The organism is Mesorhizobium sp. C416B (assembly GCF_030323165.1).
Taxonomy (GTDB): domain Bacteria; phylum Pseudomonadota; class Alphaproteobacteria; order Rhizobiales; family Rhizobiaceae; genus Mesorhizobium.
Genome location: NZ_CP100471.1, coordinates 6130517 through 6359233, shown reverse-complemented (window position 1 = coordinate 6359233; position 228717 = coordinate 6130517). Strand labels below are relative to the sequence as shown.

Sequence of the window (228717 nt, the reverse complement as noted above, 5' to 3'; positions counted from 1 at the left end):
TATCCCTTAGGAGCTGGCGGACTTGGTCGGCCGAGCCGTCCGTCGAGGCATCGTCGACGATGACGCATTCCCAATTCCGGTAGGTCTGCGCAAGCACCGAGCGGATCGCCTGTTCGACGTACGGCCGATAGTTGAAGCAGGTGATGACCACCGCCACCCGCGGCAGCTCAAACGGTCGGGACGTGTCTTCCATCTTTTCCGCTGCCCGCTCGAGTTGCTGTCTATCCCTTGCGCATACCCTTGCAAGTCGACGCAGGCAAGCGAGCCGCGAAAAGTCGCCTAGGCCGCCGCAAGCAGGCTGGCATTGCCGCCGGCAGCCGTGGTGTCGACGCAGACAGCGCGTTCATGCGCATAGGCCGCCGGGTTGAGCACCTCGCTGACCAGCGGCACGATCGGCCCGCTGCGGTCGGCAATGACCTTGCGCACGATCCGCGCCGCCTCGGGCCTGCCCGAGAAGGCGACGACATCGACGCGCAGCGAACGCGCTTCGACTGGGTCTGGCCGACCGTCTATGGCCGCCAGCGGCAGTCCCTTGCCGGTCAGTGCCGACAGTGCCGCCGGCGCGCCCGGCGCCACGGCCAGCACTGCATTGCCGGCGGCCAGCGCCTGGATCGTCTGGGCAAGCAGCGTTTCGGCGTCCGGACCGAGGCACAGCACCCGGCCGCGCGGCGACAGCGACAGCGTGTTGGCCTCGCCGGTCGGTCCGGGCAGGTCGACCTGGCCGAAATCAATGGCGGCTGCAGCGCCGATCGCTGCAGCGCCCTTGCCGCGCAGATGCTTTCTCAAGATGGCGATGCGGTCCGGCCGCGTCGACCAGCCGCCAAGCGTCGGATCGGGCAGATTGTCGGCCAGTTCGGTCGCCGTCACCTTGTGGCCCTCGGCAATCTCCGTGCCCGCCTCCGGCCCCTTGCGGAACCGCCGGAGATAATGCGGCCCGCCGGCCTTCGGCCCGGTGCCCGAAAGCCCCTCGCCGCCAAAGGGCTGCGAGCCGACGACGGCGCCGATCTGGTTGCGGTTGACATAGATGTTGCCGGCATGGATGCCGTCGACGAAATGCTGGACGCGGCCTTCGATGCGGGTGTGCAGGCCGAAGGTCAGGCCATAGCCTTTGCGGTTGATGGCGGCGATGACGGCGTCGATCCCGTCGGCGTCGAAGCTGGCGACATGCAGCACCGGACCGAACACTTCGCGCTCCATCTCCTCGATGCCTTTGACCCGGAACACATGCGGCGCAACGAAGCGGCCATCTTTGGGTGCTTCGAGCTTGGCGATCAGCCGGCCCTGCAGCCCCATTTTGGTGCAATACTCGCGGATCGAGTTCTGCGCCTCGTCATCGATGACCGGCCCAACATCGGTCGAAATCTGCCAGGGATCGCCGATGGTGAGCGCTTCCATGGCGCCTTTCAGCATCTCCAGCATCTTCTTCTCGACATCCTTTTGCACGTAGAGCACGCGAAGCGCCGAACAGCGCTGGCCTGCACTCTGGAAAGCCGATGCCAGTATGTCGCGCACCGCCTGTTCGGGCAGTGCTGTGGAATCGACGATCATGGCATTGAGACCGCCGGTCTCGGCGATCAGCATGGCGTCCGGCGCGGCCGTCTCGGCCAGTTGCTTCTCGATCAGCTTTGCAACCTCGGTCGAGCCGGTGAAGCAGACGCCGGCAATGCGCGGATCCGCAGTTAGCGGTCCGCCGACCGCCGGACCGTCGCCCGGCAGAAGCTGGATGACATCTTCCGGAACGCCGGCCTCGCGCAGCAGCTCGACGGCGCGGAAGGCGATCAGCGGCGTCTGTTCGGCTGGCTTGGCGATGACCGAATTGCCGGTGACGAGCGCTGCCGCGATCTGGCCGGTGAAGATGGCGAGCGGGAAATTCCACGGCGAAATGCACACGATCGCGCCGCGCGCCTCGGTGCCCGCTTCGTTGTTGGCCGCTTCGGCAGCGTTGTAGCGCAGGAAGTCGACGGCTTCGCGCACTTCGGCCACGCCGTCGGCCAGCGACTTGCCGGCTTCCCTGGTGGCGAGCGCGAAAAACTCGACCGCATTGGCCTCATAGAGGTCGGCCGCGCGGTTGATGATGGCGGCGCGCTCGGCGACGGGGCGTTTTGCCCAGGCCGGCTGCGCCTCCACCGCGAAGCGCACCGCGGTCGCTACCTGCTTGGCAGCGGCTTCAGCGACCGTGCCGACGATCTCGGCAGGCTTTGCCGGATTGACCACCGGGCGCTGCTTGCCGTAGCCGGCGGCGCGCGTCATCGGCTTGGCATGCCAGCGCTCGGGCCCGGCAAAGGCCGCCTTGGCCTTGTCGATCGCCGCCAGCGTCACCGGATCGGTGATGTCGAACCCCTTCGAGTTGCGCCGACCAGCGCCGAAGATCGTCGCAGGACGAGCGATTGCCGGATTGGCGGCGGGGCCCTGGCTCTCGACCGTCTCGAGCGGATCGCGCGCAATATCCTCCGGCTCGACGTCCTCGTCGGTGAGCTGATGGACGAAGGAGGAGTTGGCGCCATTCTCCAGCAGGCGGCGAACCAGATAGGCCAAGAGGTCGGAGTGCGCGCCGACCGGCGCATAGATGCGGCAGCGCGTGCCTTCGGCCCGGCGCACCGTCTCATGCAGCGCTTCGCCCATGCCGTGCAGGCGCTGGAATTCGAAAGCGTCACGGTTGTCAGCCATCGACAGGATGGCGGCGACGGTATGGGCATTGTGCGTGGCGAATTGCGGATAGATGCGGTCGGTCATCGACAGCAACTTTTTGGCGCAGGCCATGTAGGAAACATCGGTGTTGGCCTTGCGGGTGAAGACGGGGTAGCCGGAAAGCCCCAGCGTCTGTGCCCGCTTGATCTCGGTGTCCCAATAGGCGCCCTTGACCAGCCGCACCATGATGTTGCGGTCGTACTTTTCCGCCAGCGCATAGAGCCAGTCGATGGTGAAGGCCGCGCGCGGGCCGTAGGCCTGGACGACGACGCCAAAGCCATTCCAGCCGGCAAGCTCCGGCTCGGACAACACACGCTCGATCACATCGAGCGACAGGTCGAGCCGGTCGGCCTCCTCGGCGTCGATGTTGAGGCCCATGCGCGAATGGCGTGCGGCCAGCGCCAGCGACAGCAGCCGCTCGGCCATCACCGGCAGCATCTTTTCCTTCTGTGCCTCTTCGTAGCGCGGATGCAGCGCCGACAGTTTGACCGAGATGCCGTGGTTCTGGCGGATATCGGGACCGTTGGAGCCTGAATCGAGCGAGGAGATCGCATCGGCATAGGCCTTATGGTAGCGCAGCGCATCGGCCTCGGTGCGGGCCGCCTCGCCCAGCATGTCGAAGGAATAGAGATAACCTTTCTGGATCATCGACTTGCCGCGCTTGACGGCTTCCGCAATATTGCGGCCAAGCACGAACTGCTCGCCCATTTCGCGCATGGCGGCGGCGACCGCCTTGCGGATCACCGGTTCGCCCAGCCGGCGAACCATCGAGCGCAGCGTGCCTTCAATGCCGCCCTCGCCCTCATCGAGCACACGGCCGGTCAGCATCAGCGCCCAGGTCGAGGCATTGACGAAGATCGAGCTCGAACCGCCCGAATGCGCCGACCAGTCATGCGGTGCGATCTTGTCGGCGATCAGGTCGTCCATGGTCTCGGTGTCAGGCACGCGCAGCAGTGCCTCGGCCAGGCACATCAGCGCCACGCCTTCCTTGGTGGAGAGGCCGTAGGCCGAGAGAAAAACCTCCATCAGCCGCGGGTCGGACGAGCCGCGCACCGCGCGCACCAGATCCGCGGCACGGGCCGAGACGGCTTTGCGGTCATCGGCCGAAAGTTCTGTCGCGGCAGCCAGGCGCTTCACAGCCGCGTCTTCGTCGGGCAGGTAGTTGGCGCGGATCTGCTGGCGGATGGTGTCGAGCGGCATGGCGGTCCTGCGGAGCAAGCATCTGGGAGCGGGCCGGCGGTCGCCGGACCGAATGGCGCAAGCTAGCACAGAGCCGCATTTCCGGCCGGTCCAAAGAAATCGACATGGCAGGCCGAATGATCTATCATTGCGGCTCAATTGTTATCAGATGGGCTGTGATATCCGTGACAGAAGACCGATTGGACCGCATCGACAGAAACATCCTGTCGGCGCTGGCGCGCGACGGGCGGCTGTCCATGTCGGAACTGGCCGGCAAGGTCGGCCTGTCGAAGACGCCGGTGCAGGCGCGGGTGAAGCGCCTGGAGAAGGACGGCTATATCAGGGGCTATCAGGCGATCATCGATCGCGAGCGCATGGGCGAAGGCCATGTCGCCTTCGTCCAGGTCAAACTGTCGGACACACGCTCGGCCGCGCTCGATGCTTTCAATCGCGCGGTGCAGGCCGTGCCGGAGATCGAGCAGTGCCACATGATGGCGTCGAGCTTCGATTATCTCCTGAAAGTCCGTACCACCGACATCGCCGCCTATCGCCGTGTTCTCGGTGAGCGCATCTCGGCGCTCCCCCACGTCGCCCAGACCTCGACCTTCGTGGCGATGGAGACGGTGAAGGATCGCTAGCTCACTCCGACAGCGTCTTCAAAAACGCCACCAGCGCCGCGCGTTCGCGGTCCGACAGCTGCAGCGGGTGGACCTCGGAGGTGCCCTCGACGCTCGCCTCCGCCTTCGCATAGTGCGCCACCACCTCCTCCAGCGTGGAGAACTGTCCGGCATGCATATAGGGCGGCCGTGTCGCCGCGCCCCTGAGCGACGGCGTCTTGTAGGCACGCATCAGTTCGGGTGCTGCCTTGACGATGAAGCGCAGCTCGCCGCAGGCGCCGGCGTCGCCATCGCGGAAGGCGCCGAAGCAGTTGAATGGGTCGGCCTGAACCTGGGCCACCGCATCGAAACGGCCGCGATCCAATGGCAAATCCCTGACCGGCGGCACGCCGGTGTTGTGGAAAGCGTTGTCGGTGAAGCGCGGGCCGTTATGGCAGGTGACGCAATTGGCCTTGCCGATGAACAGTTTCAGTCCGAGCATCTCCTCCGGCGAAAAGGCATCGTCGGCTTTCGGCTTGGCGCCTGACACAAGATCGATGGCAAAGCGGTCAAAGCGTGTCTGTGCCGGTTCGATCGACCGTTCGAAGGCAGCGATCGCCTTGCCGATATTGGAAAAGACGCGGTTGACGCCCTCAGCCTGAGTTGGGGTCATCGCCTTCCAGGCCGCCTGCTCGGCCTCGTTGCCAAGCGGGCTGGCGTTGGCCGGCACGGCGGAAAGATCCGGCAGTGGCCCGAAGATGCGCTCGTAGCGCGCACCAAAGCGCTTCTGGATGTAATGGGCGAAGGCGGCGCGGTTTCCCGCCTGCTCGAGCGGATTTTCCAGCGGCGTCAGCGCCTGCGCCCACAGGCTGTCGCGCCGCCCGTCCCAGAAGAACCACGGATTGCGGGCGATGCCGGCCAGCGGCATCGAGCGCCTGTTGGTGCGGCCGACACCGACGGATTGCGGCAGGTCATCCTGGAACTGCCGGTCGATCTTGTGGCAGGTCGAGCAGGATACGTTACCGTCACGGCTCATGCCCTGGTCGAAGAACAGAGTGGAGCCCAGGGCGGCGGCGGCTGGCACGTCGGCGAAGCGGTTGGTGGTGTCAGGTTTGAGCGCCGGCAAGGTGTTCAGCGCCAGCGAAGCGATGGTCTTCTTCTCGGCATCGGAAAAATCCGGTTTGCCGCAGCCGGCAACGAGCACGACCGCCGCCAATGCCAGAAGGCGCAACAGGCCGTTCATCCGCTCACAGCACCACGTTGAAGACGACCGTGTCGGAACCGGCCGCCGCCGAAATGGCGAAGCGCAACTGCCACACGCCGCTCATGGTGAATTTCAGCCCCTCGATGCGGTAACGCCCCTCGCCAAGATAATCGGTCGCCTGCGGACTGGTCGGCAAGCCGTGATTGTGCTGCGGCATGCCGCCGGACACCGAGATCGCCGCACCTTCCACGGAATCGCCGTTGACCGTCTTCAGGGTCAGCAACCAGGATTGCAGTTCGCCTTGCCGGATAACGCCGCGTTCCGGCTGAATGCTGGCGACAAACAAGCCGTTCGCCGTCTTCTTCGAGCGCGAAACATCGGGGCTCGGCGCCGACTGCGGCGCGGTCAGATAGACGATCGCCAATATGCCAGCCAGCAAGGCGGCCAGACCAACGCCCGCAAGAAGATAACGCCATATCGATGCCAAACCGGTTCCTCTTCTGGACATAACGTCTCGGGAAGCAATTCGCGTCCCGCCGCTTCTGTGGGAAAACGCTTCTGGCGCAAAAAACCGCCGCCGCCAAGCATGGCGCTGCCGGCCGCAAAAAGCTACAGCAGCGAACTGGTCCGGAGACAGATACATGGCAGCAGACGGCGTCGCTTCGATCGGTGAATGCATGCTCGAGCTGTCCGGCCAGGCCGGGCCGAACTGGCGCATGGGCTTTGCCGGCGACACGTTCAACACGTTGTGGGCGCTGCATGCGCTGAGCGGCGAGCGGCCGGCGACCTATGTCTCGGCCTTCGGCGACGATCCCTTCTCGCAGGGCCAGATTTCGTTCTTCGCCGAAAACGGCATCGACATCGGCGCCAGCCCGGTCATCCCAGGCGCGCGGCCCGGCCTCTACGCCATCACCTTGACCGGCGCCGAACGCGCCTTCACCTACTGGCGCAGCGACGCGGCGGCCAGGCGGCTCGCCTCGGACCCGGCCGCCTTGGCAAAAAGCCTTGAAAACCAGGCTCTTGTGTATTTTTCCGGAATCACTTTGGCAATTCTGGATGCCGCCGCGCGCAAGACGTTGCTGGCGGAAGTGTCCAAGGCGCGGGCTGCCGGTTCGCTCGTCGCCTTCGACCCCAACTACCGGCCGCGCCTGTGGCAGAGCCGCGAGGAGGCGCAAGCCGCGATCCTCGACGCGCTTGCCGTCGCCGACATCGCGCTGCCGACCTTTCCCGACGAGCAGATGCTGTTTGGCGACTCGGCACCGCAAGCGACCGCCGAGCGGTTCGGAAAACTGGTCGGCGAAGTCGTCGTCAAGAATGGCGAGGAACCCGCGCTGATCGCCACTGGCGGAGCCCTGCAGCCGGTTCCGGCCCAGCATGTCGCCACCCCGGTCGACACCACCGGCGCCGGCGATTCCTTCAATGGCGGCTATCTCGCCGCCCGGCTTGCCGGCCATGCCCCGGCGGATGCCGTGCAGCGCGCGCATCGCGTCGCCGCCGCTGTCGTGCAGGTGCGAGGCGCGCTGGCGCCGTTCGAGGTTCTAAGAACCGCTTTCGAGGGCTAAGACCTTAGGGAAGCCTGAAACGATATTCCGTCACCTGATGATAGATCTGGCCCGGCCACAGCGTGGCCTGTGGGAAATAAGGCCGGTTCGGCGCGTCGGGCCAGGTCTGCGCTTCCAGGCAAAAGCCGGAAAACGCCTTGTAGCGCCGTCCGTCCAGGCCGCCCGAGGTTGGCGCGACATACTGGCCGGTGTAGAGCTGCAGGCCAGGCTCTGTGGTCCAGACCTCCATCTCGACGCCGGAATTGGCGCCTTGCGCCCACGCCACATGGTGAAGCGGGCCCCGGGCTGACGCCAGGCAAAAATTGACGTCGTAGGGAAGCTGCTCGCCTTCCGTTTCCATGCGCAGCGGCCGCGCCTGGCGGAAGTCGAAGGGCGTGCCGTCGACAGGTTTGACCACGCCGGTCGGGATCATCTCGCCATCGACCGGCGTATAGGCGCCGGCATTCAGCATCAGCCGGTGGTCGAGAATGTCACCGGCGCCGCCATCGTCGAGATTGAAATAGGAATGCTGCGCCAGATTGCACAGCGTCGGCTCCTCGCAAGTGGCGGTCAGTTCCATCGAGAGCGTGCCGGGAATCTTCAGCCGGTAGGTGCAGGTGACGTCGAGCGCGCCGGGAAAGCCCATCGTGCCCTCGGGATCGTGCAGGGTCAGGGTGACAAAATCCCGGCCGTGCAGCGAAACCGTCCACGGCCGGTGGAAGAAGCCCTCCGAGCCGCCATGCAGCGTGTGCTTGCCGAGGAAATTGCGCTCGGTCTGGTAGCGCTGGCCGGCAATGGTGAAGCGGCCGTCGCGGATGCGGTTGGCATAGCGGCCGACGACCGCGCCGAAGAAGGCCCGGTCAGTCTCGTAAGGCTCGAAGCGATCGTAGCCCAGCACCAGCGGCGCATCGTGGCCGGCGAGCCGCAGATCCTGGATGATTGCGCCGAGCCCGATGATGTTGGCGCTGATGCCGCCGCCCCGGATGGTGAAACGGCGAACGGGTTCGCCTGCCTGCGTCGTGCCGAAGACTTCGCCGTCCTTCATCGCTATGTCCAAATGCTAATTCGTCGATCTATCGACTTAGAGCAATTCCAGGAAAAGTGTGAAACGGTTTTCCGTCCGGAATTGCAAAAAACAAAGAACTGGAGCGGTTCGGCGATTCCGTGAAACGCTGAACCGCTCCAGTCCGGCTGAATGTCGTCTGGCAAGGGCAGGCGCGCGGCCTGCCCCCGTCAATGATTTAGAGGCCGAGACCCCCGATGCAGACATATTTGGTGTCGAGGTAATCCTCGATGCCCTGGTGTCCGCCTTCCTTGCCGAGGCCCGATTCCTTGACGCCGCCGAACGGCGCTTCCGGCGTGGTGATCAGGCCTTCATTGACGCCGACCATGCCGTATTTCAGGCCTTCCATGACCCGGAAGGCGCGGCCGAGATCGCCGGTATAGAAATAGGCGGCAAGGCCGAACTCAGTGTCGTTGGCAAGCGCAATGGCTTCCTCCTCGGTCTCGAACTTGAACACCGGGGCGATCGGGCCAAAAATCTCTTCCTTCATGAAGCGCATGTCAGGCTTCGCATCGGCGATGACGGTCGGCTGGAAGAATGAGCCGCCAAGCGCGTGGCGCTTGCCGCCGGCAACGACCTTGCCACCCTTCGACGTGGCGTCGGCGATGAATTCCTCGACCTTCTCGACCGCCTTCACGTCGATCAGCGGTCCCTGCTGCACGCCCTCTTCCAGGCCCGAGCCAACTTTCAGCGCATTGCTGGCAGCGGCCAGCTTCTCGACAAACTTGTCGTAGATGCCGGCCTGCACCAGGAAGCGGTTGGTGCACACGCAGGTCTGGCCTGAATTGCGGTATTTGGCGGTGATGGCGCCGGCGACGGCGCGATCGAGGTCGGCATCGTCGAAGACCAGGAACGGCGCATTGCCGCCGAGTTCCATCGAGACCTTCTTGACGGTGACGGACGACTTCTGGATCAGCAGCTTGCCGATCTCGGTCGAGCCGGTGAAGGTGATCTTCGACACCAGCGGATTGGCGCAGATCTCGTCGCCGATTTCGCCGGCAGCACCCGTCAGGATGTTGATGACGCCCTTTGGGAAGCCGACTTCCTCGGCGAGCGCGCCCCATGCAAGGCCGGAATACGGCGTCTGCGAGGCCGGCTTGACCACGGCGGTGCAGCCGGCGGCAAGCGCGGGGCCAAGCTTGCGGGCAAGCATCGAGGAGGGGAAATTCCACGGCGTGATGGCGGCAATGACGCCGACCGGCTCCTTGGTCACCAGGATGCGGCGATCGCCCCATGGCGATGGCACGACATCGCCATAGGTGCGGCGGCCTTCCTCGGCAAACCACATGATGTAGGCGGCAGCCGAACCGATCTCGCCCTTGGATTCGGCGAGCGACTTGCCCTGCTCGATGGTGAGCAGTTCGGCCAGCACATCCTGATTATCCATCATCGCGTCATGCAGCTTGCGCAACAGCTTCGAGCGCTCCAGCGCGGTCGTCTTGCGCCAGGTCTTGAAGGCTTCGCTTGCGGCTTCGATGGCGCGGCGGGTTTCCGCCTTGCCCGACTTCGGCACGGTGCCGATCTTGAGACCGGTGGCCGGGTTGTTGACGTCGACCGTTTGGCCGCTGTCGGCCTGCACCCATTCGCCATTGATGAGATTGGCCTGGCGCATGAAATGGCTGGTTTTCTGCAGCATGGTCTAGCCTCCGTTCGGCGCACTGACGGGCCGGTTTCCTGGATCTCTTGAACGAGCGTGCACAATGGCGGCGGAGCCGACACGCTGAAGCCACTGCTCTTTACCTAGGGCAAGCCCGGCAAGCAATTGCAAGATGGCATATAGGCTTTGGGCCAGCCCAACGCCAGAGAAAATTCACATGTAAATTAGTTTGGGCCGCAGCCTTGCCAAAGACCAGCCTTGCCAAAGACCAGCCTTACAGAAGACCAAGCCTACCCAAAGACATGAACCACCACCGTCAGCCAAAAGGCGGTTGTAACAACCGCGCTTGCCGTGGCGATGGTCATCTGGTTCGACGCCAGCGCCTGGCCGGTGTTGAACTGCACGGCGATGAGATAGGAATTGATGCCGGACGGCAGCGCCGCCACCACGACCGCCACTTTGGCCGTCAAGGGCGGCAGGCCAAACAGCCAGACCAGGCCGAGCACCAGCGCCGGCATCAGGAACAGTTTCAGCGTCGACAGCGCCAGCGCCGGTCGGATGTTACCGGAAATGCCGAAACGGCGCAGGCTGAGCCCCATAGCGAACAGCGCCACCGGCCCGGCGGTGTTAGCCAGCGCATCGGCCAGTCGCATGGCAAGGTTCGGCAGCGGCGCGCCGGTGAGGCGCCATGCCAGCCCGGCCAGGATGCCGATGATCAACGGATTGGTGAACAGTCTTCTCAGAAAGCTCTGGATGATGCGCAGCGGGTGTACGGGCTCGCTGCCGCCGCGGCCAAATATCTCGAACATGATGATCGAAGCCATCATCATGGTCGGCAGATGCACGGAAACGAGCAGCGACAGCACTTCGAATCCGCTGGACCCGAATACGCCGAGAACGAAGGGAATGCCCAGCAACACCACATTCGAGAAGGATGACGACACTCCACCGACGATGCCGGTGCGCGCGTCCCGCCCAAAGATCCGTGTCGTCACCAGATGGCCGGCGGCCCATGTCATTGCAACCGCCGCGAAATAAGCACCCCACAGCGACCAGGGCGCCACGCCGTGGAAATCGGAATTCACCATCGTCCGAAACAGCAGCAGCGGCATCGCCACGTTGATGGCGAATTCGGAGATGCCGTCCCCGCTGGCCGGTTTCAGATAGCCGGTGAGCCCGGTGACATAGCCGAGCGCGACGAGGCTGAAGACGAAAAGAACGGTTTCGGTGAGCGGAGACATTTTTCAGGGATAGGCGAGCCCGGATTCCAGCGCAATCGCCATGATCTTCAGAAACTGATCCTCGATCCGCCCGGCGCCTGAATTTGATCATGGTCGGGTGGCAGCGCTATACAGGCTTGGGATCATCAGGGCGGACACACAGCGAATGGTTGCGACGCCGAAACAGCGTCATTTCAGACAGGGGTGGCTGGTCGGACAAGTGTGGCTGGTCAGACAGGGGTGGCTGGCGGGTTTCGTCGCTATACTGCTTTGCCTTGGCGTATCTGAGGCCCAGGCCGCCGAGACCAAAAGTCTCAGGGGCGTGGCGCTGATCATCGGCCAGTCGAAATACGAACACATCGCAGCCCTTGCCAACCCGGCCAACGACGCCCGCGACATGGCCAAGATGCTGACCGACCTCGGCTTCGACGCCCGCAACGTCACCGATCGCGATGCCGCCAAGCTGAAGCGCGATCTCGATCGGTTTGTCGAGGACGCCGAAGGCGCCGACGTCGCCTTCATCTATTATTCCGGCCACGGCATCGAGGCGGGCGGCGAGAATTATCTGGTGCCGGTCGATGCCGACGTCTCCTCGTTGAAAAATGCCGGTGAGGCGCTGGTGGCGATTTCAGCCGTCATGGACGAGCTGAAAAAGACCGTGCCGGTGACGATCGTGCTGCTTGACGCCTGCCGCACCAACCCGTTTCCGCCGGGCGCGGTCGTGCGACGCGGGCCGACGGCTTCCGCCGAGCCTGTCGGCGCCGGCGGGCTGGAACCGGTGCGCGGCGCAAAAGCCCTCGCCGATGCCTCATTGGATAATGCCAGCCTGGGAACCGTGGTCGGCTTCGCCGCTGAGCCGGGCCGACCCGCACTTGATGGCGCCGCCGGCGAAAACAGCCCCTACGCCGCCGCCCTGCTGCGCCACCTCACCGCGATGAAAGGCACGGAATTCGGCTCGGTCATGCGCATGGTCACCGAGGAGGTCTATCTCGACACCAAGGCAAAGCAGCGCCCCTGGGTCAGCGAGAGTCTGCGTCGCCTGCTCTATTTCGGCGTCGCGCCGCCGGAACCGACCGGCGACGACGGGCTGATCACCGGTGAGCGGCGGCAATTGCTGCTGACCATTTCCGACCTGCCCGATCCCAAACGGGCTCAGGTGGAGTTGGCTTCTCTGCAGGACGGCGTGCCCCTTGACGCGCTCTACGGCGTGCTCAAGGCGCTCGGCACGGAAAAGATCCCTGAGGATCCCAACGACCTGCAGAAGGTGCTGGACAGCCAGGCCGAGCGTCTGAAGAAGATGATGGCCGAGCGCGCCGCGCTGCGCACCGACGATCCCGAGATCAGTCGCCTGGTCGCATCCGCCGACAAGGCCATAGGCCAGGGCGCCATGGTGACGGCGCGCAAATTCCTCGACGACGCGGTCGGCCGGATCGAGGAAAACAGCGGTGCGGTCGACGAGGCCGAGGACCTGCTCCGGCAAAAGCGCATCGCCGACGCCGCCATCTATGCCAAACGCGCCGACGCCGCCGCGCTGGTCTTCGACTACAAATCCGCCGCCAACGACTATGCCAAGGCGTATTCGTTGGTCGAGAAGTGGGACGAAAAGCTGCGCTGGAACTACAAGAACCAGGAGGCCGAGGCGTTGAACGCTCATGGCTACGCCACCGGCGACCTCGATGCGCTGCAGCACTCCATCGAGGCCTATCGCACCATCTTGAACTTCATCCCCAACGGCGAACAGAATCGCGACTGGGCAATCACCCGCAACAACATGGCGGTGGTGCTGCAGACCATTGGAGAGCGCGAAACCGAGACTGCGCATCTCGAAGAAGCAGCGGTGATTTTCCGCGATTCGCTGGTGGTGTTCGAGCGCGAGAAGGACGACCGCAACTGGGCCGCGGCGCAGAACAACCTGGCCAACGTGCTTCTGAAGATCGGCGAACGCGAGAGCGACCCGAAGCGTCTCAATGAAGCGGTGGCGGCGACGCGCGCCACCCTTGAGAAGCGTCCGCGCGACAAGCTGCCGTTGGACTGGGCCGGTTCGCAGAACAATCTAGGCCTCGCGCTCTATGCACTCTCCGAGCGTGAGCCTGCCGGCGAGCATCTCACCCAGGCGGAAGCAGCCTACCGGCTGGCGCTTGAGGAATACACACGCGAGAAAGCACCCGTGGAATGGGCGATGGTCGAGAACAATCTCGGCAACACGCTTGTAACGCTTGGCATCCAGCTCAACGACAAGGCGAAGATCAACGAGGCGGCCGACGCGTTTCGCGCCGCGCTGGAAGTGCGAACCCGCGAAACTTTCCCGGTGTCCTGGGCGACCAGCCGCCTCAACCTGGGCAATGCGCTGAGCGGTATCGCCCGCTTCGATATGGGCACGGCTACGCTCGAGGAAGCTGCTGCTGCCTATGACGACGCTCTGACGGTGTTTACCCGCAAGCGCTTCCCGATGGACTGGGCGTCAGCCCAGAACAATCTCGGCTCGATCTATCAGACGCTGGGCCAGCGCACGCGTGATGCGGCCAAGCTGGAACAGTCGGCGGCAGCCTTCCAGGCGGCACGGCAGGTCTATGTCAGGCGGAAGTTCCCGCAGGACTGGGCGATGAGCTACTACAATCTCGGCAACACGCTGCAGCTTCTCGGCGGCGTCACCGACAAGCCCGAGCATTACAGCGAGGCGGTCGACGCCTACGGCAATGCGTTGCGCGAGTACAAGCGCGAGACCAACCCGCGGCAATGGGCAATGGCCCAGACCGGCCTGGGCTCGACGCTGCACTGGTTGAGCATGAGCAATGGCGATGCCAAGACGCTGCAGGATTCGATTGCGGCGCGGCGGGCAGCGCTCGAAATACTCACCATCGAGGCCGCGCCGGTCGACTGGGCCAACGCTCAAAATGGCATCGGTATGAGCCTGCTCAATCTCGGCAATCTCCAGCGGACCGACAAATATCTCAACGACGCCGAAGCGGCGTTCACGGCGGCGCTGAAGGTGTTTACGCGCGAAAGTCAGCCGCTGCAGTGGGCCTTCGAGCAGAACAATATCGGCGACGTCCACTGGAACCGCGCCAGCTATGGCGCGGGCAAGCCGGAATATCTCAAGGCGATCGAATTCTTCGAGAACGCCAAGCAGGGCTTCACCGAAGCCGGCTACACGATCCCTATCCCGCTCACCGATCAGAAGATCGAGCTGGCGAAGAAGCAAATGGCGAAAATGTGAAGCGAACCGAGGGTTCGCCTTTCGCTTGTCTTTGTGCCGGCTTTCCGATCCCTATATCAGAATGACCGGAGCGGCATCCGGCTCCCGGAAAGGTTTCGATGATTCGGTTTGTGCTGTCGCTGTTCCTGCTTGCTGTTCCCGCCGTCGCCCACGCGACCGACGCCGGCTGGGCGCTGCTGCGTGACGGCGGCCATGTCGTGCTGCTTCGCCATGCACTGGTCACCGGCACCACCGACCCCGCCAATTTCGTCATCGACAACTGCGCCACCCAGGTCAACCTATCGGCGCGCGGCAAGCAGCAGGCGAGCAAGATCGGCGCCTTGTTCGGCGCCCGCGCCGCCCCCATCGAGCGGGTGCTGTCCAGCCGCTATTGCCGCTGCCTCGACACTGCCCGCATCGCCTTCGAGGCGGAGCCGGAGCTCTTTGCGCCGCTAGACCTCCTGAGGAGCGATCCGACCGAGAAGGCCGCGCAGCTCGACGCGGTGATGAAGGAAATCCGCGCCTACACCGGTTCCGACAATCTGGTCATGGTCACGCATCTCGAAAACATCGTCGCGCTGACCGGCGTCTCGCCGCGCGAGGGCGAAGCGGTGGTGGTCGAGCCGCAGGGCGATGGCTTGCGCGTGCTCGGCCGCGTCACGTTCTGAGAAAGCCAGTGGTCAAGCTCCGCGAAAACTGAGCTGACGTAACGTCAACTGGGAGGGCCGCCGGCTTGTCGGGCTGCCCTTCTTGTCTTCACGGAAGGGCCATCCCATCTGCGCCCGGCGCATCAGGCCTTTTCCTGCCGGGAAAAACCGATTAGACAGCGCCCAAACCAGATGCGGACAGATTCCGCCCGCAACCGAAGGAAGAGCCCTTGTCCACCACGTTCGACAAAGTCGCCAAGATCATTGCCGACACCAGCGAGATCGATATCGACACCATCACTCCCGAGAGCCACACGATCGACGATCTCGGCATCGACAGTCTCGATTTCCTTGATATCGTCTTTGCCATCGACAAGGAATTCGGCATCAAGGTGCCGCTGGAAAAGTGGACCCAGGAAGTCAATGACGGCAAGGCTTCGACCGACGATTACTTCGTCATGAAGAACCTGTGCGCCAAGATCGACGCGCTGGTCGCCGCCAAGACCGCCTGATATCGGCTGGCGCGCGGCCTTGACGGGCTGCGCCGCCTGACCCACAAAGCCGCTCATGAGCAGCCGTCGCGACGTCGTCATCACCGGTATCGGCCTTGTCTCCTCGCTGGGAGAGGGTCCGGATACCCACTGGCAGAAGCTGGCGCAGCCCGGCTTGCAGCCGGTGCTCGAAGCCGCGCGCTTTGCGCCCTACACCGTGCATCCCCTGCCGGAGATCGACTGGAACCTGCAGATCGCCAAGCGCGGCGACCAGCGGCAGATGGAAACCTGGCAGAGGCTGGGCACCTATGCCGCCGGCATGGCGCTGGACGACGCCGGCATCAAGGGCAATGACGATCTCTGCACGACGATGGACATGGTGGTGGCCGCCGGCGGCGGCGAGCGGGACGAGGCGGTCGATGCCGCCATCCTCGCCGCGTCCGAGAGCCGCAACGACCGCGACGTGCTGCTCAACGAGAAACTGACCACCGAATTGCGGCCGACGCTTTTCCTGGCCCAGCTCTCCAATTTGCTCGCCGGCAACATCTCCATCGTCCACAAGGTGACGGGGTCGTCGAGGACCTTCATGGGCGAGGAAGGTGCTGGCGTCGCCGCCGTCGAGACCGCCGCCGCGCGCATCCGCTCCGGACAGTCGACGCACATACTGGTCGGCGGCGCCTTCCAGACCGAACATTCCGACATGCTGCTCGGCTATGAGCTGGCCGGTTATCTGCATCGCGGCCCATGGAAGCCGGTCTGGCAGAGACAGGGCGCCGAGGGCGGCGGCCTGGTCTCCGGCTCCGGTGGCGCCTTCCTGGTGCTGGAGCAGCGCGAACACGCGCAAAGCCGTGGGCGGAAAATCTATGCCGAGCTCGGACCGGTCATCTCAGGCCGCGCCCGGCGCTCGCGCGGCGAGCTTGACGCCGAGATCGCGGCATTGCTCAAACAGGCGGCTCTCCCGAACGGCAAGTTGCTGGCCCTGTCGGGCGCATCCGGGGCGCATACCGCAACGTCAGCCGAAAAGGCAGCGCTGGATGCCAATCCGGCGATATCGGCGCGCGGCTTCGCGACGCTGACCGGGCATATGAAGGAAGCGCAGTTTCCATTCGCGGTCGCCCTCGCCGCCCTGGCCGTCGACCGCAAGGCCGCCTACCCCGTTTTCGACGCCGCGGCCGAGAAGCCGTTCGAAGGCATTCCCGAAACCGTGATCGCAACGGCGATCGGCTATCACCAATTCGAGGGCATGGCTCTGGTCAACGCTGCTGCTTGAAGCAGCGCTGCGCGATCATGCTGCAAAGTTAAGAGGTTCCGGATGGCCAATCTCAGAGATCACATGGGCAGGCCGATCGTCGCCGTCACCGGCATCGGCGTGGTAACGTCGCTCGGCATCGGCAAGGCCGATAACTGGGCGGCACTGACCTCCGGCAAATCGGGCATCCACCCGATCACCCGCTTTCCCGTCGACCACCTCAACACCCGCATCTCCGGCATGGTCGATTTCCTCGACTCAAGCTCGAAAGGCGCCAGCCTGCTGACCTACGAACTGGCCGAAACCGCCGCGAATGAGGCGGTGGCCGAATCCGGCCTCGATTCCTCTGATTTTGGCGGGCCTCTGTTCCTCGCCTCGCCGCCGGTCGAACTCGACTGGCAGGATCGCTTCGCGCTCTACAATTCCGACGGCAAAGGCGCCGGCGCCGAAAGGCTGCTCAGGGTGGCGCGCGGGCTGAAGGAAACAGATACGTTCGCAAGCACGCAGTTCGGCGCGATCGCCGACCGGCTGGCCGACCGCTTTGGCACGCGCGGCCTGCCGATCACGCTGTCGACGGCCTGCGCTTCGGGCGCCACCGCCATCCAGCTCGGCGTCGAAGCGATCCGCCGCGGCGAATGCGACCGGGCGCTGTCGATCGGCGCCGACGGTTCGGCAACCGCCGAGGCGCTGATCCGCTTTTCGCTGCTCTCGGCGCTGTCGACCCACAATGACATCCCTGAAAAGGCGTCAAAACCCTTCTCCAAGGACCGCGACGGCTTTGTGCTGGCCGAAGGCTCCGGCGCTCTGGTGCTGGAATCGCTTGAGGCAGCCCTTGCTCGGGGCGCCAGCGTTCTCGGCATCCTGCGCGGCTGCGGTGAAAAGGCCGACGATTTCCATCGCACCCGTTCCAAGCCCGACGGTTCGCCGGCGATCGCAGCAGTCCGCGCCGCCCTTGCCGATGCCGGCTTGAGCAAGGACGAGATCGACTACGTCAACGCTCACGGCACCTCGACACCGGAAAACGACAAGATGGAGCATCTGTCGCTGTCGACCGTGTTCGGCGATCGCATCGGCTCGATGCCGGTCTCGTCCAACAAGTCGATGATCGGCCACACGCTGTCGGCGGCCGGCGCCGTCGAAGCGGCGTTTTCGCTGATGACCATGCGCGAAAGCGTCATTCCGCCGACCATCAACTACGACAATCCCGACCCGGCAATCGTGCTCGACGTGGTGCCCAACAAGAAGCGCAATGCCGAAGTCGGCACGGTGCTGTCGAACTCGTTCGGCTTCGGCGGCCAGAACACTTGCCTTGTCATGGCGCGGGAACCGGTCTAAGCGACCTTTTTCAGCCAGACTGAACTGACAGGCTCCATGCGCGCACTGCAACTTATCGAGGACCGCCGTCTTGAAACGGTGGACCTGCCGCCCCCGCCGCCCCCCACATTGGGCGAAGTCACGCTGCGCATCAAGGCGGTGGCGCTGAACCATATCGACGTCTGGGGCTGGCGTGGCATGGCCTTCGCCAAGCGTAAGCTGCCGCTGGTCGTCGGCGCCGAAGCCTCCGGCGAGGTCGAAGCTGTCGGCCCCGGCGTCTCCAGCCTGCTGCCCGGACAATTGGTGTCGATCTACGGCGCGCGCACCTGCGGCCTTTGCCGCGCCTGCCGCGAAGGCCGTGACAATCTCTGCGAACATGTCTCGGGCGTCCACGGCTTCCATCTCGACGGCTTTGCGCAGGAGAAGATCAACCTGCCGGCGCGCCTGCTGGTCCCGGCCCCTCCAGGCATGACCGATGTCGGCGCTGCCGTCGCCCCCGTCACCTTCGGCACCGTCGAGCACATGCTGTTCGACAATGCCAAGCTGCAGCCCGGCGAAACCATCCTCATCCATGCCGGGGGCTCCGGCATCGGCTCGGCGGCGATCCAGCTGGCCAAGCGCATGGGTTGCTCCATCATCACCACGGTCGGCTCCAACGACAAGATCGACAAGGCCAAGGCGCTCGGCGCCGACCATATCATCAACTACCGCGACGACCGTTTCGAAGGCGTCGTGCGCAAGCTCACCAGGAAGAAGGGCGTCGACGTCGTCTTCGAACATGTCGGCGCCGACACCTTTGCCGCCTCGATGCTGTGCCTCAAGCGTGGCGGCCGCCTGGTCACCTGCGGCTCGACCTCCGGCGTGTCGACGCAGATCAATCTGATGCAGCTGTTCCAGCAGCAGCTGAAGCTGCTTGGGTCCTTCGGCTGCCGCATGGAGAACATGGCCAACGCCATGCAGAAGATGGCGGCGGGACAGGTCGCACCTGTCATCGACACCGAGGTCGGCTTCGACGGCATCGACGCCGCGTTGAAGCGCATGGAAGGCCGCGACGTGTTCGGCAAGATCATCCTGCGCGTTTCCTAGGACAATGGCCGGCTCGGTGTTCAAGAAAGCCCGCCGGGACTTCATGTTCCGCTATGGCCGAAGACTGCGCCAGATGGAGCACTGGCTGGTGGCGCGCGCGGCGATGACGATCATCTCGCTGCTGCGCCTCTTGCCCGCCGACAAGGCGCTCAATTTCGCCGACCGCGCGGCCCGCCGCATCGGCCCCCGTGTCGGGCGCCACCGCGTCGCCATCGACAATCTGCGCCTTGCCTATCCCGAAAAGAGCGATGTCGAGATCGAGGCCATCGCCTCCGACATGTGGGGCAACATGGCCCGGCTCGCCGCCGAATACATCTTTCTTGACGCGCTCTTCGACTATGATCCGAACGCAGCGACGCCCGGCCGCGTCGAAGTCGGTGGCGCCGACCATTTCCATCAGATAGCTGGCGAGGACAAACCGCATATCCTGTTCACCGGCCATCTCGGCAATTTTGAATTGCTGCCGGTGGCTGCCGCGACGTTCGGCATGAAGATCACGGCGCTGTTTCGTCCGCCGAACAATCCTTACCTCGCCGATTATATCCATTCGACGCGGCGTTCGAGCATGGGCGCCTTGCTGCCGTCTTCGACCGGCGCCTCCTTCGCGTTGGCGTCGATTCTGGAGAAAGGCGGCAATATCGGCGTTTTGGTCGACCAGAAATTCTCCAGCGGACTGGAGACGATCTTCTTTAATCGCCCATGCCAGAGCAATCCGGTTCTGGGCATGCTCGCCCGTCACTATGATTGCGACGTCTATCCGGCGCGATGTGTGCGGCTGCCAGGCAACCGCTTCCGCCTCGAGGTCGAGGACAAGCTGACCTTGCCGCGCAATGAAAGCGGCAGCGTCGATGTCGCGGCCACCACCCAACTGCTCGCCGACGTGGTCGAGCGCTGGGTGCGCGAAGATCCGGGACAGTGGATGTGGTTCCACAAAAGGTGGGAAATCTCAGGCCGGCGTCGCCGCCGGCGCGGACAGGCCAACGCCACCGGCCAGGGGCAGCGTCAATCTTAAGTCGTCGAAAGCCTCAGTTCGTCACAACGATCCGCGTATTGCCGAAGCCGACTTCGCGCACCATCGCATAGAACATCGCGGCATTGGCGGTGTGCAGCCGCACGCAGCCATGCGATGCCGGACGCCCTAGCTGCCTGACCGCGCCGGTGCCGTGGATAGCGTAGCCGCCATGGAAGAACACCGAGTAAGGCATTGGCGACATGTGGTATTTTTTCGAATACCACATCCGCGCCGTGCGTTGCGGCCGATAGGTGCCGCGCGGCGTGAAATAGCCGCTGCGCGCGGTCGACACGCTCCAGCGATAAAGCACCTGGCCGTATTGGCTGACGGTCATGGTCTGCGACGAGACGTCGATGCTGGCCACCAGCGAGGCAGCCCTGCTTTCGATGGACGTGCCGAACAGCATCGCAGCAAAAGCAGCTGCCATGAGAACGATTTTAGTCATGAGATCAAACCCCTTTGATGCCCCTTGCCTGCCCTGTCATCACGCGGTTTTTCATCTTTTTAACGACAGGTGAGTGATCTAACACACACTCCTTGATAAATTCGCCAATCTAAAGCAGCGAATTTGAACGATTTTCCGCCATAGTTGCCGCTGCGACACGAAGTTTCGGCGCCAGTGGCGCGATGCTTGCAAAACCACCCCCTTGCCTGCTCAAATCCGGGAATGAACAAACGACTCTTCAAAGCGATAGACGCCCGTGTTGATGACCTGGTCGCACTGACCGCCGACCTGATCCGCTTCCCGACCATCAACCCGCCTGGCGAAGCCTATCGCCCCTGCGCCGAATATATCGGTGTGCGCCTAGGCAGGCTTGGCTTCGAAACCGAATTCATCCGCGCCGCAGGCACGCCCGGCGACACCGACCGCTATCCCCGCGTCAATGTCGTCGCCCGCTTCGACGGCCGCTCGCCTGGAGCCTGTGTCCATTTCAACTCGCACATCGATGTGGTCGAAGCCGGCGAAGGCTGGAGCGTCGATCCCTTTGCCGGGGTGGTGAAGGACGGCAAGGTCTACGGCCGCGGCGCCTGCGACATGAAAGGGGGCATGGCCGCCTCGATCATCGCGGCGGAAGCCTTCATGGAGGTATTCCCCGACTTTCCCGGCGCCATCGAAATTTCGGGCACGGTCGATGAGGAGTCCGGCGGCTTCGGCGGCGTCGCCCATCTGGCGAAGCTTGGCTATTTCTCGAAACCCAAGGTCGACCACGTCATCATCCCGGAGCCGCTGAACAAGGACCGCATCTGTCTTGGCCATCGCGGCGTCTGGTGGGCGGAGATCGAGACCAAGGGCGAGATCGCGCATGGCTCGATGCCGTTCCTCGGCGACAATGCGGTGCGCCACATGGGCGCCGTGCTGCAGGCCTTCGAGGATGAACTGTTTCCGGCGCTCGACCGCAAGGTGACGCGCATGCCTGTCGTGCCCCAAGGCGCAAAGCGCTCGACCATGAACATCAACTCGATCCATGGCGGCCAGACCGAGGATTTCCGCCCCGGCCTGCCCTCACCCAACGTGCCCGACGCCTGCCGGCTGACCATCGACCGCCGCTTCCTGCTCGAGGAGGACCTTGCCACGGTCAAGAGCGAGGTGACCGATATCCTCGACCGGCTGAAGCGCGAGCGCAAAAAGTTCGACTACGAGATTCGCGACCTGATGGAGGTGCTGCCGCTGATGACCGAGCGCGACGCGCCGGTGGTCAAGGCGGTGGCGCAAGGCATCATGGCGATCTTCGACCGTGAGCCGGATTATGTCATTTCACCAGGCACTTACGACCAGAAGCACATCGCCCGCATCGGCCACATCTATGATTGCATCGCCTATGGCCCGGGCATTTTGGACCTCGCCCACCGGCCCGACGAATGGGTCGGTATCTCTGATATGGTGGAGTCGGCCAAGGTGATGGCGATCGGGCTGAATGTGCTGCTTAGGGGCACGGCCGCGGACTGAACCATCGACTTCGCTGAAAAAACATTCCTCCCCGCGCCGCTGCGGAGCACGAAACGCAATTTACTCCACCTCGAAATCACGCTTCTATCGCACCAGGGTTCGAGCATTTGGGAGTTGCACGATGAAATTGTGGAAAACCATTCTTGCCGCCGCGGTGCTGGCACTGGCCGGCAGTCAGGCATTTGCCGCACGCACCGACCTGGTGATCGGCATTACGCTCGAGCCGCCACATCTCGATCCGACCGCCGGTGCTGCCGCGGCGATCGACGAAGTGCTCTACGCCAACGTCTTCGAGGGCCTGACCCGCATCGGTCCGAATGGCGAAGTGCTGCCCGACCTTGCCGAGAGCTGGGCCATTTCCGACGATGGCAAGGTCTACACCTTCAAGCTGCACACCGGCGTCAAATTCCATGACGGCAGCGATTTCGACGCCGGCGACGTGAAGTTCTCGCTCGACCGCGCCCGCGCCGACAATTCGGTCAACGCGCAAAAAGTCCTGTTCGCCTCCATCGATACGGTCGAAGTCGTCGATCCGACGACGGTCAAGGTGACGCTGAAGAACCCGCAGGGGTCGTTCCTCTACAATCTGGGCTGGGGCGACGCGGTGATTGTGGCGCCCGAGAGCGCCGACACCAACAAGGAAAAGCCCATCGGCACCGGCCCGTTCAAATTCCAGAGCTGGGCCAAGGGCTCGTCGATCACGCTGGTGAAATCGGACACTTACTGGGGCGCCCCGGTGTTCCTCGACAAGGCCGAGTTCCGCATCGTTCCCGACGCCGCCGCCGCCGTGCCGGCGCTGCTCTCCGGCGACATCCAGGCTTTCCCTTTCTTCGATCCCGACAGCGTCGCGCAGGTCAAGGACGATCCGCGCTTCAAGGTGGTGATCGGCTCGACCGAGGGCGAGACCATTCTGGCGATCAACAACAAGAAGCCGCCTTTCGACAAGCTCGAGGTGCGGCAGGCAATTGCCTTCGCGCTCGACCGCAAGGCGATCATCGACGGCGCCTCGGCCGGCCTCGGCGTGCCGATCGGCTCGCACATGTCGCCGGCCAGCAAGGCCTATGTCGACCTCACCGGCCTCTATCCGCACAATGTCGACAAGGCCAAGGAACTGCTGAAGCAGGCCGGCCTGGAGAACGGCTTCAAGGCGATGCTGAAACTGCCGCCGCCTTCCTATGCGCGGCTTGGCGGCGAGATCATCGCTTCGCAGCTGCGCGATGTCGGCATCGACCTGGAAATCATTCCGGTCGAATGGGCGCAGTGGCTGGACCAGGTGTTCACCAAGAAGGATTACGACCTGACCATCGTCTCCCACACCGAGCCCAACGACATCGATATCTACTCGCGCAAGGACTACTACTTCAACTACGACAACCCCGCCTTCGACAAGATCATCGCCGAGCTGAACCTCACCTCCGACGACGCCAAGCGCAACACGCTGCTCGGCGAAGCACAGAAGATCCTGGCCGACGACGCCGTGGTCGGCTTCCTCTATGAACTGCCGAAGGTCGGCGTCTGGGACGCCAAGCTGCAGGGCCTGTGGGAGAATGCGCCGATCCAGGCGAATGATCTGACCAAGGTGAAGTGGACGGATTGAGGCGGCGGGCCAAAGGGCGGCGTTTGCGCTCCGTCACACCCCCCTCTGCCCTGCCGGGCATCTCCCCCGCAAGGGGGGAGATCGGGCTATCATCTCCGCTTTCGCCTATCGCGAACGTTGAACGCTGGTCGACGACACAGAAACTGCTGATCTCCCCCCTTGCGGGGGGTGAGGAGTGGTCCGCGCAGCGGACGGAAAGCCAACTGCTTGGCTTTCCGAACAACGAACGCCCGAAGCGACAGCGAAGGGCCGGGTCCGGCAGGACAGAGGGGGGTGTGACAGAACGCTGCCTTTGCTCAGTCATCGCACTTGGCAACGCACCATTCCCTCCACCATGACCGCCTACCTCCTCAAACGCCTCGCCATCGCCATCGCAACCTTGATCCTGGCCTCGATGGTCGTCTTCGCCGTGCTAGAAATCCTGCCCGGCGATCCGGCGCGGCTGATGCTTGGCCTCAACGCCAGCGCCGAGCAGGTCGAACTCCTGCGCAACCAGATGGGCCTCAACGCGCCGCTTCTCCTGCGCTACCTCCACTGGGTCGGCGGTCTGCTCAGCCTCGATTTCGGCCGCTCCTACACTTATTCAGTGCCGGTCATCGACCTTGTCCGCGAGCGCATGGCGGTTTCCCTGCCGCTGGCGCTGATCGCGCTGGCGCTGTCCACCATCATTGCCATCCCGGTCGGGCTCTATTCCGCCAGCCGGCGCGGGCGGGCCGGCGATACGATCGCCATGGGCGCCGCCCAGCTCGGCGTTGCCATCCCGAACTTCTGGTTCGCGCTGATGCTGATCTACCTCTTTGCCGTCTGGCTGCGGCTGGTGCCGGCCGGCGGCTTTCCCGGCTGGAGCGCCGGCGCCTGGCCGGCGCTGAAATCGCTGCTGCTGCCGGCCATCGCCCTCGCTCTGCCGCAGGCGGCGATCCTGGCGCGCGTTGCCCGCTCGGCGCTGATCGAGGTGCTGAACGAGGACTATATCCGCACCGCCCGCGCCAAGGGCCTGCCTTACCGCGCCGTGCTATGGCGGCACGCGCTGCGCAACGCGATGATCCCGGTTCTGACCATTCTGGGCCTGCAATTCGCCTTCCTGCTCGCCGGCACCATCATCATCGAGAACGTCTTTTATCTCCCCGGCCTCGGACGGCTGGTGTTCCAGGCGATCACTCAGCGCGACCTGATCGTGGTGGAAAGCATCGTCATGCTGCTGGTCGTCGCCGTCATTGCGGTCAACCTCGTCGTCGACGTCTCCTACGCCATCGTCGATCCGCGCCTTCGAGGCCGGCAATGACGCTGCACATCGACATCCCGCAGGAGACGTTGGGCAGCATTCTGGCCAAGGCCTTCCGCAACCGCTCCTTCCTCATCGGCTTCGCCATCACGGTGCTGGTGGCTGCAATAGCGGTCATCTCCTACGTCTGGACGCCCTACGACGTGACCAAACTGGTGATCTCGGACAAGACGCTGGCGCCCTCTGCGGCGCACTGGTTCGGCACCGATCATTTCGGCCGCGACATCCTGTCGATGATCATGGTCGGCGCCCGCAACTCGATTGCCGTGGCGCTGGTCGCGGTCGGCATCGGCATGGGCGTCGGCGTGCCGCTCGGCGCCTTCGCCGCGGCGCGCGGCGGGTTGGTCGACGAGGCGCTGATGCGGCTGACCGACCTCGTCTTCGCCTTCCCGGCGCTGCTGTCGGCGATCATGATCACCGCCATCTTCGGACCGGGCGCAATCAACGCCATCATCGCCATCGGCATCTTCAACATCCCGGTGTTTGCGCGCGTCGCCCGCGCCGGCGCGCTGGCGATCTGGCCGCGCGAATTCATCCTCGCCGCCCGCGCCGCCGGCAAGAGCAAAGCGCAGATTACAACCGAGCACGTGCTGCCCAACATCGCCACGCTGCTTCTGGTGCAAGGCACCATCCAGTTCGCGCTTGGCATTTTGGCCGAAGCCGGCCTCTCCTATGTCGGCCTCGGCGCCCAGCCGCCAATGCCGAGCTGGGGCCGCATGCTGTTCGACGCTCAGACGCGCATGGTGGTGGCGCCTTGGATGGCCATCTTCCCCGGCATGGCCATCGTCGTCACGGTGCTTGGGCTCAATCTGCTCGGCGACGGCATCGCCGACATACTCGACCCGAAATCGCGGCGGCAGCGATGAGCCTGCTGCAGATGGAGAACCTGTCGCTGGCCATCGGCGACACGCCGATCCTGAAAGGGGTCGACCTCTCCGTCGCGCCCGGCGAGGTGATGGGGCTGGTCGGCGAATCCGGCTCGGGCAAATCGATGACGGCGCTGACCATCATGCAGCTTCTGCCGCATGCTGCGCGCGCCACCGGCCGCGTGACCTTCGACGGCATCGATATTCTGGCCGCAACCGAGGACCAGATGTGCGCGCTGCGCGGCGACGACATCGGCATGGTGTTCCAGGAACCTATGACGGCGCTTAACCCGGTCAAGACGATCGGCGAGCAGGTCGCTGAAGGCATACGCTGGCACACCAGGGCAAGCCGCGCGGAAGCCGAAGACCGGGCGCGCAAAATGCTCGACCGCGTCGGCCTGCCCGAGGCCAAATTCCCGCTGTCGCGCTATCCGCACGAACTGTCGGGCGGCCAGCGCCAGCGCGTTGTCATCGCCATTGCCTGCGCATTGAAACCCAAGCTGCTCATCGCCGACGAGCCGACCACGGCGCTCGACGTGGTGCTGCAGGCGCAGATCCTCGACCTCTTGCGCGGCCTTGTCAGCGAAAACCGCATGGGCCTGCTTCTGATCTCGCACGATCTCGCCGTCGTCACCGAAATGGCCGACCGCATCACCATCCTGCGTCATGGCGAGGTGATGGAAGCCGGCGACACCGCACGCACGCTATCGGAACAGCTGCATCCCTACACGCGCCAGCTGGCGCTGGCCTCCATGCACGTGCCCGCGCGCGCCAAGGTTCACGCCACCGGCCAGGGCAAACCGCTGCTTGAGGTCGAAGGCGTGACACGGGACTATCCGGGCCGGCGCACCTCCCTGTTCAAGTCAGCGGCTCCAATCCGCGCCGTCGACGACGTGTCCTTGTCGCTGGCGCCGGGCCAATCGGTGGCGCTGGTCGGCCGCTCCGGCTGCGGCAAGTCAACGCTTGCCCGCATGATCCTGGCGCTCGACAAATCGACATCGGGAACGATCCGCTTTCGCGGCGAGACCATCACCGGCAAAAGCGAGGCGGAGCTCAAAGCCGCGCGGCGCGACATGCAGGTGGTGTTCCAGGATCCCTACGGCTCTTTCGACCCGCGCCAGAAGGTCGAGAAACTGGTCGCCGAGCCGCTGCATGTACTGGAAAAGAAGCCGACACCGGCCGAGCGGCGCGAGATGGTGGCGCATGCGCTGCACGAGGTCGGCCTCGGCGTCAGCGACATGGACAAATATCCGCATGAGTTTTCCGGCGGCCAGCGCCAGCGCCTGTCGATCGCCCGCGCCATCATCACAAGGCCGAAGCTGGTCGTCGCCGACGAGCCGGTCTCGGCGCTCGACGTGTCGATCCGCGCCCAGATCCTCGATCTGTTCGCAGAGCTCAACCAGAAGCTCGGCATTGGCTATCTCTTCATCACTCACGATTTGACCGTCGCCCGCGCCATCACCGATGAGGTGCTGGTCATGCATGACGGCAGGATCGTCGAGCGCGGCAAGACCGGCGACGTGCTCGATCATCCGCAGTCGGAGGCGGCCAGGGCGCTGGTCGCGGCTGCGCCCGATCTGCATCGGGCGATCGCTCACCGTATGCAGGAACAGGGGTGAGCGACCGGTTCGCGCAGCGAATTCATCGTGCCAGTGGCACGATGAAAGGTCACGAACGCTGGGACGCTGCGAAGCAGCGGGGACCCGGCCGGGCGGCCGTTGCCCCTGGTCTGCCTCACTCCTCCGGCTTCACCACATCGACCGGGCTGATGTCGAGCAAATCGAGCGTGCGGCGCAACAGCCGCACTTCGCTCTCGGCCAGTTTGGAATCGGCTTTGGCGATCTCCGCCATGTGGAGCGCCAGCAACTTGCGCCGTTCGACATCGAGATCGCGGAACAGCGCCATGGCTTGCGAACCGTTGGTCTCGTAGCCGAAATCATTGAGATATTCGATGACCGCGTCGATGCTGGTTTCCGGGATGCCGAAGGCGTCCTTGCAGATGCGCCGGAAGGCGACCATTTCGCTCTCCGAAACCGAGCCGTCGGCCAGGATCATGCGAAACAGCATCAAGAGTTCCGCCGACAGCACGGGGTCGTCGGCAACCTTGCGCACGCCGGGGTCACCATCGAAGATCGAGCGTATCTGGTCGAGCAATGCCATCGCCAACAGTGTCCCTTTCCCGAGCCCGCCCAGTGCATATGACCCAAAATTGCCCAGCGGTATTGGGATAATGACATGCACCACAGGAAATCCAAGCGCAACGCGCTTGGATGGACGTAGCGCGGAATCGGCCTTGCGCAAACCAGATGGCCATGAGAAGGCGCGGCACCACCTTTCCCGCCGGAATGTTCAGAAAATCCCGATGCTCGACCTCGCTACCCACACCGTCATCATGCTTGCCTTGGCCGCCTTTGCAGCCGGCTTTGTCGATTCGATAGCCGGCGGCGGCGGGCTGATCACCATCCCGGCCCTGCTGCTTGCCGGATTCCCGCCGGTCGCAGCACTTGGAACCAACAAGCTGCAGGGCATTTTCGGCACCGCTTCGGCGACCATCCACTATGCCAGGAATGGCCGTGTCGATCTGCGTCGACAGCTGCCATCGGCGCTTCTGGCCCTTACCGGCAGTGCCGTCGGCGCCTTGCTGGCGGCATTCGTGCCAGGTGATCTCCTGCGGGCGCTGCTGCCGCTGCTTTTGATCGCCATCGCGATCTACTTCGCCGTGAAACCCAACATGAACGATGTCGACCGCGCCGAGCGCCTGTCGCCCTTCCTGTTCGGACTGATCATCGCCCCTTTGGTCGGCTTCTATGACGGGCTGTTCGGGCCGGGAGCCGGCTCCTTCTATATGCTGGCCTTCGTCAGCCTTGCCGGCTTCGGCGTGCTCAAGGCGACGGCACACACCAAGCTGCTCAATTTCGCCTCCAACATCGGCGGCTTCATCGTCTTTGCGGTCGCCGGCGTCGTCTACTGGAAGATCGGGCTGATGATGGGCGTCGCCCAGTTCCTCGGCGCCCGGCTCGGCGCCAGCCTTGCCATCCGCATCGGCGCCCGGCTGATCAAGCCGCTGCTGGTGATCATCTGCCTGGCTCTGGCGGTGAAGCTGCTGGCCGATCCGGCGAACCCATTGCGCCAGCTAGTTGGTGTATGAGCCGCACGCCTGATAGGATGCCGTTGTACGAATCATGTTGGAGGGACCACACATGAATCTTAGTGCACCCACTCAGCTTGTTTTCATCATATCCCTTGTTATCGCCATCATCGGCGTGCTCGCCGCGCTTGGCGTTCTTGCGTTCATTCCTCTGGCTGCGGTGTGGATTGTCCTCATCGCATACATCGTGCTTGCCGCCGCCTGCCTGATGCGCGGCGCCTAGGCACCCGCGACCTCTGCAATTCGAAGCGCCCGGTCAAAAGCCGGGCGCTTTTGCTTTGGATGCATGGTCTGTTAGGCTCTTCCGCGGAAGGATGACCATGCCCGTCGAGACGGAGCGCCACGATCAACAGTAGGGCCCGGTCGCCGACCGGTTCGAGATGGTGCGGCGCGCGCCGGGCCTGCTGCTGCAGAATGCGGTCACCGACATTTGTGGCTATCGCGAAACGGCGCCCGGCCATTTTCGCAATGTCGAATACGCCTCGCTCACCGTCCCGCTGGTGATCAGCTTCGCAGAACCCCTCGCCATCGGCCTTGGCCGCAAGCCCGCGTCGAGGTCGGCGAAGCGCCCGAACTTCGTCATCAACGGGCGAAGCGGAAGCGCAGACCCGAGGATGACGAAACGATGGGCGGCCCTACCTCGCTAACCCAAAAATCGCATCGCAATCGAGATGGCGCTCCAGTTCGGTTGCGATCTCGTCCAGAGCGTTTTCCACCTCCGCTCGATAGTCGACACCGCCGCCTTTGACGCCGAGGCTCTCCAAGAATCTCGCCCGGAAAGCGTCGGCGGAAAACAGGCCGTGCAGATAGGTGCCAAAAACCTTGCCATCGGCGGAAATGGCACCGTCGTCGATGCCGTTGATCACAGCCGACGGCCGCGCCATGTCCGGCCCGGTGGTGCGGCCGAGATGAATTTCGTAGCCCTCGAGCGCCAGGCCGAACGGCACTGAGCGGGCGCTGACATTGCGCACCGTCTTTTCCGGTTCCATTACCGTCTCGATGTCGAGCAGGCCGAGTCCCTCGGCCTCGGTGACACTGCCCTCGATGCCATCGGGATCGCGCACCAGGCGGCCGAGCATCTGGAAACCGCCGCAGATACCGACGACATGGCCGCCGCGTTTGCGGTGCGCGAGGAGATCGCGATCCCAGCCATTCTCGCGGAACTTCATGAGATCGCCGATCGTCGATTTGGAACCGGGAATGACCACCAGGCCGGCATTCTCCGGCAAGCGCTGCCCCGGCGGCACGAACACCACTTCGACCTGCGGTTCGGCCTTGAGCGGATCGAGATCGTCGAAATTGGCGATGCGCGACAGCATCGGCACGGCGACCTTCAACGCCCGCTTCTCGCCCGACGTCAGGCGTTCGAGCACGACCGAATCCTCGGACGGCAATCGCGCCGCCGCCTTCAGCCACGGCACGACGCCAAAGCAGCGCCAGCCGGTGAAGCTTTCGATCGACCGGATGCCGTCGTCGAACAGCGAGACATCGCCGCGGAACTTATTGATGAGGTAGCCGACGATCATGCGCCTGTCTTCCTCCGGCAGGATCAGATGCGTGCCGGCGACCGAAGCGATGACGCCACCGCGGTCGATGTCGCCGACCAGAATCACCGGCACGTCGGCGCGTGTGGCAAAGCCCATATTGGCGATGTCGCGGCTGCGCAGGTTGATTTCGGCCGGCGATCCGGCGCCTTCGACGATGACCAGATCGGCGCCCTCACCGACCTTCGTCCAGGACTCCAGCACGGCGTCCATCAGCCCCGCTTTCATTGTCTGGTAGTCGCGCGCTCGCGCCTCGCCGAACACCTTGCCCTGCACGATCACCTGCGAACCGATGTCGCTCTGGGGTTTGAGCAGCACCGGATTCATATGCACGGTCGGCTGAACACCACACGCCAGCGCTTGCAGCCATTGCCCACGGCCAATCTCGCCGCCGCCGGGGCGGTCGTCGCCCGGAATGTCGGCGACGGCGGCATTGTTCGACATGTTCTGCGGCTTGAACGGCCTGACTTTCAGCCCGCGATTCCTGGCCGCGCGGCAGAGCCCCGCCACCAGCACCGTCTTGCCGACATCCGAACCCGTGCCTTGCAGCATGATCGCCTTGGCCATGCTCAGCCCCTGCCCTGCGCGCCGGAAACGGTCGACTTCTGCGACAGCGGCCCGCCGCGCCAGATGTAGAGCGCCAGCAACGGTTCGCTGCCGGTGCGCATGGCATGGCTGACATTGGAGGCGTGATGGATAATTTCGCCCGCCTGGCGGGTGTGAAAGCCGCCTTCGCCCATGCGCCACTCGGTGCCGCCGGTCAGCGGAATGTAGATCTCCTCGGCAATGTGATGATGGTCGGGATAGGTGATGCCGGGCCCCAGGATCAGCAATCCGGCCGCGACCTCTTCATTGGCGAAATGGCCGCGCGTGCCAAACACCTCCAGCCAGCCGTATTTCTGCAAGAACGCTTCACCAAAATCGCTCGCGTTGTAGGTCTGCCCCCAGCACAGATCGTCACGACGCTCCGCCAGCAGTTGCACCAGAGGCTGCGGGTCCGGCGGCGCCAGTTTGACAATGCGGTCGAGCAGACCAAGGCAAGGCAGCGGATGCGCTTCGAGCACGCGCGCCGTCATATTCCAGCCGATCCGGGTCACGGCGTCCCGCACCAGCGCGTTGTCCACGCCCCGGAGATAGGCATGGAAGCGGTCGAGCAATTCGTCGAAATATGTCGGCACGCAATGCTCCGTTGATCCATTCATGCACAGCGGCTGCGCGGCGAGCCGGGTTGCGCGGCGGCATCATTGGTCTAGATTGAGCGGCGCGCAAAGCCAAAAACAACAGGCCAGCAAGCCAACCCCAGCTGGGGAAACACAGGGAGCACGCCATGGACGCCGCGGTCGATGCGAGCACCAGTCAGTTCGAGCTCAACGAGGAACAGCGCGCCATCCAGGAGATGGCACAGGCCTTCGCCGCCGATCGCGTTGCGCCCAATGCGCTCGAATGGGACCGGGCAAGACACTTTCCCGCCGATGTAATCCGCGAGACCGGCCCGCTTGGCCTTGGCGGCATCTATGTCAGGGATGATGTCGGCGGCTCGGCGCTCGGCCGGCTCGACGCCGTGCTGATCTTCGAGGCACTGTCGCACGCCGATCCGGCGTTTTCCTCCTTCATCTCGATCCACAATATGGCGGCGTCAATGATCGACCGCTTCGGCGACGACGAGCAGCGCCAACGCTTCCTGCCGAAGCTGACCTCGATGGAATGGCTGGCGAGCTACTGCCTGACCGAGCCGGGCTCAGGCTCGGATGCCGCGGCTCTGAAGACGCGCGCGGTGAAGAGCGGCGACGACTATGTGCTTAACGGCGCCAAGCAGTTCATCTCCGGGGCCGGCGACAGCGACCTCTATGTCGTCATGGCGCGCACCGGCGCCGACGGGCCGAAAGGCATTTCCACCTTCGTTGTATCAAAGGATGCGCCCGGCCTGTCCTTCGGCGCCAACGAGCACAAGATGGGCTGGCACATGCAGTCGACCCGCCAGGTGATCTTCGAGGACTGCAAGGTGCCGGCTGCAAACCTGCTGTCGGGGGAAGGCGCAGGTTTCGGCATCGCAATGGCCGGGCTCGATGGCGGCCGCCTCAACATCGCCGCCTGTTCGCTCGGCGGCGCGCAATCTGCGCTCGACAAGGCGCTGTCCTATACCGCCGAGCGCAAGGCTTTCGGCTCGAAGATCAACCAGTTCCAGGCGCTGCAGTTCAGGTTGGCCGACATGGAGACCGAATTGCAGGCAGCGCGGATCTTTCTCTACGCCGCCGCCTCGAAACTCGACCGCAAGGCGTCGGATGCCGGCAAATGGTCGGCCATGGCCAAGCGCTTCGTCACCGACATCGGCTTCAACGTCGCCAACGAGGCGCTGCAGCTGCATGGCGGTTATGGCTATCTTCATGATTACGGTATCGAAAAACTGGTGCGCGACCTGCGCGTCCACCAGATCCTCGAAGGCACCAACGAGATCATGCGCGTCATCATCGCGCGGGCGTTGATCGGACGCTGACGGCAACAATTCAGGAGAGATTGATGACCACCATCGCCTTCATTGGTCTCGGCAATATGGGCAACCCGATGGCTGCCAATCTCGTCAAGGCGGGGCATGCGGTGCACGGCTTTGACCTGATGCCGGAAAACCTCACCGTCGCACACGAGCATGGCGTCATTGTCATGGCGAATGCCTTGGCGGCGGTGAAAGACGCCGATGTCGTGATCACCATGCTTCCCGCCGGCAAGCACGTGCTCTCGGTCTACGAGGACATCGCACCCAAGGCCAAACCAGGCGCCCTGTTCATTGATTCCTCGACCATCGATGTCGAGTCGGCCCGCAAGGCGCATGCCGTAGCAAGGAAGCACGGGCTGCATTCGATCGACGCCCCCGTCTCCGGCGGCACCGGCGGTGCTGCTGCGGGAACACTGACCTTCATGGCCGGCGGCGCCAAGGATGCCTTCGCCAAGGCCGAACCGGTCCTGAAGCCGATGGCAGGCCGCATCGTCCATTGCGGCGACGACGGCGCCGGTCAGGCAGCCAAAATCTGCAACAACATGATGCTCGGCATTTCGATGATCGGCGTCGCAGAGGCCTTCGTGCTGGCCGAAAAGCTCGGCCTCTCGCATCAGGCGCTGTTCGACGTTGCCTCGACCTCGTCGGGCCAGTGCTGGTCGCTGACCACCTACTGCCCGGTGCCGGGTCCCGTGCCGGCCTCACCCGCCAACCGCGACTACAAACCGGGCTTTGCCGCGGCACTCATGCTGAAGGACCTGAAACTGGCGCAGGAAGCCGCCCAAAGCGCCGGCGCGGTGACGCCGATGGGGGCCGAAGCGGCCCAGCTTTATGCGCTGTTCAACGCCCAGGGAAATGGCGGCGACGATTTTTCCGGCATCATAAATTTCCTTCGCGCCAGTTCTCTATAAGTTTCGAATTTGGCAGCGCTTTTCTCGATTTTTATTGCGCGGAAAAATTGCAAATTTAGATTTGCTTAAGCTCTCGATAACCCGGCGGTAACGATGTGCCTATATAACGGATGGCGAGGCGGACACATCGCATCCGCCCGGCGCTCCGGATCAGGTCTCGCGTACCGGAGCCCGTAAGTTTCGCAAGTGTATTGTTGGCGAAATGCCATGCGTATCTGGCAAAGCCGCGTTCCGATGGAGCGCGGTTTTTTGCGTTTTGCAGTCCTATCTGTTCGGTCTGAATTATATTCCGATTGCAGCGTTCGGAATTGCCTGATGGTCTTCATTGACCAGCACGATCGGTGCGCTGACCCCTTCGACCCTGACGATAAGCAGGCGCACAGTCCGGGCGTCCTGATTGCAAGGCGTCCGGCTGTCGTTCCATCTACTTCTTGCGCAAATCCGCTTGCGCCAGATCCAGCGCTTTGGCGATGCGATCGCAAGCCATGTCGATCGTCGCGCGGGTCCAGATCAGCGGCGGCGCCAGGATCATCGTGTCGCCGGTGGCGCGCAGCATCAGGCCTTGCGCGATGGCGTGGTCGCGGACGGTGACGGCGGCACTGCCCGCCGGCAGGAAGCGCTCCTTGGTCGCCTTGTCCTTGACGATCTCGACCGCACCCATCAGCCCGATCGATCGCACCTCGCCGACCAGTTCGTGGCCGGCAATGCGCTCCTGCAGCGCCTGGGCGAAGTAAGGTCCAGTGTCGTTCCTGACCCTGTCGACTAGGCCTTCTCGCTCCATGATCTCGAGATTCTTCAGCGCCACCGCGCAGGCCACCGGGTGACCCGAATAGGTATAGCCGTGGTAGAATTCGCCGCCCTTTTCGACCAGCGTCGCCGCAATGCGGTCGCCGACCAGCAGCGCCGACAGCGGCTGATAGCCCGAGGTCAGTGCCTTGGCCGTGGTGATGGTGTCGGCCTCGACGCCGAAGGTCTGCGCCGCAAACCATTCGCCGGTGCGGCCATAGCCGGTGATGACCTCGTCCAGCATCAAAAGCACATCGTATTTGCGGCAGATGCGCTGCACTTCCGGCCAATAGCTCATCGGCGGTATTTTCACCCCGCCCGCGCCCATCACCGGCTCGCCGATGAAGGCCGCCACCTTGTCGGCACCGGCTTCGAGGATGGCGTCCTCGACGGCCTTGGCCGCGCGCAGGCCGAAATCATGGTCGCTTTCGCCAGGCAGCGCCAACTCATAAGCATAGGGCATCATGACATGGACGATGTTGGGCACCGCCCCGCCGAGCTGCTTGTGCATCAAATCCATGCCGCCCAGCGACGTGCCGGCGACGGTCGAGCCGTGATAGGCCGACTTGCGCGAGATGATGCGGTTCTTCTCCGGCTTGCCTTCCAGCGCCCAGAAGTGGCGCACCAGCCGCAGCGCCGTGTCGTTGGCCTCCGAGCCGGAGGAGCCGTAGAAGACCTGGGCAATGCCCTTGGGCGCCAACTCGGCCAGCTTCTTCGACAGCAGCACCGGCGTCGGCGTCGAGCATTTGAAGAAGGAGTTGTAGTAGGGCAGTTCCTTCATCTGCGCGTACGCCGCGTCGGCCAGTTCGTCGCGGCCATAGCCGACATTGACGCACCACAACCCGGCCATGCCGTCGAGGATTTCGGTGCCGTCGGCATCGTAGATGAACGGGCCGTTGGCATGGGTGATGATGCGCGAGCCGGTCTCGCGCAATTCCTTGTGGTCGGTGAACGGGTGCAGATGATGCGCGGCGTCGATCTGCTGAAGCTGCTTCAGCGAATAATTCTGGTAGGTCATATCAAGGTCTTCCCTCTGAAATCATTCCGGCGGTGCCGGGGCGAATTCGTCAGAGGACGGCAGGTGGTGAATAACCAATGCGGGCGCACAACCGCAAAAGCTCGGCGCGCAAGGTGCGCGGTGACGGTGTCACCGCGACCCCGAAGGCGCCGGATGTGCTCATATAGACCATGGCGGCAGTCTATGCCGCCCGAGGCCCAGAATTCAAGCGGTGCCGCTCAATACCCTTTGCAGGAACACGTATTTCATGGCGGTTTGCGCCGCTTGCGGCCGGCGGTCGCCGCGCCCGCCATGGCCGCCTTCCGTCTCCTCGAAGAACAAGGTCTTGCCGTGACCTGCTTCCTGCAGCTTCGCGGCCATCTTGCGGGCATGGCCGGGATGGACGCGGTCGTCGGCGGTCGATGTCGTGAGCAGCACCGGGGGATAGACAGCATCGGCCGAGACATGCTGGTAAGGCGAATAGGCGGCGAGCCACTTGGCCTCTTCTGGTTTTGCCGGATCGCCATATTCGCCTGTCCACGAGGCGCCTGGCGGCAGTTCGGTGTAGCGCAGCATGTCGAGCAGCGGCACCTCGATGATGACGGCGCCGAACAGTTCGGGATGCTGCGTCAGGGAAACGCCGGTCAGCAGGCCGCCATTCGAGCCGCCCTGGATGCCCAGCGAACCGGCCGTGGCGATGCCGCGCCGGACGACGTCCTGCGCCACCGCGGCGAAATCGTCGAAGGCTGTCTGGCGATTGCCCTTCAGCGCCGCCTGATGCCAGGCCGGCCCAAACTCGCCGCCGCCGCGAATGCAGGCCTGCACATAGGCGTTGCCCTTCTCCAGCCACAGCCTGCCGCGCACGCCGGCATAGCCGGGCAGCAGCGGTATTTCGAAGCCGCCATAGCCGTAGAGCAGCGTCGGCACCGGACCCTTCTGGTCGCGGCGCCTGACGACGAAATATGGAACCATGGTGCCGTCCTTCGAGCGCGCCTCGAACTGTTCCGAGACCAGCGGCGCGGCGTCGAACCGCGCCGGCTGCGATTTCACGGTAGCCAGCGTCACCCCGTCATCGTCCGACCAGATGATCGAACTCGGCGTCAGGAAATCGGTGAAGGAGAAGGAGACGCTGGAACCGAAATGCTCGGCATGCGCGATGCCGACATTGCCGTTCTCGGGCAGCGCCAGCGGCTTCAGCGACCAGCGGTCGCCGCTGCGCTCGGCGACAACGACCTTGCCGCGCACATTGTCCATCAGATTGATGAACAGCCGGTCCTGAGTGCGGGCAATGCCGGCGACCGAAACACGGTGCGCTGGCGCGAGCATGGTTTCAACAGGGCCCAGGTCGCCGGTGTCGATCCAGTGTTCGAAATCGAAGGAATAGAGGGCGTCCGGCAAGCACTCAGTGCCGCCCGGCGCCGTCCATGGGCTGCGCACCCCGAACACGAACCGGCCCTTGAACAGCGCGGTGTCGGTGACATCGTCCGGCAGCGGGATGCGCCGGTTTTCGCCCGACGGCAGGCGCAGAAAACTGTGCGAGGAGAAGAAGGCGATCGTGCGGGCCAGAAACAAATACTGCCTGTCGCCATCATGCTCGACCCCCGCGCCGGCCGCGAGATCCTGCTTCTCGGCCTCGAAGATCGGCGTCGCCTCCTCCAACCGGGTGCCGCGCTTCCACAGCTTGACGACGCGCGGATAACCGGACTGGGTCTTGTCGTCTTCATTGAAGGCAGCCGAGACAATGACCGTGTCCTTGTCCAGCCAGGAAAAGCCGGATTTCGAGGCGGGAGCGCGGAAGCCGCCCTCGATGAATGATTTGGTCTCGATGTCGAATTCGCGCATCTCGCTGGCATCGCCGCCATCCGGCGACATCGCCACCAGGCAAAGGTTGAAATCGGGGTAAAGGCGGCTGGCGCCGCTGAACACCCACTTCACCCCCTCCTTGGCCGACAGCACGTCGAAGTCGATGATCGTCTCCCACACAGGCTTCTCGGTCTTGTAGGAAGCAACCGTCGTGCGGCGCCAGAGGCCGAGCACATTGGTCTTGTCTTGCCAGAAATTATAGACTTGGCCGTTGAGCGCGGCACCGGCCGCAATGTTGTCCTCGGCCGTCATCAGGTCGAGCGCCGTCTCGAAGGCCGCCTGGTAGGACGGATCGCCCTGTAGTTCGGCCACGGTGATCTCGTTCTGGCGATGCACCCAGTCGAGCGATTCCTTGCTGGTCCGGTCCTCCAGCCAGAGGAACTTGTCGTCCGCGGTGGCATCCGTCTGGCGTTTTGTCATCGATTGGGTCACGCATGGTCTCCAGGCTAGTGGCGGGCAGCCCTGCCTACATCGCGTTGCAAGCGGTTTTATTCAAGATGGTGACGTCAGGTCATCGGCGGAATGCGGCCTCAAACCATCCGCCGGCGCAGGACCGTGGCCACAGCCAGTGCCAGACAAATCGTGCCCAGCGTGATCGGCAGGCCGGAGGCGCCGATCACATCCATGACGCCACCCGCCAGCGGCGGCACCACGATGCCGCCGATGCCCCACATCAGCGAGAAGGCGGCATTGCCGGCGACCAGCGCCGAGCCGGTAAAGCGCTCGCCGAGCTCGATGATCGACATGGTGTAGATGCCATAGGAGACCGCGCCCCAGATAAAGACGCAGGGCCAGATCAACGGCGTCTCGATCAGCAGCGGCAGCAGCACGCAGCCCAGCACCGTCACCACGACGCAGACGAATCGCACCAGCCGCGCCGTCAGCCGTTCCGCCAGCAAGCCGAGCGGCACCTGCATGGCGATGTTGCCTGCGATCATCACCGACAGCAGCGCCGACATGCGCGCTTCCGCGATGCCATAGTGCGTGCCGTAGACCGGCAGCAGCGCCAGCACGCCCTGTTCGAAACCGGCGGCAACGACCACCGCCGACAGCAGTAGCCATGCCAGGGGCATGAAGCCCATGACCGAAACCCTGTGCCCGGCTTCGTCGACCTTCGGCAGTCGCGGCAGCACCAGCGCCAGGCAGGCGCCGCAGAAGATGAAGGCGGCGATCCCCACCAGGAATGGCGGCCATCCCACGGTGCCGACAGCGAGCAGGCAGAGCGGCCCGGCAGCGAAGCCGGCCGAGATGATGGTTGAATAGACACCCATGACGCGACCGCGGCGCGATGGCGGCGCCAGTGCAATGACCCAGATTTCGCTCAAGACATAGAGCGGATTGGTCACCACCCCGATCAGGAAGCGCAGCGGAAACCACAGATAGACATTCTGCGTCCAGCCGATCAGCGCAAGCACAATAGCCGAAAACGCCGCGCAGGTAAGCGCGGTGCGCCCTGCCCCGAACCGGCGCGCCAGTGCCGGGATCAGCGGCGACGAGACAATGAAGCCGATCGGCGTCATTGCCGCCGAGAGCCCGATGATGGCCGGCGAAACGCCCTGGCGTTGCAGGATGAAGCTCAGCAGCGGATAGGACAGGCCTTGCGCGATGGCGAACACCGAGACGGTCGCGATCACGCCGCTGATCGCCGCCCACTGCATCTTCTCGTTGTCAGCTTCCGCCAGGTTCACCATTGGCACCTAAACCAGGTTCAGGACTAGCTTTTCTGTCCGACGCGGGTAAGCCCCGCCCCGGGGAAAACCGTTTGCTCCAGACAAGGCCTGTCAGGAGTTTCTGGGCCTGTCAGGAGTTTTGGCCTATCAGGAGTTTTGGGCCGTCAGGAGTTTTGGCGCTTGAACGATCGATAGAGCGCGAAGCTCACCAGCAGCGCGTCGAGGCCGGCGATCACCACCGGCAGGCCGAGCGGACCGATGACCTGCATCAAGGCACCGGCGCCAGGCGGGCCGACAATGCCGCCGGCGCCCCACATCAAGGCAAAGGCGGCGTTACCGGCGACCAGCACGGTTCCCCTGAAGCGGCTGCCGAGCTCCACCAGCGCCATGGTGTAGACGCCATAGCCGACCGCGCCCATGACGAGAAGGACGAGCCAGATCGCCGGCGTCCTGATCAGCAACGGCAGCAAAACTGCGCAGGCCGTTGTCGCCAACGCACAGAAGATGATCATCGCCCGCCCGCCGAAACGCTCGGCCAGCAGGCCGAGCGGGATTTGCAGGAAGATGTTTCCCAGCGACAGTGCCATCACCAGGGCCGCCAGCGTCCTTTCGGGCAAGCCATAGGCGGCACCGAAGACCGGCATCAAAGCGTAGGTGCCCTGCTGGACCGCCGCCGAAACCAGCACGGCGAACAACAGCGCCGGCGCCAGCCTGGCGAAACCGAAAAAGCCGCCGGGCAATTGGCCGTCATCCTCGAAGCCGGCGAGGCTTGACGAAACAGCACGAAGGATCGCGGCGCACAGGATGAAGCCGGCCATGCCGATCAGGAAAGGAACCCAGCCCGATATCCCTACCGCGGTCAGGACCAAAGGCCCCGCAGCATAGCCAGCGCCCAGCACGGTGTTGAATGCCCCCATCACCCTGCCGCGGCGCGACGGCGGCGCCAGCGACAGCGCCCATACTTCGCCCAGTATATAGAGCGGGTTGATGACGATACCGATGATGAAGCGGATGACGAACCAGCCCACCCAGTCCTGCAGGTAGCCGATGCCGAGGAAGCACAGCGCCCCAATCAATGAGCAACCCACAGCCAGGTTGCGCGCGCCGACCAGCCGAACGGCTGCCGGCACGAACGACGCCGAAAGGATCAGACCAAGCGGCATCATCGCTGCCGACAAGCCGATCAGCGCCGGCGACATGCCTTGCTTCTGCATCAGCAGCGTAAACAGCGGCGAGCGCCGCACCGAACATCGCGAGGGCGGCAGTTACGCCGGCAAGCGCCGCCCATTGCGTCCCCGCTTCGCCATCGCTCGAACCGGTCGCAGCCATGATGCCTTCCACATGAACTGCCGGTCCATCCAGCGGCAAACCACTGAGCTAGCGGTTCGATTTAGGGAAAGGAAGGGCCGCGCCTGAAATCCCCTTGCGCCAAGAGCCGCAGTGGGCGCGTCCTGTCCGCCAATCCCCGGCAAGGTTGTCAGCTATCGGACTGCCGTTCGGGCATGTCGCTTCCCTCGTCCTAGTGGTCGCCGCCTCCGCAATGGTCGGACAGCCGCCGGTCCATTATGCCGCCCGCTACCAGCATCGTACGAGGACCATCATGACCGCCGCCCTGCATCCAGCCGAACCGCCTTTGGCAACCGACCGGGCCCGTCGCGGTGGCCGTGCGGGCAAGCGCGCCGGCGGCTCGGCCGCCTTCGAACAGCCGGCTTTTCGGCAACTGAGAAATCCGCTAACGCCGACCAAGCTGGTCTCTGACGACGAGCTGGAATCGATCCACCTCGCCTCGCTGCGCGTCTTGAGGGAAATAGGCGTCGACGTGCTGCATGACGAAGCGCGCCGCATGATGAAGGAAAACGGCGCCGATGTCCGCGAGGGCAGCGAGCGCGTGCGCTTCGACAGCGACATGATCCTCGATCTCATCTCCAACTGCCCGTCGGAATTCACGCTCCATGCCCGCAACCCGGCGCACAATGTGCGCTTCGGCGGCAACAATGTGATCCTGTCGATGATGGCGTCGGCACCGAACTGCTCCGACCTCGATCGCGGCCGCCGTCCGGGCAACCAGCAGGACTACCGCAACTTCCTGCGTCTGGCGCAGATGCACAACATCCTGAACTGCACCGGCGGTTATCCGGTCGAGCCGACCGACATCCATCCTTCCGTGCGCCACCTCGAATGCATCCGCGACCTCGCCACGCTGACCGACAAGGTGTTCCACATCTATTCGCTCGGCAAGGAGCGCAATGTCGACGGCATCGAGATCGCCAGGATCGCCCGCGGCATCAGCCATGAGCAGATGCTCGAAGAGCCGTCCGTCTTCACCATCATCAACACCAATTCGCCGCTGAAACTGGATGTGCCGATGATGGAAGGCATCATCCAGATGTCGAGCAAGGGTCAGGTCGTCGTCATCACGCCCTTCACCCTGTCCGGCGCGATGGCGCCGGTGACCATCGCCGGTGCACTGGTGCAGCAAAATGCCGAGGCGCTGTCCGGCATCGCCTTTGCCCAGATGGTGAGAAAGGGCGCGCCGGTTGGCTATGGCGGCTTCACCTCGAATGTCGACATGAAGTCAGGCTCGCCGGCCTTCGGCACGCCTGAATATATGAAGGCGCAGCTTGTCGGCGGCCAGCTTGCCCGCCGTTACAAGATCCCCTACCGCACCTCCAATACCTGCGCCGCCAACACCGTCGACGCGCAGGCAGCCTATGAAAGCGTGTTCTCGCTGTGGGGCGCCATCCAGGGCGGCGGCAATCTGATGATGCACGGCGCCGGCTGGCTCGAAGGCGGCCTGCGCTGTTCCTACGAGAAGACCATCCTGGACATCGACCTGTTGCAGATGGTGGCCGAGTTCCTCACCCCGCTCGACCTGTCCGACGAAGCGCTCGGCTTCGACGCCATCCAGTCGGTCGGCCCCGGCGGCCATTTCTTCGGCACCCAGCACACGCAGGACCGCTACAAGACAGCCTTCTACTCGCCCATCCTCTCCGACTGGCGCAATTTCGAGACCTGGGCCGAAGCCGGATCGCCGACCGCGCTGGAAAAGGCCAACAAGGTCTGGAAGGAGCGGCTGGCATCCTACGAGGAACCTTATATGGACCCGGCGATCCGCGAAGAGCTCAACGACTTCGTCGAAAAGCGCACGGCCGAAGGCGGCGCGCCGACCGATTTTTGATCGGCAAGCAACTGGCGGCATCCTGCCAACCGACACACCTGATTCAATTTACGCAAAAACGGACCTATCTCTCATGAAATCTCATGTAAAAGCGGTTGTCATTGGCGGCGGCGTCGTTGGCTGCTCGGTGCTCTATCACCTGGCCAAGGCCGGCTGGACCGACATCATGCTGATCGAGCGTTCCGAGCTCACCTCCGGCTCGTCCTGGCACGCAGCCGGCGGCTTCCACACGCTGAACGGCGATCCCAACGTCGCCAAGCTGCAGGCCTATACGGTGCAGCTCTACAAGGAGATCGAGGAAATCTCCGGCCAGTCCTGCTCGCTGCATCTGACCGGCGGCGTGATGATGGCCGATACGCCCGAGCGCATGGATTTTCTGCGCCTGGCCCACGCCAAGGGCCGCTATCTCGGCATGGACACCGAACTGATCACGCCCTCCGAAGCCAAGGCGATGTTCCCGCTGATGGACGAGACCAATTTCGTCGGCGCCATGTGGGATCCGGTCGAAGGCCATCTCGATCCCTCCGGCACGACGATCGCCTACTCCAAAGCGGCCAAGAAGCTGGGCGCCGAGATCGTGCTGCGCAACCGCGTCGTCGAACTGACGCAGGAAGTTGACGGCACCTGGAACGTCGTCACCGAACAGGGCACCGTCCACGCCGAGCATGTCGTCAACTGCGGCGGCCTGTGGGCGCGCGAGATCGGCCGCATGGTCGGCGTCGAACTGCCGGTGCTGGCCATGGAGCACATGTACCTGCTCACCGAGCCGATGCCCGAGGTCGAAGAGTTCAACAAATCGACCGGCCGCGAGATGATCGGCGTGCTTGACTTCAAGGGCGAGATCTACACCCGACAAGAGCGCAACGGCATCCTGCTCGGCACCTATGAAAAGGCCTGCAAGCCATGGTCGCCGGTCAACACGCCGTGGGATTTCGGCCATGAACTGCTGCCGCCCGACCTCGACCGCATCGCGCCGTCGCTGGAGGTCGGCTTCAAGCATTTCCCCGGCATCGAGAAAGCCGGCATCAAGCAGATCATCAACGGCCCCTTCACCTTCGCGCTCGACGGAAATCCGCTGGTCGGGCCGGTGCAGGGCCTGACCAATTTCTGGTGCGCCTGCGCCGTCATGGCCGGCTTCAGCCAGGGCGGCGGCGTCGGCCTCGCGCTGTCCAACTGGATGGTGCATGGCGATCCCGGCTTCGACGTCTGGGGCATGGATGTCGCCCGCTTCGGCGAGTGGGCCGGCCTGCGCTACACCAACGCAAAGGTGCGCGAAAACTATTCGCGCCGCTTCTCCATCCGCTTCCCCAATGAAGAGCTGCCGGCTGCGCGCCCTGCACAAACCACCCCGCTCTATGACACGATGCTCGCCAACAACGCCGTCATGGGCGATAGCTGGGGCCTGGAGACCCCGCTGTGGTTCGCGCCGAAGGGCAAGGAGCCGAAGGACGTCGTCTCCTTCCACCGCTCAAACGATTTCGGTCCTATCGGCGAGGAAGTGCGCGCCACGCGCGAACGCGTCGGCGTCACCGAAATCGCCAACTTCGCCAAATACGAAGTGTCGGGACCTGCGGCTGAGGATTTCCTCAACCGGCTGATGACCAACCGCATGCCGAAGATCGGCCGCATCGTGCTGACGCCGATGATCAACGAATTCGGCAAGCTGATCGGCGACTTCACCATCGCCAAGGCAGGCGAAGACAGATTTATGATCTGGGGTTCGTCCGCCGCGCAGAAGTACCACATGCGCTGGTTCGAGAAGCATCTGCCGAAGGATGGTTCGGTGCGCATCCACCGCTTCGATCAGACGCTCGTCGGCCTGTCGATCGCCGGTCCGAAATCGCGCGACCTCTTGCAGAAGTTGGTCGATGTCGACATCTCGACCAAGGCGTTTCGCTTCATGGATTTCCGCGAAATGGCGGTCGGCGGCGCGCCCTGCATGGTCAACCGCATCACCTATACCGGCGATCTCGGCTATGAAATCTGGATGGCGCCGGCCTATGAGCGTCTGGTCTACAAGGCGATCAAGGACGCCGGCGAGGAGTTCGGCCTCGTCGATTTCGGCATGCGCGCTTTGCTCTCCATGCGCCTGGAGAAGAACTTCCCGACCTGGTACCGCGAGTTGCGCCCGATCTACGGCCCGTTCGAAGGCGCGATGGACCGTTTCATCAAGCTGGAGAAGAACGACTTCATCGGCCGCGAAGCCGCCGCCAAGGAACAGGCGGAAGGGCCGAAACTGCGCCGTGTCTCCTTCATCGTCGATGCGGCCGACGCCGATGTCATGGGCGACGAGCCGATCTGGGCCAAGGTCGGCAAGGACTATGGCACGGTGGAAAAGCCGCATGGCTATGGCGCGCCACGCTTCGATACGGCAGGCAAGGACGTGCGTGGCTCGAAGGCTGCCGAAGGCGCTTCCGCCGTGCGCGGCATCGTCGACGGCGACTGGCGCGTGGTCGGCTGGGTCACCTCGGGCGGTTATGCGCACTATGTGCAGAAGTCGATGGCGCAGGGCTATGTGCCGGCGGCACTCGCCGAGGACGAAAGTGCCGGACTGTTCGAGATCGAGATCCTCGGCCACCGGCGTCCGGCGCGCATCAATGTCGAGGCGCCCTTCGACCCCAGCGGCGAGAAGATGCGGACCTGAAAAGGCGACAGGGAGCGTGAGATCGTGTAAGGGGCCTTCGGCAGTTGGCCGCAGGCATTTTCCCTCGATGAGAAGACGATCCCCTTGCAGTATCTAGAGAAATGGACGGACTGGCTCGGCGAAGGCAAGGTCGGTCCCTTCAACGCCGCACTGGTCTGCGTCGCGGTCTATTGCGTCGTCCAGATCGTGGTGATGGCGCTGCTGTCCCATGTCGTAGGAACCGGTGTCGGCGTAGACGATTCCGAACAGCTGATGTACATGCACTACCTCTGGGCTGGCTATGGCGGCTCGCAGCCGCCGCTCTACACCTGGCTCGCCCGCCTCGTCGCCGCCGTGGTCGGAACGAACATCCTCGCGCTCAAGATCGTGAAGTACCTGCTGATCGGAGCGGCGCTGGCGTCGGTTTTCATCGCTGTCCGCCGCCTGGGCTATTCCAGCCGCGCTGGCGCCGCCGCATTGTTCGGCCTGCTGTTGTTTCCGCAGATGGTGTGGGAGATGCAGCACGCCCTCACCCACTCGATCGCCGCTTTCTGTTTTTCAGTGGTGCTGTTTCTTGCGCTCGTCGAACTGGTGCAGCGGCATTCGCTGGCCACCTATGTGCTGTTTGGCGTGGCGATGGCCGCCGCCATCCTGTCGAAATACAACAACGCGATCTTTCTCGGCGCGCTGATGCTGTCCACCCTGTCGCTGCGCGAAACGCGCGGCGTCATCCTCAACCGCCGGTTTTCGATCAGCCTTGTCGTGGCGGTGCTGCTTTGCCTGCCGACGCTCTACTGGAACCTGACCTACACCGACCAGTTGCTGTCGCACAGCGGCGGCTTCGGCATGGGCAGAGGAGAAAGCGCCATACAAACCGCATTCTACGGAATGCGCGGACTGGGCAAGGCTATCCTGTATTTCGCCGTGTTGCCGGCCGGCATATTCGTCGCGGCTTTGCTCATCGCATGGAAAAAGCCAGCGCCCGCGCTGCAACCGGCGCCATGGACCGAGAAACTGGTGTGGCGCACCATCGCTTTTGCCCTGGCGATGACCATCGTGCTCGTCCTGGCGAGCGGGACGACGCAATTTCGCGATCGCTGGATGCTTCCCATCCTTGTGTTGCTGCCGGTCGCGCTGGCCTTGCGGATGGATGCCAGAGGCGACAAGGGAAGGAAGGTGCAGGACGTCATCGTCTTTGTCGGCGCAACGCTTGCCATCCTCGTGCTGCCGGTGACCTGGTACACGCACCTCAATGGCGGCGACAGCCGCGGCAGCATCGTGCGTGTCGACTACCAGTCGCTCTATGGCCAGCTGACGGCAAACGGTCCGGTTCGCACGGCGATATCGAGCTGGCACTGGGTGGGAAATCTGCGTCTTGTCGATCCCGATCTGGTCGTGCTCGACGACGAGATGCCGGACTTCGGCCATTTGCTGATCGAGCCGGCGGTGCTCGTGATGGCCAATGACAAGGAACCTCCCGAGGGCATCCTGCGGGCCTTGAGCGAGGCCGGCTATGTCGCTGACGGCTCGCCGCAGCAGTTGGTCGTTCCGATGCTGTTCGACAGCGAGCCGCCCACCCGCACGCTGACGGTCACGCGGCTGAAGAAAGCGGCCGCGGGCGCAGCGCCACAGTAAGTCGGCAGGGAGGCGTCGGGTGGAGAAACAAGGGTTCGGTCGTCATCGCAAGATCATGCCGTTCGAGCCCGGCTCCGTCGAAGCCTTGCGCGAAACATCGCGCCAGAAGGCGGCGTCGCTGAACCAGCATGTGCTGGGCTATGGCGCGCTGGCTGAAGCCGAATGGCAAGCGGCAGGCATCGCCGCGCCCGATCTTGCCGCGATGCGCAAATACCGGCTCGAGCGCCTCCGCGCCGAACTGAGGCGCCGAAACTACGCCGGCGCGCTGCTCTACGACCCCGTCAACATCCGCTACGCCACCGATTCGACCAACATGCAGCTGTGGGTCGCGCACAATCCGACCCGCCATTGCTTCGTCGCCACTGAGGGACCCGTGGTGCTGTTCGACTATTTCTCCTGCGAGCATCTGTCCGATCATTCCGGCGTCGTCGACGAGGTGCGGCCGGCAGTGTCGTGGATGTATCTCTATGGCGGCGAGCTGACCGAGCACAAAGTCCGCCGCTGGGCGGCCGGCATCGCCGATCTGGTCAAGGAGCATGGCGGCGGCAACAGCCGCATTGCGGTCGACCACATCAACCCGGAAGGCGTCGAGGAACTCGCCCGCCTCGGCATTTCGATCGGCAATGGCGAAGCGGTGATGGAAAATGCGCGGCTGATCAAATCGCCGGACGAGATCCTCGCCATGCGCCGCGCAATCGTCGCTTGCGAAGCGGCGATGGGTGAAATGGAGAAGGCGCTGACGCCGGGCATTTCCGAAAACGAATTGTGGGCCGAACTCCACCGCGGCAACATTGCGCGCGGCGGCGAATGGATCGAAACCCGGCTGCTTGCCTCGGGACCGCGCACCAATCCGTGGTTCCAGGAATGCTCGTCGCGGGTGATCGAGGAAGGCGACCTCGTCGCCTTCGACACCGACCTGATCGGTCCCTACGGCTTCTGCGCCGATCTCTCCCGCACCTGGCTTTGCGGTGACGCCAGGCCGTTGAACGAGCAGCGCGACCTGTTCCGCATCGCCGCCGACCAGATCGCCCACAACACGCAATTGATGCAGCCCGGCATATCCTTTCGCGACCTGGTCGAACGCTCCGTGGTGCCGCCGGGAGATTGCTTCCCGACACGCTACGGCGTGCTCTATCACGGCGTCGGCCTGGCCGACGAGTACCCGACCCTGCCGCATGCAAGCGACTGGACGCCGGACACGCCCGACGGCGCGCTGGAGCCGGGAATGGTGCTGTGCGTGGAAAGCTATATCGGCCGTCTCGGCGGCCATGAGGGCGTCAAGATCGAGGAACAGATCCTGATCACCGCGACCGGTAACGAGCAGCTTTCAGCCTACAAGCTGGATGCGAGGCTGCTCGGCTGATCCGGCAAGCGCCTCGCGCAGAGCCTTGAGCGTCTTTTCCGGCGTCGTCCTGGCGGTGATGTAGGGCAGGCCTTTGCGCCTTGCCGTCCAGCCGACGACCTTCACGGCGTTTGCCGCAGGTTCGAAACGCTGCGCCAGCGCCCAGCTCTCACAGTCGATGGCAGCTATATCCGCCTTGCCCTCGGCGACCGCGACGATCGAGCCGCGATGGCCACCGCTTTCGCTGCGCGAGGAAAAGATATCCAGGCTCTCGCCGGCGGCCTGCAGGTCGCGCGTCAGCGCGATGATGCCCGACATCGAATCGAGGCTGTTGTAGGCAAAACGCTTGCCGCGCATCAGAGCGAGCGGCAGCAAGGCTTTGCCATCCGCGGGCGAGCGAATCTGTGGCCCCTCGCCCGTCCGCATCACCAGCGCGCTCGAATAGAGTTCGCCTTCGCCGCCCTCGTAAGCGTCGTAGCTCGGCTGGCCGACCACCTGCACATGCTTGCTCAGGCCGAGTTCCATCGGCCCCCAGCAGGTCTGCGCGAACAGCAGCGCCGGATGCAGCCAAAGCTGGTGATGGTCGAGTTCGTCCGGCGGCAGTATCGCCGGATCGGGCGCGATCAGTCTGCCCTCGGCGTCGTGGATACCGCCCGGCACCGGCGGCAGGTCGCCATTGCGGCGCACGATTGTCTGCGGCCCATCGACGCCCTTGTGCCGAAAAGCATCGCGCAACGCTGCCCATTGCGCGTCGACCTCGCCGCGCACTTCGGGCCAGTCATACATCGGCAATGCCGCAACCAAATCACTCATGCCGACACTCAATCATCATGGCTCGGGAAAGGATCGCAAAAACGCGGCGTCCAATCAGAATTGGCCGACACGGGTTCGGGAAGTCCGGGGATTATTCCTTCGGCGGCTCGGCCGGAACCGGCGCGCTGCCAAGCCCGCTGATGCTGCGCGCCCTGATGCGCGGCTTGAACGCCCTGCCCGGCTCGGGCTGGCGGCGCAGCACCGGGTGCACGATCGGCTCCTTGGCCTTGAAGGCGTAGGCTTTGATCAGTGCGAAATAGTTCGGATAGGCGTAGCCATTGTTCATCCGCAGCCACTCGTCGCGGCGGTCGGCAAACAGTTTTGGCAGCCTGTACCAGGCAACGGTCGGGGTCTTGTGGTGAACGAAGTGCAGATTGTTGTTGAGGAACAGGAACGACAGCGGCGAGCGCTCGATGATCACCGTGCGTCCTTCAGGGTGCTCGGACCACTGATGTTCGGCGAAAGTCCGGACCGCGATCAGCGACTGGCCGAGCCAGACCGGCACCAGAATGTAGAGCCATACCGGAATGCCGAAGCCGAACTGCACGATCGGCACCACGATGGCGAGGCCGATCGCATGCAGCAGCCATGCCTTGCCGATCACCTTATCGCCGGCAATCACATGCCTGGCGTCGTCGACGAAGAAACCGATGCAGGACAGCCAGGGGCCGAGAAAGAAACGGCCGGCCATGGTGTTGTTGATCTTGAGCAGGAATTTCATCGTCGGCGGCAGATCGTCATGCATCCACAACGCCTGGTAATAGCTCTCGGGATCGTCGAGCGGATCGGTCAGGCGCTCGTCGGCGTGGTGGCGCAAATGGAGCGTCTTGAAGCGACGGAACGGCCAGACCAGGCCGATCGGCAGGAAGACGAAGGCTTCGTTGATGAGCGCGCTGCGCGTCGGATGGCCATGCAGCACTTCGTGCATGATCGACGACTGCAAGGCCAGGATGAAGCCGAGGAGAAGAAGTGCCGGGGTCGGATAAGAGGGCCAGAGCAGGAGCCCGGCAGCGAGCCACATTCCGTAACAGAAGAAAGCGAGGACCACGGTCGGCCACTCGATGGCCGCTGCGTCGCGTCGCTTGATGCGCTTGCCTGTCATGCTATCGACCACTGTCCCTCAGTCGCCGGAATTGTTCCTGACAGCACAGTGTCAGGAGAAGTGATTCCGCTCAACGAGACAAAGTGTACAAAATGTTGCGATTGCGCATTTTTGACCGCAGATGTTATGCATTGTAAACAACCCTACGGATTCATTTACGCTGGAAGTGCTGATTCGACGGCTCGGGCGCAAATTTTTCCTAAGAGAGTGCGGAGAACGAACAGTGGACAAACGGGACCTTTCGGCAATCTTCCGGGAGCGCCTGAAGCTGCTCCTGACACGGTCCGATCTCAACCAGTCGGCTTTCGCGTCAGCAGTCGGCATCGACCGGTCGGCGCTGTCGCAACTGATGTCCGGCGCCTCGACGCGCCTGCCGCGCGCCGAAACGCTGCTCAACATCGCCGCCGAATTCAAGATCTCGCTGGACTGGCTGCTCGGCCTCTCCCAGGACGAAGGCGTCACCGGCGAAATCCGCGAAAGCCTGGAGATCGAAGAGGCGCCCGACGGCTTCGACCGCACGCTGCTCGCCAAATGGTTCGCCGAGGCCGCAGGCACCAAGATCCGCTATGTGCCGGCCGGCATTCCCGACCTCCTGCGCACACGCCAGCTGGTCGACTACGAAGCCAACATCACCAACCGCAGCCGTCTGGCGCAGGCCAGCGAGACGCAGTACCGCATCGAGTACAACCGGCGCCCTGAGACCGACATGGAGGTCTGCATGCCGCGCCATACGCTTGAGATCTTTGCCCGCGGCCTGGGCGTCTGGGACCGCTTTCCCGAGGCTGACCGCCGGCAGCAGCTTGCCCATATGGCGACGCTGCTTGACGATCTCTACCCCACCTTCCGCCTGTTCCTCTATGACGGCCGCATGCGCTATTCCATCCCGCTGACCATCTTCGGCCCTTATCGCGCCGCCATCTATGTCGGCGACATGTATGTCGTGCTGAACGCCACCCAGCCGGTCCAAGCGCTGACCCAGCATTTCGACAATCTGATCCGGGCCGCCGACATCAACCCGCATGAGGCCGCCGCCTACGCGCGCAATCTGGCCGGCGCGTCATTTCCATCGGGTTCTGCCTGATCCCCAACGCCCCGGAAAGGTGCGCCGCGCGGCAATTGCAGGTCGCAAACACATTGACTGGACATAAAGACTTCTTTATATCCTTATTCCATTCAAATATCTGAAAGTCGATCCGATGCCCGCCAACAATCCCATCGATGCTCTGCTGGCCGAAAAGGGCGTGCTGCTCGCCGATGGCGCCACCGGCACCAATCTGTTCGCCATGGGTCTGGAGGCCGGCGAAGCGCCGGAGTTGCTGAACGAGGCAGCGCCCGACACCATCACCAGCCTGCACCAGAATTTCGTCGACGCCGGCGCCGATATCATCCTCACCAACTCGTTCGGCGGCACCCGCCACCGGCTGAAGCTGCATCATGCGCAGGACCGCGTGCATGCGCTGAACAAGCGCGCCGCCGAGATTGCCCGCGCGGTCGCCGACAAGGCCGACAGGAAAGTCATCGTCGCCGGCTCGGTCGGTCCGACCGGCGAGTTGCTGGTGCCGCTCGGCGCCATGACCTATGACGAGGCGGTCGAGGCCTTCGCCGAACAGATCGAAGGCTTGAAGGAAGGCGGCGCCGAAGTCGCCTGGATCGAGACCATGTCGGCGCCGGACGAGATCCGCGCCGCGGCGCAAGCCGCCATCCGCGTCGGCCTGCCCTACACCTATACCGGCTCCTTCGACACTGCCGGCCGCACCATGATGGGCCTGCTGCCCAGGGATATCCACGGCGTCGCCGACGGACTTTCAGAGACGCCGCTCGGTGTCGGCGCCAATTGCGGTGTCGGCGCCTCCGACATCCTGGCCTCGCTGCTCGACATGACCGAGGCGAAGCCGGAAGCGACGGTGATCGTCAAGGGCAATTGCGGCATTCCCGAATTTCGTGGCACCGAGATCCATTATTCCGGCACGCCGCAGCTGATGGCCGACTATGTCCGGCTGGCGGTGGATGGCGGCGCGAAGATCATCGGCGGCTGCTGCGGCACCTCGTTCCAGCACCTTGCCGCCATGCGCAAGGCGCTCGACGCGCACACCAAATCCGAACGCCCGACCGTCGCGGGGATCGTCGAGCGCATCGGTCCGATGCGCAACAAGGTGGCGACCGAAAACACCGCCGAGACCAGCGAAGCCCGCCGCGAACGCCGCCGCAGCCGGGCCTGATATCGAACTTATTCGCTGTTTTCAGCGTAACGCGATAGCGCCGTCGTGAAATCCAGGGCGGTGCTGTCGGCGCTTTCATTCATCGTCACCAGGTCACCCGACGACTGCGGATTGCCGATCTGCTCCAGCATGACACGAAAGCGGTCATTGGTCAGCGCCGACTTTGCGGTATTCCGGGCTGCGTCGACGTCATCCATGATGCGCCTGGATTCTGGCGACAGCGTTCCCGACGCCTGCGTGTGTCTCACCGCCGGCGTCGTGTTTCCAATGTTCATGATCTGCAATTCCCGGCTCCCCAAGCCCAGTCCCGACCCCATGCAATAATAGCAGGGCATTGCGATGACGTTCCGGAAAAGCTGCGCAATTTAACGATCAGGCGGATCATCTGTGCGCTTCGGATCAATCGATCCGAAAAAGGCCGGCAGGGTTTCCCCCGCCGGCCTGCCTCACCCGCCCGTAGCCGGTTCCCCGTATCAGAACGACCCCCGTCTGAAAGGAACCGGCTGTATTGCCACTACCGGTTACCGCCGAGCGCCGAGGCAAGGCGCACAAGCGAAAGGAACTCGGACCTGTACCCAAACGGGTCGGCTCCTCGGGCGGCGGTGGCAATCTCCATGATCTTGTCGTAGCCGAACTTCGCGGTCGCATCCTCGTCGCGCAGCTTCTGGCCGAAGGCGGCGACAGCGACGGAGAAACGCTGGTCGGTGCTGGCCTGGTCGAAGGACGCGACCTCGTTGGCCGAGGTCACCGGCGTGGTGATCAGCTTGGAGACGTCCTCGTTCGGCAGCTTGTAGCGGATCTTGACGAAGGCATATTCGTCGGCATTGGCGACGCCGCCATTGTTGACCGTTGCCTGGCCGTAGCGCAGCGGATCCATCTGCTCGCCGCCGCTGCCCTTCGGCGTGATCTCGTAGATGGCGGTCACCGAATGACCGGAGCCGATATCGCCGGCATCGACGCGGTCATTGTTGAAGTCCTCGCGGTTCAAGGCGCGGGTTTCATAGCCGATCAGCCGGTACTCCGAGACCTTGTCCGGATTGAACTCGACCTGGATCTTGACGTCCTTGGCGATGGTGAACAGTGTCGAGGAGGCATCCTCGACCAGAACCTTTTCGGCCTCGGCCAGCGTGTCGATATAGGCGGCGGTGCCGTTGCCGTTCTGGGCGATGGTCTGCATCATCTGATCGTTCAGATTGCCGCGGCCGAAGCCGAACACCGACAGGAAGACGCCGGTCTTGCGCTCCTGCTCGATCAGCCGCTTCAGGTCGTCGTCATCGGTCTGGCCGACATTGAAATCGCCGTCCGTGGCCAGCATCACACGGTTGATGCCGTCCTTGACGAAGGACTGCTGGGCAAGCTTGTAGGCCTCCTTGATGCCCGCCTCGCCGGCCGTCGAGCCACCCGGCGACAGATTGTCGATGGCATTGAGGATCTTGTCCTTCTCGGTGACCTTGGTCGGCATCAGCACGGTGCCGGCGTCACCGGCATAGGTGACGATCGAGATGGTGTCGTCCGCCTTGAGCTTGCTGACCAGCAGCCGGAACGCCGACTTGAGCAGCGGCAGTTTGTCCGGCTCGTCCATCGAACCCGACACGTCGATCAGGAACACCAGATTGGCCTTGGGCTGCTCGACCGGCTTGATGTCGAAACCCTTGATGGCGACGTGCATCAGCTTGGTGTGCCCGTTCCACGGCGTCGGCATGACGCTGACGGTCGAGTTGAACGGCGTCGACGCGGAGTCCGGACCCTTCCAGTCATAGGGGAAGTAATTGACCATCTCCTCGACGCGCACCGTATCGGCTTGCGGCAGGTAGCCCTGCTTCAGCGAACCGCGCACGAAGGAATAGGAGGCGGTGTCGACGTCGATCGAGAAGGTCGAGACCGGATCCTGAAGCGCTGCATGCACCGGATTGGTCTTGAAATCCTCGACGCGGTCGCGGTTTGGCTCCTGCGGCGCTATCTGGTCGGCCGGCATCGTCGAAGGCTGCGCCAGGTACTTGGACTCGGTCGCGCCGGCCATGCGGTCGACCCGCGCGCCGCCGGCCGGAGCAGCGGTGCCGTCAAGCGAAAACTCGCGGCTCTCAACTGGCGCAGGCTCGGCCAACACGCCGCGCCCCAGCGCATCCTGCTGCGCAGGGGCGACAGCAACGGTCGATTCGGGCTTCGGCGGCGCGGGCGGCGTAAGCGTCGTAGTGGTGTCGCGGCTTCGCACATCGGCGTCGGCCTTCTTGTCGCCTTCAGGCGCCTGCTTTTCTTTTACCGGCGCGTTGATCGCCGGCCCATTGGTTGCCGGCTTGTCGGCCAGCGTCTCAGTGATCTTCTCGTCGCTACCGAACGGCAACGGCTGTTCCCTCAGGATGTGGAAGGTGGCGTATCCGGCGATCGGCAGGGCGACGAGCCCGGCAATGGCTGGCGTGGCGATGAGTTTCTTTTGCATGATCTCGCTCCAGAGCTTTTGTGCTCGCTCTGTGAGACGAAGCCCGCCGACCGATCCTTGGGTGACGGCAGAAATATTTTCCTGATCATAAGCGCGCATGGCGGCTTCGAAGGCGCGTGTCTTCGCGCTCTCGCCCGGCGCCGGTACTGCTGCGTCGCGCAGCCTGTTGAGTTCGTTGTCGTCGACCATGGTCACACTTCCCCGGCTGAACGCATCAACGTCTTCAGCCGTTTCTTCGCTTCATGGATGTGCCAGGAAACCGTCGTCTCCGAGATTGCCATCGCCTCGGCGGCGGCCGCATGGCTCAAACCTTCGCCATAGACCAGAAGTACTGCATCGCGCTGCTTGTCCGGCAATTGCCGCACCGCTGCCCAGAGCGCCTCAGTCGGATCTTCGGGCTCGGCGGATGCCTCTCCCGATATCATGCTGTAGGCGCCGAAAGCCTCGGTCTTGACGTTTTCGCGCGTCGTCTTGCGCATCATGTCGCGCGCCGCGTTCAGCGTCACGGAATAGAGCCATGTCGTAAACGCGCCGCCGCCGCGGTAGTCGCGGATCGCCTTGCCGAGACGGACACAGACCTCCTGGGCGATGTCTTCGGCATCGGCCTTCTTTCCGCACCAGCGATAGGCGGCGCGATAGACGAAGTCGTAGTGCCGCTCCAGCAATTTGCCGAAGGCACCCCTGTCTCCGCCCTTCGCCCGCCCGATCAATTCGGCGTCGGAGGCTTCACTTTCATCCAGCATCATCGCCATCATTTGCCTGTTGGACGAAGGCTAATGGCCAATCCTTGGGGTTATGGAAAGATTTTTTTCCGAGGCGACGGATGCACGCGCAACAGGTGCGCTGAGATTCAGGTGAGGCCGAGCCGAAAACGATGGATTTCGAGAACCGGAGTGGAGCGTACTTTTGGTACGCGAGCACCGGAAGCACTGAAAGCCGTCGTTTGCAGGCCGGCCTCACCTGAATATCAGCACACCTGGCCCGAGGCCCAGCCGGACGACCAAGCCCACTGAAAATTATAGCCGCCCAGCCAGCCCGTGACATCGACGACTTCGCCGATGAAAAACAGCCCCGGCACGGATTTCGCCTGCATCGTCTTCTGATCGAGCCCGTTGGTATCGACACCGCCAAGCGTCACTTCCGCCGTGCGGTAACCCTCGGAGCCGGCCGGCTTGATGCGCCAGTCGTTGACGGCGGCTTCGACGGTTTTCATTTGCAGGTCTGTCAAATCAGCGAGATTGCCATCGATCCCACTGCGCTCGGCGACTGCTTGCGCAAGGCGCTTCGGCAAATGGTTTGCAAGCACCGTCTGCACCGCTTGCCTGCCGTTGACGCGCCGGGCGGCGCGAAGCAGTTCCGCCACATCCCTCCCCGGCAGCATGGCGATGCGGATCTCGTCGCCCTCGCGCCAATAGGACGATATTTGCAGGATGGAAGGCCCGCTCAAGCCGCGATGCGTAAACAGCATCGCTTCTGAAAACCGCGTCTTGCCGCAGGCGACTTCGGCATCGACGGCATTGCCGGCCAAAGGCGCCAGCCGCTCCAGCGTTCTTGCGTCGAAGGTAAGCGGCACCAGCGCCGGCCGTGTTGTTTCCACCACCGCAAGGCCGAATTGCGCCGCAAGCTCGTAGCCGAAACCGGACGCGCCCATTTTGGGGATCGACTTGCCCCCGCAAGCCACGACTAACGAGCTGCAAGCGACGCTGCCAGCGGAGAGCGTCAGCACAAACCCGTCCGCGGTCTTGCTGACGTTCCTCACCTCGGTCGACAACGCCAGTTCCACACCCCAATCCTGCATGTCGGAAACCAGCATGTCGATGACCTGGCGCGCCGAGCCGTCGCAAAACAGCTGTCCCAGCGTCTTCTCGTGATAGGCAATGCCATGGCGTTCGACGAGCGCGATGAAGTCGCCTTGCGTGTAGCGGCTGAGCGCCGAAATGCAGAAATGCGGATTGCCGGAGATGAAATTCTTCGGGCTGGTGTGGATGTTGGTGAAATTGCAGCGGCCACCGCCGGAGATGCGGATCTTCTCGCCGGGCTTTGCCGCGTGATCGAGCACCAGGACCGAGCGGCCGCGCTTGCCCGCCTCGATGGCGCACATCATTCCGGCCGCACCGGCGCCGATCACCACGACATCATAGGATTGCATCAGGCTGTTCGTTCCCGCTCGACTGGCGCTGTTTTAACAGGCCGCGCCAATCGTGCAGTCTCTACCCGTTCGTTGCGACTTCAGGCAACGCCTCGTTAGATCAGCGTCTCGGCGAACAGCGTCGTCAGTCGCTTCCAATGACGTTCGGCGCCGGCCGCGTTGAAGACGCTGTGGTCCGACACGCACCAGCCATGCGCCATGCCGGCATAGTTTTCGATGGCGTGGTCGACCTCCGCCACGCGCAGCGCCTCGACCAGCCGCGCCGACTGCTCCGGCGGAAAGCTGCGGTCGACGCCCGATGTCCCGACATAGACGCGCGCCTTGATCATTGCGGCCTTGCGGTGCGGGCTGTCGGCGGCATCGCTGGCCAGATTGCCGCCATGGAAGCTCGCCGCCGCCACGATGCGATCGGGATAGGTTGCAGCCGCATTCAAAGCCCGCGCCCCGCCCATGCAGTAACCGACGACACCGACCGGTCCGGTGACACCTTCAGCGGTAAGCGTGTCGAGGAACGCCCTGCTGTCGCGGATGGTCATGTCCTGTGTCGTGCCGTGGACCAACGCCGTCAGCGCGACCTTGGTCTCCTCGACGACGAAAGCGGTCTTGGGCTCGAACGGCCCGTAGGGTGCTTTGCGATAGAAAAGATCCGGCACCAGCACGGCATAGCCCTCGCCTGCCAGCCGTTCCGCCATTGCGTCGAGCGCCGGTCGCGGACCGAAAGCGTCCATATAGAGAATGATGCCGGCCCTGGACGAGGAAGCGGTCGCCGAGCGGAACAGCCCGGCTTTCGCCACGCCGTCCCCGGTCTTGATCTCAATGTCCTGCTTCGCCATGGCCCGCTCCGTTAAATGTCGTGCGATACATATAAGCAGGCACCGTCAGGGCAAGCCGTTCCCTGACAATCCCGTTCAACACTTTGTGCGGGCTTTCGACCCGGCTACAGGCCGGCAAACGCCGTCATGTGAAAGGCCTGAACCTCAGGCGGATAGCGATGGGCCGTGCCATACGGACAGGCGTTGCGGTCGAGGCAGCCGCCGCCGCGGCATGGTTCGCCCTTCGATCCCCGCACATGCGCCAGGCAAGCCTGATGAGCGAAACCATCCGCGGAATAGGCGTCAACCGGACAGGATTTCAGGCAAGGTTTTGCAACACAGGCGTCGCAAAGGTGAATCGCTTCGCGACGTTCAGGAAGCGCGATCTCATCCTCGAACAGCAACGCGCCGCGATAGGCATGCCAGAGCCCGTACTGCGGATGCATCAGGATGCCCAGCGGCGACGGTCTCAGCCCCTCCGCTCGCATCGCCCATTGCTGGAACGGCAGATAAGGTCTGTCCGAAGGCGAAACGGCGCGCGCGCCGAATTTCTCCGCCACCGCACCGATCACTGCGCGCGACCATGTGTCGAGCGGATTAGCAATGGTTTGCGGTTGCCGGTCGCGCCAGCGCAGGAAATGCGGCCAGGGTGCCGCTCCCGCCTGCCCCACCAACAGCACGGATTTGGCGGGGGCAACTGAAGGGCCATGCGGCGGCGTTTCGCTTGTTGCGAAATTGAAGCCGCCGCGCAGCATGAGGCCGTCGGCGGAAAGCGCGGCCGCTATCTCGTCAGCCCGGCGCCGCGCAATCATCCCTTCTTGTCCGGGTCGGAGAAAGCGCTCCGCCAGACTTCCTTGTGGATGATGTTGGCGACTTTAGCCCCGCCTGACTCGGGCTCCTTTCAGGTGAAGGCGTCAGCCATCGACGCCTTCTTCGTCGCGATGTAGTCCTTCAGCCCGTCGTCGATGCCCGGATCGAGATACGGCGCCTCATAGGTCTCCAGCCAGCGGCGGGCGAGTTCGTTGGCGCGCTGCGGCGCTGTCTTCTCGCCCTCGGCCAGCCACTGCTCGTAGGAATTGTTGTCGGCGATGCTGGAGCGGTAGAAGGCGGTCTGGAAATTGGCCTGGGTGTGGTCGCAGCCGAGATAGTGGCTGCCCGGGCCGACCTGGCGGATGGCGTCCATCGCCTGGCCGTTTTCCGAGAGGTCGACGCCTTCGGAAAACTTTTGCGTCATGCCGAGCTGATCGATGTCCATCATGAATTTTTCGTAGCAGGACGCCAGTCCGCCTTCGAGCCAGCCGGCCGAATGCAGGACGAAATTGGTGCCGGCAAGAATGGTCGAGTTGAGCGTGTTGGCGCTCTCGTAGGCGGCCTGCGCATCCGGAACCTTGGAGGCGCAGAGCGAGCCGCCGGTGCGGAACGGCAGACCGAGCCGGCGGGCAAGCTGTGCGGCGCCGTAGGAAACCAGCGACGGCTCCGGTGTGCCGAAGGTCGGCGCACCAGACTGCATGGAGATCGACGAGGCGAAGGTGCCGAACAGCACCGGCGCGCCGGGACGGATCAACTGCGTGAAAGAGGCGCCGGCCAGCACCTCTGCCAGAACCTGCGTCAGCGTGCCGGCCACCGTGACCGGGCTCATCGCGCCGGCAAGGATGAACGGCGTGACGATGCAAGCCTGGTTGTGACGCGAATAAACCTTCAGCGCGCCCAGCATGGTTTCGTCGAACACCATCGGCGAATTGGCGTTGATCAGGCTGGTCAGCACGGTGTTGTTTTCGACGAAATCGTCGCCGAACACGATCTTGGCCATGGCGACGGTGTCTTCGGCCCGCTCTGGCGCCGTCACCGAACCCATGAACGGTTTGTCCGAATATTTGATGTGGCTGTAGATCATGTCGAGATGGCGTTTGTTGACCGGCACGTTGACCGGCTCGCAAACCGTGCCGCCCGAATGGTGAATCGACGGCGCCATATAGGCGAGCTTCACGAAATTCCGGAAATCCTCGATCGTCGCGTAGCGCCTGACACCGTCGAGATCGCGCACGAAGGGCGGACCATAGACCGGCGCGAAGACCGTGGCGTTGCCGCCGATCTGCACCGAACGTTCGGCGTTGCGCGCATGCTGGGTGTAGATGGGCGGCGCGGTCTTCAGCAGCGAGCGGCAGAGGCCCTTGGGAAAATGCACGCGCTCGCCCTTGACGTCGGCGCCCGCCTCTTTCCAAAGCTGCAGCGCCTCGGCGTCGTCGCGAAAGATGATGCCGATCTCTTCCAGCACCGTATCGGTGTTGTTTTCGATAATCGCCAGGCCTTCCTCGTTGAGGACCTCATAGATGTTGATCTTGCGCTTGATATAGGTGAGCTGGGTGCCCGGTCCGCCGCCCGAGCGCGCCGCCCGCCTTGCAGCCGCGCCGCCGCTGGCAGCACGTCCACGTCGCGCATTGGACGCTTCCTGGTCGACTGACGCGTTTTCACTCATGATCGTTTTTCCCTAAAAACCGTTTGCGGCCGCGTAGGCGGCTTCTCGCCCGGATCGTAGCCATGCACCCTATTCGAAACGGCCCGCCAGCGCCAACGCCTGTCGCAAAATCGACAAGAATTCCAATAGATTTGCGGTCGCTTTCCTTTTGCGGGAAGTCGCAAATCAGCTATGGATACCTGCCCCCGCCGGGTTAGGTATTGACGCGATTATTTTAAGCCGCCGTGATCGCATCCGCGCGGCAAGGAGCCCGAGAAAAATGGCCGACGACGAGATCATCCTCTCCGAGCTTTCCGACGACGAGTTGGTGCAGCAGATGCACGACGATCTCTATGACGGACTGAAGGAAGAGATCGAGGAAGGCACCAACATCCTGCTCGAGCGCGGCTGGGTGCCCTACAAGGTGCTGACCGAAGCTCTGGTCGAAGGCATGCGCATCGTCGGCGAGGACTTTCGCGACGGCATCCTGTTCGTTCCCGAGGTGCTGCTGTCGGCCAACGCGATGAAAGCCGGCATGTTCATCTTGCGCCCGCTGCTGGCCGCCACCGGCGCGCCGAAGCAGGGCAAGATGGTGATCGGCACCGTCAAGGGCGACATCCACGACATCGGCAAGAACCTCGTCGGCATGATGATGGAAGGTGCCGGCTTCGACGTCATCGATCTCGGCATCAACAATGCGGTGGAAAAATACCTCGACGCCATCGAGCAGCACCAGCCCGACATTATCGGCATGTCGGCGCTTTTGACCACGACCATGCCTTACATGAAGGTCGTCATCGACACGATGAAGGAAAAGGGCATCCGCGACGACTATGTCGTCCTGGTCGGCGGCGCGCCGCTCAACGAGGAATTCGGCAAGGCCGTCGGCGCCGATGCCTATTGCCGCGACGCGGCTGTGGCGGTCGAGACCGCCAAGGACTTCATGAAGCGCAAGCATAATATGCGCGCTTCAGCCTGATCTGTTACGCAAGGCGTCTGGGCCACAATCGAAAGCCGCGCCTTGCAGCGCGGCTTTTTTGTTCCAGCTATTGGAACGGATGGCTGCGTCAGGGTTTGGTGACGGTGTCGTCGACGGCTTTCGCAGTCGATTTGATATCCCGGCCGACACCACGGACGGTGTTGGCACAGGCCGTAAGCGCCAGGATGCAGGCAAGGATTGCAATCGGCGCAACGCGTAACAGTTTCATGGACGGTTTATCCCTCTCTCGATAGATTCGCCCCACAGCAACGAAGGCCGCTTCGACCGGGTTCCATGGCCAGAATGCAAAAAACGAAACCGAATCAAGACGACAGGCTGCTGGTCATCGCCTGTGGAATGATTGCGCGCGAAGTTTTGGCCGTCAAGGAGCAGCTCAAGCTCGACCATCTCGACCTGACCTGCCTGCCGGCGGAGTTCCATTTCTACCCCGACCGCATCGCACCGGCGATGGACAAGGCGATCGAAAAGGCCAAGGCGGAAGGCTATAGCAACATCTTCGTCGGCTATGCCGATTGCGGTACCGGCGGCATGCTCGACCGGGTCCTGGAGAAGCACGGCGTCGAGCGCATGGCCGGGCCGCACTGCTTTGCCTTCTACCAGGGCATGGACGCCTATGCGAAGGTCGCCGACGACGACATGATGTCGTTCTACATGACCGATTTCCTGTGCCGCCAGTTCGACGCCTTCTTCATGAAGCCGCTCGGCCTCGACAAGCACCCGGAGCTGATCAAGGACTATTTCGGCAACTACCAGAAGCTGATCTACATCGCCCAGACCGACGATCCGGAACTCGACAAAGTCGCCGAGAAGGCCGCGAAGATGCTTGGCCTCGTCTATGAGCGCCGCTCGACGGGCTATGGCGACCTGACGGCCGGGCTGGCGCAGGCCGCCGCCCACGCCTGAAGCGGTTCTTGAGCCGGGACGCTGTCGAGAACAGATGACAGGCCGCCGCGAATGGTTAAGTTGTGAGCCACAAGCAAACAGGCTGATTCAGCCATCCGAACACGGAACGTCCCGATGACCCCTCGCGTCCTGCTCGCCGCCCTTGGCCTCCTCTGCCTCGTCTTGCCCGCTCGCGCCGACGGCGAGGTGCGGAAGATCATCACGCCTGCCGACAAGGTTCGCCTCGACAAATATGGCGAGACCCGCAAGGCGGCGCTGGCCGAGGCAAAAGCGGGAGACCCGGCTGAGGTCAGCCAACTCGACGCGCTGCTGGCAAAGCCGATAGTGGCCTTTTCCGACAAGGACCTGAGCGGCAACTGGCAATGCCGAACCATCAAGGTGGGCCTGACCGGCCCGCTGGTCATCTATGGCTGGTTCAAGTGCAAGGTCACGGACGATGGCTCCGGCTGGCAGCTGGAAAAGGTCAGCGGCTCGCAACGCACCAAGGGCCGTTTCTTCGACGATAGCGAAAAACGCGCGATCTATCTCGGCTCCGGCTATGTCAATGACAACAAGCCAAAACCCTATGGCAGCGGCCCGGAAAGCGACCAGGTCGGCTATGCCTTCCGCACCAGCGCCAATGAATGGCGCATCGAATTCCCGGCGCCCTACTACGAATCGAAACTCGACATCATCGAGTTCAAGCGCTGATCCGTTGGTCTCTCGCTGGCCGGGCGGTCATCAAGATTTAACCTCGCCCGGCACAGAATTGAGCCGGGCAGCGCACGGCAAATGGTTGCGCCCCGGCAAGAAAGCGTGCCATGGCATCAGCGGTTGAAAAAAGTGCTGCGATCGTCATTGTCACCGAAGGCGGACCGCACATCTGGGCAATCGTCAACGCCATCGCCGACCAGTTCGGTCCTGTCAGCGTCATCCTCGAAAGCCCTGAATCCAAAAAACAATTGCTGCTCGGCCGGGCGCGCCGCCAGGGCTTGTTTTCGGCCATCGGTCAACTCGGCACGATGGTGTTGACGAGGCTCGGCAAGCGCTTCTTCGCTGGCAACGCAGAGCGGCTCATCGCCGATCAGAAGCTTGAGACCGAGCCGAAGCCGGGACAAAAGATCATCCACGTCTCCTCCGCCAACGCAGCCGATTGCCTGCAGGCGATCGCCGACATCCGCCCGGGCGTGGTGCTGCTCGCCGGCTGCCGGCTCTTGTCCCGGCAGACGCTGGCGCAAATGCCCTGCCCGGTGCTCAACTACCACGCCGGCATCGCGCCCAAATACCGCGGCATGAATGGCGGCTACTGGGCGCTGGCCTCCGGCGATCTCCAGAATTTCGGCACCACCGTGCATCTGGTCGACGCCGGCGTCGATACCGGCGGCGTGTTGAAACAGGCGCGCGGCAAGCCGGAGCCCGGCGACACTATTTCGAGCTATGCGTTGCGCCAGGCGGCGTTCTCGCGTGACATCTGCGTCGAGGCGGTCCGCGGTGCCTTGGACGGCAAGCTTGTCACGATCGACCCCGGCCTGCCGTCGAAACAATGGTACCATCCGACGATCTGGTTCTATCTCTGGACCGGCCTGACCAAGCGGGTTTGGTAGCCAGCCTTCCCTCGGAATCTCGCCTTTCTTTTTGCGACGTCCAATAGCGTCGCTTTTGAATGCGCGCGCGTCGTCCCATAACAAGCAGCCCCACTGCGCATCCGGCAATGCTCGCACCTGCTGGACAAAGTGGTGGAGCGTCGTTTCCCTCATGGACGCACGGCGCTCTACAGGGAGTGAGAGAATTCATGGCCGATCTGATCGTCGTCTATTGGCGCGACATCCCCGCCCAAGTCATCGTCAAGAAGGGCCGGCAGAACGCCAAGCGCGAACTGCCGCTGCGCTTCACCGAGGCGATCGATATGTGCGCCATGCGCACCGGCGCCGGCGGCACCGACGATTACCTCGCCGAATGGCGCAAGGCCGATCCGATCCCGGTCGGCGACGACCTCGAAGCCGAGGTCGAGAAGGCATTCAGCGACATCGACGCGAAATACGACCGCGAGCGGCTGGTCGCTCTGGTCAAGGCAGGCGGGAAAGAAAATGTCTGAAACCACTCCTGCCAAAGAGGGGCCAAGGGTTACCCAGCCGGTTACCCAGGCCACTCAGGTCAAGAAAGCAGCGCCGAAATCGGACTACAAGCCGGCCGACGTATCGCCGCAGCGGCGCGTGCAGCGCTCGTTTGCGATCAGGCTGTGGTCGATCCGCCATTCGCGATTGCTCGAATGGTTCTACTCCAGATTCGCAGACATGTTCCTGCTGCTCCATCCGCTGTGGAAAGGCCTTGGCTACGGCCGCGTCGAAGCGCCGATCAAGTTCGTTGAAAAACGCGTAAAAGGCTTCATGTTCGACTGCCGCATGTGCGGTCAGTGCATATTGTCCTCGACCGGCATGTCGTGCCCGATGAACTGCCCCAAACAGCTGCGCAACGGCCCGTGTGGCGGCGTGCGCGCCAACGGCAATTGCGAGGTCGAGCCCGACATGCCTTGCGTCTGGGTCAAGGCCTGGGAAGGTTCGCGGAACATGGAGCATGGCGACAGGATCCTGACCGTTCAGAAGCCCGTAGACCAGTCGCTGCGCGAAACCTCGGCCTGGCTGCGGGTGACGGCGCAGTCGGCAGCGGCCCGTGAAGCCGCTGCCAAAGCCAACACTGGAGCGGCCGCGTGATCGGCCGCCAGCGCGACGAAAACCCGGCCGGCATCCATCTGCCGCTCGATCCCCTGCCCGGCCACTCCTCACGTGGCCGACTGGAGCGTGTGCTGCGGCGCGGCGAATTCGCGGTTACCACCGAGCTCAACCCGCCCGACAGCGCCGATCCCGAAGACGTCTATAACCGCGCGAAAATCTTCGACGGCTGGGTCGACGCCATCAATGCCGTCGATGCCTCCGGCGCCAACTGCCACATGTCCTCGGTCGGCATCTGCGCGCTTTTGACCCGCATGGGCTATGCCCCGATCATGCAGATTGCCTGCCGTGACAGGAACCGGATCGCCATCCAGGGCGACGTGCTGGGCGGTGCGGCGATGGGCGTCGCCAACATGCTGTGCCTCACCGGCGACGGCGTCCAGGCCGGCGACCAGCCCGGCGCCAAGCCTGTCTTCGACCTCGATTCCATGTCGTTGCTGGAAACCTGCCGCATCATGCGCGACAACGGCAAGTTCCTATCCGGCCGCAAGTTGACGACGCCGCCGCAAATTTTCCTCGGCGCCGCCGTCAACCCCTTCGCGCCACCCTTCGATTTCCGCCCGATCCATCTCGGCAAAAAGATCGCCGCCGGCGCGCAGTTCGTGCAGACGCAATACTGCTTCGACGTGCCGATGTTCAGAACCTTCATGCAGAGGGCGCGGGACTTGGGGCATACGGAAAAAGTTTTCATCCTGTGCGGCGTCGGCCCGCTGGCTTCGGCCAAGACGGCCAAATGGATCCGCTCCAACGTGCCCGGGATCCATATTCCCGATGCCATCATCAAGCGGCTGGAAGGCGCCCAGGACCAGAAGAAGGAAGGCAAGCAGCTCTGCACCGACATCATCAACGAGGTGAAGGAAATTCCTGGTGTCTCCGGCATCCATGTGATGGCCTACCGCCAGGAGGAATATGTCGCCGAGATCGTCGATGAATCGGGCGTGCTGAAAGGCCGCCAGCCATGGAAACGCGAGATCCGCCACGACGATCAGATGGTCGCCGACCGGCTCGAGAGCATACTGCACGACGACATTACCGAAACGCAGGTGGACATGGTGAAGACCGCGCACTGACAGCGCGGACGGCCAGCCATTCGCTTGAATGAAACCAGACAACGATATAAAGAAATCTTTATATCAGGCGGAGAGACTTCATGACCCGGACCATCGTCGCCTCGGCGACACGAGAGATCATCATCGGCTTCGACCAGCCTTTCTGCGTCATCGGCGAGCGCATAAACCCGACCGGCCGCAAGAAGCTGGCCGCCGAGATGATCGCCGGCAATTTCGAGACAGTCATCAAGGATGCGCTGGAACAGGCCGCCTGCGGCGCCACCATGCTCGACGTCAATGCCGGCGTCACCTCCGTTAATCCGAACGAAACCGAACCCGGCCTGCTGGTGCAGACGCTGGAGATCGTCCAGGGCCTGGTCGACCTGCCGCTGTCGATAGACTCGTCGGTCACCGCCGCCATCGAGGCAGCGCTCAAGGTCGCCAAGGGCCGCCCGCTGGTCAACTCCGTGACCGGCGAAGAGGAAAAGCTCGAAGCCATCCTGCCGCTGGTCAAGAAGTACAATGTTCCGGTCGTCGCGATCTCCAACGACGAGACCGGCATTTCGATGGATCCGGATGTGCGCTTCGCCGTCGCCAAGAAGATCGTGCAGCGCTGCGCCGATTTCGGCATTCCGGCGCATGACGTCGTCGTCGACCCGCTGGTGATGCCGATCGGCGCGCTCGGCGATGCCGGCCGCCAGGTCTTCGCGTTGCTGCGCCGTCTGCGCGAAGAGCTCAAGGTCAACACCACTTGCGGCCTGTCCAACATTTCGTTCGGCCTGCCGCACCGCCACGGCATCAACGCCGCCTTCATCCCGATGGTGATCGGCGCCGGCATGACTAGCGCTATCATGAACCCGGTTCGCCCGCAGGAAATGGAAGCCGTGCGCGGCGCCAATGTGCTCAACGGCACCGACGAGAACTGCACCAACTGGATCCGCACCTACAAGGATTACAAACCGGCCGAAGGCGGCCAGGCGGTCGCAGCGCCCACCGCCGTTAACGCTCCGGGCGAAGGCGGCGGCAATGGCGGTCGCCGGCGCGGCGGCCGTGAAGCCCGCATGGCCAGGGGATAAGCGCGCAATCGTGAACTCGCCTGCAAACATTACTGATCCGCTCGTGCTGTTCATGCCGTCAGGCAAGCGCGGGCGGTTTCCCGTCGGCACACCGGTGCTCGATGCCGCGCGTCAGCTCGGCGTCTATGTCGAGAGCGTCTGCGGTGGCCGCGCCACCTGCGGTCGCTGCCAGATCGAAGTGCAGGAAGGCAATTTCGCCAAGCACAAGATCGTCTCGTCCAACGACCACATCTCGCCCAAGGGCGCCAAGGAAGAGCGCTATGAGCGCGTCCGCGGCCTGCCCGAGCGGCGCCGCCTGTCCTGCTCGGCGCAGATTCTCGGCGACCTCGTCATCGACGTGCCGCAGGACACGGTTATCAACGCCCAGACCATCCGCAAGGATGCCGACACGCGCGTCATCGCCCGCGATGCGGCGATCCGCATGTGCTATGTCGAGATCGAAGAGCCCGACATGCACAAGCCGCTGGGCGATCTCGACCGCCTCAAGATCGCCTTGATGAAGGATTGGGGCTTTAAAAACCTCGAATTCGACTTCTACCTGATGCCGCAGATGCAAGGCATACTGCGCAAGGGTAACTGGACCGCGACCGCGGCCATCCACAAGGATGCCGAAAGCGACATCGCCCGCGTCATAGCACTCTGGCCCGGCCTCAAGAACGAGGCCTATGGACTGGCCTGCGACATCGGCTCGACCACCATCGCCATGCATCTGGTGTCGTTGCTGTCGGGCCGCGTCGCCGCTTCGTCGGGCACCTCCAACCCGCAGATCCGCTTCGGCGAGGATCTGATGAGCCGCGTCTCCTATGTGATGATGAACCCGGACGGCCGCGAAGGCATGACGGTCGCCGTGCGCGAGGCGATCTCGGGCCTAGTCGACAAGGTCTGCGCGGAAGGCAATGTCCAGCGCAACGACATCCTGGATTCCGTCTTTGTCGGCAATCCGATCATGCACCATCTGTTCCTCGGCATCGATCCGACCGAACTCGGCGGCGCGCCCTTCGCACTCGCCGTCTCGGGCGCGGTGCGCATCAAGGCCTCCGATATCGGCCTGAAGCTCAACCAGGGCGCCCGCCTCTATATGCTGCCTTGCATTGCCGGCCATGTCGGCGCCGACGCCGCAGCCGTGACGCTGTCGGAAGGCCCGCATCGCCAGGACGAGATGATGCTGATCGTCGACGTCGGCACCAATGCCGAGATCGTGCTTGGCAACCGCAAGCGGGTGGTCGCAGCCTCCTCGCCCACCGGTCCCGCCTTCGAGGGCGCGGAAATCTCCGGCGGCCAGCGCGCTGCCCCCGGCGCAATCGAGCGCGTGCGCATCGACCCCGATACGCTGGAGCCGAAATACCGCGTCATCGGCTCTGAACTCTGGTCCGACGACCCCGGCTTCCTGGATAGCGTGCAGGCGACCGGCGTCACCGGCATTTGCGGCTCCGGCATCATCGAGATCGTGGCCGAAATGTACCTCGCCGGCATCATCTCCGAGGATGGCGTCATCGACGGGTCGCTGGCCGAGCGGTCGCCGCGCGTCACGGTCAACGGCCGCACCTTCTCTTATGTCTTGAAGGAAGGCGAACCCAAGATCACCATCACGCAGACCGACGTGCGCGCCATCCAGCTTGCCAAGGCGGCGCTCTATGCCGGCACCAAGCTTCTGATGGAAAAGCAGAACACCGAACACGTCGACCGCATCCATTTCGCCGGCGCCTTCGGCTCGTTCATCGATCCGAAATACGCCATGGTGCTTGGGCTGATCCCGGACTGCGACCTCGACAAGGTCTCGGCCGTCGGCAACGCCGCCGGTGCCGGCGCGCGGATGGCGCTGCTCAACCGCGGCTATCGCCGCGAGATCGAGGACACGGTCAGCCACATCGAGAAGATCGAGACCGCACTGGAGCCGAAATTCCAGGAGCATTTCGTCTACGCCATGGCGCTTCCCAACAAGGTCGATCCGTTCCCGAAACTGTCGGCGGCGGTGAAATTGCCGCCACGCAAGACCGTCAGCGAGGATGGCGTCGCCGGCGACGCCGCCCCGCGCCGGCGTTCGCGCGAAGGCCATGCCGCCAGGCGCAGCCGGGAATAAGCCGCCTTACGAAGGCCGCCAATTCGCCCAATTTCATTTGTATGCAAATGTTTCCAGATCGCACCGATCTGGAAACCGAAACGCTGTTTTGGCGCAATCCGTCCGATACAGACGTGAAGCATTTAACGGACATCGAATGGCGGACCGGACTATTCCGCCGCCACAACGCTCCAAAGGAGAATAGAGATGTTCGAGACCCTGGGCCGTTTTCGTGCGGCCATGAAGAATGCACAGGCCGTGCGCGCCATGAACAACCTGCCACCCGAAATCCAGAAGGACATCGGCTGGCCCGTGTCGCCGCGCATCGACGCCCAGACCAACCTGTCGCGTCTGATCCTGGGCTCGGGCCGCTGATGACCTTCGCCGACAAGTGCAAATTGCTGACCAAGCGCCGGGGCCGCCGCATGGTCCCGGCTGCGACCGACGTCAAGCTGCGCGCCGCGCTGCTGCCCCGGCGCTGAGCCGCGCTGCGCAAAACAGCGGACCTGGCTGATCAAACAACCGTGTTGGCTTGGGCCAGAATCTTGACATTTCGGCTGGAGGTACGATCTTCGAGACAGTGGGGGAATTCTCTTAGTCGGCTGCGGCCGAGCTTGTGTACGCGAATGCCCAGTTTCAAAAGCCACCTCGTTTCCTTCATCCTCCGGCACAGCCGCAAGAAGGCATTTGCCAGCCCGGAAAACCTGCAGCGCTGGATCGCCTATGCCCGCAAGACCGAGGATCATCATCCCCCGGCATTGCTGCGGGAGCAGCTCGATATCACCGAGCGCAGCGTCGATGGCTTCCCTGTCTATGAAATCGCGCCGAAGGCCGGCGAACGCAGGCGCATCCTCTACATGCATGGCGGCGCCTATGTCTTCCAGATCACATCCTATCATTGGGGGTTGATCGCCGAGGTGGCCGAGCGCTTGGGTTTCGGCATCACCGTGCCGATCTATCCCATCGCGCCGGAGCATGATTTCCACGCCATGTTCGGCATGGTCGGCGACGTCTACCGGCAGATGCTGGATGAGACCGACGCTGAAGACATCGTCTTCATGGGCGATTCCGCGGGCGGCAACATGGCCGTCGTGCTGACCATGATGGCGGCTGAGGAAGGCCTGCCCTTGCCGTCGCGCCACGTGCTGATTTCACCCGGCCTCGACATGTCGCTGTCCAACCCCGAAGTGTTCGAGGCGGAACGCAACGATCCGTGGCTCGGCATTTCCGGCGGGCTGGAAGCGATCCGCATGTACAGTGCCGGCATCGATCGCAGGGACTGGCATATCAGTCCGCTCTATGGCGACCTCTCGGTGCTGCCGCAGACCCTGCTTCTGACCGGCTCGCACGACCTGCTCAGCCCCGACAATCTGATCTTCGCCAAAAAGGCACGCGCTGCCGGCGTCGATATCGACGTCGTCTATGAGGAAGGCATGTTCCACGTCTGGCCGCTGATCGAGATGCCGGAGGCGCGTCGCGCCAGGGAGAGCATCGTCGCCTTCCTTGAAGGTGAGCCCACCAAGCGGCGCGCAACTGCGCGGCGCACGGCGCGACCCGCTCTCGCGGCGCGCCCCGCCCAAGCAGCGGAATAGCAGAGCAATTCCAGGAAAAGTGTAAAACGGTTTTCCCGGGAAAGCGTGTAGCGCTTTCCCTTGGGAATTGAGTCAAAACAAGGAGTTAGAGCGGCTCGCCGTTTCCGTGAAACGGTGAACCGCTCTAGAACTTGCCGGTTTCGCGGAAAAGCTCGAACGTCGCACGGATATGGTCGGCGACGGCCTTGACCGGCGCGCTGGCGTCCGGCGACACCACCATCGCCAGATTGTAGGTGCCGATATCGGGCATGCCGTCCTTCGGGCAAAGCTCGACCATGTCGTTGCCCAGGAACGACTTCGGCAACGGTGCAACCGCGAGATCCGACATGATGGCGGCGCGCTGGCCTGCCGTGTGGGCGCTCATATAGGCGATGCGGTAATTGCGGCCTTCACGGCTCAGCGCATCGAGCGCGCCGGCCCGCCAGGCGCAGCCCTCTTCCCACAGCGACACCGGCAAAGGCTCGCGCAGATGCGCGCTGCCGCCCTTGGCGCCGGCCCAGACGATCGGCTCGGTGAGCAGCACCTCGGCGCCGAGTGCGCTGGTCTTGTAGGAATTGGTCAGCAGCGTGATGTCGAGCGCCCGGTCGTCCATGCGGCGGCGCAGATTGCTGCTCTGGTCGATGGTGACGTCGACGGCAATCGACGGATGCGACTGCGCGAAACGCTTCAGCACATGCGGCAACACGCGCTCGCCATAGTCGTCCGGCGAGCCGAGCCGCACCACGCCGACGATCTCGGGGATGATGAACTTCGACACCACCTCGCGGTTGATCGACAACAGCCGGCGGGCATAACCGAGCAGCATCTCGCCATCCGTGGTCAGCGTCACCGAGCGCGCATCCCGCGCGAAAACAGAGCGCCCGAGAATGTCCTCGAGCTTCTTGATCTGCATGGAGACCGCCGACGGCGTGCGGAACACCGCATTGGCCGCCGTGGTGAAACTGCCGGTCTCTGCAATGGCCACGAAGGTGCGCAAAACGTCGAGATCGAGCAGCGGCAGCGGATGATTGAGTGGGGCGTTCATCGGGATCGACCTTCAATTTTTCTGATGTGAAGCATCATTCCATTTCGTTTGATTGAACATCAGATTGGGAGGATAGTCAACTCCATCGAAGGCAGGACGTGCCATGGCTCCAACGCTCCTGACACGGAATTGCACTCGATGCGGAATATCCAGGCGACGGAACGCGTTCATGCGGGACGTGCCACAACCAAAGGAGAATGAAATGTCTATCCTGTCATCCATCGGTCGGCTTGCGACCGAATTGAGCGCGGCCCGCGCCCGCTTCCAGACCGAACGTGCGATCCGCTCGCTGCCGATCGAACTGCAGAAGGATATCGGCTGGCCTGAAGCTGCCGACACCAAGACCGGTGCACGCCACGGCGTCGGATCCTGGGCTGGAGCAAAGTAAACCATTGTGTACCTTGTGCTGAAGGCCTGCCGCGCAGACCAGCCCGGCAGGCCTTCTCTATTGGCCCTGCAGGCTTTCTCCAACTTATTTGCACTCAAATGATTTTCAGAGCCGTGTCGCCGCTGCATGGCGCATATGCGTCACTTGCATGGCGCCTCAATGTCGCCGGTAACACACTGTAAGTAATCGTAAATTTTGGGCACCATGCCCAATAATGTCGCAAACGATGTCGCATTTCCATTCAAGCGCTTCGCATTTGCGATTTAGTTTCTGCTCACGCAGGCCTATATCACCGTCAGCAAACGAGCTGCCCCACTCCATCAAGCGAAGGCGACCCGTCTGAGCAACCGATAGGAGATGATGATGAAGCTTTTTGCCCGCCTCTTTGCCCGCCGCGAAATGAACCTGACGACCGCTCTCGAGCGCCAGCGCCTTGCCAATACCATGCCCGGCCAGACCGGTGCCATGAATGCGGTGCGCCTCGGTTTCGTTGCCTGAGATAACGGCTAGCGCTCAGCGCTTCCCTGCCGCTGCCGATAGTCGATAACAGCGCCGCTTCGGCTTGACCGAAGCGGCGTTTCTCATTTTTGGCACCTATGCCGCCGCCACCATGCCCAATCCGTCGGCAGCCCGTGCCTGTCATCCCGGACGATTGCTCATTTGCGACCCATGTCGCAAATATAGTTTCCGCTTAGCCCCCTAGCCGATTGACAGGAATGGTTTTTCCTGATGTCGCTGTGCTGTTCGCGACATCCTGTTCGCGCCATGGCCGCGTGAGGTTCCCTTGAACGCCGTAAAGCATCCGATCAAGCGATCGTTTGTATTCTTCCTTGTCCCGGACTTCACCATGATCGCCTTTGCGACGGCGCTCGACCCGCTGCGCTCGGCCAACCGCATGCTCGGCTATGAGGCCTATCGCTGGCGCCTCGCCAGCATCGACGGCAAGCCGGTGCGCGCCTCCAACGGCGTCGAATGCGCCGTCAACACCTCGCTCGAGGAAGAGCGCAAGAAAATGGCCGGGCCGGATCGGCCGAACATGGCCATCGTCTGCAGCGGCATGAATGTCGAGCGCTACCAGAATAGGTCGGCCTTCGCCTGGCTGCGCGAGGAATACAACAGAGGCGTCGCCGTCGGCGGCCTGTGCACCGGCGCGCATATCCTTGCCGCCGCCGGCCTGCTCTCCAACAAGCGCTGCGCCATCCATTGGGAAAACCTGCCGGGCTTTTCCGAGGCCTTTCCCAAGGCCAACGTCTTTGCCGACCTCTTCGAGATCGACCAGAACATCTACACCTGCGCCGGCGGCACCGCCGCCCTCGACATGATGCTCAAGCTGATCGGCGACGATTTCGACGACAATCTGGTCAACCGCGTGTGCGAGCAGGTGCTGACCGACCGCGTGCGCAGCCCCACCGACCGCCAGCGCCTGCCGCTGCGCGCCCGCCTCGGCGTGCAGAATTCCAAGGTGCTGACCATCATCGAACTGATGGAAGGCAATCTCTCCGAACCGCTGTCGCTGATCGAGATCGCCGACCATGTCGACCTGTCGCGCCGCCAGATCGAGCGCCTGTTCCGCACCGAGATGGGCAGATCCCCTGCCCGCTACTACTTGGAAATCCGCCTCGACCGCGCCCGGCACCTGCTGATCCAGTCCTCGATGCCGGTGGTCGAGGTAGCGGTCGCCTGCGGCTTCGTCTCGGCGTCGCATTTCTCCAAATGCTACCGCGAACTCTATGCCCGCTCGCCGCAGCAGGAGCGCGTCGACCGCAAGCAATTGCTGGCGGCCTGATCCGAAAACGCACTCAGGCTTCGGCGGGCTGCGCCTGTACTGTGCGCATCGCCTCGACGCGGATATCCTCGGTCAGCCGCGCCTTGAGCGCCGAGAACTCCCGGCTGGTCTTCAGCGTATAGTGACGCGGATGCGGCAGGTCGATGGCGACATCCGACTTGATGCGGCCTGGCCGCGCGCTCATCACGATCACCCGCGAAGCCATGAAGATCGCCTCCTCGATGTCGTGGGTGACGAACAGCACTGTCTTCTTGCGCCGCTCCCAGATGCCGAGCAGCAGTTCCTGCATCAGTCCGCGCGTCTGGTTGTCGAGCGCACCGAACGGCTCGTCCAGCAACAGGATTTCGGGGTCGTTGGCCAGCGCCCGGGCGATCGCCGTGCGCTGCTGCATGCCGCCGGACAGCTGCTTTGGCCAATGGTTCTCGAAGCCCTTGAGCCCGACGAGGTCGACATAGGAAGCGACGATCCCGTCTCGCTCCTTTTCGGCCATGCCACGTTCGCGCAGGCCGAAGGCGATATTCTGCGCCACCGTTAGCCACGGAAACAGCGTGTAGGACTGGAACACCATGCCGCGATCCGGTCCCGGCCGCGTCACCGCCTTGCCGTCGAGCAGCACACGGCCTTCGCTCGGCGCTTCCAGGCCGGCAACGATCCTGAGCAGCGTCGACTTCCCGCAGCCGGACGGCCCCAGAATGGTGATGAAGTCGTTGGCCGCGACCGCAAGGTCGACCGGCATCAGCGCCTTGACCGGCTGCCCGCCGCGCACGCCGGCGAAGGTTCGCGAGACGCCTTCGATAAGCAACTTGCTCATGCCAGGCTCCAGGGAAAGAGCCAGCGATTGAACGCCTTGAAGGCGAAGTCGGACAACAGTCCGATCAGCCCGATGACGATGATGCCGAAGATGATCTGCCCTGTCGCCAGCCGCGACTGGCTGTTGATGATCATGTAGCCGATGCCTGAGGACGAACCGATCAGCTCGGCGACGATGACATAGGTCCAAGCCCAGCCGAGCACCAGCCGCAGCGTCTCGGCAATCTCGGGCGCATTGGCCGGCATGATGACCCGTTTGACGATACCGCTGTTGGTCGAGCCCAGCGTATAGGCCGCCTCGACCAGGTCGCGCCGCGTCGAGCCCACCTTGACCGCGACGATCAGGATGATCTGGAACACCGAGCCGACGAAGATGACCAGCAGCTTTTCCAGCTCGCCAATGCCGGCCCACAGGATGAGCAGCGGAATGAAGGCCGAAGCCGGGAGGTAGCGGGCGAAGGAGACGAACGGCTCCAGAAACGCCTCTATTGGTTTCCAGGCGCCCATGGCGATGCCGATCGGCACGGCGACGATCGACGCCAGCAGGAACCCGCCGAAGACCCGCCAGATGGTGATCAATATGTCGAGCCAGAAGCGGTCCTCGACCAGCAGCCGCCAACCATCCCGCAGCATCGACAGCGGGTCGGCGAGGAAGATGCGGTTGACGTGGCCGCCAAGCGTGATCCACGCCCAGAAGGCGACGAACAGCACGAAGAAGGAAATGCCAAGCACGGTTCGAATGCCCGGCGACACCGGATGCAAGGGGCGCATCTTCAGATCGTCCGCATCGTCAAATCATCACTTGTCCAGGAGAGAGCGGCGGCCCTAGGCGCCGCCGCACAATGGTCAAAGGCGAGGCCTGTCAGTTCGCCACCGCGCTGGTGTCGGCCAGCGTGGCAACGTCTGGCGCTTCCTTGATCAACCCCATCTGCAGCAGAAGCTCGCCGGCGGTCTTGGAAAAGTCCTGGAATTCCTTGGTGAAGAACTGCTTGTTCTCCGCCTTGTCGGCCCATTTCAGGTATTTCGCCGAATCCTCGAATTCTTTCGCAGACTGCTTCACGTCGGCGCCCATGATCTCGTAGGATCTCTGCGGATCGCTCTTGATCAGGTCGAGCGCTTCGAAATAGCTGTCGGCCAGCGCCTTGGCGGCGTCGGGATTGGCGGTGAGGAATTCAGGCGTGCAGCCGACCGTGTCGAGCACCATCGGGTAGTCGAGCGTGGTCGCCAATATGTGGCCCTGATCGGACTTGTCGCGCACCGCCGAGATGAACGGCTCATAGGTGACCGCCGCATCGTTCTGGCCGGCGAGGAAGGCTTGCGCCGCCGCATCCGGTTCCAGGTTGACGACGGTCACATCCTTGGTCGACAGGCCGTTCTTGTTCAGCACCCAGGCCAGCATGAAATAGGGCGACGTGCCCGGCGCCGAGGACGCGACATTCTTGCCCTTGAGGTCGGCGACGGTCTTGATGTCGTTGCGCACGACAATGCCGTCGGCGCCATAGGATTTGTCGAGCTGGAAGATCTGCTTGGTGGTGACGCCGCTGGCGTTCCACACCAGCCAGGTCTCGACCGTGGTGGCGGCGCATTGCAGATCGCCGCTGGCGATGGCGAGCGGCCGGCTGGCCTGCGGCACCTTCTTCAGGGTCACGTCGAGGCCATGCTTCTCGAAGATGCCGGCCTGCTTGGCGAGCGTCAGCGGCGCAAAGCCGGTCCATCCGCTGATGCCGATGGTGACCGATGTGGCAGCCTCGGCCGGCACGGATATTGCAGCCGCAAGCGCCAATACCGCGGCAGCGACGATGGTCTTGTTCATGTCGGTTCCCCTTGTTTTTTCGGATGCCGAATTGTGTCACAGACGCCCATGGGCTTGTCAATGAAACCGGCCCTTCACGGCAGCGTGATGATGCGAACGCTAACGGGCATCGAACATCCAGCTGCGGTCGCGCCACATCTTTTCGCCGACCTGGCAGTCGGTCGGCCGGTCCTGCGCCAGCACCACCGGCGGATGCCCCGCCTCCTCGCGCGCCCGTTGCGGCGAAGCGGCGCCGGCCAGCTCCAGCACCAGCTTGCGGCGGATGGCTTCGGGAAACTGCGTCCAGTCATTGACCGGGATCATGAAGGATCCGGGACCGCCGATGACGCAGTCGCTGTAGTAGCGGTCGAGATTGTTGACGTCATAGGCGCCGCCGAACCCGCCGCGCGTCATCAGCGGCAGGCCGTTGATGATGATGCCTTGCTTGACCACCGCGTCGCGGGTGATGTCGACGGGCGCGCCCTGGTTGTTGGGCCCGTCGCCGGAAATATCGATGACGCGCTTTGTCCCCTGAAAACCGCTTTCGGCGAACAGATCGCTGCCGAATTCCAGCGCGCCGGAAATCGAGGTGCGCCGGGCGCTGGCCGGCGGATGGGCGGAAAGCTGCGCGGCCACCCGCTCGGCATCGGCCCGGCTGGCGATCACCGTCCACGGCACGACGACCTGCTGCGTGGTCGCTCCGGCCCATTCGACATAGGTGACGGCGACCTTGCCATAGGCGCCGTCGGCGATGGCCTGCAGAACATTGTCGTGCGTCAGCGCAGCAGCATAGCCGTGACGCTGGATTTCAAGTTCGCCCGGCGACATCGACAGCGACACGTCGACGGCCAGCACCAGCTCGACGTCGACCGGCTCGGCGGCTTGAACCGGCGGCACCAGCCAGAGCCCCAGCGCCAGCGCGGCGCTGCCTGAAAGGAAATGTCGTGCGCAAGAAAAAGCAGACATACCCGAAGGTAAGCGAAAACCGGCTGCTGACAAAGCAAAAAGCCGGGACTGAGGGCTTCTACATCTAACCCCGAAACGGCGGCGCGGTTCGGCCTCATTTGTTGATGGGTCGCCCACCTTTGCCGCGCCATTCCACGTCGTCGGCTCCGGCCTTCGCCGCTTCCGGGTTTGGACGGGACTTCTTTCTGCCGGTGCCACGAAGCGCCCTCCAGTTCGGCTTGAATGATGGCGGCAGCCACAACAGGATGCCTGCTATCGCGGCGGGCAGGATCACGGCGAAACGCAATACCGACAGCACGACACCGCAGAACCCGACGATACGCGCCGCCCGCCCCTCGCCGAAGCGCCGCGCAAGCAGATGCCGCGCGATCACCCCACCATCCAGAGGGTATGCCGGTAGAATGTTGAGGACGGCGAGTACCCCATTCAACATGGCGCCGATCCATAGCGTCCACGCAAGATAAGTCATCGGCATTGGAGGCGGCGCACTGAACAAGCTGTCCGATTCGACAGGCGCCAAAGGTTTGGCGATCAGATAATAGGAAGCAGCGAAAAACGCCGCCAACAGGATGTTGGTCAGGGGTCCGGCAAACGCAATCCACGCCCAACCATAGGACGACGTGGCGCCGCGCTTGAAGTAGGCAACCCCGCCAAACAGATAAAGCTCAATCCTGTTGGTGCCGATCCCTTGCCGGTGGGCAACCCATGTGTGCGCCAGTTCGTGCAGGAACACCGATACGAAAAACAGTGCGGCAAAGATCGATGTGTGGATCAGCGCGGTTTTGGGACGCGTCGACCACTCGTGCAGAAAGGGCAGGACAACCGGGATGGCAAAGGTCCAGCTGACGAGAACGGGGATGTTCCCATTCACGCTGAACACCAGCGCATCGCTCTTCCTGTCCCAGCCAAATCGCCGCAAGTGCTTCACTCCGCCCGAAGCGACGGTAGGCGAGAATTGCCAGCTTACAAAGAGAAAAGCCCGGCAAGGAGCCGGGCTTTCATCTGTTCGTTTTGCGTCACACCAATCTGAGCGGTGCTGCCGAGAAATCGACGGCGCTCAACTCCTCGGCTTCAAATTCTCTGGATCGTAGAGCGGCTTGTAGCCGACGGCAGCCACCTCGACCGGGTAGGTCTCGCCGAAATATTCGATGGCAAACTTGCGGCCCTCCTGGGCATGGGCCCAGGGCAGATAGGCGAGGCCGATGTTCTTGCCGATGGTCGGGCCATAGGCCATCGACGTGGTGAAGGAGCGGCGGCCGAGTTCGTCGACAAGGGTTTCGCCGGTCTTCGGATCCATCACCGGCATGGTGCCGACGGGATAGCGGGCAACGCCTTTCGCATCGACGTTCTCGGTCATCACCAGCGTGCACAGGATCGCCGGCTGGTGCTCGCGGGCGCGGTATTCGACATGTTTGGCCTTGCCGCAGAAATCGTTCTCCTTGACCTTCGGTCGGGCAAGGTCGGCCTCAAGCAGATTGTACTCGGTCAGAAGGTCGGCGTTCTGCAGGCGCAGGCTCTTTTCCATGCGCCGCGTGTTGGCATAGGTCTCGACGCCGAACGGCATGACGCCGGTCGAGCGCAGCGCGTCCCAAACGGCCAGGCCGTCCTCGTAGCGCATGTGCAGTTCCCAGCCCTGCTCGCCGACATAAGAGATGCGGAAGGCGGTGACGTCCTTGCCGCCGATCCTGACCGGCTTGATCGCCGCGAAGGGGAAGTTCTCGAGCGAGAGACCATCCGGATTTTCGACCACTTTCTGCAGCGTCGCCCGCGCGTTCGGTCCCCAGATGCCGATGGTGACATATTTTTCCGTCACGTCGGTGATGGTGACGTCAAAGCCTTTGTCCTGCGCGGTGCGCTGCATGTAGCGGAAGTCGCGCGGACCGGCGTCGGCGCCGTCGATCAGCCGGCAGCGGTCGGCCATGCGGATGACGGTGAAGTCGGCGCGCACCATGCCTTCCTCGTCGAGGAAGTGGGTGTAGATACCCTTGCCGATGTTGTTGTCGCCACCAATCTTGGCCGCGCACAGCCACTCCAGCAGCGCGACATGGTCCGGCCCTTCGATGTCGTACATCGAGAAATGCGAGAGGTTGACGATGCCGCAATCCTCGCTCATCGCCAGGTGCTCGGCATTGGACACCCGCCAGAAATGGCGGTTGTCCCATTCGTTCTCACGTATGGGAACCCGGTTGCCATACTTCTCCAGCAGATGCTCGTTGGCGGCATAGCCATGCGCGCGCTCCCAACCGCCCAGCTCCATGAAGTAACCGCCAAGCTCCTTCTCGCGCTCCCAGAACGGCGAGCGGCGGATGTTGCGACCTTTGGAGAACGGCTCGCGCGGATGCACCGCTGGATTGTAGACCTTCATCGCCGTCTCGGTGCAGCGATCCCAGATGAACTGCTCTTTCGTCTGGTGCGGATAGAAGCGCGCATAGTCGATGGCGTGATGGTCGATTTCCGTGCGGCCGTCCGTCATCCAGTCGGCGATCAGCTTGCCCATGCCGGGGCCGTCCTTGACCCAGATGGCGACGGCGTACCAGAGGCCCCTCACCTTCTGGCTCTCGCCCATGGACGGGCCGCCATCGGCGGTCACCTGCAACAGGCCGTTGAAGGAATGGCTTTCGTTGTAGCCGAGTTCGCCCAGGATCGGCGTCAGTTCCATGGCGCGCTCCAGCGGCGCCAGGATCTGCTCCATGTCGAGATCGCGCTGCGACGGCGACAGCCGCGCCTGATCTTTTTCCAGCAAATCGCGCGGATGGCAGAGGCGCGGATTGGTCTCTTCGTAATAACCCCATTCGATCTGCCCGCCCTCGGCGGTCCTGGGGTCGCCGGTGTCGCGCATATAGGCCGAATTGCCTTGGTCGCGCAGCAGCGGCCAGCCGATCTCCTTGCCGGTACCGGCAAACTCATTGTAAGGCCCGAAGAAGGTCAGCGGATGGTCGATCGGCATCACCGGCAGGTCTTCGCCGACCATTTCGGCGATCAGCCGGCCCCAGATGCCGGCGCAGACGATGACATAGTCGGCCATGATCGTGCCGCGGTCGGTGACCACGCCCTTGATGCGGCCTTCCTCGACAATGAGGGATTTGGCCGGCGTGTTGGCGAACGACTTCAACTTGCCCGACGCTTCCGCCTGGTCGACCAGCTTGCCGGCGACGGTCTGCGAGCGCGGGATGACCAAGCCGGCGTCCGGATCCCACAGGCCGCCCTGCACCATAGACTCTTCGATCAGCGGGAATTTTTCCTTGATCTCGGCCGGTTCGATCAGCCGGGCGCGGGTGCCGAAGGATTTGGCCGAGGCGATCTTGCGCTTGATCTCGTCCATGCGGCTGTCGTCGCCGACGCGCGCCACTTCGAGGCCGCCAATGCGGGCGTAGTGGCCCATCTTCTCGTAGAAATCGATGGAGTAGAGCGTCGTCCAGCAGGACAGGAAATCATGGCTGGTGGTGTAGCAGAAGTCCGAGGCGTGCGCGGTCGAGCCGATGTCGGTCGGAATGCCCGATTTGTCGATGCCGACAATGTCGGTCCAGCCGCGTTCGATCAGATGATGGGCGATCGATGCGCCGACAATGCCACCCAGGCCGACGATGACGACCTTCGCCTGTTTCGGAAACTCTGCCATTGCCGCGACTCCAAGGGATAAAGCAGGCGTGTCCGCGCCCGTTCGAATGGCGCACAATATGCAGAGGACGTGGATGGAGCTACCGCCTGTTTGCGACACGTCGCGGATGCGACGCGACCCGGCGCGCCGGCGTGCCGCAAGTGGCGATCTATCTCAGGCGAAGGCCCAGATGTCCTCGGCCTGGAAGCCGACCTGATAGCCTGATGTCTTCAGCTTGACCACGACCTGGCCGATTTCGGCGGCTGGCAGCGCGCCGACCTCGACCTTGATCATGCCCGGACGATAGCGCTTGAGATCGAGCTGTTCGAAGACGATCCAGTCGGCGCCCTCGCAATCGACCAGGAAGGCGTCGATATGCGTGATGCCGTTGCGGTCGAGCAGCGTCTGCAGCGTTTCCGACGGCACCTCGATATCCCTCACGTGCGGCGCGAACTTGTTGAAATTGGCGTCGTCCCCGCCCCAGGCATTCTTGCCCGACATCAGATTGGTGTCGGTGACCGACGAGCAGCCGATGAACTCGATCGGCAGCGTGCCGGCCTCGAGTGCCGCGGCATCGAAAGTGTGGACGGTGATCGTGCCTTTGGTCTTCGTCACCGCGACCGGTTCGATGACGAAGCGTTCCGTGTCGGGATAGTTGGCGCGCAACCGCTTCTGATTGTACGGGATCGGCTCGACCAGCACGGCCCGCGCCCGCGGAATGCTGTGCAGCCACGGCGTGACGTCGTCGAACAGCGCACCGTCGCAAGCGCCGACATTGACCATCTGGAAGGCTTGCCCACCGCCAAACCGCGCCTTCAGCGCCGCCTTGGCCAGGAATTTCGTGCCACGCAACGCCGGCCCGCGATCGAGCAGACCGGCAGGCAGGCCGAGTGAAAGGGCGATGCGCGCCAGGCCGGAAATGGAACTCATGGCTTATCTCCAGGTATGGCCTGCAAGGCGATGGGCCGCCTTCCATTCAGGCTTGCCGACGCCCACAGCGCCATGACCGGGCCGACAAGCAAAAGGTAGGGCGGCAGAAGGTTCGGGAAGTAGATGCGGGTGTCGTGGATCGGAAAGACGGTGAATTTCGCCAGCACGCCAAGCACCAGTGCTGCAAGCAGGATGCCGGCGCGACGATCGAGCCGGAAGCCGGCGCGGCCGAGCGCAAACCACGCGGCCAGCGCCAGAACCGAGACCCCGACCCAGCTGTTGATGCTGATGGCGCGAATGAAGGATGCGGCAAACGCCTTGAGATAGGCGCCAACCGAGAACGGCGGCTCGAAGCCATCCATATTGTAGTGCTGCTCGATGCTGGAGAACCACAGATGCGGCCACCAGCCGGGATGCTGGGCCCAGTGCGAAATCGCGAAATAGGCGACGAAGGACGCGGCAAAGCCGGCCAGCGCGCCCCACGCCCGCTGCCGGAAGACCAGCAGCAGCACGGCGAAAATGGCCAGGAACACGATGTTGTCCGGCCGCGCCATGAAGGCTAGGAAAAGCAGGACAGCGGTCGCTGCCTCGCGGCCGCGCACATAGGCAAGCAGCCCGCCGAGGAACAGCGCCGAGCACAACAGATCCGGGGTCGAGGCGCATGCGGCATCGCCGAAATGGGCCATGATCAGCACCGCGCCGACCACAGGCGCCAGCGCCAGCGCGCCTTCGGTTCGCAGCCACAGCAGCGTGATCATCCCGAACAGCAGCACCGAGACCACCTGCAGCACCCGCATCGCCTCGACCGGCGACATCACCGAACTCATCGTCGACAGCATCTCGGCATAGAGAAACTTGATCCGGTACATGCCAAGCAGCGAGTGAAAGTCGGCGGCATTTTGCGCCATATGGCTGCGGAAGCCGCCGCCATCGTCGGTCAGCGTCTTGTAGTCGGCGGCCGACACGCCGGCCTGGACCGTCCTGTAGGCATAGTCATGCAACGCCTGCGCATCTGGGTAAGCGCCCTCCTCGGCGATTGCGAGATAAGGCAGCATGTCCCAATTGGCGTCGGGTATCGTCCAGGCCATGAACGCCGTCAGCAGGATATAGAGCGAAAACGCGATCGCGCCGACCGGAGCCGCCCATCGCGCATAAGTCCCCTCGCCCCGCGCGAGAGCGGCCGCGGTCAGCCGGTCGAGTGTGTTTTGCGGGGCGGGAGACTTGCTCAGCATTGTCGGACTCGGGACTTCGCTCAACGGACTTCTTTAACGGACTTGGCTTTTGACGAAATCCTTCACGATCCCCACGATGCCGCGCGACAGCAGGCTATCGAAGGCATCGACGAAATGGTCGACATGCTCGCGCTGGCAGATCAGCGGCGGCTCGAGACGGATGACGTTGCGGTTGTATTCGGTGAAGGCGACGAGCACGTCATAGTCGCGCAGCAACAGTGCGCCGACGAAGCCCGACAGCGAGCCCTTCAGCTTGTCGTCGAGGACGCTGACGATCGGACGCAGCACCATCGGCAAGGTCTGCGAGAAGTCGTGGAACTCGAGCCCGACCATAAAGCCTTTGCCGCGCACATCCTTGATGATCTTCGGGTACTTCTGCTTCAGCGCCTGCAGGCGCTGAAGCAGATAGTCGCCGGTAGTGGCGGCGTTGTCGATCAGCCCCTCATCATAGAGCACGTTGATGCCCTCGATCGCGGTGACGCAGGCCTCGCCCATGCCGCCAAAGGTGGCCATGGCATGGATCATCGCCGTCTTCGGCGTGCCATAGGCCTTCATATAGACCTCGCGCCGGGCGATCATCGCGCCGACCGCCGCCTTGCCGGCGCCGAGCGATTTCGCGAGCGCCGTCACATCGGGCACGACGCCATAATGCTCGAAGGCATAGAAGCGTCCCGAACGGCCATAGCCGCACTGCACTTCGTCCGCCACCCACAGCACGCCATACTGGTCGCAGAGCACGCGCAATTTCTGCCAGTATTCGGCCTCTGCCTGGATGATGCCGCCGCCGCCCTGGATTGTCTCAAGCACTATGACGCCGACCTCCGGGTCGGAGCGGAACAGCCGCTCGACCGCTTCGATATCGGCGAACGGAATGCGAACGGTGTTCTCAGCCATCTTGAAGTCCGCGCGGTAGAGCTGGCCATCGGTAATGCCGAGCACGCCCTTGGTCTTGCCGTGGAAGGAATTCTCGGCATAGACGATTTTTGGCCTCTTCGGCCCGGCGGCGCGCTCGGCGAGCTTCACCGCCGCTTCCATCGCTTCCGAACCCGACGAGCCCAGAAACACCATGTCGAGATCGCCGGGCGAGCATTTGGCGATGTTGTGCGCAAGGGCCGATGCATATTGCGACATGAAGGCGATGGCGATTTCCTGGCGCTTCTCCTCCTGGAATTTGCGCCGGGCCTCCAGGATGCGCGGATGGTTGTGGCCGAAGGCCAGCGAACCGAAGCCGCCGAAGAAGTCGAGAATCTTGCGGCCGTTCTGGTCGATGTAGAACATGCCTTCGGCACGCTCGATCTTGATCTTGTGGAAGCCGAGCAACTTCATGAAATGCAGCTGGCCCGGATTGAGATGCGCCTTGAACAGGTCGGTCATGCGCGCGACATCCATCGCCTTCGCCTGCTCGACGCTGATCAGGTCGGGCTTGGCGATGGCGGTAGGCGACAACGCCGGCGCGCCGACCATGGTGCGCGCGTTCGTCTGCTCAGGCTTGGCCATGACGGTCATTTCGGAGTTCTCCTGGTCGTCCCACTTATTCGGCGGGGACATGATTGGCGGTGACGGCAAGCCCGTCTTTCTTGGCGCGGTATTCGCTGTAGGCGGCGATCAGCATGTCCTCGTCGCGATATTGCGGCACCCAGCCGAGCTGGCGCTCGGCCTTGGATACGTCGAGCACGCACTCCTCATCGGCGATCAGATATTGTTCGGGATCCATGATCGGCATGTTCATGAGATCGAGCAGGTCGAGGGTGCGCTTGACCGCCCAGCCCGGCGTCGGGATCAGCAGCGACTTCGAGCCGGCATGCTTGATCAGGTCGCCCAGCAATTTCTTCACCGGCGGCGGATTGAGGGAGCCCAGATTATAGGCCTGGTTGGGCACGCCTGCCTTCCAGGCCGCGCGGGCAGCTTCCGCGCAATCGAACACCGAGATGAACTGATAGGGGTTCTTGCCCGAGCCGATCATCGGCACAGGAAAATTCCAGTCGATCAGTTTGAACAGCTTTTCCAGGATCCCGAGCCGGCCGGGACCGATGATCAGACGCGGGCGAAACAGCGAGATCGACATGCCGCGCTTGCGCCATTGAGCGGCGAGCTCCTCGGTCTTCTGCTTCGACCAGCCATATTCGCCGAGCGGCGCGACCGGGTGCTCCTCGGTCATCGGCTGGGTGACCGTGTGGCCGTAGATCATGTCGGTGGTGTAGTGGACGAGCTTGGACGCGCCGGCCTTGTCCATCGCCTGCATGATGTGTTCGGTGCCGTGGAAATTCACCGGAAAGAAGAAGTCGTGACGCTTGGCCCGCACCTGGATCGGCGACAGCATTTTGGCCGACAGGTTGTAGACCATGTCGTCGGCCTTCAATCCGATGTTGGCCACCGAGGCCGTATCCGTGACATCGCAGGTGACGAAGCGAACGTTGCGATAGTGCGTCAGGTCGCTCTTGACGACGTCGGCAACGACAACCTCTTCGCCATCGGCCACAAGCTTCGGGGCAAGATGACGGCCGACGAAGCCGTCGCCGCCGAAAATAACATGTCTCATCGAACGATCTCGCTGGTCTTGTCGGGGATGATGGAAGCGGTTTGGTCGTCATGCCCGCGCGCGCCCAAGTCTCGACCGCTTTGCGCGATCAGCACGGTGCCGACGCAGATGAAGGCGATGCCGGCAATGCGCCAGGCATTGAGGTCCTCGCGGAAGATGAAATAGGCGAAGATCGCAACCGCGACATAGGCAAGGCTGAGGAACGGATACGCAAAGCTGAGCTCGACCTTGGACAGCACATAGAGATGCGAAGCCATCGAGATGACGAAGGTGCACAGGCCGAGAAACACCCATGGGCTGAAAACGACCTGCAACAGCTTCAACAGCGGATTGGTGCCCTCGAACGAAATGGGACCGAGCGACATCATGCCTTGCTTCAGCATCAGCTGCGCGGCGGCATTGGTCATGACCGTGAACAGAATGAAGACGATGTATTTCATATTTTGCACCCGCCACTCGCAACGGTCCTATTACGAACCTGCAAACATTTCATGAAGTCACGACAATGCTTTGAGTAAACCACGGAACTTACGATCTATTCACCATGACTTATTCGGATTGTACCTATTCAGCTGCCTCGACACGCCCTGGCCGGACGTTGAGCTTTTTCGCCGTCCGCAGCCAGAAACTGGACACGAACGCCGGGTCGCGCAGCGCTTCAAGCCGCTGCCAATTCGGGAAGGAGGCCGCGAAAGTATCAGCGCCCATGCGCGCATCCTTGTACGGGTTGACCGCGCCGCCGGCCGCGACCGTGATGCGGTCGAGTTCGCTGAGCAGGGCCAGCGTCCTGTCGCCGCGATTGGGGAAATCCAGTGTCAACGTGAAGCCTGGCCGCGGAAAGGACAGCAGCCCCGGCGAGCGGATCGAGCCGAAGCGCTTCAACACGGTGAGGAAAGAGCCCTGCCCGGCCCGTCGCGCCGCCTCGAGCAGCGCCGGCACGGTCTGACGCGCGACATTTTCCGGCACCAAGCTCTGGTGCTGGTAGAGACCTTTCGGGCCATACAGCCGGTTCCAGTCGCCGAGACCATCAAGCGGAAAGAAAAAGCCCTGGTAGCCGGTTTGGCTCGGCCCCGGCGAGCGCCCCTTCTTCCACCGATAGGCGGCGTTGAAGGCGGTGAGAAACGGCCGGTTGAGCACATTGAACGGCGGCTGGAACGGCACTGAAAAACGGGAGCCGGCGCGAGACGCCGCGTGCGAGCCGTACTCGGCATGATTGCCTGTCAACAACAGGCCGCGCCCGCGGCCATGGCCGCCGGCAAGCTGGTCGATCCAGGCGACGGCATATTCATTCGCCTGGTCGGCGGCCTCGGCCAGTTCGAAGAATTCGCTAAGATCGGCAAACCGCGTTACCTTCTCGGCGATATCGAGCGAATGCACCCGCATCAGCCGGATCGAGGCCGACAGGATCAGGCCGGTCAGCCCCATGCCGCCGATCGTCGCCGCAAACAGCCTTGCATTGTCGGTTGCCGAGCAGGTGTAGGTCCGCCCGTCCGAGCGCAGCAGGGTGAGAGACTCGACATGGCAGCCGAAAGTGCCGCGCCGGTGATGGTTCTTGCCATGGACGTCATTGGCGATCGCGCCGCCAAGGGTGACGAACTGGGTGCCTGGGACCACCGTCGGAAAGAAGCCGTAAGGTGCGGTGTGCGCAATGATATCGGAGAGGAACACGCCGGCCTGCGCCTCGAGCAGGCCGGTTTCGGCATTGAAGGCGCCGATGCGGTTCAGCGGCCGCATGTCCACGACCGCACCTGGCTCGTTCTGGCAGGAATCACCGTAGGAGCGGCCATTGCCATAGGCGAGCAGAGCGTTCTTTGTCGCCTTGCCGCTTCGCATCAGCGCGATGGCATCGTCGGCCGCGATGGCTCGCTTTGCGGCCGGCGTGGCGAGGCCAAAACTCCGGTACCGTTCGCCGGCCATGCCCTACCAGCCTCCCGCGACCAGAAGGGCGGCGCCGATCACCACGACGATCTGGCTTCGCCAGTCGCGAATGATGAAGATGACCGGATCGTCATTCATCTCGTTGCGGCGCGCCAGGATCCAGACCCGCATGGTCAAATACAGCACGATCGGCGCCAGCGGCCAGACCAGCCAGGGATGCGGATAGAGTTCGCGTACCGCGACGCTGTCCATGTAGAGCGCCAGCACCAGCGCCGAGGAGAAGGCCGACGCCATTCCTGCCTGGGCGACGATCTCCTGGTCTTCGATGCGGTAGCCGCGACCGGCAATGCGCTCGCCCACCGGAATGGCTGTGGTGCGCAGTTCGACATAGCGCTTCACCAGCGCCAGCGACAGGAAGAAGAAAATCGAAAAGGCGAGCAGCCAGAACGAGACTTCGACCCCGGTCGCCGCAGCACCTGCCAGCACACGCACTGTGTAGAGCCCCGCCAGCGTCAGTACGTCGGCCAGGAGCATGCGCTTGAACGACAGCGAATAGGCTGTGGTCACCACCAGATAGCCGGCGAGCACGCCCAGGAACTCGGTCGGCAACAGAAGCCCGGCGGCAATGCCGATCGCCAGCAGCACCGCCATCGCGCCGAGACCGAACGGGATCGACAAAGCGCCGCTGGCGAAAGGCCGGTTGCGTTTGGTCGGGTGCTTGCGGTCAAGCGCAAGGTCGAAGAAATCGTTGAGGATGTAGATGGCGGAAGCCACGGCGCTGAAGGCGACGAACGCCAGCAGGCATTGCCAGATCATGTTGATGTTGAAGTATTCATGCGACAGCACCATCGGCACCGCTATCAGCGAATTCTTCAGCCACTGGTGCACTCGCAGCATCTTGACGAATGTCTTCAATGTCCTTTTCGGCGCCGGCATCCTTTCGGCGCTATGCGCGGCCTGCCAGCGCCTCGCATGGCGGTCGGGCGCCACGACGATGGCGTTGCGTGCGGCTCCGAAAACCTTGAGGTCGTGCCGGCTGTTGCCGGCATAGTCGAAACCGCCGTCGCCATAGGCGGCGATGAGCGCGTCGCGCTTGCGGCCCGAGGTCATGTTGTGGGGACCGTCGGTCGCCAGCACATAGTCGAAGACGCCCAGATGCGCGGCGATTGTCTCGGCGAACTTGCGTGGCGTACCGGTCGCCAGCACGATCTTGCGTCCGTCGCGATGGTCGGCGCGCAGCCGCTGCAGCAGCGCTTCGCGATAGGGCAGCGAGGCCGGATCGATGTCGATGCGGTCAGCAATCGCTTGTTTCAGCCGCGCCGGGCCGGCGGCCAGCCAGAATGGAACCAGGAAAACATAGAGCGGATTCTTCTTAAGCAGGATGAACAGGCCTTCCCAAAGAAGATCGGTCGCAATCAGCGTGCCGTCGAGGTCGACCGCAAGCGGGATTGCGTTCTTGTCCGACCGCGCATCCATATCTTTCCTGCCCAGCTCAAAAACCCGTCGCGCCACGTTTCGGCGTCTTGGTATCCGGCATAGCGAGCAACGGCGCAACGAACGTTAAAACGTCTGGTTGCAACGGATATGCGCCGGGGTATTTCCCTCGTCATCGTTAAGCAACCGTTGCCGTAGACGAGAAAAGGCCGGGCATTGCCCGGCCTCTACTACATTTGCCTGCCGACTTACTTGATGCGGGCAACGCCACCCGAGATTTCGACCGTTTCCGAGCCGGTCAGGGCCTCGAGGTCACCATTGGGCAAGGTGACAAAACAGCCGTTCGGGCAGAATTCCACGGTTTCGCCAGCGGCCAGCGCCAACTCCGTCTTGCCGCCGCCTTCCGTCACGATCAGCGTACGGGTCTCAGCATCCTTGTTGACCGCGCTGGCGGCAAAGGCCGAGCCACTCGCTGCGGTAAGAGCGATGGCGACGACGAGCGACTTCCACATTTTGCAATATCGGTGTTTCCACACCGCCTCTGTTGCATTTCGCAAGGCATTCTCGCCCTTGCATGTGAGCTTATATGAGATGCAAGCTGAACCGCAACTGAATGCCGCATTCATGCCGCAATTGGTTTGGGAGGAGCTTGGGGCCTTAGCTGGGATCGGGTTTGCGGGCCTTGCGACCAGTTTTGGCCAGCCGCTTCGCCTCGGTGGCGGCTCTGGCCTCCGCCTGCTCCTTCTCGGCGAACTCGACTTCGATCTTGTCGTCGTCGATCGGCCATGCGTCGGTCTGCTTGACCTTGACCTCGGCGCGCGGCGTCGAGGGGATTTCTATGTGCTCGGCGTCAAAAGCATCGAGAACGGCAAAGCGGATATCGTTCTGAACAATCGCGCCGTTCAGCACATCGGCCAGGAACACGCGGATCTCGAACTCGAGTGCTGCCGGCCCGAAATTGGTGAACAGCACGAAGGGTTCCGGGTTCTTCAGCACCAGCGCATGGCCGCGCGCAATCTCCAGCAGAACCGCGTGTACCCGCTTGACGTCGCTGCCATAGGCGACCCCGACCTTGATCTCCACACGTCCGAGCTTGTTGCGGTGCGTCCAGTTGCCGACGGCGTTGTTGATGAGATTCGAATTGGGCAGGATCACCGATTGCCGCTGGAAGGTCTCGATTTCGGTGGCGCGCACGCTGATCTTCTTGACCGTGCCTGATGTGTCGCCGGCGACGATCCAGTCGCCGACCTTGAACGGCCGCTCGGCGAGCAGGATCAGGCCGGACACGAAGTTGGACACGACATTCTGCAGGCCAAAGCCGATACCCAGCGAAAGTGCGCCGGCAACAAGCGCCAGGTTGGAGAGATCGATGCCCGCCGCCGAGATGCCGACGAGCCCAGCGAGCGCGACGCCGGCATAGCCGACCGCCAGCCGGATCGAGTTGCGCACGCCGGTATCGACCTTGCCGCGCGCCATTACCGAGCCGTCGAGCCAGCCCTGGAACCAGCGGGTCAGGAAATAGCCGATGATGAAGACGACGATGCCGGTGAGGATGCCGGTGACCGAAATCGTCACCGAACCGACGGTGACGCCTGTCGCCAATTTATAGCCCCAGGCCTGGATATCGCCGGGCTGGAAGCCCCACATCAACAGGATCAGCGGCAGGAACACCAGCACGATCATCAGGTTGATGGCGACGCTGACGACGAGGCCGAGTTGGTCGAGCGCGGTGTCCTCATAGCTGGAATTGGTCTTCAGCCAGCGCCCGATGGACGTGCCGGCGAAACCACCCTCCTCGCCGATCTCGCGCGCCGACAGGAAGCCGATATAGGCGGTGAGCAGGATGGTGCCGGTGACCACGACCTGCAACGAGACGAAGATGGCAAGACCGATATAGCCGAACAGCGCCGCCGCAATCGTGAACAGGCCGAGCGCGACACAGGTGTAGCGCAGCCAGGCCGGCCAGGGGCGCCAGCGCCCGTCGGCGTCCTTGTAAGGCTTCAGCAGCGCCATCAGGATCAGGATGACGCCCACGATGACGGTGGCGACAAAACTCCTGGCCACCGTCAGCGACAGAGGCGAGCCCATCTTGTCGTTGACGATCGACAGGAAATTGTTGATGCCGATGACGACTGCCATGGCCGTTGTCAGTCGCACCAGCCAACGCGCCGGGCCGGTCTCGACCTGGATCAGGCGCCAGTTCGGCATGCTGGGCGACAGCGCCGCATTGGTCAGGCGGTTGACACAGAACACTATGGCGATGACGGCTGCCAGCGCGTTGAGGAAAACGCCTATGTCGCCGCGCAGCACATTGTAGTAGTTGTACAGGAACACCGTCGAGGCGAGGAAGGCGCTGACCGCCAGCGTCGGCAGCAAAGTCGACCAGAACGCCACCGACAGGCGACTGAGATATGTCGGATCTTCAACCGACGCGTCGGGCTCGAAGATGCGCCCAAACAGGCGGCGCCCACCGACCAGAAGCACCACCGCCAAAGCAAGCGCCATGAGGGTCGCCGCGAGCATCGCCTGGAACTTGAACTTGAAGGCAAAGCTCAGCCACGATGACACCGCCCTGTAGAAGTTGGCGTATTCGTCCCTTGCGTCGGAAAACACCTGGGGGCTCAGTGCATCGGACAACACATAGCGCTTGGTCAGCCCGCTGCGAAACAGCTCGCTGCGCATGTTGCCGATCTTCTCGATCAGCGCATTGATGCGGATCGACAGGTTCTGCGCGCCGGCGATGACGGCGTTGATCTCCGCCTTTTCCGACGCCAGCGCCTGGCGCTCGCCGGTCACGATGTCCGGTTCAGGGGGCTGTCCGGCAGCCGGCGGTGCGCCAAGCTGCTCGAGCCTCGAATTGATCTCTCCCAGCCGCGAACGAAACGCCAGCGCGCTGTTCAGCGCAGCGCGCGACAGCTCTTCCAGCTGCAGGCGGATCTCGACAAGGGTGGTGTCGTCGACGCCGTCCTCCTGGACTTTCTTCTCCAGAGCGTCGGTCTTCGTCGCCAAACCCTGCAGGATTTTCTGCTGGTCGGCGACCAGCCCGGCAGGCGCCTGGCCCAGCCCCTGCGCCATGGCGCCGAACGAATGCGGCGCCAAGGCAACGAGCGCTAGGACCAGGATCAGGCGAAAGAAGCGAAAAAACATAATGGTGGCGACTCAAAGGGCGGCAAAGGCCGCCTCTAAAGCGGTCCTTGATAGAGACGCTCATCCCGTGGTGCAAGTCGTGGCGAAGTCATGACAGTTGGGCGCCTTGCGGGAGTCGGCCAGTCGAAAAGCCATGGCGCAATCTTGGCTTTGCGCACGCCGCCTGCTCTATAGTCTGCCGCATCGCACCCGAGCCGGATGGCTTCAGGTCTGTTGGACCTGAAATCATCCGGCTCTAAAAATCAAAGATATAGAGCATGATGTCGTCCGAAAACCGCTTCACACTTTTCGGCATCATGCTCTAGGGATGACATGAAGAATGGCGGAATATTCAGCCCTTTCGCTTCTCACGAACGCGCTCAAGGGAAACAAGGACTGGAAGCCGGCCTGGCGCAAGCCCGACCCCAAGGCTTCCTATGACGTCATCATCATCGGCGGCGGCGGCCACGGCCTGTCGACGGCGTACTATCTGGCCAAGGAGCACGGCATCACCAATGTCGCGGTGCTGGAAAAGGGCTGGCTGGGTTCCGGCAATGTCGGCCGTAACACCACGGCGGTGCGCTCCAACTACCTTTTGCCGTCCAACACCCGCTTCTACGAACATTCGATGAAGATGTGGGAGAACCTGTCGCACGACCTCAACCACAACGTCATGTTCTCGCAGCGCGGCTGCCTGAACCTGGCTCACACGCCGGCCCAGTTCGACGACTTGGCCAGGCGCGGCAACGCCATGCGCCATCTCGGCGTCGATGCCGAGCTGATGAGCACAGCCGAGATCGCGCGCCTGGTCCCGGCGCTGGACATGTCGGCCTCCGCGCGCTTTCCCATCGTCGGCGGCCTGATGCAGCCACGCGCCGGCACCGCCCGGCACGATGCGGTTGCCTGGGGCTATGCGCGCGGCGCCGACCGACGCGGCGTCGACATCGTCGAGAATTGCGAGGTCACCGGCTTCCTGCGCGACGGCGACCGCATCACCGGCGTACAGACGACGCGCGGAGAGATCCGCGGCAAGAAAGTCGCCGTGGCCGTTGCCGGCAGCACCGGACGGGTGATGCAGCTTGCCGGCATCGACAGGATGCCGATCGAGAGCCATGTGCTGCAGGCCTTCGTGACAGAGTCGCTGAAACCGTTCTGCAACACGGTCCTGACCTTCGGCATGGGCCATTTCTATATGTCGCAGTCCGACAAGGGCGGCCTTGTCTATGGCGGCGATATCGACGGCTACAACAGCTACGCCCAGCGCGGTAACCTGCCCATCGTCGACGAGGTGATGAGCGAGATGCTGGCGCTGTTTCCCGGCCTTGCGCGTGTACGCATGCTGCGCTCCTGGGGCGGCGTCTGCGACATGTCGATGGACGGTTCGCCGATCATCACCACCGGCCCGCTGCCGGGCATGTATCTCAATTGCGGCTGGTGCTATGGCGGCTTCAAGGCGACTCCGGCCTCGGGCTGGTGCTTTGCATACACCATCGCCAAGGATGAGCCGCACGCGTTCAACGCGCCCTTCACGCTCGACCGTTTTTATCGCGGCCTGGTGATCGACGACAAGGGCCAGGGCGCAACGCCCCGGCTGCATTAGGGTTCAAACAAATGCTTATCACTTGTCCCTATTGCGGCCCGCGCGACGTCATCGAGTTCACCTATCAAGGCGACGGCAACCGCGAGCGCCCGCAGCCCGCCTCGCAGGATCTCGACGCCTGGAACGCCTATGTCTACGACCGGCTGAACCCGGCCGGCGACCTCAATGAGATCTGGCAGCATTCCGGCGGTTGCCGCACCCATCTGAGGATGGTGCGCAACACGGTCACGCATGAGATTTCCAGCACCGGTTTCGCCCGCGTCGACCACAATGCCGGTGCCCGGCACAAAGCCGGAGGCAAGTCGTGAGCCCGCGCCGCGCCGAGACCGGCGGCCGCGTCGACCGCATGCGCACCATCCGCTTCACCTTCGACGGCACGCCCTACACCGGCCATGGCGGCGACACGCTGGCCTCGGCGCTGCTTGCCAACGGCGTGACGCTTTTCGGCCGCTCGTTCAAATACCACCGCCCGCGCGGCCTGCTCTCGGCCGGCGTCGAGGAACCGAACGCGCTGGTGACGGTGCTGCGCGGCGAAGTGCGCGAGCCCAACATCGCCGCAACCATGGTCGAGATCTATGACGGGCTGGTGGCCGTCAGCCAGAACCGCTTTCCCTCGCTCGCCTGGGACATCAACGCCGTCAACCAGCTCGGCGGCAAGATCCTGGCCGCCGGCTTCTACTACAAGACCTTCATGGGCCCTGTCTTCGGCCCCTTGAAAGGCACCCGCTTCTGGATGTTCTGCGAGCATTTCATCCGCCGCGCCGCCGGCCTGGGCCGCGCCGGTATTGCCGCCGACACCTCGCGCTACGAGCGCATGAACGCGTTTTGCGACGTGCTGGTGGTCGGCTCCGGCCCGGCCGGCCTGTCAGCCGCCAAGGCCGCTGCCGACCAGGGCGCGCGCGTCATCCTGGCCGAACTCGAGCCGCGTTTCGGCGGCTCGGCCAACTGGTCCGGCGAGACCATCGACGGCGCGCCGGCCGCCGACTGGGCGGCGCGCACCGTCAGCCAGCTTGAGGGCCATGACACGGTCCGCCTGCTGCCGCGCACCACAGTGTGGGGCTATTACGACGGCAACACGCTGGCGGCACTCGAGCGCGTCACCGACCACAAGGAAACGCCTGGGAAGGGCGAGCCGCGCCATCGCTACTGGGCGATCCGCGCCAAAACGGTGGTGCTGGCCACTGGCTCTTTCGAGCGGCCGCTTGTGTTTCCCGGCAATGACCGGCCGGGCATCATGCTGGCGCATGCCGGCGAGCGCTACGCCAATGATTATGGCGTGCTGCCCGGCGACAGGATTGCCCTGTTCACCAACAATGACAGCGCCTATCGCTCGGCTCTGGCGCTGAAGAAGGCCGGCGCGGCTATTGTCGCCATCGTCGATGTGCGCCCCGAGCTGTCGGCCGAAATGCGCAGCCTCGCCACCGAGGCCGAAGCCGAAATCCTCTCCGGCCATGCCGTGGTCGCAACCGAAGGCGGCAAGGCACTCTCCGTCCTCAAGGTGCAGCGCTTCGACATGAATTCGGGCACGCTGAGCGGTGACGCCCGCAGCATCCACGCCGATAGCCTGCTGATGTCGGGCGGCTGGTCGCCGACCATCCACCTCGCCAGCCAGGCTGGCGCGAGAGCCGAATGGAACCCTGCCCGCCAGGCCTTCCTGCCGCCGAAACCGACTCGGCAATGGATTGGCGCCGGCGCTTTCAACGGCAGCTTTTCGACCGTCGAAGCCATCACTGAGGGCCGTGCAGCCGGCCTGTCCGCCGCGGGCGGAGCGGCTGCGCCGGCAGCTTTGCCGGATGTCGAAGCAGCCCCGGGAAACCCCGATCCGGCGCCGGTGTTCGAGATCAAAGCCAAGGGAAAAAGCTTCGTCGACTTCCAGCATGACGTGACTGCCGAAGACGTGCGGCTGGCGCATCGCGAAGGTTTTGTCTCCGTCGAGCATCTGAAGCGCTACACCACGCTCGGCATGGCGACCGACCAGGGCAAGAACTCCAACGTTCCGGGCCTCGCCATCATGGCCGAGGCGTTGGGCAAACCGATCCCCGAAGTCGGAACGACGCGCTTCCGCCCGCCCTATTCCGCGGTGTCGATCGGCTCGCTTGCCGCCGAACGCTTCGGCGATCTGAAACCCGAGCGCCTGACGCCCATGCATGACTGGCACCTCGCCAATGGCGCAACGATGTATTCCGCTGGCCTCTGGTATCGACCAATGATCTACGGCCTTGCCGGCGAGACGGTCGAACAGGCCTATGTCCGTGAAGCCAGGGCGACGCGCGAAAGTGCCGGCATCGTCGACGTTTCGACGCTGGGCAAGATCGCCGTTCAGGGGCCGGATGCCGGCGAATTCCTCGACCGCGTCTACACCAACATGTTTTCCACCCTCCCCGTCGGCAAGGCCCGCTACGGCCTGATGCTGCGCGAGGACGGGCTGGCCTTCGACGACGGCACCACATGGCGGCTCGGCGAACAGGATTTCCTGATGACGACCACCACGGCCAACGCCGGCAAGGTGATGCAGCATCTGGAATATTTCCTCGACGTCATCTGGCCGGAACTCAAAGTGCATGTCACCTCGGTAACCGACGAATGGGCGGGCGCGGCCATCGGCGGGCCGAAGGCACGGGCCATCCTCGCCGCCTGTGTCACCGGCACCGCCGTCGACAACACAGCCCTGCCCTTCATGGGCATCGTGCGCGGCGAGATATCAGGCGTGCCGGTGATGATTTGCCGGCTGTCCTTCTCCGGAGAAATGGCCTTCGAGGTCTATTGCGGCGCCGGCTACGGCACCCATGTCTGGCAAGCCCTTGTCGAAGCCGGCAAGCCGTTCGGCCTGGTCACCTACGGGCTGGAGGCGTTGGGCACGATGCGCATCGAAAAGGGCCATGTCACCGGCGCGGAGATCGACGGGCGCACCACGGCGCGCGACCTGCATCTCGACTGGATGCTGTCGAAGAAGAAGCCGTTCATCGGCTCGGCGATGATTGACCGCGAAGGCCTGATCGCGCCCGAGCGGCTGCAGCTGGTCGGCCTGGTCTCGCTCGACAACCGGCCGTTCAATGGCGGCGCCCACCTCGTCGAGGAACTGGACGAAGCCAATCCGCACGATTCCATCGGCCACATCACCGCCTGCTGCTATTCGCCGGCGCTGGGCAAGCACATCGCGCTGGCTTTGGTCGAGGGCGGCAAGGCGCGCCATGGCACCCGGGCATTCGTCTCCGATCCGCTGCGCAAGCGGTTCGGGCCGGTCGAAATCGTCTCCAACCATTTCTACGACCCGGACGGGAGCCGCATGCATGGCTGAGCGCCAATCACCCGAACGCCAATCACCCGAGCGCCTTTCGCCGCTCGAGCCGGTGTTCCATCCGGGTTCGCACGGCAATTTCGAGCATGGCGTCGATGTCATCCTGACCGAAATCAGGCCAGGCTCGATCCTGCAACTGGCCGCATGGCCGGGCGCGGAAAAGCAGCTGATCGAGGCGATCGACAAGGTCACCGGGCTCGCTTTGCCCGACGGTGCCGGCGGCGGTCTCGCCAAGTTCGGCAAAGCCGTGTTCGGTTTCGCGCCTGGAAAATTCACCGTCGTCGACGATGCCGAGGGCCTGGCGGCGCGTTTTGCCGGGGACGTAACCCCGGCAATCGGCACGATCACCGACCTGTCGCATGGCCGCACCGCTATCCGCATTGCCGGCCCTAAGGCCGAATGGGTGCTGGCGAAATTCTTCGCCATCGACTTTGCGCTGCCCGCCTTCCCCATAGGCTCCGGCCGTTCGACCACCCATCACGACGTCTTTGCGCAGATCCAGCGCACCGGCGCCGACCAGTTCGACATCTATGTCTTCCGCTCCTTCGCCCGCTCGTTCTGGAAGGCGCTCTGCCATGCCAGCGAGGAGGTCGGCTACGAGGTTCAGTAGGGCCGACAGCCGTTCTGGCCTCAAGGCCAGCCGGTTCTGCCGCTAGAGAATGCTCCAATGGAAGCCCATGGTGGGGAACGTGGCCCAACCGGCCCAGGGGATTAAAAAGATCCCGTCTCAGAGTCGGCATCGTCGTTTGGTTCGAACATCCCCATGACCGCAGAACTATCCGCCGGCGCCACGGATTGCGCCGATGTGTCGGCCAGAGCCTTGCTCCTGCTGCCGCTGACGGTCGCCTGCGGCGTGTTCATGACCAGCCTCGACCAGAATGTCGTGGTCACCGCCCTGCCCGGCATCAGCGACAGCCTCGGCCGGCCGCCGAGCCAGCTCGGTCTGTTGATCACCGTCTATGTCGCCAGCTTGATCATCTCGATGCCGCTCGGCGGCTGGGCGGCCGACCGCTTCGGCTTGCGCAACGTTTACTGCTTCGCCTTGCTGGTGTTCGCCGCGTCATCGGCGCTGTGCGGATTGTCCAACGACATCTGGACGCTGGTCGGCGCCCGCGCGCTGCAAGGCTTCGGCGGCGCCTTGATGGGGACGCTCGGCCAGGTCGTCATCCTGTCGACCTTCCCGCGCAGCCGCACGCTGAAGATCAACATGTATATTTCGCTGGCCGGCCAGTCCGGCCCATTGGTCGGCCCGCTCGTCGGCGGTGCGCTGACGACCTACATTTCTTGGCGCTGGATCTTCTTCATCAACGTGCCGTTCGCGCTGGCGGCGGCCGTTCTTGCCGCCTCGCTGTTTCCGACGGCCACCAAGCCGGTGCGCACGCCGTTGGATTTCCCGGGCTTCCTGCTGGTCGGCAGCGGCATGGTCCTGCTGGTCTTCGGCATGGATTCGCTTGCGGCCAAAGACGCCGCCGGCAGCATGATCGCGGCCGAGCTGACGCTGGCGATCGTCATCCTGACGCTTGCTTCCTTCTACTGCCTGCGCGCCCGCAACCCCTTGCTTGACCTGAAACTCCTGCGCATCCGCACCTTTCGCATCTCATTCCTCACCGGTGGTGGGCTGGACACGATCGGCCTGAGCTCGGTCGTTTTCCTTTTGCCGCTGATGTTCCAGCTCGGCTTCGGCATGAGCGCGGTGCAGGCGGGATCGCTGACTTTCGTCGCCGCAATCGGCTCGCTGATCATGCGTGTCTTCATGCCGCGCTTGCTCAACCGTTTCGGCTTTCGCCGCGTGCTGGTCGTCAACACGCCGATCGTTGCTGCCATGGTAGCGGGCTTCGCCTTGATTGAGGCGACAACGCCGGTCTGGATCGTGCTCGTCTATATCTTTGCCTTCGGCGTTCTGCGCTCGGCGCAGTGGGCTTCGACCGGCAATCTCGCCTATTCCGACATCGCGCCCGACCAGCTCGCCCGCTTCAGCGCACTCTACTACATACTGTGGCAGTTGGGGGTAGCGATCAGCGTCGGCCTGGCGGCGGCGCTGTTGTCGTTCCTGGCTGGCGGCGGGCCGGCGGTGACCAACGACTTCCGCATCCTGTTCGTGGTCGAGGGCGTCATCACTTTGTGTGCGCTGTTTGCCTATCTCAGACTGACACCTCAGGACGGCGCCCATATCAGCGGCCACGGCGCGCAGATGAACGTGGAATGAGGCCCCGGTAGCCGAGCCCTATTCGCTGAACGTCACCCACTTTTCCAGCGGCACGCGGTCGGTGCGGAAGTCGTTTTCGGGTTTCGACGTATCCTCGAGGCCGAGCGCCATGCCGCAGACGACGATCTCCTCGTCGGGGATGTTGAGCACCGGCCGGATCTGCCGGTGATAGGGCGCGAAGGCGGCCTGCGGGCAGGTGTGCAGGCCCCTGCCTCGCGCCGCCACCATGATGTTCTGCAGGAACATTCCGTAGTCGATCCACGAGCCTTGGTTCAGCCGCCGGTCTATGGTGAAGATCATGCCGACCGGCGCGTCGAAGAAGACGAAGTTGCGGTCGTGCTGGGCGCGCATCTTGTCGACCTCGCGGCGACCGATGCCGAGTGCCCCATAGAGCCCGAAACCGTTGGCGCGGCGGCGGGTGAGATACGGCTCGAAGAACTGGGTGGGGTAATAGCGATACTCGTCCCAATCGGCCTTTTCGGCGCGGATACCGGAATTCAGGATGGCATCGGTGATCTGCTGCTTGACCTCGCCCTTGACGACATAGACCCGCCAGGGCTGCATATTGGTGCCCGAAGGCGCGCGCGCGGCGACGCCGAGAATGGCTCGGATCGTCTCGTCATCGACCATGTCGGGCAGGAAGGCGCGCACTGAACGGCGCGAGATGATCGCCTCGTCGACAACAGCCGCGTTATGCGCTGCCAGGCCATTTTTTTCCAGCATGGGCCGTCCCTTTGCGCACACTTCGAAAGCCGAACCGGCTATCGGAGAAGACCTTGCGCAGATTTCAATCCTTGGTCGCCGACCCGCATTCCCACACCCGCCGCTCGTGCCTGAGCCTTTGCATGAACCTCCAAAATCGCGCAAGCAAATCTTGTGTGCCCATGAAAAATATCTTGATTTTTTCACGGACATGAGCTCTCATGAAATTCATTTCCAGTTTTTCATCAAGTGAGCGTTTTGCCCCCAGCTATCCCCAAAACATTGCAGGGACCTGACGAGCGCCTGTTGGCAAGCGACATCCGCGCGCTGCGCAAGGCGCGTGGGCTGACGCTAGCTGAGATCGCGCTGAAGCTTGGCCGCTCTGTCGGCTGGGTCAGCCAGGTCGAGCGCGGCCTGTCGATTCCTTCGCTCGGCGACCTCAGGGCCTTCGCCGATTTATTCGGCGTGCCGCTCAGCCTGTTCTTCAGCCACGACGTGCCGATCGAGAAGGAGCGCGGCGTCATCGTGCGCGCCGGCAGCCGGCGCACGCTTGGCACAAGCGAATCCGGCCTGGTGGAGGAGCTTCTGTCGCCCGATCTCGGCGGTAGTTTCGAGATGGTGCGTTCGATCTTCGCGCCGGGCGCCGAGATGAAGAGCGAGCAGCTGCGGCCGACCGAGGAAGCCGGCTACATCGCCTCTGGCATTTTCGAGATCGAGATAGCCGGCGTCTGGCACCGGCTCGGCGAAGGCGATTCCTTCCGCTTCGAGCGCAAGCCCTACCGCTGGCGCAATCCCGGCACCGAGCCGGCCGTGATCATCTGGGTGGTTTCGCCGCCTGTTTATTGAATGCATGTCGCCCAAAGTGTGCAGCGGTTTTGGGAAACGACATGCGTCAAGCAAAAAGATAGAAGCGCAGCGCGCTTCAGGTTTGGGAGAAGAATATGGCCGGTTTGCCGACCACGGCGCGCGTGGTAATCATCGGAGGCGGTGTCGTCGGCGCCTCCTCGCTCTACCATCTGTGCAAGGCGGGCTGGACCGACTGCGTGCTGCTTGAAAAGAACGAGCTGACATCGGGCTCGACCTGGCATGCCGCCGGCAATGTGCCGACCTTCTCGTCGTCCTGGTCGCTGATGAACATGCAGCGCTATTCGACCGAGCTTTATCGCGGTCTCGCCGACGCGGTCGACTATCCCATGAACTACCACGTTACCGGCTCGCTCCGCCTCGCCCACACCAAGGAGCGCATGCAGGAGTTCCAGCGCGCCAAGGGCATGGGCCGCTACCAGGGCATGGACATCGACATCGTCGGCCCCGACGAGATCAAGCGCCGCTATCCCTTCATCGAGACGCATGAATTGAAAGGCGCGCTCTACGATCCGAACGACGGCGACATCGATCCGGCGCAGCTGACGCAGGCGCTGGCCAAGGGCGCACGCGACATGGGGGCAAAGATCATCCGCTTCTGCCCGACCACGGGCGTGCGCCGTGAGAACGACGGATGGGTGGTTGTCACCCCGCAAGGCGAAATCCGCTGCGAGATCGTCGTCAACGCCGCCGGCTATCGTGCCGCCGAAGTCGGCAAAATGTTCGGCCGCGACGTCCCGATGATGGTGATGAGCCATCAGTACATCTTGTTCGAGGAGATACCCGAACTGGTGGCGTGGTCGAAGGAGCAGGGCAAGAAGCTGCCGCTGCTGCGCGACGTCGACACCTCCTACTATCTGCGCCAGGAAAAGAACGGCATGAATCTCGGCCCCTATGAGCGCAATTGCCGCGCGCATTGGGCAACCCACAACGACCCGATGCCGGAGGATTTTTCCTTCCAGCTCTTCCCCGACGATCTCGACCGTCTCGAGCACTACCTTGCCGATGCCGTCGCTCGCGTGCCGATCCTCGGCACTGCCGGCCTGTCCAAGGTGATCAACGGGCCGATCCCTTACGCGCCGGACGGCAATCCGCTGATCGGTCCGATGCCCGGCGTTCCCAACGCGTTCGAGGCCTGTGTCTTCACCTTCGGCATCGCCCAGGGCGGCGGCGCCGGCAAGGTGCTGGCCGAATGGGTGACGCAAGGCCAGACCGAATGGGACATGTGGTCCTGCGATCCGCGCCGCTTCACCAGCTTTGCGGCCGCCCCCGACTATAGCGTCGCCAAGGGCATGGAGATCTACGGCAACGAATACGCCATCCAGTTTCCGCGCCATGCCTGGCCGGCCGGGCGCGACCGCAAGCTGTCGCCGATCCACGATCGCATCAAGGCGCTCGGCGCCCAGTTCGACGCCTATAATGGCTGGGAGCGTGCCACCTGGTATGCGCAACCCGGTGACGACACGTCGGAAGAAGCAACACTCACCTTCCGCCGCGACGGGCCGTGGCAGCACCGCGTGCGCGAAGAATGCCTGGCGGTGCGCGACGCCGCCGGCATTCTGGACCTGCCCGGCTTCTCGCGCTTCAACCTCGAAGGTCCTGGCGCAGCCGAATGGCTGGCGCTGCAGGTCACCGGCCTGGTGCCCAAGCCCGGCCGAATCGGCCTCGCCTATTTCGCCGACGACAAAGGCCGCATCGTCACCGAGATGTCGGTGGTGCGCCATGGCGAAGAGCAGATGACTCTGATCACCGCGGCGGTAGCGCAGTGGCACGATTTCGAATGGCTGAAGTCGCGCCTGCCGAAGGACGCAGCTTTCACCCTCACCGACAGGACCGAAGACTATTCGACGCAAATCCTCGCCGGCCCCAGTTCGCGCAAGATCCTGGCCGAGGTCTGTGGCGCGGATCTCTCGCTGCCCTGGCTGACGCATCAGGAAACCACCATCGCCGGCCGCTGGGCGAAGCTGGTGCGGGTATCCTTCGCCGGCGAACTCGGCTGGGAAATCCACACCAAGGTGGGAGACACCGCCGCCATCTTCGACGCCGTCTGGACGGCGGGACAAAAACACGGTCTGAAACCGTTCGGCATGTACGCGCTGGATTCGCTGCGCCTCGAAAAGGGCTACCGGACCTGGAAGGGCGACCTGTCGACCGACTATACGGTCCTGCAGGGCGGGCTCGAGCGCTTCGTCAAATGGGACAAGCCCGACTTCCGCGGCAAGGCAGCCCTGCAGAACGAAAAGCAGCAAGGCGTGAAGAAGCGCTTCGTCACGCTGGTGGTCGAAAACCCAGGCGATTGCGACGCGCCGTCCGTGTCGACGCTCTGGCATGACGGCAAGATCGTCGGCGAGACGACGTCCGGCGGCTGGGGGCATCGCATCGACAAATCGATCGCGCTCGGCATGCTGCGCGCCGACCTGGCTGAACCCGATACCGCGATCGAGATTGAAATTTTTGGCGATCGTTTCAGGGCGGTCGTGCAGAAAGACGAGCCGCTGTGGGATCCGAAAAACGAAAGACTGAGAGCATGAAGAAAGTCATTCTCACCGATGGCGGCATGGGCCAGGAACTGGTCCGCCGCAGCAGCTCCGAGCCGACGCCGCTCTGGTCGGCCAGGGTGCTGATCGACGAGCCGGATCTGGTGCGTGACCTGCATGCCGAATTCATCCGGGCCGGCGCTCGCGTCATCACCATCAACACCTATTCGGCAACGCCGGAGCGGCTCGCGCGGGAAGGAGCAGAAGATCTCTTCAAGCCCTTGCAGAAGCGCGGCATCGAATTGGCAAGACAGGCACGCGACGAGGCAGGCGATGCAGCGATCGCCGGCTGCCTGTCACCGCTGTTCGGCAGCTATGCGCCGGCGCTGGCCATATCGTTCGAGGAGACGCTGGACATCTATCGCCGCATCGTCGCCGAGCAGGCCGATGGCGTCGACCTGTTCCTGTGCGAGACCATGGCCTCAGCCGAGGAAGGCCGTGCGGCCGTTACCGCTGCGTCGGAAAGCGGCAAACCTGTCTGGGTGTCTTGGACGCTCGCCGATCACGGCGCGCCGCGGCTGCGCAGCGGCGAAACAATAGCGGCAGCGGCGGACGCCCTCGACGGCCTGACGGTTGCAGCGCGCCTGGTGAATTGCTGCCGGCCAGAAGCGATCGCCGCGGCACTGCCCGAATTGATTGCTCTCGGCGGCCCGGTCGGCGCCTATGCCAATGGCTTCACCTCTGTCGAAGCGCTCAAGCATGGCGGAACGGTCGAAGTGCTGCACGCACGCCACGACCTTGATCCGGATGCCTATGCCGACCAGGCGCTCGGCTGGGTCGCCGCTGGCGCCACCATCGTCGGCGGCTGCTGCGAAGTCGGCCCTGCCCACATCGCCGCCTTGCGCGACTGGCTCGAACAGGCCGGCCACGAAATCTCGGGAGTATCCTGATGCCCAGACCGTCATCGCGCATTTCCGGCATCGTGCCTTCGGGCAAGGATGGCTGGGAGGTCCACACCGAGGCATGGGCCCGCAAGGAAGCGGGCCAGGACATCATCATGCTGTCGGTCGGCGACCATGATTTCGATACGCCGAGCCAGACCATCGAAGCCTGCGTGACGGCGGTTCGCGGCAGCAACCACCACTACACCCCGCTTCCCGGCGTTCCGCGCCTGCGCAGGGCGATGGCGGCGGCCTCGACCGCCTGCACCGGGGTCGAGACGAGCCCCGACCAGGTGATCGCCACGCCGGGCGGTCAGGCCGCCCTTTACGCGGCGGTGCAGGCCGTTCTCGACCAGGGCGACCACGCTATCGTGGTGGCGCCCTACTACGCGACTTATCCCAACACGTTCAGCGCCGCCGGCGCCAGCTTCACCGTCGTCGAGACGCCGGCCGGAGACGGTTTCCAGCCGCACGCCGAGATGATCCGCGCGGCGCTCAAGCCCAACACGCGCGCCATTTTGATCAACACGCCGAACAACCCGACCGGCGCCGTTTATTCGCGTGAGCGTCTGGAAGAGCTGGCCGAGATCTGCCGCGAGCACGATCTCTGGCTGCTGTCGGACGAGGTCTACTGGACGCTCGGCGGCGGCGAGCACATCTCGCCGCGCGGCCTGCCCGGCATGGCCGAGCGCACGCTGGTCATCAATTCGATGTCCAAGAGCCATGGCATGACCGGCTGGCGCATGGGCTGGCTGACCGGCCCGACGCAGATGATCACGCTGTTGACCAATCTCAATCTGGTGACGACCTACGGCCTGCCGGCCTTCATCTCGATCGCCTGCGCCGAGGCGCTGGAGAACCGCTATGGCGTGAAAGAGATCGCCGAACGCTATGCGGCACGCCGCACCGTCCTGCTCGACGCCGTGCGCGGCATGAACAATATCAGCGTGCACGGCTCGGAGGGCGGCATGTATGTCATGCTCGACATCTCCGCCGTCGAGCCCGACGACGAGAAATTCGCCTGGGCCTTTCTCGACCAGGAGAGTGTCGGCGTCATGCCGGGTTCCAGCTTCGGCAAGGCCGCTGCCGGCCACATCCGCATCAGCCTCTGCCAACCGGAGCCGGTGCTTCAGGAAGCCGCAAAACGCCTGCGCCGCTTCGCATCCGGCTATCGACGCGAGGCCGCATGACCAGAAGCATTCCCACCAAGGCCCGCGCGGTTATTATCGGCGGCGGTGTCTCCGGCTGTTCGGTCGCCTACCACCTGGCCAAGCTCGGCTGGACCGACATCGTGCTGCTCGAACGCAAGCAGCTGACCTCGGGTACGACCTGGCACGCCGCCGGCCTGATCGGCCAGCTGCGCGGCTCGCAGAACATGACGCGGCTGGCCAAATATTCGGCCGACCTCTACGTCAAGCTTGAAGCCGAAACGGAAGTCGGCACCGGCATGCGCCAGGTCGGCTCGATCACCGTGGCGCTGACCGAGGAGCGCAAGCACGAGATTTACCGGCAGGCCTCGCTCGCCCGCGCCTTCGATGTCGATGTGCGCGAGATTTCGCCTGGTGAAGTCAAGGAGATGTACCCGCATCTCAACGTGTCCGACGTGGTCGGCGCCGTGCATCTGCCGCTCGACGGCCAGTGCGATCCCGCCAACATCGCCATGGCGCTAGCCAAGGGCGCCCGCCAGCGTGGCGCCGCCATCGTCGAGAATGTGAAGGTCACCAAGGTCCATACCAAGGCCGGTCGCGTCACCGGTGTGTCGTGGGCGCAAGGCGAGGATCAGGGAACGATCGAGGCCGACATCGTCGTCAACTGCGCCGGCATGTGGGCGCGCGAGCTCGGCGCCCAGAACGGCGTCACCATCCCGCTGCATGCCTGCGAACATTTTTATCTCGTCACCGAGCCGATCCCCGGGCTCGGTCGTCTACCGGTGCTGCGCGTTCCCGATGAATGCGCCTACTACAAGGAAGATGCCGGCAAGATGATGCTCGGCGCCTTCGAGCCGGTGGCCAAGCCATGGGGCATGGACGGCATCCACGAGGATTTCTGCTTCGACCAGCTTCCCGAGGACATGGAGCATTTCGAGCCGATCCTCGAGATGGGCGTCAACCGCATGCCGATGCTGGCAACCGCCGGCATTCACACCTTCTTCAACGGCCCCGAAAGCTTTACCCCCGACGACCGCTACTATCTCGGCGAAGCGCCGGAGCTGTCGGGCTACTGGATGGCGACCGGCTACAACTCGATCGGCATCGTGTCGTCCGGCGGCGCCGGCATGGTGCTGGCGCAGTGGATCAATGACGGCGAAGCGCCCTTCGACCTCTGGGAAGTCGACATCCGCCGCGCCCAGCCATTCCAGAAGAACCGCCGCTATCTCAAGGAGCGGGTCTCCGAGACGCTCGGCCTGCTCTATGCCGACCATTTCCCCTACCGGCAGATGGCAACGTCCAGGAATGTCAGGCGATCGCCCCTGCATGAACACCTGAGGGCGCGCGGCGCGGTCTTCGGCGAAGTCGCCGGCTGGGAGCGCGCCAACTGGTTCGCCCGCGAAGGGCAAGAGCGCGAATACCGCTATTCCTGGAAGCGGCAGAACTGGTTCGACAACCAGCGCGAGGAACACCTGGCGGTCCGCAACAAGGTCGGCCTGTTCGACATGACCTCGTTCGGCAAGATCCGTGTCGAGGGCCGCGATGCCTGCGCGTTCCTGCAAAGGCTCTGCGCCAACGACATGGACGTGGCGCCGGGCAAGATCGTCTACACTCAGATGCTCAACCAGCGCGGCGGCATCGAGAGCGATCTTACCGTGTCGCGGCTGTCGGACACGGCCTATTTCCTCGTCGTACCGGGCGCGACGTTGCAACGCGATCTCGCCTGGCTGCGGCGGCATGTCGGCGAGGAATTCGTTGTCATCACCGATGTGACGGCGGCAGAAAGCGTGCTCTGCCTGATGGGTCCGGATGCGCGAAAGCTGATCCAGAAAGTCAGCCCTAACGATTTCTCCAACGAGAACAATCCGTTCGGCACCTTCCAGGAGATCGAGATCGGCATGGGCCTCGCCCGCGCCCACCGCGTCACCTATGTCGGCGAACTCGGCTGGGAGCTTTATGTCTCTACCGACCAGGCTGCCCATGTTTTCGAGGCGATCGATGAGGCGGGGGCGGATGTCGGCCCGAAACTTTGCGGCCTGCATACGCTCGATTCCTGTCGCATCGAAAAGGCGTTTCGGCATTTCGGCCACGACATCACCGACGAGGACAATGTGCTGGAGGCCGGCCTCGGCTTTGCGGTCAAAACCGCCAAGGGCGAGTTCATCGGCCGCGATGCGGTGCTGAAGAGAAAAGAAGCCGGCCTGTCGCGCCGGCTGGTGCAGTTCCGTTTGAAAGACCCTGAACCCCTGCTCTTCCACAACGAGGCGATCCTGCGCGACGGCAAGATCGTCGGCCCGATCACATCGGGGAATTACGGCCACCATCTCGGCGGCGCGATCGGACTGGGCTATGTGCCCTGCCAGGGCGAGAGCGAGGCGGATGTGCTGGCCTCGTCCTACGAGATCGAGATCGCCGGCGAGCGTTTTGCGGCGGAAGCATCGCTGAAGCCGATGTACGATCCCAAGGCGGAACGGACGAGGATGTAGCACCTTTTTACCCTCCCCTTGTGGGGAGGGTCGGCTCGCAGTCGGAGCGAAGCGGCGATTGCGAGACGGGGTGGGGGTGCGCCCTACGAGACCCCCCACCCCGCTTCGCAAAAGCCGCCTTGCGGCATTTGCTGCGCGACCCTCCCCACAAGGGGTAGGGTGAAGAAGCTCAAAACCGCTCCAGCTTCGCCCGCACTTTCACCAGAAACGCCGCCCTCGTCCTTGGCGTCGAGGCGTCCATCAGGTAGTGCGCCAGGAAAAACGTCCGGCAGCGGCGGGCGCACAGCGCGCGCATACCGCGCAGCAAGGTCTTGCGGCCGGGCTGGCCGACGACGACGCTCCACCAGGTCGGCGCGCCGCAGGTGGTGATGACGCCGACCCTGGTGACATGTGTCATCAGCGACGTGATGCGCCCCTTGCCCAGCTTGAAGGCGACATCGGTCGCCCAGACCCGGTCGAGCCAGCCCTTCAGCATGGCCGGCAGCCCGTACCACCAGGTCGGATAGATGAACAGGATCGCCTCAGCCCAGGCGAGATGCTCGAAATGCGGTTTTAGGGCCGGATCCTCCGGCGCCCGCTCATTGTAGGCGCGTCGCTCTTCGCAGCCCATCACCGGATCGAATTTCTCCGCATAGAGGTCGAGCAGCCGCACCTCCCAGCCGCGTGCCTTCAGCACATCGACTGCGGCATCTCTGATGGCGGCGCAAAAGCTTTCGGGCACCGGATGGCAATAGACCACCAGCACGCGCATCAGAATTCATCCATCCCGGCCGCGACCTTGGCCATGAAGGCTGCCCGCATCTCGTCGGTCGACAGGTTCATCGAATAATGCGCGAGGTAGGACACCGAGGCGCCGGGCCTGATCGTCGCGCGCAGCATCCGCTTGACCAATCTGCGTGGCGGATCGCCCATCAGCATGGCGCGGAAGCGGCTGCCGCCATAGGTGGTGACGGCGGTCAGCTTGCGGATGTTGTGGAGCGAAGGCTGCGCCTTGCCGTCGACCAATTTGAACGACACGCCGGGCAGAAACACGCGGTCGAAAAAGCCTTTCAGGATGGCCGGGAAGCCGTAGTTCCAGACGGGATATGACAGCACCAGCGCCTCGGCCTTGAGCAGCCGCTCGACATAGGGCGCGGCCGGGTCCGCAGGGCTGCGTTGGTTATGATAATCCAGCCTCTCCCCGCGCGTCAGCCTGGGGTCGAAATCCTCTGCATAGAGATCGCAATCGTCGACCTCATGGCCGGCGGCCGTCAGCCGCTCGACGATCGTGCGGTGCAGACCTGCATTGAAGCTGGTCTCCACCGGGTGTGCGTAGAGGACGAGGACTTTCATGGGGAAATACTTGCGAGGTGGGCGCGAGGCACCGTCCTCTGCCCTGCCGGGCCGCGGCGTTCAGGCTGCCAATCTCCCCCCTTGCGGGGGGTGAGAAGTGGTCGGCGAAGCCGATGGGAAGCCAATTGCTTGGCTTTCCAAACGACGAACGCCCGAAGCGGCAGCGTAGGGCCTGTGCCGGCAGGACAGAGGGGGGTGCTCAAGCTCAAACCTCTGCTCATTCTGCTTTCTGCAAACCCCTGAACAAAAAAGTCCGGCCCGAGCGATAGTCGTAATCCGGATTTTCCCAGGCGATCATCTTGCCGGGATTGAGCAGGCCTTGCGGATCGGTCTCGCGCTTGAAGGCGAGCTGGATTTCATCCGTCTGCTTCATGCCGCCCTCTTCCAGCGTGTAGCGGTGCGGGTTGAAGATCGGGCAGCCATTCTCCTCATGCAGCCGGATGATTTCGTTGAGCCGCGCCTCGGTGGTGAATTTCACCAGCGGCAGGCCGAAGCAGGTGATGTTGCCGTCGAGGCGCACGAATTCGAGATGCGAAAAGACCTCGTTCGGAAACATCGCGTCCATCTTCTCCACCAGCGCCAGCTGGTTGGGAAACGGATAGAGCGATTGCAGATAGGTGATCGCGGGATCGACCCGCAGTGCCCTGAGCGTGGTGTGGTTCCACGCCAGTTCGAAGCCCGGCGGCAGGCCCTTTTTCTCTTCGTCCGTTGCCGTCGCCGTATTGAAGATGACTTCGCCGCCGGCGCGGCGGGTGAAGGCGAGGAACGCGTCTAGCCCATGCCGGGCAACCATGACGACGCAGATGCTTTGCCCGTCCCGGAAGAACTTCTGGTGGCGCTTGAAATAGAGCTGCGGCACGGGCGCGGCGATCGGCGTGATCAGCTTGGTCAGGATGCCGTCCTGGCGTGCCAGCGCGTTGCCGTAGCGGGCTGCCGGCATGAAAGCGTCGAAGCCGACGATCACGTCGATCCATTCATAGGCTGCAGTCAGCGGCATCTCGACCTCGGTGATGATGCCGTTGGTGCCATAGGCGTGGGTGACCTTGTGCAGGTCCTCGCCGGCGAGTTCGAGCGCCTTCGGCTCCGCCTCCATAGTGACGACGCGCAGGCGCAGCACATTGCCGAAATCACGCAGACCGCCGAAATTGATCGAACCAACGCCGCCCGAGCCGCCGGCGATGAAGCCGCCGATCGAGGCGGTGTTGTAGGTCGACGGCGACAGCCGCAGTTCCTGCCCGGAATGCGCGCGCGTCGCTCTGTCGATGTCGGCGAGGATCGCGCCCGGCCCGGTGACGACGCGGCCCGGCGCTATGGCCTTGATCTCGTTCATCTCGGCGAGGTTCAAAACCACGCCGCGCGACAGCGGCATCGCCTGGCCGTAATTGCCGGTGCCGCTGCCGCGCGGCGTCACCGGAACGCCATGACGGTGGCAAGCGGCAAGCACGCGGATCAGTTCGGCCTCGTTCCTGGGCGTCACGATCAGGTCGCCGGTGACGTGGTCGAGCTGCTGCTTCAGCACCGGGCTGTACCAGTAGAAGTCGCGGCTCTTCTGCTGGACGATGGCCGGATTGTCGTCGAGCTTTATCCCGTCGAGATCGCGTTTGAGCGCCGAAACATCCATCATTCCACCATCAGTTCGTCGAGCTCGGCATAGTCGGGCAATTGCCTGTCGATCGCTCGGCCGTTGCGCACGACGATGCGATCCGATTCGGGCCGCGACAGCAATTCCGTCCAGCTCCGCCCTTTGAAGACGATAAAATTGGCGCTGCCACCTGCTGCCAGTGTCCCGACACCGTCGAGCCGCATCACCTTGGCCGGCGTCGCCGCCACCGTCTGCGGCCAGTCGCCGACCGGATGATCGAAATGCAGGATGCGCGTCGCCATGCGGTAGACCTCCAGCATGTCGAGATCGCCATAGGCATAGAACGGATCGCGGGTGTTGTCGGAGGCGACCGCGACCGGGATGCCCCTCGCCTTCATCTCATGCAGCAGCGTCACGCCGCGCCAGCGTGGCGTGGTCTGGTCGGCACGCCGGTCCTGCAGATAGAGATTGCACATTGGCAGCGACACCACCGCCAGCCGCGCCTTGGCCACCTTGTCGAGTGTATCGAGCACGTCGAGATCCGGCTGGCGCGCCAGCGAGCAGCAATGTCCCACCAGCATGTTGCCCTCAAAACCGTTCCACAGTGCCGCCTCGGCGATCTTCTTCAGCGATATCGCCGCAATGTCGTCGGTCTCGTCGGCGTGGAAATCGAGATCGAGCCCGTGCCTGTTCGCCTCGGCGAACACCTTGTCGAGAAGCTCTTCGAGATCCGGCACCATATAGGTGACGACGCCGAGCACGCCCTTGGCCGCAGCCACGCGCTTGGCCAGCCTCTCGAACCACTTTCTGTCGCGCACGCCTTCGATGCCGAGCAGGCAGGCTGCCTGCAATTCGATGCGGCCGCGCCATTTCTCCCGCATCGCCTCGAACACCGGCCAGGAGATTTCCTCCTGTGGCGGCACGCTGTCGAGATGCGTGCGCAGCGCCTTGGTGCCGTGCGCGTAGGCCGAGCGCAGCGAGAAATCCATGCGCCGCGCCACGTCCTCGGCGCTCCAGCGCGCTGCACGGTCGGCGCCGGTGGCATTGAGCGCGCCCATGAAACTGCCGTCGGGATTGGGTTTGCGCGGCCAGATATGGCCCTTGTCGATGTGGGTGTGGCAGTCGACGAAGCACGGCAGCACGATGCGGCCGGCAAGGTCGATGGCGGTGGCTGGCGCTTTTGATTTCTTGTGCGCGGCGATGGCTGAGATCTTGCCATCGGCGACCGTTATGTCGGCCAGGGCGAAGCCGTCGCTGTCGTAAGTGGCGGCAAGGCCTGATGTCAGCGACCGGTGAAGGCGGACGTTTGTGAGATGGTACGAGCCAGAGGTCGGTATCAAGGACCGCCCCCCTCTGCCCTGCCGGGCATCTCCCCCTCAAGGGGGGAGATTGGCAGCTTTTCCGACAGCACCCGTCTTCCAACATCGATAATTGGCGAAATCCCGGATGACGTCCAATCTCCCCCCTTGAGGGGGAGATGGCCGGCAGGCCAGAGGGGGGTGTTTCGCGCCAGCATCTCAATCACGTCACCCAACCCCCTACCGCTCATGCTTCAGCGCGCTCTCGTGCCAGCGGCGCAGGATGAGATGCGACACCAGCGACAGCACCAGGAAGATCAATATGCCGGTGAGCGAGATCAGGATCAGCGCCGCGAACAGCCTGGGCGCGTTGAGCCGGTAGCCGGCCTCGATGATCCGCGAGGCGAGCCCTGAGGATTGTCCCTGCGCGCCGGCGACGAACTCGGCCACCACGGCGCCGATCAGCGACAGGCCGCCGGCGATCTTCAGGCCTCCTAGAAAATACGGCATGGCCGCCGGCAGTCTGAGATAGCGCAATTGCTGCCAGCGCGTCGCGCCGTTGAGCTTGAACATGTCGCGCAGATTGCGGTCGACCGAATTGAGGCCGAGCGTGGTGTTGGACAGGATCGGGAAGAACGCGACGATCCAGGCGCAAAGCAAAAGCTTCACCGTCTGGTTGTCCACATAGATGTTGATGAGCGGGAAGACCGCCACGATCGGCGTTACCTGCAGCACGATGGCGAAGGGAAAGAACGACATCTCCACCCATTTCGATTGCGCAAACAGCACCGCCAGTCCGACGCCGCCGACCACTGCAAGCAACAGACTGAGGAAGGTTATGCGCAACGTGACCAGCAGCGCGGAGAACAGGAGCCCGGCATCGCTATAGAGCGTCCACAGCACCACGCCGGGGCGCGGCAGAATATATTGCGGGATCGCGTTCCACACGCAGATGCGGTCCCACAGCCAGATCGCCAGGATCATGATCGCCAAAGGCAGGACCCACCGGCCGATCCGCTCCAGCCGCTCCTGGCGTACGCGGCCGGCCTCTTCCGCGTCGAGCGTTGCGGCATTCTGATCAATGGCCGTCATGGTGCGGTCCGGCTGATGTGTTGATGGCGTTGACCAGGATGTCCGAGGCCTGGCGGCAGAGCGCGGCATAGTCGGGCGAGGTGCGAAACACCTCGTCGCGTGGATAGGCGGCATCGATTGCCAACTCGGCATGGACGCGGCCCGGCCGCGCCGCCATGACGACGACGCGGTTTGACAGGAACACGCTTTCGAAGACGCTGTGGGTGACGAAGACGACGGTGAAGCGCTCGTCCTGCCACAGCTCCAGAAGGTCGTTGTTGAGCTTGAACCGGGTGATCTCGTCGAGTGCCGCGAACGGCTCGTCCATCAACAGAATGCGCGGCTTCGTCACCATCGCGCGTGCGATCGAGACGCGCATCTTCATGCCGCCGGAAAGTTCGCGCGGCACGGCGTTTTCGAAACCGGTCAGGTGCACCCGCTCCAGCATCTCCATCACCACCGGCGCCGCCTTGGCACGCGACACGCCTTTCAGCCTGAGCGGCAACCAGACATTGTCGAAGACATCGGCCCAGGGCAGCAGCGTCGGTTCCTGGAAGACGAAGCCGATATTGGCGCGGTCGATCGAACCGCCCCAGTCGAGTTGACCGGATGTCGGCGTCGACAGGCCCGCGATCAGCCTCAACGCCGTCGACTTGCCGCAGCCGGACGGCCCGAGCAGGCTGACAAAATCGCCCTCGCGGATGGCGAGATCGACGTCGCTCAATGCAGTCACGCCATTGGAAAACACCTTGCCGACATGGCGCAGCGTCAGCAGCATCGGGCCTTCACCCGATGCCGTCATGGGCGCCTGCGCCATCTTTTCCAGCTTCACGATTACTTCTTCAGCTCGATTCCGACACCTTTGTTGATGAAGGCCAGCGTATAGGCCTTGTTGATATCGATGCCCTCGGGCGTGACCTTGGCCTTGACCATCTTGTCATAAAAGCTCTTGATCCGGTCTTCGTTCATGGCGCCGATGCCGAGCTTTTCGGTGTCGCCGGAATCGGCCAGGCCGAACTTCTTCATCTGCTCGATCGAGAAGGCAATCTGCTCGTCGCTCATGTCGGGATTGTCTTTCTTGATCATCTCGTTGGCGGCCTTGTTGTCGCCGTAGAGGTAGTTGTACCAGCCCTTGGCCGAGCCATCGACGAAGCACTGGACCACCTCCGGCCGCTTGTCGATCGTGTCCTGCATCACCTCGATCGTCGTCGAATAGGTGTCCCAGCCATAGTCGGCCAGCAGGAACTGGTTGGGCACGAAGCCGCCTTCCTTCTTGACCGCAAAAGGCTCCGAGGTGACGTAACCCTGCTGGATCGACTTCTTGTTGGCTAGGAATGGAGCGGTGTTGTAGGTGTAGGGCACGCGCTTGGCGGCATCGAAACCGAGTTCGATGACCATCCACTGGAAGAAGGTCTGGACGCCCTCGTCGCCGAGAATGTACTGGTCGGCGTTCTTCAAATCCTCCCACTTGTCCAGCCCCTGCCCCGGGTGGGACATGATGACTTGAGGGTCCTTCTGGAAATCGGCGGCGACGACGCGCATCGGGATGCCCTGCTGGACGGCGTCGAAGGCCGACAGCAGATTGCCGCCCATGTAGAAATCGAGCTTGCCGGCCAGCAGCAGCGGCCGCCCGCTGACCTGCGGACCTCCCTGCGAAATCGTCACGTCGAGGCCACATGCAGCGTAGGTGCCGTCGGCGACGGCCTGGTAGTAGCCGCCATGCTCGGGCTCGGCCAGCCAGTTGGTGCCGAAGGTGACCTTCTCGTTTGCTGCCGCGCCGAACGTGCCGGCTCCAAGCAGCGCGACCGCAAGCGCTGAAATCTTCTGTTTTCCGTACATCGACACCACCCTTTGTTGGCTCCGGAGCGTCACGCGCCGGGCTCGACACCATTGATCCAAGAAGCAAGACACATGCCACCGCCCGGGCCGCCTGCTTGCGCGGCAGTCACTGCCAACACCGGACGGGTCATGCTGTGCGGGAGGCATCGTGCCTATTTTTTGGACGCCTGTCCACAATCGCCCTTGTGCCATGCACCACATCTTGAACGTACTATCGGTCACGTCTTAGGCTGGTCTCGCAGACAGGAGATTGCCATGTTCAGATACCTCGCGCCGAAGTCGATCAAGCCGCCTTTCGCCCGCTACAGCCACGGCGTCGAAGTACCTCCCGGCAAGCGGCTGGTGCTGTGCTCCGGCCAGGTTGCCATCACGGCCGACGACCAGATCCCGGAAGATGCCGGCGCGCAGGCCGAACTCTGCTTTCAAAACATAGCGGCGATTCTGGCAGAAGCCGGGCTCGGCCTTCAAGACATCGTACGGATCAACGCCTATGTCACCGACCGCGCGCACCTGCGCCCCTATATGGATGTCCGCGACCGGCTGTTTGCCAGCCCCGCACCCGCCTCGACGCTGATGATCGTGTCGGGCTTCGCGCGGCCGGAATTCAAGGTTGAGGTCGAGGCGATCGCTGCCGGGTGATCGACAGCCAATGATTGCCGCGCTAGGTCTGGTTCATCCGCTTGAAGAGGCATGACATGACCGTTGCAAACAGACGCGTGTGGTGGGGCGACTACCGGACCACCGAATACGCCGCGATCGATCCGGAGGCGACGATTGCCGTGCTGCCGGTTGCGGCGATCGAGCAGCACGGTCCGCATCTGCCTGTGTCGACCGACACCTCGATCATGAACGGCATGCTGGAGACGGTGATCGCCCGCCTGCCCGGCGATCTCGACATCCGCATCCTGCCGGTCCAGGCGGTCGGCAAATCGAACGAGCATCTGCAGGCGCCGGGCACGTTGACCTTGCCGGCGACGACACTGGTCGATGCCTGGACCGAGCTCGGCCTGTCCATTGCCCGCGCAGGCGTAAGGAAGCTGATCGTCGTCAACTCGCATGGCGGCAATGAAGAGATCATGGGCATCATCACCCGCGAATTGCGGGTGCGCGCAAAGATGCTGGCGGTGAAGACCAGCTGGCAGCGATTCGGCCGCCCGGCCGGCATGTACACCGAGCTTGAGGACCGCCACGGCATCCATGGCGGCGATGTCGAGACCTCGCTGATGCTGCATTTCCGCCCGGACCTCGTCGACATGGCCAAATCAGACAATTTCGTCTCCAAGGTCGCCCGCGCCGAGACCGAATTTGCGCTGCTGCGCCACACCGGCACGCACGCTTTCGCCTGGATCGCCAGCGACCTCAATCCGAACGGCGTCGTCGGCGACGCCTCGATCGCCACAGCGGAAAAGGGCCGGCTGACCGCGGAGCATCAGGCCGACGGTTTCATCACGCTGCTCAGGGATGTGCGCAAGGCGAAGCTGGCCGACTGGCTGGCGTAGAGGCTTACCCGTCGATCTTCAGCACAAACGGCGTGCCTTCGAAAGCATCGGCGCCACGTCCGATCGCTTCAATCGCTTCGATCATGCGACCTTGGCGGCCAAGCAGCGCGTCAGCGACAGCAATGAGCCGAGGGTTGGGCGTCGCCGAAGGCGACAGAGTCCGCAATGATAGCGCCAGTTCCGCCTCGTCGCGCTTGGGCGCCAGCGCCGCGGCGATGATGTAGGCCGAGGCGGTCGAGCGGCTGATGCCGGCATAGCAATGCACGACCATCGGCTTGGCACGATCCCATCGGCGAGCGAAACCGAGCAGATTGCGCACGTGATCCTCGCCCGGCATGGTCATGCCGTCCTGTGCCATCGCGATGTCGTGCATGACCAGATGCAGGTGGTTTTCCCTCGATATCGAGGCCGGGCGCGTCACCTCGGTGCCGGCGGCAAGCAGCGACAGCACATGCTCGGCGCGACTTCTGGCCACAGTCTCCTCGAGCTTTGCCAGCGAACAGACATGGATCATGGCGCAATCTCCCTGGCGCTATCGTCGCGCCGTGCGTGCCAGTCGGCAAGCGCCGATTCGAGCCGCTGCCATTCCTCCTGACTTCCAGGCAGCCCCGCGCGGAGCACCTGAGGACGCTCGGAAAAATGCCTGAGCAATATGCCGCGCTCACCGAGCGTCGAAAACAGACCGGCCGCGTCCGGCATCTGAAGATAGCGAAACAGCGTCGTGCCGCCGGCGACAGCCACGCCAAAGCGCGAAAGCAGCGCATCGAGCCGCGCTGCATCCTCGGCCAGCCGGCGCCGCATATCGGCCTGCCAGCCGCTGTCGGCAAGCGCGCGAATGCCATATTCAAGCGCCGGGCCGGCGACGGCCCACGGTCCAAACTGCGTCTCCAGCCTCTCGACCGTCAACGCCTCGGAAAGCGCGAAACCGAGCCGCAGGCCGGCAAGGCCAAAGAACTTGCCGAAGGAGCGCAGCACGACGATGCCGCCCTGCCCGACATCGCCGGCAAGGCTTTCCGCGTGCGGGCCGACATCCATGAAGGCCTCGTCGACGACCAGCAGCCCGCCCTTGGCGCGCAATGTCTCGGCAAGCCGAAGCAGCCTTTCCCGCGACACGACGCGCCCGTCGGGATTGTTGGGATTGACGACGATGGCAAGGTCGGCCCCGGCAAGCGCCTCGACATCGTCAGTGTCCACCACCGCATGGCCGGCAATCGCGGCCGCCCTGGCATGCTCGGCATAGGTCGGTCCCAACACCAGCGCGCGGGCGGGGCTCACCAGCGAGGCGACGCGCGGCAGCAAGATCTGCGTGCCCGGGGCTACCGCCACATTCTCGGCCGAAGGTGCGCCATAGGCGCCTGCCGCGATCCTGGCCAGCTCACGCAGGCGCGCGGCCTCCGGCAATCGTGACAGGGCGGTGGCGGGCAGCTCGAAAAGCGGGTAGGAGTGCGGATTGATACCTGTCGAAAGATCGACGAAAGGCTGTGGCGCGTGAGGGAAGAGCGCGCTCGCCCGGCCAAGGGATCCACCGTGATCCACCGCAGCAATCGCTCCATCAGAAAGCTTCATGTCGGTCCTGATCGCTTTCCTGTCGCTGGCCATCGAACGCATCCTGGGGTACCCGGACTGGCTGTTCCGTGCCGCCGGCCATCCCGTCACCTGGTTCGGCAGGCTGATAGCCTTTCTCGACCTCCGGCTCAACCGCGCCACTGATTCCGACGCATTGCGTCGCCGCCGGGGCGTGCACGCCCTGCTGGTCATTGTGCTGGCGCCGGCGGCGATTGCCTTCATTGTGCAAATCCTGCTCTGGCAGCTCTTTCCCGCCGGCATGATCATCACCGCCATCCTGGCGTCGTCGCTGCTGTCGCAAAAGAGCCTCACCGAGCATGTCGAAGCGGTGGCCGACGCGCTCGATACCGGCGGGCTGGCGCTCGGCCGCATTGCGGTTGCGCGCATTGTCGGCCGCGATCCCGAAAAGCTCGACCATGCCGGCGTCAGCCGCGCCGCGATCGAAAGCCTGGCCGAGAATTTCTCCGACGGCATTGTCGCGCCCGCCTTCTGGACCGGCGTCTGCGGGCTGGCCGGCGGCGTCGCCTACAAGGCCGCCAACACCGCCGATTCGATGATCGGCCACCGCACCCCGCGCCACGAGGCTTTTGGCCGCGCGGCAGCACTTTTCGACGACTGGATCAACCTGCCGGCCTCGCGGCTGACGGCACTGCTGATCATTGCCGCTGCCTTTCTTGTTGACGGCGCCGATCCCCGCAATGCTTGGGAAGCGGTACGGCGCGACGCGAAAAAACACCGTTCGCCCAATGCCGGCTGGCCGGAAGCGGCGATGGCGGGTGCGCTTGGCCTGGCGCTCGCCGGCCCGCGTACCTACGGCGGCGTTGTCGTCGAGGATGCGTTCATGGGCGAAGGCGGCCGCCGCGAGGCGGAGAGCCTGGACATCAGGCGGGCGCTGAAGCTTTACCACGTCGCGGATTATCTGCTGATTGGGCTGTTCGGATTGCTGTCGGCGGTCGTCATCTATCTGGAAATCTTGGTCTCGCAGTAAAGAAGCCGCCTGACTCACCAAGAGACACGGACTTCCTTCGCGTTTGGATCCACAGCTTCGCCAAATCTTTTGATCGCGTAGCCGCCAGCGGCCACAGCCGAGGATTTCAGCACAGGCTCAATCACAAGGAAAAGCTTCTCGGCGTCTGGCCCGTACAGATAGAGGGTGCATTTGCCCCCACCAAACTCGTCACCATCAAATTCGCCGACATGCGCATTTGAAACAGCTTTTTCCAACCGATCCTCCAGAACTTGGACCGATTGCCGCTCTTCCGGCGCCCCGAACTGACCGCCGCTCAGAAGAAGGTAGACAATCACGGCTTGTTCCAACGGTGATCTCCCGAAGTTAGACCTTCAAAACTCGATCCCTTGCTGCGCTTTCACGCCCGCCGAAAAGTGATGTTTCGTCACGCCCATCTCCGTCACCAGATCCGCCGCCTCGACCAGCGCCGGCTTGGCGTTGCGGCCGGTGACGACGACATGCAAGCCTTCGCGCCGCGCCTTCAGCCCCGCCACCACTTTGTCGAGATCGAGATAGTCGTAGCGCAGCGCGATGTTCAGTTCGTCGAGCACAACCAGGCTGATCGAGGGATCGGCGATTAGCTCCAGCGCCTTGGCCCAGGCCGCTTCGGCCGCGGCGATGTCGCGCTTCAGATCCTGCGTTTCCCAGGTAAACCCCTCGCCCATCGCGTGCCAGACGACACGGTCGCCGAATGCCGCGAAAGCATCCTTTTCACCGGTGTGCCATTTGCCCTTGATGAACTGGACGATGCCGACGCGCTTGCCGTAGCCGAGCATGCGCAGCGCCAGCCCGAAGGCGGCGGTGGTCTTGCCCTTGCCGGGGCCGGTGTTGACGATCAGCAGCCCCTTCTCGACCGTCTTTTCCGCAACCTCGGCATCCTGCGCCGCCTTGCGCTTGGCCATCTTGGCGCGATGGCGCTCTTCGTCTTTTGTGTCGATATCGGTCATCTCATTTCACCTTGAGCGGCAGCCCCGCCACCATCAGAAGCACCATATCAGCTACGACCGCGATCTGCTGGTTGAGCCGGCCGGCGGCATCGCGGAACCGGCGTGCCAGCGCATTGTCGGGCACGATGCCTTGTCCGACTTCGTTGGAGACCACGAACCACGGTCCGCGCGGCCGCGAAAGCACATCGGCCAGCCGCCGGCACTCCCCCTCCAGATCATGATCGGCCAGCATATGATTGGTCAGCCACAGCGTCAGGCAGTCGACAAGCACCGGCTGGTTGTCCGGCAAGGCTTCGAGCGCGCCGGCAAGATCAAGCGGGGCGTCGATGGTCGCCCACCCCTCGCCACGGCGCGAGCGGTGCTGCGCGATGCGCTCGCGCATTTCGCCGTCATAGGCTAGCGCGGTGGCGATATAAGCCCATGGCGGCAGCAACGCCGTCGCCAAAGTTTCGGCATGCGCGCTCTTGCCGGAGCGCGCACCGCCGATGATGAAGGTCAAACTGCGATCAGGCAAAGCTGTCGCGCAGGCTGGTCGCGGTGCCGGTGAAGCGCGAGTGCACTATGCCGACAACTGCACCCAGCACCAGCCAGAACACCAGATTGGTCAGCGTCACCGCCACCACGAACTGATGATGCAGGCCCTCCGGGATCGGCGTCTTGAAACTGTCAGGCTGCGGCGCGCCGACAATATGCGGGGCGACAATCAGGACGACAGCAAGGATGGTCAGCGGCGCCGACGTGCGGAAGGCGATCAAGGCAAGGCCGATGGCGGTCGCAATCACCGTCGCCACCCACCAGATCTGGCGCTGCATGAGATCGGCCGCCGGCATCGCCGGCAGTTCCGGCGGCAGGCCGAGGCCCGGCGCCAGCGTGAACACGGCAAAGCCGGCCAAGCCCCAGAACACGCCCTGGCGCCAGCTGCCGATGCCGCCGGCGAATTCCGAAATCGCGACCAGGATCAGCGCGAAGCCGATACCGGTCACGACATTGGAGACGACGTTGTAGGCGAAGCGCTCGAAGCCGTCGGCCGGCGCCCAGCCTTCGTCTTCCGCTGGAGCCGCTGCTTCGGCAGGCGCCGGTGCGGCTGAGCTCATGGCGTTTTCCGCCGGTGCGGCACTGCTCATGGCGTTGGTGGTGTTGGCGGCCGGTGCCGCAGCATGATCGTGCTTGTGGCCGCCTGCCTTCTCAAAAACTTCGGCCTGGCGAATCAAGGGATCGGTTGCATAGGCCTGCATGCAGGCGAGAACGACGCCGGCCACGAGCCCGGCAATCGCCGCGACGAACACGACGTTGCGAAACAGGTTCATGATGTCAGATCCTCGTCAGTGGCAGGGAAACGCCATCGAATGGCGATAGTCGTGCGCCGCATTGTGGACCGCATCGATGTGCGAGAAACCGACAACGCCGACGACGAAAATGCCCAGAAACGCGCTAAGCACGAGCTGCATGAAGCGCGACTGCGAGGAGACGGAAGCGCCGAGGGAGACGGAAGCGGTATTCATATCTTGTCCTTTCGCCCTCCACCCGAGGGCATCGAAGTCAGTTCCTGTCGCCGGCAGGTCTCCTGGCTCGCGGATCAGCGCCCTTCCCCACCTTCCCGAAGAAAAATCCTCAGTGGCTTGGAGAGGACTACCGCACACAGTTGCGGGGGCAGCCACGGCATTGGGCAACAAGTCAGCCCTCACCGCATTCCCTCTTGGTCCCTAACGGAACCGACGACATGCATGACTATAGGCTGAAACAGCCGCATCCGGCAAACCAAATTCCGGCAGCCAACAGCGCGAATGCGCCACTCAGGCGTCACGGGTTCAGCGCGCTGATCCGCTCCGCAACCAGCCGCTGCAGCCGCCACAGATGGCGATCGTGAATGCCGCGCTCTTCAAGGTTTTTCACCGTGTTGTAGAGGTAGTCGGCGCCCGACCCCCAGTGCCCGCAGGATGTCGCCAGCCTGTCGACGACCTTCGCCTCGTCGAGCGGGCCGGAATAGGTCAGGCCATTGCGGTTGATGACGAAGGCCAATGCCTTCAGCGGGCCAGCCTCGCTTGCAAGCTTGAGCATGCGCGGCCGGTAGCTTGTCGGCTTCAGCGTGACTTCGCGCCGGAAAAGCCGGCCCAACTGCTCGCGCCGGTTATTGCCGGTCAGCCGAAAGGCGACGCCCTTGCATTGTCCGCCACGGTCCAGCGCCATCATCAGGCCGGGGCTGTCCTTGGTGCCGCGCCAGCGCGTCATGTTCATGCAAAAGGACCGATGCCAGCCGCGCGCCAGCGCAACGCGGTCCTCGACATAATCTATTTCCGGTTTCCAGATCAGCGATCCATAGCCGAACAGCCATAGCGGTTCGCTGTCCGGGAGTTCGACCTGCAATTCATCCAGCAGCGCGTCATAGTCGGCTTCATCGAGATGCATCGCGTCCGGATCCGGCCCGGGGTCCCTGATCTCGCGCCAGCAGCGCGCGACCAGCTCCGGCGTAAGCGACATCTGTCGTGCGGCCACTTCCGAATCCCCCCAATTTCCGAATGTCCCGTGTCCACGACATGATTATGCGCCGCGCCTGCAACCGGCAATGCGGCACTCTGATTGACAAACGATTTGCCGGGGTGTCGGCTGACGCTTCATAGGAAGCAAGCCATGCATCCCAGCCCGAGCGAGCGCGACCCCTATAACGGCCTGAGCCGGGCCGAACCGACGCTACCGTCGTCGGCCTATTGGGATGGCGAGGCTTACCAGCGCGATCTCGACGCCATCTGGCACAAAAGCTGGCTGCTCGTCTGCCGCGAGGCCGACCTCGCCCAGCCGCTGGCGTTCCGGACATTCCGCGTCGGCACGCAGGAAATCGTCATTCTGCGGGACGAGACCGGCGAGTTGCGCGCCTTCCACAACACTTGCCGGCATCGCGGCTCGCAGCTTTGCCAGAAAAGCGAGGGCCGGCTGAAAGCGCGGCTCATCACGTGCCCCTACCACGCCTGGTCCTACTCGCTGCGCGGCGATCTCGTGCGCGTTCCCTCGAAATCGCTGCCAGATGGTTTCGACAAGGCAGATCATCCGCTCTACCGGGTGGCGCTGTCGGTGTGGCGCGGTTTTGTCTTTGTGAACCTTCAGCAGGCTGCGGCCGGCTCCGCCGGGACCTCCTTCGATCCCGCATCCGGCGACCTCGCCAACTGGCCGCTGGAAACGCTGGTATCAGGCCATGTCCTGCGCAAGGTGATGAACTGCAACTGGAAGATCTTCTGGGAAAACTTCAACGAGTGCCTGCATTGCCCGGGCGTCCACAAGGACCTGTCTCGGCTGGTGCCGATATACGGCCGCGGCCTGATGAGCCGGCACGACGACCCCGACTGGGTCCGCCATGCCGACAATGACGCGCCGGAGTTTTCGGGTGGCCTGCGCGCCGGCGCCGAGACCTGGTCGCGCGACGGACATGCCCATGGCCCGGTCTTACCGGGCCTGACGCCAGCCGAGCGTGCGGCCGGACAGACCTATGCCACCAGCCTGCCCTCGATGTTCATCGTCGGCCATGTCGATTATGTCAGGACGGTGCGACTGATGCCGCTCGGTCCCGAACAGACCGAACTCACCGCCGAATGGCTGTTCGCGCCCGAGGCGCTGGCTGAGACCGACATCGACAATGTCGTCGCCTTCGGCACCCAGGTGCTGGAGGAGGATGCCGCGATCTGCGAGATCAATCAGAAAGGCCTGCGCTCGATGCGCCACCAGGCCGGCGTGCTAATGCCGGAGGAGTACGATCTGCACCGCTTCCACAACTGGGTGCGCGAGCGGCATGCAGCGCTTGAGGCAACCGCCTGATCGGCGACTAAAGCGACTTCGGCAGATAGCGCCAGGTGATAAAGCCGCAAACCGCGGCCAGAATGCCCAGCGTCACGAACACCGAGCCGAGGCCGAAAAACGCCAGCACCACCGAATAGACCAGCGGCGGCGTCAGCTCGGAAAAGTCGAGATAGGTGCGGTAGACCGCGGCCATCTGCGCCCGCTCATAGGACCGCACCGAGCGCATGAAGGCGGTCGAGCCCAGTGCATCGAGCGCGATGGTGAAGAAGGCGCCGCAGAGCAGGAAAAAGCCCGTAAGCAGCGGCGCGGTAGTGCCGACCGCGCCCGCCGCAAGCAGCGTCGCCGACATCGCGAAATAGGCGAAGGTCATGGTGCGCCGGCCGCCGAAGCGTTTTCCCGCTTTGCCCCAGAAGATCGCCATGAACAACAGCGCATTGCCGGCCGAAACCAGCAGGCCGCCGGCAAGCTTGCCCTCGCCGGTAATCACCATGAACAGCGGCCCGTAGACGAAGAACGTCGTCCAGAAGCAGGAGCGGCCGAAGGCGATCAGCCAGGCCAGCCTGAGCCTGGGTTGTGCTACGAAGCGGCCGATATTGGCCAGCGGATTGGCCGGCCGTGTCTTGCCCGGCCGGATCGACCGGTTGTCGCCTAGCCTGTAGGTCCAGAACAGCGCCAGCAAGGCCAACGCAAACACCGCGACCGCGCCATGCGCGGCATAGATGCCGTAGCGTGTGTAGAGGAAGATGCCGAGTGTCGGCCCGCCGGTCCAGGCCAGCATCGACCACGCCATGCGCAGCGATTCGGCCTGCATGAAATCGGTCTTGCGGATGTGGTCCATGATGTAGAGGTTGAGCGTGATCGACAGGGCGCTCGCCCCCATGACGCGGCACAGCATGCCTGCCAGTTGCCCCGCAAGCGTGTGGGTGACGAAGAACAGCGAGCCTATCGCCAGCAGGCAGGCGCCGGCGGTATAGACCCAGCGCCGGGCAAACCTGCGGATCAAGATCGGCATGAACAAGGTCACCGACAGGCCGAGCAGCGCCACGATGGTGTAGAGGATCGAGACGATCTGCTCGTTGTGCAGAATCTCATAGGCCTGGATCGGGATGACGCTCGACACCGTGGCACGGGCGAAGGATTCGACCGCATAGAGCGAGGCAAAGGTGCGCGCATCCGCCGGACGCAGGGCCGGAAGCCAGATCGGATGGCGCACATGGGTGGACATTTGATCCCCAAATCAGACTCGCGGCGTCAAATCTGCGCTGGCGCTTCCTCCGCCGGTAACAGGAAACCGACCCCTTCCCGGCAAAAAGCGAATTCGGCCAAAGGCTTTCCGGCTCTGGCCTAAAGCGCCGCCCGATGCAGCCGCACGGCGCGACCCGGAGCGTAGAGGGCGGCCTTCTTTTGTCCGGTGCAACCGTGATAGTCGTCTTTGGGGCTGAATCAGATCGCGAGACCATGAGCATCCATACCGCACCCCCTGGAGATCAACTGAAGCGAGATCAACCGAAGCGCATCGTCGCCATCGATGTCGTACGCGGCATCGCGCTGATCGCCATGGCGAGCTACCACTTCACCTGGGATCTCGAAAATTTCCACTACACCGACCCCGGCCTCACCGCCGTCGGCTGGTGGAAGATCTATGCGCGCTGCATCGCCTCGACCTTCCTGTTCCTGGTCGGCGTCAGCCTGTTTCTCGCTCATGGCAGGCAGATCCGCTGGACCGGCTTCTGGAAACGTTTTGCCATGGTCGCCGTCGCGGCCGCCGCTATATCGGCGGTCACGTACTTCATCACGCCGGACAGCTTCATCTTCTTCGGCATCCTGCATCAGATCGCGCTGGCCAGCTTGCTCGGCCTTTTGTTTCTGCGGCTGCCTTCCTGGCTGACGCTGGTCGTGGCGGCGGTGGTGATCGCAGTCCCCCTCTATCTCCGATCCGAAGCCTTCGATCATCCGGCGCTGTGGTGGGTCGGCCTGTCGGCGATCAACCCGCGCTCCAATGATTACGTGCCGCTGTTTCCCTGGTTCGGCGCCGTGCTTCTCGGCATCGCCGCGGCAAGGTTTGCGTCCACCACCGGCCTGCTGGCGCGGCTGGCCACGCTGGCATCGGGAAGCTGGACCAGGCCGCTCACCTTCATCGGCCGCCACAGCCTGGCTTTCTACCTGATCCACCAGCCGCTGCTGTTCGGCTGCGTCTGGCTGTTCTCGCAGATTGCGCCGGCGCCCGTCGAAACAAGGGAAGTGATCTTCCTCAAGGAATGCCAGGTATCTTGCGAACAGCAGCGCGACACGGAGTTCTGCACCAGCTATTGTGTGTGCATGCTGGACACGCTGCAAAGCGAAGCGGCATTCGACCGGCTCTACAATGGCGACCAGACCCCGGAGTTCAAAGCGCATCTCGGTGAACTCGCCGGCATCTGCACCGCAAGGACGGAGGAGAGTCCGATGACGCAGGGAGGGCAACAATGACTGACAAGCTGGCAAAACCCCGGCTGGCAAAACCCGATCTACCGAGACCACGGCTGATCCCGTGGCCGCCGGTGATCTACATCGCCGCCATCACCATCAGCATCGTGCTCGGCCTGTTCTATCCGCTGCCCTGGATCGGCGACCTCTTGGGCGACCTTTTGTTTGCCGCCGGCTTTGTGGTGCTGTTTGCCGTCGCAGCCCTCTGGTTCACCGCTATCCGCACCATGATCCGGGCCAAAACGACGATGAACCCCAATGGCGTGCCGGAGCATCTGGTGACGTCTGGCCCGTTCGGCGTCACGCGCAACCCGATGTATCTGGCCAACACGCTGCTTTTGATCGGCGTTGCCTTCGTCTCGGGGATCGTATGGTTCCTGCCGCTGGCTTTGATCGCGGCATTTGCAACGCAGAAGGTCGCCATCGAGAGCGAGGAGAAGGTGCTGTTCGCCAAATTCGGCAAGAAGTACCGCGACTATGCGAAGCGGGTCAGGCGCTGGATCTGAGGCGACGTGGCAGGGGTGTATACCTTGGCGATTAGCTGGCGCATCCGTCTCTTCGTCATCCACGGGCGGAGCAAGGAGCGTAGCGACGCAGCACAGACCCGAGGATCCATGCCGCGACTCCAGAGCGTTGCTATGGTCCAGAATTCGCTACCGCTGCACTCCACGACCGATGTCACGGAATGGATTCTAGGGTCTCCGCGATGGAGCTTCGGTTGTGTGCGTCAAGTTCTGCAAAATGGGGCAGCCATGATGCTGGCCATGATGCTGGTCATGCGGCTTGGCGCAGAGCGAGCTTCTTGTGCTCGCGCAGGTCGTCCATGTTGATGTATCGGTTGGCCTCCATCCAGTTTTCATTGGTCTCGACGGCCAACGCCCTGACCAGGCGCAGGCAGCTTTCGGTATTGGGGAAGATGCGCACGACATAGGTGCGCCGGCGGATTTCCTCGTTGAGCCGCTCCAGCATGTTGGTGGATTTGAGATGCTTGTGGTGCTGTCTCGGCAGCCTGAAGAAGGTCAGGGTTTGTTCGATGGCATCCTCGGCCCAGCCTGTCAGGCGCGGATAGCGTGCCGACCATTTGGCAAGCCATGCGGCAAGATCAGCCCTGGCCTCTGCGAGATCGCGCCGGTCGTAGAGCCAGCGCAATTCCTGCAGGCAGTCGTCGCCGTGCTTCCTCGGCAGATGATCGAGCGCGTTCCTGAGGAAGTGCACGTAGCAGCGTTGCCAGGCGGCTTCGGGGATCACCTCGCCGATCGCTGCCACCAGGCCGGCGTGATCGTCGGACACAACCAACTCGACGCCCTTGAGGCCGCGCGCCTTGAGGCCGACGAGGAAGTCCCTCCAGGCCGAGCGGCTCTCGCGATTGGCCATCTCCACGGCCAGGATCTGGCGCCTTCCGTCCCAGTCGATACCGACCGCGATCAGCACCGCCTGGCTCATGACAACACCGGCTTCACGCACCTTCTCGTAGCGCGCATCGAGGATGAGGTAAGGAAACGGCTCTTGAAGGGGGCGCCTGGCAAAGGCAGCGAGGCTCTCGTCCAGCCGCTTGTTGATGGCCGAGATCGACGAGGCCGAGAAGGCATGGCCGCACAGTTCTTCCGTGATCGCCTTCACCTTGCGGGTCGACACGCCCTGCACATACATCTCCGCCAGTGTCGCCACCAAGGCCCGCTCGGAACGCTGGTAGCGCTCGAACAGCTCGGTGGAGAAGCGCCCGGCCCGGTCCTGCGGAACCCGCAGCTCGAGCTTGCCGACCCGCGTCACAAGGGTACGGCCGTAATAGCCCGAGCGATAGCCAAGCCGTTCGGGCGTGCGCTCGCTCTTCGAGGCACCCAGCGCCTCGTCCATCTCGGCCTCAAGCACCTCCTGCATCACCGCACGGAGCACTTCGTGCAATCCATCCGGGTTCGAAAGCAAAATGTCTTTGACGGCAGCGCTGGCGGTCTTAACTTCAGTCTTGGTCATGGTGGCGTTCCTTCGCGGGAATCAGGTGACGTGAACAATCACCAGCCTGCCATGACCGCCCCCTCTCAGCGAATTTGCAGAACTCTCAGCACACTACCGGAGCTTCGCTCCTGCTTCGCCCTAGAATGACGAAGTGCGGAAGGGCTCCGGCTAATCGCGAACGTTTGCGACGGGCGCGCAAACGCTCGAGGGTCCGCTCAGGTATTAACCCCCAGCTCCACCAGCCGCTCAACACATGACTCCTCAGCCTGGTCGAGCTCCGCCAGCGTCTCCTCGAGATCGCGCCGCTTCTGGCGCAAATCCTCGCGCTTCTCCTCGATGCGCTTGATCATCAGCTTGAGTTGACCGACCTCGCCGGGCGGTTCCTTATACATCTGGATGATTTCGCGGATCTCGTTGATCGAGAAGCCGAGCCGTTTCCCGCGCATGATCTGGCGGATCAGATGCCGGTCAGATGGGCGAAACAGCCTTGTGCGGCCCCGCCGGACCGGTTGCACCAGCCCCTCATCTTCGTAGAAGCGCAGCGTCCGCGTCGACACGTCGAATTCGCGGGTCAGTTCGGTGATCGAATAATATTCCCGCATCTTTGCTCCAAATGTCGGAACATCGGAAAACGCCCGGTCGCCCGGGATTCCAACGCATTCCGATCAACCCCGTTCCAAGCCGGACTCGGCATGAAACCCCGCGCAAGCCTCGCACCACATTTACGTAAAAGTCAATTGAACCCGCAACGCCTCTTTCTCAAGGGATAGCGAACCACCAGGTGGCCAGCCCGAGGAAGGCAAAGAAGCCAACGACGTCGGTGACCGTGGTGACGAAAACCGCCGACGCCACCGCCGGGTCGATCTTGAACCGGTCGAGCAATAGCGGGATCAGGATACCGGCAAGGGCTGCCACGAACATGTTGATGATCATGGCCGCCGCTATGATGCCGCCCAGATTGGCATCGCGGAACCAGACGGCCGCGACAATGCCGATCAGCACGGCGAAGATGATGCCGTTGATGGAACCCACGCCCATTTCGCGGCGGATGATGCGGCCGGCATTGTAGATGTCGAGATCCCTGGTCGCCAGCGCGCGCACGGTGACGGTCATGGTCTGCGAACCGGCATTGCCGCCCATGCCGGCCACGATCGGCATCAGCACGGCCAGTGCCACGATGTGCTCGATGGTGCGGTCGAACAAGCCGATCACCGATGCCGCCAGGAACGCCGTCAACAGGTTGACCAGCAGCCAGGGCACGCGCGAGCGCGAGGTCGAAAGAATGCTGTCGGACAACTCTTCGTCGCCGACGCCGCCCATGCGCAGCAGATCTTCCTCGGCCTCCTGCTGGATGACGTCGACGACGTCGTCGATGGTCAGCACGCCGACCAGCCGCTCGTTCTCGTCGACGACGGCGGCGGACAGAAGATCGTATTGCTCGAAGTCCCGCGCCGCCTCTTCCTGGTCCATGGTGGCCGGAATGGCGTGCCTCGTCTCGTGCATCACGTCTCCGACCTTGGTCGTGCGCTTGGTGCGCAGGATCTGGTCGAGGTCGATGGCGCCGAGCAACTTGAAGCTTGGATCGATGACGAAGATCTGGCTGAAGCGCTCGGGCAGGTTCTTGTCTTCGCGCATGTAGTCGATGGTCTGGCCTATGGTCCAGAACGGCGGCACGGCGACGAACTCGGTCTGCATGCGGCGACCGGCCGTCTCTTCCGGGTAGTCGAGCGAGCGGCGCAGCCTGATCCGCTCGGTGAACGGCAACTGCGACAGGATCTCGTCCTGGTCTTCCTTTTCAAGGTCTTCGAGAATGTAGACCGCGTCGTCGGAATCGAGGTCCTGCATGCCCTGGGCAATTTGCTCATTGGGCATATTGTCGACGATATCGCGGCGGATCGCCTCGTCGACCTCGGTCAGCGACGAGAAGTCGAAGTCGGCGCCGAGCAGTTCGACAAGGGCGCGACGCTGTTCGGGGTGCAGGGCCTCGAGCAGATCGCCAAGTTCCGACTGGTGCAGGTCGTCGACTTCGCGCTTCAGCGTCAGCGTATCGCGATCGGCGATCGCCGCCCCGATCTGGGCCAGGAATGATGACAGGACGGCGCCGTCCTCGCCATAGATGTCGGCGTGGGCGTCGTCAGCGGCTTTGGCGCCGGTCGTGTGGTCGTCCTGGCGTTCCACCAGCGGCTCCCGCCATGGGAATTTCGGAAAAGGTGCCTGTCAGGTCTAGCGCGCAACGCACGGGAATATCAAACGAAATGCGCCCCGCCCTGCATATGGGCGAGAGTGATTTCATCAGGATATGACGCCGCCCAGGATTCAGGCGGCGCGACAGCACATGTCGCTGGGGAAAGAGCACCCGAGCACGGTTGGGGCAGAATTGTCATGGTGCAGGTCCTGCCATCTGCCGGACCCGCCCAGGCCAGGAACCAGAACAGCCGGAAGCCCTTGAAGATCAGGTCACAGACGCAGAAGGCAATCGAGGAACGGCGCGTGCGCGTGGTCGTCGCCGAACGCAATCCGCTCGTCATATCGGCGGTGCGCGACATGCTGGACTGCGACGGGCGCTTCGATCTCAGGGCCTGCGTGCAAAGCGGCAGGCATTTTCTGGAATTGGCAGCGGAAGGCGAATTCGACGTCGCCGTTATCGGCTGGAAGCTCTCCGACATGGACGGCGCCGATGTGCTGGCCGAGGTTCACAGCCGCAAGCTGGGCGTGCGCATCGCGGTGTTTTCCAACGACCACGACATCGGCATCCTGAAGCAGTGCGTGCGGCTCGGCGCCCAGGGCTACTGCTTCCAGTTCGACGATCCGGCGATCATCTTCGAGACCATCCTGGCCGTCGCGCATGGCCGCATCTGCATCCCCTACATCGACATCAACAAGGTCAACGACACACCCTTGTCGCTGCTCACCGTGCGCGAGCGCGAGCTGCTGGCGGTGCTGTCCGACGGCTGGACCAATCTGCAGATCGCGACGCGCACCGGGATTTCGGAGAACACGGTGAAATACCACCTCAAGAATCTCTACGACAAGCTCGACGTCCGCAACCGGGCGATGGCAGTCGCGCTCTACGCGCGGGAGAGGCGTACCCAGAAGCAGCCGTTGGGGTAGGCGAGCGACTGGCCGCGGGTAGGTCACCCGGGTAGGCAACCCCCACCCGCGCGCGGCAAGATGTTACCCCTTGAGGTGTTGTTGCCTTTAGCCGTCGAGACGAAACTCCCCTCACCGCTTTGCTGGATCAGGAGGAGTTCGCGACATGGCCGGTTTCACCCATCTTTTCATTCCCGGACCGACCAACATCCCCGAACAGGTCCGGCAGGCGATGAACCTGCCGATGGAAGACATGCGTGCAGCATCCTTCCCCGATCTCACGCTACCGCTGTTCGAAGACATCAAGACGGTGTTCAAGAACGAGACCGGCCGCGTCTTCATCTATCCCTCCTCCGGCACCGGCGCCTGGGAAGCGGCGATGACCAATGTGCTCAGCCCCGGTGACCGCGTGCTGATGTCGCGCTTCGGACAGTTCTCGCATCTGTGGGTCGACATGGCCGAGCGCCTCGGCTTCGAGGTCGATGTCATCGATTGCGACTGGGGGACCGGCGTGCCGCTCGAGCTCTATGCCGAGCGGCTCAGCGACGACAAGGCGCATCGCATCAAGGCAATCTTCTGCACGCAGAACGAGACGGCGACCGGCGTGACCAGCGACGTCGCCGGCTGCCGCGCCGCGCTCGACGACGCCAACCACCCTGCTTTGCTCTTCGTCGACGGCGTCTCGTCGATCGGCTCGATCGACTTCCGCCAGGAGGAATGGGGCGTCGATTGCGCCGTCAGCGGCTCGCAGAAGGGTTTCATGCTGCCCGCCGGCCTCGGTTTCCTCTCCGTCAGCAAGAAGGCGCTGGTGGCCTCGCGGAGCGCCACGCACCGCCGCTGCTTCTTCTCCTTCGAGGACATGATCCGCGCCAACGATGCCGGCTACTTCCCTTATACGCCGGCTACACAGCTGCTGCGCGGTCTGCGCGCCTCGCTCGACCTGATCGCCGAGGAAGGGCTGGAAAACATCTTCGCCCGCCACCATCGTCTCGCCGAAGGCGTGCGCAAGGCAGTCGACGCCTGGGGCCTGAAGCTCTGCGCCAAGGCGCCGAAATGGCACTCCGATACGGTCAGCGCCATCCTGGTGCCGGACGGCGTCGACAGCGGCGATGTGGTCAAGCGCGCCTACCAGAAATACCAGACCGCGCTCGGCGGCGGCCTCAACAAGGTGATCGGCAAGGTCTTCCGCATCGGCCATCTCGGCTGGCTGAACGAGGTGATGGTGCTGGCCTCGCTCTCGGCCGCCGAAATGGCGCTGCTCGACTGCGGCGTACGGCTGGCGCCCGGCTCCGGCGTCGGCGCCGCCATCCAGCACTTCCGCGCCTCGGCCGCCGTGCCGGTCGCCGAAGCCGCCTGAGGAGCCGACAATGAGCCACACCATCAACCACCTCAAGAAATTACGGCTGCAGCGCAGCGAGCTGGCGGTTCCAGGCTCCAGCCCGGAAATGATCGACAAGGCGGCCAACAGCGCCGCCGACTTCATCTTCCTCGACATCGAGGATGCGGTCGCCCCGCCCGACAAGGAACGCGCCCGCAAGAACATCATCCAGGCGCTCAACGACATCGACTGGCGCGCCAAGGGCAAGACCGTCTCGGTGCGCATCAACGGCCTCGACACGCACTACATGTACCGCGACGTGGTTGACGTCATGGAGCAGGCCGGTGACCGGCTGGACACCATTTTGGTGCCGAAGGTCGGCGTGCCGGCCGACCTCTACATGGTCGAGGCCATGGTCAACCAGATCGAGATGGCAAAGGGTTTCAGGACCCGCGTCGGCCTCGAAGCGCTGATCGAGACCGCGCTCGGCATGGCCAATGTCGAGGCGATTGCCGCGACACCCGGCCGGCTGGAAGCCATGCATTTCGGCGTCGCCGACTATGCGGCAAGCTGCAAGGCGCGCACGGTCAACATTGGCGGCCTCAACCCCGACTATCCCGGCGATCAGTGGCATTTCGCTCTGTCGCGCATGACCGTCGCCTGCCGCGCCTATGGCTTGCGCGCCATTGACGGGCCGTTCGGCGACTTCTCCGATCCGGAGGGCTACATCGCTGGCGCCAGGCGCGCGGCGGCGCTGGGCATCGAAGGCAAGTGGGCGATCCACCCCTCGCAGATCGCGCTTGCCAACGACGTCTTCTCTCCACCGGAAAAAGAGGTCACCCGCGCCCGGCGCATCCTCGAAGTGCTGAAGGAGGCGGAGGCGCAGGGCAAGGGAGCGGCCGCACTCGACGGCAAGATGATCGACGCAGCGTCGGAACGCATGGCGCGCAATGTTCTGGTGGTCAACGAGGCAATCGAACGGGCCAGCCAATTCTCTAGCGAGCCGCGCGTCGCCACGCATTGACTGTTCAGGGAGGACAAAATGGACATCCACGAATATCAGGCCAAGGAACTGCTGGCACGCCACGGCGTGCATGTGCCGCGCGGCGGGCTGGCCTACAGCCCCGAGCAGGCGACCTACAGGGCCCGCGAGATCGGCGGCGCCAAATGGGTGCTGAAGGCGCAGGTGCATTCCGGCGCCCGCGGCAAGGCCGGCGGCATCAAACTGTGCGCCAATGACGAGGAGATTTCCAGCGCGGCCGAGGGCATGCTCGGCCGCAAGCTGGTGACACAGCAGACCGACCCGCGCGGCAAGCTGATTTCGCGCCTGTATCTCGAGGAAGCCGTCGATATCGCGCAGGAGCTCTATGTCGGCTTCGTGCTCGACCGCAAGGAAGAGCGCGTCATGATCGTGGCGTCCGCTGCCGGCGGCATGGAGATCGAGGACATCGTCGAGAAGGCACCGAACTCCATCCTGCGCACATCGGTCGATCCCGGCGTCGGCATGCAGCGTTTCCAGGCGCGCGAGATCGCCTTCGGGCTCGGCCTCGACCACAATCTGATCGGCAAGGCGACCGAAACCATCTTCGCCTGCTATCAGGTGTTCCGCGACTACGACGCCTCGATGCTGGAGATCAATCCGCTGGTGGTGACCCGCGACGGCAATCTGATCGCGCTCGACGCCAAAATGTCGTTCGACGAGAACGCGTTGTTCCGCCGGCCGGAAATCTCCGAGCTGCGCGACAAAAGCCAGGAAGATCCGCGCGAAACTTTTGCCAGCGACCGTGGCCTCTCCTATGTCGGCCTCGACGGCAACATCGGCTGCATCATCAATGGCGCAGGGCTCGCCATGGCGACCATGGACATGATCAAGATCGCCGGCGGCGAACCGGCCAACTTCCTCGACATCGGTGGCGGCGCCTCGCCGGAGCGGGTGGCGAAATCCTTCCGCGCCGTGCTCGGCGACAAGAATGTCGAGACCATCCTGGTCAACATCTTCGCCGGCATCAACCGCTGCGACTGGGTCGCCGAAGGCATCATCAAGGCGATACGCGAGGTCGGCGTCAACGTGCCGCTGGTGGTCCGTCTCTCCGGCACCAAGGCCGAGGAAGGCCGCCGCATCCTGGCCGATTCCGGCGAGGCGGTAATCGTTGCCGACACGCTGGCCGAAGCCGCCGAAAAAGCCGTCGCTGCCTGGCGCGCGGCCACCAAGAAAAAAGCAGCCTAGAGCCGGATGATTTCAGGTCGAATCGACCTGAAATCTGAATCCGTCTCTAAAATCAAACAGATGGAGCATGATGTCGTCCGAAAACCGCTTCACACTTTTCGGCATCATGCTCTAGGGAGGTCGAGAAAATGGCAATCCTGCTCAACCGCAGCACCCGCGTCATCGTCCAGGGGTTCACCGGCAAGATCGGCAGCTTCCATGCCGAGGACATGAAGCGCTACGGCACCAAGCTGGTCGGCGGCGTTACGCCCGGCAAAGGCGGCCAGAAGCATCTTGGCCTGCCCGTCTTCAACACGGTCAAGGGCGCGGTGCGCGAGACCCGCGCGGAGGCCAGCATCGTCTTCGTGCCGCCGCCTTTTGCCGCCGATTCGATCATGGAAGCGGCCGACGCCGGGATAAAACTCTGCGTCTGCATCACCGACGGCATCCCGTCGCAGGACATGATGCAGGTCAAGCGCTACATGCTGCGCTACCGCTACGAGGACCGCATGCGGCTGATCGGGCCGAACTGCGCCGGCGTCATCACGCCCGGACAGGCGTTGATGGGCATCATGCCCGGCAGCATCTACCTCCCCGGCCGCGTTGGCATTGTCGGCCGCTCCGGAACGCTCGGCTACGAGGCGGCGTCGCAGATGAAGTCGCTCGGCATCGGCGTCTCGACCAGCGTCGGCATTGGCGGCGACCCGATCAACGGCTCGTCCTTCAAGGACATGCTGAAACTGTTCGAACAGGATGACGACACCGACGCCGTGGTGATGATCGGCGAGATCGGCGGACCGCAGGAAGCCGAAGCGGCCATTTGGGCGCGCGACAATATGAGGAAGCCGCTCATCGCCTACATCGCCGGCCTCTCCGCCCCCAAAGGCCGCCGCATGGGCCACGCCGGCGCCATCATCTCGGCCTTCGGCGAGTCCGCGCAGGAAAAGGTGGAGATCCTCAAGGACGCCGGGGTGATCATCGTGCCGACGCCGTCGTCGTTTGGTGAGGTGGTTGCAGAGACGCTGTCACGTATGAAGAAGGCCGCCTGAACAGCGGCCTTCGCGTTCGACCGCGCCTCATGCCGCCTTGTCGGCTGCCGGCTTCGCGACCTTGGTGCGGGTGGCGCTGCGGCGGCCGTCGACGCTGACCGGAACGTCGCCGTCGACCGTGGCGCGACGCACCACCCGGTGCTGGTCGCCATAGTCGTTGACGGCGTAGTGCTGCGTCGCGCGGTTGTCCCAGATCGCCACATCGCCGGCCTTCCAGCGCCAGCGCACGGTGTTCTCCGGCGCGGTGACATAGGACTGGAAAACCTCGTAAAGCTTCGCCGAATCGCTTTTGGAAAGACCGATCAGCCGTTGCACGAAATTGCCGAGCAGCAGCGTGCGCTCGCCTGTTTCGGGATGGACGCGGACGACGGGATGCTCGGTCTCGTAGATCGTCGAGGTGAAGATTTCCTCGAAGTGCTTCTTTTCCGCAGCACTCGCACGCGGCCGCACCGCGGCGTAATCGTAGGCGTTGCTGTGCACCGCCCAGAGATTGTCGGCCAGCAGCTTCAACGGCTCGGGCAGGTCCTGATAGGCGGCCGCGGTGTTCGACCAGATGGTGTCGCCGCCGGCCGGCGGTATGACGATGCCGCGAAGAACGGAGAATTTCGGATAGGCGTCGACGAAGGTGACATCGGTATGCCATTGGTCGGCGCGACCGCCGCCACGGCTGGAATCGAGTTCGAGAATGGACGCCGTTCCCTTGACGGGACCTTGGGTCGGATGCGGGACGAGGTCGCCGAGACGCTGGGCAAAGCGCTCCTGCCCGGCATCGTCGAGATGCGCCTGGTCGCGGAAGAACACCACCTTGTGCCGCAACAGGATCTGGTTGATCGCCGCGACCGTCTGCTGCGGCAGGTCGCCGGAGAGCCGAATGTTCCTGATCTCTGCGCCGACGCGTCCGGTAAGCGGGATAATATCGGAAACCGGGATGATCTGCTCTACGGGGGTAAGTCTGGTCATGGGAACCTCTTCCTCTAAAGCCGCGGGCTGGTGGCAATGCTCCGCCGTCTGCCGCCGCATAGCGATCGGCGGAGCAACTCCCTCATCGGGAGCCGACTTGCTTGGTAACGAGAGCACTGATCTCAACTCAGGAGGCGAAGGCCGCCAAGGCTGGCGAGCAGTACCGAGATCCCATTCAAAGCGTAATTCTACAAATTCCATAGACATTTCTTTTCAAAGTTCGGCGGCCCTGAGAAAAATGCCTTCTGTCCAGTTCGTTCGTGAGCAGCAGGCGGTGGAGCCCTGCGCGACGCGGCCCGCACCAGTAGTGACGCTGTCGTATCCCTTCGATATTGGAGATGGCGGGTGAATTGCATGCCTGATATTGATGGCTTCCACGCATCACGCAGGCGCCGAGATGACAGACTCCGATAAGGCTGACGCTGTCGAGCAATTGCTCGATACGCCTGACCTCGCCACCGCGCTGGAAAGCGACCAGTTCAAGAAATTTCTCGACCAGATGCCGATCGCGATCGCCGTCTCGGAATTGATCGCGAAGGAGCGTGTCGTCTACGCCAATCCCGAATTCGAGAAGCTCTCGGACCTCAAGGCGCCGAAGCTTGCGCGGGAAAACTGGGCGGCCCTTTCCGGCAGGGGGCTTCATCGGCAGAAGGACAGGCCGCTCGCCGAGGCTGTCGTTGAAGACACCGATTTCGTCGGCACATTTCGTCTTGAGCGCGGCGAGGACAAGCCGGCAATCGTCGACGTTTATTCCAACGTCATCGAGGACGACAACGGCAAGCTCTGCTTCCGGCTGGTGGCGCTTGTCGACGTCACGGCACACGGCGAGACCGAGGACCCGCGACCCGCGGAGGAGCTCATCCGGGAGAAGGACACCCTGTTGCGCGAACTGCAGCACCGGGTGAAAAACAATCTGCAGATGATCACCGCTTTGATCCGGATGGAAACCCGCAACGCCACCGAACCGGACCAGAAGCGTTTCGAAAGGCTTGCCGGCCGGGTAGACGCATTGGCAATCCTCTACCAGACATTGTCGGCTGACCAGCAGAAGGATGAGGTGGATCTTGGCGTGTATCTTAGCCAGATCGCGTCCGCCGTCATGGCGTCGCACGCAGTCGAAGGTATCCGCCTCGACCTTAAGGTGGATACCTATCCGGTATCCATCAACGTTGCCATGCCGACAGGCCTGGTCGTCAATGAGTTGCTGACCAACGCTCTCAAACATGCATTCGTCGGGCGCGACGGCGGCACGATCACGCTGCACAGCGTCGTCAGCGGCGATGGTTGCCGGGTGACTGTCGCCGATGATGGAATCGGTCTGCCGACGGGTGAGACCTGGCCCAGGCCAGGCAAGCTCGGCTCCCTGATCGCGCGGTCGCTGACCGAAAATGCCAAGGCGCAATTCGACGTCAAGTCGAGTGCCGGCGAGGGAACCAGGGTCACCATCGTCTTCAAGCGATCGGCGGCGACGGACTGAGGCTATGTAACGACGCGCCGACAAATCCCGGCCGGACAGGTGCTTCGGGCGCTCGCGGGTGTGGCCTTAAGTCGCAAACGATTTGGCTGCAGAAGCGGGGCGCCGGGCTTCTTTGACGGTGCGATCAGCACCATATGTGGTCCACAGCCCTCCAAACGAGAGAAGCTAGCTCCGACGGGTCGCACCGCGGTCGTCAGCCGGCAATGGCTATGAACCAGGAAATTGAAAACCATCATGCGTGAAAATATCAGACCAGCGTCGAGAGACGTCCCCCTCATTCAGCTAGGCCTCAACCAGTGCCGCTTCCCGGTGAGCGAAGACCGGTTGGTACCCGGTGGTTACCGTTTTTGTGCCGGGCCGACGTCGCCGGATCGCGTCTACTGCGATCACCACCACACCGTCGTGACGGCCGTTGACCCTCGTCGAGCCCGTCCGGGTCTCCATTTCCCGCAACGACGCGCCGCTTAGGTCACCCACATCCCCTGCCCCGCCACCGGCAAAGCCGGGGACTCGGGTGCAGGAGGCTGGCCGGTGCGAGCCAAGCGGCGTTCGCGTGCGGCTCTGCGACCTCTTGTTGCAACTCTGCTGCGGCCGGTTCAAGCGCCAAAGGCGATGATTTGGCGTCGACGGCCTGAGAAGCCGCAATGATTTCAATGGCCGAAAAATTATGGTGCGGTCGAGAAGACTCGAACTTCCACGGGTTGCCCCACAGCGACCTCAACGCTGCGCGTCTACCAATTCCGCCACGACCGCCCGTGGTAGGAGCCGGAACGAACCGGCTCGCGGCGTGTAGCAAATCGTTTCCGGCGAAACAAGGGCGCGGCGCGCAATAATCGCCGCGAATTGGCATATCGGCCTCTACAGCGCCGCGCGTCCTGTGGGACGCGCAAAGGACGCTGCAGCACTTTGATTTGGCGCATGATCCTTTCCGAAGATCGTTCCTATCTTCGGGGTCGTGCGCGAAGGCCGAAATGCGTGGCGAACTGGACGTTTCAGCCGGATACCGCCATATGAAGGGCAAATGCATTTGGCCCCAGAGCGCAAGGCGGATTCGCCAAGCCGGCGTGCATCACGCGAAAAACGAAAAAGCCATGACCGAACGCAGCCAGATCGCCACGTCGTTCCTGCCCTTGCCGGGTTCGGCGCCGGTCGAATGGCGCATCGAGCCCGGCCTGACCGGCTACACCGATGCGCTGGCCCTGATGGAAGCGCGCGCCGAGGCGATCCGCGCGGGTGCGGCCGCCGAGATGGTCTGGCTGGTCGAGCATCCGGCGCTTTACACCGCCGGCACCAGCGCCCGCATCGAGGACTTGATCGACCCCGACCGTTTCCCGGTCTTTGCCGCCGGACGCGGCGGCGAATACACCTATCACGGGCCGGGGCAGCGGGTTGCCTATGTCATGCTTGACCTGAAGCGCCGGCGCGAGGATGTGCGCGCCTTCGTCGCCGCGCTCGAGCAGTGGATCATCGGCACGCTTGCCGCCTTCAATGTGCGCGGCGAACGCCGCGAGGACCGCGTCGGCGTCTGGGTGGTGCGGCCCGATCGCCCTTCCCTGCCCGACGGCTCGCCGGCCGAAGACAAGATCGCCGCCATCGGCATCAGGCTGCGGCGCTGGGTGAGCTTTCATGGCATCGCCGTCAATGTCGAGCCGGATCTCAGCCATTTCAGCGGCATCGTGCCATGCGGCGTGTCGGATCACGGCGTCACCAGCCTCGTCGACCTCGGCCTGCCCGTGACCATGGCCGATTTCGACCTGGCGCTGAAATCCGCCTTCGAGGATGTTTTCGGGGCAGCGGAGTCAATTTCTGCAGAACCGGCTCGCAAGGCCGGCTGAGTCTCGCCTCGACCAACGCTCAAAGCAACCGCGCCGAGGCCCACAACAGCCCGAAACCGTGAATGGCGAAGACGGCCAGCAGCGCGCCGGCCATGGCGAAACGGTCGAAGATGCGGATCGGCTTCAATTCGTGGCGCGGTTTTACCCCGCTACCCACTGTCATCAGGCTGAGGATGGCAAAGACGGCGCCCGCCACCAGCAGAAAGGTTTGGGAAAAGCCGGCCAGCCAGCCAAGCCACAGCAAGGCCGAGAGCAGGGAAAACGAGGCGAGCGCCAGGGCGACCGGCCCCGGGCAGATCTGGCGCAGTACCTGGCCGCCGTCGAATTTCCAAACCGGCACCAGATTGGCGATGTTGAACAATGCGGCAAAGCCGGCAAGCGTCGCCAGAAGGGCCGCGGCAAGCCGATGTCCCTCGCCGGACGCGAGCCCGCTGGCGACGATCAGCAGCGGAACCAGGAACGCGGAAAAGCCGGCGCCCATCAGCGCCACGAAGGCGACCTCGAAGCGGCTGTCATAAGGCCGGCCACCAATGGCGAGGCCGCCGAGCAGCGGGATAAAGATCATCCGCGCCTTGCGATGACCGGTCAGCCGGAAGGCCGCCATGTGGCCGAGCTCATGCAGGGCGACCACCGAGGTCAGGATCGCGGCCAGCGCCAGGCCGCCAAGATTGAGCCCGAAGAACGGCCAAAGGATGAAAGCCGACAGAACGGCGAAACCGACCTGGCTCAGCGGATGCTCGAACCAGCCGCCGTTGCGATACTGTCCGGTCCTCGCCCAGATCTCCAGCTTGCCGAGCTCGCGGCGCATGGCGAAGTAGCGGAACACCAGGAAGGCGACGCCGCGATAGCGATCGGTCTGGCTGAGCGTCACCCGCGTGCCGGCACCTTCCGAGGTGAGTTCAGTGGTCTCATAAAAATCCTTCCAGAACGACGCGTCGAGCGCGGTATCCTCGATGACCCGCATCGAAAAACGACTGCCTTCGACGACGTCCTCGAAGCGCGACCTTCGCTCGATCGGCTGGCCGTCCCGGCCCTCCCAGGACAGCAGGATGCGGGCCGTGCCCTGCCCGTCCAGCGGCTGGGCCGAGAGTATCTCGCCGGACCAGCCGGCATCGCTGCCGAGCGGCCACAGCGCCTGCCAGAGGCGCTGCCGGTCCACGGCAACCACGCGGCTCAGCCGCACCGTGCGCAAACCGAGCGGCGCAGTCATCAGAAGGAAAATCAGTCCGAGATTACCGGCCACGAGAAGGGCCGTCACGATCGGCGACACCTGAGGTTTTTGCTCCCTGTCTTGGCGGGGCAGCCTAGCGTCATGGCGGCAAGAAAGGCTTAACGGCACAGCGCCTTCCTGCCCGCCTAAAACAGTGCGGCGAACCGCAGTTGCATCACATGGCGCCGATCCAGACAGCCATGGAAACCAGAAACGCACTCATGCACACCAACGAAACGACGTCCTGAACAAGATCGCTCATAACTCTCTCCTGTTGTTGCTATGTTCGTATTTTGTTCTAACTTTGTTCGAAAGTCAATGAGCGGAAAGCGGCATGCCGACGAATCCTGACAGCCGGTTTGGGCAGGGTTAAGGAAAGGTTGACGGGGTGACGGCAGTGCTGACGCAGGGCGCATCGCATGCCTTTGCGATCGGGACACGCACCAATCACTTCGTGATCCTAGGGCGGAGCAAGGAGCGCAGCGACGCGGCGCAGACCCTAGGATGAGGAAGTTGGGGCCTACAACGGAACGACCTTGCCATCCGCCAACGTCACCCGGCGGTCCATGCGCGAGGCGATTTCGTGATTGTGGGTCGCGATCAGCGCGGCAAGGCCGGACTGCTTGACCAGCGCGCCAAGCGCCTCGAAGACATAGGAGGCGGTGACCGGGTCGAGATTGCCGGTCGGCTCGTCGGCGAGCAGCAGCAAGGGCGCATTGGCGACCGCGCGGGCAATGGCGACGCGCTGCTGCTCGCCGCCGGACAGCTCCGACGGACGGTGCGACGCGCGCTTGCCGATCTGCATATAGTCGAGCAGCTGTGCTGCGCGCTCCGACGCCTCCTTGCGCGAAAGCCCTTTGATCAGCTGCGGCATCATGATGTTTTCCAGTGCCGAAAACTCCGGCAGCAGATGATGGAACTGATAGACGAAGCCGACATCGTTGCGGCGGATCGCCGTGCGTTCGTCGTCGGAGAGCCGTCCGCAGGCGCGGCCGGCCAGAATGACGTCACCGGCGTCGGGGCGCTCGAGCAGGCCCGCCGTATGGAGCAGCGTCGACTTGCCGGTGCCCGACGGCGCCACCAGCGCCACCATCTCGCCGCGCTTCAGCGAAAAGTCGGCGCCGTTCAAAATGGTGAGCTTGCGCGGCCCCTGGACATAGTGCCGCTCGACGCTCTTCAGCTCGATAATGATCTCGGACTTCATTCGTATCTCAAGGCCTCGACCGGATCGAGCCGTGCGGCGCGCCATGCCGGAAACACTGTTGCCAGGAAGGACAGGCCGAGCGCCATCAGGATGACATAGGTGGTCTCGCGTGGGTCCATCTTTGCCGGCAGCTGGCTGAGGAAATAGAGTTCCGGATTGAACAGCACCTTGCCGGTCATCCAGGAGAAGAACTGGCGGATCGATTCGATGTTGGTGCAGATGAGCACCCCGAGCAGCACGCCGGCGAGCGTGCCGGTTACGCCGATCGCAGCGCCCGTCATCAGGAAGATGCGCAGGATGGCGCCGCGCGAGGCGCCCATTGTGCGCAGGATGGCGATATCGTGGCCCTTGTCCTTCACCAGCATGATCAGGCCGGAGATGATGTTGAGCGCCGCCACCAGCACGATCAGCGTCAGGATCATGAACATGACGTTGCGCTCGACCTGCAGTGCTGAAAAGAACGTCTCGTTGCGCTGGCGCCAGTCGACCATGTCGATCGGCCGTTGCGCTGCCGCATCGACCAGCGGTTTCAGCGCGTCGACATTATCGGGATTGTCGACATAGATCTCGATCGTCTGCGCCCTGCCGTCCATGTTGAAATAGAGCTGCGCTTCGGAAAACGGCATGTAGACGATGGAGCTGTCATACTCCGACATGCCGACCTCGAAGATCGCCGCCACCTTGTAGCCCTTCAGCCGCGGCGTCGTGCCCATCGGCGTGACGTCGCCGTCCGGCGAGATCAGCGTGATGGTGTCGCCGAGCACAAGGCCGAGATTCTCCGCCATGCGCTTGCCGATAGCGACGCCCTCGCCGGAGTCGAAGCCGTCAAGCGTGCCTTGCTTGACGTTTTGGGCGACGATGGCGATCTTGCCGAGGTCTTCGGCCCTGATACCGCGCACCAGCGCGCCCATGCCGCCGCCGACATTGCCCTGCGCCAGCACCTGGCCGTCGATCAGCGGGATCGCGTATTTGACGCCGGCCACGCCGTTGATGCGGGCTGCGACCTGCGCATAATCCTCAAGCGGCGAATCCAGCGGCTGCACGATCAGATGGCCGTTGACGCCGAGGATGCGGGTCAGAAGTTCGGCTCGAAACCCGTTCATGACAGCCATGACGACGATCAGCGTGGCGACGCCCAGCATGATGCCGAGGAAGGAGATCGAGGCGATGACCGAGATCACCGTCTCCTTGCGACGCGACCGCAAATAACGCCAGGCGACCATGCGTTCGAACATGGAGAACGGGCCGGCGACCGGAGATTTGGCGACCGGAGACTTGCCAACCGGAGACTGGGCTACCGAAGACTTCGCTGCCGCGGCTTCGCTCATGCGGTTGCACCGAAGCGTTTCCTGGCCTCCGCGACCGGCAGCGTCTCGCGCTCGCCGGTCCGGCGGTTCTTGATCTCGATCTCGCCGGCGGCCACGCCGCGCGGCCCGACGATCACCTGCCAGGGCAGGCCGATCAGGTCTGCGGTGGCGAACTTGCCGCCCGGCCGCTGGTCGGTGTCGTCGTAAAGCACATCCTTGCCGGCGCTGGTGAAGGCGGCGTAGAGCTCGCCGCAGACGCGGTCGCACTCGGCGTCGCCGGCCTTCATGTTGATCAGGCCGATGTCGAACGGCGTCACCGCTTCCGGCCAGATGATGCCGTTATCGTCATGGCTGGCCTCGATGATCGCTGCCACCAGCCGCGACGGACCGATACCGTAGGAGCCGCAGGAAACGAAATGATCCTTGCCGTCGGGCCCGGTCACCTTGGCGCCCATGGGCTTGGAATATTTGTCGCCGAAATGAAAGATGTGGCCGACCTCGATGCCGCGTGCCGAGACCCGGTCGGCTTCGCCAAGCTTGTCCCAGGCCGCCTCGTCATGCATCTCGTCGGTGGCGGCGTAAGGCGTCGTCCACGTTTTGACGATGTCGGCGATCTCGCCGTCATTGCCGAAGTCGGTTTTCTCGCCGGGCACCTGGAGCGACAGATATTCGCGGTCGCAATAGACCTGGCTCTCGCCGGTGTCGGCCAGGATGATGAATTCATGGCTGAGATCGCCGCCGATCGGCCCGGTGTCGGCCCGCATCGGAATGGCCTGCAGCCCCATGCGCGTGAACGTCCTGAGATAGGATACGAACATGCGGTTATAGGCGGCCTTCGCGCCCTCGAAATCGAGGTCGAAGGAATAGGCATCCTTCATCAGGAATTCGCGCGAGCGCATGACGCCGAAGCGCGGCCGCACCTCGTCGCGGAACTTCCACTGGATGTGGTAGAGGTTTAGCGGCAAGTCCTTGTAGGACTTGACGTAGGCGCGCACGATCTCGGTGACCACTTCCTCATTGGTCGGACCGTAAAGCATGTCGCGGTCCTGCCGGTCCTTGATGCGCAGCATCTCCTTGCCGTAATCGTCATAGCGGCCGCTTTCGCGCCACAGATCGGCCGACTGGATGGTCGGCATCAGGATTTCCAAAGCGCCGGCGCGGTTCTGCTCCTCGCGGATGATGCGGCAGACCTTGTCCAGCACCAGCTTGCCCAGCGGCAGCCAGGAAAAGCTGCCCTGCCCCTGCTGGCGGATCATGCCGGCACGCAGCATCAGCCGGTGCGAGACGATCTCGGCCTCGCGCGGATTTTCTTTCAGGATGGGCAGGAAAAACTGCGACAAACGCATGGACAGGTCCGTGAGAGAGGAGGCTGCGCCGGAATCGGCGCGGCTGGCTTGCTTGCCCCGGCTTCATAGCTATTTCGTGACGGAATGGAAACCCGACCGGCCGCATCGGCCGGAAATCGCAAAAATCGATTCTTCTTCCAAAGACCTTCGCACCGAAAACGATAATGCTTTTGATACAAAATGATGACCTGACTCCGAAGTGCTCACACACGCTTTGCGCGTCCGGGCGACGCGGCACACCTGACCAGATTAAGGCGGCAGCCCCGGTGTTGTTCGTTTCGCAAGCAAAGCCTGCCGCACTATTGTGCACTGCAGCACAGATTGCCCGATTGCGGGCAAAATTCTGCGTGACAATTTCATCAGGGTTAGGCTAGTGTGCCCCGATAACCGAGAGGGTGGAGAAAAATCTGCTCTCCTACGCGGTCAAAGTCTTGGGAGGATGCGATCTAGGCGCGGTTACCCGCTGCCGCCGGAAACCGGAAAACAGATCGGAACGCGTTTAAATTGCAAGGCCTTGTGCCTTGCATTTTTTTTGCCCGATCATCTGGTTAGATCAACCTGTTCCCAAATCACGTGAGCTTGCGTCAGCCTGATGCCCAGTCGTGATTCTAATACGGGTGGGCCATGCCTGGCCGCCTATTGCGCATCGCAGGCTGGTGAGACAAAACCTGAGTTTGGCGCTTCGAAAACAGGCACGAACACCCCACCCGATCTGTCGGCGGGAAAGTGGTTAGTTAGCCGGTGCCCGGCTGGCTTCGGGGATGATGTGCGGGACTTCGTCGAGGCTGTAGCCCAGCCCGTGCGTCAGGCTGTAGAAAACCCCCATGACGACAGCCGTGACGATGGTGGTGCGGATCACGGCGCGCAGCATATGGGGTCCGCGCGGCGCGCTCGCAACCGTGCCCAGCGTCACGTCCTGGTCGTCATCCTGCGTCTTGACGCTGAACGGCAGCACGATGAACAGCATCAGCCACCAGGTGATGAAGAACAGGGCGGCAAACGAAATCCAGCTCATGCCTGCTCCAGTTCGACCAGCGTGCCGAAGAAATCCTTGGGATGCAGGAACAGCACCGGCTTGCCGTGGGCGCCGGTTTTGGGATTGCCGTCGCCCAGCACGCGGGCGCCGCTCGCTTTGAGGTGATCGCGCGCGACAAGGATGTCGTCGACCTCGTAGCAGACATGATGCATGCCACCCGAGGGGTTCTTCGCCAGAAAGGCCGCGATCGGCGACCGTTCGCCCAGCGGCTCCAGGAGTTCGATCTTGGTGTTGCCGACATCGACGAACACCACGGTAACGCCATGCTCGGGCAGCGCTTGCGGCGCGGTGACCTTCGCGCCAAGCGTATCGCGATAGGCCGCAATCGCCGCGGCCAGGTCCGGCACGGCAAGCGCTACATGGTTCAGGCGTCCGAGCATCGATGCTCCGTGGCTAGTGGGTGAATGGTGAATACCAATCTCGATCAGCGCAGCACGTCGACCCTTCACTATTCACTATTCACTATTCACTATTCACTATTCACCATCCACTACCTCGTCACAAACACCGTCACCAGCGGCTTCTTGCCCCAGGCTTCGTTGGCGGCGCCGCGCACGGCGCGGCGCACCGCTTCCTGCACCAGGTCGAGGTCCTTGCGGCGCTGGCGAGGGATCGAGTCGACCGCGCCGACGGCCGCGTCGAGCATCAGATCTTCCATGTTTTCGCCACGGGCATCGGCCTCGGCGACGCCGATGGCGACCAGGTCGGGATCGCCGGCGAGCTCATATTTGTCGTCGAGCACGACATTGACCGCGACATGGCCGGCAAAGGATAGCTTGCGCCGGTCGCGTATGCCCATCGCCTGGTCGGTGCCGATCAGCCTGCCGTCCTTGTAGATGCGGCCGAACGGCACCTGGTCGATGATCGTGGCCGGACCCGGCGCCAGCCGCAGCATGTCGCCGTCGCGCACTTGCGCCACCTGGCCGATGCCCGACGTCGACATCAGCGACCCCTGCGCCACCAGATGCGCGGCTTCGCCGTGCACGGGAACGCCGATCTGCGGCCGCACCCATTCATACATCCTGCGCAATTCGCTGCGGCGGGGATGGCCGGAGACATGCACCAGCGCGTCGCCATCCTCGATGATCTTGATGCCGAGGTCGATGAGGCGGTTCTTGATCTCGAGGATCGCCTTCTCGTTGCCGGGAATGGTGCGTGAGGAAAACACCACCGTGTCGCCGGCCGTCAGCGACACCGACTTCATCTCGTCGCGCGACAGTTTTGCCAGCGCTGCCAGCGCCTCGCCCTGGCTGCCGGTGCAGATGATGACCAGGTTCTCGCGCGGGATGAAGCCGAAATCCTCTTCGGCGATGAACTCCGGCAGCCCGTCCATGTAGCCGAGTTCGCCGGCGACATCGATGACCCGCTTCAGCGAGCGGCCGAGCACCAGGCACTGGCGGCCGGCATCGCGCGCCGCCTTGGCGATGGAGACGATGCGTCCGACATTGGAGGAGAAGGTGGTGACGGCGACACGGCCGACAGCGCTCTGGATGACGCCCCTGAGGCCTTCGCCCACCGCCACTTCCGACGGCGATTCGCCTTCGCGCAGCGCATTGGTGGAATCGCAGACCAGCGCCAGAACGCCCTTGTCGCCATAGGCGCGAAACCGCGCCTCGTCGGTCTTGGGGCCGATCGTCGGTTCCGGATCGATCTTCCAGTCGCCGGTATGGATGACGGTGCCGGCCGGCGAGGTGATCGCCAGCGACATCGGCTCGGGGATGGAGTGCGCCACCGGAATGGCCTCGATCGAGAACGGGCCGACGGTGAATGTCTCGCCTGCCCGGTAGATCGTCACCGGAATTTTCTTCGGCGCGCCCTGCTCGCCCTGGCGCTTGGCGTCCAGCAAGCCGGTGCTGAACGGTGTCATCCACACCGGCGCCTTCAGCTTTGGCCAGATGTCGAGCAGCGCCCCGTAATGGTCTTCATGCGCGTGGGTGATGATGATGCCGCGCAGGCCGGCGAGGTTCTCCTCGATGAAGCGCGTATCGGGCAGGATCAGGTCGACGCCCGGATGCGCCGCGTCGGGAAAGGTCACGCCGACATCGACGACGATCCACTCGCGCGCGCTAGGCGGCCCATAGCCGTAAAGGGCGAAGTTCATGCCGATCTCGCCGACGCCGCCGAGCGGCACGAAGACGAGTTCGGCGTTTTGCGCTTTCGCCATCAATTTTCCCTTCCCGGCCCTTGCGACCAGCTCTAAATCTTTGCCGACGCGACGGCGCCGAAATGCACGTCGCCGGCGGCTACCGTCACGACCGACCCCTCATCATCGCGGATCACGAAACGGCAGTCCGCGTCAATGGTCTCGAAGGTACCGCGCACCACATTCCCGTCAATCCTGACAGCAACCTCGCCGCCAAGCCCCGCCGCGCGCGCCAGCCAGCGACGCCGGATGGCGTCGAGCCCGCGTCCGTCATCCCACAGCCGGGCATTGTCGGTCCAGGCATCGGACAGCGCCAAGAACAGCGTTTCGGCGTCGCATGTCGCGCCCAGCGCCTGAAGCGATGTCGCCGGATACGGCAAATCCGGCGGATGCGCCACCACATTGACGCCGATGCCCACCGCCACCGCGAAACGGCCGCCATCGAGAATGGCCGATTCCAGCAGGATGCCGGCCAGTTTGGCGCCGGAGGCAAGCACATCGTTCGGCCATTTCAGCTCGAAGCGGTTCTGCCCTTGGCTGGCGCCGTCGAGGCCGATGGCGATCCTGCCCTTCGGCACCACGGCGTCAAGCGCATCGGCCAGCGACAGGCCGGCGACGAAGCCCAGCGTCGCCGCCAGACGCAACTCACCGCCGGTGATGACCAGCAATGTCGCCGCCAGATTGCCCTCGGGAGATACCCAGGCCCTGCCGCGGCGGCCACGGCCGCTTTCCTGCTTCTTGGAAACGACCCACAATTTGCCGGGGTCGCCTGCCCTTGCATGGTCCAGCGCAAGCGTGTTGGTGGAACCCACGCTGTCATGGGCCTCGAGCCGGAACCCTTCCGTCTCAGAGGTTGGAGCCAGCCGAAATGCCATCCGGTCAGAAAAATGTCTTGGCGGCGGCTTCGGCGTAGGTCGCGATCGGACCGCCGATCAACACATAGAACAGCACGAAAGCGCCGGAGACACCAAGCACGAGGCGCAGCTCAACCGCCATCGGCACGAAGCCACCGGCCGGTTCGTCGAACCACATGATCTTGATGATACGCAGATAGTAGAAAGCGCCCACGACGGAGGCCAGCACGCCGATGATCGCCAGCGCATAGAGGTTGGCGTTGATGGCGGCGAGGAACACGTACCATTTCCCCCAGAAACCGGCGAGCGGCGGGATGCCGGCCAGCGAGAACATCAGGATGGTCAGGATCGTCGCCATGATCGGGTTGGTCGACGACAGACCGGCGAGATCGCTGATCTGCTCGACATTGCCTTCCTTGCGCCGCATGGCGAGGATGAAGGCGAAGGTGCCGAGCGTCATGACGAGATAGATCAGCATGTAGATGGCGACGCCGCGCACGCCGGCCTGGCTGTTGGCGGCTAGGCCGACCAGCGCGTAGCCCATATGGCCGATCGAGGAGTACGCCATCAGCCGCTTGATGTTGGTTTGGCCGATCGCGGCGAAGGAGCCGAGCGCCATCGAGGCGATCGAGATGAAGACGATGATCTGCTGCCAGTCGGAAGCGATCGGCTTGAAGGCGCCCATGGTGACGCGCACGATCAGCGCCATTGCCGCCATTTTGGGGGCAGCCGCCAGGAAGGCGGTGACCGGCGTCGGCGCGCCCTCGTAGACATCGGGCGTCCACATGTGGAACGGCACCGCGGAAATCTTGAAGGCAAGACCGGCCAAAACGAAAACCAGGCCGACGACGAGGCCGAGCTGGCGCTCACCGCTGCCAAGCGCCGAGGCGATTTCCTGGAAGCCGACATTGCCGGTGTAGCCGTAAATGAGGCTGATTCCGTAAAGCAGCATGCCCGACGACAGCGCGCCGAGCACAAAATACTTCAAACCGGCCTCGGTCGAACGCAGATTGTCGCGATTGATCGCCGCCAGCACGTAAATCGCCAGCGACTGCAGTTCGAGGCCGAGATAGAGCCCGATCATGCCGTTGGCCGAGATCATCAGCATCATGCCGAGCGTGCACAACAGGATCAGCACCGGGTATTCGAACTTGTCGAAATGCTCCTGCCTGGCGAAGCGCATCGACATCACCAGCGTCACCGCCGAACCGATCAGCGACAGCACCTTCATGAAGCGGGAGAACGGATCCTGGATGAAGGCGTTGCCATAGGCTGCGCCCTGCCCCGTGGGAAAGATCAGCCATAGGCCTGCGATCACCAGCACGGCGACGGCAAGGACAGTCACCAGAATGGCAGTGTTGGCGCGCGAATAGGCGCCGACCATCAACAGCGCCAGCGCGCCGATGGCGAGGATCAGCTCCGGCGTCGAGAGCGAAAGGCTGGAATAAAGGTCCGGCGTCATGGTTCGCAAAACCTCTGGTCAGTTCGCCGCCGCGGTCTGCGCGGCGCCGATGGATGCGGTGACATTGGTGACGAGCGCCTTGACCGACTGGGCCGTGGCATCGAAGACGGGAGCGGGATAAACGCCGAAGAAGATGACCAGCACGACCAGCGGGTAGATGATTGCCTTCTCGCGCGTCGACAGATCGAGCAGGCCCTTCAGGCTTTCCTTGGTCAGCGCGCCGAAGATGACCCGGCGGTAGAGCCAGAGCGCGTAGGCCGCCGACAGGATGACGCCGGTGGCGGCGAAGAAAGCCACCCAGGTGTTGACCCGGAACACGCCGAGCATGGTCAGGAACTCGCCGACGAAGCCTGACGTGCCGGGCAAGCCGACATTGGCCATGGTGAAGATCAGGAACACGGTTGCGTATTTCGGCATGTTGTTGACCAAGCCGCCATAGGCGTCGATCTCTCGCGTGTGCATGCGGTCGTAAATGACGCCGACGCACAGGAACAGTGCGCCCGAGACGAGGCCGTGGCTCAGCATCTGGAAGATCGCGCCCTGCACGCCTTCCTGGTTCATGGCGAAGATGCCCATGGTGACGAAGCCCATATGGGCGACGGAGGAATAGGCGATCAGCTTCTTCATGTCCTCCTGCATCAGCGCCACCAGCGAGGTGTAGATGATGGCGACGACCGACAGCGTGAACACCAGCGGTGCGAACATTTCCGACGCCAGCGGGAACATCGGCAGGGAGAAGCGCAGGAAGCCGTACCCGCCCATTTTCAACAGTATGCCCGCCAGGATCACCGAGCCCGCCGTCGGCGCTTCGACATGCGCATCGGGCAGCCAGGTGTGCACCGGCCACATCGGCATCTTCACCGCGAAGGAGGCGAAGAAGGCTAGAAATAGCCATGTCTGCATGTGGGCCGGGAAGTTGTGGGTCAGCAGCGTCGGGATGTCGGTGGTGCCCGCCTGGAAGAACATCGCCATGATGGCGAGCAGCATCAGCACCGAGCCGGCCAACGTGTAGAGGAAGAACTTGAACGAGGCATAGACGCGGCGCTTGCCGCCCCAGACGCCGATGATGATGAACATCGGGATCAGGCCGGCCTCGAAGAAGACGTAGAACAGCACGATGTCGAGCGCGCAGAACACGCCGATCATCAGCGTTTCCAAGAGCAGGAAGGCAATCATGTAGGCCTTGACGCGCTTGTCGATCGCTTCCCACGACGCCAGGATGCAGAGCGGCATGAGGAACGTCGTCAGGATGACGAACAGCATCGAAATGCCGTCGACGCCCATATGGTAGGAGATGCCGGAATCCAACCAGGCAAACTTCTCGACGAACTGGAAGCCGGCTTGCGAATTGTCGAAGCCGGTCCAGATGAACAGCGAGATGATGAAGGTGGCCGCTGTCGTCGTGAACGCGATGGCGCGGATGTTGCGACGCGCATTCGGGCTGTCATCCCTGATGAACAGGATCAGCAGCACACCTACAAGCGGCAGGAAGGTGACCAGCGAGAGGATTGGCCAGGCGGTCATCAGAGCATCATCCAGGTGACGAGTGCGGCCACGCCGATCAGCATGGCGAAGGCATAGTGATAGAGATAGCCGGTCTGTAGCTTGACGACGCGGTCGGTGACGTCGACGACACGCGCCGAAATGCCGTCAGGGCCGAGCCCGTCGATGATGGTGCCGTCGCCGGTCTTCCACAAGAACCTGCCCAGCGCCTTTGCCGGCCGCACGAACAGGACGTCGTAGAGCTCGTCAAAGTACCATTTGTTGAGCAGGAAGGCATACAGCAGCCGATGGTTGGCGGCGACGCTCCGGGGCAGTTCCGGCGAGCGGATGTAGAACTTCCAGGCGACGGCAAAGCCGATGATCATGGCGACGAACGGTGCCAGCTCGACCCACAGCGGCAATTCGTGGATATCGTGCAGGATGTGGTTGTCCGGCAGCGTGAACAGCGAGGCCTTCCAGAATTCGGTATAGCCTTCGCCGATGAAGGCACCATGGAAGATAACGCCGGCAAACAGCGCCCCCGCGGCCAGGATGAACAGCGGCACCAGCATCACCGGCGGCGATTCATGGACATGGTGCATGACGTCGTGGCTCGCCCGCGGCTCGCCATGGAAGGTCATGAAGATCAGCCGCCAGGAGTAGAAGGAGGTGAAGCAGGCGGCGATGACCAGCAGGACAAAAGCGAGGCCAGCGACCGAATTGTGGCCGGCAAAGGCAGCCTCGATGATGGCATCCTTGGAGAAGAAGCCGGCGGTGCCGATGACGGTCACCGGAATGCCGACGCCGGTCAGCGCCAGCGTGCCGATCACCATCATCCAGTAGGTCTTCGGAATGAGCTTCCGCAGGCCGCCCATCTTGCGCATGTCCTGCTCGTCGGAGACGGCATGGATGACCGAGCCGGAGCCCAGGAACAGCAGCGCCTTGAAGAAGGCGTGCGTGAACAGATGGAAGATCGCCGCGCCATAGGCGCCGACGCCGAGCGCGACGAACATGTAGCCGAGCTGCGAACAGGTCGAATAGGCGATGACGCGCTTGATGTCGTTCTGGACCAGGCCGACGGTCGCCGCGAAGAAGGCGGTGAAGGCGCCGATGAAGGTCACCACGGTCAGCGCCGAATGCGACAGTTCGAACAGCGGCGACAGCCGCGCCAGCATGAACACGCCGGCCGTGACCATGGTGGCGGCATGGATCAGCGCGGAAACCGGGGTCGGGCCCTCCATCGCGTCCGGCAGCCAGGTGTGCAGCGGCACCTGCGCCGACTTGCCCATGGCGCCCATGAACAGCAGCAGGCAGACGATGGTCATGGCTGCCTGCTTGTCCAGCGCGTAGCCGAGGAAGGTCAGCACGGCCGCGCCTTGTGGGGCGCCTTCAGCCGGAATGAACGTCGCGGCATTGCCGAAGATGGTGCCGAGATTGACCGAGCCGAACAAAACGAAGACGCCGAAAATGCCGAGCGCGAAGCCAAAATCGCCGACGCGGTTGACGACGAAGGCCTTGATGGCAGCAGCATTGGCCGACGGCCTCTTGTACCAGAAGCCGATCAGCAAATAGGAGGCGAGACCCACCCCTTCCCAGCCGAAGAACATCTGCACGAGGTTGTCCGCCGTCACCAGCATCAGCATGGCGAAGGTGAACAACGACAGATAGGCGAAGAAGCGCGGCCGGTTCGGATCGTGGTGCATGTAGCCGATCGAATAGATGTGGACCAGCGCCGACACCGTGTTGACCACCACCAGCATGACCACCGTCAGCGTATCGATCCTGAGCGCCCAGGACGCGTCCAAGCCGCCGGATTGGATCCAGCGCAGTACCGGCACGGTGAACACCTCGCCTTCGCCGAAGCCGACGGAGAAGAAGGCGACCCAGGACAGCACGGCCGAGATCACCAGGAAGCCTGAGGTGATATATTCCGATGCCTTGGCGCCGAGCGCATTGCCGAACAGGCCGACAATCAGGAAGCCGAGCAGCGGAAGGAAGACGATCGCTTGATACATGTTAGCCCCGTCAACCCTTCATCTGGTTCACGTCTTCGACCGCGATCGAGCCGCGGTTGCGGAAGAAGACGACGAGAATGGCAAGACCGATGGCCGCTTCGGCGGCCGCGACCGTCAGCACGAACAGGGCAAACACCTGGCCGACGAGATCGCCCAATGCCGCCGAGAAGGCGACGAAATTGATGTTGACCGCCAAAAGGATCAGCTCGATCGACATCAGGATGACGATGATGTTCCTGCGGTTCAGGAAGATGCCGAACACGCCGAGCGTGAACAGGATCGCCGATACGGTCAGGTAATGTGCGATGCCGACGACCATCTCAGAGCCCCTCGCCCGACTTGACCTTGCGGATTTCCATGCCTGTCGCCGGCGTGCGGCCGACCTGGGCGGCGATCGACTGCCGCTTGACCCCTTCCTTGTGGCGCAGCGTCAGCACGATGGCGCCAATCATGGCGACCAGCAGGATGAGGCCCGAAATCTGGAAGTAGTAGAGGTAGTCCGTATAGAGGATGTCGCCGAGTGCTGCGGTGTTTGTCCGCGCGGCAAGATCCGGGATGGGTTTGGAGACCGTCGAGGCCAGTTGCGGCGCGAAGGTGTAGCCGCCGAGCACCACGATCAGCTCGGCCGCCAGGATCAGCCCGACCAGCGCGCCGATCGGCGCATATTGCAGGGCGCCTTCCTTCATCTCGGCGAAGTCGACATCGAGCATCATGACGACGAACAGGAACAGCACCATGACCGCGCCGACATAGACGACGAGCAGGATCATCGCCAGGAACTCGGCGCCGGTCAGCATGAACAGGCCGGCGGCGTTAAAGAAGGTCAGGATCAGGAACAGCACGGAATGCACGGGGTTGCGCGACGAAATGACCATGAAGGCCGACGCCACCGCGACAAAGGCGAAGAGGTAGAAAAAGGCCGCCTCTAGTCCACTCAGCATTGGGGATCCCCCGGGTTCCTGTCCAAACAGGACATCCGTCCTGTTTGATTTCTGCGACCGCCTCAGGCCGGCAAGTTGCGTTGTCCTTAGACGAGGGCCCTCGCCCCGTCCATGCGTCAAATGTCAGCGGTAAGGCGAGTCCAGCGAGATGTTGCGCGCCAGTTCGCGCTCCCAGCGGTCGCCATTCGCCAGCAGCCTGTCCTTGTCGTAGTAAAGCTCTTCGCGCGTCTCCGTCGCGAACTCGAAATTCGGCCCCTCGACGATGGCGTCGACCGGGCAGGCTTCCTGGCAGAAGCCGCAATAGATGCACTTCACCATGTCGATGTCGTAGCGCACGGTGCGGCGCGTGCCGTCATTGCGGCGCGGGCCGGCCTCGATGGTGATCGCCTGCGCCGGACAGATCGCTTCGCACAATTTGCAGGCGATGCAGCGTTCCTCGCCATTGGGATAGCGGCGCAGCGCGTGCTCGCCACGGAAGCGCGGGCTGGTCGGCCCTTTCTCGTGCGGATAGTTGATCGTTTCCTTCGGCGCGAAGAACTGGCGCATCGACAGGAAGAAGGCGCTGACGAAATCCTGCAGCAGCAGCGATTTTGCGGCCTGGCCAAAAGCGGACATCACGCAAACCCCGTGATTTTGAGGAAGGCCGCGGTGGCAACGACCATGAACAGGGAGATCGGCAGGAACACTTTCCAGCCCAGCCGCATCAGCTGGTCGTAGCGGTAGCGCGGCACGAAGGCCTTCACCATCGAGAACATGAAGAACATCAGGCAGATCTTGAGCACGAACCAGATCACGCCGGGCACCCAGGTGAAGGGGGCGAAGTCGAAGGGCGGCAGCCAGCCGCCGAGGAACAGGATGGTGGCCAGCGCGCACATCATCACCACGGCGACGTATTCGCCGAGGAAGAACAACAGGAACGGCGTCGAGGAGTATTCGACCATATGGCCGGCGACGAGTTCCGACTCGGCTTCCACCAGGTCGAAGGGCGGGCGGTTGGTCTCGGCCAGCGCCGAGATGAAGAAAATGACGAACATCGGGAACAGCGCCAGCCAGTGCCAGTCGAGGAAGCTGTTGGGCAGGCCAAGCTTGGTGCCCAGCCCATCCTGCTGCGACAGCACGATGTCCGACAGGTTGAGCGAGCCGACGCAGAGCAGCACGGTGACGATGACGAAGCCGATCGAGACTTCGTAGGACACCATCTGCGCCGCCGAGCGCAGCGCGCCGAGGAACGGGTATTTCGAGTTGGACGCCCAGCCGCCCATGATCACGCCATAGACCTCGAGCGAGGAGATGGCGAAGACGTAGAGGATGCCGACATTGACGTTGGCGATCCCCCAGCCCGCATTGACGGGAATGACCGCCCAGGCCGAGATTGCCAGCACGGCCGACACCAGCGGCGCCAGCAGGAACACGCCCTTGTTGGCGCCGGACGGAATGACCGGTTCCTTGAAGACGAATTTCAGCAGATCGGCGAAAGCCTGCAGCGTGCCCCACGGGCCGACGACGTTCGGGCCGCGGCGCAATTGCACCGCCGCCCAGATCTTGCGGTCGGCGTAAAGCAGGTAGGCAACCCCGATCAGCAAAACGACGATCAGCACGACCGACTTTAAAAGGATGATCAGCGTCGGCAGCACGTAGAAGGAGAAGAAGGTGTCCATGTCTACTCTGCCGCCTGCCTGAAGCCGTTTTTCGCCAGCGCCGAGCATTCCGCCATGACGGCGGAGGCCCGCGCGATCGGGTTGGTCAGATAGAAATCCGTGACCGGCGAGGTGAAAGTGCCCTTGTTCAGCCGCCCGCCGAGCTTCGCCACCTTGGCGACGTCATCGGCATTGCCGGCTTCGACATGATCGATGCGGGCGAGATGCGGGTATTCGCCATAAAGTTTGGCGCGCAACTGCTGCAGCGAATCGAAGGGTAGTTTCTTGCCCAGCACATCGGACAATGCCCTCAGGATCGCCCAGTCTTCGCGCGCGTCGCCCGGCGCGAAGCCCGCGCGGTTGGTCTGCTGCACGCGTCCCTCGGTGTTGACATAGGTGCCGGACTTTTCGGTGTAGGCGGCTCCCGGCAGGATGACATTGGCGCGGTGCGCACCGGCGTCGCCATGCGTGCCGACATAGACGACGAAGGCGCCGCCGGTCTTGGACATGTCGACCTCGTCGGCGCCGAGCAGGAACAGAACCTCGCTCTCCCCCAGCATGCCGGCAACGTTCTTGCCGCCCTTGCCAGGCACGAAGCCGACATCGAGACCGCCGACGCGCGCGGCCGCAGTGTGCAGCACGGCAAAGCCGTTCCAGTCGGCGCGCGCAGCGTTGACGGCCGTGGCGAGTTTCGCCGCCTGGCCGAGCACCGCCGCGCCGTCGGCACGCGACAGCGCGCCCTGGCCGACGATGATCAGAGGATGCGTCGCCTTCTTCAGCACCTGGAAGAACTTGCCATTGCCGTCGGCCAGATCTTTCAAGGACTCCGGACCGGCGCCGAGCTGTTCGTAGTCGTAACGCGTGTCGCCGACCTCGCCGATGACGCCGACCGGCAGATTGCCGATCCGCCAGCGCTTGCGGATGCGGGCATTGAGCACCGAGGCCTCGAAGCGCGGATTGGCGCCGATGATCAGCACCGCGTCGGCCTGCTCGATGCCCTCGATGGTCGGGTTGAAGATGTAGCTGGCGCGGCCGAGCGCCGGATCGAGTGCGGCGCCGTCCTGGCGGCAATCGGTGTTCCTTGAGCCCAACGCAGCCATAAGCTGCTTCAGTGCGTAGATTTCCTCGACGGCGGCAAGATCGCCCGAAATCGCGCCGATTTTCTCGGGCGCGGCATTCGACACCGCATCCCTGATCGCAACGAACGCTTCGGCCCAGCTGGCCGGCGCCAGCTTTCCGTCCTTGCGGACATAGGGGCGGTCGAGGCGCTGCGTTCGCAATCCGTCCCAGATGAAGCGGGTCTTGTCGGAAATCCACTCCTCGTTCACCGCTTCATTGACGCGCGGCAGGATGCGCATCACCTCCCGGCCGCGGCTGTCGACGCGGATTGCCGAGCCGACGGCGTCCATGACGTCGATGGATTCGGTCTTGGTCAGCTCCCACGGCCGTGCCTGGAAGGCGAAAGGCTTCGACGTCAGCGCGCCGACCGGGCAAAGGTCGATGACATTGCCCTGCAGCTCCGAGGTCATGGCGCTTTCGAGATAGGTGGTAATCTCGGCATCCTCGCCGCGGCCGATCAGGCCAAGCTCGGAAATGCCTGCAACTTCCGTGGTGAAGCGGACGCAGCGCGTGCAGTGGATGCAGCGGTTCATAACCGTCTTGACCAATGGGCCGATATACTTGTCTTCGACCGCGCGCTTGTTCTCGTGATAGCGCGAGGAATCGACGCCGAAGGCCATCGCCTGGTCCTGCAGGTCGCATTCGCCGCCCTGGTCGCAGATCGGGCAATCCAGCGGATGGTTGATCAAGAGGAATTCCATCACCCCTTCGCGGGCCTTCTTGACCATCGGCGTGTTGGTGAAGATTTCAGGCGCCTCACCATTCGGACCCGGACGCAGGTCGCGCACATTCATGGCGCAGGAGGCCTGCGGCTTGGGCGGCCCGCCCTTCACCTCGATCAGGCACATGCGGCAATTGCCGGCGATCGACAGCCGCTCATGGAAGCAGAAGCGCGGCACTTCCGCGCCGGCGTCCTCGGCCGCCTGCAGCAGCGTGTAGTGGTCGGGTACAGTGATCTCTTTCCCGTCGACCTTGAGCTTTGCCATCAATTGCCCCTGGCGGTCTGCGCCGTCTCATATGCCTGAAACAGATCGCTCAGCCTGATGCCATTGATCATCATGCCGGCGACTTCAGCGTTTTCTATCTTCAAATTGCTCATATTCACATTGCTGAAAAACGCCGCGTTCGAGAGGTTCGCGTCGTCCACCACGGCCGCCGACAGGTCAACGTTGTGAAACTGCGTGTTCGACAAGTTCACATCGTCAAATCTGGAGTTGCTGACGATGGCATTGCGCACATCGAGAACATCGCTCCTGTCGTGGATCTCCATGCCTGCCACCCCTACTTCTGCGCCTTGGCAGCCAGCGTCAGCGCCGCGGCCTGTTGGGTCCACTCGTCGCGGCCGATACGGCCGGTGAGCGACAGGTAGTCCTCGACCCAGGCGATCTCTTCCGGTGCCCAGGCGGCGATCTGGGCAAAGGTCCAGATGCCAAGGCCGTTCAGTACTTTTTCCAGCTTCGGCCCAACGCCGGTGATCGCCTTGAGATCCGACGGCTTGGCCGGACGAGCCACGGCCTTGGGCTGTCTGAAATCCTCCGGCATCAATCCGATCGTCGCGCCTTCGGCGACGGCATCGGTCTTCTCCGGCTCGGCATCGACGGTGCGAGCGGCAATATCGGTCACATCCTGGGCAAAAGTCTGCGCCTCGGCGATCAGGGTTCTGGTCGCCGCGCGCGCCTTGGTGGCCGGCGCGGTCTCGGAGAACTCTTGGGTGCGCTGCTCGAAATCGTCGATGATCGGCTGGAAAATCCGCTGCGATGCCTCGGCAGCACCCGACAAGGCGCCGAGCCACACGCCAAATGCATGGTTGGCAAGGCCGAAGCCCAGCGCCGACATCGCGGCGGCACCCGCGACAGGATGCGCGAGAAGGTTGACGGCGCTGGCCATCTCCTTCGGCATCATCCTGGTCAAATCCTGGTTCATCTTTTCAAGCTGGTCCAAATTGGGCATCAAAGGGTTCGAATACGGCGCCATAGACATCTCCTGGTCGTTTCTTCGCTTGCCCCGCCCCGCTGTGTCAGTCCCGGGCTTGCGCCCGTATTTCAAATCTACTCAGCCGCCACCATCACCGGTTCGGCCCGGTGCGCGTTGCGCGAAAACTCGTCGATGCGCCGCTCCACCTCGCCGCGGAAATGCCGCATCAGGCCCTGGATCGGCCATGCCGCGGCGTCGCCCAGCGCACAGATCGTATGGCCCTCCACCTGCTTGGTGACGTCGAGCAGCATGTCGATCTCGCGCTTCTGCGCCTCGCCGCGCACCAGCCGCTCCATCACCCGCCACATCCAGCCGGTGCCTTCGCGGCACGGTGTGCACTGGCCGCAGCTCTCATGCTTGTAAAAATAGGACAGCCTGGCGATCGCCTTCACGATATCGGTCGACTTGTCCATGACGATGACAGCCGCCGTGCCGAGGCCGGATTTAAGGTCGCGCAAAGCATCGAAATCCATCGGCGCATCGATGATCTGCTCGGCCGGCACCAGCGGCACCGAAGCGCCGCCCGGAATGACCGCGAGGAGATTGTCCCAGCCGCCGCGAATGCCACCGCAATGCGTCTCGATCAGCTCGCGGAACGGGATCGACATCGCCTCTTCGACGGTGCACGGATTGTTGACATGGCCCGAGATGCAAAACAGCTTGGTGCCGACATTGTTGGGGCGGCCGAAGGACGAGAACCAGGCGGCGCCACGGCGCAAAATGGTCGGCGCGACCGCGATGGACTCGACATTGTTCACGGTTGTCGGACAACCGTACAAGCCGACATTGGCTGGGAATGGCGGCTTCAGTCGGGGCTGGCCCTTCTTGCCTTCGAGGCTTTCGAGCAGCGCTGTTTCCTCGCCGCATATATAGGCGCCGGCTCCGTGATGCATGTAGATGTCGAAATCGTAGCCGGACGTGTTGTTCTTGCCGATCAGCCTGGCCTCGTAGGCCTCGTCGATGGCGCGCTGCAGCGCCTCGCGCTCGCGGATGAACTCGCCGCGCACATAGATGTAGGCGGCGACCGCGCCCATGGCGAAGCCGGCGATGAACGAGCCCTCGACCAGCGTGTGCGGATCGTTGCGCAGGATATCGCGGTCCTTGCACGTGCCCGGCTCGGATTCGTCGGCGTTGACAACGAGATAGCTCGGCCTTCCGTCGCTCTGCTTGGGCATGAACGACCATTTCAGCCCGGTCGGGAAGCCGGCGCCGCCGCGGCCGCGCAGGCCTGACGCCTTCATCTCGTTGACGATCCACTCGCGCCCCTTGGCGATGATGCCGGGCGTGTTGTCCCAGGCGCCGCGCGCCATCGCGCCGGCCAGCGACTTATCGAACAGGCCGTAGATGTTGTTGAAGATGCGGTCTTTGTCAGCCAGCATGACTTACCTCTTTCCCCGCAAGACGATCGAGAACCACACCAGCACGCCCATGCCGGTCGCGGCCATCGATTCCAGGGTATCCGAAAACGGCAATTCGACGAGGCGCCGAAGCCCCTCCAGAAGGATGTTGGCAGCAGCGATGCAGACAACGCCGATGACAATGCTGCGCAGCGACAGCAAAGATCCGGTGCTTTGCGCTTCAGCCATCAACGTGGCTCCTTGCCGAAGACGCGGATGTATTCGGCGACGCCGCCCTTCGCGAGCGCCTTGGCCTGCTTGCCCCAGTCGTCGCGCTCGATGCGGCCCTGGAAAGCGAGATATCCATCCACCCAGTCGCGCTCGGCCTTATTCCAGGATGCGACCTGTGTGAAGGTGAAGATGCCAAGCGAATGAAGGATGCCCTCGATCTTCGGGCCGATGCCCGAGATCAGCTTGAGATCGTCGACCGCAGCCGGCCTGTCGATTCCGGCCGGACGGTTCTTGTCCTCGAGCGACGGCTTTGCGGGCCTGGCTGCCGGCGCCTTGACGGCCGGGGCCACCGTGGCCTTGGCCGCTGGCGCCTTGAATTCCGGCGCGGTGAAGGCAGCTGCCGGCGTGGAGGTGGTCTTCGGGCCATTACGCTGCTTGGCGACCTTCTCGACTTCAGGCGCCGCGGTGTTGGCGTTGGCGGCCGAATGCAGGGGCGCCGGGACGCTCGCCGCTTTTTCCGCCGCCGGCGCAACCTTGGCCCTGGAGGGCGACTTCAACGCCGAGCTGGTTTCCGGCGCATCGGTTTTCGGTTTGCCGGCGTTGGATGGCGCGACCGGGGCGGCCGCTGCAGGAGCGGCAGGCGCCGGAACAGGCGCTGCAATAATCGCGTCGGGCGCCGCGTGGGCAGCCTTGCTCGCCGCCCTGGCTTCCTTGTCGCGCGTCGCTTTGAGGATCGCCTTTTCGCTCTTCAGCGTCGTCAGGCCAGGCGCCGGCTCCGAGCCGGTTCTGCCGTTTTGCGGTCCCGTGGGAACCGAGGCACCCTTGCCCGCATCGTAAAGATCGATGATTTCGGCCAGCCGCTCGGGGGTGAGATCCTCGAACGTATCCTTGAAGACCATCACCATCGGCGCGTTGACGCAGGCGCCGAGGCATTCGACTTCCTCCCACGACAGTGTGCCCTTGTCGTTGGTGTGGAATTGGTCGTGATGGATTTTCGAGCGGCACACATCCATCAGCGCTTCCGAGCCGCGCAGCATGCAGGGCGTGGTGCCGCAGACCTGGATATGCGCGCGCGTGCCGACCGGATTGAGCTGGTACTGCGTGTAGAAGGTCGCGACTTCGAGGCCGCGAATGCGCGGCATGCCGAGCATGTCCGAAATCGTCTCGATCGCCGCCTTGGTGACCCAGCCTTCCTGCTCCTGCGCAATCATCAGCAAGGGAATGATCGCCGACTGCTCGCGGCCCTTCGGATATTTCTTGATCCATTGCTTCGCAACCGCCGCATTCGCCCGGTTGAAGGCGAAGGAGGCTGGCTGGACGCTTGCTTCTGCGAGACGGCGGACTGACATTTAGCGATCGACCTCACCAAACACGATGTCGAGGGAGCCAAGAACGGCGGTGACGTCGGCCAGCATATGGCCGCGGCAGAGGAAATCCATGGCTTGCAGATGCGCGAAGCCGGGCGCGCGCAGCTTGCAGCGGTAGGGCTTGTTGGTGCCGTCGGAGACGAGATAGACGCCGAACTCGCCCTTCGGCGCCTCGACCGCGGCATAGACCTCGCCGGCCGGCACGCGGTAACCCTCAGTATAGAGCTTGAAATGATGGATCAGCGCTTCCATCGAGCGCTTCATCGCCTGGCGCTTGGGCGGCACCACCTTGCCGTCGAGGTTCGACACCGGCCCGGTGCTCTCCTTGCCGAGCAGAAGGTCGACGCACTGACGCATGATCTTGGCCGACTGGCGCATTTCTTCCATGCGCACGAGATAACGGTCGTAGCAGTCGCCGTTCTTGCCGATCGGGATGTCGAAATCCATCTCGGAATAGCATTCATAGGGCTGCGACTTGCGCAAATCCCAGGCAGCACCCGAGCCGCGCACCATGACGCCGGAAAAACCCCAGGCCCAGGCGTCGGCAAGCGACACGATACCGATATCGACATTGCGTTGCTTGAAGATGCGGTTGCCGGTAAGCAGCTTGTCGAGGTCGTCAAGCGACTTCAGGAACGGGTCGATCCACTTGCCGATGTCCTCGACCAGCTTCGCCGGCAGATCCTGGTGCACGCCGCCCGGACGGAAATAGGCCGCGTGCATGCGCGAACCGGAAGCGCGCTCATAAAACACCATCAGCTTTTCGCGTTCGACGAAACCCCACAGCGGCGGCGTCAGCGCGCCGATATCCAGCGCCTGCGTCGTCACATTGAGGATGTGCGACATGATGCGGCTGAGCTCGGAATAGAGCACGCGGATCAACTGGCCGCGCTTCGGCACTTCGATGCCGAGCAACCGCTCGGTGGCGAGCGCGAAGGCATGCTCCTGGTTCATCGGTGCGCAATAATCGAGCCGGTCGAGATAGGGCACTGCCTGCAGATAGGTTTTGTGCTCAATCAGCTTTTCGGTGCCGCGATGCAGCAAGCCGATATGCGGATCGACGCGGTCGACCACCTCGCCGTCAAGCTCCAGCACAAGACGCAAAACACCGTGTGCCGCAGGGTGCTGCGGTCCGAAGTTGATGTTAAAGTTGCGGACGGAGTGCTCGGTCATGCTAGATTCCAAGCCTTTCCTTGGCTGACGGCGTCAGTTCCATGAAGCGGACCGTCTGCGGCCCGGCCACATATTCTTTTGCTCTCTGCTCGCATTGCTCAATGGTCTCGTTGGAAGGCTGGAGATCGGCCAGCTCTCCAGCATCGCGCAAGGCGTTCAAAATCTGGTCCAATTCAATCTGCATCGCAGGCTTGATACGAAATATCGTCGGGCAGTTCTTCACCGTGTCGTTCGCCACGACAGCTCGCGCCGCCGAATAGCAATCCACTCCAGCTACTTTGCAGTCTTTCGCAAAAGCATTCTGCAAGCCGGCACAGCAAAACAGGCTTAGTAGCGCTACGCGGATCATCGCCACGCCGCCGCCCCTACTGTTTCGCCTTCTCATCGCCCGGCAGGACGTAGTCCGTCCCTTCCCATGGCGAGAGAAAATCGAAGTTCCTGAATTCCTGCTTCAATTCCACCGGCTCGTAGATCACGCGCTTGGCTTCGTCGTCGTAGCGCACCTCGACGAAACCTGTCAGCGGGAAGTCCTTGCGCAGGGGATGGCCCTCGAAGCCGTAATCCGTGAGGATGCGGCGCAGGTCCGGGTGACCCGAAAACAGCACGCCGTAGAGATCGTAGGCTTCGCGCTCATACCAGTCCGCGCCGGGATAAACCGCTGTCAGCGACGGCACCAGCGTCTCTTCGTCGGCCTGCACCTTGATGCGGATGCGCAAATTCTGCTTCGGCGAAAGCAAATGATAGACGACATCGAAACGCTTGACGCGCGACGGGTAGTCGGCGCCGCAGATATCGATGATCGAAATGAACTGGCAGCCCGAATCGTCACGCAGGAAGCTTGTCACCTCGATCAGATTGTCTGTAGCAACCGAGATCGTCAGTTCGCCATAGGCAAGCACCGCATCGGTGACGCGGCCCGGCAGCTTTTCGCCGAGATAGGTCGACAGTTCGCTCAGGGATGCGGCCATGGGTCTACCGTTCGATCGTGCCGGTGCGGCGGATCTTCTTCTGCAGGAGAAGAATGCCGTAGAGCAGCGCTTCGGCGCTCGGCGGGCAGCCGGGCACATAGATGTCGACCGGCACGATGCGGTCGCAGCCGCGCACCACCGAATAGGAATAGTGATAATAGCCGCCGCCATTGGCGCAGGAGCCCATCGAGATTACGTAGCGCGGCTCCGGCATCTGGTCGTAGACCTTGCGCAAAGCGGGGGCCATCTTGTTGGTCAGCGTTCCCGCCACGATCATTATGTCCGACTGGCGCGGCGACGCGCGAGGAGCCACGCCAAACCGCTCCGAATCATAGCGCGGCATCGAGGTGTGGATCATCTCGACGGCACAGCAGGCGAGACCGAAGGTCATGAACATCAGCGAGCCGCTGCGTGCCCAGGTGATCAGCGCCTCGGTCGAGGTGACCAGAAAACCCTTGTCGGCCAGTTCATTGTTGATCTCGAGGAAGAACGGATCGTCGGAACCGACCGGACGTCCGGTATTGGGGTCGATCAGGCCTTTGGGCTTCGGCGCGACGAGCGTTCCGGAACTGTCGTTCAATCCCATTCCAGCGCTCCTTTTTTCCACTCATAGGCAAAGCCGATGGTCAGCACCGCCAAAAACACCATCATCGACCAGAAACCGAGCATGCCGATCTTCGAGAACGACACCGCCCACGGAAACAGGAAGGCCACTTCCAGATCGAAGATGATGAACAGGATCGACACCAGGTAGAAGCGGATGTCGAATTTCATCCGGGCATCGTCGAACGAGTTGAACCCGCACTCGTAGGCGGAAAGCTTCTCCGGATCGGGATTGCGATAAGCCACCAGGAACGGCGCGATGATAAGCGCCAGGCCTACAACCGCAGCCACGGCGATGAAGAGGACGATGGGCAGGTATGAACTGAGGAGTACGTTCATGCTCGGCTTTCCGTTGGCGGCCAATCCACTTTGATTACAGCAACCAACCCTAATGCGGAAGCGCGACAGTTTAACCGCTGAACCGTGTTAGGTGCCTTTGCTGCAACGCGGCGAGGGTTAGCGCACGGCTTTCAGCGAAGCAAGTCAAACCTTGTTCAAAAGACAGTGCTGGACGGCAGGCCGGGAAAAACTGGTCCGATCTCCTCCTGTTTGATTTCCTTCATCTTTCACTCCACTTTTGTCTCCTGACACATCTCCCGCCATTTGCCTGCTAGCATGACCGGAATCGCCGGCTAAAGTCGGGAAAATGGTTCGAGGCAAGACACTTTGACGAAGGACAAAATCTCACTCCCCGCGGCCAGGCGCATCGCGCTCGCCGCGCAAGGATTTCTCGATCCCCGCCCGGTCGGCACGCCCGATCGCCGCCACCTCGCCCGCGTGCTGTCGCGCACCGGCTTGCTGCAGATCGATTCCGTCAGCGCGGTGGTGCGCGCCCACTATATGCCGCTCTATTCGCGGCTTGGCCCCTACCCGCTGGCTTTGCTCGACAATGCGGCCATCACCCGCAAACGCACGGTGTTCGAATACTGGGCGCATGAGGCCTCGTTCCTGCCGGTCGAGACCTACCCGCTGATGCGCTGGCGCATGCAGCGGGCCGAGCAAGGCGACGAAATGTATCTCGGCCTCGCCAAATGGGGCCGCGAGCACGCCGCCTATATCGAAGAGATCTACCGCGCGGTCGCCGAGCGCGGCCCGATTGCCGCTTCGGCACTGGAAGGCCAGAAAGGTTCGGGCGGCTGGTGGGGCTGGAGCCACGCCAAGCACGCCTTCGAATGGCTCTTCTGGGCCGGACGCATCACCACGGCGCACCGCCGTGGCTTCGAACGCTTCTATGACCTGCCCGAGCGCGTGCTGCCGCAGGCGATCCTCGATCTGCCGGTGCCGGCCGCCGAGGACGCGCACCGCGAATTGCTGCGCATTTCTGCCCGCGCCCACGGCATCGCGACGTCGGGTGACCTGCGCGATTATTTCCGCTTGTCGCCGGCCGACATGAAGGGCCGGTTGGAGGAACTGGTCGAGATGGGCGAGTTGCTGCCGGTAAACGTCGAAGGTTGGGACAAGCCGGCTTACCTCTATAGGGACGCCCGCCTGCCGCGAAAGATCGAGGCCCGCGCCTTGCTGGCCCCCTTCGATCCGGTGGTCTTCGAGCGCGCGCGCACCGAGCGTCTCTTCGATTTCCGCTACCGCATCGAGATCTACACCCCGGCCGACAAGCGGCAATATGGCTATTACGTGCTGCCTTTCTTGCTCGGCGACAAGATCGTCGCCCGCGTCGACCTCAAGGCCGACCGGCCTGCGAGTGTCTTACGCGTCCACGCCGCCTATGCCGAAGCAGGCGCACCGCCTGAGACCACCGCACAGCTTTTCGAGGAACTAAAGGAGATGCAGGGCTGGCTTGGCCTTGAGCGCATCGAAGTGACGCCGGCCGGCAATCTGGGGCCGGCATTGGCTAGCGAGAGAGATGGCCAACCCTTGCAGCGTCTGTCATAGACGCCTCAATAAGCCTCGTAGGTTGTGCAATGGCATCGGACAAAGTGCTCGACATGATCCATGGCGCCCTCATTGCGCATGGAATAGATGCAGTCCGCAGAGATAGGGACGTCATGCTCCAATCGAAGCAGCTTCGGTTTGAGGCTGAGGTGTTCGAGACGAGTTCTGACCGGCTGGTCCTGGAAATCTACATTTTTTCTCCGCTGCTTGATGTTCAGCCGGTCATTGAATCCTTTGCTGGCTTCGGCGACACGCGCGAACAGGAACTGAACCAGGCGTTTGAAAAGTTTCTCCGTGGTGTTTTCCATGTGGCCATTGAGGGACTGGCCGATCACGTCTGCGAGAACATGCAGGCCGAAATAGAGCTTTGGCAGCGAAGCAGCGCCAGTTGGAAGATCTGGCGAAAAGATGCCCGCTGGAAAATCTATAGCGGCCCGGTCATTTCCCAGGCCACAACCGAGCTATGCTCGCTGACAACAGGCTATCCAGCATTCTATGCCAAGCTGGAAAAGCTGTTCACAGCTTCGGTACCCCCCGGAAGCCATTTTGTCCGGACCTTTCTGGCAGGCTTGAAGGGAACGCTGATTAGTGCCGAAGTCCTTCTGGACAACGCGGTTTGGCATGAGGGACAGAATCTGGCTGTCGGTCATGACTGGCACTATGGCGATGGCTATCAAGCTATCCGACAGGTCATCCTGGCACTGCCGGAAGCCGGGACATGACAGCCCCTGCCGACATCGCCATGTCGTAGCCGTGCGTTGACACCGCCGCCCGCAAAAGCCTAAATCCGCTGCAGACGGTCCCCTGCCCGCAACGGCAAGGGCCAAGAGGGAATGCGGTGCGGGATTTCGGTCCCAAATCCGCGGCTGTCCCCGCAACTGTAAGCGACGAGCCAAGGCCGAAAGCCACTGGGTAACACCGGGAAGGCGGCTAACCAAGGCGACGACCCGCGAGCCAGGAGACCTGCCGTCTGAGACAAAGTATCCGATCGCCTGGCGGGTTTCCGGGCAAGGAGCACGGTTTTTGGACCAGAACAGCAGTTTTTCGGCTGGCACAGCGGACATTGCGTCCGGGGACAACGACGCCCTGACCGGCGTGACCGTCATCGTCTGCGCCTCCTGCCGCGATGAGACCGGTTCCGACGCCCATCCGCGCGCCGGCGAATTGCTGGCTGAGGACACACGCCGCGCCGCTGCCGGCGATATCCGGGTCCGCACCGCCGAATGTCTCGGCAATTGCAAGCGCCGCCTCAGCGCCGCGATCCTGCGCGATGGCTGCTGGAGCTATGTCTTCGGCGATCTGACCGCAACCAGCGGCGCCGACCTCGTTACCGGCGCAAAGCTCTTCGCGACTTCGGCCGACGGCCTCATCCCGTGGCGCGGCCGGCCCGATAGCCTCAAGCGCGGCCTCGTTGCCCGCATCCCACCCCTCGACATGCTGAAGGACTGACGATGAACGCTTCAAACCCGGCCGCCAACCTCTCCCGTGTTCCCTGCACTGTCGTTACAGGCTTCCTCGGCGCCGGCAAGACGACGCTGGTCCGCCATCTCCTGGAAAATGCCGGCGGCAAGCGCATCGCCATCATCGTCAACGAGTTCGGCGACATCGGCATCGACGGGGAAATCCTGAAAGGCTGCGGCATCGACACCTGCCCCGAGGAAAACATCGTCGAACTGGCCAATGGCTGCATCTGCTGTACAGTCGCCGACGATTTCGTGCCCGCCCTCGACAAGATCCTCGCGCTGACACCGAAGGTTGACCACATCCTGATCGAGACCTCGGGCCTGGCTCTGCCCAAGCCGCTGGTCCAGGCGTTCCAGTGGCCGAGCGTGAAGAGCCGGGTAACCGTCGACGGTGTCATCGCCGTGGTAGACGGCCCGGCGCTGGCCGAAGGCCGCGTCGCCAACGACATGGACGCTTTGCAGGCACAGCGCGCTCAGGACGAGACGCTCGACCATGACGATCCTGTCGAAGAAGTGTTCGAGGACCAGATCGCCTGCGCCGATTTGATCATCCTGTCGAAGAGCGATCTGATGGACGCCCCCGGTTCGGCCCGCGCCAACGCCATCATCAATGAACATTCCGCCCGCGCGGTAAAAATCGTGCCGACTGCGCATGGCAAGGTCGACCCGTCGGTGCTGCTTGGCCTCGGTCTCGCCGTCGAAGACGACATCGAGAACCGCAAGTCGCATCACGACGGCGCTTTCGATCATGAGCATGACGATTTCGACACCTTCATCGTCGACATCCCCTCGATCGCCAATCCCGACGACCTGGCCAAGCGCGTCGCCACCGCCGCCGAACAGGAAAACGTGTTGCGTGTAAAAGGCTTCGTCGATGTCGGCGGCAAGCCGATGCGGCTTTTGCTGCAGGCCGTCGGCCCGCGCGTCAATCATTACTATGACCGCGCCTGGGCGGCTGAGGACGACCGCCGCTCGCGTCTTGTCGTCATTGGCCTGAAAGGACTGAACCGCCCGGCGATCGAGCGTATACTCGCCGGCTGATCCAAACAACGAGCCGAAATGCATATACTCACCACCACATCCGCCTCGCTCGACGATCTCGCCGAGCCCGTCGATCTCGGGCAGACGCCGGCGGATATCGTGGCGCTGTCCTTCACCGACAGCGACCTCGCCGGCCTCGCGGCGGCGTGGAAGGCCGATGCCGCCCGCCTGCCGTCGATGCGGCTGGCGGCGTTGCGCGACCTGCGCCATCCCATGTCCGTCGACCTCTGGTTCGACAGCGTCGCCCGCCACGCCAAGGTGATTTTGGTGCGCATCCTCGGCGGCTATGACTGGTGGCGCTATGGCTGCAACCAGCTTGCCGCGACTGCCCGTGCGAACGGCATCAAGCTGGCGCTGCTGCCTGGTGAAAGCCATGACGAGGACCTCAGGCTGATCGAAGCCTCGACGCTGCCGCGCGAGGAGCTGGACGGCCTGCTGGGCTATTTCCGCGAGGGCGGGCCGGAGAATATGACAGCGCTGATGCAAAGATTGGCGGGGCTGGCTGGACGGGATGCGGCTTCGGCTGACCCGGTTAGCGTGCCGAAAGCTGGTTACTACGAGCCAGGTCGCGGCGTGGTGGGCAAGTTGGATTTGGCCAATGTCGGCGTTCCTTCACACCCCCCTCTGTCCTGCCGGACATCTCCCCCGCAAGGGGGGAGATCAGCCGGCGCGGACCTCGGCACTTTTTCTGCCCAGCTGATAATAGATTCCTCTGCAACATCCCCGATTGGCGAAAGCGTCGATGAGAGCACAATCTCCCCCCTTGCGGGGGAGATGTTCGGCAGGACAGAGGGGGGTGGGCGGGAACTCGGCGCAGACAACATCAACTCTCCCATCATCCCCATCCTCTTCTACCGCTCGATGCTGCTGGCCGCCGATGTCGCGCCAATCGATGCCCTCTTTGATGCACTCCGCCAGCGCGGCATGAGACCGGTCCCGATCTTCGTCTCCAGCCTCAAAGACCCGACCTCCCTGGCCTTCGTCGAAACTGCTCTGGCCGCGCTCAACCCCGCCGCCATCATCACCGCAACCGCCTTCGCTTCCGGCGCCGAACCCGGCGTCCAAACCCTGTTCGACCGCGCCGGCGTGCCTGTCTTCCAGGTCATCGTCGCCACCACCCGCCGCGACGTCTGGGACAACAACCAGCGCGGCCTGGCGCCCGCCGACCTCGCCATGCATGTCGTGCTGCCCGAACTCGACGGCCGCATCCTCGCCGGCGCGATTTCCTTCAAGGGCGAGAGCGAGACCGACCCGGCGCTCGGCCACCGCGCCTTCGCCAACCGCCCGGAACCGGATCGCGTGGCGCAAGTGGCGGAGCGCGTGGCGGCGTTCATCAAGCTGCAGCAGACGCCCCGGGCGACGCGCAACTTGGCGATCCTCATACCGGATTACCCGAGTGCGCCCGGCCGCACCGGTTACGCCGTGGGTTTGGATGTGCCGTCGAGCGTGCTGGCGATGCTGCATGACCTGAAGGAGCAGGGCTATCGGGTTGAAGGGATTCCGCAAACGCCGCGTGGGTTGCTGGATTCGTTGGAGCGGGGCGATGGTGGGCTGGGGCTGGAAGAGTATCTGGACTTCTCAAAGGATTTGCCGGCTGACGCACTGGCTGCAGTCGAGGCGGCATGGGGCGCTCCTTCACCCTCCCCCTTGTGGGGAGGGTCGGTTCGCGACATTCGCGAAGCGGATGGCGCGAAACGGGGTGGGGGTAGCGGTGCACCACCCCCACCCGGCCCTGCGGGCCACCCTCCCCACAAGGGGGAGGGTAAGAGCGGCTTCCCCTTCCGCGCCGCCACCTTCGGCAACATCACTGTCGCTCTCGCCCCCGACCGTGGCCGCTCGGCCGACCGGCGCGCCGATTACCACGACCCGACGCTGCCGCCGCGCCACGATCTGCTGGCCTTCGGCCTGTGGCTGCGCAAATCGCTCCGCATCCATGCTCTCATCCATGTCGGCGCCCATGGCACGCTGGAATGGCTGCCCGGCAAGACGGTTGCGCTCTCACAAAACTGCTTCCCCGAGATCGTCACCGGCTCGCTGCCCGTCATCTATCCCTTCATCGTCTCCAATCCCGGCGAAGCGGCGCAGGCGAAGCGGCGTATCGCCGCCGTCACGCTTGGCCATCTGCCGCCGCCGCTGACCGGTGCCGGCCTCGACGAAGGGCAGCACAAGCTCGAACGCCTCGTCGACGAATATGCCCAGGCCGACGGCCTCGACCGCCGTCGCCGCGACCGCCTGGCAAAACTGATCGTCGACACGGCGCAAAAGACCGGCCTCGCCTCCGAAGCAGGTGTCGCCCAAACCGATGCGCCCGACGAGGCGCTGCGCCGCATCGACGCCTGGCTCTGCGACCTCAAGGATTTCGCCATCAAGGACGGCCTGCACATCTATGGCCGCGCTCCCGACGACGAGCCCGACGCCATGCGCGTGCAAAGCGCGGAGGCCGAGAAAGCAGCACTTCTTGCCGCGCTCGACGGCCGTCACATCAAGGCGGGTCCGGCGGGCGCACCGGCGCGTGGCCGCTCCGACGTGCTGCCCACCGGCCGCAACCTGTTCACCTCCGACCCGCGCACCATGCCGACGCCGACCGCCTACGATCTGGGAAAGGCGGCGGCAGAAGAAGTCGTGCGCGGCTATATGCAGTCGCATGGCGACTGGCCGCGCTCGCTGGTCATCGACCTCTGGGGCTCGGCCTCGCTGCGCACCGGCGGCGAGGAGATCGCGCAAGGCCTGGCGCTGATGGGCTGCCGGCCGCAATGGGATTCGGCCACCGGCCGCATCACCGGCATCGAAGTGCTGCCGCCGGCCACGCTCGGTCGCCCGCGCGTCGATGTCACCTGGCGGATTTCGGGTCTGTTCCGCGACATGTTCCCGACCCAGATCGCGCTGATCGACGCCGCCGCCAACGCCGTTGCCGCCCGCGACGAGGACGATACGGAAAACCCGCTCGCCGCCAGAACCCGCGCCGACGGCAAGATCAGCCCGCGCATCTTCGGCACCTCGCCCGGCACTTATGGCGCCGGCGTCGAGGACCTGCTGTCCAGCGGCGACTGGGTCGGGCGCGAAGAAATCGGCCGCGCCTATCTCGGTGCGACATCACATGCTTATGGCGGCGCCGAGGGCGAAGGCATCGCCTCCCCCGGCGCTTTCGAGACCCGCGTCGCCGAGGCCGATCTGCTGGTCCACACCGGCGACGATCCCGGCCGCGACATTCTCGAGGGCTCCGCCGACGTCGCCTTCATCGGCGGCTTTTCGGCAGCGCTGGCGGCGCTGGGCCGCAATGCCGATGTCATCGTGCTCGACACCACCGACCCGCAAAAGCCGAAGCCGCGCTCGGTCGGTGAGGCTGTGTCGCGGGTTGTGCGGGCGCGAGCCGTCAATGCGCGTTTCATCGCCGGCCAGATGCGGCACGGCCCGCGCGGCGCCTCCGAATTCGCCGAAACGGTCGACCGCCTCATCGGCTTTGCCGAAACCACGCACGCCATTTCAGGCGCGCTGATCGAGGCCGTGCATGATGCCTATGTCGGTGATCCCGATGTCCGCGCCTTCATCCTGCGCGAAAACCCGGCCGCAGCCAAAGTCATCGCCGAACGCTTCCTGTCGGCGCGCCGGCGTGGTCTCTGGCATCCCTTGCGCAACTCGGTCGACGACGATCTCGCGGCGTTGATCGCCGAGGCCGAGGCGCTCGGGGTCGCGGCATGAACGCCTTCTCGCGCCGCGGCGCCTGTCCGGCTCTCTCGGCGCCGATGCAGACCGGCGATGGCCTGCTGGTGCGGCTCAACCCGGTTGCTGGAGGGCTTTCCCCCAAGTCGCTGATCGGACTCTGCGAATCCGCCTTGAAGCGCGGCAACGGCATCATGGAAGTGACCGCACGCGGCAGCCTGCAGATACGCGGGCTTACGGCGGAAAGTGCTGGGCTGCTGGCGGCGGAGGTCGATGCGCTTGGCGTCGCCGTGCGCACCGGCGTGCCGGTCGAGGCCGGGCCGCTGGCCGGCATCGATCCGCGGGAGATTGCCGATCCGCGAGCTTTGGCTGAGCGGGTTAGGGCTGCGGTCGAGGAAGCTGGGCTGACGCCAAGGCTCGGACCGAAGGTGTCGGTGGTTGTCGATGGTGGTGGGCAGCTGACGATGGAGGGGGTGACGGCCGATGTCAGGCTGAAGGCGGTGCGGGACGGCGGCAACGTTATGTGGGCTTTGTCTGTTGCCGGCGATGGCCAAAGCGCGAGGCCGCTTGCGACGGCCGATGAGGATGCAGCGCGCGATATTGCGGTTGCTGCCCTCAGGATGACCGCGGAGAAAGGCCGGGAGGCACATGCGAGGGATTTGTCGGAGAGGCAGCTAGCGTCTCTCGCAGGTTGGCATTCCTTCGCGCCCCCCTCTGTCCTGCCGGACATCTCCCCCACAAGGGGGGAGATCAGCAGCTTCGCTGTCAGCTCTTCGCCTTCGACGTTGAAAACTGGCGAAACCGGCGGCGACAGCACAATCTCCCCCCAAGTGGGGGAGATGTCCGGCAGGACAGAGGGGGGCGCCGTAGAGCGCTCTCGCTCGCCGATTGGCCTCTTCGACTTGAACACCGGCCACGCCCTCGGCATCGGCCTGCCCTTCGGCAGCATGCCAGCGCAAAACCTTATCGACCTTGCCAGCCGAGCGTCGAACCTCGGCACCGCCGAAATCCGCCTCGCCCCCGGCCGCGCCTTGCTGTTCCTCGGCCAACCGTCGTCCGCAAACCACCCCCTGCGAGCCACCGCCGCCGCCCTTGGCTTCGTTACCACCGCCGCCGACCCGCGCACCCGCATCGCCGCCTGCCCCGGCACTCCTGCCTGCGCATCCGGCCGCATCACCACGCGCGATATTGCCGAGACAATCGCCGCCGAAAACCCCGATATCCTCGACTTCACGCTGCACATTTCCGGTTGCGCCAAGGGCTGCGCGCACCCCGGTCCGGCGGCGCTGACATTGGTCGGCGGCGAAAACGGAGCCGGACTTGTCGTGAACGCGACGGCAAAGGCCCTTCCTGCGGGCTACAGGCCGGGCTATGACGCCGCGCGCAGCATCGGTCGCGTCGCAGCGATGGTCCGCAGCGCTCGATATCCAGGTGAAACCGCCGCCGCCTGCCTGACAAGGCTCGGACCGGCGGCAATCGCCAAGGCTTACCGACAAACTGAACAACGGAAATGAGCATGGCCGCCTACGACTACATCCATGACGGCAACGCGATCTATGAACGTTCCTTCGCCATCATCCGCGCCGAGGCCGACCTGTCCCGGTTCTCCGAGGCGGAAGCCGACGTCGCCATCCGCATGATCCATGCCTGCGGCCAGGTCGAAGCATCAAGTCATTTTGTCTTCTCCAGGGATTTCGTCGCCGCTGCCCGCAGCGCTTTGGCGGCCGGCGCACCGATCTTCTGCGACGCCGAAATGGTCTCGCATGGCGTCACCCGCGCCCGGTTGCCGGCCGGCAACGAGGTGATCTGCACCTTGCGCGACCCGCGCACGCACGACATCGCCAAGCAGATCGGCAACACCCGCTCGGCCGCGGCAATCGATCTGTGGGGCGAGCATATGGCCGGTTCGGTGGTCGCCATCGGCAATGCGCCGACGGCACTGTTCTATCTCCTGGAAAAGTTGCGCGACGGCGCGCCGAAGCCGGCAGCCATCATCGGCATGCCGGTCGGCTTCGTCGGTGCCGCCGAATCCAAGGATGCGCTGGCCGAGAATTCCTATGGCCTACCCTACGCCATCGTGCGCGGCAGGCTTGGCGGCAGCGCCATGACTGCAGCCGCGCTCAATTCGCTGGCGAGGCCCGGCCTGTGAACGCAGCTGTCAAAGAAGATCTGGCAAAAGGCCGCCTCGTCGGCGTCGGCACCGGTCCCGGCGATCCCGAACTCTTGACGCTGAAAGCCGCGCGCGTCCTGGCCGAGGCCGATGTCGTTGCCTATTTCGCCAAGCGCGGCAACAACAGCAACGCGCGCGCCATCGTCGAGGCGCGTTTCCGGCCGGATATGCTGGAACTGCCGCTTCTCTATCCCGTCACCACCGAGATCGACAAGGATCACGACGACTACCGTTCGCAGATCACCGATTTCTACGAGGAGTCGGCCGAGAAGGTCGCCGAACACCTCGAAGCCGGCCGCATGGTCGCCGTGCTCTCCGAAGGCGACCCGCTGTTCTACGGCTCCTACATGCACCTGCATGTCCGCCTCGCCCATCGCTTCCCGACCGAAGTCATCCCCGGCGTCACCGCCATGTCGGGCTGCTGGTCGCAGACCGGCGTGCCGATCGTCCAGGGCGACGATGTGCTGACGGTTTTGCCCGGCACGATGAGCGAATTCGAGCTGACACGCCGTCTCGCCGACACCGATGCCGCCGTCATCATGAAGGTCGGCCGCAACCTGCCCAAGATCAGGCGGGCGCTGGAGGCCACCGGCAAGATCGCCCGCGCCGTCTATGTCGAGCGCGGCACCATGGCCGGCAGCATCACGATGAGGCTTGCCGACAAGCCGGACGACAAGGCGCCCTATTTCGCCATCGTGCTGGTTGCCGGCTGGTCCGGCCGGCCTGGCGTCATGGGAGCCAAGCCATGAGCGGCCGCCTCACCGTCATCGGCCTTGGGCCCGGCAATGCCGATCAAGTGACGCCGCAAGCCAGCCGCGCCGTCGCCGAGGCAAAGTTCTTCTATGGCTACAAGCCTTATCTCGACCGGCTGGAGCTGCGCCCGGACCAGACCCGCGTCGCCTCGGATAATCGCGAGGAACTCGCCCGCTCCAAGGACGCGCTGGTCAAGGCCGCCGAGGGCCATGACGTCGCCGTCGTTTCCGGCGGCGATCCCGGCGTCTTTGCCATGGCCGCCGCGGTCTGTGAGGCGATCGAGGCCGGTCCGGCCGAGTGGCGCGCGGTCGATGTCGCCGTCGTGCCGGGCATCACTGCGATGCTGGCTGTCGCCGCCCGCATCGGCGCGCCGCTCGGCCATGATTTCTGCGCCATCTCGCTGTCCGACAATCTGAAGCCGTGGGACTTGATCGAACTGCGCCTGCTGGCGGCGGCCGGCGCCGGCTTTGTCATCGCGCTCTATAACCCGATCAGCAAGGCGCGCCCTTGGCAGCTCGGCCGTGCCTTCGAATGCCTGGCCGCCATCCTGCCCGGCACCACGCCGGTCATCTTCGGCCGCGCCGCCGGCCGCCCGGACGAGCGCATCGAGGTCTTTTTGCTGGCCGATGTCGACGCGCAAAAAGCCGACATGGCGACCTGCATCATCATCGGTTCGCCGGAAACACGGATCATCAAGCGCGGCGACAAACCGGCGCTGGTCTACACGCCGCGCTCCGCGACGGGGTCGAGCAAATGATCGACCCAAAATTTATCAACAAGAGCGGCGAGTTCATCGACGGTCTCGGTCGAAGGCACCTCCGGCAGGAAGGGCCTGCGCACCATCACCACCTCGATACCGAGCGCCCGCGCCGCGGCGATCTTGCCGTAGGTGGCCTCGCCGCCGCTGTTCTTGGATACGACGACATCGATGCGGTGCTCCTCGAGCAGTGCGCGTTCATCCGCCTCGCGGAATGGCCCGCGCGCCAGAAGGTAGGTCGCATCCGGCACCGCCAGTTTCGGCTCGACCGGATCGACGCTGCGGACAAGGTAATGATGCTGCGGCGCCGCCTCGAAAGCCGCGACCTCTTGGCGACCAAGCGCCAGGAAAATACGGCGCGGCGCCGGTCCAAGCGCGTGCACCGCATCGCCTGTCGTATCGGCCTGCGTCCAGCGGTCGCCATCGACAGGCTCCCAGCCAGGGCGGCGCAAAGCAAGGATCGGCACTCCGGTCATTTGCGCGGCTTGCGCCGCATTGGCGGAAATTCGCGCGGCATAGGGATGCGTCGCGTCGATCAGCAGATCGGTTCGCGTCTCCTTGAGATAGGCCGCCAGCCCGTCGGCGCCGCCAAAGCCGCCGCTGCGCACCGGCACGCCTTGCGCGACCGGGCTTTCGGTACGGCCGGCCAGCGACAGAGTGACGAGGAAATCTTCCACCAGTTTTCCGGCCAATTGGCGCGCTTCTGTCGTGCCGCCAAGGATCAGAATCTTCTTCATGAGCACCATGTTGAACAGCGTCGGCGCTGCCCCTCACCCCTACCCTCTCCCCGTGAAGAACGGGGAGAGGGAGGCGTCAGCGCCGGAGCGTCTCCCTTCTCCCCGTCACCACACGGGGAGGTGAGGAGTGGTCTGGCTGGCAGACGAAAAGTCAATTGCTTGACTTTTCGAACGACGAACGCCTCAGGCGAATGAGGGGCGGCGCGACATGTCAAAAAAACAGCCCACGCCAAAATGGCTTGCAATCGTCGGCATCGGCGAGGACGGTTTAGCGGGTCTCGGCGACGAGGCCAAGCGGCTGATCGCCGAGGCGGAAATCGTCTTCGGCGGCAAGCGGCATCTGGCGCTGGTGGCTTCGCTCATCAAGGGTGAGCAGCGCCCATGGCCGGTGCCCTTCGATGCCGGCATTGCTGACGTGCTGGAGCTGGCCGGCCGGCGCGTCTGCGTGCTCGCCTCCGGTGATCCATTCTTTCACGGCGTCGGCGCCACCCTTGCCCGCAAGGTCAAGCCTGAAGAGATGCATGTCATCCCCGCGCCATCGGCGATTTCGCTGGCTGCCGCCCGGCTCGGCTGGGCGCTGCAGGATATCGAGACCGTCTCGCTGCATGGCCGCCCACTCGATCTGATCCGGCCGCTGCTGCATCCCAGGGCGCGCATCCTGGCGCTGACATCGGACGGCGACGCACCAGCGACAATAGCGCGCCTGCTCGCAGAGCTCGACTTCGGCGGTTCGCGGCTGACCGTTCTGGAAGCGCTGGGCGGACCGAACGAGAAGCTTCGCTCGGCACGTGCCGACGCTTTCGATCTCAGAGACATCAATCCACTCAACGTGCTGGCGCTTGAGCTTGAATCGACACAAGAGGCCCGCATCCTGCCGCTGACCGTTGGCCGCGCCGACCATCTGTTCGAGCACGACGGCCAGATCACCAAGCACGACATCCGCGCCATCACGCTTGCGGCGCTGGCGCCGAGGCGTGGCGAATTGCTGTGGGACATCGGCGCCGGTTCCGGCTCCATCGGCATCGAATGGATGCTCGCCCATCCCTCGATGCGCGCCATCGCCATCGAGGCCAACAGCGACCGCGCCGCCCGCATCGTCCGCAACGCCGCGCATTGCGGCGTGCCCGGTCTTGTCGTGGTGGAAGGGTCGGCGCCCAAGGCACTGGCCGGGCTGGACAGGCCGGATGCGATCTTCATCGGCGGAGGTGGCAGCGACGCCGGCGTGCTGAACGCCGCCATCAAGGCGCTGCCACCCCGTGGCCGTCTCGTTGCCAATGCGGTGACGCTGGAGATGGAGGCGCTGCTTCTCGCGGAGCACATCAAGCGCGGCGGCGACCTTACCCGCATCACCATTTCCCGCGCTTCTCCTGTCGGTTCGATGCAGGCCTGGCGCCCGGCCATGCCGGTCACCCAGTGGAGCTGGGTGAAGCCATGATGGTGGCGGGCATCGGCAGCCGGAAGGGCGTGAGCGTCGAAGACGTGCTCGCAGCGATCGAAACCGCCCTCGAAGCGCACGGGCTGGCGATAACGGCGCTGTCGGCCTTGGCGACCGCCGCGCTCAAGAAAGACGAAGAAGCGATCTCTGCCGCTGGCCGCACGCTTCACCTTCCCGTCATCATCGTCGATGACGCAGCACTTCAGGCCGTCTCGTCGGAGGCACTCAGCAAATCCGATCTCTCGCAGGACCTCGCCGGCACACCCTCCGTCTCAGAAGCCTCCGCCCTTGCCGTTGCCGGCCCCGGTGCAAAGCTGCTTGGTCCACGCACCGTGCTCGGCCCGGTCACCTGCGCCATCGCCATCAGCGGAGACGCGCCATGACCGTGCATTTCATCGGCGCCGGTCCCGGTGCCGCCGACCTCATCACACTGCGCGGCGCCAAGCTGCTGGCAAGCTGCCCGGTCTGTCTGCATGCCGGCTCGATCGTCGCGCCGGAATTGCTGCAACACTGCGCACCGGGGACCAAACTGATCGATACGGCGCCGATGTCACTCGACGAAATCGAGGTCGAATATGTGACAGCCCACCAGGCCGGCCACGATGTCGCCCGCCTGCATTCCGGCGACCTCTCGGTGTGGAGCGCCGTGGCCGAGCAGATCCGCCGGCTGGAAAAACACGGCATTCCTTACACGCTGACGCCGGGCGTTCCCTCTTTCGCCGCCGCAGCCGCAGCCCTTCGCCGCGAACTGACCATTCCCGAGGTGGCGCAAAGCCTGGTGCTGACCCGCGTCTCCGGCCGCGCCTCGAAAATGCCGCCGGGCGAAACGCTGGCCGGCTTCGGCCGCACGGGTGCTACGCTGGCCATTCATCTCGCTATCCACGCCATCGATCGCGTCGTCGCCGAACTGACGCCGCATTATGGCGGCGATTGCCCGGTGGCGATCGTCTTTCGCGCTTCATGGCCGGACGAGCGCGTGCTGACCGGCACGCTAGCGACCATCGAGGCGCTGCTCGCCGCCGATCCCATGGAGCGCACGGCGATCATCTTCGTCGGCCGCTCGCTGGCAGCGGAAGGTTTTGGCGAGAGTTCATTGTACGACGCCCACTACCAGCGGCGTTTTCGCGGACGGGACGGATTGTGAGCGGCAAGACCAAAAGCGAAAACCCGACGCTCGAACAGGCGCTTGCACGGCTGAACTTCAAGCCGCGCCGGCTTGAGCCGGGCCATGTCTGGCTGGCCGGCGCCGGTCCCGGCGATCCCGGCTGCCTGACGCTGGAAGTGCTGGCGGCTTTAGCCGAGGCAGATGCGCTGGTCTACGACGCGCTGGTCTCGCCCGACGTCGTCGCTGTCGCGGAAAAGGCCGAACTGTTCTTTGCGGGAAAGCGCGGCGGCAAGCCGTCGATGAAGCAGGACGACATCACCGCTTTGCTGGTGCGGCTGGCGCGCGATGGCCGCCGCGTCATCAGGCTGAAGGGTGGCGATCCCTATATTTTCGGCCGTGGCGGCGAAGAGGCGCTGGCGCTGGCGCGCGAAAAAATCCCGTTCCGCGTCCTGCCGGGCCTGACATCGGGGCTGAGCGCGCTGGCCGCCACCGGCATTCCCGCAACCATGCGCGGCATCAACAAGGCGATCATCCTGGCGACAGGTCATGCCGCCGGCACAGATGACGATCTCGACTGGGGCGCGATCGCCCGCACCGGCCAGCCGGTGGTCATCTATATGGGCATGGCCAATCTGCCTGTTATCGCCGCGTCGCTGCTCGAAGGCGGGCTGGCGCCGTCGACGCCGGCGGCTGTCATCGTTTCGGCGACGACACCGCAGGAGCGGACCGTCGTCGCGACACTCGCCACCATTTCCGAAGCGGCCGCCGCGGCGGAATTGGCCTCGCCGGCCCTCATTGTCGTCGGCGGCATCGTCGCCATGCGCGCAGCACTGGCGGGTAACGCATGACCCGCGCCATCATCATCGGCGCGCCGCGTTCCGGCTCCGGCAAGACCAGCGTCACCATCGGCATTTTGCGCGCGCTCGCCCGGCGCGGCATCAAGGTGCGCGGCGCCAAGTCCGGCCCCGACTATATCGATCCGGGTTTTCATACCGCCGCAACCGGTCTGTCCGGCGTCAACCTGGACAGCTGGGCGATGTCGCCTGACCTGCTCAACGCGTTGGCCGGCAATGCCACCGAGGACGCCGATTTTATCTTCCTCGAAAGCGCCATGGGCCTGTTCGACGGCATCCCGGCCGGACAAGGCCGCACCGGCTCGGCCGCCGATCTGGCGCGGCTCTACCACCTGCCGGTGCTTTTGGTGCTCGACGTCTCGGGACAGTCGACGACGGCGGCCGCCGTCGCCAAGGGTTTTGCCACCTACGACCCGGATGTGCGAATGGCCGGAATCGTGCTCAACCGTCTCGGCAGCGAGCGCCACCGCAAGCTGTGCAGCGAGGCGATCGAAACGCTCGGCCTGCCGGTCGTCGGCGCCATCCTGCGCGATCCCACGCTCAATTTGCCGGAGCGCCATCTCGGCCTCGTCCAGGCAGGCGAATATGCCGACCTGATGACGCATCTCGACCGCCTCGCCGACATGGTCGAGAAATCCCTCGACCTTGACGCCATCATGGCGCTGGCCGCGCCGTTTTCGCCGGCATCAGGCAGTTTCGAACATGCCTTGCAGCCGCCCGGCCAACGAATCGCGCTCGCCGAAGACGCCGCTTTCACCTTCCTCTATCCGCACGTCGCCGCCCACTGGCGTCAGGCCGGCGCCGAGATCGTGCCGTTCTCGCCGCTAGCCGACGAAGCACCGGTGCAGAATTGCGATGTCTGCTGGCTGCCCGGCGGCTATCCCGAGCTCCACTCCGGCAGCCTCGCGGCGGCGACCAATTTCCGAGCTGGCATGGCCAGGTTTGCCGAGACCAAGCCGATCCATGGCGAGTGCGGCGGCTTCATGGTGCTGGGCGAAGCGCTGGAGGACGCGGCCGGCGAGACGCACGCCATGCTTGGCCTGCTCGGCCATTCCACCAGCTTTGCCAAGCGCAAGATGAACCTCGGCTACCGCGAGGCACGCCTGCGCGTCGCCTGTCCGCTGGGGCCGCAAGGCGCGCTGATCCGTGGCCATGAATTCCACTATGCGCAGATGATTGCGACCGGCAATGACGAGCCGCTGGCCGACCTAGCCGATGGCCAGGGCAATCCACTCGGCGCCTCCGGCTACCGGCGCGGCCATGTCAGCGGCACCTTCTTTCATGCCATTGCGAGGAGTGCATGACCGCCGTGCCCTCGCCCCGGCAAGCGCTCGAGGACGGCGCGCTTTGCCTCGTCTTCTTCACCCGGCTGCCGCTGCCGGTCTTCGACTTTCGTGGCCGCAGCCTGGCCGATGCGATCTGGGCGGCGCCTGTCGCCGGCCTCGCCATCGCTGTGGTTGGTGCTGTCGTCTACGCAGCGGGCGTACAGCTCGGCCTTGCCCCCGGCCCGGCAGCAGCCCTTGCGCTTGCAGCAACCCTGCTCGCCACGGGCTGCCTGCATGAGGACGGGCTGTCGGATGTCGCCGACGGTTTTGGCGGCGGCAAGACGCGCGATAAAAAACTGGAGATCATGCGCGACAGCCGCATCGGCGCCTATGGCGCAGCAGCTCTTGGCCTGTCGATGCTCATCCGCTGGAGCGCGCTGTCGCAACTGGCCAATCCGACAAGCGTGCTCTTCGCGCTGATCGCCGCACACGCCGCATCGCGCGGCCTGCTCGGCGCGTTCATGCATCTGGCGCCGGCGGCGCGCAGTGACGGCCTGTCTGCCGGCGCCGGGACCGTCTCGGCCCAGACAGCTGTTCTCGGCGCCGTGCTCGGCGCCATCCCCCTTCTGACGCTGGGGCTCGGCGGCGCCTGTGCCGCACTGATCCTGCTCGCTCTCGTGTTCAGCGCCTTGCGCGCGCTCTCCCTCAACCAGATCGGCGGCCACACCGGTGACACGATCGGCGCCCTGCAGCAGCTGGGCGAGATCACTGTCCTGCTCGTCGCTTCCGTTTCCCTGTCCTGATTCTTCCCCGGAGATTCCTTCCCCATGCCATTCAAATCATTCGACGAACTGCGCGCCGCCTGTCTCGATCTGCCTGCCGGCAGCGATACCGCCGCCAACGCCGTCGCCCGACGCCAAGACACGCTGACCAAGCCGCAAGGCAGCCTGGGCCGGCTGGAAACTCTCGCCGCCTGGCTGGCGCGCTGGCAGGGTCGCGACATGCCGAAACTCGACCGCGTCAAAGTCTTCGTGTTCGCCGGCAACCACGGTGTGACGGCGCAAGGCGTGTCGGCCTTCCCGTCGGAAGTGACGGTGCAGATGGTGGCGAATTTCGCCGGCGGCGGCGCCGCCATCAACCAGCTGGCCCGCATCGCCGGCGCGGAACTCGACGTCATCCCGCTCGATCTCGATCATCCGACCGGCGACTTCACTGACGTGCCGGCAATGGACGAAAAAACCTTCCTCGCCGCCGTCTCGGCAGGCTACGACGCGGTGACGAACGACCTCGACCTCGTCTGTTTCGGCGAGATGGGCATCGGCAACACCACGCCGGCGGCCGCCATCTCGACCGCCCTGTTCGGCGGCGGCGCTGAAAAATGGACCGGGCGCGGCACCGGCGTCGACGATGCCGGGCTGAAGCGCAAGGTCACCGCCATTGAATCCGGCCTCAAGCGCCATGCCGACGCGCTGTCCGACCCGCTGAAGATCGCCGCCGCCCTTGGCGGCCGCGAACTCGCCGCCATCTTCGGCGCCACGCTCGCCGCCCGCCGCAAGAACGTCCCGGTGCTGCTCGACGGCTTCGTCTGCACGGCCGCCGCAGCACCCCTGGCGCGGCTGCACCCCAACGGCCTTGCCCACACCATCGCCGCCCATGTCTCAGCCGAATCCGGCCACCGCCGCCTGCTCGAAGCGCTCGGCCTGCCGCCGCTGCTCGACCTCGGCATGCGGCTCGGCGAAGGCTCCGGCGCCTGCCTCGCCGTCAACATCGTCCGCTCGGCACTGGAATGCCATGCGAGGATGGCGAGTTTTGCCGAGGCTGGCGTGTCAGAGAGGTAGGCTTTCGCAAGGTTTGCAGGGACGCGCGGACTGGGTAGCCATATCAAGTGGAAGGCCACCCGCGCGGGCCATGTCGCGCCTCCTAGGGTGGAAAGAACGTCCATGACGCGCCCGGCCAGTCGCGCAACAAAAAAGCCTCGCCGAAGCGAGGCTTTGAAAGAAGGCACAGTCAGAAATCAGAACTTGTAGGCAAGTCCAACGCGAACATCGTTGGTGGTCAGATCAAGCCTGGCTTGCTGTGTCGGGAAGTCGAACGGCGCAGGCTGCGATTTGCGGCCATAGTCGGAATAGCGGTATTCGAACCGCGCAATCAAATTGTCGGTGACGGCATAGTCAAGTCCGGCGCCTACCGTCCAACCAACCATGTTATCGCTGTTCTCAATCGACCCACCTGGAAAATTGTTTGCGCCGGAGTAATGACCGATAGCGAGACCGCCAGTTACAAATGGCAGAAAACGATCGAACGCATAGCCTGCACGCAAGCGTGCCGACCCGAACCATTTTAACTCACCGCTTGCGAAGACAACGGGAGGCCCCGCAGGAAACGTATTGTCGCCCTTTACGTCGGCGAAATTGGCATCCGCTTCAACGCCGATGACATAGTTGCCATTGAACTGGTAGTTATAGCCAACATAGGCACCGCCAAAGCCCCCTTTGGGATCGACGGAGGTGCTGATGAAGGGAGGCCCGGCCGGAGACCCAGCGCCGTCGTAAGTTGAATTTCCCCAAGCGTACCCGCCCGCCGCACCTACATAAACACCGGTCCAAGTATAAACCACAGGCTCGGTTGGCTGGGGGGAAAGGTCCGCCGACAATGCAGGGCTGGCAAATGCAAGGGAAGCAAGAAGGGCAAACTTCAGTGTGCGCATCGGATCATTCCTGGGACAGAAGCGGATGATTCAGGTTTAGCCCGGTTCTTCAGCAAGCCATGTAACCTTTCTGCCACAAATCGGAAAAAATGCTTGATCATAGGCCGACAGAAGGGGCCATTACTGCCGCTATCAAGGATAGGCCAGGATATCAGTCGTTACGAAGCTCTGGCCCGATCGGTCGTCTGCCATCTCAGAACTTGTCCGGCATGCCTGTTCCACCTCAATGGCGCGACACTGACCCTGCCCCACCCTGCCATTGAGCGCCTGGATAAGGCCGGCAAGAAACTCGGCCGCATGCGGCTACCGCGTGGAATCCACGTGAGCCGTGAGCCGGTCCGAAACCGGCTCACATCGCCCTGTATTCCAACGGTCTTTCCACCTAAGTTTTTGAAATCTTTGGTGGGTGCGCACAGGATTGAACTGTGGACCCGCTGATTAAGAGTCAGCTGCTCTACCAACTGAGCTACGCACCCACTCGACCGGTAAAAACCGGCGTTGGCGGGCATATAGCCGCCGATACCGGTCCTGTCCAGCCCTGCCGGAATCATTTCCCGACAAATCGCTGAACTGCCGCAGGCGGTCACACGAACAGCTTTCCTTCCGCCACCTTGATGGCATGGCCGCCGATGCGCGCGGAGGCCAGTTTTCCGCCCTCGACAGTGAGTTCGAGCCGGATACGCGATGGCCGGCCCATCTCCAGCCCCTGCTCGATCCACAGCTGCGAAATGCCGTCGGTCGGGCCATCGAACTGCATGATGGCGCCGGCAAAGGCCGCCGCCGCCGACCCGGTCGCCGGGTCTTCATAGGACGGCGTGCCCGGCACGATCATGCGGACATGGAAGGCGCTGTCATGGTTCACCGTCTGGCGGCAATAGACATACGGGCTGGCGAAGGCCCATTCGCTCTTGCGCGGCGCCAGTTCCGACCAGACCTGGTTGTCGAGCTTGATCCGGCCGGCAGCCTCCAGATTGGCAACCGGAATGGTGACGTAAGGCACGCCTGCCGACCAGAACGACACCAGGTGATTCTCGAAGCCGATCTCGTGCGGCGCCAGCCCGAGGGCGGCGCCGATCGCCTCCGGGTCGGCATCGAGCTTCAGCGGCTCCGGCAGCTTCGCCAGGTCGAACTCGGCAAAGGTGGCGCCATCGTGCCGGCTGACGGCGCAGCGCACCGGGCCGATATTCTCCTCCAGCACGAAGATGCCGGCTTCGCCCTCGCCTGTCAGTTCGGCCAGCGCGATCGCGGCGCCAACTGTCGGATGTCCGGCGAACGGCATCTCATAGTCGGGCGTGAAAATGCGGATGCGGTTGCGATGTTTTGGATTGTCCGGCGGCAGCACGAAGACCGATTCGGACAGGTTGAACTCGCGCGCAATGGCCTGCATGGCGGCTGTATCCAGCCCTTGGCTGTCGAGCACGACAGCCAGCGGATTGCCGGCCAGCCGCTCCGTCGTAAACACATCGTAGAGCAAGTAATTGCGGGTCTGCATCTTGAAAAACCTTCCGCCTCAATCCGAACATGGCCGAAATTTAATTTGATATTCGAACCACCAAGCCTGATCTGTGCACATATAGGGACATTACGCTTTCATAGGGGTCCGGCGTGGACCAGCTTGTCAATCTGCCAAAGACGGAATCGGATTCCGCCATCGAGGCGGCGCTTGGGCTTGACCAGAGTGGTGTGCGCAAGACGCGCCGTCGTGGCTGGCTTTACGCGCTGCTGGCGCTGATCGCCGTTGCCGGCGGCCTCGCCGGCTACCAATGGTATGCCGGCTCCCCGGCCAAGATCGACTACACCACAACGCCGGCCACCATTGCCGACCTCACCGTCGCGGTATCGGCGACCGGCACGCTGCAGCCCCTCACCCAGGTCGACATTTCAAGCGAACTGTCCGGCATCATCCGCTCGGTGTCGGCCGAAGAGAACCAGCAGGTCAAGAAGGGCGATGTGCTGGCGACGCTCGACACGGTGAAACTTGAGGTCCAGATCGAACGCGCCGAAGCCTCGGCCAAGGCCGCTGCCGCCAATGTCGAGGACGCCACGGTAACCCTGAAGGAGAACGAAAGCGCCCTCACCCGCGCGGCCGAACTGACCAGGCGTGGCATGGCGACCGATCAGTCGCTCGAGGCGGCGACTGCCACGCGCGACCGCTCCAAGGCGGCGCTCGATAGTGCGCAGGCCAATCTCGCCATCGCCCAGGCCGATCTCAAGGCGCAGCAGACCGACCTTGCCAAGAGCACCATCTATGCGCCGATTGACGGCATCGTCTTGACGCGTTCCGTCGACCCCGGCCAGACGGTCGCCTCCTCGCTGCAGGCGCCGGTTCTGTTCATCATCGCCGCCGATTTGAGGAACATGGAATTGGTGGCGGCGGTCGACGAGGCCGATATCGGCGCGGTCAAACCAGGCCAGCATGCACGCTTCACCGTCGATGCCTTTCCGGAGCGGCCGTTCGACGCCGAGATCCGCGACATCTCCTACGCCTCGGTCACCACCGACGGCGTCGTCACCTACAATGCACGGTTGGAAGTCGACAATAACGAGCTTTTGCTGCGGCCCGGCATGACCGCCACGGTTTCGGTCGTCACCAGGCAGGCCAAGAGCGTGCTCACCGTGCCGTCCACCGCTTTCCGCTACCGCCCGGCGCAGCAGGCCGCGCGCGCGTGGAGCCTCAGCGATCTGTTCACCGGCCGCATGGGCCGTGGCGGCAACCGCCGCCAGCCGGTGAAGGCGCCCACCGACGGCTCACGCACGCTCTATGTGCTGGAGAACGGCCGGCCGCACCCGGTCAACGTCAAGATCGGCTCCACCGACGGCGAACTGACCGAGATCACCTCCGGGCTGGATGAAGGTGCAGAGGTTATCACGACCTCGCAGCTGCGGAGCTGACGCCATGGCCGCGGGCCTCATCGGTTTCGACACGGTCTGGAAGAGCTATGGCCAGGGCGAAGCCAAGGTCCATGCGCTGGCCGGCGTCGACCTCGCCATCCAGCGTGGCGAATTCGTCGCCATCATGGGCCCGTCCGGTTCGGGCAAATCGACCGCGATGAACATTATCGGTTGCCTCGACACGCCGACGGCCGGAACCTACTCCTTCATGGGCATCGACGCCGGGCGGCTCGACCGCAACCGCCGGGCGCTTCTGCGCAATCTCTATATCGGCTTCGTCTTCCAGGGTTACAATCTGTTGCCGCGCACCACGGCGGCGGAAAATGTCGAGCTGCCGCTGATCTATCGCGGCGCGCCGGCCCGCGAGCGCCGCGATCTTGCCATGCAGGCGCTGGCGGAGGTCGGCCTGGTCGGGCGCGAACATCACACGCCGGCCGAACTCTCCGGTGGTCAGCAACAGCGCGTGGCGATCGCGCGCGCCATCGTCACCAGGCCGACGCTGCTCGTCGCCGACGAGCCGACCGGCAATCTCGACACCGCCCGCACGCATGAGATCATGGAGTTGTTGACGCGGCTGAACCGGGAGCTCGGCTTGACCATCGCCATGGTCACCCACGAGGCCGATGTCGCCGATTATGCCGAGCGCACCATCCGCTTCCTCGACGGCCACGTCGCGTCAGACACGGCCAAGTCGGAGTTGGCGTCATGATCTGGGAAACCGTCCGCCTCTCTCTGCGCTCCATCCGCCGCAATGTGCTGCGCTCGTTCCTGACGCTGCTCGGCATCGTCATCGGTGTCGCCGCCGTCATTGCCATGCTGACCATCGGCTCCGGCACCACCGCCAAGGTCAAGTCGGACATCGCCAAGCTCGGCTCGAACCTGCTCGTCGTCCGTTCCGGCCGCCCGGCAGGCACTGGCGGACCAGGCGGGCTCGACCAGGCGGTACGGCCTCTGGCCGACAAGGATGTAGCCGCCCTCGTAGCCCACCTGACCGGTGCGCGCGCCATCGCGCCGGCGTCGCAGAAACAAGTCCGCGTCATCTTCGGCACCGAGAGCCTGACCTCGGGCGTCACCGGCACCGACAGCGCCTATCTCGACGCCCGCGACTGGAAGCTGGTGTCGGGCCGCCCATTCAGCGATTCGGAGACACGCTCGGGCACCGGCGTCTGCCTGATCGGCGAGACGGTGCGCCAGCAATTCTTCGGGGCCGGCGAACCCGAGGGCGAGATCATCCGCGTCAACCGCACCTCGTGCAAGATCATCGGCCTGCTCGAACCCAAGGGCTATACCGGCTTCGGCCAGGACCAGGACAATGTCGTCTTGATGCCGCTTGCCGCCTATCAGCGCCGCATCGCCGGCAACCGCGACATCGACAACATCTACGTCGCCGCCGACGACCGCACCCCGACCACCGAATTGCAGCCGCGAGTCGAGGACATTTTGCGCGACACCCGCCGCATCACGCCGGACCGCGAAGACGATTTCTCGATCCGCGACATGACCCAGATCGCCGACGCCATGGCCAGCGCCACCACCACCATGACCGGCATGCTAGGCGCCGTCGCGGGCGTCAGCCTGCTGGTCGGCGGCATCGGGATCATGAACATCATGCTGGTCTCGGTCACTGAGCGCACCCGCGAGATCGGCATCAGGCTCGCCATCGGCGCGCATGAAAAGCACATCCTCATCCAGTTCCTGGTCGAGGCGACGGTGCTGTCGCTGCTCGGCGGCATTATCGGCATCCTGATCGGCCTGGCGCTGGCCGGCCTCGCCTCGGCAACGCTGGCCATACCGTTTGCGCCGAGCCCGGCGGTCATCCTGCTCGCCGTCGGTTTTTCGGCGCTGATCGGCATGGTGTTCGGCTTCTTCCCGGCGCTGCGCGGCGCCAGGCTCGACCCGATCGACGCGCTGCGCCACGAATAAGCGCCAGATCAGCTCCACCGCAACCAACCGCTATCCACAAGGATGGGTGCTTGTCGACATCGGCAATACTTGTTGTCGTCCGGTCTGCGATGCTAATTTTAGAGCAAAGCATCTGGTCAAGGAGTGGCAATGAGCAAGAAGGCGCGGCTGATTCTGACGATGGTGATCATCGAAGGCGCCCTTGCGGGACTTTGGTGGTATCTCGCCCGCTACGGCATGGCCAATCCCGATCGTGTCACCGCCGATTTTCAGGCAGTCGTCGGCCAGACGATGGGCATGGTCATGGGTGGATTGCTGGGCATCGGCGTTATCCTGTTCCTCGTCGCCGCCCGCAACGACCGCAAGGCGGCGCAGAACAATCCGCGCCGTTAGCCCCCGCCACCGCCAAAATGCCACTCGACCAGCGGCTTCATATGCGGTGCCAGCCCTTCCGGCAGGTCGGCGGCGTGGCGGATGATCACCGGCCCCTCGATCTCCGGCTCGGTCTCGGTCGCGACGAAGGCGCCGATGCGCCGCGCAACCTCGTCGGCCGGCGCATCGACGTGGTAGCGGCGGAAGAGGACCGTGCCGGTCGAAGTCGACAGCGCATGGTAGCGCTTGCCGCGCGCAGCGCCTGTCAGGTCAAGCCCGGTCTCCTCGCGCACTTCACGGATCATGTTGAAATCGACATCGACGCGGCCATCGCGAAAATCGATCGGCTCGAACGAGCCGGCAGCGAAGTAGACACTGCCGGCCGGGACCGTGTGCGCGCCCATGCGGATCGCCACCAGGGCGTTGTCGCCGGCGACCAGCATGGCGTGGCCATAGGCATGCTCGGCGCCCGTCCCCTGCCGGTTCTTTCGCCACAGCAGGAAGGTCGAGTACTTCACCGCGTGACAACGCCCGACGATCCGCTTGTCGCGCCAGGCGAGCGCCGAGAGCAGCACCACCGTGCCGTCGAACAACGCCGGATTGGCCGTGACCTCGCGCCGCCAGTTGTCAGTGATCGCCTGCGCGTTGTCGCGCTCGAACGGATGCGGGCCGGGGTCGAGCCGGACGTCGATTTCGTCGACGGGCAGGATGACGTTGCGCGGCAGGTCGAAGCTCACCGTGCTCAAGCCATGTCCAGGGTAATTGCGACGGGACAATGGTCCGACGCCTTCGGCCGGTCCCAGCCGGCGCGCGGAAAGCGCTCCACCGCCTGTCCGGCCGGAAAGATGGTGCGCCAGGGCTGGCCGTTGCGGATGATGTCGGGAACCGCCGTCGCATTCTTCGCCGCCAGCCCTTTCGACAGCAGGATGTAGTCGAGCTGGCACAGATGCCGCTCCTTCGGCCCGCGCGTGTGGTAGAAACTCCAGCGGTCCATCTCCGGCCGGCGTTCGACGACATTCTCGCAAAAGCCGCCGGCGGTGAGCACATCGATACAGGACTGGCTCTCGTCGATCACCTGGAAGCGGTAGCCGTCGATAGCGTCGCCCTCGATCTTCACCCGCTGCCGGTAGTCGTTCATGTCGCCGCAGATCGCCCAGTTTTTGTCGGCTGCGTGCTCTTTGCCGAAGCGCTCGTCGATAATGCGGCGCACCGCTTGCGCCTCGGCGATGCGCACCGGCATCGTCGCCTCGCGGCCGTCGAGCCCATTGCGCGGCGAGCCCATCGATTTGAAATGGACGAGGTAAAGCGTCAGCGGCACGCCGCCGACCTTGATGTCGACCTCCAGGCAGTCGCGCCGGAAGATGCGTTCATTGGCCAGGTTGCCGAGCGCCTCGAGTTCAGGCGTGTGCAATCCGAACTGCTCGAACGTGACATAGGCATGGCTGGTCATGCGCACGAACTCGATCGGCTGACCTTGCGCGGTCTCGTTGCGCATCATCACGGCAACGTCGATGCCGCGCGAATCATTGCCGGCGGTGGTGTATTTCTGCCGGTAACCCTCGCCCACCATCTTGAAGAGATAGCCGTACTCGAAGGCCTTCAGCGCCTCGATGTTGTCGACCTCCTGCATGCAGATGATGTCCGCACGGGTGGCGGCAATGGCGAGCGCGGTCAACTGGCGCGTATCGTCGGATTGCGCGATGGCGCGCGCCTGCTCCAGCATCCGGTATTCGGCTTCGCTCTGGATGTCGAAAAGCGCCAGCGTGCGGTCTTCGTTGAGCTGGTTGCGGAAGCCCGAGAAATCGAACCTGTTCATCAGGTTTTCGACATTGAAAGTGGCGAGGCGCAGCGACATGGACTGACCTTTGCCTGCAAGCGCCCATGAAAACAAGGGCTGCTTGTCATGGCTGATGGAACCTTTCTGTTCATCCTCCGTTCAGACGCCAAGGTCCATCAATAGGCCACTTCCCTGGGGTATCCGGGCGTGGGGCCTGTATCACTTGGAGAGTGCAATGAGCTCGCTCTTTTCGTCCACAGTCAAATCCGGGCTGTTAGCGCTCGGTCTTTTCTCGGGTCTCACGGCGCCATCCGCCGCCGGCCCGATCCTGCAGCCAAACCTGGCGGTGCCGACAAGCACCGCATTGTCTGACATCACACCGGTTCGCGACAGCTGGGCGGGCGGCAATGACCGCCGCTCCTTCAACGATTGGCAGTGGCGCCGCCACGACGGCCGTCACTTTGCCCGGTCAGGCAACTGGAACAACGGCAACTGGAATGGCGGCAACTGGAACGGCGGCGACAACTGGCGCTGGCGCCATCACCGTCACCATCGCGGCCGTGATTTTGACAGCGGCGCCGCAGCAGTTCTCGGCCTCGGCCTGGGTCTCGGCCTCGGCAGCATCTACAACAACGGCTACTACAACAACGGCTATTACAATGACGGCTATTACGTGCAGCCGGCGCCCCGCCGCTATTACCGCACGCAGCGTCTGTCCAGCGCCCATGTCCAGTGGTGCTACGACCGCTATCGGTCCTACCGGGCCTGGGACAACACGTTCCAGCCCTATGGTGGCCCGCGCCAGCAATGCTGGTCGCCCTACAGCTGAACTATAAACGACAATACACGACGGCGCCGCCCCATCGCGGCGCCGTTTTCATTTGGGAAAGACGGCTGGTCTCGGTCACCGCTAACCATATGTTTATCGGCTCAGCCTATCCGTGATATCGTGCCCCATCTGACGATCGCGCCGATCCGGTCGCGAAGGACGTGCCGTCATGGCCGACAACGAATTGCGAAACAAACACCGGCAGCGCGTGCTGAAAGGCGCGACGATTCTGACCGGCCTCACCAATTCCGAGGTCAAGTGCACGGTGCGCAACATGCATGCCGGCGGCGCCGAGCTGAAAGTGTCTATAGACGCGCGCGTGCCGGACGAGTTCCTGCTCTATGTGCCGGTCGACGGCATCGGCTACAAGGCCATCGTGCGCTGGCGCCGCGACGACCGCATCGGCGTCGAGTTCACCGGCACCGAGCCGAAGCCGCATTGGCACTATGGCTGAGTATCCTGATCGATAAACCGGCATCAAAAGCCGGCGGATCGCTCCGCCGGCTCTTTGCTCCCAATCCCGACGACTGCGGGTTAGTTCTTGGCCTTGTCGACCAGCTTGTTCTTGGAAATCCAGGGCATCATGGCGCGCAGCTTGGCGCCGACTTCCTCGATCTGGTGGCTGTCATTGTTGCGGCGGATGCCCTTGAAGCGCGACATGCCGGCGCGGTATTCCTGCATCCACTCCGAGGTGAATTTTCCGGTCTGGATGTCTTTCAGCACGCGCTTCATCTCGGCCTTGGTCTCGGCGGTAATGATGCGCGGGCCTGAGACATATTCACCCCATTCGGCGGTGTTCGAGATCGAGTAGTTCATGTTGGCGATGCCCCCTTCATAGATCAGGTCGACGATCAGCTTGACCTCGTGCAGGCACTCGAAATAGGCCATTTCGGGTGCATAGCCGGCCTCAACCAGCGTCTCGAAGCCGGCGCGGATCAGCTCGACCAGGCCGCCGCAGAGCACGACCTGCTCGCCGAACAGATCGGTCTCGCATTCCTCGCGGAAATTGGTCTCGATGATGCCCGAACGGCCGCCGCCGACGCCGCAGGCGTAGGACAGAGCGAGATCGAGCGCGTTGCCGGAAGCATCCTGGTTGACGGCGACCAGGCACGGCACGCCGCCGCCCTTCTGGTATTCGCCGCGCACCGTGTGGCCGGGGCCTTTCGGCGCGATCATGACGACATCGACCGTCGACTTCGGCTCGATGAGGCCGAAATGCACGTTGAGGCCGTGCGCGAAGGCAATCGCGGCGCCGTCACGAATGTTTGGCGCAATTTCGTTTTTGTAGATGTCGGCCTGCAATTCGTCAGGCGTCGCCATCATCATCAAATCGGCCCATTTGGCAGCGTCCGCCACGCTCATCACTTTCAGCCCATCAGCCTCGACCTTCTTGGCGGTCGCCGATCCAGCCTTGAGGCCGATGGCGATTTCCTTGGCGCCCGAATCCTTGAGGTTGAGCGCGTGCGCCCGGCCCTGGCTGCCATAGCCGATTATGGCGACCTTCTTGCCCTTGATCAGATTGAGATCGGCGTCGCGATCGTAATAGACACGCATCTTTTGCTTCCTTCCCGTAGAGATTAGAGGCCTTGCGGCCCGGTTTTTGCTCCATAAAGAGCGAGAAACTGCTGCGTTGCCCGGACGGCATCGCCGCCGATCGCCGCTTCAGTCAATTCCAGCCTGTCGCCGAGCAGGAGACGGATCTGCACGTCGCGGGCGACCAGCCCGAAAAAGGTCCGGAACGCCGTTTCAGCATCCGTAAAGTCGAGCAGCCCGGCATGCTTGCCGGCAAGCAGCACCGGCTTCAGCCGTCTGGCCAGCGCGAAACGGCCATTCTCCAGCACAATGGCGCCGAGATCGTCCTTTCCGGATCCGGCATGGCCGACCGCGACGCGGTTCAGCGCGATCGAGGTATCGCTCGAAATCACCTTTAGCCAGTCCGAGGCGAAGCCTTCCAGGCTTGCCGTCAGCGAGGCAAGATCGAGCCGCTCACCGTCGACCGGCACCACGCGCACTTTCGATGCCTGCCACTGCACGGTCGCCGTCAGCAGTCCGTCGCGGTCGCCGAACCATTTGTAGAGCGTTTCCTTCGAGCAGCTGGCGCGGCGCGCCACCGCCGTCATCGTCAGATTGTCGCCCTCCTCGACCAGCAGCCGCAAAGCCGCGTCCAGGACGGCCTTTTGCCGCTCTGTCAGCACTTCGCTGGTATCGATCTCGGCACTCGCCTGCAACAATTTCCTGCCCATTCGATGAGGTCGCCGGGTCGCCTCAAACGGCGTACCGTACGTTACGGTTCGGCATATTGCGCAATCCTGTGCTCGACGCAAGGGGTTAGGTAGAAAAATCGTCGACGTGAGAGCCGCCGAGCAAACCACGAGATTCTGACGGATCAATCATCGGCGGGCGGATGGCGCAGCTCTCCAAGCAGGCTCGCCAGTATCTTCAGCTCCTCCGCGGAGAGTTTTGCGCCGACCAATTCCGCAATCGACCGTCCATAGACAGCCCACATCCGTCGCCGCGTCTGACGGCCCTTGGCCGAGATGCGGATGGTCTGGCCGCGGCCGTCATCGGCAACCCTGAGTTTCTCGACCAGTCCTTCGGCCTCGAGCCGCGCCAGAAGCCGCGAGATATTATACTGCGCAAACAGAGTGCGCTCGGTCAGCTGAAATGGCCGCAGCCCGCCCTCACCCGCCTCGGCGAGTTCATGCAGCACGTCATACCATTCGAGCGGCGGCAAGCCGCTAGTCTTCAAAGCCTCTTCCGCCTTTTCGATGAGCTGGCGCGAAACCCGCATCAGGCGGGCCCAGGCCTTGACGGCTTCGGGCGAAGGCGTGGTTGTTTTGGTCATGACCCATCCTAGGCGATAGATGCAGTTGCATCAAGCTTGACGGTCAATGCACTTGCATCTATATGCATGCAATTGCATCAATCCGGGAAAGATCCATGAAACACGAAATCTGCAAAGTCGCCGACGTCCCACAGACGGGCAGCCTGATCGCGCCATTCTTCGGCCGCGAGGTCCATATCTGGCGCAGCGGTGAGCGCATCCGCGCCGCCGCCAATGTCTGCCTGCATTTCGGTGGGCCGCTCGACTGCAAGGACGGCAAGCTGGTCTGCCAATGGCACGGTGCCGCCTTCGACATGACATCAGGCGACCGGATCGAAGGTCCGGCGCCAAAAGCGTCGCGACTGATGTTCCTGTCGACGCGCGTCGAGGACGGCGCGTTGAACTATGTCTGGGGAGAGTGACATGCCTGAGAAGAATGAAATGACTGATAAGAATGAAATGACTGGCAAGCTCATTCTCGTCAGCCATCATCTATGCCCCTATGTCCAGCGCGCCGCGATCTCGCTGACTGAGAAGGGCGTGCCGTTCGAACGCGTCACCATCGACCTCGCCAACAAGCCGGACTGGTTCAAGGCGATTTCGCCGCTGGGCAAGGTGCCGCTGCTGATCGTCCAGGCAAATGGCGAGGAGACGGTGATCTTCGAATCCGCCGTCATTCTCGAATTCCTCGAGGAGACGCAAGCCAATCCTCTGCATCCGGCCGACGCCTACGCCCGTGCCCGGCATCGCGCCTGGATCGAGTTCGGCTCGGCGACATTGAACACCATCGGCCGGTTCTACTCGGCTTCGACGGAGGCCGCCTTCCTGGCAGAGTCCACGGCACTTTCGGCCATGTTCGATCGTCTGGAGGACGAACTGGCCGACCAGGCCGGACCGTGGTTCAACGGCGAGCGCTTTTGCCTCGTCGATGCCGTCTACGGCCCGGTCTTCCGCTATCTCGACGCCTTTGACCGGATCGGCAATTTCGGCATTCTGGACGGCAAGCCATTGGTCCAGGCCTGGCGCAAGGCGTTGAGCGAACGCGCCTCGATCAAGGGTGCCGTGGCGCCGGACTATCCGCAGCGGCTGCGTCTATTCCTGCGTGCGAGAAATTCGTTTCTCTCGACCCTGATCCCGCCGGATGATCTGGCCAGTGCACCTCCTCTAGCCCGATCCGCCTGAACGGATCGATCAGCGTGCCGGCCACCATCGAGGCAAGCACGCTTGGCACTGGCGGGATTTTGGCGATGGTTGCCACCAGCCTGTCGCGGAAGAAGGGCAGCATCGTGCCGTCCGACTGGTAGAACGGCGTCAGCGCCAGCGACAGCAGCTGGAAGATCCGAACATGCCATCGCCGCGCCCGGGCGTAGCTTTCCAGCGCTGCCTCGACGTTGCCCGTTTGTGCCAAGGCATGGCTGAGTGCTGCCGCGTCGAGCAGCGCCATGTTGGCGCCTTGCCCGAGCTGCGGGCTGGTCGAATGCGCGGCATCGCCGATCACGGCCAGCCTGCGGCCGGCCGGCAGCTTCATCGTGTGGTGGCCGTAGCGCGCCAGCGACAGCCGGTCGAAGCTGTCGATCTGGCTGGTGAACGCCTCGCACTGTGGCCACAGCGAGACCAGTCTCGCCTTCCAGGCGTCGAGCCCTGCCGCGCGCACGTTTTCGGCATCCGCCGGCTTCAGGCTCCAGAAGAACGCCGCCATCTTTTCCCCGCCCGGCTCCGGTCGGCCGATCGGCAGGACGCCGATCATCACGCTGGCCTTGTCGTAGCGCTGCAGCAGCGCATTTTCGTCGAAGCCTTCGCGCCAGCCGAGCGAGGCCCAGAACGCGCCGTAAGTGAGCTGCCGCGGCTGGGCCGGATCGTTGAGGCACCGGCGCAGCTTCGAACGCGAGCCGCTGGCGTCGACGACGAGGTCGAACGGCCCTGCCCTGCGGCCCCCCACCGTTCGGCTCTTGTCGAAGATCAGGCTTGCCCGCTCACCGACGTCCAGCGCCTCGATCTCGACACCGGTTTCCATGGCTATGCCTTGGCGCTGCGCGGCGCGGAACAACACGTTGAACAGCGCCGCCCGGTGCACCGCCAGCCCGAAGCGGCCGCCAGGCTGCGCGTCGTAGCGCACGGCGAGCACGGTGCGGCCGGTCGAGGCATCGGCGCCATGCAGACGCTCGATGCGGCTGCCGAGCGCCAGAATGTCGTCGAGCAGGCCGAGATCGGCAACCACGCTCAGCCCGGTCGGCTGCAGGATCAGTCCGGAGCCGACGGGCTTGGGCTCCTCGAAACGTTCGAAGATGGTGACGTTATGGCCCGCACGCTTGAGAAAGAGCGCGGTGGCGAGCCCTGCCGGGCCGGCGCCCGCAATCGCGATGTCTAGAGATTTTTCCATTGCCCGCCCAACCACTGGCGGGACAATCCTTCAGCGCCATTGTCAAATCAAGCCGTTGCTGCATGGACCAAAATATCAGCCACCGGCGTCGAAGGCAGCGCGCGCCTTGCGCACCGCACCATGGTTGAGTTCGGCCCACAGGATCAGTTGATGCAAGGCGCCGAACATCGAACGGCCGAGATCGGTCAGGCTGTATTCGACGCTTGGCGGCTTGGTCGGGAACACTTCGCGATGAACAAAGCCGTCGCGCTGCAGATCGTGGAGCGTCTGGGTGAGCATGCGCTGCGAGATGTCGGGCACCAGGCGCCGCAACTCGCCGAAACGATAGGGCTGCTCTGCGAGCGCCGCCATCAGCAGCGAACTCCATTTGCCGTTCACGCCCTGCATCACGTCGCGAACCGGGCAATCGGCAATGTTTGCGCCATCGCTGGTGGCTTTGAATATATTAAGCTTGGTTCTCAGATTGACGACCTTGCCGTCCATCGCTGCTGGTTCCCTGGCGGTGCCTACCTCCCTAAAAACTGCCTTCTTTACGGTGGCCGGTCAATTCTTATTTTAGTGCTGGTCTCTTTTTGAGACTGTCAAAAGCACCCGCCACCCGGCGCAATTTCAGGATCCCCCATGACCGCAACCCTTCTCGTCACCGGCGCTTCCGGCCAGCTTGGCCGCGGCGTCATCAACCACCTGCTGGACACATTAAAGATCTCCGCAAACCGCATCATCGCCACCACCCGTACACCCGCCAACCTTGCCGATCTGGCGGCGCGCGGCGTCGTCGTCAGAGCCGCTGACTTCAACGACCCGCAATCGCTTGCCGAGGCCTTCGCGGGAGCCGACCGGGCACTCGTCATCTCGACCAACGAACTTGAGGTACAGGGGAAGCGGCGCGAGCAGCAGCTTGCGGCGGTGACGGCGGCCAAACAGGCTGGCGTCGGCCACCTGCTGTACACCTCGATGCCCAACCCCGAGCCTGGTTCGCCGGTTGTTTTCGCGCCCGACCACTACGACACCGAACAGGCGATCAAGGCGAGCGGGATCCCCTACACGATATTCCGCAATGGCTGGTATAACGAGAACCTGTTCATGGCGTTGCCGCAGGTTCTGGCATCGGGTCAGTGGTACACCTCCGCCGGCGACGGCGCCATTTCCTACGGCACGCGTGACGATTTCGCGGCGGCGATCGCAGCGGGGCTCGCCTCGGACAGCAGCGAAAGCGCGACTTACACGCTCACCGGCCCCAGTGCGTATACGGCTGCCGAAGTGGCGGCGTTGGTCACCGAGGTCACCAGCAAGCCGATCCAGGTCATCCAGCTTTCCGACGAAGCCCTGACCGAGGGAATGAAGTCGGCCGGCCTGCCTGAACCCTTCGCCAAGGTGCTGGTTTCATTCGACGCCGCCGCACGCGCAGGTGACCTCGGCATGGTGACAGACGCGGTCGAAAAACTCTCCGGCCGAAAGTCGGTGCCGCTGAAGCAGTTTCTGGAGACGAACAAGGCTGCACTGGCCGGCTGAAAGCTGCCGTTGCGGGACGCCGAGCCCTTAAGGTTCGGCCTCCCGCACAATTACTTACGTCGCTTGACCAGTCCCAGCCGGATCAGGCTTTCGCCCGTGGCAATCAAAGCATCTTCGCGCGAGCGTGGCGCCCAGCCGAGCACGCGCACCGCCTTGGCGTTGGTGGCGTTCTTGATCTTGCCCAGTTCCGTTGCGAGTTGTGCCGCTTCCGGATTAAACAGCCCGATGATGCGCACCAGCCAATCGGGAAACTCCCGCGTCGAGACGCGCGACGCCGCCGGCCCGAGCCGCGTCTTCAGGGTCTGCGCGATCTCGCGCACCGTCATGAAATCGCCGGCGACAGCGAGGAACCGTTCGCCCTTGGCGGCGGGGTGGGTCATGGCGCGAACATGCAGATCCGCCACGTCGCGCGCGTCGACGACGCCGAAGGACAGGCGCGGCAGCCCAGGCACGGCGCCGTTCAGCATGCGCTGGACAAATTCGGTCGAGGTCGAATGGTCCGCGCCGAGCACCGGTCCAAAGATGCCAACGGGATTGACGACCGCAAGCTCCAGCGCGCCGCCCTGCTCGGCGATGAAATCCCAGGCCGCGCGCTCGGCGAGCGTCTTGGACTTCACATAGGCGCTGACCTTGCCTGCCGGATCGGTCCAGTTTTCCTCGTTGAAAGGCTGCCCATCCGCGCGCATCTTGCCATAGCCGACGGCCGCGAAGGATGAGGTGAGCACGACGCGCCTGACCCCGGCATCCCGCGCCGCCCGCAGCACGCGCAACGCGCCCTCGCGCGCCGGAAGGATCAGGTCATCCTCATGCGTGGGCACGCCGGGCGGAAAAGGCGATGCGACATGCAGCACGTAATCGCAGCCGGCCACCGCCGCCGGCCAGCCTGCGTCGGCCATCAGATCGGCATGGGCGAATGAAAGGGCGTCACCGGGCTCCGTGCCACCTGCCTTGAGCATGGCGAGCACATCGGCTTCGCGCCTGGCCGATCGCACGGAGGTGCGGACGCGGTAGCCGGCCTTCAACAGTTCGAGGATGCAGTGAGCGCCGAGGAAGCCGGACCCGCCGGTGACCAGCACCAATTCGCCGCTCATATTAGCCTCCTCGACGATTTATCCGTTCGAGACCCTCAGATCGCCACCTGCGTGCCGATCTCGACCACACGTCCGGTCGGGATCTGGAAATACTCCGTCGCATCGGCCGCCGAGCGGGCGAGCCCGATGAACAGCTTGTCCTGCCACACCGGCATGCCGGAATTGGGCGATGCCTTGAGCGAGCGCCGCGACAGGAAGAACGACGTCGTCATGATGTCGAACTTCCAGCCCTGCTTGCGGCAGATCGCCAGCGCGCGCGGAATGTTGGGCTGCTCCATATAGCCGAAGGTCAGCGTCACCCGCATGAACAACTCGTTGACTGTCTCCATCTTGACCCGCTCGCTGTCGGGCACCAGCGGCTGCGGTGCGGTGACCACCGACAGAATGACGTTCTGCTCGTGCAGCACCTTGTAGTGCTTCAGGCTGTGCATCAGCGCTGTCGGCGCGCTTTGCGGATCGCTGGTCAGGAACACGGCGGTGCCGGACACCAGCTGCGGCTTCTTCTTCAGCAGATTGCCGGCGAGGAAATCGAGCGGGATTTCGTTGCGCCGGGTCTTGTCGAACAGATAGCGGCTGCCGCGCACCCAGGTCCACATCGCCAGAACGATGGTGAAGGCCACCGCAAGCGACGCCCAGCCGCCCTCGAACACCTTCACGATGTTGGAGGCGAAGAAGCCGATGTCGATGAAGCCGAACAGCGCCGTCATGGCGACCGCCACCCACAGCCGCCATTTCCAGATGCGGGTCATGACGACGAACAGCAGCACCGTCGTCACCAACATGTTGCCGGTCACCGAGATGCCATAGGCGGAGGCGAGCTTGCTCGATTCGCCGAAACCGACGACCAGCAACATCACCGCCAACGCCAGCAAAACATTGACGCGCGGCATGTAGATCTGGCCCGACTGCCGTTCCGACGTGTGCAGGATTTCGAGGCGCGGCAGCATATTGAGCTGCACCGCCTGCCTGGTCAGCGAGAAGGCGCCCGATATGACCGCCTGGCTGGCGATGACCGTCGCCGCGGTTGCCAATACCACCATCGGGATCAGCGTCCAGCCTTCGTTCATCTCGAAGAATGGATGGCCGACGTGACCGTTCTTCGCCAGCACGAAAGCGCCCTGCCCGGCATAGTTTAGCAGTAGGCAGGGAAACACGATGGCCAGCCAGGCGAGCACGATGGGCTTGCGGCCGAAATGGCCGAGATCGGCATAAAGCGCTTCGGCGCCGGTGACGGCGAGGAAGATGGCGCCGATGGTGACGAAGGCGACATCGGGCGAATTGATCAGGAAGGCGACGATGTAGTGCGGGCTGACCGCCCACAGGATTTCGGGATCGGCGATGATGTGGTTCAAGCCCGAAAGACCGATAGCCAGGAACCAGACCGCCGTGATCGGCCCGAAGATCAGCGCCACACCGCCGGTCCCGAAGCGCTGCACCGAAAACAGGATCGCCAGGATGACCAGCGTCAGCGGCACGACGTAGGGCTGGAAGGTCGGGGTAACGACATTCATGCCTTCAACCGCCGAAAGCACCGAGATTGCCGGCGTGATGACGGCGTCACCGAAGAACAATGACGCGCCGACAATACCGATGGCCAGGATGATCGCCGAGCGGGTCGGGAAACTGCCGCGCGCCAGCGCCATCAGCGACAGCACGCCGCCCTCGCCTCGGTTGTCGGCTCTGAGCACAAACATGATGTATTTGATGGTGACGATAATCGTCAACGACCAGATGATCAGCGACAGCACGCCCAGAATATCGCCGCGCTCGGCGATTTCGCCGCCGGAGGACGCAACAAGCGCTTCCCGGAAGGCGTAGATCGGGCTGGTGCCGATGTCGCCATAGACCACGCCGAGCGCGCCCAGCATCAGAACTTTGGTGCTGTGCTGTTCGATTTCGGGATGGCTCGATTGTTCGACGGGTTCTGCCTCAATACCAGCATTGGTAAGGGCCATGGACGACACTCCGATAAGCGCGCGGTGCTCTACGCTTGCTGCGATGCAATATCAAGTGCCGTGACGGTAGGGCTACCATGTTCCCAGCGCAGGGCTTGCCCCGCAATGACCGGTGCGTGGCGTCAAAGGCTGCCGGAAACCTCAGATCGCCACCTGCGTGCCGATCTCGACCACACGTCCGGTCGGGATCTGGAAATACTCCGTCGCATCGGCCGCCGAGCGGGCGAGCCCGATGAACAGCTTGTCCTGCCACACCGGCATGCCGGAATTGGGCGATGCCTTGAGCGAGCGCCGCGACAGGAAGAACGACGTCGTCATGATGTCGAACTTCCAGCCCTGCTTGCGGCAGATCGCCAGCGCGCGCGGAATGTTGGGCTGCTCCATATAGCCGAAGGTCAGCGTCACCCGCATGAACAGCTCGTTGACTGTCTCCATCTTGACCCGCTCGCTGTCGGGCATCAGCGGCTGCGGTGCGGTGACCACCGACAGAATGACGTTCTGCTCGTGCAGCACCTTGTAGTGCTTCAGGCTGTGCATCAGCGCTGTCGGCGCGCTTTGCGGATCGCTGGTCAGGAACACGGCGGTGCCGGACACCAGCTGCGGCTTCTTCTTCAGCAGATTGCCGGCGAGGAAATCGAGCGGGATTTCGTTGCGCCGGGTCTTGTCGAACAGATAGCGGCTGCCGCGTATCCAGGTGGTCATGATCAGCCCCATGAGGCAGGCAACGGATATTGACACCCATCCGCCTTCCACGATCTTGACGACATTCGCCAGGAAGAAACCCATGTCGATGGTGCCGAACAGCAGCGCCAATGCCAGGGCGAGCCCAAGCTGCCATTTCCACAAATTGCGCATGACAACGAACAGCAGAATGGTTGTCATCAGCATCTCGCCGGTCACCGAAATTCCGTAAGCGGAAGCCAGCGAACTCGAGCTGCCGAAGCCGACAACCAGCAGCATCACTCCCATGGCGATGAGCAGGTTGACGCGCGGCATATAAATCTGGCCGCTCTGCATTTCGGACGTGTGCTGCACCTCGATGCGGGGCAGCAGGTTGAGTTGCACTGCCTGACGTGCCAGCGAAAAAGCACCCGAGATCACCGCCTGACTGGCGATCACGGTGGCGGCCGTTGCCAAGCCGACCATTGGCATCAGCGCCCAATCCGGCAACATCTCGAAGAATGGATTGGTCGGCCTGCCGCCATTCGCCAATACAAAGGCGCCCTGGCCGAAGTAGTTGAGCAGCAGGCAAGGAAACACCACGGAAAACCACGCGAGCACGATCGGCTTGCGCCCGAAATGTCCAAGGTCGACATAAAGCGCCTCGGCCCCCGTTACCGCCAGGAACACTGCACCAACGGTCACGAAAGCGGCGGTCGGCGTGCCGGCTAAGTAGGCGATCGCATAATACGGGTTGATCGCCAACAGCACCGAAGGATCATCCATCAGGTGGTAGAGCCCGGAAACGCCGATGGCCAGGAACCATAGCGCCGTCACTGGCCCGAATACTGCCGCCACCTTCCCCGTGCCGAAGCGCTGCACGGAGAACAGAAATGCCAGGATGACCAAGGTGATCGGAACGACATAGGCCTCCAGCGTCGGTGTCACCACTTCCAGGCCCTCAACTGCCGACAGCACGGAAATGGCCGGAGTTATGATAGCGTCTCCGAAAAAAAGCGACGCGCCGCAAAGTCCGATGCCGAGGATAAGCTTGGCGCCTTTTGGATAGGCGCTGCGCGCCAGCGCCATCAGGGACAGCGTGCCGCCCTCGCCCTTGTTGTCGGCGCGAAGCACGAAAGCGACGTATTTTATGGTGACGATAATCGTCAGCGCCCAGACGATCAGCGACAGCACGCCCAGGACATCTATGCGCGTGTCGGTACCAGGCGAAGCGTGAAGCGCCTCGCGGAAGGCATAGATCGGGCTGGTGCCGATATCGCCATAGACGACGCCAAGCGCGCCCAGCATCAGAACTTTGGTGCTGTGCTGTTCAGTGTGGGAGTGGTTCGGTTGTTCGACGGGTTCAGCCTCGCTACCGATGCTGGAAAGAGCCATCGACTACTCCCCGATCACCGCGCGGTGCGCCTTGCTTGCTGTCATGCGATATCACCTTCGACACAAGCCTTCCACCGCTACCAACCGCAAGCCTTCAGAAACCGCCCCACCGTGGCGGCCATGCCATACTCCAACGCATCGGCTGTCAACCCGTGTCCGATAGACACTTCGGCCAATGCCGGAATGCGCTTTGCTAATGCCGGAAGGTTGTTCACCACCAGATCGTGCCCGGCATTGACCTGGAGCCCGGCGGCGAGTGCGGCATCCGCGGTTTTTCCCAATCTTTCCAGCTCCTTCCGCGCCTTGGCGGAATCGGAATGGTAGCTGCCGTACGGCCCGGTATAGAGCTCGATGCGGTCGGCGCCGGTGTCGCGCGCGGCATTGACGCCGGTGGGATCCGGATCGGAAAACAGCGACACGCGGAAGCCCCCTTTTTTCAGACGCTTGACGATCGGGATAAGGAACGCCGCCTCGGCGGCAAAGTTCCAGCCATGGTCCGATGTCGCCTGCGCCGGATCGTCGGGCACGAGCGTCACCTGCTCCGGCTGGTGCCTTTCCACAAGCGCCAGAAAATCCTCGGTCGGGTAGCCCTCGATGTTGAATTCCGCCTTGGGAAACTCGTCGTCGATCAGCGCCCGGATCTCCGGCAGGTCGGAATGCCTGGTGTGGCGCTCGTCGGGCCGCGGATGAACCGTCAGCCCGTGCGCGCCGGCCGCCAACGCCAGGCGGCCGAGCCCGGTGACGCTGGGCCACGGCAGGTTGCGGCGGTTGCGCAGCATGGCGATGGCGTTGAGATTGACCGAGAGTTTCGCGGGCATGGCGTGAGGTCCGGCTGTTTGTGCAGCGCATCTATACTGCCTTTGATGGGAACAGACAGGGGCTTTCGGGTGTTCCAGTGATGACATCTGCTCGCAAGGGGGAACCCAGCCAATGAATTTTCTCCAATCCGTGCCCGCGATCCGCCGCCTCGAAACCGACCGTGAGGACCTTTTCGCCATCGACGTCGTCGGCCATGTATCGGCAGCCGACGGCGAAAATCTGTTCGGATTGCTGGAGGCTGCCTACGCGCTGCACCCGAGGATCGACGTCTTGGTGCGGCTGGTCGACCATGAGGGCGTCGACTGGATCGATATGGACGACGAGACGCTGAAACAAGGTACGGTTCATGCGCTAGAGCATATCGCCCGGTGCGCGACGATCGGTGAGCCCGACTGGATAGCGGATGCGCGGAACTTCCTTCCGGCTTCGCCACCCATCGAGTTCAGGCACTTCGCGGCCGAGGATGAAGCGGATGCCTGGCAATGGCTGGGTGCGACGCCACTCAGCCCTGCTGCGCCGGCTGCTACCTGACGCCGGCTATCTAACGCCAGCTATCTAACAATCGTCAGCCGCTCTGCCGCCCGCGTTATGGCAGTATAGAGCCAGCGCTGGCGGGTTTCCTTGAACGCCCAGCTCTCGTCGAACAGCACGACATCGTTCCACTGCGAACCCTGCGCCTTGTGCACGGTCAGCGCGTAGCCATAGTCGAAATCGTCAAAGCGCTTCTTCTGCTGCCAGGGGATATCGGCGTCCGGATCCTCGAAAGCCGACTTGAGCAGCTTGATCTTGGCGACGCCGCGGTCGGGATCGTCCTCCTCGGGCGAGACCAGAAGGTTGATGCCCGGCTTCACCGTCTCGCGCGACGAGGTCATCACCTTCCACAGCGAACCGTTGAGCAGGCCCTTGGCGGGGTCGTTGCGCAGGCAGACCAGCTTGTCGCCGGCCTGCGGATAATCGGCATTGAAACCCTTCAGCTCGCGCAGGCGCTGATTGTAGCGGCGGCGTGTGCGGTTGGTGCCGACCAACACCTGGTCCGCCTTCAGCACCAGCTCCTGGGTGACGTCCTCCTTGCCGATGACCTGCGCGGTGCCGTAGTCGCCGCGCATGAACTCGCGGCCCTCGCGCACGTCGAGCGCCAGCTGGATGATCGGATTGTCGCGCGCCTGGCGGTGGATTTCGGTCAAGAGCACATCCGGCTCATGCTCGGTGAAAAAGCCGCCGCCCGAGATCGGCGGCAGCTGCGCCGGATCGCCAAGCACCAGGATCGGCGTGCCAAAACTCAGAAGGTCGCGCCCGAGCTGTTCGTCGACCATCGAGCATTCGTCGATGACGACCAGCTTGGCGCGCGAGATCGGACTTTGCCGATTGAGCGAGAAGGTCGGCGACATCGAGGTCTTGCCGGTCACCTCGTCCGACACCGATTCCTCGCCTTTCGGCCGGTAGATCAACGAATGGATGGTGCGGGCATTGACCGCGCCCTTGGAACGCAGCACCTGCGCCGCCTTGCCGGTGAAGGCGGCGAACTGCACCTGCCCGTCGACATGCTCGGCAAAATGGCGCGCCAGCGTGGTCTTGCCGGTGCCGGCATAGCCGAACAGCCGGAAGACCTGCGGCCGGCCCTCTTTCAGCCAGCGCGCCACCGCTTTCAGAGCCTCGTCCTGTTGGGGGGAGAATTCCATCGGTTCGACAGACCGGATTCGCGAGAGAAAGACAAGGCCGCCACCATCAATGCCGGAGGCGCTCAGGCTAACAGCGCCGAAACCGAACGTAAAGGGAACAAGCATTGAGAACGGAGGGCAATCGCTTCAGATAATGACAAACCGCCAGCGCTGCCCCTCATTGCCCTGCCGGGCATTTCTCCCCGTATACTGACCGGGAGAAAAAGGCTGGCCGCAGCCTCGGCGCCATCATGAGATGCTTGAGATTGGCGAAACCATGGACGCGAGCGACCCCTCTCCCCGTCGTACGGGGAGAGGATGCCGGCAGGCAGGTGAGGGGCGGCGCAAACATCGCGAGGACTTCATCCCTCACCAATCCCCGGGATCGTTCTCCAACAAAATCGGCTTGCCGTGCGGGGTTGCATGCGCGGCGCGTTCCCAGGCGGCGGCGAGCGTGTCGACATCGTTTTTGCCGGCGACGCCCTTGGCCGCCAGCAGCGTTTCCAGCGCCGCCAGCCAATGCTCGTAATAATCGTGGCCATCGCTTGCGGCGCCCGGCTTCTTCACTTGCGCCGACAGCGCATCGGCCCATTCGCTCCACGAAAACAGGCCCTTGTCATGCAGCGCCACCGTCATGGCGAAGGCTTCGGCCTGCCAGGGTTCGGCGAATACCGGTTCGTCCAGACCCGCCGGCAATGCACCTTCAGGCCGGCTCAAGATAGCTCTCCCAGGCATCGATCGAGACGGTCAGCGTCGAGTCGGCGCCCTCGCCCCACATTTCCGAGCCATCGAAGACCACGGTATAGACCCATTGCGGGTTTTCACCGATGCCATGCGCGTTGCTGTCGGGGAACACAAAACCGTCACGCACGGCTTCGATAACTCCGTGCTTGCCGCGCGCATAACGCGGTAGCCTTGTGTGGCCGGTGGGATTGAAATTCTTTGTCCGCACCGGGTCGCCGGCCTTGAAGCGCGGCGCCGTCTCAACCGGCCGGTCGCAGGGACTGCCCTTGGCCAGTACCGCCGGCACGTTTTCGGCCTTCAACACCCTTTTGGGCGTCGCCGCCGGATCGACCGCCCGACCCTCCGTCAGATCGCGCTCGCTGACGAAGCCATGGCGCTTCAGCAGCACCTCGAGCGCTTTGATCCAGATCTGGTAGTAGCTCGACGAATAATACACGGCCGGATGCAGCGATTCCCTGGCGTGTCGGCTCTCGTCGATGTTCCACGCGCCCATGGCGCCGGCAGTCAGCGTGACGCCGAGCGCCCGCCTCTCCCAATCCGCATGAAAATACGGTTCGTCCTTTTCGGGCGCGACCGGCCCGAAACCCATCTGCCCACCGAGATCCTGCGGCCCGTTCATGCCGGTACCTTCTTTGTCCCGGGTTCTTTGGCCACCGCCGTGCCGATCATCGCATCGCGGCTGACCAGTTCGGCGAGTTGGTCCTCACTCCAGCCTTCGGTACCGTCAGGCCGCATCGGCACCACGAGATAGCGCAGTTCGGCAGTCGAATCCCAGACGCGGATGTTTTTCTCCGCCGGCAAGGTCAGCCCGAACTCCTCCAGCACGCCGCGCGGATCGATCACGGCGCGCGAGCGATAGGGCGGCGCCTTGTACCAGACCGGCGGCAGGCCGAGCACCGACCACGGATAGCAGGAGCACAGCGTGCAGACGACGAGGTTGTGCGTCTCGTCCGTGTTGAACACCGCCTGCATGTGCTCGCCCTGGCGGCCGGTGTAGCCCAGCGAGGTGATCGCCGCAGTCGCGTCGCGCTTCAGCCACTCGGCAAAGGCCGGATCGCTCCAGGCTTTCGCCACCGCCCTGGCGCCGTTGCGCGGCCCGATCTTGGTCTCGTAGGTGTCGACGATGACGTCGATCGCCGCCGGATCGATCAGGCCTTTTTCGGTGAGGATGGTCTCCAGCGCGCGCACGCGCGCCGCAAACGGGTCAAGTTCGTTGTCGTGGTCATGATCATGGGACATGACCGCAGATTAGGATCGGCGGCACGCGGCCGCAAGCATGACAGCTTGGGCCACGGGCTATCGCCTATTCGGCGGCGGCCCTTTGCGGCTCGAGCCGATCCTCGGGAGCGAACAGCGAGGCCTGCTCGCCGCTCTCGACCGCATGCAGCTCCGGCCTGTTCTTTTTCGAAGAGAAGAAGCTCATCAGCCAGCCGGAGAAATTCTCGAAATAGACATAGATGACAGGGGTGACGAACAGCGTCAGCGCCTGGGAAGCGAGCAGCCCGCCGACGACCGCGACACCGAGCGGTTGGCGCAGCTCAGCACTGGCGCCGGTGCCGAGCGCGATCGGGAACGTGCCCATCAGCGCCGCCAACGTCGTCATCATGATCGGCCTGAAACGCATCAGGCACGCCTTGTGTATGGACTCCTTGGCCGACATGCCTTCTCGTCGCAGCTCCAGCGCGACGTCGACCATCATGATGCCGTTCTTCTTGACGATGCCGATCAGCATCAGGATGCCGATCACCGCGATCACCGACAGGTCCATGCCGGCAAAGCGCAGCGCGACCACCGCGCCCAGCACCGCCGAAGGCAGGCCGGTCAGGATGGTGAGCGGATGAATGAAGCTCTCATAGAGGATGCCGAGCACGATATAGATGGTCAGAATGGCGCCGCCGATCAGCAGGCCCTGATTGGCGAGCGAATCCTGGAAGGTCTTGGCGGTGCCGGCAAAGCTGGTCGAAATCGCCGGCGGCATGCCGATCTGCTCCTTCAGCGCGGCGATGCGGGCCGTGCTGTCGCCCAGCGCCACGCCTTGCGGCAGATTATAGGAGATGGTGACCGCCGGCAGCTGGCCGAGCTGGTTGACCGTCAGCGCGCCGGCGGTGCGGTCGACGCGGGCAAAGGCGCCGAGCGGCACCAGGCTGCCGCTTGCCGTCCTGACCTGGATGGCCAGCATGCGCTCGGGCGACCATTCGATGTTGGGATCGAGCTCCATGATGACTTCGTAGCTGTCGGCCGAGCCGAAGATCGTCGAGACCTGCTCCGTGCCGAAGCCGCCATAGAGGCTGGAGCGCAGCGTGTCGGTGTCGATGCCGAGCGACGCCGCCTTGTCGCGATCGACCACCAGCGTCGCCTGCAATGAATTGTTCTGCAAATCGCTGGTGACGTCGGTGAAATTCGCATGATCGGCCGCCATCGCATCGTTGAGCTTTTGCGCCCATGTGTCGGTCAGGCCGGTATCGAGGCCCTGAACGACGAGCTGGTAGGCGCTGGCGGAAGAACGCGCGCCAAGCCGCAGGTTCTGCACCGGCTGCATATAGGCATCGATCCCCGGCACAGTGGCCAGTTGCCGCCGCAGATCCGACAGCACCTTGTCGATGTCGGGGCGCTGGCTCTTGTCCTTCAGCTGCACATAGAGCTGGCCCTGGTTCAGCGCATTGTTGCCGCCGCCGGCTGACCAGGCGACATGCGAGACATAGGGCGAATGCGAGAAGACACTTGCCGCCTGGTTCTGCAGCTTGACCATGGCCTCGTAGGAGATGTCCTGCCTGGCGATCGTCGTAACCGAGATCTGGCCGATATCCTCTTGCGGGAAAAAGCCTTTCGGCGAGACCTCGATCAGCCAGACCGACCCTGCCGCCGTGCCGGCGAAGACGAGGAACACCAGAAAAGTGTGGCGCAGGCAGAAGGTCAAAAGCCGGTCATAGCCGCGGGTGACGATATCCTGCTTGTGGCCGGGGGCATGCTTGTCGCGATCGGCCTTGGTCACCGACAGCAAGCGCGAACACAGCATTGGCGTCAGTGTCAGCGACACGAACATCGAAGCCAGGATGGCGACCGTCACCACGACGGCGAATTCGTTGAAGATGCGGCCGATGACGCCGCCCATTAGAAGCACGGGGATGAACACCGCCACCAGCGAGATCGAGATCGAGATGATGGTGAAGCCGATTTCGCGCGCGCCCTTCAGCGAGGCATCGAAGGCCGAGAGACCGTCCTCCTCCATGTGGCGAAAGATGTTTTCCAGCATGACGATGGCGTCGTCGACGACGAGGCCGACTGCGAGCGTCAGTCCCATCAGCGAGATGTTGTCGATGGAGAAGCCGAACAGGAACATGGCGCCGAGCGTCGCGATCAACGAGATCGGCACCGCCACGGCCGGAATGATGGTTGCAGTCACCCGGCGCAGGAAGACAAAGATCACCATCACCACCAAAGCGATGGTCAGAAGCAGCGTGAACTGGACGTCGTCGACGGCCTGGCGGATCGAGGTCGAACGGTCGTTGAGCAGCTTGATGTCGGCGGCGGCCGGCATTTGGTCCTTGAACGACGGCAGCATCGCCTTGACCTTGTCGACGACGTCGACCGTGTTGGCGTCGGGCTGGCGCTGCACCGCCAGGATGATGGCGCGCGTGCCGTCATACCAGCTTGCAGTCGTCGTGGTCTCGACCGAGTCGATGACGCGCGTCACCTCGCCCAGCCGCACCGGATGGCCGTTCTTGGTGGCGATGATGAGGTTGGAGAACCCGGCGGCATCGGTGAGCTGCGTATTGGCCGTGATGGTCAGCTGCTGCTTGTCGTTCTGCAAGACGCCGAGCGGCGTGTTGGAGTTGGCCGACGCGATTGCCGTCTGCAGCTGGTCGATCGAAATGCCGCGCGCCGCCAGCGCCGTCGGGTCGATCTGCACGCGCACCGCATATTTCTGCTGGCCGAAGATCGACACCTGCGCCACGCCGTCGATGGTCGACAGCGAGGGCGAGATGACGTTTTCGGCGAAGGCGTCGAGGTCGGTGAGCGGAACCGTGTCGCTGACCAGCGACATCAGAAGGATCGGCGCGTCGGCCGGATTGACCTTGCGATAGCTCGGCGGCGCTGTCATCTCGGGCGGCAGTTGCCGCTGCGTGCGTGCGATCGCCGCCTGCACGTCGGCGGCCGCCGCGTCGATATCCCGGTTGAGCACGAACTGGATGGCAATGGACGTGCGTCCCAGCGAATTGCTGGTCGAGATGGAATCGATGCCGGCAATGGTGGCGAACTGCTTGATCAGCGGCGTCGCCACCGAAGTGGCCATGGTTTCGGGTGACGCGCCGGCCAGGTTGGCCGAGACATTGACGACCGGGAATTCGGCGCTCGGCAGCGCCGCCACCGGCAGGAACTTGTAGGCAAACAGCCCGCCCAGCACGAGCGCGAACGACATCAGCAGCGTCGCGACAGGCCTTCTTATGCAGAATTCTGAGATCATTGGGCAGCTCCGCCGGCTTTGTCGGCTTCCGCCACCTTGGGCGCTGCCTGACCGCCGGCAGTTGCCTTGCCTTCATGCACGCTGGCGCCGTCCTTCAGCCTGGTTTGGCCCTCGACGACAACCTTCTCGCCTGACTTGACGCCCTCGCTGATGGCGCTGTTTTCGCCTTCGGTCAGCGCCACCTGCACAGGCCGCATCTCGACCGTGTTGTCCGGCTTGACGACATAGACGAACGGCCCCTTCTGGCTGGGCTGGATCGCGACCGTCGGGATGGATGGCATCTGCGGCATGATGCCGGCGTCGAGCACGACATTCACATATTGGCCGGGCCACAGTGAAAGATCGGCATTGGGAATGCTCGCCCGTGTCGCGATGGTGCCGGATGCGGTGTCGACGCTAGAATCGACGAAGTCGAGCGTGCCCTTGCCGATCGGCGTCGGATCGCCATCCTTGGTCAGCGTCACCGCGCCTTGCTGCGGGTTGGCCAGCGCCTTGTGCAGCAGCGCCAGGTTACTCTCCGGCAGGTTGAAGTTGACTTGCAGCGGATCCATCTCGGTGATCGTCACCAGCGGCGTGGCCGTGCTCGAGTTTCCGTTGCTCAAGGTGACGAGGTCACCGACCGAAACGTTGACCGCCCCCAGCCGGCCGGCAATCGGCGCCTTGATGCTGGCAAAGCCGAGCTGGACATTGTCGGCGTCGATCGTCGCCTTGTCGGCATCGACCGTCGCCGCCGCAGCCTTTTGCGCCGCCACCGCCTGATCGTAAGTCTGCTGCGTGCCGGCCTGCTTGGCGACGAGATCCTTGGCGCGCTGAAGGTCGGAGCCCGAACTGGTTAGCAGGGCCTGGTCCTTGGCGAGCGTCGCCTGATCCTTGGCAAGCTGCGCCTTGAGCGCCCTGTCGTCGAGCGAGAACAGCAGGTCGCCGGCCTTCACCATCTGGCCGTCCTTGACGTCGATCGATACGATCTGGCTGGACACGCGGGCGTTGATGTTGACCACGGCCGGCGACGACACGAAGCCGATGGCATAGCGGCGGATCGGGAAATCGGCTGTCGTCGCGGTGGCGGAAACGATCGAGGCCGAACGAGCGCCATTGCCGCCTGCACCGGATTTGCCGCCAGCATTGTCGGCCGAAGCCTTGTCCGATCCAACCGGCTTGTCCGCTGCTGCCGTCTGACTGGCGCCCGGCAGCATCTGCTGCAGACTGCTCGTCGCCGCCGGCGAAAAATAGACCCACGCCGCGGCGACACAGGCCGCTGCCACCACCACCGCCAGAACGACTTTTCCGCGCATCGACTAAAAGCCCTATGATCCGACACGCCGAACCCGGTGGTCTCATTCTACGCAATCACGGCGCCTTGCCGCGATCTCGCCGAAGTAGATAGGACGCACATTTGTCGGAAAAGGGCCAAAACACGGCATTACGAAGATTTAATGTGCACTGCACAATGACTATGCAGCCGGCTCAGCAGCCGGAAAACCAGCCAGGATGCTTGAGATTTCAGGCCGGATGCGTCTATTTCAGCATCGGCCAGAGCGTCGCCGCCAAGAGCACGCCCATGGCGATGTTGAACCCTTTCAGCCGCACCGGATCCGACAGGAAGCCGCGCAGCGCCGTGCCGAAGCCGGCCCACACCGAGACGCTCGGCAGGTTGACGACGGTGAAGGCGATCGCGATCAGCGCCACCGACAGGAACGGGTGGCCCGGATTGGAGTAGACGGCCATGGCGGTGATCGCCATCACCCAGGCTTTCGCATTGACCCACTGGAATGCGGCTGCCTCGATGAAGCGCATCGGCCGTGCCTCCGTCTCACCCTTGCTGGACAGCGAGCGCGACATGGCGATCTTCCAGGCGAGATAAAGCAGGTAGGCGCCGCCGGCGATCTTCAATCCAGTGTGCAAGGCCGGAAACGTCGTCAGCACCGCGCCCAGGCCGAAGCCGACGGCAAGCAACAGCACCAGGAAACCCATGCTGATGCCCAGCATATGCGGAATGGTTCTGACGAGGCCGAAATTCACGCCCGACGCCAAGAGCATGAGGTTGTTCGGCCCCGGCGTGATCGAGGTCACGAAGGCGTAGACCAAAAGTGCAAGGAAAGCGTCGAGGGTCATGACGGCTCACAAAGGTCAGTAATGCTGACTTAAATCGACAGGGCGCTGGACGCAACCTCATTCCATTGGTCCAAAGCGCCGCGCCGCGCGCATGAAGGCCTACATCCCCTGCGGGCCGCGGTTCATCGCCGCCACGCCGGTGCGGCAGATCTCGACCAGGCCGAGCGGCTTCATGATGGCGATGAACTGGTCGAGTTTCGAGCCCTTGCCGGTAATCTCGAAGATGAAGTGCTCGGTGTTGGCGTCGATGACCGAAGCGCGAAAAGCGTCCGCCAGACGCAGCGCCTCGACGCGGGCTTCGCCGGTGCCGGCGACCTTGACCAGCGCCAACTCGCGTTCCAGCGGCCGCTCCTGGCCGAACTCGTGCGAGCGCACGGTGAGATCGACGACGCGATGCACCGGCACGATGCGTTCGAGCTGGTGCTTGATCTGCTCCAGCACATGCGGCGTGCCGCGCGTCACGATGGTGATGCGCGACAGGTGCTTCTCGTGTTCGGTCTCGGAGACGGTGAGGCTCTCGATGTTATAACCGCGGCCGGAAAAGAGGCCGATGACCCGGGCAAGCACGCCGGGCTCATTGTCGACCAGCACGGAGAGCGTGTGGTTCTCCGGCTTCTCCGTTTCCTTGGCGATGAAATAGGCGGAGCCGGTCGGTTGAAGCTGTGCGTTCATGACATGAATCTCGTTTTCAGACTTTTGAGCTAATTCTCTGTTTGCGCACGGCTTCTCGTGACAGCCCTGCCCCGGCTTGGACCTAGACCAGTTCCCTGCCCTTGGCGTCGATGGCGTTGGCCACGGCCTCATCCGTCGCCTCGTCCGGCAGGAGCATTTCATTATGCGCCTTGCCCGACGGGATCATCGGGAAGCAGTTGGCGAGTGTCGCCACCCGGCAATCGAACAGCACCGGCTTCTTCACCGCAATCATCTCCTTGATCGCGTCGTCCAACTCGTCCGGCTTCTCACAGCGAATGCCGTGGCCGCCATAGGCGTCAGCCAGCTTGAGGAAGTCGGGCATCGCTTCGGTATAGGAATGCGACAGGCGGTTGCCGTGCAGCAGCTGCTGCCACTGACGCACCATGCCCATATACTGGTTGTTGAGGATGAAGATCTTGATCGGCGCATTGTGCTGCACCGCCGCGCTCATCTCCTGCATCGTCATCTGCACCGAGGCGTCGCCTGCGATGTCGATGACCAGCGCGTCCGGGTGCGCGATCTGCACGCCGAGCGCAGCCGGCAGACCGTAGCCCATCGTGCCCAACCCGCCCGACGTCATCCAGCGGTTCGGCTTCTCGAAATGATAGTGCTGCGCCGCCCACATCTGGTGCTGGCCGACCTCGGTGGTGATGTAGGTGTCCATGTCCTTGGTCAGCTCGTAGAGCCGCTGGATGGCATATTGCGGCATGATCACATCGTGGTTCATCTTGAACGCGAGCGAGTCACGCGCGCGCCATTTGGCGATCTGCTCCCACCAGGGATGGAGCGCCTTCTTGTCGGCCTTGGCGCTCGCCCGCCACAGCCGCACCATGTCCTCCAGCACCCGGCCGACATCGCCGATGATGGGCACTTCCGTGTGCACGTTCTTGTTGATCGACGATGGATCGATGTCGATGTGGATCTTCTTCGAGTTGGGCGAGAAGGCGGTCAGCCGTCCGGTGATGCGGTCGTCGAAGCGCGCGCCGATGCAGATCATCACGTCGCAATCATGCATCGCCATATTGGCTTCATAAGTGCCGTGCATGCCCAGCATGCCCATCCAGTTCTTGCCCGATGCCGGATACGCGCCGAGGCCCATCAGCGTCGAGGTGATCGGGAAGCCGGTGAGGTCGACCAGTTCGCGCAGAAGATGGCTGGCCTCCGGACCGGAGTTGATGACGCCGCCGCCCGAATAGATGATCGGCTTCTTGGCGCTGGCCATCAGTTCGACGGCGGCCTTGATCTTTTCCAGGTCGCCCTGGACCTTCGGCTGGTAGCTGGTGCGCGGCGCCGCCTGCGGCGGCACATAGATGCCTTTGGCGAACTGCACATCCTTCGGAATGTCGACCACCACCGGGCCGGGGCGGCCGGTCGTCGCGACATGGAAGGCCTCATGGATGGTGGCGGCCAATTCGTTGACGTCCTTCACCAGCCAGTTGTGCTTGGTGCAGGGGCGCGTAATGCCGACCGTGTCGCACTCCTGGAACGCGTCGGAGCCGATCAGCGAAGTCGGCACCTGCCCGGTCAGGCAGACCAGCGGGATCGAATCCATCAGCGCATCCTGCAGCGGCGTCACCGCATTGGTGGCGCCCGGGCCGGAGGTCACCAGCATGACGCCGGCCTTGCCGGTCGAGCGGGCATAGCCTTCGGCCGCATGCCCTGCGCCTTGCTCGTGGCGGACGAGGATGTGCTCGACCTCGTCCTGCTGGAAGATTTCGTCATAGATCGGAAGCACCGCGCCGCCGGGATAACCGAAGACATGCTTGACGCCATTGTCCTTCAGCGCCTGCACCACCATTTCGGCGCCAGTCATTTCCCTGTTTGGCATTTCGCGCCGTTCGTTCTGTCCGTTGCTCATCGGTCTGGTCCCGTACTTCTAGCCATGAGGCGATTGCTGGTCGTTTAATCGTGTTTCGGGCAATAAAAAAGGCCCCCGATGGGAGCCTGTGTGTTGCGCATGGGAGGTTTTCGCCCGGCGGTTACACCGCCTTGCCCACGCGCTTTCCTACGAGAATGAGTGCCTTTTTCATCGTGGCGGACACTACGAGGGTGAAAGGCAAGGTGTCAACGGGAAAAACGCGCGATGCGAGCAAGTGGCCCGCCGCCTCTGGTCGGCGGGCCACCGCGGCGCATACGATACCCCTCAATCGCACCGCGCCGGGAACAAGAGTCACTGCCGTGTCACGTCAGGATCAGCACGATCTTGTACGTATCCGGGTCGACGATGACGATGCGCCCGTCGGCCAGCACGAAGTACTCATAGGATTCGTAGGCCGGGACGATCTTGACAATGCGCGCCGGCAGACGGTGCAGGCGCACTTTGTGCCGCGGCACCTCGATGCCGACCGAAATGTCGAAGTCGACGTTCTTCACCGGCTCAACCCTGGTCTCGTGGATGATCTGCGTGACCTGCGTCTTCTGCTCGACGGTCACGTTGTTGATCGAGGCCGTATTGCCCTGGTCGGTCTGGACGTTTGTGTTGCCCTGAGCGTTCTGCTCGGTGGTGGTCCCGGCCTTGCCCTGGGCCTGCTGGTCCGTGCTGGTGCCGGTCTGGCCCTGAGCGTTCTGCTCGGTGCTGGTCCCGGCTTTGCCCTGAGCCTGCTTCTCGGTGCTGGTGCCGGTCTGGCCCTGAGCATTCTGCTCGGTGCTGGTCCCCGCCTTGCCCTGGGCCTGTTCATCCGTCTTGAGCTTGGCCTTGCCCTGAGCCTGCTTCTCGGTGCTGGTGCCGGTCTGGCCCTGAGCATTCTGCTCGGTGCCGGTCCCCGCCTTGCCCTGGGCCTGTTCATCGGTCTTGAGCTTGGCCTTGCCCTGAGCCTGCTGATCGGTCGTGGCGCCGGCCTGGCCCTGAGCATTCTGCTCGGTACTGGTCCCGGCCTTGCCCTGTGCCTGTTCATCCGTCTTGAGCTTGGCTTTGCCCTGAGCCTGCTGATCGGTCGTGGCGCCAGCCTGGCCCTGTGCATTCTGATCGGTCTGTGACTTCATCTTGCCTTGCGCCTGTTCGCCGGCCTTGCCGCCCTTCTGGCAATCGGCCGCGCCAGCGGCGCAGTTGTCGCCGCCGCTCGGCTGCACAGCCTGGGTCTGGGCGATCGCGGCGCCGCACCCGACGCCAAGCGCAATCATGCTCGTGATCAACACATGTTTCATCTGCTTTCTCCTTAAGAGTCGGTCCCTCAGCCTAGCCAACTCTGTCAAAAATACTTTGTTCCGCATTTTGTGAATAAAATCGGGCTTCTAAGAAGACCAATAGATGTAGGCAGTAGTTTTTGGCAACAATCAGCTACAAATTGCATCAAAAAATTAATGCAACGCAAGATTTTTGCTTTTTTCTGAGTTTGTGATCCATAGCGATGACACCAGGCTCACAAGCTTAGAAATACTCCCGTCGTCATGACCAGGATGGCTACCCCGAAAACAGGCAAGAGCAACCATCGTGCCTGATGGACGCTGTTGTCCATTAACGCCTCCCACAAGTGCTGATCTCAACGATGCGAGGAACCCTGTGTTCCGCCCTGAAGAGGCTCTAGGACCTCTACAGCCTGGCACCAGACTTTGGTCCCTCCCTCTATAGTCCATTGGCCCGATGACGCCCGGACCGAAGCCCCACGCGGGAACGCAGCCGCGAAAAGCCCGTTCGGCTCCCGGTGTGCATCAACTCACCTAACACCACCCGTATCGGAATCGAGCTCGCGCAAGATGCATGAGCGTTGCTCGCATGAAGGAGAGAATCATGACGACCATGTACCAGTCGACCGCAATTGCCGGATTCTTGCTGCTCGCGAGCGCGGGCGTAGTTGCCGCTCAAGACGTCATCATCGCGCCGGAGCAGGAAACGGTTGTGCGCGAATACGTGAAAAAGCAGCCCCTTGCGTCGGTGAAGATTCCAGGTGTCGAATTGAACGTGGGGACCGCCATTCCCGACACGGTGGAACTGCATGAAGTGCCGAGCGTCAAGTATCGCTACGTTGTGGTCGACGGGCGAACCGTGCTGGTCGACCCCGGCACGCGGAAGATCGTCAAGATCATACAGTAACGCTGATCCCACCGCCGTTCCCCGCGGGTGGCGGTGGGATCATGCCCTGAAATTGCGGTTTCCCCGGCAATTCAACCTAGCGCTTGCTCGCACCATCGACCGTTCTAGATGTAGGATGGCTTAGGCATTTTGGCGCGGCCAAAGTCGCGGGGTCGGTTGAGACGTGCGCTACATTGATAGTCTCTATCAAAACTGGAACAGGCTATCATTGGCTTGGCAGTTCATCATAGTCGGAAGCATTGGGCTGCTGTCGCTGATGCTGGTCGTCGGCCTATGGGTCACCTCGCAAATACGAGATGGAGTGATCCGCAACTCTGCAAGCACGACCGCGCTTTACGTCGACAGTGTCATCGCGCCAATCCTGCCGGATATGCGCAAAAGCCAGCAGCTCAGCGACACCGTTAAACGGGCGCTCGATGAAACCCTGGACCAGGGTGCTCTCGGCAAAAAACTGGCGTCGTTCGTGCTTTGGCGGCGTGATGGCAAGGTGCTGTACGCCAAAGACGCGGCTCTTATCGGCCAGACCTTCGAGCCAAATGCGAACTTGCTGCATGCGTTCGGTGGAAACGTGGTGGCGCAATTCAATGATCTGGACGAAAATGAAAGGAAGGAACGGAAGAGCCCCACCGCCTCGCTGCTCGAGATCTACAATCCGGTTCGAGAGCCGTGGTCGGGCGATGTTGTGGCCGTTTCCGAGTTCTACGAGATAGCCGACGATCTTCAGGGCACTTTAAACTCGGCACTATGGTCGAGCTGGCTGCTCGTGGCTGGCGCGACCGCGGTCGCCTTGGCGATGCTCTCGGGAATCGTGCTTCGCGGCAGCAGCACTATCGAAACGCAGCGTTCAGCGCTTGAGACACAAGTGGCCGAACTTCAGTTGCTTTTGGAGCAGAATTCCGCTTTGCGGGAGCGCGTCCAGCAGGCGTCGCGCCGCGCAACGGCAATCAACGAGCGTTACTTGCGTCGCATCGGGTCTGATTTGCATGACGGTCCAGCTCAGCTGGTCGCACTGGCTGCGCTGCGCATGGACAGCCCTCTGCTGCTCGATCCCGCCGCATCCCCAAGCCACCGGAAGACCGAGATCGCCGATATCCATCATACGTTGGACGAGGCGATGCGGGAGATCCGCGCCATCTGCACCGGCCTCGTGCTGCCACAGATCGAAGCTTCGACAGTCGCGGAGATATTGCGGCTTGCGGTTGCCGAACATGAACGCCGGACGGCCTCCTCCGTATCGCTTTCACTGCCATCTCGCCTGCCCGACCTGGGGACGTCCGAGAAAATAAGCATCTTTCGCTTCGCGCAGGAGGGGCTGAACAATGCCTGGCGACACGGTCTGGGCAAGGGGCAGGCTGTCAAGGCGAGAGTGACGCAGGGCAAGCTCCTCATTCAAGTGCTTGATCACGGCCCTGGATTCCAGTCGGGATCGTGTGAAGGACTTGGACTCGCCGGTATGAGGGAACGTATCGAAAGTATCGGAGGTCACTTCGAGACCTTTTCGAGCCCCAGGGGGACCCGGCTGACCATAACGCTCAACATCGAGGACCAGAAATGACCGCTCCCATAAGGATTGCCATTGTTGATGATCATCCGCTGTTTCGCGAGGGTGTGGCTCGCAGCCTCGCCGAAATCGGCGGCTTCGAAGTCGTTGGTGCGGGCGAAACCGCGACGGATGCCGAACAGCTTGCGGCCTTGGCAAATCCCGACATATTGCTGCTAGACATCAGTTTGCCGGGAGGGGGTCTGGCGGCAGCGGAAAATATTCTTGCAACTCAGCCTGACTGCAAGATCGTCATGCTCACCGTCTCGGAGGCGAACGCCGATTTGGCAACGGCGCTCAGGCTGGGCGTACGCGGATATGTGCTGAAAGGGATTGGGGCGGCATCGCTGGCCGAGGTGCTGACTTATATAGCCGCAGGAAAAAAATATGTTTCGCCGACCCTGTCAGCGCAGCTTTTGAATGAACTGATCCGGCCGGAAAAGCGCACAACCGATCTCGTTGCCAATCTCTCGGGACGCGAGCTTGGGATAATCTCCTTGGTAGGCGAAGGACTGAGCAATAAAGAAGTCGCCAAACGTCTCAACCTGCAGGAGAAAACGGTAAAACACCACATGACTCGGATATTTCAAAAGCTAAAGGTGCGAAACCGCACCGAAGCAGCCATTCTTATGCACGCGCCCAAAACGGGTCTTGTATAGGGAGATCGGGGCTTGTCTGAAGGTCGGATGCTGGTTGGCGAACCAACAGTTACAGCCCTTTCAGACGAGCAATGTCGGAGGCCCTTACGGCGCGTTCGACAATTGTCCTTCCAAGCGGATCCTTCATAGTGAAGCGGCCGGCCTCGATGCTTTCGCTGAATCCATCGCGATGCACGACCTGGATTTTGGCGCCCTGTACCGTCACCGTGTCGCCAGCGGCATTGACTTGGCTACTGGGAGCTTGGCTACCGGCGGCGTTGTCGCCGGCACCATTTTTTCCCTTTCCGTTGGCGTTGCCATTCCCGGCGTTGCCGCCTGAGCCATTACCGTTACCACTACCGTTGCCACCACCGTTACCATTGCCATTGTTTCCGCTCTTGGCGCTGGCAGCGGCGAATTCGATCTTGTAACCGTCGACATGGCTCAACCGCAGACCAAGCACCGGCATCGTCACCGCAACCGCCGCGAATACGCGCAAGCTAAAGTACGCCCGGCGACGCACGGATGAAAACAGGGGCTGCCTTTCTCCATTCATGCCACCATCACATCATGATGTGTCACGGTATTCAAGAATGAACAGCCCAAAATTGCGGCTCACAAACGCTGAGGAAACTCTCCTTTCGTGCTTGCAGCTCGATTCTCAGACCTTCGTCTGAGTCAAGTATACACCGAAGTCTGACCTACTGATCTTGGGCCGCGCCGACGGATGTCGCAATAAAATCCGCGGTGACAAGGCTCGTCACCGGTAGGGATCGGCAGCGAGGCGCGAGCGCCTGCGCACGCACGCTCGCGGCAAGTCTGCGGCGGCATACGGTTAGCGCATGTTTGCCGTCGAAACGGTGCATATGCCGTTCCTTCCCCGGATTGCGATCAGGCGCGATTGGCGAAGTCGCGGACAACCCGCTGCAGCAGCGGCATGTAGTCGCGAAATGCCCGGGTCTTCATGTTGGCGATCTTGCCGGCCTCGTCCCAAATGCGAACCCGCACCGCTTCCTCGTGGAACGGGTTCTTGCGGAACTCGGCCACCTCTTCGGCATTCATCGGCCCGCCTTGCAGCGACAGCGTGTGGACCGAGGCCTGCGACAGCCTGCCGAAATAGGTGGGGTCGGTAGCGCAGAGGTAGCGCTTGGCCGCGACATGCAGCCTGACGCATTCGACGATCACCGGTGGAAAGAACGGCGCCAGCACCTCGCCGCCGGCTTCGTCATGATGCTTGTCCTCGACATCGTCGGGCGAATAGGTGCCGAACTCGCTGGTGTAGTGGCCGATATCGTGCAGCAGTGCTGCCGCCACCAGCACATCGGGCGCGCCGTCCTTTTCGGCGAACCAGGCGCCCTGCAACATGTGCTCCGACATGGTGACGGGTTCGCCGAGATAGGATTCAGCCCCTCGGCGTTCGAAAATATCGGCGATGAATTCGACGATGTTGCTCGCGTTCAAATCCTGGCTGCTCATTCCGCTGCTTCCTTGAATTCGTGTTCGATCGCCGACAGCGTCGACAAAAGGCCATCCTTGTCGGCGTAGCAGCCCTGCAGCCAGCGCTTGCCGGCGCCGGAGAACTGCTTGCGGGCATGCATGACGCGGGTGTTGTCGACGATGAAGGCCTGGCCCGCCTCGAGCTTGAAGGTCACTTCGAAGGACGGATCCTCGATCAGTTCGGCAAACCGGCGATAGGCGGCGTAGTAGGCCTCCATCTCCGCGAACGGCACATCGACGGTCGGCGCCAGCGAGCGGTTGTTGAAGCGGATGGCGATGAGTTCGCCATCCGGCCCGAGCTCGATCATCGGCCGCTTGGCCTGCAATCGCACGCCCGACGAGCCGGCATATTCGAAGCGCGCCGGGTATGAACTCAACAGCCGGAAGCCTTCGGGGTTTTCGGCCTGCAGCGCGGCCGCCACGGCAAAACCATCGACGACGCTGGATTCGCCGCCCTCGACCGTGTTTTCGATACACGACAGGATCTGCAAGGTCGGCACCGGATCACGATAGGGGTTGTCGGTATGCGCCTGCAGGCCAAGATTGGTGTAGGCCAGATTGGTTGGATTGACCTCGGCGCGCACCTCGAACCAGCGGCCGTAATTGGTCTCCCTGATATAGCCGAACAGATCGGACACTTTGCACAGCGCCCCGGATTCGGCCGGCAGATCGTCCATCACCGCGAAGCCGTAGGTCTTCACCGCCGACAGCCATTGCCGCAAGACGGCGCGGTCGCGGCTGGCCGCGACATAGCCGGCGCGCGGCACCGAATTCTGCATAGAGGCCCTGGTCCATCGCACGGTGCCCTCGCCTGTCCAGCCGGGCTGTCGGGCGGCATCGCGGTCATAGGCATTGGCGCTCAGCCATGCCGCAGGAAAGCGCACCGTCTTTCCCTCCGGTTCGAAACTGACTTCAAGCGCATCGCCCTTGATCGCGGCTGCGCCGATCCATGTCTGCATGGGAATGTCGAGAATGGTGATCAGCCGCTGGCCGTTGCCGGCGCTACGCGTCTTGTCGTCGAGCGCATTGTCGCGCAACCACATGGCGTGAAAGCGAGTGCGCGCGCCGTCCTTCCACCCGAGGTCGATCGTTCTTCCTTCGTCGCCGATCAGCACCTGGCTAAGCATGGGGATCCGTTCCTGTCCGCAGCGCCCCGCAGCCAACTCCGCAGGGTTTCCGGTTGCATCGTGATGATGTCGAAGGCATAACTCAAATTATCATTTTGCAGCCAGAGGCCCTAAACGGTTTATGACTGAAACAACCCTGCCCTTGCCCCCGCTTGACTGGCTGCGGAGTTTCGAGGCCGCCGCGCGGCTGTCGAATTTCACCGCCGCCGCGGCCGAGCTTGGCCTGACCCAGGCTGCGGTCAGCCAGCACATCCGTTCTCTCGAAGAGCGGTTGAAGCAGCCGCTGTTCATCCGCCTGGCGCGCGGCGTCGAATTGACGCCGGAGGGTGCCGCCTACCTGCCGCATCTGCAATCGGCCTTCGCCGTGATCGCCAACAGCACGCGCGAGCTGTTTGAACCCAAGACCGTCCAGAGCGTGACGATCCGCTCGCCGATTTCCTTCGCCGTGCTGATGATCGCGCCGAAGCTGCCGCAAATGGCCAAGGACCTGCCCTTCGTCCAGCTGCAGATCGAGACCATCCACACACCGGCCGATTACGGCGAGCGCTTTGTGGGTCTCGACATCCGTTTCGGCATTGGCTCCGGCTCCTTTGCCGGACGGCAGGCCGACCGCCTCACCCGCGAAACCTTGACGCCGATGGCATCGCCACATCTCGCCAACGTCAAGGATTGGACGGGATTGCCGAGACTTACAGTGGTCGGCGCACGGGAAATGTGGGGCGAATGGTTCGCCGTCGCCCGGATGAAGCCGGCGCTCGGGCCGACGCACAAATTCGACAGTTTCGTTACCGCACTGGAGGCGGCGAAGCACGGCGCCGGCATGGTGCTAGGATCGCGACCGTTGGCCGACGCGGCACTGCGCGAAGGATCTCTCGTCACCCTGTCCGGCTTTACGCTGTCGAGCGGTGCCGGCCACTATCTGACCGCACCTTCGGGCGCGCATCTGAGCCCGGCCGAGGAAGCGGTCCGCCGCTGGTTCGTGACGGTCTTCGGCGTCCCGATTTCCCGATAAGCCCCTGAATACGCGGCAAACTATTGGACGACGTGACGCGGCGCATAATTTGCCGCGATACTGCGCCAGGCCGGACGTCAAGCTTCGGCAGGGTTCCGTTCGCTACGGGCGGCCAGGAAAAATCGCGGAGGAAATTCAATGCTCGACAAGGCCCCCAACAAGAAGCTTTCCGACCTGCTCGATCGCTTCGGCGCGGCACTCACCGCCGGCGACATCGACAAGGCGGTCGCCTGCTTCCAGGAGGATTGTTACTGGCGCGATCTCGTCACCTTCACCTGGAACATCAAGACGATGGAAGGCCGCGATCAGGTGCGCGACATGCTGGTCAGCCAGTTGGCCAGGACCAAACCGTCGAACTGGGCGATCGCCAGGGGCGAGGATGCCACGGAAAGCGACGGCGTGCTCGACGGCTGGATCAGTTTCGAAACGTCTGTCGCGCGCGGCTTCGGCCACATCCGGCTGAAGGACGGCAAGATCTGGACGCTGCTCACCACCATGGTCGAGCTCAAGGGCCATGAGGAGCCGGCCGGTTTCGACCGGCCGCTCGGCGCCAAGCACGGCCATGGCAAGAACCGCCCGACCTGGAAGGAGGAGCGCGAGAAGGAAGCCGCCGAACTCGGCTTCAAGACGCAGCCCTATACGCTCATCATTGGCGGCGGCCAGGGCGGCATCGCGCTCGGCGCCCGGCTGCGGCAACTCGGCGTGCCCACCATCATCGTCGAGAAGAACGAGCGTGCCGGCGACAGCTGGCGCAAGCGCTACAAGTCGCTGTGCCTGCACGACCCGGTCTGGTACGACCATCTGCCCTATATCGACTTTCCCAGGAACTGGCCGGTCTTCGCGCCCAAGGACAAGATCGGCGACTGGCTGGAAATGTACGCCAAGGTGATGGAGCTGAATTACTGGTCATCGACCGAGGCCAAGAGCGCCGTTTATGACGACAAGAAAAAGGAATGGACCGTTGTCGTGCGCCGCGACGGCAAGGACATCACGCTGAAGCCGAAACAATTGGTGCTGGCCACGGGGCAATCCGGCAAGGCCAACATGCCGAACTTCAAGGGCATGGACACATTCAAGGGCGACCAGCATCACTCCTCGAAGCATCCGGGACCCGATGCCTATGTCGGCAGACAAGCTGTCGTCATCGGCTCGAACAACTCCGCCCACGACATTGCAGCAGCCCTTTGGGAGGCCGGCGCCGACGTCACCATGGTGCAGCGCTCGACCACGCACATCGTCAAGTCGGACACGCTGATGGAGATCGGCCTGGGCTCGCTCTATTCGGAAAAGGCGGTCGCGAGCGGTATGACCACAGCCAAGGCCGACCTCGTCTTTGCCTCCCTGCCCTACAAGATCCTGCACGAATTCCAGATCCCGGCCTATGCCGAGATGAAGAAGCGCGACGACAAATTCTACAAGGGCCTGGAGAAGGCCGGCTTCATGCTTGACTGGGGCGATGACGGCTCCGGCCTGTTCATGAAATATCTGCGGCGCGGCTCGGGCTATTACATCGATGTCGGCGCATCCGACCTGATCATCGACGGGTCGATCAAGCTGAAAAGCGGTGTCGACGTGAAGGAGATCAAGGAGCACTCCGTTCTGCTCTCCGACGGATCGGAACTGCCGGCCGATCTCATCGTCTACGCCACCGGCTACGGTTCGATGAATGGCTGGGCGGCCGATTTGATCTCACGGGAGGTCGCAGACAAGGTCGGCAAATGCTGGGGCCTCGGCTCCAACACCACCAAGGACCCAGGCCCCTGGGAAGGCGAGCTCCGCAACATGTGGAAGCCGACGCATCAGGAGGCGCTGTGGTTCCATGGCGGCAATCTGCATCAGTCGCGCCACTATTCGCAGTTCCTGGCGTTGCAGTTGAAGGCCCGCATGGAAGGCATCGCGACGCCGGTCTACGCGCTGCAAGAGGTTCATCACAAGGCTTAGGCAGCGCCGCCGATGCGCTTCCAGTAGATGAGCGTGCCGGTCAGCCCGCCATGGGGCTTCAAGGCAAAGTCCGGTATTTCGCCAGTGAGCGTGAAGCCGAGTTTTTCGTAAAGGCCGGAAGCGCCCTCCTCGGTTGCGGTGTCCAGCACCAGAAGCGTGCGGCCTTTCTCGACGGCGAGCGTTTCTGCCGCCCGCATCAGCCGGCTCGCTATGCCTTTGCCGCGGTGTTCGACGCGGGTCATCAGCTTGGCGATCTCGGCCCGGTGCGGCTGATTATCAGGAAAGTCGAGCAGCACGGTCACGGTGCCGACCAGAACCTCGCCCTTCCATGCACCCAGCACCGCTCTTTCACCTCTCTCTGCTGCCACCAACGAGTTGCTCCAGAAAGTTTCCGCCGCTTGCCTGGATAAGGGATGCATGAAGCTGACGGAGCCGCCGTCCGCGACCGTCTCGATCAGGAGGTCGGCCAGCATGTCGCGTGTTCCCGCAGTCAGCGACCTGATTTCGATGGGACTCACCTGCACTTTCCCTTGCTAATCCAGACGCGCGACGCGGCGCCGCTTTCGTCTCGCCTTGATCGCGGCGATGCGATCGGTGTCTTTCGGCTGCAGATGCAGCCCGCGTTCGAGGATTTCGAGCGTGTATTCCTCATAGGTCAGGCCAAGCCGCTCGGCCTTTTCCATGCGCATCAGCATCACGTCACGGCTTGGCGCCTTCCACGCCTTGGCATGCGCTGCCTGCCAGGCCAGGAAGATGTAGGGATCGCCCCTGCCCCATGGCGGGCCCTTGTAATCATCGAGCGGCGGTCCGCCATTGTCGGAGCGCTTGGGACGTCTTGCCACGATTTCAGCCCCTGACCAGCGCAACCAGATAGTCGGCCGGCTGCGGTCCGACGGCATGGAACGTGCAGTCCGACGGCGCGCCGAGCGCCAGGCAGTCGCCGGGCTCGAGACTATGCACCATATCACCCTCGGTGAACTCAAGTCGCCCGGAGATCAGCCACATCTGCTGCTTGATGAAGGCATAGGACGCCGCCGGGAAACTCACACTGGCGCCAGCCGGCAACTGCACCCGGATCAATTCGAGCGGCGTGTCGGAAACCGGCGACAGATGCCGACGGACATAGCCCGTACCGGGGTCGCGCCAAACCGGCTGCTCACTCTCGCGCAGCAGGCCGCCACCTTGCTGCTCGGCGCGTGCTATCAGCGTCGACAGCGTCATGCCGAAAGCAGCGGCGATGCGCACCAGCAGCGCCGCCGTCGGGCTGGTCATGCCGCGCTCGATAGTGCTGAGCATGGCTTTGGAGACGCCGGAGCGGTTCGCCAGGTCGGCCAACGACCAGTCCCGCAAGGCTCTTTCGGCGTGGATTCGTCTGCCTATCGTGGCCGACATGTCATTCGCTATATCAGTCATTCGTCCAATATATCGAATATTTGGATTCGGAAAAGAGGCCGGCCGGTTGAATTTTCGCTGACGGGTTAACCCCTGCTACACCATCCCGCATCACGCCACCTTAACCCCGTCTGTGTAGGATCGACGCTCCACGAGAATGGGGATCGGATCGTATGTTTGTCGAGCGCGAAGCCTCCGTCGGCGAACCGACCTCGCAGGAGCGCCGCCGCGCAGAGCAGAGCGACAAGCGCATTCTCGGCAACGTCGTGCAGTGCGACGGTGCGCGCGCCACCATCAGCGCCTATGCCGACGACATCGAAGGCGCGGTCACCGGCCTGTGGACCGTCGGCAAGATGATCTCCATCAAT

211 protein-coding genes, 2 tRNA genes, 2 pseudogenes and 2 riboswitches (2 of these 217 only partly in view) are annotated in these 228717 nt (G+C 63.5%); of the genes and pseudogenes, 95 read left to right on the top strand and 120 right to left on the bottom strand.

The window, feature by feature from the left end:
- Together NLY43_RS30760 and putA are read right to left on the bottom strand one after the other, a co-directional pair.
- Positions 1 to 193, bottom strand: the 5' portion of a protein-coding gene (locus NLY43_RS30760; RefSeq protein WP_023710744.1) for a glycosyltransferase. The gene continues 872 nt to the left of window position 1, outside the view; the window shows 193 of its 1065 coding nt (coding positions 1–193); the start codon lies at positions 191 to 193; its stop codon lies beyond the left edge, outside the window.
- An 86-nt stretch (positions 194 to 279) separates the two neighbouring features.
- On the bottom strand, positions 280 to 3888 hold the full coding sequence (gene putA, locus NLY43_RS30755) for a bifunctional proline dehydrogenase/L-glutamate gamma-semialdehyde dehydrogenase PutA (protein WP_023710745.1): 3609 nt from the start codon (positions 3886 to 3888) through the stop codon (positions 280 to 282).
- A gap of 164 nt (positions 3889 to 4052) precedes the next feature.
- Here putA and NLY43_RS30750 point away from each other — a divergent pair, with 164 nt between their 5' ends.
- Positions 4053 to 4505 (top strand): Lrp/AsnC family transcriptional regulator, encoded by a 453-nt coding sequence (locus NLY43_RS30750; protein WP_023710746.1) that lies wholly within the window; start codon positions 4053 to 4055, stop codon positions 4503 to 4505.
- A gap of 1 nt (position 4506) precedes the next feature.
- Here NLY43_RS30750 and NLY43_RS30745 read toward each other — a convergent pair whose 3' ends face one another.
- Positions 4507 to 5706 (bottom strand): cytochrome-c peroxidase, encoded by a 1200-nt coding sequence (locus tag NLY43_RS30745; protein ID WP_023710747.1) that lies wholly within the window; start codon positions 5704 to 5706, stop codon positions 4507 to 4509.
- 4 nt (positions 5707 to 5710) lie between these two features.
- Positions 5711 to 6385 (bottom strand): FixH family protein, encoded by a 675-nt coding sequence (locus NLY43_RS30740; protein WP_245263965.1) that lies wholly within the window; start codon positions 6383 to 6385, stop codon positions 5711 to 5713.
- Between NLY43_RS30740 and NLY43_RS30735 the strand changes: the two genes are divergently transcribed.
- Complete coding sequence (locus NLY43_RS30735) at positions 6309 to 7229, top strand: sugar kinase (protein WP_023710748.1); 921 nt, start codon at positions 6309 to 6311, stop codon at positions 7227 to 7229. The two genes, NLY43_RS30740 and NLY43_RS30735, sit on opposite strands and share 77 nt — an antisense overlap.
- Positions 7230 to 7233: 4 nt before the next feature.
- Here the strand turns inward: NLY43_RS30735 and NLY43_RS30730 are convergent, their stop codons facing one another.
- The 3 genes from NLY43_RS30730 to NLY43_RS30720 form a co-directional block, all read right to left on the bottom strand.
- Complete coding sequence (locus tag NLY43_RS30730) at positions 7234 to 8259, bottom strand: aldose epimerase family protein (protein ID WP_023710749.1); 1026 nt, start codon at positions 8257 to 8259, stop codon at positions 7234 to 7236.
- Positions 8260 to 8449: 190 nt separating this feature from the next.
- A complete protein-coding gene (locus tag NLY43_RS30725; protein ID WP_023670445.1) occupies positions 8450 to 9907 on the bottom strand; it encodes an NAD-dependent succinate-semialdehyde dehydrogenase in 1458 nt (485 codons plus the stop codon).
- A gap of 251 nt (positions 9908 to 10158) precedes the next feature.
- Positions 10159 to 11109: an AEC family transporter gene (locus tag NLY43_RS30720; protein WP_023681741.1), complete on the bottom strand. Its 951-nt coding sequence runs from the start codon at positions 11107 to 11109 to the stop codon at positions 10159 to 10161.
- A gap of 145 nt (positions 11110 to 11254) precedes the next feature.
- On the opposite strand from NLY43_RS30720, the gene NLY43_RS30715 reads away from it, so the two are divergent.
- From NLY43_RS30715 to NLY43_RS30685, 7 genes are all read left to right on the top strand, one after another.
- Entirely contained in the window at positions 11255 to 14305 is a 3051-nt protein-coding gene (locus NLY43_RS30715; protein ID WP_023710750.1) for a caspase family protein, read from the top strand.
- Between the two features lie 98 nt (positions 14306 to 14403).
- Positions 14404 to 14952 carry a histidine phosphatase family protein gene (locus tag NLY43_RS30710; protein WP_023670442.1) on the top strand — a complete coding sequence of 183 codons (549 nt, stop codon included), beginning with the start codon at positions 14404 to 14406 and terminating at the stop codon, positions 14950 to 14952.
- Between the two features lie 209 nt (positions 14953 to 15161).
- Positions 15162 to 15443, top strand: a complete 282-nt coding sequence (locus NLY43_RS30705) for an acyl carrier protein (protein ID WP_010909964.1) — start codon at positions 15162 to 15164, stop codon at positions 15441 to 15443.
- Between the two features lie 55 nt (positions 15444 to 15498).
- Positions 15499 to 16692: a beta-ketoacyl-ACP synthase gene (locus NLY43_RS30700; protein ID WP_023696481.1), complete on the top strand. Its 1194-nt coding sequence runs from the start codon at positions 15499 to 15501 to the stop codon at positions 16690 to 16692.
- A gap of 42 nt (positions 16693 to 16734) precedes the next feature.
- Positions 16735 to 18006, top strand: coding sequence for a beta-ketoacyl-ACP synthase (locus tag NLY43_RS30695; protein WP_023696480.1), 1272 nt, complete (start codon positions 16735 to 16737; stop codon positions 18004 to 18006).
- Between the two features lie 36 nt (positions 18007 to 18042).
- Positions 18043 to 19071 carry a zinc-binding dehydrogenase gene (locus tag NLY43_RS30690; RefSeq protein ID WP_023710751.1) on the top strand — a complete coding sequence of 343 codons (1029 nt, stop codon included), beginning with the start codon at positions 18043 to 18045 and terminating at the stop codon, positions 19069 to 19071.
- Positions 19072 to 19075: 4 nt separating this feature from the next.
- Entirely contained in the window at positions 19076 to 20083 is a 1008-nt protein-coding gene (locus NLY43_RS30685) for a lipid A biosynthesis lauroyl acyltransferase (protein WP_031199104.1), read from the top strand.
- A gap of 13 nt (positions 20084 to 20096) precedes the next feature.
- Here NLY43_RS30685 and NLY43_RS30680 read toward each other — a convergent pair whose 3' ends face one another.
- A complete protein-coding gene (locus tag NLY43_RS30680; protein ID WP_023681747.1) occupies positions 20097 to 20528 on the bottom strand; it encodes a L,D-transpeptidase in 432 nt (143 codons plus the stop codon).
- A gap of 222 nt (positions 20529 to 20750) precedes the next feature.
- Between NLY43_RS30680 and NLY43_RS30675 the strand changes: the two genes are divergently transcribed.
- The 5 genes from NLY43_RS30675 (at position 20751) to NLY43_RS30655 (ending at position 27395) form a co-directional block, all read left to right on the top strand.
- Positions 20751 to 22031: an acetylornithine deacetylase/succinyl-diaminopimelate desuccinylase family protein gene (locus tag NLY43_RS30675; protein WP_023710753.1), complete on the top strand. Its 1281-nt coding sequence runs from the start codon at positions 20751 to 20753 to the stop codon at positions 22029 to 22031.
- Between the two features lie 121 nt (positions 22032 to 22152).
- Entirely contained in the window at positions 22153 to 23628 is a 1476-nt protein-coding gene (locus NLY43_RS30670; RefSeq protein WP_023710754.1) for an ABC transporter substrate-binding protein, read from the top strand.
- Positions 23629 to 23962: 334 nt separating this feature from the next.
- Positions 23963 to 24910: an ABC transporter permease gene (locus NLY43_RS30665; RefSeq protein WP_023710755.1), complete on the top strand. Its 948-nt coding sequence runs from the start codon at positions 23963 to 23965 to the stop codon at positions 24908 to 24910.
- Positions 24907 to 25776 carry an ABC transporter permease gene (locus tag NLY43_RS30660; protein ID WP_023706066.1) on the top strand — a complete coding sequence of 290 codons (870 nt, stop codon included), beginning with the start codon at positions 24907 to 24909 and terminating at the stop codon, positions 25774 to 25776. Before NLY43_RS30665 ends, NLY43_RS30660 begins: the two co-directional genes overlap by 4 nt.
- Positions 25773 to 27395: an ABC transporter ATP-binding protein gene (locus NLY43_RS30655; protein ID WP_023710756.1), complete on the top strand. Its 1623-nt coding sequence runs from the start codon at positions 25773 to 25775 to the stop codon at positions 27393 to 27395. Before NLY43_RS30660 ends, NLY43_RS30655 begins: the two co-directional genes overlap by 4 nt.
- Positions 27396 to 27510: 115 nt before the next feature.
- On the opposite strand, the gene NLY43_RS30650 is transcribed toward NLY43_RS30655, so the two are convergent.
- Positions 27511 to 27942 carry a TerB family tellurite resistance protein gene (locus NLY43_RS30650; RefSeq protein ID WP_023691035.1) on the bottom strand — a complete coding sequence of 144 codons (432 nt, stop codon included), beginning with the start codon at positions 27940 to 27942 and terminating at the stop codon, positions 27511 to 27513.
- 196 nt (positions 27943 to 28138) lie between these two features.
- Here NLY43_RS30650 and NLY43_RS30645 point away from each other — a divergent pair, with 196 nt between their 5' ends.
- The 3 genes from NLY43_RS30645 (at position 28139) to NLY43_RS32670 (ending at position 29571) form a co-directional block, all read left to right on the top strand.
- Positions 28139 to 28924: a TSUP family transporter gene (locus NLY43_RS30645; protein WP_023691034.1), complete on the top strand. Its 786-nt coding sequence runs from the start codon at positions 28139 to 28141 to the stop codon at positions 28922 to 28924.
- A gap of 52 nt (positions 28925 to 28976) precedes the next feature.
- Positions 28977 to 29147 carry a hypothetical protein gene (locus tag NLY43_RS30640; RefSeq protein ID WP_023670429.1) on the top strand — a complete coding sequence of 57 codons (171 nt, stop codon included), beginning with the start codon at positions 28977 to 28979 and terminating at the stop codon, positions 29145 to 29147.
- Positions 29148 to 29304: 157 nt separating this feature from the next.
- Positions 29305 to 29571 carry a hypothetical protein gene (locus tag NLY43_RS32670; protein ID WP_023691033.1) on the top strand — a complete coding sequence of 89 codons (267 nt, stop codon included), beginning with the start codon at positions 29305 to 29307 and terminating at the stop codon, positions 29569 to 29571.
- On the opposite strand, the gene NLY43_RS30630 is transcribed toward NLY43_RS32670, so the two are convergent.
- Both NLY43_RS30630 and NLY43_RS30625 read right to left on the bottom strand, forming a co-directional pair.
- Positions 29560 to 31035 carry a cobyric acid synthase gene (locus NLY43_RS30630; protein WP_286459273.1) on the bottom strand — a complete coding sequence of 492 codons (1476 nt, stop codon included), beginning with the start codon at positions 31033 to 31035 and terminating at the stop codon, positions 29560 to 29562. The two genes, NLY43_RS32670 and NLY43_RS30630, sit on opposite strands and share 12 nt — an antisense overlap.
- A 2-nt stretch (positions 31036 to 31037) precedes the next feature.
- The gene (locus NLY43_RS30625; RefSeq protein WP_023710758.1) at positions 31038 to 31646 is read right to left on the bottom strand and encodes a dimethylsulfonioproprionate lyase family protein; all 609 of its coding nucleotides are present in this window, start codon (positions 31644 to 31646) and stop codon (positions 31038 to 31040) included.
- 149 nt (positions 31647 to 31795) lie between these two features.
- Between NLY43_RS30625 and NLY43_RS30620 the strand changes: the two genes are divergently transcribed.
- Positions 31796 to 32962, top strand: coding sequence for an isobutyryl-CoA dehydrogenase (locus NLY43_RS30620; RefSeq protein WP_023710759.1), 1167 nt, complete (start codon positions 31796 to 31798; stop codon positions 32960 to 32962).
- Positions 32963 to 32985: 23 nt separating this feature from the next.
- Positions 32986 to 33870, top strand: a complete 885-nt coding sequence (mmsB, locus tag NLY43_RS30615) for a 3-hydroxyisobutyrate dehydrogenase (protein WP_023710760.1) — start codon at positions 32986 to 32988, stop codon at positions 33868 to 33870.
- Between the two features lie 424 nt (positions 33871 to 34294).
- Here the strand turns inward: mmsB and NLY43_RS30610 are convergent, their stop codons facing one another.
- The 4 genes and pseudogenes from NLY43_RS30610 to NLY43_RS30595 form a co-directional block, all read right to left on the bottom strand.
- On the bottom strand, positions 34295 to 35674 hold the full coding sequence (locus tag NLY43_RS30610; protein WP_023710761.1) for an aspartate aminotransferase family protein: 1380 nt from the start codon (positions 35672 to 35674) through the stop codon (positions 34295 to 34297).
- A 204-nt stretch (positions 35675 to 35878) separates the two neighbouring features.
- Positions 35879 to 37936 carry a prolyl oligopeptidase family serine peptidase gene (locus NLY43_RS30605; RefSeq protein WP_156935496.1) on the bottom strand — a complete coding sequence of 686 codons (2058 nt, stop codon included), beginning with the start codon at positions 37934 to 37936 and terminating at the stop codon, positions 35879 to 35881.
- A gap of 110 nt (positions 37937 to 38046) precedes the next feature.
- A complete protein-coding gene (locus NLY43_RS30600; RefSeq protein WP_031202083.1) occupies positions 38047 to 39207 on the bottom strand; it encodes an MFS transporter in 1161 nt (386 codons plus the stop codon).
- 143 nt (positions 39208 to 39350) lie between these two features.
- Positions 39351 to 40515 (bottom strand): annotated as a pseudogene (locus NLY43_RS30595) (MFS transporter).
- Positions 40516 to 40786: 271 nt separating this feature from the next.
- Between NLY43_RS30595 and NLY43_RS30590 the strand changes: the two are divergent.
- The 4 genes from NLY43_RS30590 to NLY43_RS30575 all read left to right on the top strand — a co-directional run bounded on the left by NLY43_RS30590 (position 40787) and on the right by NLY43_RS30575 (position 47985).
- A complete protein-coding gene (locus tag NLY43_RS30590) occupies positions 40787 to 42364 on the top strand; it encodes a trimethylamine methyltransferase family protein (RefSeq protein ID WP_023710765.1) in 1578 nt (525 codons plus the stop codon).
- A 73-nt stretch (positions 42365 to 42437) separates the two neighbouring features.
- On the top strand, positions 42438 to 45008 hold the full coding sequence (locus NLY43_RS30585; protein ID WP_023710766.1) for a GcvT family protein: 2571 nt from the start codon (positions 42438 to 42440) through the stop codon (positions 45006 to 45008).
- Positions 45009 to 45092: 84 nt separating this feature from the next.
- On the top strand, positions 45093 to 46622 hold the full coding sequence (locus tag NLY43_RS30580; protein ID WP_023710767.1) for an ArnT family glycosyltransferase: 1530 nt from the start codon (positions 45093 to 45095) through the stop codon (positions 46620 to 46622).
- A gap of 55 nt (positions 46623 to 46677) precedes the next feature.
- Positions 46678 to 47985: a M24 family metallopeptidase gene (locus NLY43_RS30575; RefSeq protein WP_023710768.1), complete on the top strand. Its 1308-nt coding sequence runs from the start codon at positions 46678 to 46680 to the stop codon at positions 47983 to 47985.
- Here the strand turns inward: NLY43_RS30575 and NLY43_RS30570 are convergent.
- On the bottom strand, positions 47950 to 48777 hold the full coding sequence (locus NLY43_RS30570; protein ID WP_023710769.1) for a phosphate/phosphite/phosphonate ABC transporter substrate-binding protein: 828 nt from the start codon (positions 48775 to 48777) through the stop codon (positions 47950 to 47952). The two genes, NLY43_RS30575 and NLY43_RS30570, sit on opposite strands and share 36 nt — an antisense overlap.
- 91 nt (positions 48778 to 48868) lie before the next feature.
- Positions 48869 to 49879: a fatty acid desaturase gene (locus NLY43_RS30565; RefSeq protein WP_031197693.1), complete on the bottom strand. Its 1011-nt coding sequence runs from the start codon at positions 49877 to 49879 to the stop codon at positions 48869 to 48871.
- Positions 49880 to 50102: 223 nt separating this feature from the next.
- Here NLY43_RS30565 and NLY43_RS30560 point away from each other — a divergent pair, with 223 nt between their 5' ends.
- The gene (locus tag NLY43_RS30560) at positions 50103 to 50960 is read left to right on the top strand and encodes a helix-turn-helix domain-containing protein (protein ID WP_023681768.1); all 858 of its coding nucleotides are present in this window, start codon (positions 50103 to 50105) and stop codon (positions 50958 to 50960) included.
- A 115-nt stretch (positions 50961 to 51075) separates the two neighbouring features.
- Positions 51076 to 52098: a betaine--homocysteine S-methyltransferase gene (gene bmt / locus NLY43_RS30555; protein WP_023710770.1), complete on the top strand. Its 1023-nt coding sequence runs from the start codon at positions 51076 to 51078 to the stop codon at positions 52096 to 52098.
- A gap of 8 nt (positions 52099 to 52106) precedes the next feature.
- Here the strand turns inward: bmt and NLY43_RS30550 are convergent, their stop codons facing one another.
- The 7 genes from NLY43_RS30550 to NLY43_RS30520 form a co-directional block, all read right to left on the bottom strand.
- Positions 52107 to 52373, bottom strand: coding sequence for a hypothetical protein (locus NLY43_RS30550; RefSeq protein ID WP_023724232.1), 267 nt, complete (start codon positions 52371 to 52373; stop codon positions 52107 to 52109).
- Between the two features lie 239 nt (positions 52374 to 52612).
- Entirely contained in the window at positions 52613 to 54724 is a 2112-nt protein-coding gene (locus NLY43_RS30545) for a vWA domain-containing protein (protein ID WP_023710771.1), read from the bottom strand.
- 2 nt (positions 54725 to 54726) lie between these two features.
- Positions 54727 to 55287, bottom strand: a complete 561-nt coding sequence (locus NLY43_RS30540; RefSeq protein ID WP_023696454.1) for an RNA polymerase sigma factor — start codon at positions 55285 to 55287, stop codon at positions 54727 to 54729.
- Between the two features lie 215 nt (positions 55288 to 55502).
- Positions 55503 to 56684, bottom strand: a complete 1182-nt coding sequence (locus tag NLY43_RS30535) for a BaiN/RdsA family NAD(P)/FAD-dependent oxidoreductase (RefSeq protein ID WP_023710772.1) — start codon at positions 56682 to 56684, stop codon at positions 55503 to 55505.
- A 95-nt stretch (positions 56685 to 56779) separates the two neighbouring features.
- Positions 56780 to 57517 carry a dienelactone hydrolase family protein gene (locus NLY43_RS30530; RefSeq protein WP_023691017.1) on the bottom strand — a complete coding sequence of 246 codons (738 nt, stop codon included), beginning with the start codon at positions 57515 to 57517 and terminating at the stop codon, positions 56780 to 56782.
- A 104-nt stretch (positions 57518 to 57621) separates the two neighbouring features.
- Positions 57622 to 58308, bottom strand: a complete 687-nt coding sequence (locus NLY43_RS30525) for a hypothetical protein (RefSeq protein ID WP_023700324.1) — start codon at positions 58306 to 58308, stop codon at positions 57622 to 57624.
- A gap of 89 nt (positions 58309 to 58397) precedes the next feature.
- Positions 58398 to 59972 (bottom strand): trimethylamine methyltransferase family protein, encoded by a 1575-nt coding sequence (locus tag NLY43_RS30520; RefSeq protein ID WP_023710773.1) that lies wholly within the window; start codon positions 59970 to 59972, stop codon positions 58398 to 58400.
- Between the two features lie 259 nt (positions 59973 to 60231).
- On the opposite strand from NLY43_RS30520, the gene NLY43_RS30515 reads away from it, so the two are divergent.
- On the top strand, positions 60232 to 60930 hold the full coding sequence (locus NLY43_RS30515; RefSeq protein ID WP_023670402.1) for a cobalamin B12-binding domain-containing protein: 699 nt from the start codon (positions 60232 to 60234) through the stop codon (positions 60928 to 60930).
- Between the two features lie 88 nt (positions 60931 to 61018).
- Here NLY43_RS30515 and NLY43_RS30510 read toward each other — a convergent pair whose 3' ends face one another.
- Positions 61019 to 61159: an entericidin A/B family lipoprotein gene (locus NLY43_RS30510; RefSeq protein WP_023688117.1), complete on the bottom strand. Its 141-nt coding sequence runs from the start codon at positions 61157 to 61159 to the stop codon at positions 61019 to 61021.
- A 65-nt stretch (positions 61160 to 61224) separates the two neighbouring features.
- On the opposite strand from NLY43_RS30510, the gene NLY43_RS30505 reads away from it, so the two are divergent.
- The 10 genes from NLY43_RS30505 to NLY43_RS30460 all read left to right on the top strand — a co-directional run bounded on the left by NLY43_RS30505 (position 61225) and on the right by NLY43_RS30460 (position 70338).
- The gene (locus tag NLY43_RS30505; protein ID WP_023710774.1) at positions 61225 to 61854 is read left to right on the top strand and encodes a DUF1638 domain-containing protein; all 630 of its coding nucleotides are present in this window, start codon (positions 61225 to 61227) and stop codon (positions 61852 to 61854) included.
- 114 nt (positions 61855 to 61968) lie between these two features.
- The gene (locus NLY43_RS30500; RefSeq protein ID WP_023710775.1) at positions 61969 to 62544 is read left to right on the top strand and encodes a DUF4893 domain-containing protein; all 576 of its coding nucleotides are present in this window, start codon (positions 61969 to 61971) and stop codon (positions 62542 to 62544) included.
- A gap of 110 nt (positions 62545 to 62654) precedes the next feature.
- On the top strand, positions 62655 to 63437 hold the full coding sequence (locus tag NLY43_RS30495) for a formyl transferase (RefSeq protein ID WP_023710776.1): 783 nt from the start codon (positions 62655 to 62657) through the stop codon (positions 63435 to 63437).
- 188 nt (positions 63438 to 63625) lie between these two features.
- Complete coding sequence (locus tag NLY43_RS30490; protein WP_023670397.1) at positions 63626 to 63928, top strand: virulence factor; 303 nt, start codon at positions 63626 to 63628, stop codon at positions 63926 to 63928.
- A complete protein-coding gene (locus tag NLY43_RS30485; RefSeq protein ID WP_023696447.1) occupies positions 63921 to 64544 on the top strand; it encodes a methylenetetrahydrofolate reductase C-terminal domain-containing protein in 624 nt (207 codons plus the stop codon). The genes NLY43_RS30490 and NLY43_RS30485 overlap by 8 nt, the downstream gene beginning before the upstream one ends.
- Positions 64541 to 65632: a methylenetetrahydrofolate reductase gene (locus tag NLY43_RS30480; RefSeq protein WP_023681780.1), complete on the top strand. Its 1092-nt coding sequence runs from the start codon at positions 64541 to 64543 to the stop codon at positions 65630 to 65632. The genes NLY43_RS30485 and NLY43_RS30480 overlap by 4 nt, the downstream gene beginning before the upstream one ends.
- A gap of 80 nt (positions 65633 to 65712) precedes the next feature.
- A complete protein-coding gene (locus tag NLY43_RS30475) occupies positions 65713 to 66687 on the top strand; it encodes a methyltetrahydrofolate cobalamin methyltransferase (RefSeq protein ID WP_023670394.1) in 975 nt (324 codons plus the stop codon).
- Positions 66638 to 68767 carry an ASKHA domain-containing protein gene (locus NLY43_RS30470; protein ID WP_032903629.1) on the top strand — a complete coding sequence of 710 codons (2130 nt, stop codon included), beginning with the start codon at positions 66638 to 66640 and terminating at the stop codon, positions 68765 to 68767. Before NLY43_RS30475 ends, NLY43_RS30470 begins: the two co-directional genes overlap by 50 nt.
- Positions 68768 to 68953: 186 nt before the next feature.
- Complete coding sequence (locus NLY43_RS30465; protein ID WP_196813564.1) at positions 68954 to 69121, top strand: hypothetical protein; 168 nt, start codon at positions 68954 to 68956, stop codon at positions 69119 to 69121.
- A 251-nt stretch (positions 69122 to 69372) separates the two neighbouring features.
- On the top strand, positions 69373 to 70338 hold the full coding sequence (locus tag NLY43_RS30460; RefSeq protein ID WP_023710778.1) for an alpha/beta hydrolase: 966 nt from the start codon (positions 69373 to 69375) through the stop codon (positions 70336 to 70338).
- Between the two features lie 124 nt (positions 70339 to 70462).
- Here NLY43_RS30460 and NLY43_RS30455 read toward each other — a convergent pair whose 3' ends face one another.
- Positions 70463 to 71362, bottom strand: coding sequence for a LysR substrate-binding domain-containing protein (locus NLY43_RS30455; RefSeq protein ID WP_023670389.1), 900 nt, complete (start codon positions 71360 to 71362; stop codon positions 70463 to 70465).
- Positions 71363 to 71564: 202 nt separating this feature from the next.
- Between NLY43_RS30455 and NLY43_RS30450 the strand changes: the two genes are divergently transcribed.
- From NLY43_RS30450 to NLY43_RS30440, 3 genes are all read left to right on the top strand, one after another.
- On the top strand, positions 71565 to 71750 hold the full coding sequence (locus NLY43_RS30450; RefSeq protein ID WP_023681786.1) for a hypothetical protein: 186 nt from the start codon (positions 71565 to 71567) through the stop codon (positions 71748 to 71750).
- Positions 71751 to 72113: 363 nt separating this feature from the next.
- Entirely contained in the window at positions 72114 to 72248 is a 135-nt protein-coding gene (locus NLY43_RS30445; protein ID WP_023681787.1) for a hypothetical protein, read from the top strand.
- A 349-nt stretch (positions 72249 to 72597) separates the two neighbouring features.
- Positions 72598 to 73536: a GlxA family transcriptional regulator gene (locus NLY43_RS30440; protein WP_348524244.1), complete on the top strand. Its 939-nt coding sequence runs from the start codon at positions 72598 to 72600 to the stop codon at positions 73534 to 73536.
- A gap of 13 nt (positions 73537 to 73549) precedes the next feature.
- Here the strand turns inward: NLY43_RS30440 and NLY43_RS30435 are convergent, their stop codons facing one another.
- From NLY43_RS30435 to NLY43_RS30365, 15 genes are all read right to left on the bottom strand, one after another.
- Positions 73550 to 74347: an ABC transporter ATP-binding protein gene (locus NLY43_RS30435; RefSeq protein ID WP_023696446.1), complete on the bottom strand. Its 798-nt coding sequence runs from the start codon at positions 74345 to 74347 to the stop codon at positions 73550 to 73552.
- Positions 74344 to 75117 carry an ABC transporter permease gene (locus NLY43_RS30430; RefSeq protein WP_023688107.1) on the bottom strand — a complete coding sequence of 258 codons (774 nt, stop codon included), beginning with the start codon at positions 75115 to 75117 and terminating at the stop codon, positions 74344 to 74346. The genes NLY43_RS30435 and NLY43_RS30430 overlap by 4 nt, the downstream gene beginning before the upstream one ends.
- A gap of 91 nt (positions 75118 to 75208) precedes the next feature.
- Positions 75209 to 76159 (bottom strand): ABC transporter substrate-binding protein, encoded by a 951-nt coding sequence (locus tag NLY43_RS30425; RefSeq protein WP_023688106.1) that lies wholly within the window; start codon positions 76157 to 76159, stop codon positions 75209 to 75211.
- A gap of 99 nt (positions 76160 to 76258) precedes the next feature.
- On the bottom strand, positions 76259 to 77104 hold the full coding sequence (locus NLY43_RS30420) for a DUF1194 domain-containing protein (RefSeq protein ID WP_023691008.1): 846 nt from the start codon (positions 77102 to 77104) through the stop codon (positions 76259 to 76261).
- A gap of 94 nt (positions 77105 to 77198) precedes the next feature.
- Positions 77199 to 78023, bottom strand: coding sequence for a M50 family metallopeptidase (locus NLY43_RS30415; RefSeq protein WP_023710779.1), 825 nt, complete (start codon positions 78021 to 78023; stop codon positions 77199 to 77201).
- Positions 78024 to 78161: 138 nt separating this feature from the next.
- Positions 78162 to 80723 carry a GcvT family protein gene (locus NLY43_RS30410; protein ID WP_023710780.1) on the bottom strand — a complete coding sequence of 854 codons (2562 nt, stop codon included), beginning with the start codon at positions 80721 to 80723 and terminating at the stop codon, positions 78162 to 78164.
- Between the two features lie 153 nt (positions 80724 to 80876).
- Positions 80877 to 81632 (bottom strand): FkbM family methyltransferase, encoded by a 756-nt coding sequence (locus NLY43_RS30405; RefSeq protein WP_023710781.1) that lies wholly within the window; start codon positions 81630 to 81632, stop codon positions 80877 to 80879.
- Positions 81629 to 82864 carry a DUF2029 domain-containing protein gene (locus tag NLY43_RS30400; RefSeq protein WP_023710782.1) on the bottom strand — a complete coding sequence of 412 codons (1236 nt, stop codon included), beginning with the start codon at positions 82862 to 82864 and terminating at the stop codon, positions 81629 to 81631. Before NLY43_RS30400 ends, NLY43_RS30405 begins: the two co-directional genes overlap by 4 nt.
- 33 nt (positions 82865 to 82897) lie before the next feature.
- A complete protein-coding gene (locus tag NLY43_RS30395; RefSeq protein WP_245263968.1) occupies positions 82898 to 84328 on the bottom strand; it encodes an aspartate aminotransferase family protein in 1431 nt (476 codons plus the stop codon).
- A gap of 67 nt (positions 84329 to 84395) precedes the next feature.
- Entirely contained in the window at positions 84396 to 85403 is a 1008-nt protein-coding gene (locus NLY43_RS30390) for an NAD-dependent epimerase/dehydratase family protein (protein WP_023710784.1), read from the bottom strand.
- Positions 85400 to 85843 carry an EamA family transporter gene (locus tag NLY43_RS30385; RefSeq protein ID WP_023710785.1) on the bottom strand — a complete coding sequence of 148 codons (444 nt, stop codon included), beginning with the start codon at positions 85841 to 85843 and terminating at the stop codon, positions 85400 to 85402. Before NLY43_RS30385 ends, NLY43_RS30390 begins: the two co-directional genes overlap by 4 nt.
- A gap of 124 nt (positions 85844 to 85967) precedes the next feature.
- Complete coding sequence (locus tag NLY43_RS30380; RefSeq protein ID WP_023710786.1) at positions 85968 to 87320, bottom strand: FAD-binding oxidoreductase; 1353 nt, start codon at positions 87318 to 87320, stop codon at positions 85968 to 85970.
- 3 nt (positions 87321 to 87323) lie between these two features.
- Complete coding sequence (locus tag NLY43_RS30375) at positions 87324 to 88757, bottom strand: UbiA family prenyltransferase (RefSeq protein ID WP_023710787.1); 1434 nt, start codon at positions 88755 to 88757, stop codon at positions 87324 to 87326.
- A gap of 206 nt (positions 88758 to 88963) precedes the next feature.
- Positions 88964 to 89227: a hypothetical protein gene (locus tag NLY43_RS30370; protein ID WP_023670370.1), complete on the bottom strand. Its 264-nt coding sequence runs from the start codon at positions 89225 to 89227 to the stop codon at positions 88964 to 88966.
- 145 nt (positions 89228 to 89372) lie between these two features.
- Positions 89373 to 91862, bottom strand: a complete 2490-nt coding sequence (locus tag NLY43_RS30365; protein WP_023710788.1) for a mechanosensitive ion channel family protein — start codon at positions 91860 to 91862, stop codon at positions 89373 to 89375.
- A gap of 319 nt (positions 91863 to 92181) precedes the next feature.
- Here NLY43_RS30365 and NLY43_RS30360 point away from each other — a divergent pair, with 319 nt between their 5' ends.
- The 5 genes from NLY43_RS30360 to NLY43_RS30340 all read left to right on the top strand — a co-directional run bounded on the left by NLY43_RS30360 (position 92182) and on the right by NLY43_RS30340 (position 98945).
- On the top strand, positions 92182 to 93441 hold the full coding sequence (locus NLY43_RS30360) for a sarcosine oxidase subunit beta family protein (RefSeq protein ID WP_023710789.1): 1260 nt from the start codon (positions 92182 to 92184) through the stop codon (positions 93439 to 93441).
- Positions 93442 to 93452: 11 nt separating this feature from the next.
- Positions 93453 to 93749, top strand: coding sequence for a sarcosine oxidase subunit delta (locus tag NLY43_RS30355; protein ID WP_023723378.1), 297 nt, complete (start codon positions 93453 to 93455; stop codon positions 93747 to 93749).
- On the top strand, positions 93746 to 96739 hold the full coding sequence (locus NLY43_RS30350; RefSeq protein WP_023710791.1) for a sarcosine oxidase subunit alpha: 2994 nt from the start codon (positions 93746 to 93748) through the stop codon (positions 96737 to 96739). Before NLY43_RS30355 ends, NLY43_RS30350 begins: the two co-directional genes overlap by 4 nt.
- Entirely contained in the window at positions 96732 to 97349 is a 618-nt protein-coding gene (locus tag NLY43_RS30345) for a sarcosine oxidase subunit gamma (protein ID WP_050589733.1), read from the top strand. Before NLY43_RS30350 ends, NLY43_RS30345 begins: the two co-directional genes overlap by 8 nt.
- Positions 97350 to 97502: 153 nt before the next feature.
- Positions 97503 to 98945 carry an MFS transporter gene (locus tag NLY43_RS30340; protein ID WP_023710792.1) on the top strand — a complete coding sequence of 481 codons (1443 nt, stop codon included), beginning with the start codon at positions 97503 to 97505 and terminating at the stop codon, positions 98943 to 98945.
- Between the two features lie 18 nt (positions 98946 to 98963).
- Here NLY43_RS30340 and NLY43_RS30335 read toward each other — a convergent pair whose 3' ends face one another.
- Positions 98964 to 99668 (bottom strand): nitroreductase, encoded by a 705-nt coding sequence (locus tag NLY43_RS30335; RefSeq protein ID WP_023710793.1) that lies wholly within the window; start codon positions 99666 to 99668, stop codon positions 98964 to 98966.
- A 282-nt stretch (positions 99669 to 99950) separates the two neighbouring features.
- Here NLY43_RS30335 and NLY43_RS30330 point away from each other — a divergent pair, with 282 nt between their 5' ends.
- The 5 genes from NLY43_RS30330 (at position 99951) to NLY43_RS30310 (ending at position 107563) form a co-directional block, all read left to right on the top strand.
- A complete protein-coding gene (locus NLY43_RS30330; RefSeq protein ID WP_023690995.1) occupies positions 99951 to 100493 on the top strand; it encodes a helix-turn-helix domain-containing protein in 543 nt (180 codons plus the stop codon).
- Between the two features lie 95 nt (positions 100494 to 100588).
- Positions 100589 to 103042: a GcvT family protein gene (locus NLY43_RS30325; RefSeq protein WP_023710795.1), complete on the top strand. Its 2454-nt coding sequence runs from the start codon at positions 100589 to 100591 to the stop codon at positions 103040 to 103042.
- Entirely contained in the window at positions 103039 to 103938 is a 900-nt protein-coding gene (locus NLY43_RS30320) for a homocysteine S-methyltransferase family protein (protein WP_023710796.1), read from the top strand. The genes NLY43_RS30325 and NLY43_RS30320 overlap by 4 nt, the downstream gene beginning before the upstream one ends.
- Positions 103938 to 105119, top strand: coding sequence for a pyridoxal phosphate-dependent aminotransferase (locus tag NLY43_RS30315; RefSeq protein ID WP_023710797.1), 1182 nt, complete (start codon positions 103938 to 103940; stop codon positions 105117 to 105119). Before NLY43_RS30320 ends, NLY43_RS30315 begins: the two co-directional genes overlap by 1 nt.
- Positions 105116 to 107563: a GcvT family protein gene (locus NLY43_RS30310; RefSeq protein ID WP_023710798.1), complete on the top strand. Its 2448-nt coding sequence runs from the start codon at positions 105116 to 105118 to the stop codon at positions 107561 to 107563. The genes NLY43_RS30315 and NLY43_RS30310 overlap by 4 nt, the downstream gene beginning before the upstream one ends.
- A gap of 169 nt (positions 107564 to 107732) precedes the next feature.
- Here NLY43_RS30310 and NLY43_RS30305 read toward each other — a convergent pair whose 3' ends face one another.
- From NLY43_RS30305 to NLY43_RS30275, 7 genes are all read right to left on the bottom strand, one after another.
- Positions 107733 to 108314, bottom strand: a complete 582-nt coding sequence (locus NLY43_RS30305) for an NAD(P)H-dependent oxidoreductase (protein ID WP_023690990.1) — start codon at positions 108312 to 108314, stop codon at positions 107733 to 107735.
- Positions 108314 to 108895: an NAD(P)H-dependent oxidoreductase gene (locus NLY43_RS30300; protein WP_023710800.1), complete on the bottom strand. Its 582-nt coding sequence runs from the start codon at positions 108893 to 108895 to the stop codon at positions 108314 to 108316. The genes NLY43_RS30305 and NLY43_RS30300 overlap by 1 nt, the downstream gene beginning before the upstream one ends.
- Before the next feature lie 217 nt (positions 108896 to 109112).
- Complete coding sequence (locus NLY43_RS30295; RefSeq protein WP_031199115.1) at positions 109113 to 110516, bottom strand: FAD-binding oxidoreductase; 1404 nt, start codon at positions 110514 to 110516, stop codon at positions 109113 to 109115.
- Positions 110516 to 111817, bottom strand: coding sequence for a cytosine deaminase (locus tag NLY43_RS30290; RefSeq protein ID WP_023710802.1), 1302 nt, complete (start codon positions 111815 to 111817; stop codon positions 110516 to 110518). Before NLY43_RS30290 ends, NLY43_RS30295 begins: the two co-directional genes overlap by 1 nt.
- Positions 111818 to 112015: 198 nt before the next feature.
- Entirely contained in the window at positions 112016 to 112867 is an 852-nt protein-coding gene (locus NLY43_RS30285) for an ABC transporter permease (RefSeq protein ID WP_023690276.1), read from the bottom strand.
- Complete coding sequence (locus NLY43_RS30280) at positions 112854 to 113678, bottom strand: ABC transporter ATP-binding protein (protein WP_023690277.1); 825 nt, start codon at positions 113676 to 113678, stop codon at positions 112854 to 112856. The genes NLY43_RS30285 and NLY43_RS30280 overlap by 14 nt, the downstream gene beginning before the upstream one ends.
- A 2-nt stretch (positions 113679 to 113680) precedes the next feature.
- Positions 113681 to 114685 (bottom strand): ABC transporter substrate-binding protein, encoded by a 1005-nt coding sequence (locus tag NLY43_RS30275; RefSeq protein WP_023710804.1) that lies wholly within the window; start codon positions 114683 to 114685, stop codon positions 113681 to 113683.
- A gap of 255 nt (positions 114686 to 114940) precedes the next feature.
- Between NLY43_RS30275 and NLY43_RS30270 the strand changes: the two genes are divergently transcribed.
- Together NLY43_RS30270 and NLY43_RS30265 are read left to right on the top strand one after the other, a co-directional pair.
- Positions 114941 to 115324 carry a RidA family protein gene (locus tag NLY43_RS30270; RefSeq protein WP_023710805.1) on the top strand — a complete coding sequence of 128 codons (384 nt, stop codon included), beginning with the start codon at positions 114941 to 114943 and terminating at the stop codon, positions 115322 to 115324.
- A 56-nt stretch (positions 115325 to 115380) separates the two neighbouring features.
- Entirely contained in the window at positions 115381 to 116184 is an 804-nt protein-coding gene (locus NLY43_RS30265) for a creatininase family protein (RefSeq protein ID WP_023710806.1), read from the top strand.
- A 4-nt stretch (positions 116185 to 116188) separates the two neighbouring features.
- On the opposite strand, the gene NLY43_RS30260 is transcribed toward NLY43_RS30265, so the two are convergent.
- Both NLY43_RS30260 and cobD read right to left on the bottom strand, forming a co-directional pair.
- Positions 116189 to 116698 carry a tyrosine phosphatase family protein gene (locus NLY43_RS30260; protein ID WP_023710807.1) on the bottom strand — a complete coding sequence of 170 codons (510 nt, stop codon included), beginning with the start codon at positions 116696 to 116698 and terminating at the stop codon, positions 116189 to 116191.
- Entirely contained in the window at positions 116695 to 117750 is a 1056-nt protein-coding gene (gene cobD / locus NLY43_RS30255; protein ID WP_023710808.1) for a threonine-phosphate decarboxylase CobD, read from the bottom strand. Before cobD ends, NLY43_RS30260 begins: the two co-directional genes overlap by 4 nt.
- Between cobD and cbiB the strand changes: the two genes are divergently transcribed.
- On the top strand, positions 117749 to 118738 hold the full coding sequence (gene cbiB / locus NLY43_RS30250; protein WP_023710809.1) for an adenosylcobinamide-phosphate synthase CbiB: 990 nt from the start codon (positions 117749 to 117751) through the stop codon (positions 118736 to 118738). The genes cobD and cbiB overlap by 2 nt on opposite strands.
- 14 nt (positions 118739 to 118752) lie before the next feature.
- Here cbiB and NLY43_RS30245 read toward each other — a convergent pair whose 3' ends face one another.
- From NLY43_RS30245 to NLY43_RS30220, 6 genes are all read right to left on the bottom strand, one after another.
- The gene (locus NLY43_RS30245) at positions 118753 to 119067 is read right to left on the bottom strand and encodes a hypothetical protein (protein WP_023710810.1); all 315 of its coding nucleotides are present in this window, start codon (positions 119065 to 119067) and stop codon (positions 118753 to 118755) included.
- 24 nt (positions 119068 to 119091) lie between these two features.
- The gene (gene cobO, locus NLY43_RS30240; protein ID WP_023710811.1) at positions 119092 to 119706 is read right to left on the bottom strand and encodes a cob(I)yrinic acid a,c-diamide adenosyltransferase; all 615 of its coding nucleotides are present in this window, start codon (positions 119704 to 119706) and stop codon (positions 119092 to 119094) included.
- Between the two features lies 1 nt (position 119707).
- Complete coding sequence (gene cobU / locus NLY43_RS30235; protein WP_023710812.1) at positions 119708 to 120220, bottom strand: bifunctional adenosylcobinamide kinase/adenosylcobinamide-phosphate guanylyltransferase; 513 nt, start codon at positions 120218 to 120220, stop codon at positions 119708 to 119710.
- Positions 120213 to 121013, bottom strand: a complete 801-nt coding sequence (locus NLY43_RS30230; protein WP_023710813.1) for a CbtA family protein — start codon at positions 121011 to 121013, stop codon at positions 120213 to 120215. The genes cobU and NLY43_RS30230 overlap by 8 nt, the downstream gene beginning before the upstream one ends.
- A gap of 15 nt (positions 121014 to 121028) precedes the next feature.
- Entirely contained in the window at positions 121029 to 121208 is a 180-nt protein-coding gene (locus tag NLY43_RS30225; RefSeq protein WP_023670784.1) for a CbtB domain-containing protein, read from the bottom strand.
- A gap of 35 nt (positions 121209 to 121243) precedes the next feature.
- A riboswitch (cobalamin riboswitch) is annotated at positions 121244 to 121438 on the bottom strand.
- A 68-nt stretch (positions 121439 to 121506) separates the two neighbouring features.
- Positions 121507 to 122199, bottom strand: a complete 693-nt coding sequence (locus NLY43_RS30220; RefSeq protein ID WP_031199117.1) for a gamma-glutamylcyclotransferase — start codon at positions 122197 to 122199, stop codon at positions 121507 to 121509.
- Positions 122200 to 122334: 135 nt separating this feature from the next.
- Here NLY43_RS30220 and NLY43_RS30215 point away from each other — a divergent pair, with 135 nt between their 5' ends.
- On the top strand, positions 122335 to 123510 hold the full coding sequence (locus tag NLY43_RS30215; RefSeq protein ID WP_023710814.1) for an aromatic ring-hydroxylating oxygenase subunit alpha: 1176 nt from the start codon (positions 122335 to 122337) through the stop codon (positions 123508 to 123510).
- A 7-nt stretch (positions 123511 to 123517) separates the two neighbouring features.
- Here the strand turns inward: NLY43_RS30215 and NLY43_RS30210 are convergent, their stop codons facing one another.
- Positions 123518 to 124717 carry an MFS transporter gene (locus tag NLY43_RS30210; protein ID WP_023710815.1) on the bottom strand — a complete coding sequence of 400 codons (1200 nt, stop codon included), beginning with the start codon at positions 124715 to 124717 and terminating at the stop codon, positions 123518 to 123520.
- A gap of 233 nt (positions 124718 to 124950) precedes the next feature.
- On the opposite strand from NLY43_RS30210, the gene NLY43_RS30205 reads away from it, so the two are divergent.
- Together NLY43_RS30205 and NLY43_RS30200 are read left to right on the top strand one after the other, a co-directional pair.
- Positions 124951 to 125961 (top strand): heparan-alpha-glucosaminide N-acetyltransferase, encoded by a 1011-nt coding sequence (locus tag NLY43_RS30205; RefSeq protein ID WP_023710816.1) that lies wholly within the window; start codon positions 124951 to 124953, stop codon positions 125959 to 125961.
- Positions 125958 to 126464 carry a methyltransferase family protein gene (locus tag NLY43_RS30200; protein WP_050589734.1) on the top strand — a complete coding sequence of 169 codons (507 nt, stop codon included), beginning with the start codon at positions 125958 to 125960 and terminating at the stop codon, positions 126462 to 126464. Before NLY43_RS30205 ends, NLY43_RS30200 begins: the two co-directional genes overlap by 4 nt.
- 268 nt (positions 126465 to 126732) lie before the next feature.
- On the opposite strand, the gene NLY43_RS30195 is transcribed toward NLY43_RS30200, so the two are convergent.
- From NLY43_RS30195 to mgtE, 3 genes are all read right to left on the bottom strand, one after another.
- Complete coding sequence (locus NLY43_RS30195; protein ID WP_286456782.1) at positions 126733 to 127929, bottom strand: IS256 family transposase; 1197 nt, start codon at positions 127927 to 127929, stop codon at positions 126733 to 126735.
- 197 nt (positions 127930 to 128126) lie between these two features.
- Entirely contained in the window at positions 128127 to 128513 is a 387-nt protein-coding gene (locus tag NLY43_RS30190) for a MerR family transcriptional regulator (RefSeq protein ID WP_006203215.1), read from the bottom strand.
- Positions 128514 to 128670: 157 nt separating this feature from the next.
- The gene (gene mgtE / locus NLY43_RS30185) at positions 128671 to 130089 is read right to left on the bottom strand and encodes a magnesium transporter (protein ID WP_023670790.1); all 1419 of its coding nucleotides are present in this window, start codon (positions 130087 to 130089) and stop codon (positions 128671 to 128673) included.
- 267 nt (positions 130090 to 130356) lie between these two features.
- On the opposite strand from mgtE, the gene NLY43_RS30180 reads away from it, so the two are divergent.
- From NLY43_RS30180 to sucD, 5 genes are all read left to right on the top strand, one after another.
- Positions 130357 to 131022: a response regulator transcription factor gene (locus NLY43_RS30180; protein ID WP_023712722.1), complete on the top strand. Its 666-nt coding sequence runs from the start codon at positions 130357 to 130359 to the stop codon at positions 131020 to 131022.
- Between the two features lie 145 nt (positions 131023 to 131167).
- Positions 131168 to 132358, top strand: coding sequence for an aminotransferase class V-fold PLP-dependent enzyme (locus NLY43_RS30175; protein WP_023712721.1), 1191 nt, complete (start codon positions 131168 to 131170; stop codon positions 132356 to 132358).
- A 10-nt stretch (positions 132359 to 132368) separates the two neighbouring features.
- Positions 132369 to 133343, top strand: coding sequence for an HpcH/HpaI aldolase/citrate lyase family protein (locus NLY43_RS30170; protein WP_023670793.1), 975 nt, complete (start codon positions 132369 to 132371; stop codon positions 133341 to 133343).
- 18 nt (positions 133344 to 133361) lie between these two features.
- Complete coding sequence (locus NLY43_RS30165) at positions 133362 to 134546, top strand: malate--CoA ligase subunit beta (protein WP_023712720.1); 1185 nt, start codon at positions 133362 to 133364, stop codon at positions 134544 to 134546.
- Positions 134547 to 134674: 128 nt separating this feature from the next.
- The gene (gene sucD, locus NLY43_RS30160) at positions 134675 to 135574 is read left to right on the top strand and encodes a succinate--CoA ligase subunit alpha (RefSeq protein WP_023712719.1); all 900 of its coding nucleotides are present in this window, start codon (positions 134675 to 134677) and stop codon (positions 135572 to 135574) included.
- A gap of 27 nt (positions 135575 to 135601) precedes the next feature.
- Here the strand turns inward: sucD and NLY43_RS30155 are convergent, their stop codons facing one another.
- Complete coding sequence (locus NLY43_RS30155) at positions 135602 to 136534, bottom strand: TauD/TfdA dioxygenase family protein (protein WP_023712718.1); 933 nt, start codon at positions 136532 to 136534, stop codon at positions 135602 to 135604.
- 397 nt (positions 136535 to 136931) lie between these two features.
- Between NLY43_RS30155 and NLY43_RS30150 the strand changes: the two genes are divergently transcribed.
- Positions 136932 to 138011 carry a sensor histidine kinase gene (locus NLY43_RS30150; protein ID WP_023712717.1) on the top strand — a complete coding sequence of 360 codons (1080 nt, stop codon included), beginning with the start codon at positions 136932 to 136934 and terminating at the stop codon, positions 138009 to 138011.
- 234 nt (positions 138012 to 138245) lie between these two features.
- Positions 138246 to 138479, top strand: a complete 234-nt coding sequence (locus NLY43_RS32665; protein ID WP_081727347.1) for a GcrA family cell cycle regulator — start codon at positions 138246 to 138248, stop codon at positions 138477 to 138479.
- Between the two features lie 200 nt (positions 138480 to 138679).
- On the opposite strand, the gene NLY43_RS30145 is transcribed toward NLY43_RS32665, so the two are convergent.
- Positions 138680 to 138764, bottom strand: a tRNA-Leu gene (locus NLY43_RS30145).
- A gap of 338 nt (positions 138765 to 139102) precedes the next feature.
- On the opposite strand from NLY43_RS30145, the gene lipB reads away from it, so the two are divergent.
- Positions 139103 to 139846, top strand: a complete 744-nt coding sequence (lipB, locus tag NLY43_RS30140) for a lipoyl(octanoyl) transferase LipB (protein ID WP_023712716.1) — start codon at positions 139103 to 139105, stop codon at positions 139844 to 139846.
- A gap of 19 nt (positions 139847 to 139865) precedes the next feature.
- Here lipB and NLY43_RS30135 read toward each other — a convergent pair whose 3' ends face one another.
- From NLY43_RS30135 to NLY43_RS30010, 26 genes are all read right to left on the bottom strand, one after another.
- Positions 139866 to 141116: a peptidase M50 gene (locus NLY43_RS30135; protein WP_023712715.1), complete on the bottom strand. Its 1251-nt coding sequence runs from the start codon at positions 141114 to 141116 to the stop codon at positions 139866 to 139868.
- 460 nt (positions 141117 to 141576) lie between these two features.
- Positions 141577 to 142260 (bottom strand): ABC transporter ATP-binding protein, encoded by a 684-nt coding sequence (locus NLY43_RS30130; RefSeq protein WP_023712714.1) that lies wholly within the window; start codon positions 142258 to 142260, stop codon positions 141577 to 141579.
- Positions 142257 to 143588 (bottom strand): lipoprotein-releasing ABC transporter permease subunit, encoded by a 1332-nt coding sequence (locus NLY43_RS30125; protein ID WP_023690965.1) that lies wholly within the window; start codon positions 143586 to 143588, stop codon positions 142257 to 142259. The genes NLY43_RS30130 and NLY43_RS30125 overlap by 4 nt, the downstream gene beginning before the upstream one ends.
- Positions 143585 to 144913: a proline--tRNA ligase gene (gene proS, locus NLY43_RS30120; protein WP_023712713.1), complete on the bottom strand. Its 1329-nt coding sequence runs from the start codon at positions 144911 to 144913 to the stop codon at positions 143585 to 143587. Before proS ends, NLY43_RS30125 begins: the two co-directional genes overlap by 4 nt.
- A gap of 730 nt (positions 144914 to 145643) precedes the next feature.
- The gene (locus NLY43_RS30115; RefSeq protein ID WP_023698332.1) at positions 145644 to 145928 is read right to left on the bottom strand and encodes a DUF1467 family protein; all 285 of its coding nucleotides are present in this window, start codon (positions 145926 to 145928) and stop codon (positions 145644 to 145646) included.
- Entirely contained in the window at positions 145925 to 146329 is a 405-nt protein-coding gene (mce, locus tag NLY43_RS30110) for a methylmalonyl-CoA epimerase (RefSeq protein ID WP_023685207.1), read from the bottom strand. The genes NLY43_RS30115 and mce overlap by 4 nt, the downstream gene beginning before the upstream one ends.
- A gap of 110 nt (positions 146330 to 146439) precedes the next feature.
- The gene (locus NLY43_RS30105; protein WP_023712712.1) at positions 146440 to 148113 is read right to left on the bottom strand and encodes a ribonuclease J; all 1674 of its coding nucleotides are present in this window, start codon (positions 148111 to 148113) and stop codon (positions 146440 to 146442) included.
- 32 nt (positions 148114 to 148145) lie between these two features.
- Positions 148146 to 148967: a biotin--[acetyl-CoA-carboxylase] ligase gene (locus NLY43_RS30100; protein WP_023670806.1), complete on the bottom strand. Its 822-nt coding sequence runs from the start codon at positions 148965 to 148967 to the stop codon at positions 148146 to 148148.
- A gap of 4 nt (positions 148968 to 148971) precedes the next feature.
- Positions 148972 to 150408: an NADH-quinone oxidoreductase subunit NuoN gene (nuoN, locus tag NLY43_RS30095; protein ID WP_023706136.1), complete on the bottom strand. Its 1437-nt coding sequence runs from the start codon at positions 150406 to 150408 to the stop codon at positions 148972 to 148974.
- An 18-nt stretch (positions 150409 to 150426) separates the two neighbouring features.
- Positions 150427 to 151932, bottom strand: a complete 1506-nt coding sequence (locus NLY43_RS30090; RefSeq protein WP_023670808.1) for an NADH-quinone oxidoreductase subunit M — start codon at positions 151930 to 151932, stop codon at positions 150427 to 150429.
- Complete coding sequence (nuoL, locus tag NLY43_RS30085) at positions 151932 to 153905, bottom strand: NADH-quinone oxidoreductase subunit L (RefSeq protein WP_023712711.1); 1974 nt, start codon at positions 153903 to 153905, stop codon at positions 151932 to 151934. The genes NLY43_RS30090 and nuoL overlap by 1 nt, the downstream gene beginning before the upstream one ends.
- 10 nt (positions 153906 to 153915) lie before the next feature.
- Entirely contained in the window at positions 153916 to 154224 is a 309-nt protein-coding gene (gene nuoK / locus NLY43_RS30080; RefSeq protein ID WP_023670810.1) for an NADH-quinone oxidoreductase subunit NuoK, read from the bottom strand.
- A 1-nt stretch (position 154225) separates the two neighbouring features.
- Positions 154226 to 154846 carry an NADH-quinone oxidoreductase subunit J gene (locus NLY43_RS30075; protein ID WP_023690957.1) on the bottom strand — a complete coding sequence of 207 codons (621 nt, stop codon included), beginning with the start codon at positions 154844 to 154846 and terminating at the stop codon, positions 154226 to 154228.
- Between the two features lie 123 nt (positions 154847 to 154969).
- Positions 154970 to 155461, bottom strand: coding sequence for an NADH-quinone oxidoreductase subunit NuoI (gene nuoI / locus NLY43_RS30070; protein ID WP_023685203.1), 492 nt, complete (start codon positions 155459 to 155461; stop codon positions 154970 to 154972).
- The gene (gene nuoH, locus NLY43_RS30065; RefSeq protein WP_023685202.1) at positions 155461 to 156504 is read right to left on the bottom strand and encodes an NADH-quinone oxidoreductase subunit NuoH; all 1044 of its coding nucleotides are present in this window, start codon (positions 156502 to 156504) and stop codon (positions 155461 to 155463) included. The genes nuoI and nuoH overlap by 1 nt, the downstream gene beginning before the upstream one ends.
- 2 nt (positions 156505 to 156506) lie before the next feature.
- Entirely contained in the window at positions 156507 to 158588 is a 2082-nt protein-coding gene (gene nuoG / locus NLY43_RS30060; protein ID WP_023712710.1) for an NADH-quinone oxidoreductase subunit NuoG, read from the bottom strand.
- Positions 158588 to 158872, bottom strand: a complete 285-nt coding sequence (locus NLY43_RS30055) for a pentapeptide repeat-containing protein (protein ID WP_023712709.1) — start codon at positions 158870 to 158872, stop codon at positions 158588 to 158590. The genes nuoG and NLY43_RS30055 overlap by 1 nt, the downstream gene beginning before the upstream one ends.
- Positions 158873 to 158883: 11 nt before the next feature.
- Positions 158884 to 159576 (bottom strand): helix-hairpin-helix domain-containing protein, encoded by a 693-nt coding sequence (locus tag NLY43_RS30050; protein ID WP_023712708.1) that lies wholly within the window; start codon positions 159574 to 159576, stop codon positions 158884 to 158886.
- Positions 159577 to 159650: 74 nt separating this feature from the next.
- Entirely contained in the window at positions 159651 to 160955 is a 1305-nt protein-coding gene (nuoF, locus tag NLY43_RS30045) for an NADH-quinone oxidoreductase subunit NuoF (protein ID WP_023670819.1), read from the bottom strand.
- A gap of 3 nt (positions 160956 to 160958) precedes the next feature.
- Entirely contained in the window at positions 160959 to 161165 is a 207-nt protein-coding gene (locus NLY43_RS30040; protein ID WP_156935574.1) for a hypothetical protein, read from the bottom strand.
- The gene (locus NLY43_RS30035) at positions 161162 to 162493 is read right to left on the bottom strand and encodes an NADH-quinone oxidoreductase subunit E (RefSeq protein ID WP_023712706.1); all 1332 of its coding nucleotides are present in this window, start codon (positions 162491 to 162493) and stop codon (positions 161162 to 161164) included. The genes NLY43_RS30040 and NLY43_RS30035 overlap by 4 nt, the downstream gene beginning before the upstream one ends.
- Complete coding sequence (locus tag NLY43_RS30030; protein WP_023712705.1) at positions 162494 to 163684, bottom strand: NADH-quinone oxidoreductase subunit D; 1191 nt, start codon at positions 163682 to 163684, stop codon at positions 162494 to 162496.
- 1 nt (position 163685) lies between these two features.
- Positions 163686 to 164039: a hypothetical protein gene (locus tag NLY43_RS30025; protein ID WP_156933208.1), complete on the bottom strand. Its 354-nt coding sequence runs from the start codon at positions 164037 to 164039 to the stop codon at positions 163686 to 163688.
- A 10-nt stretch (positions 164040 to 164049) separates the two neighbouring features.
- Positions 164050 to 164652: an NADH-quinone oxidoreductase subunit C gene (locus tag NLY43_RS30020; RefSeq protein WP_023670823.1), complete on the bottom strand. Its 603-nt coding sequence runs from the start codon at positions 164650 to 164652 to the stop codon at positions 164050 to 164052.
- 4 nt (positions 164653 to 164656) lie between these two features.
- Positions 164657 to 165238 (bottom strand): NuoB/complex I 20 kDa subunit family protein, encoded by a 582-nt coding sequence (locus tag NLY43_RS30015; RefSeq protein ID WP_023670824.1) that lies wholly within the window; start codon positions 165236 to 165238, stop codon positions 164657 to 164659.
- Positions 165229 to 165594 carry an NADH-quinone oxidoreductase subunit A gene (locus tag NLY43_RS30010; RefSeq protein WP_023670825.1) on the bottom strand — a complete coding sequence of 122 codons (366 nt, stop codon included), beginning with the start codon at positions 165592 to 165594 and terminating at the stop codon, positions 165229 to 165231. Before NLY43_RS30010 ends, NLY43_RS30015 begins: the two co-directional genes overlap by 10 nt.
- Before the next feature lie 327 nt (positions 165595 to 165921).
- On the opposite strand from NLY43_RS30010, the gene NLY43_RS30005 reads away from it, so the two are divergent.
- The 9 genes from NLY43_RS30005 (at position 165922) to NLY43_RS29965 (ending at position 176989) form a co-directional block, all read left to right on the top strand.
- Entirely contained in the window at positions 165922 to 167145 is a 1224-nt protein-coding gene (locus NLY43_RS30005) for a winged helix-turn-helix domain-containing protein (RefSeq protein WP_286438805.1), read from the top strand.
- Between the two features lie 29 nt (positions 167146 to 167174).
- A complete protein-coding gene (locus NLY43_RS30000) occupies positions 167175 to 167867 on the top strand; it encodes a DUF6348 family protein (protein ID WP_023713620.1) in 693 nt (230 codons plus the stop codon).
- 58 nt (positions 167868 to 167925) lie between these two features.
- Positions 167926 to 168130, top strand: a riboswitch (cobalamin riboswitch).
- A gap of 38 nt (positions 168131 to 168168) precedes the next feature.
- Positions 168169 to 168594: a DUF1636 family protein gene (locus NLY43_RS29995; protein ID WP_023700378.1), complete on the top strand. Its 426-nt coding sequence runs from the start codon at positions 168169 to 168171 to the stop codon at positions 168592 to 168594.
- 2 nt (positions 168595 to 168596) lie between these two features.
- Positions 168597 to 169649, top strand: a complete 1053-nt coding sequence (cobW, locus tag NLY43_RS29990; RefSeq protein ID WP_023698338.1) for a cobalamin biosynthesis protein CobW — start codon at positions 168597 to 168599, stop codon at positions 169647 to 169649.
- Between the two features lie 18 nt (positions 169650 to 169667).
- Complete coding sequence (gene cobN / locus NLY43_RS29985; RefSeq protein ID WP_023723574.1) at positions 169668 to 173348, top strand: cobaltochelatase subunit CobN; 3681 nt, start codon at positions 169668 to 169670, stop codon at positions 173346 to 173348.
- Positions 173345 to 174823, top strand: a complete 1479-nt coding sequence (gene cobG, locus NLY43_RS29980; protein WP_023712701.1) for a precorrin-3B synthase — start codon at positions 173345 to 173347, stop codon at positions 174821 to 174823. Before cobN ends, cobG begins: the two co-directional genes overlap by 4 nt.
- A gap of 2 nt (positions 174824 to 174825) precedes the next feature.
- Complete coding sequence (locus NLY43_RS29975; protein ID WP_023712700.1) at positions 174826 to 175458, top strand: precorrin-8X methylmutase; 633 nt, start codon at positions 174826 to 174828, stop codon at positions 175456 to 175458.
- Positions 175455 to 176228 (top strand): precorrin-2 C(20)-methyltransferase, encoded by a 774-nt coding sequence (locus NLY43_RS29970; protein WP_031199681.1) that lies wholly within the window; start codon positions 175455 to 175457, stop codon positions 176226 to 176228. The genes NLY43_RS29975 and NLY43_RS29970 overlap by 4 nt, the downstream gene beginning before the upstream one ends.
- Positions 176225 to 176989: a precorrin-3B C(17)-methyltransferase gene (locus tag NLY43_RS29965; protein ID WP_023712698.1), complete on the top strand. Its 765-nt coding sequence runs from the start codon at positions 176225 to 176227 to the stop codon at positions 176987 to 176989. The genes NLY43_RS29970 and NLY43_RS29965 overlap by 4 nt, the downstream gene beginning before the upstream one ends.
- Here NLY43_RS29965 and NLY43_RS29960 read toward each other — a convergent pair.
- Positions 176953 to 177726, bottom strand: coding sequence for a cobalt-precorrin-6A reductase (locus NLY43_RS29960; protein ID WP_032996944.1), 774 nt, complete (start codon positions 177724 to 177726; stop codon positions 176953 to 176955). The two genes, NLY43_RS29965 and NLY43_RS29960, sit on opposite strands and share 37 nt — an antisense overlap.
- A 208-nt stretch (positions 177727 to 177934) precedes the next feature.
- On the opposite strand from NLY43_RS29960, the gene NLY43_RS29955 reads away from it, so the two are divergent.
- From NLY43_RS29955 to cobT, 7 genes are read left to right on the top strand one after another with little or no spacing between them, the layout of a single operon-like run.
- Positions 177935 to 179161, top strand: a complete 1227-nt coding sequence (locus NLY43_RS29955; protein WP_023712696.1) for a bifunctional cobalt-precorrin-7 (C(5))-methyltransferase/cobalt-precorrin-6B (C(15))-methyltransferase — start codon at positions 177935 to 177937, stop codon at positions 179159 to 179161.
- The gene (locus NLY43_RS29950) at positions 179158 to 179544 is read left to right on the top strand and encodes a cobalamin biosynthesis protein (protein ID WP_023712695.1); all 387 of its coding nucleotides are present in this window, start codon (positions 179158 to 179160) and stop codon (positions 179542 to 179544) included. The genes NLY43_RS29955 and NLY43_RS29950 overlap by 4 nt, the downstream gene beginning before the upstream one ends.
- A complete protein-coding gene (cobM, locus tag NLY43_RS29945) occupies positions 179541 to 180305 on the top strand; it encodes a precorrin-4 C(11)-methyltransferase (RefSeq protein WP_023712694.1) in 765 nt (254 codons plus the stop codon). Before NLY43_RS29950 ends, cobM begins: the two co-directional genes overlap by 4 nt.
- Complete coding sequence (gene cobA, locus NLY43_RS29940; protein ID WP_023712693.1) at positions 180302 to 181114, top strand: uroporphyrinogen-III C-methyltransferase; 813 nt, start codon at positions 180302 to 180304, stop codon at positions 181112 to 181114. Before cobM ends, cobA begins: the two co-directional genes overlap by 4 nt.
- Positions 181111 to 182424: a cobyrinic acid a,c-diamide synthase CobB gene (locus NLY43_RS29935; protein ID WP_023670839.1), complete on the top strand. Its 1314-nt coding sequence runs from the start codon at positions 181111 to 181113 to the stop codon at positions 182422 to 182424. The genes cobA and NLY43_RS29935 overlap by 4 nt, the downstream gene beginning before the upstream one ends.
- Positions 182421 to 183188 carry an adenosylcobinamide-GDP ribazoletransferase gene (gene cobS, locus NLY43_RS29930; RefSeq protein WP_031199677.1) on the top strand — a complete coding sequence of 256 codons (768 nt, stop codon included), beginning with the start codon at positions 182421 to 182423 and terminating at the stop codon, positions 183186 to 183188. Before NLY43_RS29935 ends, cobS begins: the two co-directional genes overlap by 4 nt.
- Before the next feature lie 24 nt (positions 183189 to 183212).
- Positions 183213 to 184223: a nicotinate-nucleotide--dimethylbenzimidazole phosphoribosyltransferase gene (gene cobT / locus NLY43_RS29925; protein ID WP_023712691.1), complete on the top strand. Its 1011-nt coding sequence runs from the start codon at positions 183213 to 183215 to the stop codon at positions 184221 to 184223.
- 176 nt (positions 184224 to 184399) lie between these two features.
- Here the strand turns inward: cobT and NLY43_RS29920 are convergent, their stop codons facing one another.
- From NLY43_RS29920 to NLY43_RS29910, 3 genes are all read right to left on the bottom strand, one after another.
- On the bottom strand, positions 184400 to 185092 hold the full coding sequence (locus NLY43_RS29920) for an outer membrane protein (RefSeq protein WP_032996943.1): 693 nt from the start codon (positions 185090 to 185092) through the stop codon (positions 184400 to 184402).
- A 400-nt stretch (positions 185093 to 185492) separates the two neighbouring features.
- Positions 185493 to 185568, bottom strand: a tRNA-Lys gene (locus tag NLY43_RS29915).
- A gap of 107 nt (positions 185569 to 185675) precedes the next feature.
- The gene (locus tag NLY43_RS29910) at positions 185676 to 186584 is read right to left on the bottom strand and encodes a PhzF family phenazine biosynthesis protein (protein WP_023690935.1); all 909 of its coding nucleotides are present in this window, start codon (positions 186582 to 186584) and stop codon (positions 185676 to 185678) included.
- A gap of 113 nt (positions 186585 to 186697) precedes the next feature.
- Here NLY43_RS29910 and NLY43_RS29905 point away from each other — a divergent pair, with 113 nt between their 5' ends.
- From NLY43_RS29905 to NLY43_RS29890, 4 genes are all read left to right on the top strand, one after another.
- Complete coding sequence (locus NLY43_RS29905) at positions 186698 to 187984, top strand: efflux RND transporter periplasmic adaptor subunit (RefSeq protein ID WP_023712690.1); 1287 nt, start codon at positions 186698 to 186700, stop codon at positions 187982 to 187984.
- A gap of 4 nt (positions 187985 to 187988) precedes the next feature.
- Positions 187989 to 188693 carry an ABC transporter ATP-binding protein gene (locus tag NLY43_RS29900; RefSeq protein WP_023685174.1) on the top strand — a complete coding sequence of 235 codons (705 nt, stop codon included), beginning with the start codon at positions 187989 to 187991 and terminating at the stop codon, positions 188691 to 188693.
- On the top strand, positions 188690 to 189907 hold the full coding sequence (locus NLY43_RS29895; RefSeq protein ID WP_023685173.1) for an ABC transporter permease: 1218 nt from the start codon (positions 188690 to 188692) through the stop codon (positions 189905 to 189907). Before NLY43_RS29900 ends, NLY43_RS29895 begins: the two co-directional genes overlap by 4 nt.
- Positions 189908 to 190036: 129 nt before the next feature.
- The gene (locus tag NLY43_RS29890) at positions 190037 to 190279 is read left to right on the top strand and encodes a hypothetical protein (RefSeq protein ID WP_023690325.1); all 243 of its coding nucleotides are present in this window, start codon (positions 190037 to 190039) and stop codon (positions 190277 to 190279) included.
- On the opposite strand, the gene NLY43_RS29885 is transcribed toward NLY43_RS29890, so the two are convergent.
- Both NLY43_RS29885 and NLY43_RS29880 read right to left on the bottom strand, forming a co-directional pair.
- A complete protein-coding gene (locus NLY43_RS29885) occupies positions 190276 to 190995 on the bottom strand; it encodes an NUDIX hydrolase (protein WP_023712689.1) in 720 nt (239 codons plus the stop codon). The two genes, NLY43_RS29890 and NLY43_RS29885, sit on opposite strands and share 4 nt — an antisense overlap.
- 5 nt (positions 190996 to 191000) lie before the next feature.
- Complete coding sequence (locus NLY43_RS29880) at positions 191001 to 192113, bottom strand: endonuclease/exonuclease/phosphatase family protein (protein WP_023712688.1); 1113 nt, start codon at positions 192111 to 192113, stop codon at positions 191001 to 191003.
- A 157-nt stretch (positions 192114 to 192270) separates the two neighbouring features.
- Here NLY43_RS29880 and NLY43_RS29875 point away from each other — a divergent pair, with 157 nt between their 5' ends.
- Both NLY43_RS29875 and NLY43_RS29870 read left to right on the top strand, forming a co-directional pair.
- Positions 192271 to 192864: a BA14K family protein gene (locus NLY43_RS29875; protein WP_023698358.1), complete on the top strand. Its 594-nt coding sequence runs from the start codon at positions 192271 to 192273 to the stop codon at positions 192862 to 192864.
- Between the two features lie 169 nt (positions 192865 to 193033).
- A complete protein-coding gene (locus NLY43_RS29870; protein ID WP_023685169.1) occupies positions 193034 to 193318 on the top strand; it encodes a PilZ domain-containing protein in 285 nt (94 codons plus the stop codon).
- An 80-nt stretch (positions 193319 to 193398) separates the two neighbouring features.
- Here NLY43_RS29870 and ilvC read toward each other — a convergent pair whose 3' ends face one another.
- The 3 genes from ilvC to NLY43_RS29855 form a co-directional block, all read right to left on the bottom strand.
- A complete protein-coding gene (gene ilvC / locus NLY43_RS29865) occupies positions 193399 to 194418 on the bottom strand; it encodes a ketol-acid reductoisomerase (RefSeq protein ID WP_013531065.1) in 1020 nt (339 codons plus the stop codon).
- 23 nt (positions 194419 to 194441) lie between these two features.
- Positions 194442 to 195107: a TetR/AcrR family transcriptional regulator gene (locus NLY43_RS29860; protein WP_245264064.1), complete on the bottom strand. Its 666-nt coding sequence runs from the start codon at positions 195105 to 195107 to the stop codon at positions 194442 to 194444.
- Between the two features lie 143 nt (positions 195108 to 195250).
- Entirely contained in the window at positions 195251 to 195709 is a 459-nt protein-coding gene (locus tag NLY43_RS29855; protein ID WP_023712686.1) for a MarR family winged helix-turn-helix transcriptional regulator, read from the bottom strand.
- Positions 195710 to 195804: 95 nt separating this feature from the next.
- Between NLY43_RS29855 and NLY43_RS29850 the strand changes: the two genes are divergently transcribed.
- Positions 195805 to 196110, top strand: coding sequence for a Rieske (2Fe-2S) protein (locus NLY43_RS29850; protein WP_023690332.1), 306 nt, complete (start codon positions 195805 to 195807; stop codon positions 196108 to 196110).
- A 19-nt stretch (positions 196111 to 196129) separates the two neighbouring features.
- A complete protein-coding gene (locus NLY43_RS29845; RefSeq protein ID WP_198025529.1) occupies positions 196130 to 196870 on the top strand; it encodes a glutathione S-transferase family protein in 741 nt (246 codons plus the stop codon).
- Here the strand turns inward: NLY43_RS29845 and NLY43_RS29840 are convergent.
- Both NLY43_RS29840 and NLY43_RS29835 read right to left on the bottom strand, forming a co-directional pair.
- A pseudogene (locus tag NLY43_RS29840) lies at positions 196827 to 198068 on the bottom strand (FAD-dependent oxidoreductase); the annotation flags it as partial. The gene NLY43_RS29845 and the pseudogene NLY43_RS29840 overlap by 44 nt on opposite strands.
- A gap of 75 nt (positions 198069 to 198143) precedes the next feature.
- Positions 198144 to 198551 carry a winged helix-turn-helix transcriptional regulator gene (locus NLY43_RS29835; RefSeq protein ID WP_023690335.1) on the bottom strand — a complete coding sequence of 136 codons (408 nt, stop codon included), beginning with the start codon at positions 198549 to 198551 and terminating at the stop codon, positions 198144 to 198146.
- A 138-nt stretch (positions 198552 to 198689) separates the two neighbouring features.
- On the opposite strand from NLY43_RS29835, the gene NLY43_RS29830 reads away from it, so the two are divergent.
- Positions 198690 to 199580 carry an SDR family oxidoreductase gene (locus NLY43_RS29830; RefSeq protein WP_023712683.1) on the top strand — a complete coding sequence of 297 codons (891 nt, stop codon included), beginning with the start codon at positions 198690 to 198692 and terminating at the stop codon, positions 199578 to 199580.
- A gap of 50 nt (positions 199581 to 199630) precedes the next feature.
- Here the strand turns inward: NLY43_RS29830 and NLY43_RS29825 are convergent, their stop codons facing one another.
- The 4 genes from NLY43_RS29825 to NLY43_RS29810 form a co-directional block, all read right to left on the bottom strand.
- Complete coding sequence (locus tag NLY43_RS29825) at positions 199631 to 200671, bottom strand: SDR family oxidoreductase (protein WP_023712682.1); 1041 nt, start codon at positions 200669 to 200671, stop codon at positions 199631 to 199633.
- A gap of 35 nt (positions 200672 to 200706) precedes the next feature.
- Complete coding sequence (locus NLY43_RS29820) at positions 200707 to 202626, bottom strand: potassium transporter Kup (RefSeq protein WP_286459217.1); 1920 nt, start codon at positions 202624 to 202626, stop codon at positions 200707 to 200709.
- Between the two features lie 141 nt (positions 202627 to 202767).
- Positions 202768 to 204681, bottom strand: a complete 1914-nt coding sequence (locus NLY43_RS29815) for a potassium transporter Kup (RefSeq protein ID WP_286459216.1) — start codon at positions 204679 to 204681, stop codon at positions 202768 to 202770.
- Positions 204682 to 204758: 77 nt separating this feature from the next.
- Complete coding sequence (locus NLY43_RS29810) at positions 204759 to 205499, bottom strand: pyridoxine 5'-phosphate synthase (protein WP_023712486.1); 741 nt, start codon at positions 205497 to 205499, stop codon at positions 204759 to 204761.
- A 112-nt stretch (positions 205500 to 205611) separates the two neighbouring features.
- Between NLY43_RS29810 and NLY43_RS29805 the strand changes: the two genes are divergently transcribed.
- A complete protein-coding gene (locus tag NLY43_RS29805) occupies positions 205612 to 206031 on the top strand; it encodes a SpoIIAA family protein (RefSeq protein WP_023682069.1) in 420 nt (139 codons plus the stop codon).
- Between the two features lie 20 nt (positions 206032 to 206051).
- Here the strand turns inward: NLY43_RS29805 and NLY43_RS29800 are convergent, their stop codons facing one another.
- From NLY43_RS29800 to NLY43_RS29755, 10 genes are all read right to left on the bottom strand, one after another.
- Entirely contained in the window at positions 206052 to 207179 is a 1128-nt protein-coding gene (locus NLY43_RS29800; protein ID WP_023712485.1) for an ATP-dependent DNA helicase, read from the bottom strand.
- 348 nt (positions 207180 to 207527) lie between these two features.
- Positions 207528 to 207875, bottom strand: a complete 348-nt coding sequence (locus NLY43_RS29795; RefSeq protein WP_023712484.1) for a nitrile hydratase accessory protein — start codon at positions 207873 to 207875, stop codon at positions 207528 to 207530.
- Positions 207862 to 208521: a nitrile hydratase subunit beta gene (nthB, locus tag NLY43_RS29790; protein ID WP_023712483.1), complete on the bottom strand. Its 660-nt coding sequence runs from the start codon at positions 208519 to 208521 to the stop codon at positions 207862 to 207864. The genes NLY43_RS29795 and nthB overlap by 14 nt, the downstream gene beginning before the upstream one ends.
- Entirely contained in the window at positions 208518 to 209141 is a 624-nt protein-coding gene (gene nthA / locus NLY43_RS29785) for a nitrile hydratase subunit alpha (protein WP_023690920.1), read from the bottom strand. Before nthA ends, nthB begins: the two co-directional genes overlap by 4 nt.
- Positions 209142 to 209205: 64 nt before the next feature.
- On the bottom strand, positions 209206 to 212367 hold the full coding sequence (locus tag NLY43_RS29780; protein ID WP_023712482.1) for an efflux RND transporter permease subunit: 3162 nt from the start codon (positions 212365 to 212367) through the stop codon (positions 209206 to 209208).
- A complete protein-coding gene (locus tag NLY43_RS29775) occupies positions 212364 to 213659 on the bottom strand; it encodes an efflux RND transporter periplasmic adaptor subunit (RefSeq protein WP_023712481.1) in 1296 nt (431 codons plus the stop codon). The genes NLY43_RS29780 and NLY43_RS29775 overlap by 4 nt, the downstream gene beginning before the upstream one ends.
- A gap of 223 nt (positions 213660 to 213882) precedes the next feature.
- The gene (locus NLY43_RS29770; RefSeq protein ID WP_023712480.1) at positions 213883 to 214479 is read right to left on the bottom strand and encodes a LysE family translocator; all 597 of its coding nucleotides are present in this window, start codon (positions 214477 to 214479) and stop codon (positions 213883 to 213885) included.
- A 99-nt stretch (positions 214480 to 214578) separates the two neighbouring features.
- Positions 214579 to 215151, bottom strand: a complete 573-nt coding sequence (ilvN, locus tag NLY43_RS29765) for an acetolactate synthase small subunit (RefSeq protein ID WP_023668352.1) — start codon at positions 215149 to 215151, stop codon at positions 214579 to 214581.
- 82 nt (positions 215152 to 215233) lie between these two features.
- The gene (locus tag NLY43_RS29760) at positions 215234 to 217030 is read right to left on the bottom strand and encodes an acetolactate synthase 3 large subunit (protein WP_023712479.1); all 1797 of its coding nucleotides are present in this window, start codon (positions 217028 to 217030) and stop codon (positions 215234 to 215236) included.
- A 323-nt stretch (positions 217031 to 217353) separates the two neighbouring features.
- On the bottom strand, positions 217354 to 218316 hold the full coding sequence (locus NLY43_RS29755; RefSeq protein ID WP_023712478.1) for a DUF1236 domain-containing protein: 963 nt from the start codon (positions 218314 to 218316) through the stop codon (positions 217354 to 217356).
- A 583-nt stretch (positions 218317 to 218899) separates the two neighbouring features.
- On the opposite strand from NLY43_RS29755, the gene NLY43_RS29750 reads away from it, so the two are divergent.
- From NLY43_RS29750 to NLY43_RS29740, 3 genes are all read left to right on the top strand, one after another.
- On the top strand, positions 218900 to 219202 hold the full coding sequence (locus tag NLY43_RS29750; protein ID WP_023731684.1) for a DUF1236 domain-containing protein: 303 nt from the start codon (positions 218900 to 218902) through the stop codon (positions 219200 to 219202).
- A gap of 163 nt (positions 219203 to 219365) precedes the next feature.
- Positions 219366 to 220757 (top strand): sensor histidine kinase, encoded by a 1392-nt coding sequence (locus NLY43_RS29745; RefSeq protein ID WP_023690914.1) that lies wholly within the window; start codon positions 219366 to 219368, stop codon positions 220755 to 220757.
- Positions 220754 to 221401 (top strand): LuxR C-terminal-related transcriptional regulator, encoded by a 648-nt coding sequence (locus NLY43_RS29740; RefSeq protein WP_023668347.1) that lies wholly within the window; start codon positions 220754 to 220756, stop codon positions 221399 to 221401. Before NLY43_RS29745 ends, NLY43_RS29740 begins: the two co-directional genes overlap by 4 nt.
- Positions 221402 to 221450: 49 nt before the next feature.
- On the opposite strand, the gene NLY43_RS29735 is transcribed toward NLY43_RS29740, so the two are convergent.
- The 3 genes from NLY43_RS29735 to tmpA all read right to left on the bottom strand — a co-directional run bounded on the left by NLY43_RS29735 (position 221451) and on the right by tmpA (position 224004).
- Positions 221451 to 221879 carry a hypothetical protein gene (locus tag NLY43_RS29735; RefSeq protein WP_023731683.1) on the bottom strand — a complete coding sequence of 143 codons (429 nt, stop codon included), beginning with the start codon at positions 221877 to 221879 and terminating at the stop codon, positions 221451 to 221453.
- Positions 221880 to 222271: 392 nt separating this feature from the next.
- Complete coding sequence (tmpB, locus tag NLY43_RS29730; RefSeq protein ID WP_023707734.1) at positions 222272 to 222856, bottom strand: (R)-1-hydroxy-2-trimethylaminoethylphosphonate oxygenase; 585 nt, start codon at positions 222854 to 222856, stop codon at positions 222272 to 222274.
- Positions 222853 to 224004, bottom strand: a complete 1152-nt coding sequence (tmpA, locus tag NLY43_RS29725; protein ID WP_023712477.1) for a 2-trimethylaminoethylphosphonate dioxygenase — start codon at positions 224002 to 224004, stop codon at positions 222853 to 222855. Before tmpA ends, tmpB begins: the two co-directional genes overlap by 4 nt.
- Positions 224005 to 224125: 121 nt before the next feature.
- On the opposite strand from tmpA, the gene NLY43_RS29720 reads away from it, so the two are divergent.
- Both NLY43_RS29720 and NLY43_RS29715 read left to right on the top strand, forming a co-directional pair.
- Complete coding sequence (locus NLY43_RS29720) at positions 224126 to 225016, top strand: LysR family transcriptional regulator (RefSeq protein ID WP_023712476.1); 891 nt, start codon at positions 224126 to 224128, stop codon at positions 225014 to 225016.
- A 138-nt stretch (positions 225017 to 225154) separates the two neighbouring features.
- Positions 225155 to 226957: an NAD(P)/FAD-dependent oxidoreductase gene (locus tag NLY43_RS29715; protein ID WP_023712475.1), complete on the top strand. Its 1803-nt coding sequence runs from the start codon at positions 225155 to 225157 to the stop codon at positions 226955 to 226957.
- On the opposite strand, the gene NLY43_RS29710 is transcribed toward NLY43_RS29715, so the two are convergent.
- Genes NLY43_RS29710 through NLY43_RS29700 form a run of 3 tightly spaced genes read right to left on the bottom strand, consistent with a single transcriptional unit; the run spans position 226954 to position 228370 of the window.
- Positions 226954 to 227475, bottom strand: coding sequence for a GNAT family N-acetyltransferase (locus NLY43_RS29710; protein ID WP_023712474.1), 522 nt, complete (start codon positions 227473 to 227475; stop codon positions 226954 to 226956). The two genes, NLY43_RS29715 and NLY43_RS29710, sit on opposite strands and share 4 nt — an antisense overlap.
- 15 nt (positions 227476 to 227490) lie before the next feature.
- On the bottom strand, positions 227491 to 227799 hold the full coding sequence (locus tag NLY43_RS29705; RefSeq protein ID WP_023668340.1) for a hypothetical protein: 309 nt from the start codon (positions 227797 to 227799) through the stop codon (positions 227491 to 227493).
- A 4-nt stretch (positions 227800 to 227803) separates the two neighbouring features.
- Positions 227804 to 228370: a helix-turn-helix domain-containing protein gene (locus tag NLY43_RS29700; protein ID WP_023668339.1), complete on the bottom strand. Its 567-nt coding sequence runs from the start codon at positions 228368 to 228370 to the stop codon at positions 227804 to 227806.
- A 152-nt stretch (positions 228371 to 228522) separates the two neighbouring features.
- Here NLY43_RS29700 and NLY43_RS29695 point away from each other — a divergent pair, with 152 nt between their 5' ends.
- On the top strand, positions 228523 to 228717 hold the start of the coding sequence (locus NLY43_RS29695) for an ATP-binding protein (protein WP_023712473.1). It continues 1638 nt past the right edge of the window; 195 of the gene's 1833 nt are visible here — the first part of the coding sequence; its start codon is at positions 228523 to 228525; the stop codon falls past the right edge of the window.

Excerpts from the sequence above, each read along its gene's own strand:
- putA (WP_023710745.1), bottom strand. The coding sequence starts at position 3,888 with ATGCCGCTCGACACCATCCGCCAGCAGATCCGCGCCAACTACCTGCCC.
- NLY43_RS30745 (WP_023710747.1), bottom strand. The coding sequence starts at position 5,706 with ATGAACGGCCTGTTGCGCCTTCTGGCATTGGCGGCGGTCGTGCTCGTT.
- NLY43_RS30735 (WP_023710748.1), top strand. The coding sequence starts at position 6,309 with ATGGCAGCAGACGGCGTCGCTTCGATCGGTGAATGCATGCTCGAGCTG.
- NLY43_RS30740 (WP_245263965.1), bottom strand. The coding sequence starts at position 6,385 with ATGCGCCAGTTCGGCCCGGCCTGGCCGGACAGCTCGAGCATGCATTCA.
- NLY43_RS30725 (WP_023670445.1), bottom strand. The coding sequence starts at position 9,907 with ATGCTGCAGAAAACCAGCCATTTCATGCGCCAGGCCAATCTCATCAAT.
- NLY43_RS30720 (WP_023681741.1), bottom strand. The coding sequence starts at position 11,109 with ATGTCTCCGCTCACCGAAACCGTTCTTTTCGTCTTCAGCCTCGTCGCG.
- NLY43_RS30715 (WP_023710750.1), top strand. The coding sequence starts at position 11,255 with ATGGTTGCGACGCCGAAACAGCGTCATTTCAGACAGGGGTGGCTGGTC.
- NLY43_RS30710 (WP_023670442.1), top strand. The coding sequence starts at position 14,404 with ATGATTCGGTTTGTGCTGTCGCTGTTCCTGCTTGCTGTTCCCGCCGTC.
- NLY43_RS30700 (WP_023696481.1), top strand. The coding sequence starts at position 15,499 with ATGAGCAGCCGTCGCGACGTCGTCATCACCGGTATCGGCCTTGTCTCC.
- NLY43_RS30695 (WP_023696480.1), top strand. The coding sequence starts at position 16,735 with ATGGCCAATCTCAGAGATCACATGGGCAGGCCGATCGTCGCCGTCACC.
- NLY43_RS30690 (WP_023710751.1), top strand. The coding sequence starts at position 18,043 with ATGCGCGCACTGCAACTTATCGAGGACCGCCGTCTTGAAACGGTGGAC.
- NLY43_RS30685 (WP_031199104.1), top strand. The coding sequence starts at position 19,076 with ATGGCCGGCTCGGTGTTCAAGAAAGCCCGCCGGGACTTCATGTTCCGC.
- NLY43_RS30680 (WP_023681747.1), bottom strand. The coding sequence starts at position 20,528 with ATGACTAAAATCGTTCTCATGGCAGCTGCTTTTGCTGCGATGCTGTTC.
- NLY43_RS30675 (WP_023710753.1), top strand. The coding sequence starts at position 20,751 with ATGAACAAACGACTCTTCAAAGCGATAGACGCCCGTGTTGATGACCTG.
- NLY43_RS30670 (WP_023710754.1), top strand. The coding sequence starts at position 22,153 with ATGAAATTGTGGAAAACCATTCTTGCCGCCGCGGTGCTGGCACTGGCC.
- NLY43_RS30665 (WP_023710755.1), top strand. The coding sequence starts at position 23,963 with ATGACCGCCTACCTCCTCAAACGCCTCGCCATCGCCATCGCAACCTTG.
- NLY43_RS30660 (WP_023706066.1), top strand. The coding sequence starts at position 24,907 with ATGACGCTGCACATCGACATCCCGCAGGAGACGTTGGGCAGCATTCTG.
- NLY43_RS30655 (WP_023710756.1), top strand. The coding sequence starts at position 25,773 with ATGAGCCTGCTGCAGATGGAGAACCTGTCGCTGGCCATCGGCGACACG.
- NLY43_RS30645 (WP_023691034.1), top strand. The coding sequence starts at position 28,139 with ATGCTCGACCTCGCTACCCACACCGTCATCATGCTTGCCTTGGCCGCC.
- NLY43_RS30640 (WP_023670429.1), top strand. The coding sequence starts at position 28,977 with ATGAATCTTAGTGCACCCACTCAGCTTGTTTTCATCATATCCCTTGTT.
- NLY43_RS32670 (WP_023691033.1), top strand. The coding sequence starts at position 29,305 with ATGGTGCGGCGCGCGCCGGGCCTGCTGCTGCAGAATGCGGTCACCGAC.
- NLY43_RS30630 (WP_286459273.1), bottom strand. The coding sequence starts at position 31,035 with ATGGCCAAGGCGATCATGCTGCAAGGCACGGGTTCGGATGTCGGCAAG.
- NLY43_RS30620 (WP_023710759.1), top strand. The coding sequence starts at position 31,796 with ATGGACGCCGCGGTCGATGCGAGCACCAGTCAGTTCGAGCTCAACGAG.
- mmsB (WP_023710760.1), top strand. The coding sequence starts at position 32,986 with ATGACCACCATCGCCTTCATTGGTCTCGGCAATATGGGCAACCCGATG.
- NLY43_RS30610 (WP_023710761.1), bottom strand. The coding sequence starts at position 35,674 with ATGACCTACCAGAATTATTCGCTGAAGCAGCTTCAGCAGATCGACGCC.
- NLY43_RS30605 (WP_156935496.1), bottom strand. The coding sequence starts at position 37,936 with ATGACAAAACGCCAGACGGATGCCACCGCGGACGACAAGTTCCTCTGG.
- NLY43_RS30600 (WP_031202083.1), bottom strand. The coding sequence starts at position 39,207 with ATGGTGAACCTGGCGGAAGCTGACAACGAGAAGATGCAGTGGGCGGCG.
- NLY43_RS30590 (WP_023710765.1), top strand. The coding sequence starts at position 40,787 with ATGACCGCCGCCCTGCATCCAGCCGAACCGCCTTTGGCAACCGACCGG.
- NLY43_RS30585 (WP_023710766.1), top strand. The coding sequence starts at position 42,438 with ATGAAATCTCATGTAAAAGCGGTTGTCATTGGCGGCGGCGTCGTTGGC.
- NLY43_RS30575 (WP_023710768.1), top strand. The coding sequence starts at position 46,678 with ATGCCGTTCGAGCCCGGCTCCGTCGAAGCCTTGCGCGAAACATCGCGC.
- NLY43_RS30570 (WP_023710769.1), bottom strand. The coding sequence starts at position 48,777 with ATGAGTGATTTGGTTGCGGCATTGCCGATGTATGACTGGCCCGAAGTG.
- NLY43_RS30565 (WP_031197693.1), bottom strand. The coding sequence starts at position 49,879 with ATGACAGGCAAGCGCATCAAGCGACGCGACGCAGCGGCCATCGAGTGG.
- bmt (WP_023710770.1), top strand. The coding sequence starts at position 51,076 with ATGCCCGCCAACAATCCCATCGATGCTCTGCTGGCCGAAAAGGGCGTG.
- NLY43_RS30550 (WP_023724232.1), bottom strand. The coding sequence starts at position 52,373 with ATGAACATTGGAAACACGACGCCGGCGGTGAGACACACGCAGGCGTCG.
- NLY43_RS30545 (WP_023710771.1), bottom strand. The coding sequence starts at position 54,724 with ATGGTCGACGACAACGAACTCAACAGGCTGCGCGACGCAGCAGTACCG.
- NLY43_RS30540 (WP_023696454.1), bottom strand. The coding sequence starts at position 55,287 with ATGGCGATGATGCTGGATGAAAGTGAAGCCTCCGACGCCGAATTGATC.
- NLY43_RS30535 (WP_023710772.1), bottom strand. The coding sequence starts at position 56,684 with ATGCAATCCTATGATGTCGTGGTGATCGGCGCCGGTGCGGCCGGAATG.
- NLY43_RS30530 (WP_023691017.1), bottom strand. The coding sequence starts at position 57,517 with ATGGCGAAGCAGGACATTGAGATCAAGACCGGGGACGGCGTGGCGAAA.
- NLY43_RS30525 (WP_023700324.1), bottom strand. The coding sequence starts at position 58,308 with ATGATTGCGCGGCGCCGGGCTGACGAGATAGCGGCCGCGCTTTCCGCC.
- NLY43_RS30520 (WP_023710773.1), bottom strand. The coding sequence starts at position 59,972 with ATGAGTGAAAACGCGTCAGTCGACCAGGAAGCGTCCAATGCGCGACGT.
- NLY43_RS30515 (WP_023670402.1), top strand. The coding sequence starts at position 60,232 with ATGGCCGACGACGAGATCATCCTCTCCGAGCTTTCCGACGACGAGTTG.
- NLY43_RS30510 (WP_023688117.1), bottom strand. The coding sequence starts at position 61,159 with ATGAAACTGTTACGCGTTGCGCCGATTGCAATCCTTGCCTGCATCCTG.
- NLY43_RS30505 (WP_023710774.1), top strand. The coding sequence starts at position 61,225 with ATGGCCAGAATGCAAAAAACGAAACCGAATCAAGACGACAGGCTGCTG.
- NLY43_RS30500 (WP_023710775.1), top strand. The coding sequence starts at position 61,969 with ATGACCCCTCGCGTCCTGCTCGCCGCCCTTGGCCTCCTCTGCCTCGTC.
- NLY43_RS30495 (WP_023710776.1), top strand. The coding sequence starts at position 62,655 with ATGGCATCAGCGGTTGAAAAAAGTGCTGCGATCGTCATTGTCACCGAA.
- NLY43_RS30490 (WP_023670397.1), top strand. The coding sequence starts at position 63,626 with ATGGCCGATCTGATCGTCGTCTATTGGCGCGACATCCCCGCCCAAGTC.
- NLY43_RS30485 (WP_023696447.1), top strand. The coding sequence starts at position 63,921 with ATGTCTGAAACCACTCCTGCCAAAGAGGGGCCAAGGGTTACCCAGCCG.
- NLY43_RS30475 (WP_023670394.1), top strand. The coding sequence starts at position 65,713 with ATGACCCGGACCATCGTCGCCTCGGCGACACGAGAGATCATCATCGGC.
- NLY43_RS30470 (WP_032903629.1), top strand. The coding sequence starts at position 66,638 with ATGGCGGTCGCCGGCGCGGCGGCCGTGAAGCCCGCATGGCCAGGGGAT.
- NLY43_RS30465 (WP_196813564.1), top strand. The coding sequence starts at position 68,954 with ATGTTCGAGACCCTGGGCCGTTTTCGTGCGGCCATGAAGAATGCACAG.
- NLY43_RS30460 (WP_023710778.1), top strand. The coding sequence starts at position 69,373 with ATGCCCAGTTTCAAAAGCCACCTCGTTTCCTTCATCCTCCGGCACAGC.
- NLY43_RS30455 (WP_023670389.1), bottom strand. The coding sequence starts at position 71,362 with ATGAACGCCCCACTCAATCATCCGCTGCCGCTGCTCGATCTCGACGTT.
- NLY43_RS30450 (WP_023681786.1), top strand. The coding sequence starts at position 71,565 with ATGTCTATCCTGTCATCCATCGGTCGGCTTGCGACCGAATTGAGCGCG.
- NLY43_RS30445 (WP_023681787.1), top strand. The coding sequence starts at position 72,114 with ATGAAGCTTTTTGCCCGCCTCTTTGCCCGCCGCGAAATGAACCTGACG.
- NLY43_RS30440 (WP_348524244.1), top strand. The coding sequence starts at position 72,598 with ATGATCGCCTTTGCGACGGCGCTCGACCCGCTGCGCTCGGCCAACCGC.
- NLY43_RS30435 (WP_023696446.1), bottom strand. The coding sequence starts at position 74,347 with ATGAGCAAGTTGCTTATCGAAGGCGTCTCGCGAACCTTCGCCGGCGTG.
- NLY43_RS30430 (WP_023688107.1), bottom strand. The coding sequence starts at position 75,117 with ATGCGCCCCTTGCATCCGGTGTCGCCGGGCATTCGAACCGTGCTTGGC.
- NLY43_RS30425 (WP_023688106.1), bottom strand. The coding sequence starts at position 76,159 with ATGAACAAGACCATCGTCGCTGCCGCGGTATTGGCGCTTGCGGCTGCA.
- NLY43_RS30420 (WP_023691008.1), bottom strand. The coding sequence starts at position 77,104 with ATGTCTGCTTTTTCTTGCGCACGACATTTCCTTTCAGGCAGCGCCGCG.
- NLY43_RS30410 (WP_023710780.1), bottom strand. The coding sequence starts at position 80,723 with ATGGCAGAGTTTCCGAAACAGGCGAAGGTCGTCATCGTCGGCCTGGGT.
- NLY43_RS30405 (WP_023710781.1), bottom strand. The coding sequence starts at position 81,632 with ATGAGTTCCATTTCCGGCCTGGCGCGCATCGCCCTTTCACTCGGCCTG.
- NLY43_RS30400 (WP_023710782.1), bottom strand. The coding sequence starts at position 82,864 with ATGCTGAGCAAGTCTCCCGCCCCGCAAAACACACTCGACCGGCTGACC.
- NLY43_RS30395 (WP_245263968.1), bottom strand. The coding sequence starts at position 84,328 with ATGGTCGGCGCGCCGGCGTTGTCGCCTACCGCCATCGCCAAGCCCGAC.
- NLY43_RS30390 (WP_023710784.1), bottom strand. The coding sequence starts at position 85,403 with ATGAGACATGTTATTTTCGGCGGCGACGGCTTCGTCGGCCGTCATCTT.
- NLY43_RS30385 (WP_023710785.1), bottom strand. The coding sequence starts at position 85,843 with ATGAAATACATCGTCTTCATTCTGTTCACGGTCATGACCAATGCCGCC.
- NLY43_RS30380 (WP_023710786.1), bottom strand. The coding sequence starts at position 87,320 with ATGGCCGGCGAACGGTACCGGAGTTTTGGCCTCGCCACGCCGGCCGCA.
- NLY43_RS30375 (WP_023710787.1), bottom strand. The coding sequence starts at position 88,757 with ATGGATGCGCGGTCGGACAAGAACGCAATCCCGCTTGCGGTCGACCTC.
- NLY43_RS30370 (WP_023670370.1), bottom strand. The coding sequence starts at position 89,227 with ATGTGGAAGTCGCTCGTCGTCGCCATCGCTCTTACCGCAGCGAGTGGC.
- NLY43_RS30365 (WP_023710788.1), bottom strand. The coding sequence starts at position 91,862 with ATGTTTTTTCGCTTCTTTCGCCTGATCCTGGTCCTAGCGCTCGTTGCC.
- NLY43_RS30360 (WP_023710789.1), top strand. The coding sequence starts at position 92,182 with ATGGCGGAATATTCAGCCCTTTCGCTTCTCACGAACGCGCTCAAGGGA.
- NLY43_RS30355 (WP_023723378.1), top strand. The coding sequence starts at position 93,453 with ATGCTTATCACTTGTCCCTATTGCGGCCCGCGCGACGTCATCGAGTTC.
- NLY43_RS30345 (WP_050589733.1), top strand. The coding sequence starts at position 96,732 with ATGGCTGAGCGCCAATCACCCGAACGCCAATCACCCGAGCGCCTTTCG.
- NLY43_RS30340 (WP_023710792.1), top strand. The coding sequence starts at position 97,503 with ATGACCGCAGAACTATCCGCCGGCGCCACGGATTGCGCCGATGTGTCG.
- NLY43_RS30335 (WP_023710793.1), bottom strand. The coding sequence starts at position 99,668 with ATGCTGGAAAAAAATGGCCTGGCAGCGCATAACGCGGCTGTTGTCGAC.
- NLY43_RS30325 (WP_023710795.1), top strand. The coding sequence starts at position 100,589 with ATGGCCGGTTTGCCGACCACGGCGCGCGTGGTAATCATCGGAGGCGGT.
- NLY43_RS30320 (WP_023710796.1), top strand. The coding sequence starts at position 103,039 with ATGAAGAAAGTCATTCTCACCGATGGCGGCATGGGCCAGGAACTGGTC.
- NLY43_RS30315 (WP_023710797.1), top strand. The coding sequence starts at position 103,938 with ATGCCCAGACCGTCATCGCGCATTTCCGGCATCGTGCCTTCGGGCAAG.
- NLY43_RS30310 (WP_023710798.1), top strand. The coding sequence starts at position 105,116 with ATGACCAGAAGCATTCCCACCAAGGCCCGCGCGGTTATTATCGGCGGC.
- NLY43_RS30305 (WP_023690990.1), bottom strand. The coding sequence starts at position 108,314 with ATGCGCGTGCTGGTGGTCTATTGCCATCCGGTGCCCGAAAGCTTTTGC.
- NLY43_RS30300 (WP_023710800.1), bottom strand. The coding sequence starts at position 108,895 with ATGAAAGTCCTCGTCCTCTACGCACACCCGGTGGAGACCAGCTTCAAT.
- NLY43_RS30295 (WP_031199115.1), bottom strand. The coding sequence starts at position 110,516 with ATGGATGTTTCGGCGCTCAAACGCGATCTCGACGGGATAAAGCTCGAC.
- NLY43_RS30285 (WP_023690276.1), bottom strand. The coding sequence starts at position 112,867 with ATGACGGCCATTGATCAGAATGCCGCAACGCTCGACGCGGAAGAGGCC.
- NLY43_RS30275 (WP_023710804.1), bottom strand. The coding sequence starts at position 114,685 with ATGTACGGAAAACAGAAGATTTCAGCGCTTGCGGTCGCGCTGCTTGGA.
- NLY43_RS30270 (WP_023710805.1), top strand. The coding sequence starts at position 114,941 with ATGTTCAGATACCTCGCGCCGAAGTCGATCAAGCCGCCTTTCGCCCGC.
- NLY43_RS30265 (WP_023710806.1), top strand. The coding sequence starts at position 115,381 with ATGACCGTTGCAAACAGACGCGTGTGGTGGGGCGACTACCGGACCACC.
- NLY43_RS30260 (WP_023710807.1), bottom strand. The coding sequence starts at position 116,698 with ATGATCCATGTCTGTTCGCTGGCAAAGCTCGAGGAGACTGTGGCCAGA.
- cbiB (WP_023710809.1), top strand. The coding sequence starts at position 117,749 with ATGTCGGTCCTGATCGCTTTCCTGTCGCTGGCCATCGAACGCATCCTG.
- cobD (WP_023710808.1), bottom strand. The coding sequence starts at position 117,750 with ATGAAGCTTTCTGATGGAGCGATTGCTGCGGTGGATCACGGTGGATCC.
- cobO (WP_023710811.1), bottom strand. The coding sequence starts at position 119,706 with ATGACCGATATCGACACAAAAGACGAAGAGCGCCATCGCGCCAAGATG.
- NLY43_RS30230 (WP_023710813.1), bottom strand. The coding sequence starts at position 121,013 with ATGAACCTGTTTCGCAACGTCGTGTTCGTCGCGGCGATTGCCGGGCTC.
- NLY43_RS30225 (WP_023670784.1), bottom strand. The coding sequence starts at position 121,208 with ATGAATACCGCTTCCGTCTCCCTCGGCGCTTCCGTCTCCTCGCAGTCG.
- NLY43_RS30215 (WP_023710814.1), top strand. The coding sequence starts at position 122,335 with ATGCATCCCAGCCCGAGCGAGCGCGACCCCTATAACGGCCTGAGCCGG.
- NLY43_RS30210 (WP_023710815.1), bottom strand. The coding sequence starts at position 124,717 with ATGTCCACCCATGTGCGCCATCCGATCTGGCTTCCGGCCCTGCGTCCG.
- NLY43_RS30205 (WP_023710816.1), top strand. The coding sequence starts at position 124,951 with ATGAGCATCCATACCGCACCCCCTGGAGATCAACTGAAGCGAGATCAA.
- NLY43_RS30200 (WP_050589734.1), top strand. The coding sequence starts at position 125,958 with ATGACTGACAAGCTGGCAAAACCCCGGCTGGCAAAACCCGATCTACCG.
- NLY43_RS30195 (WP_286456782.1), bottom strand. The coding sequence starts at position 127,929 with ATGACCAAGACTGAAGTTAAGACCGCCAGCGCTGCCGTCAAAGACATT.
- NLY43_RS30190 (WP_006203215.1), bottom strand. The coding sequence starts at position 128,513 with ATGCGGGAATATTATTCGATCACCGAACTGACCCGCGAATTCGACGTG.
- NLY43_RS30175 (WP_023712721.1), top strand. The coding sequence starts at position 131,168 with ATGGCCGGTTTCACCCATCTTTTCATTCCCGGACCGACCAACATCCCC.
- NLY43_RS30170 (WP_023670793.1), top strand. The coding sequence starts at position 132,369 with ATGAGCCACACCATCAACCACCTCAAGAAATTACGGCTGCAGCGCAGC.
- NLY43_RS30165 (WP_023712720.1), top strand. The coding sequence starts at position 133,362 with ATGGACATCCACGAATATCAGGCCAAGGAACTGCTGGCACGCCACGGC.
- sucD (WP_023712719.1), top strand. The coding sequence starts at position 134,675 with ATGGCAATCCTGCTCAACCGCAGCACCCGCGTCATCGTCCAGGGGTTC.
- NLY43_RS30155 (WP_023712718.1), bottom strand. The coding sequence starts at position 136,534 with ATGACCAGACTTACCCCCGTAGAGCAGATCATCCCGGTTTCCGATATT.
- NLY43_RS30150 (WP_023712717.1), top strand. The coding sequence starts at position 136,932 with ATGACAGACTCCGATAAGGCTGACGCTGTCGAGCAATTGCTCGATACG.
- NLY43_RS32665 (WP_081727347.1), top strand. The coding sequence starts at position 138,246 with ATGCGTGAAAATATCAGACCAGCGTCGAGAGACGTCCCCCTCATTCAG.
- lipB (WP_023712716.1), top strand. The coding sequence starts at position 139,103 with ATGACCGAACGCAGCCAGATCGCCACGTCGTTCCTGCCCTTGCCGGGT.
- NLY43_RS30130 (WP_023712714.1), bottom strand. The coding sequence starts at position 142,260 with ATGAAGTCCGAGATCATTATCGAGCTGAAGAGCGTCGAGCGGCACTAT.
- NLY43_RS30125 (WP_023690965.1), bottom strand. The coding sequence starts at position 143,588 with ATGAGCGAAGCCGCGGCAGCGAAGTCTTCGGTAGCCCAGTCTCCGGTT.
- proS (WP_023712713.1), bottom strand. The coding sequence starts at position 144,913 with ATGCGTTTGTCGCAGTTTTTCCTGCCCATCCTGAAAGAAAATCCGCGC.
- NLY43_RS30115 (WP_023698332.1), bottom strand. The coding sequence starts at position 145,928 with ATGAGCTGGATTTCGTTTGCCGCCCTGTTCTTCATCACCTGGTGGCTG.
- mce (WP_023685207.1), bottom strand. The coding sequence starts at position 146,329 with ATGCTCGGACGCCTGAACCATGTAGCGCTTGCCGTGCCGGACCTGGCC.
- NLY43_RS30105 (WP_023712712.1), bottom strand. The coding sequence starts at position 148,113 with ATGGCGAAAGCGCAAAACGCCGAACTCGTCTTCGTGCCGCTCGGCGGC.
- NLY43_RS30100 (WP_023670806.1), bottom strand. The coding sequence starts at position 148,967 with ATGGCATTTCGGCTGGCTCCAACCTCTGAGACGGAAGGGTTCCGGCTC.
- nuoN (WP_023706136.1), bottom strand. The coding sequence starts at position 150,408 with ATGACGCCGGACCTTTATTCCAGCCTTTCGCTCTCGACGCCGGAGCTG.
- NLY43_RS30090 (WP_023670808.1), bottom strand. The coding sequence starts at position 151,932 with ATGACCGCCTGGCCAATCCTCTCGCTGGTCACCTTCCTGCCGCTTGTA.
- nuoL (WP_023712711.1), bottom strand. The coding sequence starts at position 153,905 with ATGTATCAAGCGATCGTCTTCCTTCCGCTGCTCGGCTTCCTGATTGTC.
- nuoK (WP_023670810.1), bottom strand. The coding sequence starts at position 154,224 with ATGGTCGTCGGCATCGCACATTACCTGACCGTATCGGCGATCCTGTTC.
- NLY43_RS30075 (WP_023690957.1), bottom strand. The coding sequence starts at position 154,846 with ATGCTGAGTGGACTAGAGGCGGCCTTTTTCTACCTCTTCGCCTTTGTC.
- nuoI (WP_023685203.1), bottom strand. The coding sequence starts at position 155,461 with ATGTCCGCTTTTGGCCAGGCCGCAAAATCGCTGCTGCTGCAGGATTTC.
- nuoH (WP_023685202.1), bottom strand. The coding sequence starts at position 156,504 with ATGGACACCTTCTTCTCCTTCTACGTGCTGCCGACGCTGATCATCCTT.
- nuoG (WP_023712710.1), bottom strand. The coding sequence starts at position 158,588 with ATGGCAAAGCTCAAGGTCGACGGGAAAGAGATCACTGTACCCGACCAC.
- NLY43_RS30055 (WP_023712709.1), bottom strand. The coding sequence starts at position 158,872 with ATGGAGATCCACGACAGGAGCGATGTTCTCGATGTGCGCAATGCCATC.
- NLY43_RS30050 (WP_023712708.1), bottom strand. The coding sequence starts at position 159,576 with ATGGCGCCGTATTCGAACCCTTTGATGCCCAATTTGGACCAGCTTGAA.
- nuoF (WP_023670819.1), bottom strand. The coding sequence starts at position 160,955 with ATGCTGGCTGACAAAGACCGCATCTTCAACAACATCTACGGCCTGTTC.
- NLY43_RS30035 (WP_023712706.1), bottom strand. The coding sequence starts at position 162,493 with ATGTCAGTCCGCCGTCTCGCAGAAGCAAGCGTCCAGCCAGCCTCCTTC.
- NLY43_RS30030 (WP_023712705.1), bottom strand. The coding sequence starts at position 163,684 with ATGACCGAGCACTCCGTCCGCAACTTTAACATCAACTTCGGACCGCAG.
- NLY43_RS30020 (WP_023670823.1), bottom strand. The coding sequence starts at position 164,652 with ATGGCCGCATCCCTGAGCGAACTGTCGACCTATCTCGGCGAAAAGCTG.
- NLY43_RS30015 (WP_023670824.1), bottom strand. The coding sequence starts at position 165,238 with ATGGGATTGAACGACAGTTCCGGAACGCTCGTCGCGCCGAAGCCCAAA.
- NLY43_RS30010 (WP_023670825.1), bottom strand. The coding sequence starts at position 165,594 with ATGAACGTACTCCTCAGTTCATACCTGCCCATCGTCCTCTTCATCGCC.
- NLY43_RS30000 (WP_023713620.1), top strand. The coding sequence starts at position 167,175 with ATGGCATCGGACAAAGTGCTCGACATGATCCATGGCGCCCTCATTGCG.
- cobW (WP_023698338.1), top strand. The coding sequence starts at position 168,597 with ATGAACGCTTCAAACCCGGCCGCCAACCTCTCCCGTGTTCCCTGCACT.
- cobN (WP_023723574.1), top strand. The coding sequence starts at position 169,668 with ATGCATATACTCACCACCACATCCGCCTCGCTCGACGATCTCGCCGAG.
- cobG (WP_023712701.1), top strand. The coding sequence starts at position 173,345 with ATGAACGCCTTCTCGCGCCGCGGCGCCTGTCCGGCTCTCTCGGCGCCG.
- NLY43_RS29975 (WP_023712700.1), top strand. The coding sequence starts at position 174,826 with ATGGCCGCCTACGACTACATCCATGACGGCAACGCGATCTATGAACGT.
- NLY43_RS29965 (WP_023712698.1), top strand. The coding sequence starts at position 176,225 with ATGAGCGGCCGCCTCACCGTCATCGGCCTTGGGCCCGGCAATGCCGAT.
- NLY43_RS29960 (WP_032996944.1), bottom strand. The coding sequence starts at position 177,726 with ATGAAGAAGATTCTGATCCTTGGCGGCACGACAGAAGCGCGCCAATTG.
- NLY43_RS29955 (WP_023712696.1), top strand. The coding sequence starts at position 177,935 with ATGTCAAAAAAACAGCCCACGCCAAAATGGCTTGCAATCGTCGGCATC.
- NLY43_RS29950 (WP_023712695.1), top strand. The coding sequence starts at position 179,158 with ATGATGGTGGCGGGCATCGGCAGCCGGAAGGGCGTGAGCGTCGAAGAC.
- cobM (WP_023712694.1), top strand. The coding sequence starts at position 179,541 with ATGACCGTGCATTTCATCGGCGCCGGTCCCGGTGCCGCCGACCTCATC.
- NLY43_RS29935 (WP_023670839.1), top strand. The coding sequence starts at position 181,111 with ATGACCCGCGCCATCATCATCGGCGCGCCGCGTTCCGGCTCCGGCAAG.
- cobS (WP_031199677.1), top strand. The coding sequence starts at position 182,421 with ATGACCGCCGTGCCCTCGCCCCGGCAAGCGCTCGAGGACGGCGCGCTT.
- cobT (WP_023712691.1), top strand. The coding sequence starts at position 183,213 with ATGCCATTCAAATCATTCGACGAACTGCGCGCCGCCTGTCTCGATCTG.
- NLY43_RS29920 (WP_032996943.1), bottom strand. The coding sequence starts at position 185,092 with ATGCGCACACTGAAGTTTGCCCTTCTTGCTTCCCTTGCATTTGCCAGC.
- NLY43_RS29910 (WP_023690935.1), bottom strand. The coding sequence starts at position 186,584 with ATGCAGACCCGCAATTACTTGCTCTACGATGTGTTTACGACGGAGCGG.
- NLY43_RS29900 (WP_023685174.1), top strand. The coding sequence starts at position 187,989 with ATGGCCGCGGGCCTCATCGGTTTCGACACGGTCTGGAAGAGCTATGGC.
- NLY43_RS29895 (WP_023685173.1), top strand. The coding sequence starts at position 188,690 with ATGATCTGGGAAACCGTCCGCCTCTCTCTGCGCTCCATCCGCCGCAAT.
- NLY43_RS29890 (WP_023690325.1), top strand. The coding sequence starts at position 190,037 with ATGAGCAAGAAGGCGCGGCTGATTCTGACGATGGTGATCATCGAAGGC.
- NLY43_RS29880 (WP_023712688.1), bottom strand. The coding sequence starts at position 192,113 with ATGTCGCTGCGCCTCGCCACTTTCAATGTCGAAAACCTGATGAACAGG.
- NLY43_RS29875 (WP_023698358.1), top strand. The coding sequence starts at position 192,271 with ATGAGCTCGCTCTTTTCGTCCACAGTCAAATCCGGGCTGTTAGCGCTC.
- NLY43_RS29870 (WP_023685169.1), top strand. The coding sequence starts at position 193,034 with ATGGCCGACAACGAATTGCGAAACAAACACCGGCAGCGCGTGCTGAAA.
- ilvC (WP_013531065.1), bottom strand. The coding sequence starts at position 194,418 with ATGCGTGTCTATTACGATCGCGACGCCGATCTCAATCTGATCAAGGGC.
- NLY43_RS29860 (WP_245264064.1), bottom strand. The coding sequence starts at position 195,107 with ATGGGCAGGAAATTGTTGCAGGCGAGTGCCGAGATCGATACCAGCGAA.
- NLY43_RS29855 (WP_023712686.1), bottom strand. The coding sequence starts at position 195,709 with ATGACCAAAACAACCACGCCTTCGCCCGAAGCCGTCAAGGCCTGGGCC.
- NLY43_RS29850 (WP_023690332.1), top strand. The coding sequence starts at position 195,805 with ATGAAACACGAAATCTGCAAAGTCGCCGACGTCCCACAGACGGGCAGC.
- NLY43_RS29845 (WP_198025529.1), top strand. The coding sequence starts at position 196,130 with ATGACTGATAAGAATGAAATGACTGGCAAGCTCATTCTCGTCAGCCAT.
- NLY43_RS29835 (WP_023690335.1), bottom strand. The coding sequence starts at position 198,551 with ATGGACGGCAAGGTCGTCAATCTGAGAACCAAGCTTAATATATTCAAA.
- NLY43_RS29830 (WP_023712683.1), top strand. The coding sequence starts at position 198,690 with ATGACCGCAACCCTTCTCGTCACCGGCGCTTCCGGCCAGCTTGGCCGC.
- NLY43_RS29825 (WP_023712682.1), bottom strand. The coding sequence starts at position 200,671 with ATGAGCGGCGAATTGGTGCTGGTCACCGGCGGGTCCGGCTTCCTCGGC.
- NLY43_RS29820 (WP_286459217.1), bottom strand. The coding sequence starts at position 202,626 with ATGGCCCTTACCAATGCTGGTATTGAGGCAGAACCCGTCGAACAATCG.
- NLY43_RS29815 (WP_286459216.1), bottom strand. The coding sequence starts at position 204,681 with ATGGCTCTTTCCAGCATCGGTAGCGAGGCTGAACCCGTCGAACAACCG.
- NLY43_RS29810 (WP_023712486.1), bottom strand. The coding sequence starts at position 205,499 with ATGCCCGCGAAACTCTCGGTCAATCTCAACGCCATCGCCATGCTGCGC.
- NLY43_RS29805 (WP_023682069.1), top strand. The coding sequence starts at position 205,612 with ATGAATTTTCTCCAATCCGTGCCCGCGATCCGCCGCCTCGAAACCGAC.
- NLY43_RS29800 (WP_023712485.1), bottom strand. The coding sequence starts at position 207,179 with ATGGAATTCTCCCCCCAACAGGACGAGGCTCTGAAAGCGGTGGCGCGC.
- nthB (WP_023712483.1), bottom strand. The coding sequence starts at position 208,521 with ATGAACGGGCCGCAGGATCTCGGTGGGCAGATGGGTTTCGGGCCGGTC.
- nthA (WP_023690920.1), bottom strand. The coding sequence starts at position 209,141 with ATGTCCCATGATCATGACCACGACAACGAACTTGACCCGTTTGCGGCG.
- NLY43_RS29780 (WP_023712482.1), bottom strand. The coding sequence starts at position 212,367 with ATGATCTCAGAATTCTGCATAAGAAGGCCTGTCGCGACGCTGCTGATG.
- NLY43_RS29775 (WP_023712481.1), bottom strand. The coding sequence starts at position 213,659 with ATGCGCGGAAAAGTCGTTCTGGCGGTGGTGGTGGCAGCGGCCTGTGTC.
- NLY43_RS29770 (WP_023712480.1), bottom strand. The coding sequence starts at position 214,479 with ATGACCCTCGACGCTTTCCTTGCACTTTTGGTCTACGCCTTCGTGACC.
- ilvN (WP_023668352.1), bottom strand. The coding sequence starts at position 215,151 with ATGAACGCACAGCTTCAACCGACCGGCTCCGCCTATTTCATCGCCAAG.
- NLY43_RS29760 (WP_023712479.1), bottom strand. The coding sequence starts at position 217,030 with ATGAGCAACGGACAGAACGAACGGCGCGAAATGCCAAACAGGGAAATG.
- NLY43_RS29755 (WP_023712478.1), bottom strand. The coding sequence starts at position 218,316 with ATGAAACATGTGTTGATCACGAGCATGATTGCGCTTGGCGTCGGGTGC.
- NLY43_RS29750 (WP_023731684.1), top strand. The coding sequence starts at position 218,900 with ATGACGACCATGTACCAGTCGACCGCAATTGCCGGATTCTTGCTGCTC.
- NLY43_RS29740 (WP_023668347.1), top strand. The coding sequence starts at position 220,754 with ATGACCGCTCCCATAAGGATTGCCATTGTTGATGATCATCCGCTGTTT.
- tmpB (WP_023707734.1), bottom strand. The coding sequence starts at position 222,856 with ATGAGCAGCCAGGATTTGAACGCGAGCAACATCGTCGAATTCATCGCC.
- tmpA (WP_023712477.1), bottom strand. The coding sequence starts at position 224,004 with ATGCTTAGCCAGGTGCTGATCGGCGACGAAGGAAGAACGATCGACCTC.
- NLY43_RS29720 (WP_023712476.1), top strand. The coding sequence starts at position 224,126 with ATGACTGAAACAACCCTGCCCTTGCCCCCGCTTGACTGGCTGCGGAGT.
- NLY43_RS29715 (WP_023712475.1), top strand. The coding sequence starts at position 225,155 with ATGCTCGACAAGGCCCCCAACAAGAAGCTTTCCGACCTGCTCGATCGC.
- NLY43_RS29700 (WP_023668339.1), bottom strand. The coding sequence starts at position 228,370 with ATGACTGATATAGCGAATGACATGTCGGCCACGATAGGCAGACGAATC.